At 74.6% G+C, this 230,686-nt stretch carries 186 protein-coding genes and 4 pseudogenes (2 of these 190 running past the window's edge); 98 read left to right on the top strand and 92 right to left on the bottom strand.

From position 1 onward, the window contains the following. A protein-coding gene (locus IPL61_35100) for a helix-turn-helix transcriptional regulator (protein MBK9036419.1) crosses the window boundary here: on the top strand, positions 1-665 show its 3' portion. Its footprint begins 385 nt before the window's first position; 665 of the gene's 1,050 nt are visible here — the last part of the coding sequence; its start codon lies beyond the left edge, outside the window; its stop codon occupies positions 663-665. Positions 666-921: 256 nt separating this feature from the next. Then, complete coding sequence (locus IPL61_35095) at positions 922-3,741, top strand: serine/threonine protein kinase (GenBank protein ID MBK9036418.1); 2,820 nt, start codon at positions 922-924, stop codon at positions 3,739-3,741. Positions 3,742-3,759: 18 nt separating this feature from the next. On the opposite strand, the gene IPL61_35090 is transcribed toward IPL61_35095, so the two are convergent. The 4 genes from IPL61_35090 to IPL61_35075 form a co-directional block, all read right to left on the bottom strand. Beyond that, a complete protein-coding gene (locus IPL61_35090; GenBank protein MBK9036417.1) occupies positions 3,760-4,545 on the bottom strand; it encodes a phosphatase PAP2 family protein in 786 nt (261 codons plus the stop codon). Positions 4,546-4,666: 121 nt separating this feature from the next. Then, on the bottom strand, positions 4,667-5,077 hold the full coding sequence (locus IPL61_35085) for a PaaI family thioesterase (protein ID MBK9036416.1): 411 nt from the start codon (positions 5,075-5,077) through the stop codon (positions 4,667-4,669). Between the two features lie 114 nt (positions 5,078-5,191). Continuing rightward, positions 5,192-5,629, bottom strand: a complete 438-nt coding sequence (locus IPL61_35080; protein MBK9036415.1) for an Hsp20/alpha crystallin family protein — start codon at positions 5,627-5,629, stop codon at positions 5,192-5,194. Between the two features lie 333 nt (positions 5,630-5,962). Next, positions 5,963-6,856, bottom strand: coding sequence for a hypothetical protein (locus IPL61_35075; GenBank protein MBK9036414.1), 894 nt, complete (start codon positions 6,854-6,856; stop codon positions 5,963-5,965). Between the two features lie 1,001 nt (positions 6,857-7,857). On the opposite strand from IPL61_35075, the pseudogene IPL61_35070 reads away from it, so the two are divergent. From IPL61_35070 to IPL61_35050, 5 genes and pseudogenes are all read left to right on the top strand, one after another. Continuing rightward, positions 7,858-8,331 (top strand): annotated as a pseudogene (locus IPL61_35070) (DUF4157 domain-containing protein). 882 nt (positions 8,332-9,213) lie between these two features. Next, positions 9,214-9,630: pseudogene (locus IPL61_35065) on the top strand (DUF4157 domain-containing protein). Positions 9,631-11,514: 1,884 nt separating this feature from the next. After that, positions 11,515-13,497 (top strand): DUF4157 domain-containing protein, encoded by a 1,983-nt coding sequence (locus IPL61_35060; GenBank protein MBK9036413.1) that lies wholly within the window; start codon positions 11,515-11,517, stop codon positions 13,495-13,497. 149 nt (positions 13,498-13,646) lie between these two features. After that, positions 13,647-14,258, top strand: a pseudogene (locus IPL61_35055) (DUF4157 domain-containing protein). Positions 14,259-15,811: 1,553 nt separating this feature from the next. Next, positions 15,812-18,622 carry a serine/threonine protein kinase gene (locus IPL61_35050; GenBank protein ID MBK9036412.1) on the top strand — a complete coding sequence of 937 codons (2,811 nt, stop codon included), beginning with the start codon at positions 15,812-15,814 and terminating at the stop codon, positions 18,620-18,622. A gap of 13 nt (positions 18,623-18,635) precedes the next feature. On the opposite strand, the gene IPL61_35045 is transcribed toward IPL61_35050, so the two are convergent. The 6 genes from IPL61_35045 to IPL61_35020 all read right to left on the bottom strand — a co-directional run bounded on the left by IPL61_35045 (position 18,636) and on the right by IPL61_35020 (position 24,870). Beyond that, positions 18,636-19,931, bottom strand: a complete 1,296-nt coding sequence (locus tag IPL61_35045; GenBank protein MBK9036411.1) for a sigma 54-interacting transcriptional regulator — start codon at positions 19,929-19,931, stop codon at positions 18,636-18,638. A 105-nt stretch (positions 19,932-20,036) separates the two neighbouring features. Further along, the gene (locus IPL61_35040; GenBank protein ID MBK9036410.1) at positions 20,037-21,188 is read right to left on the bottom strand and encodes a VWA domain-containing protein; all 1,152 of its coding nucleotides are present in this window, start codon (positions 21,186-21,188) and stop codon (positions 20,037-20,039) included. A gap of 64 nt (positions 21,189-21,252) precedes the next feature. Beyond that, positions 21,253-21,693, bottom strand: a complete 441-nt coding sequence (locus IPL61_35035) for a hypothetical protein (protein ID MBK9036409.1) — start codon at positions 21,691-21,693, stop codon at positions 21,253-21,255. After that, complete coding sequence (locus IPL61_35030; GenBank protein MBK9036408.1) at positions 21,690-21,914, bottom strand: hypothetical protein; 225 nt, start codon at positions 21,912-21,914, stop codon at positions 21,690-21,692. Before IPL61_35030 ends, IPL61_35035 begins: the two co-directional genes overlap by 4 nt. 405 nt (positions 21,915-22,319) lie before the next feature. Then, positions 22,320-23,438: a MarR family transcriptional regulator gene (locus IPL61_35025; GenBank protein ID MBK9036407.1), complete on the bottom strand. Its 1,119-nt coding sequence runs from the start codon at positions 23,436-23,438 to the stop codon at positions 22,320-22,322. An 85-nt stretch (positions 23,439-23,523) separates the two neighbouring features. After that, entirely contained in the window at positions 23,524-24,870 is a 1,347-nt protein-coding gene (locus IPL61_35020; GenBank protein ID MBK9036406.1) for a hypothetical protein, read from the bottom strand. Positions 24,871-25,156: 286 nt separating this feature from the next. Between IPL61_35020 and IPL61_35015 the strand changes: the two genes are divergently transcribed. Further along, positions 25,157-25,603 carry a hypothetical protein gene (locus tag IPL61_35015; GenBank protein MBK9036405.1) on the top strand — a complete coding sequence of 149 codons (447 nt, stop codon included), beginning with the start codon at positions 25,157-25,159 and terminating at the stop codon, positions 25,601-25,603. On the opposite strand, the gene IPL61_35010 is transcribed toward IPL61_35015, so the two are convergent. Further along, positions 25,593-27,101: a PilT/PilU family type 4a pilus ATPase gene (locus tag IPL61_35010; protein ID MBK9036404.1), complete on the bottom strand. Its 1,509-nt coding sequence runs from the start codon at positions 27,099-27,101 to the stop codon at positions 25,593-25,595. The two genes, IPL61_35015 and IPL61_35010, sit on opposite strands and share 11 nt — an antisense overlap. A 291-nt stretch (positions 27,102-27,392) precedes the next feature. Continuing rightward, a complete protein-coding gene (locus IPL61_35005; GenBank protein ID MBK9036403.1) occupies positions 27,393-27,902 on the bottom strand; it encodes a hypothetical protein in 510 nt (169 codons plus the stop codon). A gap of 65 nt (positions 27,903-27,967) precedes the next feature. Here IPL61_35005 and IPL61_35000 point away from each other — a divergent pair, with 65 nt between their 5' ends. The 4 genes from IPL61_35000 to IPL61_34985 all read left to right on the top strand — a co-directional run bounded on the left by IPL61_35000 (position 27,968) and on the right by IPL61_34985 (position 32,311). Next, entirely contained in the window at positions 27,968-29,098 is a 1,131-nt protein-coding gene (locus IPL61_35000) for a WYL domain-containing protein (GenBank protein ID MBK9036402.1), read from the top strand. Next, a complete protein-coding gene (locus IPL61_34995) occupies positions 29,095-30,072 on the top strand; it encodes a WYL domain-containing protein (protein MBK9036401.1) in 978 nt (325 codons plus the stop codon). The genes IPL61_35000 and IPL61_34995 overlap by 4 nt, the downstream gene beginning before the upstream one ends. Further along, positions 30,069-30,680: a hypothetical protein gene (locus IPL61_34990; GenBank protein MBK9036400.1), complete on the top strand. Its 612-nt coding sequence runs from the start codon at positions 30,069-30,071 to the stop codon at positions 30,678-30,680. The genes IPL61_34995 and IPL61_34990 overlap by 4 nt, the downstream gene beginning before the upstream one ends. Before the next feature lie 191 nt (positions 30,681-30,871). Next, positions 30,872-32,311 carry a hypothetical protein gene (locus IPL61_34985; GenBank protein ID MBK9036399.1) on the top strand — a complete coding sequence of 480 codons (1,440 nt, stop codon included), beginning with the start codon at positions 30,872-30,874 and terminating at the stop codon, positions 32,309-32,311. Between the two features lie 14 nt (positions 32,312-32,325). Here IPL61_34985 and serC read toward each other — a convergent pair whose 3' ends face one another. The 10 genes and pseudogenes from serC to IPL61_34935 all read right to left on the bottom strand — a co-directional run bounded on the left by serC (position 32,326) and on the right by IPL61_34935 (position 44,251). Continuing rightward, a complete protein-coding gene (serC, locus tag IPL61_34980) occupies positions 32,326-33,411 on the bottom strand; it encodes a 3-phosphoserine/phosphohydroxythreonine transaminase (GenBank protein MBK9036398.1) in 1,086 nt (361 codons plus the stop codon). 40 nt (positions 33,412-33,451) lie between these two features. Further along, a complete protein-coding gene (locus IPL61_34975; protein ID MBK9036397.1) occupies positions 33,452-33,688 on the bottom strand; it encodes a hypothetical protein in 237 nt (78 codons plus the stop codon). A gap of 94 nt (positions 33,689-33,782) precedes the next feature. Continuing rightward, positions 33,783-35,051, bottom strand: a complete 1,269-nt coding sequence (locus IPL61_34970; protein MBK9036396.1) for a 2-isopropylmalate synthase — start codon at positions 35,049-35,051, stop codon at positions 33,783-33,785. Further along, positions 35,052-35,426 (bottom strand): hypothetical protein, encoded by a 375-nt coding sequence (locus IPL61_34965; GenBank protein ID MBK9036395.1) that lies wholly within the window; start codon positions 35,424-35,426, stop codon positions 35,052-35,054. It abuts the gene before it with no gap. A 7-nt stretch (positions 35,427-35,433) separates the two neighbouring features. Then, the gene (locus IPL61_34960; protein MBK9036394.1) at positions 35,434-38,067 is read right to left on the bottom strand and encodes a hypothetical protein; all 2,634 of its coding nucleotides are present in this window, start codon (positions 38,065-38,067) and stop codon (positions 35,434-35,436) included. Beyond that, complete coding sequence (locus tag IPL61_34955; GenBank protein ID MBK9036393.1) at positions 38,064-39,002, bottom strand: ATP-binding cassette domain-containing protein; 939 nt, start codon at positions 39,000-39,002, stop codon at positions 38,064-38,066. Before IPL61_34955 ends, IPL61_34960 begins: the two co-directional genes overlap by 4 nt. Before the next feature lie 86 nt (positions 39,003-39,088). Beyond that, positions 39,089-40,111: an ABC transporter ATP-binding protein gene (locus IPL61_34950; protein ID MBK9036392.1), complete on the bottom strand. Its 1,023-nt coding sequence runs from the start codon at positions 40,109-40,111 to the stop codon at positions 39,089-39,091. Positions 40,112-40,299: 188 nt separating this feature from the next. Continuing rightward, on the bottom strand, positions 40,300-40,779 hold the full coding sequence (locus tag IPL61_34945) for an RNA-binding protein (GenBank protein MBK9036391.1): 480 nt from the start codon (positions 40,777-40,779) through the stop codon (positions 40,300-40,302). 305 nt (positions 40,780-41,084) lie between these two features. Then, positions 41,085-41,924 carry a hypothetical protein gene (locus IPL61_34940; protein MBK9036390.1) on the bottom strand — a complete coding sequence of 280 codons (840 nt, stop codon included), beginning with the start codon at positions 41,922-41,924 and terminating at the stop codon, positions 41,085-41,087. A gap of 138 nt (positions 41,925-42,062) precedes the next feature. Next, positions 42,063-44,251: pseudogene (locus IPL61_34935) on the bottom strand (S9 family peptidase). Between the two features lie 275 nt (positions 44,252-44,526). Here IPL61_34935 and IPL61_34930 point away from each other — a divergent pair. Further along, the gene (locus IPL61_34930) at positions 44,527-46,572 is read left to right on the top strand and encodes an elongation factor G (GenBank protein ID MBK9036389.1); all 2,046 of its coding nucleotides are present in this window, start codon (positions 44,527-44,529) and stop codon (positions 46,570-46,572) included. Positions 46,573-46,592: 20 nt separating this feature from the next. On the opposite strand, the gene IPL61_34925 is transcribed toward IPL61_34930, so the two are convergent. Beyond that, positions 46,593-46,916: a hypothetical protein gene (locus IPL61_34925; GenBank protein ID MBK9036388.1), complete on the bottom strand. Its 324-nt coding sequence runs from the start codon at positions 46,914-46,916 to the stop codon at positions 46,593-46,595. A 173-nt stretch (positions 46,917-47,089) separates the two neighbouring features. Beyond that, on the bottom strand, positions 47,090-48,085 hold the full coding sequence (locus IPL61_34920; GenBank protein MBK9036387.1) for an AraC family transcriptional regulator ligand-binding domain-containing protein: 996 nt from the start codon (positions 48,083-48,085) through the stop codon (positions 47,090-47,092). A 74-nt stretch (positions 48,086-48,159) separates the two neighbouring features. On the opposite strand from IPL61_34920, the gene IPL61_34915 reads away from it, so the two are divergent. The 4 genes from IPL61_34915 (at position 48,160) to IPL61_34900 (ending at position 57,494) form a co-directional block, all read left to right on the top strand. After that, positions 48,160-48,993, top strand: a complete 834-nt coding sequence (locus IPL61_34915) for a metal-dependent hydrolase (protein ID MBK9036386.1) — start codon at positions 48,160-48,162, stop codon at positions 48,991-48,993. Positions 48,994-49,276: 283 nt separating this feature from the next. After that, positions 49,277-49,684, top strand: a complete 408-nt coding sequence (locus IPL61_34910) for a hypothetical protein (GenBank protein MBK9036385.1) — start codon at positions 49,277-49,279, stop codon at positions 49,682-49,684. Between the two features lie 270 nt (positions 49,685-49,954). Continuing rightward, positions 49,955-56,404, top strand: coding sequence for a DUF4157 domain-containing protein (locus tag IPL61_34905; protein ID MBK9036384.1), 6,450 nt, complete (start codon positions 49,955-49,957; stop codon positions 56,402-56,404). 16 nt (positions 56,405-56,420) lie between these two features. Then, complete coding sequence (locus IPL61_34900; GenBank protein ID MBK9036383.1) at positions 56,421-57,494, top strand: hypothetical protein; 1,074 nt, start codon at positions 56,421-56,423, stop codon at positions 57,492-57,494. Between the two features lie 408 nt (positions 57,495-57,902). On the opposite strand, the gene IPL61_34895 is transcribed toward IPL61_34900, so the two are convergent. The 4 genes from IPL61_34895 to IPL61_34880 form a co-directional block, all read right to left on the bottom strand. Continuing rightward, the gene (locus tag IPL61_34895; GenBank protein MBK9036382.1) at positions 57,903-58,295 is read right to left on the bottom strand and encodes a hypothetical protein; all 393 of its coding nucleotides are present in this window, start codon (positions 58,293-58,295) and stop codon (positions 57,903-57,905) included. Continuing rightward, a complete protein-coding gene (locus IPL61_34890) occupies positions 58,295-59,422 on the bottom strand; it encodes a beta-ketoacyl-ACP synthase III (GenBank protein ID MBK9036381.1) in 1,128 nt (375 codons plus the stop codon). Before IPL61_34890 ends, IPL61_34895 begins: the two co-directional genes overlap by 1 nt. A 103-nt stretch (positions 59,423-59,525) precedes the next feature. After that, the gene (locus IPL61_34885; GenBank protein ID MBK9036380.1) at positions 59,526-60,086 is read right to left on the bottom strand and encodes a hypothetical protein; all 561 of its coding nucleotides are present in this window, start codon (positions 60,084-60,086) and stop codon (positions 59,526-59,528) included. Position 60,087: 1 nt separating this feature from the next. Beyond that, a complete protein-coding gene (locus tag IPL61_34880) occupies positions 60,088-61,707 on the bottom strand; it encodes an Hsp70 family protein (protein MBK9036379.1) in 1,620 nt (539 codons plus the stop codon). Positions 61,708-61,789: 82 nt separating this feature from the next. Here IPL61_34880 and IPL61_34875 point away from each other — a divergent pair, with 82 nt between their 5' ends. The 3 genes from IPL61_34875 to IPL61_34865 all read left to right on the top strand — a co-directional run bounded on the left by IPL61_34875 (position 61,790) and on the right by IPL61_34865 (position 65,000). Next, entirely contained in the window at positions 61,790-62,881 is a 1,092-nt protein-coding gene (locus IPL61_34875; GenBank protein ID MBK9036378.1) for an NADH:flavin oxidoreductase, read from the top strand. Positions 62,882-62,956: 75 nt separating this feature from the next. Beyond that, on the top strand, positions 62,957-64,288 hold the full coding sequence (locus IPL61_34870; protein MBK9036377.1) for a VWA domain-containing protein: 1,332 nt from the start codon (positions 62,957-62,959) through the stop codon (positions 64,286-64,288). A 328-nt stretch (positions 64,289-64,616) separates the two neighbouring features. Next, a complete protein-coding gene (locus IPL61_34865; protein MBK9036376.1) occupies positions 64,617-65,000 on the top strand; it encodes a hypothetical protein in 384 nt (127 codons plus the stop codon). 34 nt (positions 65,001-65,034) lie between these two features. Here the strand turns inward: IPL61_34865 and IPL61_34860 are convergent, their stop codons facing one another. Further along, on the bottom strand, positions 65,035-65,811 hold the full coding sequence (locus tag IPL61_34860; GenBank protein MBK9036375.1) for an SGNH/GDSL hydrolase family protein: 777 nt from the start codon (positions 65,809-65,811) through the stop codon (positions 65,035-65,037). A gap of 84 nt (positions 65,812-65,895) precedes the next feature. On the opposite strand from IPL61_34860, the gene IPL61_34855 reads away from it, so the two are divergent. The 4 genes from IPL61_34855 to IPL61_34840 all read left to right on the top strand — a co-directional run bounded on the left by IPL61_34855 (position 65,896) and on the right by IPL61_34840 (position 70,386). After that, on the top strand, positions 65,896-66,909 hold the full coding sequence (locus IPL61_34855) for a molybdopterin-dependent oxidoreductase (GenBank protein MBK9036374.1): 1,014 nt from the start codon (positions 65,896-65,898) through the stop codon (positions 66,907-66,909). A 14-nt stretch (positions 66,910-66,923) separates the two neighbouring features. Beyond that, entirely contained in the window at positions 66,924-68,351 is a 1,428-nt protein-coding gene (locus IPL61_34850) for a HAMP domain-containing protein (protein ID MBK9036373.1), read from the top strand. Between the two features lie 146 nt (positions 68,352-68,497). Continuing rightward, positions 68,498-69,448 (top strand): nitronate monooxygenase, encoded by a 951-nt coding sequence (locus IPL61_34845; protein ID MBK9036372.1) that lies wholly within the window; start codon positions 68,498-68,500, stop codon positions 69,446-69,448. Between the two features lie 71 nt (positions 69,449-69,519). Next, the gene (locus IPL61_34840) at positions 69,520-70,386 is read left to right on the top strand and encodes a hypothetical protein (GenBank protein ID MBK9036371.1); all 867 of its coding nucleotides are present in this window, start codon (positions 69,520-69,522) and stop codon (positions 70,384-70,386) included. A 20-nt stretch (positions 70,387-70,406) separates the two neighbouring features. Here the strand turns inward: IPL61_34840 and IPL61_34835 are convergent, their stop codons facing one another. Continuing rightward, positions 70,407-71,102, bottom strand: a complete 696-nt coding sequence (locus IPL61_34835) for a hypothetical protein (protein ID MBK9036370.1) — start codon at positions 71,100-71,102, stop codon at positions 70,407-70,409. A gap of 11 nt (positions 71,103-71,113) precedes the next feature. Then, positions 71,114-71,266 carry a hypothetical protein gene (locus IPL61_34830; protein ID MBK9036369.1) on the bottom strand — a complete coding sequence of 51 codons (153 nt, stop codon included), beginning with the start codon at positions 71,264-71,266 and terminating at the stop codon, positions 71,114-71,116. 38 nt (positions 71,267-71,304) lie between these two features. Here IPL61_34830 and IPL61_34825 point away from each other — a divergent pair, with 38 nt between their 5' ends. Continuing rightward, the gene (locus tag IPL61_34825) at positions 71,305-73,002 is read left to right on the top strand and encodes a methionine--tRNA ligase (GenBank protein MBK9036368.1); all 1,698 of its coding nucleotides are present in this window, start codon (positions 71,305-71,307) and stop codon (positions 73,000-73,002) included. Positions 73,003-73,188: 186 nt separating this feature from the next. Here the strand turns inward: IPL61_34825 and IPL61_34820 are convergent, their stop codons facing one another. Together IPL61_34820 and IPL61_34815 are read right to left on the bottom strand one after the other, a co-directional pair. Further along, complete coding sequence (locus IPL61_34820; protein ID MBK9036367.1) at positions 73,189-74,001, bottom strand: hypothetical protein; 813 nt, start codon at positions 73,999-74,001, stop codon at positions 73,189-73,191. A gap of 53 nt (positions 74,002-74,054) precedes the next feature. Beyond that, entirely contained in the window at positions 74,055-74,594 is a 540-nt protein-coding gene (locus IPL61_34815; GenBank protein ID MBK9036366.1) for a hypothetical protein, read from the bottom strand. A 161-nt stretch (positions 74,595-74,755) separates the two neighbouring features. Between IPL61_34815 and IPL61_34810 the strand changes: the two genes are divergently transcribed. Next, the gene (locus tag IPL61_34810; protein MBK9036365.1) at positions 74,756-75,532 is read left to right on the top strand and encodes a hypothetical protein; all 777 of its coding nucleotides are present in this window, start codon (positions 74,756-74,758) and stop codon (positions 75,530-75,532) included. Between the two features lie 22 nt (positions 75,533-75,554). On the opposite strand, the gene IPL61_34805 is transcribed toward IPL61_34810, so the two are convergent. The 4 genes from IPL61_34805 to IPL61_34790 are packed head-to-tail and all read right to left on the bottom strand — an operon-like array spanning position 75,555 to position 81,326. Continuing rightward, positions 75,555-76,553 (bottom strand): hypothetical protein, encoded by a 999-nt coding sequence (locus IPL61_34805; protein ID MBK9036364.1) that lies wholly within the window; start codon positions 76,551-76,553, stop codon positions 75,555-75,557. 39 nt (positions 76,554-76,592) lie between these two features. Then, positions 76,593-77,306: a hypothetical protein gene (locus IPL61_34800; GenBank protein MBK9036363.1), complete on the bottom strand. Its 714-nt coding sequence runs from the start codon at positions 77,304-77,306 to the stop codon at positions 76,593-76,595. Positions 77,307-77,316: 10 nt separating this feature from the next. Then, positions 77,317-79,248: an IgGFc-binding protein gene (locus IPL61_34795; protein MBK9036362.1), complete on the bottom strand. Its 1,932-nt coding sequence runs from the start codon at positions 79,246-79,248 to the stop codon at positions 77,317-77,319. Next, positions 79,245-81,326, bottom strand: coding sequence for an IPT/TIG domain-containing protein (locus IPL61_34790; protein MBK9036361.1), 2,082 nt, complete (start codon positions 81,324-81,326; stop codon positions 79,245-79,247). Before IPL61_34790 ends, IPL61_34795 begins: the two co-directional genes overlap by 4 nt. A gap of 59 nt (positions 81,327-81,385) precedes the next feature. Between IPL61_34790 and IPL61_34785 the strand changes: the two genes are divergently transcribed. The 3 genes from IPL61_34785 (at position 81,386) to IPL61_34775 (ending at position 86,509) form a co-directional block, all read left to right on the top strand. Then, complete coding sequence (locus IPL61_34785) at positions 81,386-82,747, top strand: hypothetical protein (protein ID MBK9036360.1); 1,362 nt, start codon at positions 81,386-81,388, stop codon at positions 82,745-82,747. 220 nt (positions 82,748-82,967) lie between these two features. Then, positions 82,968-85,523, top strand: a complete 2,556-nt coding sequence (locus tag IPL61_34780; protein MBK9036359.1) for a TonB-dependent receptor — start codon at positions 82,968-82,970, stop codon at positions 85,521-85,523. After that, positions 85,520-86,509 carry a hypothetical protein gene (locus IPL61_34775; GenBank protein ID MBK9036358.1) on the top strand — a complete coding sequence of 330 codons (990 nt, stop codon included), beginning with the start codon at positions 85,520-85,522 and terminating at the stop codon, positions 86,507-86,509. The genes IPL61_34780 and IPL61_34775 overlap by 4 nt, the downstream gene beginning before the upstream one ends. A gap of 102 nt (positions 86,510-86,611) precedes the next feature. Here the strand turns inward: IPL61_34775 and IPL61_34770 are convergent, their stop codons facing one another. The 7 genes from IPL61_34770 to IPL61_34740 all read right to left on the bottom strand — a co-directional run bounded on the left by IPL61_34770 (position 86,612) and on the right by IPL61_34740 (position 93,096). Next, positions 86,612-89,179 carry a hypothetical protein gene (locus IPL61_34770; protein ID MBK9036357.1) on the bottom strand — a complete coding sequence of 856 codons (2,568 nt, stop codon included), beginning with the start codon at positions 89,177-89,179 and terminating at the stop codon, positions 86,612-86,614. Between the two features lie 14 nt (positions 89,180-89,193). Continuing rightward, positions 89,194-89,766, bottom strand: coding sequence for an RDD family protein (locus tag IPL61_34765; GenBank protein ID MBK9036356.1), 573 nt, complete (start codon positions 89,764-89,766; stop codon positions 89,194-89,196). 6 nt (positions 89,767-89,772) lie between these two features. Further along, positions 89,773-90,504: a 16S rRNA (uracil(1498)-N(3))-methyltransferase gene (locus IPL61_34760; GenBank protein ID MBK9036355.1), complete on the bottom strand. Its 732-nt coding sequence runs from the start codon at positions 90,502-90,504 to the stop codon at positions 89,773-89,775. Beyond that, positions 90,501-91,385, bottom strand: a complete 885-nt coding sequence (locus IPL61_34755) for a 50S ribosomal protein L11 methyltransferase (protein MBK9036354.1) — start codon at positions 91,383-91,385, stop codon at positions 90,501-90,503. The genes IPL61_34760 and IPL61_34755 overlap by 4 nt, the downstream gene beginning before the upstream one ends. A 10-nt stretch (positions 91,386-91,395) precedes the next feature. Further along, positions 91,396-91,635 carry a 30S ribosomal protein S21 gene (rpsU, locus tag IPL61_34750; GenBank protein MBK9036353.1) on the bottom strand — a complete coding sequence of 80 codons (240 nt, stop codon included), beginning with the start codon at positions 91,633-91,635 and terminating at the stop codon, positions 91,396-91,398. A gap of 632 nt (positions 91,636-92,267) precedes the next feature. Continuing rightward, the gene (locus IPL61_34745) at positions 92,268-92,462 is read right to left on the bottom strand and encodes a hypothetical protein (protein ID MBK9036352.1); all 195 of its coding nucleotides are present in this window, start codon (positions 92,460-92,462) and stop codon (positions 92,268-92,270) included. A gap of 274 nt (positions 92,463-92,736) precedes the next feature. After that, complete coding sequence (locus IPL61_34740) at positions 92,737-93,096, bottom strand: hypothetical protein (GenBank protein ID MBK9036351.1); 360 nt, start codon at positions 93,094-93,096, stop codon at positions 92,737-92,739. Positions 93,097-93,151: 55 nt separating this feature from the next. On the opposite strand from IPL61_34740, the gene IPL61_34735 reads away from it, so the two are divergent. The 4 genes from IPL61_34735 (at position 93,152) to IPL61_34720 (ending at position 99,346) form a co-directional block, all read left to right on the top strand. Then, positions 93,152-94,567: an insulinase family protein gene (locus IPL61_34735; protein ID MBK9036350.1), complete on the top strand. Its 1,416-nt coding sequence runs from the start codon at positions 93,152-93,154 to the stop codon at positions 94,565-94,567. After that, positions 94,564-96,774 (top strand): insulinase family protein, encoded by a 2,211-nt coding sequence (locus IPL61_34730; protein MBK9036349.1) that lies wholly within the window; start codon positions 94,564-94,566, stop codon positions 96,772-96,774. Before IPL61_34735 ends, IPL61_34730 begins: the two co-directional genes overlap by 4 nt. Then, complete coding sequence (locus IPL61_34725; protein ID MBK9036348.1) at positions 96,771-97,973, top strand: DUF4105 domain-containing protein; 1,203 nt, start codon at positions 96,771-96,773, stop codon at positions 97,971-97,973. The genes IPL61_34730 and IPL61_34725 overlap by 4 nt, the downstream gene beginning before the upstream one ends. Before the next feature lie 131 nt (positions 97,974-98,104). Further along, complete coding sequence (locus IPL61_34720) at positions 98,105-99,346, top strand: hypothetical protein (protein ID MBK9036347.1); 1,242 nt, start codon at positions 98,105-98,107, stop codon at positions 99,344-99,346. A gap of 91 nt (positions 99,347-99,437) precedes the next feature. Here the strand turns inward: IPL61_34720 and IPL61_34715 are convergent, their stop codons facing one another. After that, the gene (locus tag IPL61_34715) at positions 99,438-100,235 is read right to left on the bottom strand and encodes an RNA methyltransferase (GenBank protein ID MBK9036346.1); all 798 of its coding nucleotides are present in this window, start codon (positions 100,233-100,235) and stop codon (positions 99,438-99,440) included. A gap of 177 nt (positions 100,236-100,412) precedes the next feature. Here IPL61_34715 and IPL61_34710 point away from each other — a divergent pair, with 177 nt between their 5' ends. Then, positions 100,413-101,312, top strand: coding sequence for a hypothetical protein (locus IPL61_34710; GenBank protein ID MBK9036345.1), 900 nt, complete (start codon positions 100,413-100,415; stop codon positions 101,310-101,312). Between the two features lie 4 nt (positions 101,313-101,316). On the opposite strand, the gene IPL61_34705 is transcribed toward IPL61_34710, so the two are convergent. From IPL61_34705 to IPL61_34685, 5 genes are all read right to left on the bottom strand, one after another. Continuing rightward, a complete protein-coding gene (locus IPL61_34705) occupies positions 101,317-101,478 on the bottom strand; it encodes a hypothetical protein (GenBank protein ID MBK9036344.1) in 162 nt (53 codons plus the stop codon). Then, positions 101,475-102,080, bottom strand: coding sequence for a hypothetical protein (locus IPL61_34700; GenBank protein ID MBK9036343.1), 606 nt, complete (start codon positions 102,078-102,080; stop codon positions 101,475-101,477). The genes IPL61_34705 and IPL61_34700 overlap by 4 nt, the downstream gene beginning before the upstream one ends. A 76-nt stretch (positions 102,081-102,156) precedes the next feature. Beyond that, positions 102,157-102,744 (bottom strand): hypothetical protein, encoded by a 588-nt coding sequence (locus IPL61_34695; protein MBK9036342.1) that lies wholly within the window; start codon positions 102,742-102,744, stop codon positions 102,157-102,159. Then, on the bottom strand, positions 102,741-102,923 hold the full coding sequence (locus tag IPL61_34690) for a hypothetical protein (GenBank protein MBK9036341.1): 183 nt from the start codon (positions 102,921-102,923) through the stop codon (positions 102,741-102,743). Before IPL61_34690 ends, IPL61_34695 begins: the two co-directional genes overlap by 4 nt. A 137-nt stretch (positions 102,924-103,060) precedes the next feature. Next, the gene (locus tag IPL61_34685; protein ID MBK9036340.1) at positions 103,061-104,986 is read right to left on the bottom strand and encodes an ATP-dependent DNA helicase RecQ; all 1,926 of its coding nucleotides are present in this window, start codon (positions 104,984-104,986) and stop codon (positions 103,061-103,063) included. Between the two features lie 113 nt (positions 104,987-105,099). On the opposite strand from IPL61_34685, the gene IPL61_34680 reads away from it, so the two are divergent. Both IPL61_34680 and IPL61_34675 read left to right on the top strand, forming a co-directional pair. After that, a complete protein-coding gene (locus IPL61_34680) occupies positions 105,100-105,828 on the top strand; it encodes a Bax inhibitor-1 family protein (protein ID MBK9036339.1) in 729 nt (242 codons plus the stop codon). A 68-nt stretch (positions 105,829-105,896) separates the two neighbouring features. After that, on the top strand, positions 105,897-106,421 hold the full coding sequence (locus IPL61_34675) for a GNAT family N-acetyltransferase (GenBank protein MBK9036338.1): 525 nt from the start codon (positions 105,897-105,899) through the stop codon (positions 106,419-106,421). A gap of 568 nt (positions 106,422-106,989) precedes the next feature. Here IPL61_34675 and IPL61_34670 read toward each other — a convergent pair. After that, the gene (locus IPL61_34670; protein MBK9036337.1) at positions 106,990-109,683 is read right to left on the bottom strand and encodes a phosphoenolpyruvate carboxylase; all 2,694 of its coding nucleotides are present in this window, start codon (positions 109,681-109,683) and stop codon (positions 106,990-106,992) included. Positions 109,684-110,029: 346 nt separating this feature from the next. On the opposite strand from IPL61_34670, the gene IPL61_34665 reads away from it, so the two are divergent. After that, positions 110,030-111,544 (top strand): collagen-like protein, encoded by a 1,515-nt coding sequence (locus IPL61_34665; protein MBK9036336.1) that lies wholly within the window; start codon positions 110,030-110,032, stop codon positions 111,542-111,544. Positions 111,545-111,652: 108 nt separating this feature from the next. On the opposite strand, the gene IPL61_34660 is transcribed toward IPL61_34665, so the two are convergent. Continuing rightward, positions 111,653-112,882 carry a hypothetical protein gene (locus tag IPL61_34660; protein ID MBK9036335.1) on the bottom strand — a complete coding sequence of 410 codons (1,230 nt, stop codon included), beginning with the start codon at positions 112,880-112,882 and terminating at the stop codon, positions 111,653-111,655. 193 nt (positions 112,883-113,075) lie between these two features. Between IPL61_34660 and IPL61_34655 the strand changes: the two genes are divergently transcribed. The 5 genes from IPL61_34655 to IPL61_34635 all read left to right on the top strand — a co-directional run bounded on the left by IPL61_34655 (position 113,076) and on the right by IPL61_34635 (position 117,811). Continuing rightward, on the top strand, positions 113,076-113,678 hold the full coding sequence (locus tag IPL61_34655; GenBank protein ID MBK9036334.1) for a hypothetical protein: 603 nt from the start codon (positions 113,076-113,078) through the stop codon (positions 113,676-113,678). A gap of 71 nt (positions 113,679-113,749) precedes the next feature. Further along, entirely contained in the window at positions 113,750-114,487 is a 738-nt protein-coding gene (locus IPL61_34650; protein ID MBK9036333.1) for a hypothetical protein, read from the top strand. Positions 114,488-114,861: 374 nt separating this feature from the next. Beyond that, complete coding sequence (locus IPL61_34645; protein ID MBK9036332.1) at positions 114,862-116,259, top strand: serine/threonine protein kinase; 1,398 nt, start codon at positions 114,862-114,864, stop codon at positions 116,257-116,259. A 227-nt stretch (positions 116,260-116,486) separates the two neighbouring features. Then, positions 116,487-117,347 carry a tetratricopeptide repeat protein gene (locus tag IPL61_34640; protein MBK9036331.1) on the top strand — a complete coding sequence of 287 codons (861 nt, stop codon included), beginning with the start codon at positions 116,487-116,489 and terminating at the stop codon, positions 117,345-117,347. After that, positions 117,347-117,811: a hypothetical protein gene (locus tag IPL61_34635; GenBank protein ID MBK9036330.1), complete on the top strand. Its 465-nt coding sequence runs from the start codon at positions 117,347-117,349 to the stop codon at positions 117,809-117,811. The genes IPL61_34640 and IPL61_34635 overlap by 1 nt, the downstream gene beginning before the upstream one ends. A gap of 39 nt (positions 117,812-117,850) precedes the next feature. On the opposite strand, the gene IPL61_34630 is transcribed toward IPL61_34635, so the two are convergent. Next, positions 117,851-119,737 carry a mucoidy inhibitor MuiA family protein gene (locus IPL61_34630; protein ID MBK9036329.1) on the bottom strand — a complete coding sequence of 629 codons (1,887 nt, stop codon included), beginning with the start codon at positions 119,735-119,737 and terminating at the stop codon, positions 117,851-117,853. Between the two features lie 372 nt (positions 119,738-120,109). Here IPL61_34630 and IPL61_34625 point away from each other — a divergent pair, with 372 nt between their 5' ends. Beyond that, a complete protein-coding gene (locus IPL61_34625; GenBank protein MBK9036328.1) occupies positions 120,110-120,394 on the top strand; it encodes a hypothetical protein in 285 nt (94 codons plus the stop codon). Positions 120,395-120,398: 4 nt separating this feature from the next. On the opposite strand, the gene IPL61_34620 is transcribed toward IPL61_34625, so the two are convergent. Continuing rightward, positions 120,399-121,202, bottom strand: coding sequence for a hypothetical protein (locus tag IPL61_34620; GenBank protein MBK9036327.1), 804 nt, complete (start codon positions 121,200-121,202; stop codon positions 120,399-120,401). A gap of 134 nt (positions 121,203-121,336) precedes the next feature. Here IPL61_34620 and IPL61_34615 point away from each other — a divergent pair, with 134 nt between their 5' ends. Further along, the gene (locus IPL61_34615; protein MBK9036326.1) at positions 121,337-122,359 is read left to right on the top strand and encodes a GNAT family N-acetyltransferase; all 1,023 of its coding nucleotides are present in this window, start codon (positions 121,337-121,339) and stop codon (positions 122,357-122,359) included. A gap of 22 nt (positions 122,360-122,381) precedes the next feature. On the opposite strand, the gene IPL61_34610 is transcribed toward IPL61_34615, so the two are convergent. The 3 genes from IPL61_34610 to fusA all read right to left on the bottom strand — a co-directional run bounded on the left by IPL61_34610 (position 122,382) and on the right by fusA (position 126,644). Further along, a complete protein-coding gene (locus IPL61_34610; GenBank protein ID MBK9036325.1) occupies positions 122,382-123,170 on the bottom strand; it encodes an acyltransferase family protein in 789 nt (262 codons plus the stop codon). Positions 123,171-123,265: 95 nt separating this feature from the next. Beyond that, complete coding sequence (locus tag IPL61_34605; protein ID MBK9036324.1) at positions 123,266-124,267, bottom strand: hypothetical protein; 1,002 nt, start codon at positions 124,265-124,267, stop codon at positions 123,266-123,268. Between the two features lie 340 nt (positions 124,268-124,607). Continuing rightward, positions 124,608-126,644, bottom strand: coding sequence for an elongation factor G (gene fusA, locus IPL61_34600; GenBank protein ID MBK9036323.1), 2,037 nt, complete (start codon positions 126,642-126,644; stop codon positions 124,608-124,610). 438 nt (positions 126,645-127,082) lie between these two features. Here fusA and IPL61_34595 point away from each other — a divergent pair, with 438 nt between their 5' ends. Continuing rightward, positions 127,083-127,766 (top strand): hypothetical protein, encoded by a 684-nt coding sequence (locus tag IPL61_34595; GenBank protein ID MBK9036322.1) that lies wholly within the window; start codon positions 127,083-127,085, stop codon positions 127,764-127,766. On the opposite strand, the gene IPL61_34590 is transcribed toward IPL61_34595, so the two are convergent. After that, positions 127,758-128,159 (bottom strand): YbaN family protein, encoded by a 402-nt coding sequence (locus IPL61_34590; GenBank protein MBK9036321.1) that lies wholly within the window; start codon positions 128,157-128,159, stop codon positions 127,758-127,760. The genes IPL61_34595 and IPL61_34590 overlap by 9 nt on opposite strands. Positions 128,160-128,196: 37 nt before the next feature. Between IPL61_34590 and IPL61_34585 the strand changes: the two genes are divergently transcribed. Continuing rightward, entirely contained in the window at positions 128,197-129,135 is a 939-nt protein-coding gene (locus IPL61_34585) for a hypothetical protein (protein ID MBK9036320.1), read from the top strand. Positions 129,136-129,259: 124 nt separating this feature from the next. Here the strand turns inward: IPL61_34585 and IPL61_34580 are convergent, their stop codons facing one another. Further along, positions 129,260-132,871, bottom strand: coding sequence for a protein kinase (locus IPL61_34580; protein MBK9036319.1), 3,612 nt, complete (start codon positions 132,869-132,871; stop codon positions 129,260-129,262). Between the two features lie 276 nt (positions 132,872-133,147). Between IPL61_34580 and IPL61_34575 the strand changes: the two genes are divergently transcribed. Then, a complete protein-coding gene (locus IPL61_34575) occupies positions 133,148-133,858 on the top strand; it encodes a hypothetical protein (protein MBK9036318.1) in 711 nt (236 codons plus the stop codon). 18 nt (positions 133,859-133,876) lie between these two features. Here IPL61_34575 and IPL61_34570 read toward each other — a convergent pair whose 3' ends face one another. Next, on the bottom strand, positions 133,877-134,521 hold the full coding sequence (locus tag IPL61_34570) for a DUF882 domain-containing protein (protein MBK9036317.1): 645 nt from the start codon (positions 134,519-134,521) through the stop codon (positions 133,877-133,879). Between the two features lie 156 nt (positions 134,522-134,677). On the opposite strand from IPL61_34570, the gene IPL61_34565 reads away from it, so the two are divergent. The 5 genes from IPL61_34565 to IPL61_34545 all read left to right on the top strand — a co-directional run bounded on the left by IPL61_34565 (position 134,678) and on the right by IPL61_34545 (position 141,463). After that, positions 134,678-135,949, top strand: a complete 1,272-nt coding sequence (locus tag IPL61_34565; protein MBK9036316.1) for a sigma 54-dependent Fis family transcriptional regulator — start codon at positions 134,678-134,680, stop codon at positions 135,947-135,949. 65 nt (positions 135,950-136,014) lie between these two features. After that, a complete protein-coding gene (locus tag IPL61_34560) occupies positions 136,015-137,559 on the top strand; it encodes a hypothetical protein (protein MBK9036315.1) in 1,545 nt (514 codons plus the stop codon). A gap of 17 nt (positions 137,560-137,576) precedes the next feature. Continuing rightward, the gene (locus IPL61_34555) at positions 137,577-139,580 is read left to right on the top strand and encodes a hypothetical protein (GenBank protein ID MBK9036314.1); all 2,004 of its coding nucleotides are present in this window, start codon (positions 137,577-137,579) and stop codon (positions 139,578-139,580) included. A gap of 59 nt (positions 139,581-139,639) precedes the next feature. Next, positions 139,640-140,809 carry an acyl-CoA dehydrogenase family protein gene (locus IPL61_34550; GenBank protein ID MBK9036313.1) on the top strand — a complete coding sequence of 390 codons (1,170 nt, stop codon included), beginning with the start codon at positions 139,640-139,642 and terminating at the stop codon, positions 140,807-140,809. A 45-nt stretch (positions 140,810-140,854) separates the two neighbouring features. Further along, on the top strand, positions 140,855-141,463 hold the full coding sequence (locus IPL61_34545; GenBank protein ID MBK9036312.1) for a hypothetical protein: 609 nt from the start codon (positions 140,855-140,857) through the stop codon (positions 141,461-141,463). A 64-nt stretch (positions 141,464-141,527) separates the two neighbouring features. On the opposite strand, the gene IPL61_34540 is transcribed toward IPL61_34545, so the two are convergent. The 6 genes from IPL61_34540 to IPL61_34515 all read right to left on the bottom strand — a co-directional run bounded on the left by IPL61_34540 (position 141,528) and on the right by IPL61_34515 (position 148,407). Beyond that, positions 141,528-142,736: a hypothetical protein gene (locus IPL61_34540; GenBank protein MBK9036311.1), complete on the bottom strand. Its 1,209-nt coding sequence runs from the start codon at positions 142,734-142,736 to the stop codon at positions 141,528-141,530. 53 nt (positions 142,737-142,789) lie between these two features. Further along, a complete protein-coding gene (locus IPL61_34535; protein MBK9036310.1) occupies positions 142,790-143,695 on the bottom strand; it encodes a pseudouridine-5'-phosphate glycosidase in 906 nt (301 codons plus the stop codon). A 31-nt stretch (positions 143,696-143,726) separates the two neighbouring features. Next, positions 143,727-144,563 (bottom strand): hypothetical protein, encoded by an 837-nt coding sequence (locus IPL61_34530; GenBank protein ID MBK9036309.1) that lies wholly within the window; start codon positions 144,561-144,563, stop codon positions 143,727-143,729. A 374-nt stretch (positions 144,564-144,937) separates the two neighbouring features. After that, positions 144,938-145,579 carry an acetyltransferase gene (locus IPL61_34525; GenBank protein ID MBK9036308.1) on the bottom strand — a complete coding sequence of 214 codons (642 nt, stop codon included), beginning with the start codon at positions 145,577-145,579 and terminating at the stop codon, positions 144,938-144,940. A gap of 15 nt (positions 145,580-145,594) precedes the next feature. After that, on the bottom strand, positions 145,595-145,810 hold the full coding sequence (locus IPL61_34520; protein MBK9036307.1) for a hypothetical protein: 216 nt from the start codon (positions 145,808-145,810) through the stop codon (positions 145,595-145,597). Then, positions 145,810-148,407 carry an NAD(P)-binding domain-containing protein gene (locus IPL61_34515; GenBank protein ID MBK9036306.1) on the bottom strand — a complete coding sequence of 866 codons (2,598 nt, stop codon included), beginning with the start codon at positions 148,405-148,407 and terminating at the stop codon, positions 145,810-145,812. The genes IPL61_34520 and IPL61_34515 overlap by 1 nt, the downstream gene beginning before the upstream one ends. Positions 148,408-148,655: 248 nt before the next feature. On the opposite strand from IPL61_34515, the gene IPL61_34510 reads away from it, so the two are divergent. After that, complete coding sequence (locus IPL61_34510; GenBank protein ID MBK9036305.1) at positions 148,656-149,027, top strand: AhpC/TSA family protein; 372 nt, start codon at positions 148,656-148,658, stop codon at positions 149,025-149,027. Positions 149,028-149,123: 96 nt separating this feature from the next. On the opposite strand, the gene IPL61_34505 is transcribed toward IPL61_34510, so the two are convergent. Both IPL61_34505 and IPL61_34500 read right to left on the bottom strand, forming a co-directional pair. Further along, the gene (locus tag IPL61_34505) at positions 149,124-150,212 is read right to left on the bottom strand and encodes a mechanosensitive ion channel family protein (GenBank protein MBK9036304.1); all 1,089 of its coding nucleotides are present in this window, start codon (positions 150,210-150,212) and stop codon (positions 149,124-149,126) included. 61 nt (positions 150,213-150,273) lie between these two features. Next, positions 150,274-151,059, bottom strand: coding sequence for a hypothetical protein (locus IPL61_34500; protein MBK9036303.1), 786 nt, complete (start codon positions 151,057-151,059; stop codon positions 150,274-150,276). Positions 151,060-151,177: 118 nt separating this feature from the next. Between IPL61_34500 and IPL61_34495 the strand changes: the two genes are divergently transcribed. Further along, the gene (locus IPL61_34495; GenBank protein ID MBK9036302.1) at positions 151,178-151,717 is read left to right on the top strand and encodes a tellurite resistance TerB family protein; all 540 of its coding nucleotides are present in this window, start codon (positions 151,178-151,180) and stop codon (positions 151,715-151,717) included. Between the two features lie 9 nt (positions 151,718-151,726). Here IPL61_34495 and IPL61_34490 read toward each other — a convergent pair whose 3' ends face one another. The 4 genes from IPL61_34490 to IPL61_34475 all read right to left on the bottom strand — a co-directional run bounded on the left by IPL61_34490 (position 151,727) and on the right by IPL61_34475 (position 156,531). Then, positions 151,727-152,071 (bottom strand): hypothetical protein, encoded by a 345-nt coding sequence (locus IPL61_34490; GenBank protein MBK9036301.1) that lies wholly within the window; start codon positions 152,069-152,071, stop codon positions 151,727-151,729. Between the two features lie 127 nt (positions 152,072-152,198). Beyond that, entirely contained in the window at positions 152,199-153,434 is a 1,236-nt protein-coding gene (gene thrS / locus IPL61_34485; protein MBK9036300.1) for a threonine--tRNA ligase, read from the bottom strand. Between the two features lie 100 nt (positions 153,435-153,534). Then, positions 153,535-153,720: a hypothetical protein gene (locus tag IPL61_34480; GenBank protein ID MBK9036299.1), complete on the bottom strand. Its 186-nt coding sequence runs from the start codon at positions 153,718-153,720 to the stop codon at positions 153,535-153,537. A gap of 93 nt (positions 153,721-153,813) precedes the next feature. Then, positions 153,814-156,531, bottom strand: coding sequence for a carboxypeptidase regulatory-like domain-containing protein (locus IPL61_34475; protein ID MBK9036298.1), 2,718 nt, complete (start codon positions 156,529-156,531; stop codon positions 153,814-153,816). A 91-nt stretch (positions 156,532-156,622) separates the two neighbouring features. Between IPL61_34475 and IPL61_34470 the strand changes: the two genes are divergently transcribed. After that, on the top strand, positions 156,623-157,642 hold the full coding sequence (locus tag IPL61_34470; GenBank protein ID MBK9036297.1) for a hypothetical protein: 1,020 nt from the start codon (positions 156,623-156,625) through the stop codon (positions 157,640-157,642). A 217-nt stretch (positions 157,643-157,859) separates the two neighbouring features. Here the strand turns inward: IPL61_34470 and IPL61_34465 are convergent, their stop codons facing one another. Further along, entirely contained in the window at positions 157,860-158,420 is a 561-nt protein-coding gene (locus IPL61_34465; GenBank protein MBK9036296.1) for a hypothetical protein, read from the bottom strand. A 71-nt stretch (positions 158,421-158,491) separates the two neighbouring features. Between IPL61_34465 and IPL61_34460 the strand changes: the two genes are divergently transcribed. Further along, entirely contained in the window at positions 158,492-158,953 is a 462-nt protein-coding gene (locus IPL61_34460) for a GNAT family N-acetyltransferase (GenBank protein MBK9036295.1), read from the top strand. Between the two features lie 98 nt (positions 158,954-159,051). Beyond that, positions 159,052-160,398 (top strand): hypothetical protein, encoded by a 1,347-nt coding sequence (locus IPL61_34455; protein ID MBK9036294.1) that lies wholly within the window; start codon positions 159,052-159,054, stop codon positions 160,396-160,398. Here the strand turns inward: IPL61_34455 and IPL61_34450 are convergent. The 8 genes from IPL61_34450 to IPL61_34415 all read right to left on the bottom strand — a co-directional run bounded on the left by IPL61_34450 (position 160,382) and on the right by IPL61_34415 (position 167,636). Continuing rightward, the gene (locus tag IPL61_34450) at positions 160,382-161,875 is read right to left on the bottom strand and encodes an adenylate/guanylate cyclase domain-containing protein (protein MBK9036293.1); all 1,494 of its coding nucleotides are present in this window, start codon (positions 161,873-161,875) and stop codon (positions 160,382-160,384) included. The genes IPL61_34455 and IPL61_34450 overlap by 17 nt on opposite strands. Positions 161,876-161,930: 55 nt before the next feature. After that, complete coding sequence (locus tag IPL61_34445; protein ID MBK9036292.1) at positions 161,931-162,308, bottom strand: response regulator; 378 nt, start codon at positions 162,306-162,308, stop codon at positions 161,931-161,933. A gap of 125 nt (positions 162,309-162,433) precedes the next feature. Next, positions 162,434-162,691 (bottom strand): hypothetical protein, encoded by a 258-nt coding sequence (locus IPL61_34440; GenBank protein MBK9036291.1) that lies wholly within the window; start codon positions 162,689-162,691, stop codon positions 162,434-162,436. Between the two features lie 158 nt (positions 162,692-162,849). Further along, the gene (locus IPL61_34435) at positions 162,850-163,278 is read right to left on the bottom strand and encodes a response regulator (protein ID MBK9036290.1); all 429 of its coding nucleotides are present in this window, start codon (positions 163,276-163,278) and stop codon (positions 162,850-162,852) included. 34 nt (positions 163,279-163,312) lie between these two features. Next, positions 163,313-164,674, bottom strand: a complete 1,362-nt coding sequence (locus IPL61_34430) for a sigma-54-dependent Fis family transcriptional regulator (GenBank protein MBK9036289.1) — start codon at positions 164,672-164,674, stop codon at positions 163,313-163,315. After that, a complete protein-coding gene (locus IPL61_34425) occupies positions 164,671-166,086 on the bottom strand; it encodes a HAMP domain-containing histidine kinase (GenBank protein MBK9036288.1) in 1,416 nt (471 codons plus the stop codon). The genes IPL61_34430 and IPL61_34425 overlap by 4 nt, the downstream gene beginning before the upstream one ends. A 50-nt stretch (positions 166,087-166,136) precedes the next feature. Continuing rightward, positions 166,137-166,703, bottom strand: coding sequence for a hypothetical protein (locus IPL61_34420; GenBank protein ID MBK9036287.1), 567 nt, complete (start codon positions 166,701-166,703; stop codon positions 166,137-166,139). Between the two features lie 69 nt (positions 166,704-166,772). Then, positions 166,773-167,636 carry a hypothetical protein gene (locus IPL61_34415; protein MBK9036286.1) on the bottom strand — a complete coding sequence of 288 codons (864 nt, stop codon included), beginning with the start codon at positions 167,634-167,636 and terminating at the stop codon, positions 166,773-166,775. 80 nt (positions 167,637-167,716) lie between these two features. Between IPL61_34415 and IPL61_34410 the strand changes: the two genes are divergently transcribed. Together IPL61_34410 and IPL61_34405 are read left to right on the top strand one after the other, a co-directional pair. Then, on the top strand, positions 167,717-168,730 hold the full coding sequence (locus tag IPL61_34410) for a TIGR00266 family protein (GenBank protein ID MBK9036285.1): 1,014 nt from the start codon (positions 167,717-167,719) through the stop codon (positions 168,728-168,730). Between the two features lie 42 nt (positions 168,731-168,772). Further along, the gene (locus IPL61_34405; protein ID MBK9036284.1) at positions 168,773-169,753 is read left to right on the top strand and encodes a hypothetical protein; all 981 of its coding nucleotides are present in this window, start codon (positions 168,773-168,775) and stop codon (positions 169,751-169,753) included. Between the two features lie 12 nt (positions 169,754-169,765). Here the strand turns inward: IPL61_34405 and IPL61_34400 are convergent, their stop codons facing one another. Then, complete coding sequence (locus IPL61_34400) at positions 169,766-170,110, bottom strand: hypothetical protein (protein ID MBK9036283.1); 345 nt, start codon at positions 170,108-170,110, stop codon at positions 169,766-169,768. Between the two features lie 60 nt (positions 170,111-170,170). On the opposite strand from IPL61_34400, the gene IPL61_34395 reads away from it, so the two are divergent. Then, complete coding sequence (locus tag IPL61_34395) at positions 170,171-170,671, top strand: peptidylprolyl isomerase (GenBank protein MBK9036282.1); 501 nt, start codon at positions 170,171-170,173, stop codon at positions 170,669-170,671. 22 nt (positions 170,672-170,693) lie between these two features. Here the strand turns inward: IPL61_34395 and IPL61_34390 are convergent, their stop codons facing one another. Beyond that, the gene (locus IPL61_34390; protein ID MBK9036281.1) at positions 170,694-172,007 is read right to left on the bottom strand and encodes a CDP-alcohol phosphatidyltransferase family protein; all 1,314 of its coding nucleotides are present in this window, start codon (positions 172,005-172,007) and stop codon (positions 170,694-170,696) included. A gap of 290 nt (positions 172,008-172,297) precedes the next feature. Here IPL61_34390 and IPL61_34385 point away from each other — a divergent pair, with 290 nt between their 5' ends. From IPL61_34385 to IPL61_34365, 5 genes are all read left to right on the top strand, one after another. Beyond that, positions 172,298-173,014 carry a phosphocholine cytidylyltransferase family protein gene (locus IPL61_34385; GenBank protein MBK9036280.1) on the top strand — a complete coding sequence of 239 codons (717 nt, stop codon included), beginning with the start codon at positions 172,298-172,300 and terminating at the stop codon, positions 173,012-173,014. 63 nt (positions 173,015-173,077) lie between these two features. Next, positions 173,078-173,818, top strand: a complete 741-nt coding sequence (locus tag IPL61_34380; protein MBK9036279.1) for a hypothetical protein — start codon at positions 173,078-173,080, stop codon at positions 173,816-173,818. Between the two features lie 139 nt (positions 173,819-173,957). Further along, on the top strand, positions 173,958-174,740 hold the full coding sequence (locus IPL61_34375; GenBank protein MBK9036278.1) for an alpha/beta fold hydrolase: 783 nt from the start codon (positions 173,958-173,960) through the stop codon (positions 174,738-174,740). Between the two features lie 91 nt (positions 174,741-174,831). Further along, positions 174,832-176,400, top strand: coding sequence for a PilT/PilU family type 4a pilus ATPase (locus tag IPL61_34370; protein MBK9036277.1), 1,569 nt, complete (start codon positions 174,832-174,834; stop codon positions 176,398-176,400). Next, positions 176,400-177,491, top strand: coding sequence for a PilT/PilU family type 4a pilus ATPase (locus IPL61_34365; protein ID MBK9036276.1), 1,092 nt, complete (start codon positions 176,400-176,402; stop codon positions 177,489-177,491). The genes IPL61_34370 and IPL61_34365 overlap by 1 nt, the downstream gene beginning before the upstream one ends. Before the next feature lie 130 nt (positions 177,492-177,621). Here the strand turns inward: IPL61_34365 and IPL61_34360 are convergent, their stop codons facing one another. Next, positions 177,622-177,831 (bottom strand): hypothetical protein, encoded by a 210-nt coding sequence (locus IPL61_34360; protein ID MBK9036275.1) that lies wholly within the window; start codon positions 177,829-177,831, stop codon positions 177,622-177,624. A gap of 90 nt (positions 177,832-177,921) precedes the next feature. On the opposite strand from IPL61_34360, the gene IPL61_34355 reads away from it, so the two are divergent. From IPL61_34355 to IPL61_34340, 4 genes are all read left to right on the top strand, one after another. Then, the gene (locus IPL61_34355) at positions 177,922-178,977 is read left to right on the top strand and encodes a DUF4118 domain-containing protein (GenBank protein MBK9036274.1); all 1,056 of its coding nucleotides are present in this window, start codon (positions 177,922-177,924) and stop codon (positions 178,975-178,977) included. 35 nt (positions 178,978-179,012) lie between these two features. Continuing rightward, positions 179,013-179,672 carry a winged helix-turn-helix domain-containing protein gene (locus tag IPL61_34350; protein ID MBK9036273.1) on the top strand — a complete coding sequence of 220 codons (660 nt, stop codon included), beginning with the start codon at positions 179,013-179,015 and terminating at the stop codon, positions 179,670-179,672. Positions 179,673-179,780: 108 nt separating this feature from the next. After that, on the top strand, positions 179,781-181,706 hold the full coding sequence (locus IPL61_34345; protein MBK9036272.1) for a potassium transporter Kup: 1,926 nt from the start codon (positions 179,781-179,783) through the stop codon (positions 181,704-181,706). Between the two features lie 347 nt (positions 181,707-182,053). Next, positions 182,054-182,248, top strand: coding sequence for a hypothetical protein (locus IPL61_34340; GenBank protein ID MBK9036271.1), 195 nt, complete (start codon positions 182,054-182,056; stop codon positions 182,246-182,248). A gap of 15 nt (positions 182,249-182,263) precedes the next feature. Here the strand turns inward: IPL61_34340 and IPL61_34335 are convergent, their stop codons facing one another. After that, entirely contained in the window at positions 182,264-183,199 is a 936-nt protein-coding gene (locus tag IPL61_34335) for a hypothetical protein (protein ID MBK9036270.1), read from the bottom strand. 207 nt (positions 183,200-183,406) lie between these two features. On the opposite strand from IPL61_34335, the gene IPL61_34330 reads away from it, so the two are divergent. Further along, entirely contained in the window at positions 183,407-184,309 is a 903-nt protein-coding gene (locus IPL61_34330; protein ID MBK9036269.1) for a hypothetical protein, read from the top strand. 3 nt (positions 184,310-184,312) lie between these two features. Here the strand turns inward: IPL61_34330 and IPL61_34325 are convergent, their stop codons facing one another. After that, positions 184,313-185,533, bottom strand: coding sequence for an FAD-dependent monooxygenase (locus tag IPL61_34325; GenBank protein ID MBK9036268.1), 1,221 nt, complete (start codon positions 185,531-185,533; stop codon positions 184,313-184,315). A 49-nt stretch (positions 185,534-185,582) separates the two neighbouring features. Between IPL61_34325 and IPL61_34320 the strand changes: the two genes are divergently transcribed. From IPL61_34320 to IPL61_34310, 3 genes are all read left to right on the top strand, one after another. Continuing rightward, positions 185,583-186,059: an SRPBCC family protein gene (locus tag IPL61_34320; protein MBK9036267.1), complete on the top strand. Its 477-nt coding sequence runs from the start codon at positions 185,583-185,585 to the stop codon at positions 186,057-186,059. A 231-nt stretch (positions 186,060-186,290) separates the two neighbouring features. Then, on the top strand, positions 186,291-187,475 hold the full coding sequence (locus IPL61_34315; GenBank protein ID MBK9036266.1) for a clan AA aspartic protease: 1,185 nt from the start codon (positions 186,291-186,293) through the stop codon (positions 187,473-187,475). Between the two features lie 66 nt (positions 187,476-187,541). Next, complete coding sequence (locus tag IPL61_34310; GenBank protein MBK9036265.1) at positions 187,542-187,856, top strand: hypothetical protein; 315 nt, start codon at positions 187,542-187,544, stop codon at positions 187,854-187,856. Here the strand turns inward: IPL61_34310 and IPL61_34305 are convergent. Further along, complete coding sequence (locus IPL61_34305) at positions 187,822-188,742, bottom strand: HEAT repeat domain-containing protein (protein MBK9036264.1); 921 nt, start codon at positions 188,740-188,742, stop codon at positions 187,822-187,824. The genes IPL61_34310 and IPL61_34305 overlap by 35 nt on opposite strands. 172 nt (positions 188,743-188,914) lie before the next feature. Between IPL61_34305 and IPL61_34300 the strand changes: the two genes are divergently transcribed. Both IPL61_34300 and IPL61_34295 read left to right on the top strand, forming a co-directional pair. Then, entirely contained in the window at positions 188,915-189,757 is an 843-nt protein-coding gene (locus IPL61_34300) for a hypothetical protein (protein MBK9036263.1), read from the top strand. Positions 189,758-189,857: 100 nt separating this feature from the next. Further along, positions 189,858-190,241, top strand: a complete 384-nt coding sequence (locus IPL61_34295) for an integration host factor subunit beta (GenBank protein ID MBK9036262.1) — start codon at positions 189,858-189,860, stop codon at positions 190,239-190,241. Positions 190,242-190,331: 90 nt separating this feature from the next. Here the strand turns inward: IPL61_34295 and IPL61_34290 are convergent, their stop codons facing one another. Beyond that, positions 190,332-192,368, bottom strand: a complete 2,037-nt coding sequence (locus IPL61_34290) for a hypothetical protein (protein ID MBK9036261.1) — start codon at positions 192,366-192,368, stop codon at positions 190,332-190,334. A 32-nt stretch (positions 192,369-192,400) separates the two neighbouring features. On the opposite strand from IPL61_34290, the gene IPL61_34285 reads away from it, so the two are divergent. Next, on the top strand, positions 192,401-193,129 hold the full coding sequence (locus IPL61_34285) for a hypothetical protein (GenBank protein MBK9036260.1): 729 nt from the start codon (positions 192,401-192,403) through the stop codon (positions 193,127-193,129). Positions 193,130-193,161: 32 nt separating this feature from the next. After that, positions 193,162-193,578 (top strand): hypothetical protein, encoded by a 417-nt coding sequence (locus IPL61_34280; protein MBK9036259.1) that lies wholly within the window; start codon positions 193,162-193,164, stop codon positions 193,576-193,578. On the opposite strand, the gene IPL61_34275 is transcribed toward IPL61_34280, so the two are convergent. The 3 genes from IPL61_34275 to IPL61_34265 all read right to left on the bottom strand — a co-directional run bounded on the left by IPL61_34275 (position 193,567) and on the right by IPL61_34265 (position 199,046). Further along, the gene (locus IPL61_34275) at positions 193,567-194,712 is read right to left on the bottom strand and encodes a PEGA domain-containing protein (protein ID MBK9036258.1); all 1,146 of its coding nucleotides are present in this window, start codon (positions 194,710-194,712) and stop codon (positions 193,567-193,569) included. The genes IPL61_34280 and IPL61_34275 overlap by 12 nt on opposite strands. Positions 194,713-194,729: 17 nt before the next feature. Continuing rightward, the gene (locus IPL61_34270; GenBank protein ID MBK9036257.1) at positions 194,730-196,424 is read right to left on the bottom strand and encodes a serine/threonine protein kinase; all 1,695 of its coding nucleotides are present in this window, start codon (positions 196,422-196,424) and stop codon (positions 194,730-194,732) included. Positions 196,425-196,535: 111 nt separating this feature from the next. Continuing rightward, complete coding sequence (locus IPL61_34265) at positions 196,536-199,046, bottom strand: PBP1A family penicillin-binding protein (GenBank protein MBK9036256.1); 2,511 nt, start codon at positions 199,044-199,046, stop codon at positions 196,536-196,538. A 179-nt stretch (positions 199,047-199,225) separates the two neighbouring features. Here IPL61_34265 and IPL61_34260 point away from each other — a divergent pair, with 179 nt between their 5' ends. Together IPL61_34260 and IPL61_34255 are read left to right on the top strand one after the other, a co-directional pair. Then, positions 199,226-199,429, top strand: coding sequence for a hypothetical protein (locus tag IPL61_34260; GenBank protein ID MBK9036255.1), 204 nt, complete (start codon positions 199,226-199,228; stop codon positions 199,427-199,429). Positions 199,430-199,481: 52 nt separating this feature from the next. Continuing rightward, positions 199,482-200,051 carry a hypothetical protein gene (locus IPL61_34255; GenBank protein ID MBK9036254.1) on the top strand — a complete coding sequence of 190 codons (570 nt, stop codon included), beginning with the start codon at positions 199,482-199,484 and terminating at the stop codon, positions 200,049-200,051. A gap of 3 nt (positions 200,052-200,054) precedes the next feature. Here IPL61_34255 and IPL61_34250 read toward each other — a convergent pair whose 3' ends face one another. Then, complete coding sequence (locus IPL61_34250) at positions 200,055-200,573, bottom strand: hypothetical protein (GenBank protein ID MBK9036253.1); 519 nt, start codon at positions 200,571-200,573, stop codon at positions 200,055-200,057. Positions 200,574-200,607: 34 nt separating this feature from the next. On the opposite strand from IPL61_34250, the gene IPL61_34245 reads away from it, so the two are divergent. The 19 genes from IPL61_34245 to IPL61_34155 form a co-directional block, all read left to right on the top strand. Continuing rightward, on the top strand, positions 200,608-202,230 hold the full coding sequence (locus tag IPL61_34245; protein ID MBK9036252.1) for an RluA family pseudouridine synthase: 1,623 nt from the start codon (positions 200,608-200,610) through the stop codon (positions 202,228-202,230). 203 nt (positions 202,231-202,433) lie between these two features. Continuing rightward, the gene (locus IPL61_34240) at positions 202,434-209,330 is read left to right on the top strand and encodes a DUF4157 domain-containing protein (protein ID MBK9036251.1); all 6,897 of its coding nucleotides are present in this window, start codon (positions 202,434-202,436) and stop codon (positions 209,328-209,330) included. A gap of 1,197 nt (positions 209,331-210,527) precedes the next feature. Next, positions 210,528-212,378: a phage tail sheath family protein gene (locus IPL61_34235; GenBank protein ID MBK9036250.1), complete on the top strand. Its 1,851-nt coding sequence runs from the start codon at positions 210,528-210,530 to the stop codon at positions 212,376-212,378. Positions 212,379-212,391: 13 nt separating this feature from the next. Next, entirely contained in the window at positions 212,392-212,892 is a 501-nt protein-coding gene (locus tag IPL61_34230) for a phage tail protein (GenBank protein ID MBK9036249.1), read from the top strand. Between the two features lie 15 nt (positions 212,893-212,907). Next, positions 212,908-213,669 carry a hypothetical protein gene (locus IPL61_34225; GenBank protein MBK9036248.1) on the top strand — a complete coding sequence of 254 codons (762 nt, stop codon included), beginning with the start codon at positions 212,908-212,910 and terminating at the stop codon, positions 213,667-213,669. Continuing rightward, positions 213,669-214,544, top strand: a complete 876-nt coding sequence (locus IPL61_34220; protein ID MBK9036247.1) for a hypothetical protein — start codon at positions 213,669-213,671, stop codon at positions 214,542-214,544. Before IPL61_34225 ends, IPL61_34220 begins: the two co-directional genes overlap by 1 nt. Continuing rightward, positions 214,544-215,806 carry a DUF4255 domain-containing protein gene (locus IPL61_34215; protein ID MBK9036246.1) on the top strand — a complete coding sequence of 421 codons (1,263 nt, stop codon included), beginning with the start codon at positions 214,544-214,546 and terminating at the stop codon, positions 215,804-215,806. Before IPL61_34220 ends, IPL61_34215 begins: the two co-directional genes overlap by 1 nt. Next, entirely contained in the window at positions 215,803-217,824 is a 2,022-nt protein-coding gene (locus IPL61_34210; protein MBK9036245.1) for an ATP-binding protein, read from the top strand. Before IPL61_34215 ends, IPL61_34210 begins: the two co-directional genes overlap by 4 nt. Next, the gene (locus tag IPL61_34205; GenBank protein MBK9036244.1) at positions 217,814-218,050 is read left to right on the top strand and encodes a hypothetical protein; all 237 of its coding nucleotides are present in this window, start codon (positions 217,814-217,816) and stop codon (positions 218,048-218,050) included. Before IPL61_34210 ends, IPL61_34205 begins: the two co-directional genes overlap by 11 nt. Then, the gene (locus IPL61_34200) at positions 218,047-218,568 is read left to right on the top strand and encodes a DUF4157 domain-containing protein (protein MBK9036243.1); all 522 of its coding nucleotides are present in this window, start codon (positions 218,047-218,049) and stop codon (positions 218,566-218,568) included. Before IPL61_34205 ends, IPL61_34200 begins: the two co-directional genes overlap by 4 nt. Beyond that, positions 218,561-219,337: a hypothetical protein gene (locus tag IPL61_34195; GenBank protein ID MBK9036242.1), complete on the top strand. Its 777-nt coding sequence runs from the start codon at positions 218,561-218,563 to the stop codon at positions 219,335-219,337. Before IPL61_34200 ends, IPL61_34195 begins: the two co-directional genes overlap by 8 nt. Positions 219,338-219,366: 29 nt before the next feature. Further along, positions 219,367-219,645 (top strand): hypothetical protein, encoded by a 279-nt coding sequence (locus IPL61_34190; GenBank protein MBK9036241.1) that lies wholly within the window; start codon positions 219,367-219,369, stop codon positions 219,643-219,645. After that, positions 219,642-220,700, top strand: a complete 1,059-nt coding sequence (locus tag IPL61_34185; protein MBK9036240.1) for a hypothetical protein — start codon at positions 219,642-219,644, stop codon at positions 220,698-220,700. Before IPL61_34190 ends, IPL61_34185 begins: the two co-directional genes overlap by 4 nt. 2 nt (positions 220,701-220,702) lie before the next feature. Then, entirely contained in the window at positions 220,703-221,263 is a 561-nt protein-coding gene (locus IPL61_34180) for a baseplate assembly protein (protein ID MBK9036239.1), read from the top strand. Beyond that, entirely contained in the window at positions 221,263-221,640 is a 378-nt protein-coding gene (locus tag IPL61_34175; protein ID MBK9036238.1) for a GPW/gp25 family protein, read from the top strand. The genes IPL61_34180 and IPL61_34175 overlap by 1 nt, the downstream gene beginning before the upstream one ends. Then, positions 221,640-224,177, top strand: a complete 2,538-nt coding sequence (locus IPL61_34170; GenBank protein ID MBK9036237.1) for a hypothetical protein — start codon at positions 221,640-221,642, stop codon at positions 224,175-224,177. Before IPL61_34175 ends, IPL61_34170 begins: the two co-directional genes overlap by 1 nt. Then, positions 224,174-226,942: a hypothetical protein gene (locus IPL61_34165; GenBank protein ID MBK9036236.1), complete on the top strand. Its 2,769-nt coding sequence runs from the start codon at positions 224,174-224,176 to the stop codon at positions 226,940-226,942. Before IPL61_34170 ends, IPL61_34165 begins: the two co-directional genes overlap by 4 nt. Positions 226,943-226,944: 2 nt before the next feature. Beyond that, positions 226,945-229,170, top strand: a complete 2,226-nt coding sequence (locus tag IPL61_34160; protein ID MBK9036235.1) for a hypothetical protein — start codon at positions 226,945-226,947, stop codon at positions 229,168-229,170. Positions 229,171-229,182: 12 nt separating this feature from the next. Then, positions 229,183-230,686: the 5' end (the start) of a hypothetical protein gene (locus IPL61_34155; GenBank protein MBK9036234.1), read on the top strand. 2,096 nt of this gene lie beyond the right edge of the window; the window shows 1,504 of its 3,600 coding nt (coding positions 1-1,504); the start codon lies at positions 229,183-229,185; its stop codon lies beyond the right edge, outside the window.

Here is a 230,686-nt window from a genome sequence, read left to right as displayed (position 1 = left end):
CGGCGGGCGGGCAGAGCTTCGGTCACCTCACGCTCGCGCGACGGTCGGGTGCGTTCGCGGCGGGCGCGGTGCGCCTGGTCGAGCGCGCCGTGCCGATCGTCACGCAGGCCCTGCGCCGGCTCCTCGCCAAGGAGACCCTCGAGTCGGTCCCCGGCGACGGCGTCGGGCTGCTGTTCGTCGACGCCGGTGGCGGCGTCGCCGCGGCCAACGCGCTGGGCGACGAGCTCCTGGCCCGCAGCGTCGCCGCCGATCCGCACCGGACGCGCGACGCGCTGTCCGCCCTGGTCGAGATCGCGCGGCGTGAGCTGGTGCGCGCGACCGGCGCGCCCATGCCGCGCGTCGTCTACGTCGAGCGCGGCACGCACCAGCGCTACCGCCTGGTGGCCGAGCGGATGCGCAGCCGCCCGGACGATCCGCCGCAGATCCTCATCATGGCCGAGCCGATCCGCGCCCTCGACAGCGTCGAGCTGCTGCGCACCGCCGGCCTGTCCGAGCGCGAGGCCGAGGTCTCGCTGCTGCTGCTGCGCGGCTTCAAGAGCGTCGAGGGCGCGGCGTCGCTCGGCATGTCCGAGCACACGTTCCTCGCGCACGTCAAGGCCGTCTATCGGAAGCTCGGCGTCGGCTCGCGCGGCGAGCTCGCCGCGCTGCTGCTCGCCGGGGTCTAGCGTCCGGAGTCGTGGGGCTCCGGCGACCCGGTCGCCTCGCGCGGCGGCACCAACCGCCCGGTCGACGGCGCCCCGCCCGGCTCGACCGGCCTGGCCGAGGTTCACCTGGCGCACCCGGAACGCCGCACCAGCGTTCGGGCGGGCCGCGCGCGCGGCGACGGCAGCTGCGCGCGGCCGGCGGCGCTCTGCTACCGTAGACGGCGATGGCCGCCACGAGGACGACCGGCTGCCGGACCGCCGCCGGCGATCGGCGACGATGACCGTCGCCGACGCACCCTCCACCGCGTTGCGCGCCGGCAGCCGCGTCGATCGCTTCGAGATCGTGCGGCTCGTCGGCGCTGGCGGCATGGGCGCGGTGTACGAGGCCCGCGATCCCGATCTGGCGCGCGCGGTGGCGCTCAAGCTGATCCACGAGCCCGACGCCCACCGGTCGATGCGCTTCCTGCGCGAGGCCCAGGCCCTGGCCCAGCTCCAGCACCCCAACGTCGTCGCGGTCTACGACATCGGGGCCGACGGCGACCGCGTCTTCATCGCGATGGAGCTGGTCGACGGCGAGAGCCTCGACCAGCGCGCGGCGCGGCGTGGGTGGCGCGAGGTGGTCACGCTGTTCGTGCAGGTCGGGCGCGGCCTGGCCGCCGCCCACGCCAAGGACCTGGTGCACCGCGACGTGAAGCCGTCGAACATCTTCCTCGGCGCCGACGGCCGCGCCCGGATCGGCGACTTCGGGCTGGCCCGGCTCGGCGAGGCGCGCGACGGCGGCGGCGCGGCGCCCCCGGAGCTGCCGAGCGCGATGGCGACCACGGTCGACGATCGCGGGGATGACGGCGATCCGAGCGCGGCGGTGACGCCCGTCGGAGGCCTGCTCGGGTCCACGCTCACCGGCGTCGGGGCCTACATCGGTACACCGCGCTACATGGCTCCCGAGCAGCACGCGCGCCGATCGGCCACCGCCCGGAGCGATCAGTTCTCGTTCTGCGTCGCGATGTGGGAGTCGCTGTTCGGCGAGCACCCGTTCGAGCAGGACGCGGCGGGCTGGGCTGAGCCGGTGATCGCCGACCGCCGCCGACCGCGGCCCCGCGGCGCGCCGGCCTGGCTGGTGCGCGCGCTCGATCGCGGCCTCGCGCACGATCCCGACGCGCGCCACTCCTCGATGACCGCGCTGTGCGACCTGCTCGAGCGGACCCCGGTCCGGCGGCGACGCGCGCTCGTCGGCGTCGTCGGCGCGGTGGCGCTCGGCGGCGCCGCCCTGGTGCTGTGGCAGGTCGCGGACCGTCCGGCGGCGCGGGTCCCGTGCGAGCGCGCTGGCGACGCCGCGCTGGCGCTGTGGACGCCAGCGCAGCAGGAGCGGCTGCGCGCCGGCTTCGCGCCGGTGAGGCCGTTTGGCGGCGACACCGCGACGCGCACCGTGGCCGCCGTCGACGGGTGGACGGGGCGCTGGCGCGGCGCGCGCATCGACACCTGCCGCGCCACGCACGAGCGCGGCGAGCAGTCGGCGGAGGTGTTCGATCGGCGCATGGCCTGCCTCGATCGCGAGCTGTCGCTGGCCAGCGCCGTGCTCGAGCGGCTGAGCGGCGGCGGCCCGCGCGCGGCGGCCGGCGCGCTGGCCGCCATCGACGGCCTGCCCGCGCCCGAGGCTTGCAACGCCGCCCGCCTCCAGGCCGCCACGCCGATCCCCGACGATCCGCGGGTCGCGGGGATCCGGCGCGAGCTCGACGCGATGCACGCGGCCAGCGCCGCCGGCGATCTGCCCGAGGCGCGCCGTCGCGTCGCCGCCGCCCGCGCGCTCGCCGACGCGCTCGGCCACCCCGGCCTGCGCGCCGAGGTGCTGCTCGCGGTCGCGCGCTACACCAGCGGCCAGGATCCGAAGGCGGCCCAGGCGGCGCGCGAGGAGGCGCTGGCCCAGGCCTCGCTCGCCGGCGATCGCGATCTCGAGGCGACCGCGACCTTGCGCCTGCTCGACGCCGCGTCGCAGCGCGCCGACCCCAAGGCGATCGAGGTCCTGCTGCCGATCGCGCGCGCGGCGGTGGCGCGCGACGGCGTCCCGCCGTCGGTCCGCCTCGACTTCGACGAGGACGAGGCCCGCGCGCTGGCGCGCCTCGGGCGCTACGACGACGCGCTCGGCGCCTGTGCGCGGCTGGCCGTCGTCGAGCCGCCGCCGCAGCCCCGGGCGACCCAGTGCCGCTGCGTCGCCGCGGTCGACAGCGGGCGCAACGAGGGCGAGGCGCCGTGTCGCGCCGCGCTGGCCGCCGCCGAGGACGCCTACGGTCCCAGTCACCCGACGACGGTGTCCCGGATGATCACGCTGGCCACCGCGCTCAAGCGGCTGGGCAAGCTCGACGAGGCGATCGCGCTCGACGCGCGCGCGCTGCCGATCGAGGAGGCGGCCTCCGGCCCCGACTCCGAGGACGTGGCCAAGCTGCTCGGGCACGCGATCAACCGGTTGATCGCCGCCGGGCGCCTCGAGGAGGCCGCGGTCGCCGCCACGCGCGCGCTCGCCATCTACCGCCGCCTCGACGATCCCGATCGGCCGTCGCGCCTGCAGGGCCAGGCCGAGCAGAACCTGGCCGACGTGCTGGTGCGCAGCGACCAGCTCGACGAGGGCCTCGCCCACGCCGATCGCGCGATGCAGATCTTCGAGGTCACCGTCCCTGCCGATCACCCCGATCTCATCAAGATGTACGCCAACTACGGCAACATCAACATGGCCGCCGAGCGCTGGCCCGTCGTCGAGCGCGCGATGACCCGCTGCGCCGAGATCGCGCTCGCGGTCCACGGCGAGAATCACCCGCTGCGCGCGCTGTGCCTGCTCGGCGTGGCGCAGGTCCAGCTGGCGCAGGGCCACGCCGCCGACGCGGTCGCCAGCGCGCGCGGGGCGCTCGAGGTGATCACCGCGCTCAAGCTCAACCCGGCCAACCTCGCCGCGGCCCACGGCGTGCTCGGCCGCGCCCTCGGCGAGAGCGGCGACCGCGCCGGCGCGCGCCAGCACCTCGACCTGGCCATCGCGATCTACAAGCAGCTCGGCCCCGGCGGCGCGGACGGCCTCGACCAGGCCCGGCTGCAGCGCCAGCGCTTCTGACCTGGGCCGGTCGTCGCGTCAGCGCAGCGACGCCGACAGCGACAGGCCAGCGGCGCCGGGCGCGACCGTCGGCACGACCGCGAGGTCGCGCGCGCCCAGCGGCAGGCGCACGTCGCGCGGCAGCGGCACCAGCGCGCCGGCGAGCGCGCCGACGGCGACGCCGACGGCGAGCGCGCCCAGATCCGAGCCGCGCAGGTCGCGCTCGGGCGCGAGCGCGTAGGTCAGGCCGAGGCCGAAGCCGGTGCCGATCACCGCGCCGACGAGGACGTCGGTCGGGAAGTGCTGGCCGGCGCGGATGCGCAGCACCCCGGTGGTCGCGGCGATCGCGCCGGCGCCGCCCCAGATGCCGAGCCGCGCGGTGGCGTCGTGGCTGGTCGGGTTGTAGAGCAGCGCGCCCGAGGTCACCGCGGCGAACGCCAGGCTGGTGTGGCCCGAGAAGAATGAGTGATCGTTGCCGCGGGCCTGGGCGGTGTACTCGACCACGCCGGGGTGGCGGTTGTACGTGTACGGCCGATCGCGCCGGACCGCGTACTTCACCGCCAGCGCGGTCAGCGCGGTCGCGCCGACCGCGCTGGTGTACGCGGCGCCGCGACGGAGCACGTCGTCGTCGAGGCCGCGCCCGAGCTCGAGGCCGATCGGCAGCGCGAGCGCGGTCAGGAAGAACGCGTCGCTGGTGGCGTCGGCGGTGGCCGAGAACTGCGACACCGCCAGGCAGTCGAGGCCGTTGACTGGGCACTCGTCGGCGCGCGCGCGCCCGGGCACGGCGACCGCGACGCAGATGGCGAGGATGGCGAGGGTGCGCACCGTCATCGTAAATGCAATGGCTGGACCACGGGGATCGGAACGTAGTTCCGGATAGTTGCACCGAATCCGGTGACCGTTCCTGCACACGCTGACGAGCCGTCGACGCAGGCAGCGCGCCGACTTACGCAGGCAGCGCGTAGGTGACCGAGGCCTGGGCCACGACCACCGCGGGGTCGCCGCCGCGCAGGTGGACCTCGCCGACCGCGAGGCGCTTGCCGAGCTTGAGCATGCGCGCGGTCGCGTGCAGGTCCGCCGGCGGCGGCTTGCGCAAGAAGTTGATCGTCAGGCTCGAGGTCACGGCCAGCGGCTGCGGGCCGGACATCGCCAGCACCAGGAAGTACATCGCGGTGTCGGCCAGGGTCATCAGCGTCGGGCCCGACAGCGTGCCGCCCGGGCGCAAGAACGCCTCCCGGTAGCGCACGACGCAGTCGAGCTCGTCGTCGCGGATCGCCGTGATCTCGCAGAAGCCCTTGGCCTGCGGGAACGTCGCGGCCAGGAGCGCGTAGATCTCGTCGGCGGTCATGCGCGGCATGGCCGCATGGTAGCGGAGCGGCGGCCGGGCGGAGCGACCCGGCCGCCGGCGCGGCGCGCGCGGCGCACGACGTGCACGAGCTGCACGGTGGCGCGTCCGGCGCGGCGCGCGGCGCTACTTGCGCAGCGCGATCTTCTTGGGCTTGGCCTCGGGGCGCTTGCCGATCGTCACGGTCAGGACGCCGCCGTCGAGCTTGGCCTCGACCCGCTCGGCGTCGGCGGTGTCCGGCAGCGAGAAGCTGCGCGAGAACGCGCCGTACTGACGCTCGTACAGGAAGTAGGTCTCGCCCTCCTTGCGCTCCTCGGCCTCGCGGGTGCCGGAGATGGCCAGGATGCCGTTGTGCAGCGACACGTCGAGGTTGTCCTCCTTGACGCCGGGCATGTCGGCCTTGACCACGTAGGTCTCGGGCGTCTCCTTCACCTCGAAGCTCGGCGCGAAGTTGACGGCCGGGCGCTGATCGCCGAACAGATCCCATGCGAACATGTCGCGGGCCATGGCGAAGGGGTCACGGTAACGGACGGGGGGATTGGATTCACGACGGACGAGTGCCATGACAGTGCTCCTGTAGAGGGAGGACGTGCGCCGAAACCGACGCCGGGCGCGCGGCGGTCGTGGGTCGGCTGGTGACCACCACCAGCGCCCCATCGACTACTCCCCCACCAATAACCACCGCGCGCGCGCGCGCAACCGCTTGACCGCGACCGCGGCCGTTATTACGAGGCCGGCGATCTGCGCCGACGCGATCAGCCGAACAGGATGCGCGCGCAGCAGCGCGGCCGCCCCGCCGGATCGTCGACGTCGGCCATGGCCCCGGCGGCGCCGACTGGTCACCCTGCGCGAACAGGCGGGTGTGGATGGGCACGCGGGCGCGCGGTGCCGACGCGATCAGCCGAACAGGATGCGCGCGCAGCAGCGCGGCCGCGCCGCCGGATCGTCGACGTCGGCCACGAACCCGGCGGCGCCGACCTGGTCGCCCTGCGCGAACAGGCGGGTGTGGATGCGCACGCGCTCGCCCGCGAAGCTGGGCTTGCGGTAGGCGATGTCGAGCGCGCGCACGAGCACGCGGCGCGGGCGCTCGCGCTCGGCCAGGCGACGCAGGGCCGCCTCGGCGAACAGCCGCGGGTACACCAGCGAGTTGACGTGCTGGTTGGAGTCGGTGTGATCGAGGCCGAACGCGGTCACCACCGGATCGGGGTGGAACTCGCCGTCGATCGGCGTGGCGCCGGCTGGGAGCTCCATCGCGGTCGTCGGCGCCGGCGCGTCGTAGGTCGCGGACGGCACGCTCGGCATGCCCGGCGCGTCGAGGCGCGTGACCCGGCGATCTCCGGCGGAGGCGAACAGCCGCGTGAACGTGTGCTCGGCGAACAGCGTGCCCGCGACGACCGGCGCGCCGGGGCCCGACGGCGGCACCATGCGGCCGGCCGTGCCCCGGACCTCGACCCACATGTTGAGGAAGAGCTTGGCGACCGCGCCGTCGCGATCCTGGCGCGCGAGCTCGTAGCCGCCGGTCGCGGTCGCGGGCGCGTCGACCCGGATCGCAGCGTCGGTGCCGACGATCGTCAGCCGCGACAGGATCGGCACGATGCCCTGGGCCGCCATCGCGCGCTCGGCCGGGTGGCCGTCGAGGAGCTTGGCCCAGACCGTCCAGCCCAGCGCCGGCGGGAACGCGATCGCGGTCATGCGGCCGTCCTGGGCCACGTCCTCGTAGCGCAGCGCGAACTCGGCGGTGGCGACGCGCTCGGGCGGCAGATCGGGGCGCGGCGGAGCGGGGAACGGCATGGCTCAGCCTACCGCTGTGATCCGGCGCTGGCGACGGCGTGGCCGCGGCGCGACGCGGCCCGGCGATCGTCGCTTGAGCCCGATCTGCTCGAACTCCCGGAGGTCGTTGCGCACGACGTGCACAACCGCGCGAGGCGAGGGCGCAGGACCGACACGCGAGCCGTCACCCGGTGGGCATGACCGCTGCACATGGGTGGGGGATGCCCACGTTCACCTGGCTCGACCGGCAGCGAGCTCACGATGCGCCCGAGGTCGAGGTCGAGGAGCCGGACTGGGAGCGCCCGGCGCCGGGCAAGGTGTCGCGCACCCAGCACCTGCCGGCCCGGGCCGTGGCCGTCGATGCCCGGGGCTCGCAGGTGGTGCAGCGGCAGGTCGGCGCGCCCGGCGCCCCGGCCGCGACGCTGCGCCTGCCGATCCACGCGGTCGTGCTGCAGCCGGCCTCGCCGGGGGTCGCGGCCGACCTCGCGGCGGCGCGGGCGTTCTTCCAGCGCTTCGGCATCGAGCTCCAGGTGCACGGGCCGGCTACGATCCCCGGCCCCGCGGCCGCTCGCCTGGTCAGTCGGGAGGAGCGCGCGACCGAGGAGCGCGGCGGCTACAACGTCCGACCGCCGGCGCTGGACCTCGTCGAGCCGCGCGCCGAGAACCAGGGAGCCCCCTGGGGACGGACCGATACCAGACGGCAAGCCGCGCCCGAGGCCCTCGACCTGCTGGCTCTTCGTCCGGTCCCCGGACAGATCGCGGTGTTCTGGTTGCCGGTCCCGATCCGGAACCATGACACCAGCGGGGACACATTCGGCTTCGCGCTCAGCCACTCCGAGCTGCCCAACGTGCGCCAAGACCAGGAGTCGGTGGTGCTCGCGCCCGGCGGCCCGCCCGACGTGCTCCCGCACGAGCTGATGCATATGCTGCTCGACGTCGGTCACACCGAGGACCCCGCCAACATCCTCGCGAGTGGCGACACCCGCACCGGCGATCAGGTGACACCGGCGCAGGTCGAGGCGATGCGCGGCAGCCGGTACGTGCTGGGGCGCCCGCCCGCCGGGCTCGGCCGCAGCCTGGCCCAGCCGGCGCCCGCCGAGGAGACCACGCCGGGCCGCACCGCCGACGAGGTCCACGCGATCGCCGGCCACGGGGTCGGCGCGGCCCTCGGCCCGCTGCCGTTCCTGGACCAGATCGCCGGCGCGTTCGGGCGCCACGACGTCTCCGGCGTGCAGGCCGCGGTCGGCGGCGCGGCGGCCGAGGCCTCGGCGGCGCTCGGCGCGCGAGCCTACGCGACCGGCGATCGCATCGCGTTCGCCAGCCAGCCCGACCTGCACCTGGCCGCGCACGAGGCGGCGCACGTGGTGCAGCAGCGGGTCGGCGTGGCGCTGCGCGACGGCCTCGGCCGCGCCGGCGACGCGTACGAGCAGCACGCCGACGCGGTGGCCGACGCGGTCGTCACCGGGGGCGACGCCGAGGCGCTGCTCGACCGTTTCGGCGGTGGCGGCGCCGCTGGCGTGCAGCGCGCGGTCCAGCTCGACGGTGAGCACCCGGCCGCGGGCGCCGCCGCCGCGACCGCGAACCGCCACGTCGAGCGCGATCGCCGACCCGAGGGCGGCGTCGTCCAGGCGCTCGCGACGGTGCGCGCCGTGACCGATCGCGCCGCGCTCGAGGCGCTGCTCGGGCAGCTGCGCGAGCGTGCGGCGACCGCGCGGTCGGACATGGAGCAGGTGCGGCTGACCGGCATCGCGGGCATGCCGCCGGTGCTGGCCCGGGCCGACCTGATGCAAGTCGTCGCGGCGGCCGAGGCGCGGCAGGTGTCGATGCACGTCGATCGTCATGGCGCCGAGCTCGAGGGCCTCGACGAGACCCTGCCGGAGGCCGACGCGGCGCAGGTGCGCTCGATCGTCGGCAACTACTTCATGGGCGCGGTCCCCAGCGCGAGCCAGGGCGCCGCGGCCGCCGACCAGCTGCGCGCGGCGCTCGGGCACCTGCGCGGAGGCCTGCCGCCGGCCACCGCCGAGGCCCTGCGGCGGACCGTCGACAACCTGCGCCGCGGCATCGAGGAGGCGATCGCCCGCGATCAGCCCGGGATCGGACCGTCGACGCAGGACCCCGGGATGACGCCGCGCCGCGCGGATCCGATGGCGGGTCTCGGCGATCTGCGCTCGAGCCCGCTCGGCGCGCTGTTCTACCTGACGGGGCACTTCCGCGGCCGCTCGGAGCAAGACTGCCGCGACCTGGCGCACCTCGGCGCCGGCATCGAGTCGATCATCAGCAGCGGCGTCGCGGTCCAGCAGGGCCGCCAGGCCGGGCGCGAGGCCAGCGCCGAGCGCGGCCCGACGGTGGTCGGCGTCGAGGGCACCGATGCGCCCGGGATGGCCGCGCCGGTCCAGCGCGCGGCGACGGCGACGCCCGCGGTCGACGATCCGTTCGCGCTGCACACGCTCGCGGCGCGGGGCGTGGCCGGTGGCGGCGGGGCGCTGCCGCACCTCACGGCGATCCAGCAGAGCTTCGGGCACCACGACGTGTCGGGTGTGCGCGCGCACGTCGGCGGGGCCGCGGCCGAGGCCGCGGGTGCGATCGGCGCGCACGCGTACGCGACCGGCGACGACGTCGCGTTCGGGGCGGCGCCCGACCTGCACCTGGCGGCGCACGAGGCGGCGCACGTGGTCCAGCAGCGCGGCGGCGTGCAGCTCGCCGGTGGGGTCGGCCAGGTCGGCGATCCGTACGAGCAGCACGCCGACGCGGTCGCCGACGCGGTCGTGCGCGGCGAGAGCGCCGCGGCGTTGCTCGACACGATGGCGCCCGCCGGCGCGTCCAGCGGCGCGGCCGTCCAAGGCCGGGCCGTGCAGCGCTTCCACGACGGCCAGACGCCAGCCGAGCGCGGCGCCGAGGCCCGCGGCGTGCTGCGTCAGCTCGCCAGCCTCGCGCCGGCCGCGCAGACGCAGCGCATCCAGAGCTGGTCAGCGAGCTGGACCGAGGAGCTCCTCGCGGCCATCACCGCCGCCGATCGGCGCGAGTTCGCCGCCGTCGTCGAGCGGATCCGCACGACCCGGGCGACGCCGGCGACCGGCGGGTCCGAGCGCGGTGGCGCGACGACGGGCGGCGGCCCTGCGGCAGGCGGCGCGCGCGAACAGCGCGGGCCGTCCGGGTCGGCGACGCCGGACGGCGCTGGCCCCGCGGCGGGAGGCCCAACCGCCGCGCCCGACCCCGCGTGGGACGCGTTCGCGACCTCGTTCTGCGCCGGGTTCCCCGCGGACGTGGTCGCGACCTTCGGTGCCGAGGTGACCGGCGCGCTGCTCAGGGACACGTTCACGCCCACCCAGCGCACGCTGATCAGCCTGTTCCTCTCCGGAAACAAGATCCCGCCGCGGCTGTTCAATGGCACCGACGTCGCGCGTCCGCCGGCGCAGCCGCACGCGGCCACGTCGCGGCAGCGGGTGATGGTCTCGGCGCACATGCTCACCACCGGCACCTACGAGAACCGCCAGCACGAGCAGCAGCGGGTCGAGGCGCGCAACTGCGGCGCCTGGCAGACGCTGGTCGACAACTACGCTGGCGTCGGCTCGGCCAACGCCTCGGACGTGCGCGGCAACTTCGACCACGCCGGCGATCTGGTGCTCCACGGTGGCTCGACCGGGCGGCCGACCCTCGACGGCAGCACGCTGCCGTTCGACCAGTTCGACACGGTCCAGGCCGGTGACTGGCTCTTCCTCGCGGCGGGTGGCGCGCAGAACCACTCGGTCGTGTTCTCGCGGTGGGAATCGGGACCGCGGACGGTGCGCCTCGGTGACCAGACGTACAACTACCGCTACGCGATCACCTACGACCAAGGGCACAACAACCGCGGCGAAGGCGGCCGGCGGCACGGTGACGCGGACAGCCGCGTCGCGATCGGCGATCAGATCCTGCGGACCAGCGACGGTGCACGCTTCACGATCCACACGATCATTCGCGTCGAGCCGCCGCAGGAGGGCAACGTCGCGACGAGCCCCGAGGACCTGGTGCAGGACGACACGCCCCAGGCGGTGGTCGCGTCCAACCGGCGGGCGATGGAGCGCGCCGGCTTGACCGTCGAAGCCGCCGTGGACTGGGTCATCGCCCAGAACACCGTGCTGATCGATCGCGTCCGCGCGGGGCGCGGCGGCACCGGTCCGAGCCGCGCCACCGACGAGCAGGTCGAGCTGCTGCGCGGCGCCAACGCCGGCAGCGACCTCGAGGCGCTGATCCACCTCAACGAACGGCTCCAGCACCTCGCCGACGGGGTCGAGTTCCTCGATCGCGCCGAGGCCGCCGACACGCCCCGACCGTATCGCCCCGGTCCTGGCGCGCCACCCGAAGGGGAGGCGCCAGCCGCCCCCGGCGGCTACAACACCTCGACCGGGCGCGCGAGCGGCAGCGACACGATCGAGCATCCGACCACCGGACGCATCGATCACGTCCGCGAGCGGCCGCCGCGGATCCCCGCGCCGAGGCAGCCGCCGCCTCGACGCCGACGGCAGCAGGCTCGATCGCAAGAGTCTTGACGCGCGGCGGCCGCGCGCGCGATTGAGCCCGGGCGGCACCGTCGGGGCGCGCGGGTTGTGCACGGGGTGCGCGACCTCGCGCCGCATCGGCCGCTGAGCGCGCCTGGGCGCCCGACGCGCGCGGCACGGCAGGTGCAGAAGCGGATGCCCATGACGACATCCACGGGGCTCGGCGGCTCACTCGCGCACGACACGCCCGCGTCTGAACGTGGGGCCGCGCCACGGCGGTCGGCGCCGGGCAAGGTGACGCGGACCGAGCGCATCGCGCCGTCGTCGGCGGCGCTGCAGGCGCGCGCTGACCGGGGCCGGCCTGCGGTCGACGGCGATAGCCCCGAGGCGCCGATCTCGTGGACGCTGGTGCAGCGGGCGGTGGCGGTGTCGGGGCCCGCGGACGATCCGTTCGCGCTGCACACGCTCGCGGCGCGGGGCGTGGCCGGCGGCGGCGGGGCGCTGCCGCACCTGGCGGCGATCCAGGAGAGTTTCGGGCACCACGACGTCTCGGGCGTGCGCGCGCACGTCGGCGGCGCCGCGGCCGACGCGGCGGGTGCGATCGGCGCGCACGCGTACGCGACCGGCGACGACGTCGCGTTCGGCGCGGCGCCCGACCTGCACCTGGCGGCGCACGAGGCGGCGCACGTGGTCCAGCAGCGCGGCGGCGTGCAGCTGGCGGGCGGGGTCGGGCAGGTCGGCGATCCGTACGAACAGCACGCCGACGCGGTCGCCGACGCGGTCGTGCGCGGCGAGAGCGCGGCGGCGCTGCTCGACACGATGGCCGGGCGCGGCGCCGCGGGCGGACCGGCGGTGCAGCGCTTGACCGGCGCGGAGCGGACGCGGGCGCGGACCGGCGCGGTCAACGATCTCACCCTCGAGCAGCTCGCGCACCGGATCGCGTACTACGACAGCACCGACCAGCTGAGCGCGGAGGATCGGACCGCGCTCGGCGAGATGGGCTTCGACGTCGAGCGCGTTCGGGCCCATCACGGCGAGGGCGACCTGCAGTTCTGGGTGTTCCCACGGCGCGCCGACGCCGGACCGTCGGGCCACACGCCGGTGATCGCGTTCCGCGGATCGCGCGGAGACGAAGACTTCCTCGAGGACACCACCGGCGTGGGGGTCGGCATGGGCCAGTTCTCGATGAACCAGGCCTTGATCGAGCGCGAGCTCACCGGGATCGGCGCTGGACGCGGCGTGGTGGCGACCGGACACAGCCTCGGCGGGGCGCTGGCCGAGATCACGGCCGCGTACTACCCGAACCTGGTGGTCTCGGTCGTCACGTTCCAGGCGCCCGGCATCTCACGAGCGGTCATCGAGCGACTGCGATCGCAACCCGCCGGGGAGCGGCCGACCGCCCATCACTACCGGGTCCACGGCTGCGTCGTCGACAACGCGGGTGAAGGGTCCCTGCCGGGTGCGGTCACGGTGTTCGACGGCGGGGGGGCCGACAACCCGCTGCACGCGCACACGATGTATCCGTTGCTGTCGCAGCAACAGGACAATCCGCCCTGGATGAGGGCGGGGGACGCGCTCCTCGGTCCAGCGATCTCCCCGTCGAACGTCTCCCAGCGGCGTGACACGACGACCTCGGCCGGCGCAGCCGCCCAGGGGCGCGACGACGGCCCCGGCGGAGAAGAGACGGCGCGCGTCATCGCTGGTGAGCTCACCGCGGAAGGCCAGCGCCGGGACGCCTACGCCCGCGTCTGGACGTTGCACATCCTGCCGCACGCCCAGGCCAGCGACATCACGCTGATCGACGACATGATCCGGCGCCAGTGCGCCGACGAAGGGATCGGACCGGACACCGACAACATGCTGCGCAACTACCGGGAGATGTTCCCCGAGCTGGCGGCCGCTGACGAGATCATGCGGTCGTACGGCACGTCCCAGGCGGCGCCCGCGGAGGACGAGTTCATCGCGGCCGTCGAGGAGCGGGCCGGGCTCGGCGGGGCCGAGGCGAGCGCGCGGATCCATCGCTACTGGCGCGCGTGGCAAGGCGGCGAGGCCGCGCGTCCCAACCGCGGCGCGGCCCCGGCGCGCACCGATCGGCCTGACGACGGGCAGCGCGATGGTACCCGCGCACGACTCGACGGCCTGCGGGACCGCCAGTTCGGGCACGACCCGGCCGAGCGCCGCTAGCTTGGCCTCGGCGTGGAGCGGTTGAGCCCGGTCGGCACCGTCGGGGCGCGCGGGTTGTGCACGGGGTGCGCGACCCCGCGCCGCGTCGGCCGCTGGGCGCTGCTGGGCGCCCGACGCGCGCGGCACGGCAGGTGCAGAAGCGGATGCGCATGACGACATCCACGGGGCTCGGCGGCTCACTCGCGCACGAAACGCCCGCAGCCGAGAGCGGGACCGCGCGGCGGCGACCTGCGCCGGGCAAGGTGACGCGGACCGAGCGCATCGCGCCGTCGGCGGCGGCGCTGCAGGCGCGCGCTGACCGGGGCCGGCCTGCGGTCGACGGCGATAGCCCCGAGGCGCCGATCTCGTCGACGCTGGTGCAGCGCGCGGTGGCGGTGTCGGGACCCGGCGACGATCCGTTCGCGCTGCACACGCTCGCGGCGCGGGGCGTGGCCGGCGGCGGCGGGGCGCTGCCGCACCTGGCGGCGATCCAGGAGAGTTTCGGGCACCACGACGTCTCGGGCGTGCGCGCGCACATCGGCGGCGCCGCGGCCGAGGCCGCCGGGGCGATCGGCGCGCACGCGTACGCGACCGGCGACGACGTCGCGTTCGGGGCGGCGCCCGACCTGCACCTGGCGGCGCACGAGGCGGCGCACGTGGTCCAGCAGCGCGGCGGCGTGCAGCTGGCGGGCGGGGTCGGGCAGGTCGGCGATCCGTACGAGCAGCACGCCGACGCGGTCGCCGACGCGGTCGTGCGCGGTGAGAGCGCCGCGGCGCTGCTCGACACGATGGCGCCGCGCGGCTCATCCGGCGGCTCCGCCGTCCAGGGCCGGGCCGTGCAGCTGCTCGTGCGCCAGCAAGACGCGGCCGCGGTCGCCACGTACGAGCGCCTGCTGGCCCAGGCCAACCCGGAGGAGGCTTCGGCGCTCCGCGCCGAGCTGCACCGCGCGCTCGCGCACGTCTCGACCATGCAGATCCGCGTCGACCTGGCGCTGGAGCAGGGTGGCGAGCAGTACCAGCTCCAGCTCCCGATCGCCGACGCGCGGCGCCTCGAGCGCGCGGCGCCGGCGCCGTCGGCCCGGTCGGGCGGCGACGGTGGTGGCGCAGCGGCGGCGCCGGCGGCTCGAGCCGAGCGGGGCACGTCACGCGGGCCTCGACCCGCGGCGGCCCGAGCGCGTGGGGAGCGCCCTGAAGAGAGCGCCGGCGTCGCGGTCGCGGTCGGCCGTTCGATCACCCTGTTCGAGCGCGAGTTCGAGACGCGCTGGGGCGACCTCGAGGTCGAGGCCACGCTCTCGCCGCGGGGCGAGGGCGTCGTCGGGGCCGGCGGCGGCGGCCGCGGCGCCGGTGGTCGCGGCGAGAGTCCCGAAGCCGCGGCGCCGGACGGCGAGGAGCCGGAGCCCGCGACCGAGGTCGAGGCCATGCACGGCGACCACGGCTGGGAGGTCGCGGTCAGCCACGAGGGCGCGATCCGCGACTGGCTCGCGCACGACTTCGACGCGCTCAGCGACAGCTTCGAGATCTCGCACGACCACGAAGGCCTGCACTTCACGGCGGGCGTCCAGACCGACACCGTCCACTTCGGACCGATCGACCTCGAGTTCGCGTTCGAGGCCATTCGCCTCGAGCGCGACGAGGGCCAGGGGCCGTACCGGTTCCGCGAGCCGCGGCTGGTCTTCGGGGCCGAGCTGCCGATCAACGGCATCCCCGGCATCAGCGCGAAGATCAACCTCGCGGTCGGCTGGACGCCGCCGTGGGAGCGCATCGGCCGCTGGATCGCCGAGCGCTTCGCGGGGGAGGCCGCCACGGCTGGCGGCGCCGGTGCGGCCGGGGGAGAGATCACCGCGGCGGAGCTGGCCGAGGCTGGCGTGGCCACCGGTGGCGCGGTCCCGGTCGCGGTCGCGGTCGGCGCGGTCCTGGTGGGCGTGGCCTGGATCGGCGGCGTGCTCTGGACCATGGCGGCGGCTGCCGAGGAAGGCCGTCAACAGGGCCTCAAGACCTGGTACGTGCACGAGTTCGCCGTCCAGTTCGGCGACACGCTGTTCGGGAATTTCGGGCAGCACGCGCACGGCGCGCGCGCGATCGAGGGTGCCGAGGAGATGGCAGGACAAGGACGGTCCGACGCGCGCGCGCGGATCATGGCGATGAGCGAGGAGGAGCGGGCGCAGCTGCGGCGCCACGGTCGGACCCCGGTGGTCCGCGCCGTCGCGCAGACCACCGCCGAGCGCCTCGGGATCCCCTACGACGTGTCGCATCTGCACTGAGCGCCCGGCGTCTCGCCGGGCTGGTCCCCGACGCGGTTTGCGTCGCTGCGGGGTGATGTGTCACCGTCGGAGGGATGGCGTCCGACGATGCGGCCACGTTGCCGAGCACGGACCGCGGGTCCGCGTCGGCCGACCTGCGCGCGGCGGAGCCGGAGCGGTACATCCTGATCGAGCAGCTCGGCGCCGGCGGCATGGGCGTGGTGTGGGCGGCCTACGATCGCGTGCTCGATCGCAAGGTCGCGCTCAAGCTGCTCCACGACCGGTTCCTGGGCGCGGCCGATCAGGCCCGGCTCGCGCGCGAGGCCCGGGCGATGGCGCAGCTGTCGCATCCCAACGTCGTGCCGGTCTTCGACGTCGGCGAGCGCGACGGCCGCACGTTCCTGACGATGGAGTTCGTGCGTGGGCGCGCGCTGACGGACTGGCTCGAGGACCGCCCGGCGTGGCCGGCGATCGTCGAGGTGTTCCGGGCCGCGGCCGGCGGGCTGGCGGCGGCCCACGCCGCCGGGATCGTCCACAAGGACGTCAAGCCGGGGAACATCCTCGTCGGCGACGACGGCCGGGTCCGGGTCGCGGACTTCGGCGTCGCCGGGGCGGTCACGGGCGCGGTCGGGGCGCCGACGGCGATCGCCGCCGACGCGGCGCCGGTCACGGTCACGGTCACCGTCGAGGGCACGCCCGCGTACATGGCGCCCGAGCAGCTCCGCGGCGAGGCCGCGGACGCGCGCAGCGACGTGTTCTCGCTGTGCGTCGCGCTGCACGAGGCCTGCGGCGGGAGCCGGCCGTTCGCCGCCGGGACCATCGCCGAGCTGCGCGCGGCGATCGATCGCGGGCCGCCGCCGCTCGCGGGCGTGCCGGACTGGCTGGCGCGCCTCGTCGCCCGTGGCCTCGCCGTCGATCCGGCGGCGCGGTTCTCGTCGATGGACGCGCTGGCCGCGGCGCTGGCCGGGCCCGGGCCGTCGTGGCGCCGGCGCGCCGCGCCCTACGCGCTGGCCGTGGTCGCCGTCGGCGCGCTGGGCGGGGCGGTCATCGCGACCCGCGGTCACGGCGCCGCCGCGCCGCCGCCACCGCCGAGCTGCGCGCAGGAGGCGGCGACCGCGTTCGGCGAGACCTGGTCGGCGCCGCGGCGCGCCGCGCTGATCGCCGGGTTCCGCGCCACCGCGCGCGCGGGCGCGGGCCCGGCCGGCGAGCGCACGGCGGCCGCGATCGACGCGCTCGCCGACGGGTGGCGCGCGCGCAGCGTGGCGGCGTGCCAGGCGGTGCGCGACCACAGCTGGTCGGCCGATCTCGGCGGGCTCGCGGCGACGTGCCTGGCGGAGCACCGCGGTCGGCTCGGCGCGTTGATCGACGGCCTCACCGAGGCCGACGCGGTCGCGGTCGCGAGCGGCCACGACCTGGTCGCGCGCCTGGCGCCGCCGTCGGTGTGCGGCGATCCCGACTACCTGCGCGGTCGGGTCGTGACGCCGCGGGATCCCGCGCGCGCGGCCGAGCTCGACGCGCTGACCGCGCGCGGCGAGGCGGTCGCCGCGGCCATCACCCTGCAGCGTTGGCCGGTGGTCGAGCGCGAGGTCCCGCCGTTCCGGGCCGAGGCCGATCGGCTCGACGACGCCCGGTCGATCGCCCGGGCGCTGCAGTTCGAGGCCGCGCTGGCCCGGCAGCGCGCCGACTGGCCGGCGGCGGTCGCCGCGACCAAGCAGGCCTACCTGCTCTCCCGTCGCCACCGCGACGTCGAGGGCGCCGCCGACGCGGCCGCGTCGCTGGTGTGGTTGCTCGGCTACTTCCAGAGCGAGTTCGAGGCCGGGGAGGACTGGGCCGCGCTGGCGCTGGTCGAGATCGACAGCGTCGCGACGTCGCACACGGCCCTGCTGGTGCATCAGGCCGTCGGCATCCTGGCCGAGCACCGCGGTCAGGGCGCGCGCGCGGTCGAGCACCAGCGGCGCGCGTACGAGCTCGCGCTGCAGCTCTACGGCGCCGACCACGTCATGACCGCGCGCGCGGCGCAGAACCTGGCGGGCGCCCAGTTCGAGGCCGGCGACGCGGCCGCGGCCGCGGCGCTGTACCGCCAGGCGATGCCGAAGCTGGCCGAGGCCTTCGGCCCGACCTCGCTGGCCCACGCCCACGCGCTGAGTCACTTCGGCGTCGTGCTGAGCGCCGCGGGCGATCACGCCGCCGCGCTCGACACCGCCGCGCGCGCGGTCGCCGTCGGCGCGGAGGCCGGCGCGGCCGGCGAAGATCTGGCGACGCTGCAGCTCAACCAGGGCGCGGTGCTGCTCGAGGCCGGCCGGCTCGACGACGCGATCGCGCCGCTGGTCGCGGCCCGCGCGGGCTTCCTCGCCGCGGACCAGCCCGAGGTCGCGGCCCAGGCGCTGTCGAACCTCGGCCAGCTCCGCGGCGACCTGGCGGCCCGGCGCCACGATCCGGCGCTGGCGCGCCAGGCGATCGCCGACCTGACCGAGGCCGCGCGCGCGCTCGAGGCGGGGTGGGGCGCCGATCACCCGGAGGTGGCGTACGCCCTCGCCAACCTCGCCGTCGTCTACGTCCAGCAAGGGCAGTGCGCGCGCGCGCTGCCGGTGGCCGAGCGCGCCGCGGCGATCACCGGCGACGCGCCCGACACCGCGACGCCGCTGGTCACGATCGCGCGCTGTCGCCTGGCCGCGGGTCAGGCCGCCGCGGCGGTGACGCTGCTGCAGCGGGCGCGCGCGCTCCAGGCCGAGGGGCAGGATCCCGTGCAGGTCGCCGAGGCCGAGGCCTGGCTGGGCTTGGCGCAGCTCGCCGCCCACGACGACGCCGGCGCGGCGCGGCTGCGCGCCGCCCGGCCCGCCCTCGTCGACGATGCGCGCCAGGCCGAGCTGGTGGTCCGGATCGATCGCGCGCTGACGACGCGCTGACGACGCGCGTCGGTCAGCGCTTGCGCGGCCGCGCCAGGCCGTACTGGTCGAGGCGCTTGACGAACGTGCGGCGCGGCATCCCGAGCAGCGTCGCCGCCTGGGTCTGGTTACCCTGACACTGCGCCAGCGCCGCGACGATGCGATCGCGCTCGACCGTCGCCAGCGCGTCGGCCAGCGGCACGTCCGCGGGCGCTCGCGCGGCCGCGGGCGCGGCGGTCGACCCGGCGCCGGTGAGCCCGAGCTCCGCGACCGTGATCCGATCGCCGTCGGCCACCAGCGCGGCCCGCTCGATCACGTTCTTGAGCTCGCGGACGTTGCCGGGCCACAGGTGCCGGCGCAGCGCGGGCAGCGCGGCGTCGTCGAGGCCGAGCCCGGGGCGCGCGAGGCGGCGCCCGGCGTCGGCGAGGAACGCGTGCGCGAGCGCGACGATCTCGTCGGGGCGCTCGCGCAGCGGCGGCACCGCGAGCACCGCGCCGGCCAGGCGGAAGTACAGATCGCGGCGGAAGCCGCCGTCGGCGACCGCGGCCTCGAGATCGCGGTTGGTCGCGGCCACGAACCGGACGTCGACGGCGATCGGCGTGGTCGCGCCGACCCGCACGACGCGCCGATCCTCGAGCACGCGCAAGAGCTTGGCCTGGAACGCCGGCGGCAGCTCGCCGACCTCGTCGAGCACGACCGTGCCGCCGGCGGCGGCCTCGAGCAGCCCCTGGTGGTCGCGCACCGCGCCGGTGAACGCGCCGCGCTCGTGCCCGAACAGCTCGCTCTCGAACAGGCCCTCGGCGAAGGCCGCGCAGTTGACGCGGATCAGCGGCCCGTCGGCCCGGGGCGAGGCCCGGTGGACGTACTCGGCGAGCACCTCCTTGCCGGTGCCGGTCTCGCCGATGATCAGCGTGCTGATCGTGCCGCGCGCGAGCCGGGCGGCGAGCTCGTACAGGCGCCGCATCGCCGGATCGAGCACGATCGGCGCGTGGCCGCTGGGCGCGACCGCGCCGGACGGGCGCACCGGCGCCGCCGGCCCGGCCAGCAGGCCCCGCAGCTCCTGGACCACGAGCACCAGATCGCCGGCGCCGAGCGCCTCGTTGGGCGCGATCTCGACCGGCACGCCCGCCGGCAGGCGTACGCCGCGCAGGGTCGTGCCGTTGGCGCCGCCCTGGTCGATCGCGGTGATGCCGTCCTCGCGCAGCTCGAGGACGACGTGGTTGCGCGACACCGACGCGTGCTCGACGTGGACGTCGGCGTCGGCGGCCCGCCCGATCATCACCCGCCCGGTCAGGGGCAGCGCGCGCGCGTCGACCTCCTGCCCGGTCATGATCAGCAGGCTCCGACGGCGCGGCGCGGCCGTCGCGCCGCGGGCGGGCACGGTGGCGGCGTCGCTCATCGCGCCCACGCTGACGGCCGATCGGTCAAGGCGCGCTCAGCCGACCGAGCAGCCGCTGCCGACGACCAGATCGGTGACGTCGCCGCCGCGCAGCGCCGCGCAGGCGGCGCCGTAGAACGTGAGCTGGTTGGTGGCCGAGTCGTAGTCCCAGCCGTTGACGTGGGTCTGGTCGCGGAGGATGTCGACGCCGTCGAACCGGATGAACATCGTGTCGAGGTCGGGCGCGCCCGACAGCGTGTACGTGCACGACAGCACCGCCGAGCCGATCGCGTCGAAGGCGTCGTTGAGCGACATCGCGTCGTCGGCCTGGTAGTAGTACGGCGGGCCGCCGACGCGGGCGGTGCCGCCGGCGGTCGCGACCGCGTCGAGGAACGTGGCGTCGACGCCGCTGCCGAACCCGACCACGAACGTCTTGATCTCGGGCGTGCCGTTGCGCAGCGCGGTGGCCGCGCCGATGCCGTCGCCGCTGCAGGTCTCCTCGCCGTCGGTCAGCAGCAGCACGTAGTTCTCGCGCGCGGGGTCGTGGAGCCCGGGGTAGGTGGCCAGCGCCGCGAGCGTGCTGCCGATCGGCGTGAGGCCGCCCGGGCCGGTCCCGGCCAGCGCGTTCGAGATCGCGGTGGCGTCGGTCGGGCCGACGCCGACGACGATCGCGCCCGCCGCGCACGAGCCGCCCGCCGGGGGCTCGTACAGGTCGAGGCCGAACCGGACCTGGTTGCCGTGGCTGGCCAGCAGGTTCTGGATGGCCGTGACGGCGATCTGCCACTTGCTGACGCCACCGATCGCCGTGCCCATGCTGCCCGAGCGATCGAGGACGATCAGCACGTTCGGCGGCACGCCCTCGGCGGCGAACTGCTGCCCGGCACAGGCGCAGAACCCGCCGATGCAGGTCTCGCCGTTGGTGCAGCTGTCGTCGTTGGCGCACGGGCCGCCGGTGTTGCTGGGCGTGCACACCCCGGCCGGGCCGCAGTACGTGCCCATCGGGCAGTCGGTGTGCATGCTGCACGCGATCGGCTCGCAGGCGCCGTTGCTCGGGTTGCACACCAGCTCGGGCGCGCAGCCATCGGACACGCAGTTTGCGGCGTCGAGCGTGCTCGCGTCCTGGTCGTCGTCGTCACCGCCCGAACCACCACCACACGCGATCATCATGACAGCGGCGAACGATCCCAGGAACATCGAGCGAACAGTCATCGAGCACTCCTTCGGCGTAGGCAAGCGGTAGTTGTACCGCCGAAACCCGGCGCCGCGGCAAGTTTCAGTTCAGCTCGGCCGCGGGCAAGAGCGGGAGCTCACCCCGGGCGCACGCGGGGCACTCCTCGGGGGACCGCAGGACCCAGGCCGGGCCGGCCTCGAGCAGGTGATCGCCGGGGACCCGACGGCGGTTCAGGATCGCGCGGAAGCCGGGACCGTCGAGGGCGCCGAACACCAGCACCCCCGACACGGTGGCGCCGCGATCCCCGACGAGGTCGAGCAGCGGCTCGAGCGACGCCCCGGTGGTGACCACGTCGTTGACGACCAGCACCCGATCGGTCTGATGGATCGTGCCGTCGTAGAGCGAGCGCGCGGGCCGGCGCTGCAGGTCGGTGCGCGCCACCGCGATGCCGGCGCCCAGCCGCTGGGCCAGCGCGTCGCCGAGGAAGAAGCCGGCCGACTCGGGCACGATCACGGTGGTGACGTCGGGCTCGACTTGGGTCACGAGGTGGTCGGCGACGAGGCCCAGCAGCTCGGCGAGCGCGACAGCGCCCGGAAGCGGATGAAGTACTCGGTGTGCTTGCCGCCGTGCAGGCCGAAGTGGCCGTGCAGCAGCGCGCCGGTGTCGGCCAGCGCGCGGTGCATCAGCTCGGGCAGACCGCGCCGCGGGGTCACCACCACGACGGCGCGGACCTCGTCGAGGGCGGCCGTGCGGAGCCGCCTCACGCGACCTCGCTCGCGGCGATGTCCGCGGGCAGACCGCGCCGCGGGGTCACCACCACGACGGCGCGGACCTCGTCGAGGGCGGCCGTGCGGAGCCGCCTCACGCGACCTCGCTCGCGGCGATGTCCGCGGGCCGGCCGCGCCGCGGCGTCACCACCACCACGACGGCGCGGACCTCGTCGAGGGCGGCCGTGCGGAGCCGCCTCACGCGCGACCTCGCTCGCGGCGATGTCCGCGGGCCGGCCGCGCCGCGGGGTCACCACCACCACGGCGCGGACCTCGTCGAGGGCGGCCGTGCGGAGCCGCCTCACGCGACCTCGCTCGCGGCGATGTCCGCGGGCCGGCCGCGCCGCGGGGTCACCACCACGACGGCGCGGACCTCGTCGAGGGCGGCCGTGCGGAGCCGCCTCACGCGACCTCGATCGCGGCGATGCCCTCGGGCAGCACGGTGCCGGCGACCGCGTAGCAGTGGACGCTGTCGGCCCGGTGGAGCAGCGCCCGGGCGTGCTCGCTCGTGCGCTCGGACCGCGCCAGCGACGGGCTGTCGTAGACCATCGCGAACGGGCGATCGCGCGGCGCGATCTGATCGACCTCGCCGGTCAGCCAGTCGGCCGAGGCGATCAGCCGCAGGTCGTCGAGGCCGCGCTTGGCGATCGCGATGTCCCAGCGCGACCGCATCAGCTCGGAACGCACCACCACCAGGCCGCCGATCGGCGCTCGCGCCCGCGCCAGATCGATCACCGGGATGGCCGGGCGGTCGTCGCCGAGCGCGTCGGCGAGGGCATCGGCCACGACGTCCTGCAGGTGCAGCTCCGCCAGCGTGACCGCCTGGTCGGGGCCGACCACCGCCAGCCCGGCGTTGCGGGCGGCGCGCAGGGCGGTGTCGACCACCCGCGGGATCGCCGCGCGGTCGAGGTGCTCGACCAGCGCGTCCTCGAGCGCGGCCCGGGACGAGCGGCCGCGGCCGAGCAGCTTGGCCAGCAGGTACGTGGTCGCGACGACGCCGGCGTCGAGGTCGGCGCCCGACACCGCGGTCGGGCGCTCGCCGGCGGTGAGCGCGCGGTAGCCCAGCGGTGACAATCGACACGGGCGCTCGCGGCCGTCGCCGGGCGGCTCGGCCCGCGGGCGCTCGATCAGCTCGGCGCGCTCGAGGCCGCCGAGGACGTGGCTGATCCGGCTGCGCGACAGCTGGGTCCGCAGCGCCAGCTCGCTGGGCCGGGCCGCGCCGTCGGCCAGCGCCTCGAGCACCTTGCGCCAGCCCGCGCGCAGCGAGATGGCGCGGACGATCGGCGTCAGCTCGTCGACCTCGCCGCCGGCGATCGTGAAGCTCGACGCGATCTCCTCGATCGCGCGGGTGAAGCCGCGCGCGTAGTCGTCGACGCCCGGGTGGGCCTCGATGTGGCGACGGACCGCGTCGACCGCGTCGCCGCGGCGGTTGGCGAGATCGCGACCGATGGCGCGGGCGCCCTCGGCGAGGTCATCGTGGTCGTGGGAGGAGAGCAGGTCGAGGACATCGTCGCGCAGCATTGCGACCTCCCAGGGGTAAGCGAGGACAGCGACCGGTTTCAGTGTGGCGGTTAGTTTACGCCGTCGTCAACAAAGTAATTCACATCTAGTTGCTACTCAAGGGGTGATCTTCGGCCCAGGTGGCGCCGACCTCGTAGACGATGCACCGCCCAACCTGCCGATCTGCAACGATCACAGGATCTTCACGGGTCGGGCGGCCCACGATCGCCTGGACCGGCCCGGCGTTGGCCACCACCGTGTGGGCCTGCGGATCCCGCGCCAGGCGCTCGGCGAACGACAGGAAGTCCGCGTACTCGACCGACATCGCGGGCACCAGGAGCAGGCGCGGCGCGAGCTGCGCCAGCAGGTTCTGCCAGTCCGCGCGCAGCAGGTCCTTGCACACCACCATGGCCAGCGACAGGCGCTCGGACAGCAACACCTCCAGCGTGTCACCGGGCTCGATGTGCTCGTAGCGGTGGACCCCGCCGTCGCGCAGGAAGTAGTCCGACATCTTGGCGTGCTCGGCGATCACCCGGCCGTACGCGACCAGGGTCGCCAGGTTGCGGCCCGGGGCGACGCTGCCGTCGGGGCGCGCGACGTGGCGGCTGCCGAGCACCACCAGCGGCAGCTCCGCCAGCGCCGGGTCGAGCAGGAGCGCCGCGTGATCGTCGTCGGTCAGCGCCAGCTCGGGCAAGATCGTGATGTCGGCGCGGGCCGCGCGCGCGTGGGCCAGGGCCGCGTCGACGCGGGCGCGGAAGTCGCCGACCTGCGGGCGGACGCGGTAGAAGCGGGGCGCGCCGTCGGGCGCGAGCCGATCGAAGGTGAAGTCGGCCAGCGGATCGCGCGACAGCGCGGCGATCGCGATGCGGGTGCCGGCGCGCACGACCGGCAGGTGCGGCCCGAGCCAGCGCAGGCGCACGCGCAGGCCCGCCGTCGACGCCGGCGTCAGCGTCAGCCACTCGCCGCGATCGGCCGCGCGCCCGCGCGACGCCGGGTTGCCGGTCGGGCGCGGGTAGTGGATCGCCGGCGAGTCGACGATCGGCCAGGGCTCGCCGGGGCCGACCTCGCGATCGACCCCGCGGAAGTACGGCAGCAGGTGGGCGCGGAACTGACGCTCGAGCCAGCGCGCCGCGAAGTACGCGCACAGCGCGCCCGGCAGCGCCGCCGCGCTCGCGGTCAGCTCGTCGGCCAGCGCGGTCAGCAGCGGGCCGCGCCAGCGCTCGCGCCCGCGATCAGGGCAGGCGCGGTGCAGGCGCGCCTCGAGATCCGCGACGGGGTAGAAGTGCGCCGCCAGCGCCTTCTCGCGTGTGATCAGCGCCTCCTCGGCCCGGCACACCCGCAAGAGCGCCGCGATCACCTCGGTCACGTGCATGACCGGCCGCGCGCGCAGCGCCGCCAGCACCGGCGCGAGCGCGTCGGCGATGGCGGCCGGGGAAGAGGGCTGATCGCTCAATACCGGGAAGCTAGCATCGCCGTCGCTCCTCTTCCTGTCAGGGTGCGTGGTCGGCGACGGCGCGGCCCGCGGGTCCTGCGGGATCGGCCTGCAGGTCCCGCAGGCCGGTCACCCATGGCCGGTCGACTCGCCTGATCGACGTGCCGAACTGGCGCGCCCGAGCCGCGCGCTGGTGCCACGGAGCGCGTCCGGAATGTCTGGCCGCGCGGAACCGGCTGTGGTACCCGCTGGCCCGAGAGCTGCAGTGTTCCTGCCCATGACCAGCCAGCCGGTCCACCGTCGAGCGTTGCGCATCGAGATCCCTCCGGTCGAGCCGGCGCAGGTCCGGGTCGGCGCGGGCCGGCGGTCGTGGCGGGTCGGGCGTCAGCGGATCGTGGTCGCGCTCACGCCGCAGCACCTGCGCCAGGTGATGGGGACCGGGCTGCGGGCCCTCAGCCTCGATCCGCAGCGCGCCGTCACCCGCGCCGGCCTGTTCGATCTGCTCGCGACCCGCCCCGACGTGGTGATCCTCAGCGATCCGTTCGATCAGGTGCCGGCGCTGTCGCTGATCGCGACGATCCGCACCAGCGGCTATCAGGGCGCGATCGTGGTCCTGGGCCACGCCAGCCGCGCGCTGCGGGCCGGCTGCGCCGAGCTCGGCGGCGTGACGCTCGTGGCCGATCCGGTGTGCGGTGCGACGGTCGCAGGGCCGTGGCTGCGACGGTGCCTGACCGCCGCGGCCGTCAGCTCTTGATCGCGCGCTCGAGGTAGTCGAGGTCGATCGCGGTCGCCCGGGCCAGCGCTGGCTCGACCACCCCCGCGCGCACCAGCCGGGCGAGGCTGCGCTCGAGCGGCACCATGCCGGCGTCGCGGCCGGTCTGGACGTGGGTGCCCAGCATCTGCAGGTCGTCGTTGCGGATCAGCGCGGCGACCGCGGTGGTGATCGGGACGCGCTCGATCGCGACCGCGCGGCCGCCCGAGCGCGCGGGCAGGAGGTACTGGGTCACGACGCACCGCAGGGTCGCCGCGAGCTGGCTGCGGGCCTGGGCCTGCTGGTGCGGCGGGTAGGCGTCGATCAGGCGATCGATCGCGCCGCCGGCGCCGGCCGCGTGGACCGTGCCGAGCACGAGGTGGCCGGTCTCGGCCGCGGTCGCGGCGATCGCGATGGTCTCGGGATCGCGCAGCTCCCCGACGACGATCACGTCGGGCGCCTCGCGCAGGGCCGCGCGCAGCCCGGTCGCGAAGCTGGCGGCGTGGCGCCCGATCTCGCGCTGGTGGATCAGGCAGCGATCGGGCGCGTGCAGGAACTCGATCGGATCCTCGAGCGTGATCACGTGGCGGGCGCGGGTGTGGTTGAGGTGCGCGACCAGCGCGACCAGCGTCGTCGACTTGCCCGAGCCGGTGGGGCCGGCGATGAGCACCAGGCCCGAGCGATGGCCGATCAGGCTGGTCAGATCCTCGGGCAGGCCGAGGCTGGTCATGCTCGGGACGTCGGTGCGCAGCACGCGGATGGCGACGGCCAGGCCGCGCTCGTGCTGGAACCCGTGGCCGCGCACGCGGGTGTCGCCGACGGTGGCGCCGAAATCGACCGCGCCGTCGCGGGTGAGCTCGGCGGCCGCGCCGTCGCCGCCGAGGTGCGCGACCAGCGCCAGCAGCGCGGCGTCGTCGGGCGCGGCGTCGTCGAGCTCGATCAGATCGCCGTCGATGCGGGCCCGCGGCGGCAGGCCGCTCGACAGCAGCAGGTCGGACGCGCGCCGGGCGGCGGCGTGCTCGATCGCGGCGAGCAGCGGCGTCGCGTCGGCCGACCTCGCCGACGTCCGCGCGGCCGGCGCGGCCGGGGGCGGGGGCGCGATGATCGGCGTGACCGTGGGCCCCACGGCGTGCGGCGCCGGGGTCGGCGGGCGGCTGCGGGGCGGCGACGTCGGGGGCGCGACCGCGACCGCGAGCAGCGGACGGGTCGGGCGCACCAGCAGCCGGAAGCCGACGGTCGTGCGCTCGATCGCGATCGCGTAGGCGTCGGCGCCGACCGCGTGCGTGATCTCGGCGCTGCCCTTGTCGTCGAGGGCGGCCCGGCCTGGGCCCGGCACCAGCTCGTCGACGAACGCCAGCACCATCACCGGATCGATCGGCGGCATCGCCATCGGCTCGGCCTGGCCGCCGCGCCGCAGCGTCGGCACCTGGCCGGTCGACACGATCATCGCCTCGGCGCCCCGCAGCGACATCACGCGCAGGAGCGAGTCGATCGCGGCCATGCCCCCAAGCCTAGCACCGCGCGTGCCGACGCCCGCCGCGCCGCGGCGGGGGCTTGGCCGCGCGGTCGCGTCGGTGCGCGTGCCAGGGTGGCACCCGCGCCGCGGTCACGGCGCCAGCGCGGCGCTCCCCGCGGTCACGGGATGGCACGTCACGTCGCGGCCACGTCGCGCCAGTCAGGTCGCGGCCACGTCAGGTCGCGGCCACGTCGCGCCACGTCAGGTCGCGGCCACGTCACGTCACGTCACGTCGCGTCGCGTCACGTCAGGCACGTCAGGCACGTCGCGGCCACGTCAGAAGTAGTAGCGCGCCCCGAGCCCGCCGTTGAGCGCCAGGCCGAAGCCGTTGATGGCCTCGTCGTTGCTGCCGAACCGGAACTCGACGATGCCGGCGACCTCGACGAACACGTCGAGCGGGATCTCCTTGAAGTCGAACAGCAGGCCCGCGACCGCGCGCAGGCCGACGCGGAAGTCGTCGTCGGCGCCGCGCCCGGCCCGGTGCTGGAGCAGGCGCACGCCCGGGCCGATGTACGCGGGCAGCGTGAACGCCTCACGCTCCTCGAGGATCCACGGGTGGAAGACGTAGTCGGCGTGGGCGTGGAAGCCGCCGGTGACGAACGTGAAGCCGAGCGCGGCCTGCACAGCCTGATCGTCCTGCAGGTACAGCTTGCCGCAGATGCCGGTCGGCTCGCCGATGATGACGCCGAGGCCGAGCGAGCCCTTCTCGGCGCCGTCGTCGGCGGCGGCCGTGCCCGCGGTGAGGCCGAGGGCGACCAGGAGGACTCCACACTGCCGTGCGCGCATGCCGCGACGGTAGCCGTGTCGGCGGCGCCCGGCAAATCCTCGTCGAATGTTGTACAAGATCCGTCGTGGCCAAGCCTCGCAAGACCCGCCCGAAGGCCGGGCGCCCGTCCGGGCGCCGGGTGGCCGGCGGCGGTGACGACGACGGCGGCGGCCGGGGCGATCGCAGCAAGCGCCTGCTCGACCTGGTCATGCTGCTCTTGCGCGCGCGCACGCCGGTCACGTACCGCGAGGTCCGCGAGCAGTTCCCCGGCTACCAGACCGCGAACGTCGAGGCCGGGCTGCGCGCGTTCGAGCGCGACAAGGCCGACCTGCTCGAGCTGGGCGTGCCGATCCGCTACATCACGCCCGAGGAGGACGACTCGCTCGAGGACGGCGGCTACGTCATCGACCTCAAGCGCTTCCGGCTGCCCGAGGTCCGGCTCACCGCCGACGAGGTCTCGGCGCTGGTGCTCGCGGCCAGCGTGGCCCGCGCGATCCCGGGCGGCGCCTACCCCAAGGTCGTCGATCTGGCGCTGCGCAAGCTCGCCTTCGACATGCCCGACCGCCCCGACACGCCGATCGAGCTGTTCGAGACCGGCCGGGCGCCGTCGCCGGTGCTGGTCCACTTCCCGCCGGTGCGCGCGGCCGCGGCCGAGGCCATCGGCGAGGCGTTCGCGACGCTCGAGGCGTCGACCCGGTTCCGCAAGCGCGTGACGATGACCTACCAGGCCGCGGGCTCGGGCTCGACGTCGCGGCGCGAGGTCGATCCCTACGGCCTCGTCTACCGCGAGGGCGCCTGGTACCTGGTCGGCTGGTGCCATTTGCGGCGCGAGATCCGCAGCTTCCGGGTCGATCGCATCCATGACGCGGCGATGGCGCCCAAGCCCAAGAGCCCCGACTTCGAGCGGCCCGCGGGCTTCGACGTGCGCACCTTCGTCAACCGGTCGCCGTGGACCTTCACGACCGAGCCGGTCGAGGAGGTCGTCCTCGAGCTGTCGGCGCTCGCCGCCGACACCGCCAACGAGGACTTCGGCCCGACCGCGACCAAGGCCGCCGTCGACGGGGTCGTGACCGTGACGTTCCCGTGCGGCAACCCCGAGTTCGCGGTGTCGCGCGTGCTGGCCGCCAAGGGCGCGATCGCGGTGCGCCAGGGCCCGCGCCTGCGCCAGCGCCTGGCCGACGAGCTGGCCGCGGTCGCCGCGAGGTACGAGGCGTGAGCGCGCGCGACGTCGCCGGCAAGCTGCGGCGCTTGCTGTTCGTGGTCCCGTACGTGGCCAAGCACCCGAACGGGGTCGCGGTCGAGGACCTCGCCAAGAAGCTCGGCGTCGATCGCGACGAGATGCTGGCCGACCTCGAGCTCCTGACCCAGGTCGGCCCGCCCGACGGCGATCCCGGCGAGTACCTGCTGGTGTCGGTCGAGGACGGGCGCGTCTTCATCGACCTGGCCCACCGCCTGACCCGGCCGCTGCGCCTGACCCCGGCCGAGGGCTGCTCGCTCTTGCTCGGCATCCGCGCGCTGCGCGGCAGCGGCATCGCGCCGTTCGACGCGTCGATGGAGTCGGCCGAGAAGAAGCTGCTCGGCGCGCTCGGGCGCGACGCCGGCGAGGCCGAGACCCTGGCCACCGGCACGGTCGTGGCCGAGCCCGACCAGCTCATCGCCGGGCACCTGCGGCGCCTGGTCACCGCCGCGCGCCGCCATGTCACCGTCGAGATCGACTACATCAGCGCGTCGCGGCACCAGGCCGCGCGCCGCCGGGTCGATCCCTACGGCATCGTCCACCACGCCGGCGAGTGGTACGTCGTCGGGCACTGCCACGCCCGTGGCGACGTGCGCACGTTCCGCATCGATCGCATCGCCGCGCTGGCCGACACGATCGAGCGGTTCGCGCCGCCGGTCGACTTCGATCTCGAGACCTACCGGCGCGAGCGCCTGTACGTGCCGTCGGCGGACGCCGTGACCGTGCGCGTGCACCTCGATCCGCTGGCGGTGACCCGGGTCGGCGCGAACTGGCCGGTCGGCGAGGTGACGACCCAGGACGACGGCGCCGCCGAGATCCTGATCGACTGCGAGGGCTTCGAGTGGGTGACCGGCTGGGTGCTCGGCCTGGGCCGGCACGCCTGGATCGTCGGCCCCGACGACGCCCGCGCCGCGATGCGCGAGCGGATCGCCCGGGTCCGCGCGGCGCTATGACCGCCGCGGACGCCGCCGCCGCGGCGCACGGCCCGGCGGCCTGGTGCTACGACGCGCTGACCGAGCGCACCTGGCCGAGCGGGCGCGACGGCCAGCTCACCGTGCTCCGGGCCCTCGAGGTGGTGTGGATCCGCTTCGACTCGAACCCGGCGTACTTCGCCAACCTGATCGACGGCGCGCAGGCGCTCGAGGACTTCCTGGCCGGGCCGCCGGCGGTCGCGACCGAGCCCGAGGTCCTGGCCGAGGTCCACGCGCACATCCTGGCCGCGCGCGCGCCGGGCCGCTCGACCTGGCTCGAGCTCGAGCTCGGCGCGGGCGAGCTGTTCAGCCCGTACTGGCGGGTCGACGGCGCCAACCCCGAGGAATGCCCGCTGCCGGGGCCGGCGGCGGCCGGGATCTACGGCGGCGAGCCGGCGTCGACGCGCCGCGGGCTGCGGGCGCTGGTGACCCCCGGCGCGCACGAGGTGCTCGCGGTGGCGAGCATCCGCGGTCCCGGCCCGCACCAGCCGTTCGTGACGGTCGAGGCGCGCGCCCAGGTCGGGCTCGCCCAGGGCGAGGCGCGGACGCTCCGGCTCGAGCGCGACGGCACCTCGGTGCGGCTGATCTGACGACGGCACCTCGGCGCGGCTGATCTGACGACGGCACCTCGGCGCGGCTGATCTGACGACGGCACCTCGGCGCGGCTGATCTGACGGCGGCACCTCGGCGCGGCTGGTCTGACGACGGCGACCCAAGGACGGTTGAATGCCGGGGGTCCGCCGGTCGTTCTAGATCTGCCGTTCCGAGTAAGGGTCATGCCGTGCGCTCCCACCTGGTCATCTGTCTGGTCGCGACCGCCATCCCGGCCGCCGCCTCGGCCCGCCCCGCGCGCCCGGGCGGCGAGGACATGGTGCGGACGTCCACCGCCAGGATGATGCGCAGCCCCGCGGCGCGGGTCCGCGCCAGCGGCCCGGTGCGGGTGTTCCTCAACCGCGACGGCGGGCGGCTGACCAGCGGCACGGACGATCCCGCCGCCGGCACGTCGTGGATCGCGCGCAGCGGCCGCGGCCAGGCGGTCGACGTGCCCGCGTACGGCGGCGGCGACCGCGCGTGGCGGTCGGTGGTCGCGTGCGTGCAGACCCACTTCGCGCCGTTCGCGGTCGACGTCGTCGACACCCGCCCGCACAGCGGCGACTACTCGATGATCATGGTCGGCGGTCAGCCCGACATGCTCGGCATGGGCGACGGCGTGTCGGGCGTGGCGCCGTCCGACACCATGGTGCTCCGCAACGCCGTCGGCTACGCGTTCTCGGCGATGCTCGACGAGGAGCCCGGGGCGACCTGCGGCACGATCGCCCACGAGGTCGGCCACACGCTCGGGCTCGATCACGCGATGGCCTGTGATGACCTCATGGGCTACGACTACTGCCGCACCAAGAAGACCTTCGTCGATCGCGCCGCCCCGTGCGGCGAGTACGACGCGCGCACCTGCGACAGCGGCGCGGCCACGCAGAACTCGTACCGGGTCCTCGCGGCGATGGTCGGGCTGCGGGGCGAGGCCGCCGAGCCGGCGCCGCCGGTCGCCCAGCCGCCGCAGCCGCGGCCGCAGCCGCCGGTCATCGACGACGCCGATGCGGGCGACGATGACGGCGACGTGTTCGACGATGACGGCGACGTGTTCGACGATGACGACGACGGCGGCGTGTTCGACGGCGTGTTCGCCGCCGCCGACGACGACGGCGACGTGTTCGACGACGGCGGCGCCGACGACGGCGACGTGTTCGCCGCCGCCGCCGACGACGACAGCGACGACAGCGACGACGGCGACGACAGCGACGACGGCGATGACGGCGACGACAGCGATGACGGCGTCGAGCAGACCGACGCCGAGGACGGCGACGATGGGGACGGGCGCGGCGACGACACCCCGGCCGCGCCGCCGGTCGCGGCCCGACCCCAGATCACCGTCGACACCGGCGGCGACGTCATCGCCGGCGATCGCTGGATCGACGTGCGCGTCGCCGTCAGCTCGCCGGCCGGCGTCGCCGACGTCGAGCTGTGGTGGGCGACGCCCGAGGGCTCGTACGCGTGGTCGTGCTCGGCCATCCCGGACGACGTGCCGGTGCGCTGTCGGCGCGGCGGCGACCACGTGCACTTCCAGCTCTCGGTCGGCACCGGCCTGCGCACCCTCGCCGCCGTGGTGATCGACCAGCGCGGCCGGCGCACCGTCAGCGCCGCCCGCACGATCGAGCTGCAGTAGATCGCGCCACCGCGCTAGCGCGGGTGGTCGGCCGCGAACTCGCGCATGAACGCGACCAGCGCGCGCACGCCGTCGGCCTCCATCGCGTTGTACAGGCTGGCGCGCATGCCGCCGACCGAGCGGTGGCCGGCCAGGCCCGACAGGCCGCGGGCCGTGGCCGCGGCGATGAACGCGGCGTCGAGCGCCGGCGTCGGCGACCGGAACGTCACGTTCATGTGCGAGCGCGCGTCGGCGTGGACCACGCCGCGGAACAGCGGCGAGCGATCGAGCTCGTCGTAGAGGATCGCCGCCTTGGCGCGGTTGCGCTCGGCCATCGCCGCGAGCCCGCCCAGGGTCTTGATCCAGGTCAGCACCTCGGCCAGGACGTAGATGCCGAACGTCGGCGGCGTGTTGAACATCGAGCCGTGGTCGGCGAAGGTCCGGTACTGGAGCATCGTCGGCAGATCGCGCCGGCCGCGCGCGACCAGCGCCTTGGCGACGATCACCAGGGTCACGCCCGACGGGCCCAGGTTCTTCTGCGCGCCGGCGTAGATCAGCCCGTGGCGGGCGACGTCGATCGGCCGGCTGAAGATGTCCGACGACGCGTCGCACACCAGCGGGACGTCGGCCGGCGGCGCCGGCGGCGCGGCCCACTGGGTGCCGTAGATCGTGTTGTTGCTGGTGTAGTGGGCGTAGCGCGGGCTCGCCGACCACGCGGTCGCGTCGGCGCCCGGGATCGTCGTGTGCTGCGACGCCTCGCTCGAGCACGCGACGTGGACCTCGCCGAACCGCCGGGCCTCGGCGATGGCCTTGGCCGACCACACCCCGGTGTCGCAGTAGTCGGCGGTGCCGCCGTCGAGCAGGTTCATGGGCACCATGAAGAACTGCGTCGACGCGCCGCCCTGCATGAACAGCACGTCGTGGTCGTCGGGCACCGCCGCCAGCTCGCGCACGAGCCGCTCGGCGCGCGCCTGGACCGCCATGAACTCGGGGCCGCGGTGGCTGTGCTCGAGCACGCCGATGCCGCTGTCGTCGAGATCCCACAGCGCGGCCTGGGCGCGCCGCAGCACCGCCTCGGGCAACACCGCCGGGCCCGCCGAGAAGTTCCACGTCCGCGTCATCATCACCCTCCGGCGCGAGGCCCGCGGGGTCGACCCGCGGCTACTTGCGCGCGTCGTCGAAGTAGAACAGCGTGATCGCGACGCAGTGGAACGCCTCGTCGCTCGACTGGGTGACGACGAACTCGACCGGCTTGCAGCTCGGGTGCTCGGCCATCCACCTCGTGCACTTCTCGCCGAGCTGCTCGCGATCGGCGACCATCGTCGCCGAGAAGATCTTCAGCCCGTTGAACTGGACGTCCTTGCGGACCGTCAGAATACCCGTCGAGTTCGCTGCCATAGTCGACGCCACCTTAACAGTGTGAGCGGAGGTCGGCCAGCCCTCGGCTGCAAGGTTTTGGATCGTCGCCCGACCGCTTGGTCGGGCCGCGTGGTCACGCGCCGCGCTGCTCCTTCACGATCTGATGGATCTCGTCGTCCGTGAGCACGCGATTCCCCCGCTTCGCCGCGCCGAACACCGCGGCGACGAGATCGGGCGTCGGGTCGATGCCGCGCTTGCGCAGCCAGTAGACGACGTTCGACTCGCCCGAGTAGTGCCCGACCTCGATCTCCTGCTCGCGGCCGAACCGGCCAGCCGGCACGCCCGAGTAGATGCGGTCGGCGAGCCAGGCGTGGCCCTTCTTCTCGGCCTTGATGATCGCGGCGGCGTGGACCCCGGTCGCGGTCCGGAACGCGTCGCCGCCGGCGAGCGGGTACTGGACGTGGATCGGCACGTGGGTCGCCTTGGCCGCGGTCCGGCACCACAAGAGCAGCTTCGACAGGTCCTGGTCGGGCAGCTCGCCGAGGAGCGCCAGGTTGAGCAGGATCTGATCGAGCGCGGCGTTGCCGACCCGCTCGCCGATGCCGAGCGCGGTGCCGTGGATGCGGTCGGCGCCGTACTCGATCGCGAAGATCGAGTTGACGACGCCGAGCCCGCGATCGTTGTGGCCGTGCCAGTCGATGCCGACGTCGGGCCGGCCCATGCCGTCGAGCAGGTTGCGCGTGAACCGCAGCAGGTGCCGGATGCCGTCGGGCGTGGCGTGGCCGACGGTGTCGCACACGATCAGCCGGTGGGCGCCGTGGTCGACCGCGTTCGCGAACAGCTTCGAGAGCACCTCGGGCCGCGACCGGGTCGTGTCCTCGGTGACGTACGCCACCGGCAGGTCGTAGCGGCGGCCGAGATCGATCGCGTCGGCCGACAGCTGGAGCATGCGCGCCAGGTCCCAGTTCTCGGCGTACTGCCGGATCGGCGAGCTGCCGATGAACGTCAGCACCTCGATCTCGACGCCGACCTTCTGCGAGATGTCGATCACGGCCTGGACGTCGTTGACGTGGGTCCGGGCCGCGCACGCGAGCTTGATCGGCAGGCCGGCGTCGCGGGCGTGCTCGGCGATCGTCGTGCAGTCCTCGATCGCGCGCCGCCCGGCGCCGGGCAGGCCGATGTCGATGTAGTGGATGCCGAGGCCGCTGGCGAGATCGATCAGCCGCAGCTTGTCGTCGATCGTCGGGTCGACCACCGACGGCGACTGGATCCCGTCGCGGAGCGTCTCGTCGAGGAACGTCACCTTGCGCTTGGGCGACAGCGATCCGACCTTGTCCTGGGCGTTCCAGTCGTAGATGAGGTCGCGCTCGGCGAGTTCGTCGGAGGACTGCTGCGTGGACATCTACATCACCATCGACATGATCAGGATGACGATCGCGGCGACGCCGACGATGACGGCCATCACCAGGAACCAGCCGAGCACGGTCGCCAGGGCCGCCAGCGCCAGCCCGGTGATCGGGAGGATGAGGTTGCCCTCGCGCCGCGCCACCGACACCACCGCCAGCACCAGCGCCACGCCGAAGAACGGGACCGTCAGGCGGTGATCCGGCATCGACCACAGCGGGTCCTGGAACATGAACGTGATCACGAACCCGACCGCGCCGACGACCAGCGCCGCCAGGCCGAGCGCGTGGCGCGTGAGCCACTGCCCCGCGGCCTCGGGCGCCGCCGGGGGCGCGGCCGTGCTCGGGCGCAGCGGAGGATCGAGGTCGGCCATGCGGTGACTATAGCCCCCGCTGGGTGTCGGCGGCGAGGCCGAGCGCGCGGCGCACCTTGCGGAACTCCGGCGAGCGCGCGAACGCCAGCAGGTCACCGTCGGCCGACGCCGCGAGCTGGAGCGCCACCGGCACGTCGCCGCACACCAGCAGCCCGAACCGATCGGCCGTGCGGCCCAGCGACTGCGCCCACCGCGACAGGTTGTGCTCGGGCGAGCGCGCGAACAGCCGCGACACCAGGCCGCCGGCCTGGCGACGGACGTCGTCGGGCAGCGCCGCCAGCGCGGCGGTGGCCTCGTCGGGCGTCGGGTCGGGGCCGCTCGACTCGCGGAACAGCGCCATCACCAGGCTGCGCAGGGTCCGCGCCGGCCGCGACGCGCCCACCGCGCGCCCCGGCCACAGGAACGTCGACGCCCGGGCCAGGCGGAAGGCCAGGGTGGCGCGGTCGGGCGCGGTCAGGGCGTCGTCGCCGGCCAGCAGCACCAGCTCGTCGCTGGCGCCGACGTGGACGTCGGGGCCGAAGTCGGGGTGGGCGTAGACCGGCGCGATCGGCAGGCCGAGCAGCTCGGCGATGTAGCCGCGCAGGTTCGCGAACGCCGGCGGTAGCTCGGCGTCGGCCAGGCGCGCCGCGGGATCGACCGCGAGATCGTCGAGGGAGATCGGGTGCAGCGCGTGGACCGCGGGCGCGAGCAGCTCGGCCAGCGCGCCGAGGTCGGGCTCGTCGGACGGGTGCCGCAGGAGCGCCCACAGCTCGCGCGACAAGGTCGTGCGGGCCCGCGGCACCGCGCGCGGGCGCAGCTCGTCGTACAGGATCCGGTCGGCGTCGCTGGCGTCGCCGGTCGCGACCCGCACCGAGGCGTCCAGGTAGTCGTCGTCGCTGGTCTGGCCGGGCAGCGGCGTCGGGATGCGCCGGATCGGCCGCGCGGTGCCGCCCAGGCGCGCCGCCTGGCCGTAGGCGGCCCGGGCCGCGGCCGGATCGTCGAGGTGATCGCTGTAGAGCGCGCCCAGGCGCTGCCAGATCGCGGCGTGGTCGTGGGGCGTGCCAGCGCCGGCGCGCAGCAGGCGGCGCAGCGCGCGCTCGAGCTCGCGGCCGGCGCCGCGGCGCAGGTACAGCGCGCCGATGCCGTCGAGCACCTGGGCGTCGCCGGGGATCGCGCGGGCGGCGCGCTCGAGGTGCTCGAGCGCGGCCTGGTCGTCGACGCCCATCGCCAGCTCGATCAGGCCGAGGTGCTGGTGGGCGATGCCCAGGTTGGGCGCGACCCGCAGCGCGCGGCCCAGGTACGCGCGCGCGACGTCGGCGGCCTCGGGCGTGCGCTCCTCGCGGTGCCAGACCGCCCACGCCAGCCCGGCCAGGGCCTCGGCGTCGTCGGGCCGCACCCCCAGCGCGGCCTCGAACTTGGCGACCGCCGCCGTCGCCTCGCCGCGCTGGAGCAGATCGAGCCCGGCGGTGCGCAGGCGATCGCTCTCGACGCCGCGGTCGGTGAGCTCGCCGCCGGCGAGCTCGCGGTCGTACGCGGCGCGGCGCTCGTCGGTCAGCAGCACCTCGCGCGCCAGCTCGTAGGCGGCGTGGAGCTCGTCGAGCCGACCGGCGTCGTTGCCGAGCGCGAACCGGGCGTAGAAGTCGCGCGCGAACATGCTCTGGCGCTCGGCCACCGCCGCGGCGATCTCGAGATCGCCGGCGTGGGGATCGACCAGCAGCACCGCGTAGTGATCGAGATCGCGGACGCGGAGGGCCTCGGTCGTCAGCGCGGTGCGCGCGGCCCGGGTCGCGTCGTCGTCGAGCAGGTCGTCGTCGATGCCCTCGTCGGCGAGGTCGAGCGGATCGCCGCCGGTCGGCATCGGCGCCACGGTCGACAGGCCGCCGAACAGCTCGGCGTAGAGCGGCGAGCGCTCGCCGGTGTCGCCGCTGCGCAGCGCCAGCGCCGGGCCGACCCGCGGGATCGCGGGGATCACCGCGTCGGTCAGCACCAGCGCGTCGATCACCGCGGCCGGCAGCCCCTGCTCGAGCAGGCCGCGCGCGGTCACGCCCTCGGGCAGGCGCTCGGGCACGCGCGCGCCGTAGATCGCCCGGAACAACGGCACCAGCCGCTCGCCGCGGGCGGTGAGCTCGAGGAACAGATCGGCGATGAGCTGGCTCGGCGGCGGGCCCTCGCTCGACGTGTCGCGCAGGCCGGCGAGCACCGTCTCGGGGATCGGCAAGAGCGGCCCCTCGGGCGCCAGCGGCCGCGCCTCGAACCGCCACGCGCCCACGGTCCAGCGCAGCGGCGACAGCAGGCGGTAGCGGGTCTGCGCCGACAGCTGCTCGAGCAGCGACTCGGGCGTCAGCAGGCCGGCCTTGATCAGCGCCTCGCCGACCCCGCGGCCGGCGGCGTGGGCGTCGGCGACCGCGGCCTGGTGCTGCGCGGTCGTGATCGCGCCGCTCGCGACCAGGAAGTGGCCGAGGGTCTCGTCGCGGCCGGTGGTCGCGACCAGCTGGCCTTCGCACAGATCGACGGTCTTGACCACGCGATCGCGCCGGACCAGGAACCGGCCGGTGGCGCCGGCGTCGTGCAGATCGAGCAGCACCGCCGGCAGCGGGCGCAGCTCGAGATCGCCGGCGTGGCGGACGCCGGGCAGGTCGCCGGAGCGCGTGTCCTCGCTCATGCCTCGGCGACGTGGCACGCCACCAGCGCGCCGCCGAGCAGGCGGGCCGGTGGGATGAGGGTGAAACACTCGGGCGGCTTGTTCGGGATCGGGCAGCGCGGGTGGAACGCGCAGCCGGGCGGCGGCGCCAGCGGGCTGGGCACGTCGCCGGTCAGGACGATGCGCTGGCGGCGCGCGGCCGCGCTGGGATCGGCGACCGGCACCGCCGACAGGAGCGCGCGGGTGTACGGGTGCCGCGGCGAGCGGTACAGCTCGGCCGCGGCGGCCAGCTCGACCACGCGGCCCAGGTACATGACCGCGACCCGATCGCACAGGTGCTGCACGATCTTGAGGTCGTGGCTGATGAACAGGTAGGTGAGGTGATCGGCGGCCTGGAGGTCCTGGAGCAGGTTGACGATCTGCGCCTGGATCGACACGTCGAGCGCGCTGATCGGCTCGTCGCACACGACGAAGGTCGGCTCGACCGCGAGGGCCCGGGCGATGCCGATGCGCTGGCGCTGGCCGCCCGAGAACTCGTGCGGGAAGCGGGCCGCGGCGTCGGCCGGCAGGCCCACGCGCGCGAGCAGCGCCGCGACCTTGTCGGCGCGCGCGCTGCGCCCGAGCTGCGGCTGGTGGATCACGAGCGGCTCGGCGACGGCGGTGCCCACGCTCATGCGCGGGTTGAGCGACGCGTACGGGTCCTGGAAGATCATCTGCATCTTGCGGCGCAGCGGCCGCATCGCCGACTCGGACAGGCGGGCCACGTCGACGCCGTCGAACCGGATCGCGCCCGCGGTCGGCGCGAGCAGCCGCAGCACGGTGCGCCCGAGCGTCGACTTGCCGCAGCCGGACTCGCCGACCAGGCCCAGGGTCTCGCCGGCGGCGATCGTCAGCGACACGTCCTCGACCGCGCGCACCAGCGCCGGCTTGCGCGTGAACGCCCGCCAGACCCGCACGTGCGGCGCGACCGGCTCGCGCGGCCACGCGATCTTGGTGGCGAAGTGCTTCGACACCCCCGCGAGCTCGAGGCGCGGCGGCGCGGTCACGACGGGCCCTCGACCGGCACGTGGCAGCGCACCAGGTGGCGCGGCGCCAGCTCGACCAGCGCCGGCTCGACCTCGTGGCAGCGCGCGATCGCCGCGCCGCAGCGGTCGACGAACTTGCAGCCGACCGGCAGCGCGTACAGCGGCGGCACCATGCCGGCGATCTCGGTGAGGCGCTTGCGCTGACCGGGCGCCGCGGTCGCCGGGGCGCCGGCATCGGCGCCGGCCGGCGCGTAGCTGGGGATCGAGCGCAACAGGCCCGCGGTGTAGTGGTGGCGCGGCTGCGCGAACAGGCTCGTCGTCGGCGCCTGCTCGACCACGCGCCCGGCGTACATGACGATCACCTCGTCGCAGGTCTCGGCGACGACGCCCAGATCGTGGGTGATCAGCAGGATGCTCATGCCGAGGTCGGCCTGGAGCGCGCGCAGGAGCTCGAGGATCTGCGCCTGGATCGTCACGTCGAGCGCGGTGGTCGGCTCGTCGGCGATCAGCAGGTCGGGCTTGCACGCCAGCGCCATCGCGATCATCACGCGCTGGCGCATGCCGCCGGAGAGCTGGTGCGGGTAGTCGTCGACGCGGTGCTCGGGCGCGGGGATGCCGACCTTGGCCAGCATCTCGATCGCGACCGCGCGCGCCTCCTTGCGCGACTTGCCCTGGTGCAGGCGCACCGCCTCGGCCACCTGGTCACCGACGGTGAACACCGGGTTGAGCGAGGTCATCGGCTCCTGGAAGATCATGCCGATGCGATCGCCTCGGATGGCGCGCATGTCGCGCTCGGACAGCGCCAGCAGATCCTTGCCGGCGTAGCGGATGCTGCCGCTGGCGATCCGGCCCGGCGGCGTCGCCACCAGCCGCATCACCGACAGCGCCGTCACCGACTTGCCGCAGCCCGACTCGCCGACCACGCCCAGGGTCTGGCCGCGCGGGATGGCGAACGACACCCCGTCGACCGCCCGGACCGTGCCCCGGTCGGTCCGGAACTCCGTGACCAGGTCACGGATCTCCAGCAAGGGCTCGCCCATCGCCCACGACGATATCGCAGGCGCCGGCCCGGTTGGCCCACCGCCGCGCCGAAACGAAAAGAGCGGCGAAACGAGCCCCCGCCGAGACGCGCGCCGCGCCGAGACGCGCGCGCCGAGACCGACGCCGCGCCGAAACGAAAAACGCGACGGCGGTCGCCGTCGCGTCTCACGAGCCGAGTCAGGCTAGTTCAGCGGTAGCCACCGCCACCGCCGCCGCGACCACCGCGACCACCACGGCCACCGCCGCGATCGCCACCGCCGCCACCGCCGCCGTCGCCGCCGCCGCCGTAGCCGCCGCCACCGCCGCCGTAGCCACCGCCGCCACCGCCGTAGCCGCCGCCACCGCCGCCACCGCCGCGGTAGCCACCGCCGCCACCGCCGCCGCGGAAGCCGCCGCCGCCGCCGCCGCCGCCGCGGGCCGGGCGCTCCTCAGCCTCGTTGACGCGGAGCGGGCGACCGTCGAGGTTCTGCCCGTCCATGCCCTCGATGGCCTTCTTGGCCTCCTCGGGGGTGCCCATGGTGACGAAGCCGAACCCGCGGGGCCGACCGGTCTCCCGGTCGCTCACCAGGTGGACGTCGGAGACCGTGCCGAACTCCTCGAAGGCGGCGCGGACACTGTCGGTCGAAGTGTTGAAAGAAAGGTTGCCAACGTACAGACGGGTGCTCATCTCGATCTCGCTATCCTCTGGCCTTCGTCACAAGACACCGCGCCGAGGGGCCGACCTCGCTGGCGGTTCGCTTCGTAGCTCAACCACTGCTTACCGAACCGTCGCTCTGCGTGTCCAAAAGGCTCGATGACCCAAGGAGACCCGAGAAAGAAAGACCGATCAAACCGTGGCAACGCGACTATTACCCTGGCGCCGAAACGCCCGCAAGTAGGATCGTCTACACACCGCGACGATCGCGGAACGGCGCCCTCGGCGCGGCCCCGAAAACGCTTATGTATGCAATAGTTTCGGCATATTGCTGGAGACTACGGGGCGGGCTGACCCGCGCTCACCTGGGCCTGCGGCTGGCAGCTCGCGAGCCCTGGCGGCAGCTCCATCTGGAACTTCTCGTCGCCCAGCTCGATGCCGAGCTGGCGCGCGTTCCACTCGACGATCAGATCGGACTTCTCACCGGGTGACCGGAACCGCGACTTGACCGGCACCCGTCGCGGGGCACCACTGGCGTCCTTGACGGTCGAGAAGCCGGTGTTGTCGATGCGCCACTCCTGGACGCCGTCGCTGGTCTTGACCTCGCTCGAGACCACGTCGGCGTGGCCGTCGCGCGCGTCGAGGACGATCACCTGCGTGCGGCCGCCGTCGCCGGTGAGCTCGAGCACCTCCTTGCCGGCGGACCCGTCCCAGCGGACCGTGCCCGTGGCGCCGGCGATGATCGGCGTGGCGCCGATCGCCAGCGTCAGCAGATCGTCGGGCGTCAGCGCCACCCGCAGCATCGCGGCGATCGAGTCGCGGCTGCACGGCCCGGTGAGCTGGCAGTTCTTGTTGAAGTCGATGAACGCGTAGTCGCGGCCGTCGCACGCCAGATCCGACAGCGTCGTGCCGCCGGCCGGCGACAGCGCGTTGATCCGGACCCGGGCGCCGGTCGTGCCCATGATCGCGACCGTGCCCTTCACCCGCTCGTCGCCCATCCAGTAGTCCATCGTGGTGTCGTCGGCGTAGAACGACGACACCTGATCGGTGGTGGCGGTGATGCGGGCCAGCAGGTCGACCGTGGTCGGCGCCGGGTACGGCCGCTTGCCGGGGCCGTGGCTGCAGGCGGCGGCGAGGGCGAGGGTGAGCGCGGTGGCGGGCAGGGCGAGGCGGGGCATGGGCAGGTGATAGCAGAACGTCGCGGGCGATCCCGCGCTTACGGCCCGCCGACCGCCACCGGCGCGGCCGCGATCACGACCGCGGCCGCCGCGCCCGCGCGCGCGTGAATCCCGCCGCCGCCGGGCCGTCTACCGCGGCTACTTCAGCTCGCGCTCGAGGAACGCGAACGTGTCGGCGTTCTGCTCGACCGCCTGCTTGACCGCGTCGGCGCCGCCGTGGCCGGCGTTCTTCTCGATCCGCAGGAGCGCCGCGCGATCGCCGGGGATCGCGTGCTGGACCGCGGCGGTGAACTTGCGGGCGTGCATCGGGTCGACGCGATCGTCGTGGTCGGCCGACAGCATCAACAGCGCCGGGTAGCGGGTGCCGTCGACGACGTGGTGGTACGGCGAGTACGCCAGCAGGGTCTTGAACTGGTCGGGGTCCTCGGCCGAGCCGTACTCCGGCACCCAGGTCGCGCCCGAGCCGAACTGGTGGTAGCGGATCATGTCGAGCAGCGGCACCGCGCACACGACCGCGCGGAACAGCTCGGGCGCCTGGGTCATCGCGGCGCCGACCAGCAGGCCGCCGTTCGAGCCGCCGTGGATCGCGAGGTGCGCGGGCGAGGTCCAGCCGCTGTCGATCAGGTACCGGGCGGCGCCGACGTAGTCGTCGAAGACGTTCTGCTTGTGCGCGCCCATGCCGGCCTTGTGCCAGTCCTCGCCGAACTCGCCGCCGCCGCGCAGGTTGGGGATCGCGAGCATGCCGCCGCGCTCGAGCCAGACCGCGCGCGACGACGAGAACCCCGGGGTCAGGCTGACGTTGAAGCCGCCGTAGCCGTAGAGGATGACCGGGTTCGTGCCGTCGGGCTTGGCGTCCTTCCGGTGGAACAGGAACATCGGGATCGACGTGCCGTCCTTGCTGGTGTAGCGGACCTGCTCGACGGTCATCGTCGACGTGTCGATCGGCAGCGTGACCCGCGACCACTCGGTGACCGCGCCGGTCTTGATCGACGTGCGGTAGATGACCGAGGCCTCGGTGAACGACGAGAACCCGAAGTAGCCGGTGTCCTCGTCGGGGTTGCCGCCGATGCCGCCGCTGGTGCCGAGCGGCGGCAGGTCGACCTTGCGGACCAGCTTGCCGTCGAGGTCGTGGATCTCGATGACCGTCGCGACCTCGCGCAGGTAGGTCAGCACGAGCTTGCCGCCGACGACGCCGACGCTCTCGAGCGTGTCGGCGGTCTGGGGCACGATCTCCTTCCAGGCGGCCCGGGCCGGCCGCGCGGGTCGACCGCGAACACCCGGTAGCGCGGCGCGCCGTCGTTGGTGTTGACGTAGAAGCGATCCTTCCAGACCGTCACGTCGAAGTTGGCGTCGACGCCGGCGACCAGCGTGGTCCACGGCGCCGACGGCTGCGCCGCGCTCTTGAAGTACAGGTCGGCCGAGTTCCAGCCGTGCTGGACCGAGGCGATCAGCCACTTGCCGTCCCACGACACGAACCCGCTGAGGAACGTCTGCGGGTTGCCGGTGGCCGGGTGGACGATCGCGTCCTTGGCGGGATCGGCGCCGAGCTTGTGGAAGCGCAGCTCGGCGAAGCCGGGGCGGTTGGCCACGGTCACGGCGCCGCCGACCTCGGGCACCCAGGTGTAGTAGAAGCCAGAGCCGTCGGGGACCCACGACGCGCCCGAGTACTTGGTGCCGGGGATGACGTCGGCGAGGTCCTTGCCGGTCGCGAGGTCGCGCACGTACGTGACGGTCTCGTCGGCGTTGTTCTCCTTCTTCGCGTACGCGATCCGCGTGCCGTCGCGGCTCGGCCACCAGCCGCCGAGGCCGCTCGAGCCGTCGGTCGACCAGGTGTTGGGATCGAACAGCACCTGCTCGGCGCCGGCCTCGCCCTTCTTCCAGTAGACGACCATCTTCTCCTTGTCGGCGTGCTTGCGCGTGTAGAAGAAGTGGCCCTTGCGGTGGGTCGGCGCGCCGACCGCGTCGTAGTAGAAGACCTCGCGCAGGCGCGCGGCGATGGCGTCGCGGCCGGGCAGCCGGGCGAGCTCGGCGCGGGCGAAGTCGTCCTGCGCGTCCATCCACGCGGCGACCTCGGGCTGGCCCGCGTCCTCGAGCCAGCGGTACGGGTCCGCGACCTGCTGGCCATGGATCACGTCGACGATGTCGTCGCGACGGGTCGGCGGGAACGGCTTGGTCACGGCGGGGGGATCCTCCACGGTCGGGGGCAGCAAGACGTCGGGATCGGGGTCGGTCGGTACGGCGACCGTGGTCGCCTTCGGCCCGGGCTGCGCGCAGCACGAGCCGAGCGCGAGGGCCGCGAGCGCCGCGGCGAGTCTGAACGTTCGCATGGCGCGAACGGTAGCACCCACGGAAGCCCGCGAAACCTGCGACCCGGTGCGACAGGGCCGGACCCGACGGCCAGGCCGCGGCGCCGGGGAAGTGATGGGGGGCGCGCTCGCTCCGACCGCGCTCGGCGACTGGCCGGGCGGCGAGGCGCGCGCGCGCTTGCGCGGACCGGCGGCCGGCTCGCGCCTGCGTCAGCGCGCGGCGGAGGGAGGCTGCGGCAACCGGTCGCGGCGGCCGGGTTGCGACCGTGCACGTCGCTTGCAAGGGTCGGTACGCCATGAAGGTCGCCACGAGCTTTCGTCCCCAGGACATCCGCAACATCGCCCTCATCGGCCGCGCCGGCGCCGGCAAGACCACGCTGGCCGAGGCGCTGCTCCACCGCTGCGGCGCGATCACCCGCATGGGCTCGGTCGACGACGCGACCACCATCAGCGACTACGAGCCGGAGGCCAAGAAGCACCACCAGTCGATCAGCGCGACGATGCTGTTCGCGACCCACGCGGGCCGCGAGATCAACATCATCGACACCCCCGGGCACCCCGACTTCGTGGGCCACGCGCTCGCGGCGCTGCCCGCCGTCGAGATCGCGGTGCTGGTGATCGACGCCGGCGCCGGCCTCGACCTGCCGACCCGGCGCCTGTACGCGGCGGCCGGCGAGCTGGGCCTGGCCCGGATGATCGTCGTCAACAAGATCGACACCAACCTCGGCGGGCTGCCGGCGGTGGTCGAGGGCCTGCGCGCCACGCTCGGGCCCAACCTGCACTGCATCAACCTGCCCAGCGCCAAGGGCACCGACGTGATCGACTGCTTCGACCACGCCGCGGGCGCGTCGGACTTCGGCTCGGTCGCCGAGGTCCACCAGGAGATGCTGGAGTCGTCGATCGAGGTCGACGACGCCGCGCTCGAGCGCTACCTCGGCGGCGAGCCGATCGATCTCCCGGCGCTGCGCCAGTGCTTCGTCACCGCGATGGCGCGCGGCCACGTCGTGCCGGTGCTGTTCACGGCCGCCAGCGCCGAGGTCGGCGTCGATGATCTGCTCCACATCCTGGTCGAGGAGGGCCCCAGCCCGATCACCGGCCGACCCCGGCGCCTGCGCCAGGGCGAGCAGACCGTCGAGCTCGGCTGCGACGCCGACGCGCCGCTGATCGCCCACGTCTGGAAGATCGCCAACGATCCCTACGCCGGCAAGCTGGCGATGGTGCGGATCCTCCAGGGCACGCTCGACGGCCAGACCCCGTTCGTCGCCGCCAGCGATCGCAAGGCGCGCAAGGCCGGCGCCGTGCTCAAGGTCGAGGGCCGTGAGCACCCCGAGGTCGACGGCGGCGTCGCCTGCGCCGGCGATCTGGTCGCGCTGGCCCGGATCGACGAGCTCCACGTCGATCAGATCCTCCACGCCCCGGGCGTGGCCGAGGACCTCGCGCCGGTGAAGCCGACCTACCCGGCGCCGGTGCTGACGCTCGCGCTCGAGGCCGCGACCAAGGTCGACGACGTCAAGCTGGGCACGGCGCTGCAGCGGCTGTGCGAGGAGGATCCCACGCTCCACGCCGGCCAGGATCGTCAGACCCGCGAGTACGTGATCAGCGGCCAGGGCGAGCTGCACCTGAAGGTCGTCCTCGAGAAGCTCAAGAACCGGTTCGGCGTCACGGTCACGACCCGGGCGCCGCGCATCTCGTACCGCGAGACGATCGCGGCCCGGGCCGAGGGCCACCACCGCCTCAAGAAGCAGACCGGCGGCGCCGGGCAGTTCGCCGAGGTGTTCCTGCGGGTCGAGCCGCGCGGCCGCGGCGAGGGCTTCGAGTTCGTCAACGACGTGTTCGGGGGGGCCATCCCGCACCAGTTCATCAGCTCGGTCGAGAAGGGCGTCATCGACGCGCTCGAGGCCGGCGGCCTGTCGGGCTCGCCGGTGCAAGATGTGCGCGTGGTCATCACCGACGGCAAGGCCCACTCGGTCGACAGCAAGGACATCGCGTTCCGCACCGCCGCCAAGCTGGCGTTCCGCGACGCGTTCGCGCGGGCCCGGCCGGTGCTGCTCGAGCCGATCGTCAACCTCGAGATCATGGTGCCCGAGGCCCACACCGGCACGGTCACGACCGATCTGAAGAACATGCGCGGCAAGGTCCTCGGGTTCGAGACCCTGCCCGACGGCGTCACCCAGATCCACGCCCAGGCCCCGCTGGCCGAGGTCGGCAACTACGTCGGCCAGCTCCGCGGCTCGACCAGCGGCCAGGGCAGCTTCTCGATGGAGCTGGCCCAGTACGACGTCGCGCCGCCGGCGATCGCGCAGAAGGTCGCGGCCGCGTACCGGCCGCACGCCGAGGAGTAGGTTCGTCCTCGGCGGTGGCGCTACTCGGTGTCCTTGCTGACGATCTCGATCGCCAGGGTCGGGTGGCTGTCGATGATGACGAGCTGCTTGCCGACGTGCAGCGTGACGCGGCCGGGGAAGCTGACGTCGTCCTTCACGTGCGACACCGGCGCGAGATCGAACGACGCGCGCGTGACGCCGGCCGCATCGATCAGCACGCCCATGACCCGCTGGAGGCGGCCCTCGATCGAGATCTTCAGGCAGCCGCCGTCGGCGCCCTCGACAGCGAAGCGCGCGTCGGCGCCCGCGGCCTCCACTGCGGACGCACCGAGGGTCTTGGCGATGAGCTTGAGCGTGGTGTCCATGGCTGGGTTTTAGTGCGCGCGGGCGCCCCTGTAAATGCGACGATCCGCCGTCGTCACCGGGTGATCTGCGCTCGGCGGCGATTCGCGCACGATCTGCGCCAGGCGCTGCGCGACGCGCGGCGTTGGCGGATCTGGCGCCGCGCGGGGGCGTGTGAGGATCACAACGGGCGGGATCAGCGGGTCCGGTACGCCGCCGGCGTCATCCCGGTCCAGCGCTTGAACGCGCGCGTGAAGTTGGGCAGCTCGGTGTAGCCGACCCGGGCCGCGACCTCGCCGATCGACAGGGCCCGGTCGTCGAGCAGCAGCAGCGCCCGCTGCCGGCGCAGATCGTCGACGATGGCGGTGAAGGTGGTGTCGCGCTCGGCCAGCTTGCGCTTGAGCGTGCGGGTCGACAGCCGGAGCGCGCGCGCGACCGCGGGCAGCGCGGCGTCGCCGTCGACGCGGGCGACGACCTCGGCCCGGACCCGGGCCGGCAGGCCGGCGTCGACGATGGCCGCCAGCTCGCGCTCGCACTGGCCGCGCGCGAGCTCGAGCGCGACCGGGTCGGCCGAGGTGATCGGCAGGTCGAGGACGCTGGCGGCGAACCGCATGCGGTGGGCCGGGCGCTCGAACCGGATCATCCCGGCCGCGAACGGCACCTGCGCGATGAAGGCCGGCGCCGGGAACCCGCACTCGGCGGTGCCGACCAGCGGCCGCCCCGTCAACGCGCGGCCGAGCTGCCACAGCCCGACCACCAGCGACAGCACCGCGAACTCGCGCAGCGGGCCGAGGTCGGCGCGCTCCTCGACGACCAGCGCCGCGGCGGCGCCCTCGACCTCGAGCGCCAGGCCGATCGCGGTCGTCCGGGTCGCGGCGAACCGCACCGCCAGCTCGATGGCCTCGCGCACCGTGGCCGCGGTCATGGCCGCGAACCCGAGGTAGCCGTGGGTCGACAGCCGCATCTGCCAGCCGACGTAGAGCGCCAGCGCCGGCTCGCGCGTGAGGCGGTGGGCCCGGGCCACGATCTCGGCGCACACCGCCAGCGGCACGCGGGTCTCGGGGGCGGCCAGCGCCGCGACGGTCACCGGCAGGCCGCGGGTCAGCTCGCCCGCGGGTACGTGCCAGCGGCCGCACAGCGCGATCACGTCGCGCACGTACGCGCCCGGGATGTCGGCGGTCGAGGTGGTCACGTCTGGCCCCAGATGATAACCGGTCGGCACGCCCGGACCTACGGCGATCGCGCGGCCGGGGCCACGCTGAGCCCATGACCATCCCGCGCCGCGACGTCGATTTCGGCCTCGATCCCGCCGCGGTGCCGCGCGACTGGGTCGACGGCTGTGCCTACGCCACCACGCTGCTGGGCGCGCTGTCCCTGCTGTTCCCCGAGGGCGAGCGGTTCTTCGTCGACTCGGTCAAGCAGGTGCGCGACCAGGTGACCGACCCGGCGCTGCGGGCCGAGATCGCCGGGTTCATCGCCCAGGAGGCCATGCACGGGCGCGAGCACCGCGTGCTCAACGACCTGCTCGCGGCCCACGGCCACGCCGAGGGCGCCGCGGTCGAGCGTCGGCTGCGCGCGCTGCTCGACCTGGGCCGGCGGGCGCTGCCGCGGCGCTCGCAGCTCGCGATCACGTGCGCGCTCGAGCACTTCACCGCGATCCTCGGGGAGACCCTGCTCAGCGATCGCCGGCAGCAGGCCGACTTCGATCCGTCGGTGCGCGCGCTGTGGCAGTGGCACGCGCTCGAGGAGTGCGAGCACAAGGCGGTCGCGTTCGACGTCTACCGCGCGGTCGGCGGCGGCTACTGGCGGCGGGTCACGACCATGCTCTACACCACCGCGCTGTTCGTCACCGTGCTGGCGCTGGTGCACGCGCGCCTGATGGTCACGCGCCGGGTGCTGTGGAAGCCGTGGACCTGGGCCCGCAGCGTCGGCAAGCTGTGGCTGTCGCCGGGCTACTTCACGCGGCTGATCCCGGCGTACTTCGCGTACTTCCGCCCGGGCTTCCACCCGCGCGATCGCGACACCGACGCGCTGCTCGCGGCCTGGCGCGCCGAGCTGTTCGGCGTCGACGGGCCGCTCGTCGATCGCGCCGCGGCGTGACACGCGATCACCCCGTGAGTGTGAAATGACCTCGATCGTTGGCGACATTGGCCACCTGAGGCCGCTGGCGAATGGTCAGGTGCGCAGCGCGGTGGCCGGACGGGTGGCGAACCGCCCACGCCGGGGCGTGCCGGACCGCGCTGGCCGCGGAGCGCGTCGCGTCCGCGCGCCGGGGCGATCCCCTCGGCGCGGCGCCGTCCGGCGCGTCGGTCCGGCGCGTCGGTCGACCTGCGTCCAGACGCCAGCCCTTGCCGACCCGGCGGGAGCCGTCTAGGTTCCAGCGGTGCGTGGTTTCGTCATGGGGATCGTGGTGCTGGTCGCCGGCTCGTGCAGCCGGCCGGCCAGGCCGGTGACGACGGCGAGCGACGCGGCCGTCGTGGCACCGGCGAGCGACGCGGCCGTCGTGGCACCGGCGAGCGACGCGACGCTCGCGGACGGGCCGGCGAGCGACGGGCCGGCGAGCGACGGGCCGGCGAGCGACGGCGCGACGGCGGCGAGCGGGAAGCGCGCGGACGGACCGGGTCGAACGCAGCGGCCGGCCCCGCCGGGAGCGCTGCCGGGCTCCGACGACGCACGCCGGCGAGGAGACGACTACGCGCGCGCGTTCGAGGCGGCGGCGGCGGACCGGATCGATGCCGGGTCGGTGGGCTCGCGGGTCGATGCGGCGGTGGGCTTGCGCACGGCGCCGTGAGCCGTCGATCGCGCGGTGTTGTAGTACGCTCGCCGCGTGAAGCTGGCTCCGCCTTCACGGGGGAAATTGGGCGGGCGTGGGGCCGGCGCCCGCCCGGCGTCTCCGCGTCCAGCGCCGCGCAGCGCCGCGACGGTGCGGTGGGAGCAAGAGGCCGCGCGCAGCGCCGCCGCGGTCGCGACGGGCGCGGTCGGTCAAGCGCGGACGCTGTCGGCGGCGCCGGCCGCCGCGGCGCCGATCGCGGGCAGTCCCGGCGCGCCGCTACCGGGCGGCGTGCGCGCGCGACTCGAGCGCGGCTTCGGCGCGCGCCTCGACGCGGTGCGGATCCACACCGACGCCAACGCCGCCGCCGCGGCGCGCGGGCTGGCCGCGCGCGGCTTCGCGGCCGGCCGCGACGTCTACCTCGATCTGGCGCAACCGGAGCTGACCGGCGAGGCCGGGTTCGTGCTGCTCGCGCACGAGGTCGCGCACGTCCTGCAGCAGACCGGACGCGCGACCACCGATCAGACGATGGTCGCGACGGCGCAGCACGGCCCCGCGCCGGTCCAGTGCGCCGAGCAGGCGGTCGACGCGATCGGGCTGTGGGAGGACGACAAGATCGAGTACGCGACGATCCGCGCGCGCTACGAGCACGAGCACGGCACCGGCGATGCGGCGCTCAACGCGGCCTTCGCGAACGTCGAGGCGCTGGTCGGCACCGCGTTCCGGCCGGTTCCCGCCACCACGCCGGCGCTCGCCGCCGAGCTGCTCGGCACCGGCGGCACCGCGCCCGCCGCCGCGGCCAAGCTCACCGCCTTCGACGCGCTGCCCGAGCGCGTCCGCGGCTTCTACCTCGACTGCTGGAAGGCGCTCGGCCAGTTCGCCGCGGCGCGCACCGCGCTCGATCGCGCCGGCCGCGATCTGCGCACCGCGTTCCTGTCGAAGGCCTTCTACCTCGCGTACCGCAAGGCCAACCCGTCCTCGGCGTTCGTCATCGAGGCGCTGGCGCGGCCCGAGCGCACCGGCTCGCCCAAGCGCATGGTGCTGAAGACGCTCTTCTTCACCAACTGGGCCAACACCTATCTGCCGTTCTTGCTGAGCCCGACGTCGCGCTGGATGTACGACCTGTCGATCCAGGGCGGCTCGTTCCAGAAGGCCGCGGCCGCGGCGATGAAGGCCGCGCAGGAATCCAAGGGTCTCGAGGAGAACGAGCTGTTCTTCGTCACCCTGACGGCCCTGGTCAAGCTCGACGAGCTGCGAACTTCCTGGTTGCCCGATCTCGCGGCGCGGTTGCTGAAGCAGGGGCACCTGGCGACCGTGACGCGGCAGAACCTGGCGGCGCGCCTGGCCGAGCCCGACGACGGGGGGCCCGACTGGCAGTCGGCGCCGACCAAGACCGACGACGCGGACTTCTCGCCCGAGCAACTGAAGATGCTGGGCCACCTGCGGCCGCTGGTGAAGGCGAAGGCGGCGCTGGCGCTGGCGTACTGGCGCGGCGTCGACGATCGGGTCCTGGCGAGCGGCGAGGCGCGGACCGCGTTCCAGGCGGGCCTCCGCGCCGACGCTCGCCTCAAGCCCTTCGTGAAGCACCTGATCGCGATGGGCAAGGCGCTCTTCACCGAGAAGAACGCCGGGCGCTTCGACTCGCTGCCCAAGCCCGACGTCTACGGCGGCAAGGTCAAGAACGCGCGCGAGCACCTCCGCGCCCACGTCTACAAGCACTACGAGGTGCCGTTGATCCAGTCGATCCGGAAGGGCGCCGACCCGAGCGACGCCGACCTCCGGATCGGATGGGTGCTCGTGGCCGCCGATCTGCTCGATCAGCAACTGCGCGACTACGACGTCGCCGCCGACAAGGGCTTCGCCAAGGTCGACCTCGGCACCGCGGCGAAGAAGAACGAGAAGCTCCTCGCCGATCACCGGATCGGTCATCGCATCCGGGTCGCGCGGCTGGTCAACAACATCGCGGCCATCCTCGCGTCGGACGCGCTGTCCGCCACCGTCAAGGGCGTGCTCGCGCCCAAGGAGAATCAGGTCGCGCTCGATCGAGCGTGGACGCAGTCCAAGGACATCCGCCTCGGCGACATGTCGCGCGATCTCGGCGCCGGCGCGGTGCCCGTCAACTTCCCGTCGATCAAGCTCACCTTCGGCCTGATGGAGCGGTTCCTCTACGCCGACTACTATCGCCAGCTCACCGGCCAGCTCGAGACGCTGCTCGGCCAGCGCAAGGACGACTTCTCCGACACCCACCAGCCGATCCTCACCGACGCGGTGAAGGCGGTCGAGACCTGGCCGCGCCCCGAGCGCTGGATCATGCCGGGCTCGATCGTGCTGAAGGGGACCAGCCCGACCGAGTCGATCTCGAACCTCCTGCTCGACCACCCGCGCGTCGCGGAGGTCCGCGGCGGGCGCGCCGGCTTCTTCACCGCGACCGCCGACGGCGAGCGCGTCCACGCCGACGGCGCCGTGGTGTGGGCCATCCCGCGCATGGATCAGATGGTGGAGCTCCTGCGCAAGATCCCCGGCCTCGACGACGCGGTCCGCACGGTGTGGAACGCCACGTACGTCGACCCCATGCCCGCGCAGCCCGCCTACTGGACCTGGCTCGACATGCTGGAGAAGCTCGCGAAGGCGGGCACGTTGGTCGGCGGCACGTCGGTCGACGAGCTCTTGCGCAAGCAGCTCACCGGCGACTACGACCTCGCGCTCAAGGGCGACGTGACCCACGTCGGTCTCGAGGACGCCGCGCGCCGCGCCACGAGCCATCAGCGCCGGGTTCACGAGGAGACGCGCATCTTCCCGCACTGGCGCGCCTACGATCGCTACCAGCTCGACAAGATGTTCGAGCCGCGCGAGGCGGCGTCGTGGATGCTCGACTTCGGCGGGTTCATCATGCCCGACGAGGATCGGCCGGCGCAGATGGCGGCGATGGTGCTCGAGACCGCGGCGGTCATGAACGGGGCGATCGGCGGTGATCTGCGCGACATCCCCATCAGCCAGGTCCTGCCGCTGATCTCGGGGACGCTGCGGGTGTGGAAGGAAGAGCACGATCCGCGCTACCGACCACGGGTGCTGGCGATCCGGCGCGGCGACTACACTGAAGCCATGATGGCCATGGCGGCCGCGCTCCTGGCCAACCAGGAGAAGACGCTCAAGGAGGCGGTGCTCGAGCATCAGCTCGAGTTCGGCATGCTCGGCGAGGTCGGCTCGCAGAGCCTGCGCGCGGTCGGCGAGACCTATCACTTCCACGCCGGCTACGACAACGGCTTCCACCACGAGGGCGTGCGCTACCAGCTCGTGAAGGTCTACAAGTCGTTTCGCTGGCACACCCGGTTCCCCATGGGGCTGGCCGGCGGCGTGCCGTGGCCCGGTACCGACGACACCGCGGGCGATGCGTTCCTGGTCGACGAGAAGCGCCGGCGGATCGCGCCGACTGGCGACCTCCTCTTCAAGATCAAGATCGGCGATTCCTTCTGGGACGTCGCCGATACCAACTTCCGCATGCTGGGTCAGGTCTCGCATGCGACCGCGATGTACTCGATCCTCAAGGGCCTGAAGAAGCTGGCCGGCGCGCTCGACACGTTCGCCGACGCGATCATGGTGGCCGCGAGTTGGTTCCCGCCGACCGCCGCCGCGGCCCGGGTGGCGCGCATCGCGGCCGCGGTCTTCGAGACCATGGGCAGCGACGAGCTCAAGGAGATCCTCGACGCCTTCAGCAAGGACGGCGTCGGCGCGATCCGCAAGTACGTCGAGCACATCCTCGGCTTCTTCAAGATCTCGCCCGAGCAGGCGGTGCTGTGGCTCCTGTTCGACACCGTCGATCGCAAGTTCGACGTGCCCGATCACGGCACCGACCGACAGCGGAGCGTCGGCCGCAAGCAGGGCAAGTGGGCGCGCGTCGCCGCGATCGCCCGCAACATCCTGCGGCTGGGCACGCGCATGCTCGCGCGTGTCCAGCGCGTGCGCGCCGTCGCGCAGACGCCGGTGCGGCGCGCCCACCTGTGGTTGATCAGCCATCCCGGCGCGTCGACGGTCGCGCGCTTCGTGCTGCAGAACTACGAGCGGCTGCCGTCGATCGACCTCGCCGAGCTGATCGGCGGCGGCGCCGCGACCGACAAGGACCGCAAGGCGACGTACGAGGAGCAGTTGAAGGAAGGCGCCAATGGCCTGCTCGAGCGTGGCGCCGAGATGCTCAACACGCTGTCGCACGTCGAGCTGCCCGAGGAGCTGGTCAAGCTCGAGACGGTGATCGAGTTCATCATCGACACGATCATCGATCGACTCGGGTTTGAGTACCGCATCGGCTACGCCGGCATGAAGGCGATCTTGAGCGAGCTCGACATCTGGCAGGACGGGCTCAAGGCCATCGCCGATGGCTTGAAGTCGGGTGGCATCGATCCCAACGAGCTGTGGCGCCAGCAGATCCGCGATCGCTTCAACCCCACGCTGGTCGAGTTCCGCGACGAGTTCGTCGGCGCGCTGAAGGGCAAGCTCAGCGAAGTGCCGTTCCTGGCGAAGATGGTCAAGACGCCGGACGCCGCCAGCGTGCCCATCGCCGCACAGACCGACGGCTCGGGCTTTCCCGAGCAGGAAGATCAGCCGGAGACCGAGCCGTTCTTGCAACCCGGTGGCGCGGGCGGGTCAGGCGCGCCGCCGTCGCCGCCGTCGTTCGAGGCCGGTGCGCCGCTGTCGGTCGACACCCGCGCGGCGGTGGAACCGCGGCTCGGCCACGACCTCGGCCACGTCCGCCTCCACACCGGTGGCGACGCTGGCGCCATGACGTCGGCGTACGGCGCCGAGGGCCTCACCACCGGCAGCCACGTCTTCTTGCGGCCCGGCCTCGACCCCGGCTCGACGTTCGGGACGCGCGTGCTCCACCACGAGCTGACCCACGTTGTCCAGCAGACCGGCCCGCGCCCGCTCGGCGCGGCCCACTCGTCATCGCCGCAGGTCGGGACCGCCGGGCTCGGGCTCAACGTCGACACCGCGCGCGAGGCGTCGGCCGATCGCGTCGCCGGCGGTGGACACCTCGACGACGCCGACCTCGGCGCGACGCGGGGCCTGCAGCCGTTCGGCTCGGACTTCTTCCGCAGGTTCCTGCGCGAGATGACCGCCGACACCGCGATCCGCAAGAACATGGAGGAGATCGACGCCGGCAAGGGCGGCGCGAAGTACCTCGAGGAGGAACTGGCCGAGGACGCCGACGCGCGCGCGGTCGCGGCGGCCCTGAAGAGCGGCGGGGTCGCGGCGCTGTTCTCCGCGCTCACCTCGATGAAGCCGGCCGACTTCAAGATGGCGCCGTTCAACCTTCCGGACGTCGCGGCGGCGGTGGTGAAGTACATCGCCGACAACGCCGACAAGAAGAAGAAGATCGAGAGCGCGATCCCGGTCTTGGTCTACAAGGCCCGGCTCGATCACAGGACCAAGGCCGGCAAGGACGCGCCGGTGAAGACGTACTACTACGTGCCGCCGCGCAAGCTCGAGCTGGAGCTCGCCGACTACCTGTTCGCGCAGACCGGCGTCGCGATCACGATCGACCTCGCCGAGACCAAGGGCAAGGGGCCGGTGGCGCGCAAGGACGTCGTCGACGCCACCAAGCCGATCAAGGGGGTCCGCGCGGGCTACCTGCACCTGCCGTTCCTCGGCGGCACCGCCGGGCTGTGGGACACGGTCATCGAGAACACGTTCGCGACCAAGCCGTCGATCAAGACCAAGTACGCGTCGACGACCGACGCCAAGGCCGAGTACAAGGCCGCGGCCCGGCTGGTGCTCAGCCGGCTCGGTCCTCGCCCGGGGACCTACGACAACAAGTCGAAGGTGCTGAAGCTCAGCGACACGGTGGCCGCGCTGGTCGAGGCTGAGGCCCATCCGCCCACCGGCGATCTGCCGGCGAACCAGTTGCCGGTGGCGAAGGACTACCTGCGCACCAACCACGCCGACGAGGGCGGCACGCCGATCGCGCCCGACCCGAGCTACGGCCACGTCGGGTTGCGGCTCGGCACCTACGCCGAGTTCGGCCCGGCTGGCAGCCAGAAGGGCTACGAGCGCGACGCCCACCACACCACGCAGTACCTGCTGCTCGAGTACCTGCACAACATGCACAAGACCAACTCGCCCTTCCCGGTGAAGGCGGGTATCGCGAGCGACTACTATCCCGGCGTGTCGGGCGACGCGAGCGGCGTCACGACGATCAAGGGCATCCAGGTCGCCAGGTTCGAGGCGGGCCGCGGCGCCGAGATGCCGATCATCTTGCTCAGCAAGCACACCCACCGCAGCGACGTCCACATCCACGCCGAGCCCGACGAGAGCGTCGAGAACAAGAGCAAGTCGGCGCCGGGGCAGGCGGTCGACAACCACTTCTACGACGGGCTCGGCGGCGCCAGCGAGCGGTCGGCCTGGCGCGCGCTGTTCAAGAACAAGGAAGCGCTGCGCGCCGCGCAGAAGGCCAACGCGCCGCTCGAGGTCGCCGGCAAGTCGCTAGCCCGCGACGCGGTGGCCGAGCGGATCTTCTCGGCGGCGTGCACGACCTACAAGTGGATGCGCGACGAGATGCAGACGAAGCTCAAGGACGCGCTTGCGACCCGGGAGGTCGACTACTACAACTTCACCGCGGAGACCGGGAGGCTGGACAAGGCGACGCACTGGCTCGAGCCCAGCGCCACCGCGGCTCCGTGGAAGCTCGCCGTGAAGTGGAACAACGCCAGGATGGAGTCGGGTGGTGCCGGGTTCGATCCCACGAAGTGACGACACCGCCGCGAAGGTGATCGCGGAGGTGGAGCAGGCGCTGGCGCGCGACGGCAGCTTCAACGAGCGCTGGGCGGCGGCGCGGCACTACCTGGCGAGCGGGCTCGACGCCGAGGCGCGGCCGTCGGTGGACGCGCTCGAGGCCGCGGCGGTGGAGCCGCACGAGCGGGCGATCGCCGCGCACCTGGCCGCTGCGGTCGGGGACCGCGAACGCAGTCGCCGGCTGCTCGCGGGACTCGACGTCGCGGGCGCCGACGCCGCCAACGACGATGACGCGTTCGCGCTCGGCTACGTGCTGCGCGCGCTGGTGCTACTCGGTGACGACGCGCCGGCCGCGGCGCTGGCGGCGCGGCTTGGCGATGACGACGCGGCCGCGGCGGCGACCGGCGCCGGCGAGGATCTGGCGCGGGCCGGCCAGCTCGAGCGCGCCGAGGCGTGGGCCACCGCGGCGTCACGTGGCGGCGACGCGTCCGCGTGGTTGGCGGTCGGGGAGGCGTGGGCGGCGCGATCGGACACGGTGCGCGCGCGCGAACCGCTCGCGCGCGCGGTGCAACTGGCGCGCCAGCACGAGCCTCGGCGCGGCGCTCACCTCGCGCGCGCGGCGGCGATCCACGTCCGGCTCGGCGAAGGCGCGAAGGCCGCGGCGCTGGCGCGCGAGGTCGTCGGGGCCGAGCCCGACGGGAGCACCGCCGATCCGCGGCACCTCCTCGCCGCGGCGGTGGCGGGCAACGATCGGGCGAGCGTCCAGCGGCTGGTCGGCGAGGCGTGGAGCGGCGCTCGCACGGTCGAGCAGCTCCGGGCGATGGTCGTCGTCGCCCGCTACCACCTGGCCTTCGCGCTGCCGCTGCCGCGCGCCGCCCGCGGCGACCGGCGCGCCTACGCCGACGAACTCTTGCGCTTCGCCGAGGCCCACGCGGGCGAGTTGACCGACGCGTACGCCGTCGATGCGCTGCGCGCGGATCTGGCGCGGGCGCGGCTGGCGCTGGGCGACGTGGCCGGCGCGCTCGCCCACGCGCGGCGCATCCCGCAGCTCGGCACGCGGGTGTGGATCTCGATCGAGATCGTGGCGCGTCTGGCGGGAGCGCCGTGACGCTGGGTCGGCTGTGGGGCCGGATGATGCGCAGGTCGGGCGCCGGCCACGGCCACGGCCCGGACCGCGACGGCGGCGACGGCGACGGCGACGGCGACGGCGATGACCAGCGCGAGCGCGCGGTAGTGCGGGCGGAAGTGTTCGAGCAGCGCCAGCGACCACGTCAGGTCGGCGCCGGCCGCCAGGACCGGCGCCACGCCAGGCCGACGGCCCCGAGCGCCGCGACGGCCGAGCCGACGACGCGCGCGCGGGCGAGTCATCGCCCCGGGACACACCGCGGGCCGGCCGTAGGTGGTTGATCGTGCTCGGTGCCCGGTGCGCCCGTGCCAAGGGGGCCACGCGGTCGCTCGGTCGCGCCAGCGTGGCGCGCCGTCGTGGCGCGTCAGCGGCTCCGGTGCAGGCGGCGCGTCAGCGGAGCCGGCGCAGGCGCTCGGCGCCGTCGACCAGGCGCAGCTCGTCGCCGCGCAGCTCGAGCTCGTGCTGCTCGTGGCCGCAGGTGCACGGGCCCGCGGGATCGAAGCTCGAGCCGGTGCGGCGGGGCTGGTGTCCGACCGCGGCGACGGTGAGCTGGTAGCGATCGCCGCGCCGGGCCCAGCGCTGGGTCCGGGCGCAGGCCGCGATCACGTCGGCGGCGTCGGCGCACGACGCCTCGACCACGTTGACCGGCAGCTCGGCCCGGGCGTCGGCGAAGGACTCGACCGCGGCGGCCCGGGCGTCGGCGCTCTGCCAGCGGCCGACGATCGGATCGCGGCCGCCGCACGCAGCCAGGGCCAGCGCGACCGCCGCCGCCGCGCCCCGCATCAGGTCCGCCGCAGCAGGACGCCGCCGAGCGAGTAGCCGGCGCCGAACGACGCCATCAGGCCGTAGCTGCCGGTCGGCAGATCGTCGTGGTACTTCGAGAACGCGATCACCGAGCCGGCCGAGGCGGTGTTGGCCAGCTCGCCCAGGATCAGCGGCGCCTCGAGCGCGGTCGGCGCGCGGCCGAGCAGGCGCTGGGCGATCAGGTTGTTCATGTTCTCGTTGGCCTGGTGTAGCCAGAACCGGGCGATCTGGTCGGCGGCGATGCCCTCGGCCGCGAGGTGCTCGCCGATGAACTTGGCGGCCAGCGGCACGACGTCTTTGAACACCCGCCGGCCCTGCTGGTAGAACAGCTTGTCGTCGGCGAACTGCCGCGCCGGGTCGCAGCGGTTCAGGTAGCCGCCGTTGTTGCGGATGTTCGACGAGAACTTGGCCATCGACCGGGTCGACAGGATCTCGTAGCTGCCCGGGCGCGCGGCGGCCGTCGGCTCGATCACCGCGGCCACGGACGCGTCGCCGAAGATGAAGTGGCTGTCGCGATCGCGCCAGTTGATGAAGCCGCTGGTCAGCTCGGGCGTGACCGCCAGCGCGCACGTGGCCTTGCCGAGCTGCACGGCCTCGCTGCACATCGTGATCGCCATCGTCGCCGACGAGCAGCCCAGCGCGATGTCGACCGCGTAGCCGGCGCCGCCGAGCGCGTCGAGCACCTCGATCGCGATCGACGGGTACAGGCGCTGCAGGTTGGCGGCGCCGAGCACGACCATGTCGACGTCCTTCCCCTCGCGGCCGGCCTCGGCCAGGGCCCGGCGCGCGGCGTTGACCGCGAACTCGGCCTGGTACGACAGCTCGTCGTCCTTGCGGTCGGGGATGTTCGGCACCAGCCGATCGGGGTCGACGATGCCGGTCTTGTCGACCACGTAGCGCTGGGTGATGCCCGACGCCTTCTCGATGAACTCGGGGGTCGACTCGCGCAGCTCGGTGAAGGTCCCGGCCGCGATCTCGGCGGCGTGGGCCTCGTTCTCGCGCCGGACGAAGACGTTGAACGCGTCGCACAGCTCGGCGTTGCCGAGCAGGGTCGGGGGGTGCCACACCCCCGAGCCGGTGATCGCGGTCCCGGTCGTCTTGTGCATGGCGCGGACGATACACAGCGATCCGGGACGGTCAAACCGCGGGCGATGACATCGACGGTCATCTCCTGGTCCGACCGCACCGCGGAGCGCGGTTCACGACGGGTCACTTCGGCTTGGTGAGCTCGGCCAGGGCGCCGCGGAGCAGCTGCGAGGACGGATCCGCAGCGATCGCCATCTTGATGTTGAGGACGGCGGTGGTGCGGTCCCCGGTGCGCAGCGCGCCCTCGGCCCGGCGGTACAGCACCAGCGCGCGCGCGTTCATCGACCGGGTCGGATCGACGGGCGCCGCCGGCGCGGGCGGCGGTGGTGGTGGCGGCGCCGGGGGCGGTGGCGTGGCGCCCCCGGGGATCGCCGCGGCCTCGCCGGGCTGGCTCGACGCGCGCCGCACCCGCAGGTAGGTGGCGGCGGCCTCGGGCTTGCGCAGCTCGGCGTAGGCGCCGGTGACCCGGGCGTACATCCGCGTGAGGCGATCGAAGTCGCGCGCGCTCAGGCTCTTGCGGAACAGGTCGGGGTGGCGGGTGCGCGCGACCGCGTGGTACGCGCCCTGGATCGCCGACGAACCAGCCGTCGGCGCCAGCTCGAGCCACTCGAAGTGCGACAGGCCGTCGGCGCGGGGCTCGACCTGATCGAGCCACGCCAGCACCTGGTGCGGGGTCCACGCCATGTCAGGCCGCCCGCTGGGTCGGCGCGCCGAGGATGGTGAGCTGGGCCTCGCACGTCGTGCCGGTGTCGGCGTCGCGGGCCCGCACGTGCAAGATGCCGTCGGTGTCGACCCGGAACGTGACCTCGATCCGGACCTCGCCCCGACGGCGCGGCGGCAGATCGGCCAGCACCAGCTGGCCCAGCGGCTCGTTGTCGGCGAAGCGCCGGGCCTCGCCGCGGCCGCACTCGATCACGACCCGGGTCTGCTGGTCGTGCGCGGTCGTGAACACGCGCGTCCGCTCGATCGGCGTCGGCAGGTTCTTCTCGAGGATCGGCTCGCTGTAGCCGCCGGCGGTCGAGATGCGCAGCGTCGCCGGGGTGACGTCGAGCAGGATCGGGCGCGCCGGCGGGGCGGCCTCGGCCCAGGGCACGTCGCCGTGGGCGAGCGGCGACAGCGCCGCGGTCGGCACCGCGTCGCGCGTCGACATGCCGCCGCCGCGGAACAGGTTGCCCGACAGGCTGCCGGCCTGGATCGCGGCGCCCTGGGCGACGACCTCGTCGGGGTTGATGCGCAAGGCCGGCTCGCGCCCGAACAGCTCGGCCAGGCGCTGGCGCACCAGCGGCACCCGGGTCGAGCCGCCGACGCAGACGACCTCGGTGATCGAGCTGGGCGGCAGGTTGGCGGCGGTCAGCACGTTGCGGGTCAGCTCGATCGTGCGATCGACGTAGCCGCGGATCAGCTCGTCGAGCTGCGACCGGGTCAGGCGGAACGGCAGCGGCACCGGCCGGCCCTGGTGGACGAGGCCGTCGATCGTGCCCTCGGCCACGCCGGCCTGGGACAGGTGGATCTTGATCTCTTCGGCCGCGATCGTGAGCCGGGTGCTCAGCGCCGGGTCGCCCCGCGGATCGATGCGGAGCTGCCGGTTCATCTCGGCCGACAAGAACTCGGCCACCGCGCGGTCGATGTCGTCGCCGCCGAGGAAGAAGTCGCCGTCGGTGGCGAGCACCTCGAACACCTCGTCCTTGATGGCCAAGAGGCTGATGTCGAACGTGCCGCCGCCGAAGTCGAAGACCGCGACGATCTCGTCCTTGTGCTGACCGAACCCGTAGGCCAGCGCCGCCGCCGTCGGCTCGTTGAGCAGGCGCATGACCTCGAGGCCGGCCAGGCGCCCGGCCTCCTTGGTGGCCTGGCGCTGGGCGTCGGTGAAGTTGGCCGGTACGGTGATCACCGCCTCGGTGACCGCCTGGCCGAGCTGGCGCTGGGCGCAGCTCTTGAGGTGCCCGAGCACGTACGCCGACACCTCCGGCACGGTCAGGCGGCGGGCGCCCGCGACGATGATCGCCTGCTGGTTGGGGCCCTCCTCGACCGGGTACGGCAGGCCGGTCAGCGCCAGCTGGACCAGCGGCGCGCGCACGTTCTGGCCGATCAGGCGCTTGGCCGAGTACACGGTCGTCGCCGGGAAGTCGGCGCGCAGGTTCTTGGCGTCGAGGCCGACCACGACCTCACCCGTGGGCAGGAAGCTGACCACCGACGGGTGGACGCGCTCGCCGGCGGCGCCGAGCGCGAACTCGACGCCGGTGGGGGTGGCCACCGCGACCACCGAGTTGGTCGTTCCGAGATCGATGCCGACGGCGAGACCCATGCGCTGGACAGTATCGACCGGTCCGGCCGGGTTCGCCACTTCGTGCATTGCCGACCGGCTGGCGTCGCCGCACAGTGCGCGGGTGCCGGCCCCCCTCACCCCCTTCACCTTCCGCAACGGCGTCACGATCCCCAACCGGGTCGCGCTCGCGCCGCTGACCAACCTGCAGAGCCACGCCGACGGCACCCTCTCCGACGTCGAGCTGCGGTGGCTCGCGCGGCGCGCCGCTGGTGGTTTCGGCCTGATCAGCACCTGCGCGGCCTACGTGGCCGTCGACGGCAAGGGCTGGCCGGGCGAGCTCGGGGTCGAGCGCGACGATCAGGTGCTGCGCCTGGCCGAGCTGGCCACCGCGCTCGCGGTCGGCGGCGGCCTGTCGATCGTGCAGCTGTTCCACGGCGGCACCCGCGCGCCGTCGGCGCAGACCGGGGCGCAGCCGTGGAGCGCCAGCGCCTACCACGAGGACGGCGCCGACTTCGAGCCGCCGGCGGCCGCGACGACCGAGGATCTCGAGCGGACCATCGCCGCGTTCGCCGACGCCGCGGCCCGGTGCGCGCGGGCCGGGTTCGGCGGCGTCGAGCTGCACGGCGCCCACGGGTACCTGCTGTCGCAGTTCCTGTCGACCGCGATGAACCTGCGCACCGACGGGTGGGGCGGCGACCTGGTCGGCCGCGCGCGGCTGATCCGCACGGTCCTGCGGGCGGTGCGGGCCCGGGTCGCGCCGGGCTTCGTGGTCGGCGTGCGGCTGTCGCCCGAGGATTTCGGCCAGGCCCGCGGCCTCGACCTCGACGAGACCGTGCAGGTGGCGCGGTGGCTGTGCGAGGACGGCGCCGACTTCATCCACCTGTCGCTGTGGCGGAGCGAGCGCATGACCACCAAGCGCCCGGACCAGCACCCGATCGACCTGTTCCGCGCCGCGTGCCCGCCCGAGGTGGCGATCATCGCCGCCGGCGCGATCTGGACCGTGGCCGAGGCCCAGGCCGCGCTGGACCGCGGCGCCGATCTGGTCGCGCTGGGCCGGGCCGCGATCGTCAACCCCGACTGGCCGCGCGAGGCCGCGACGCCCGGCTGGGCGCCGCGTCGGCCGCCGCTGACGATCGCCGAGCTCGAGGAGCGCGCGGTCTCGCCGCATTTCGGCGGCTACCTGCGGCGCTGGAAGGGCTTCGTCGCGGACTGACGCGGGCCGGCGGTGGCCGGGCCAGCGACACGCCGACCAGATCGATCCTTGGGTTGGTGCGTCTGGGACCGGAGCATGTCCAAAATCAAGCTGCTGTCGCTGGGGTGCTTGCTCGCGCTGGGCGTGGGCGCCGGGGTCGCTGCCGCGGACGAGCCGTCACCGGATCTGGTGGTCGACATCGACGTGGGCGAGCCGATCATGATCGCCGATCAGGCCGGCCACGCCTACATCGAGATCGCGATCACCGGGTTCGACAGCGTCGGGACCCGCGCGCCGATCAACCTGGCGCTCGTGATCGATCGCTCGGGCTCGATGCGCGGCGACCGGCTCGAGCGGGCCAAGAACGCCGCGCTCATGGTGGTCGACCGGCTCGGGCCCGAGGACATCCTGAGCGTGATCGGCTTCGACAGCACGGTCGAGGTGCTGGTGCCGGCCGGCAAGGTCAGCGACCCCGAGGCCGTCCGCCGCCAGATCGCGTCGATCAGCGATCGCGGGCAGACCGCGCTGCACGCGGGGGTCAACGCCGGCCTGGGCCAGGTCCGCGAGTTCTTCAGCGGCGCGCGCGTGAACCGCCTCATCCTGCTGTCCGACGGGCAGGCCAACGTCGGGCCCAGCTCGCCGACGGCGCTGGCGGCGCTCGGCGTCGAGGCCGGCCGCCTCGGCATCCCGGTGACGACGATCGGCCTCGGGCTCGGCTACAACGAGGACCTGATGACGCAGCTGGCGCTGTCGAGCGACGGCAACCACGGCTTCGCCGAGACCCCGGACCAGCTCGAGGCGATCTTCGGCAGCGAGCTCGGCGACGTCATGTCGGTGGTCGCGAACGACGTCATCATCGACATCGAGCTGGCGCCTGGCATCACCCCGATCCGCGGCCTCAACCGGCCCATCAGCATCACCGGCAACAAGGCCCAGCTCAAGCTCAACCAGATCTACGGCAAGCAGCGCAAGAACGTGATCATCGAGGTCGCCGTGCCCAAGGGCGCCGCCGGCAAGAGCCGCAAGCTCGCCGACGTCGCCGTCGCCTATCGCAACCTCGCGAGCAAGAAGACCACCAAGGTCGCCGACGCGGTCGCGGTGCGGTTCGATCGCGCCAAGGGGGCGGTCGAGCAGGCCGCCAATCAGCGCGTGATGGTGAGCGTGGTCGAGGCGCTGGCCAACGAGCAGCAGCAGCAGGCCGTGGCGCTGCGCGACCAGGGCAAGGCCGCCGCCGCCAAGCAGGTGCTCGAGGAGAACTCGGCCTACCTGGCCGAGAAGAGCAAGCGCTACCAGTCGGACAAGCTGAAGGACTTCGCCGCCGAGGCCGCCGCCGACGCCGCGGACGTCGAGGACGAGGCCCACTGGACCAAGCAGCGCAAGGGCATGGCCAAGGGCGCCCACGCCCGCGCCGCGTCGCAGGCCTGGTAGCGACCGGTCGCGTCGACGCGATGGCGATCGTGTGACCGCGGCTGGGCGCGGTCGCCGACTGGGCCGCGCTCGAGGCGGCGGCGGCGGACGCCGGGGCCCATGGCGCCAGCGCCTGGGCGTGAGCCAAGGGCCGCGCCCGGCGTTCACCCGGCGCCGGTGACCCCGGGCGCCACGCGGCCGCTCGGTCCGAGATCGTGCGCGCGCGCTCGATCTGCACGTTCTTGCTTCGCATGACCTAGGCGATCGGCGCTTGCGGCGGTAAGTTGACGCAGTGGCAGATCACAGATTCGCCGCACTCGATCGGCGCAGGCGGCGCTCGTTCGCGTGGTTGCTCGACCACCGCGGGCGGCGCTATCGATCACCGAACGTCGCCGGCGCGGTCGAGTTCGAGGTCATGCACCAGGTGGCCGAGGGGCGCCTGTGGCGGCGCGTGATGGACAGCGCCGGGGCGCCGGTCCGGTTGCCGCTGCAGGTCACGCGCGACGAGTTCCTCGCCGCGGTGCGCGAGGTGCCGGGCGCGTACCAGCTCGTGCCGATCAACGGCGCGGGGCTGCAGCGCGGCGATCCGCCCCAGCTGATCATGGTCCAGCCCGCCGGCGCCGCGGCCACGGCCACGGCCACGCCGGCGGCGGGGCCGACACCTGAGATCGTCGCGAAGACCAGCGGGACCGCGACCAGCGTCGACGCCGACGCTGACGCTGACACGCGGTAGCCGTCACCGCGCGGCGCGGCGCGCGCGCGGAGGCTCAGGGCGGCGCGGGCGGGCGCACCGGCGTCAGCGTCGGGCGCTTGGGGCCGCGGCCGTCGCCGGTGGTGCGGCCGCGCAGCCGGCGCCAGGCCCAGGGCGCGACGTAGCGGGCGAGCCAGGTGACGTCCTCGACGACCAGCTCGCGGCGGCGGCGGCGCAGCGGCGGCAGCGCGCCGGCGAGGCCGTCGGTCGCGCCGGGCAGCTCGAGCAGGTGGGCGAGCGCGGCCGCGATGCGGGCGTGGCCCTCCGGGTTGCCGTGGATGCGATCGCGGGCCCACATGCGCGGCTCGCCGGCCAGCTCGTACGACGCGAGATCGAGCAGCCGCGCGCCGGTGCGGTCGGCCATCGCGCGCAGCTCGTGGTTGAGCGCGGTGGTCTTGGCGGTCAGGGCGCGCCCGAGGCGCATGCGGCGCGACACGTCGGGGATCGTGAACGTCACGACCGTCGCGCCGACCGCGCGCAGCGCGCCGACCATGACGCCGACCTCGCCCGCGACGCGCGCGGCGTCCCAGCGGGGTCGGAACAGATCGTTCATGCCGGCGACGACGGTGGCGAGATCGGGGCGCATCGCGACCGCCGGCACCAGCTGGGTCGCGGCGATCTCGCCGGCGCTGCGGCCGCGCACCGCCAGGTTGGCGTAGCGGAGGTCCGGGTGCGGGCCGGCGATCAGCTCGGCGAGGCGATCGGCCCAGCCGCGGTAGCCGCCGGCGCCGTCGGGATCGTCGAGCCCCTCGGTGCTGCTGTCGCCGATCGCGACGTAGCGCGCAAAGCCCATCGCGCGACCCTACGCGATGTCCGGGCCGCGCGTCATCTGGTCCGGGCGGGCGAGCGGCGGGGCGGCGTGCGATACTGCGGGCCGATGCGAGGCCCCGTCTGGGCGGTGATCGTCGGCGCCTGCGCCGCGTGCGGGGCCGGGCCGTCGACCGCCGAGCTCGAGCGCCTGCGCGCCGAGGCCGCCGCCGCCAACGCCGCCGAGGTCGCGGCCCACGCCGACGAGGTCGCGGCCGAGCCCGGGCGCACGCTGACGATCACCGGTCAGCTCGACGGGCCCGGGGCGACGCTCGACTGGGCCGCGCTCGAGGCCGCGGCCGACGCCCACGTCCGGACCGTCAACCCGCAGAACCCGACCGAGCGCACGCGCGTGGTCGACTTCCGGGGCCTGCTGGTGCGCGACCTGCTCGATCGCTACCGCGCCAGCGCCGCCGCCGGCGAGATCACGTTCGTCTCGATCGACGGCTTCCGGTCGTCGGTCGACGTCGCCGGCCTGCGCGGCTACCGCGTGCTGCTGGCGATCGCCGCCGACGCGCAGCCGATCACCCGCGCGTCGGGCGGCCCGATCTTCCTGGTGTTCCCGCACACCGAGACCCCGGCGACGGTGGCCCTGTACCCCGATCGCTACTGGAGCTTCTACGTCACCCACCTGATCGTCGGCACCGAGCCGGCGCGCCTGCGCGTGGGCGACCGCGTCTTCGACGGCGCGGCGCTGGCGGCGTTGCCGGCGGCGACGCTCGACGGGCCGGTCGGGTGGAAGGTGCACTGGCCGTCGACGCCGGTCCACCTGCGCGGCGTGCGCGTGCTCGACGTCGTCCGCGCGGCTGGGGTCACGCTGCCGGCCGGCGGCCGGGTGATCGTCCGCGGCAAGGCCTCGATCCACCGCGACCCGGCCGATCCGCTGGTGCTCGCGGTCGACGATCTCGAGCGGTGCGGCTTCGTGCTGGCGACCCACTGGGGCGCCGACGACGCCGCGATCTCGGCGCGGCTGGGCGGGCCGGTGGCGCTGGCGGTGCCGCCGGCGTGCGCCGCCACCTATGGTGATCGCTACTGGATCCCGTTCGTCGAGGAGCTCGCCGTGGTCGCGGGCGGTGGGCCGTGAGGCTGCGGTTCGGCCTGACCACGCGCCTGGCGACCGCCACCGCGCTCCTGGTGGTGACGATCGTCGCGGTGGTCGTCTGGCAGTGGACCGCGGCCGAGCGCCAGCTCGTGCGCGACCAGAAGCGGGCCGAGGCCCGGGCGCTGGCCATGGCGATGGCCGACCTGCTGATGAACGAGCTCGACGACGAGAACTGGAGCCAGGTGCGGGTCTCGACCGAGCTGTTGCTGGTCAACAACCCCGACGTGGTCTACGTGATCGTCCACGACCACCGCCGCGACGACCGCGTGGTCGCGGCGGCCCCGAACGATCTCGACGGGCAGTTCGTGCCCGACGTCGTGCCGCTGGCGATCACCCGCAGCGCGACCGCCGCGACCGCGGCGCGCACCGAGGAGACCTGGCTCCTGCGCGACGTCAAGGTCGGCGCCGGGGTCCGGGCTGGCCGCGGCGAGCGCATCGCCGAGGTCGCGACCCCGGTCGGCACCGCGTCCGGCAAGACCGTCGGCGCGCTCCGGGTCGGGGTGTCCCTGGCCGCGGTCGATCGCGCGGTCGCGGCGGCGGTGCGCAAGGCGCTGCTGATCGGCGCGCTGGCGCTGCTGCTGGGCGTGGCCGGCGCGATCGTGCTGGCGCGGCGGCTGGCGCGGCCGGTGCGGCTCCTGGCCGCCGACGCCGCCAAGATCGCCGCCGGCGATCTCGCGCACCGCGCCCGGGTCACGCGCGCCGACGAGATCGGCCAGCTCGCCGACGGCTTCAACGACATGGCCCGGGCGCTCGAGGGCTCGTTCGGTCGGCTGCGCAAGACCTTGACCTCGTTCGAGCGGTTCGTGCCGCGCAAGTTCCTGGCGGTGATCGCGCCCGAGGGCATCGAGAACATCCAGGTCGGCACCAGCGCGACCCGCACCGTCGCGGTCCTGTTCTCGGACATCCGCGGCTTCACCAAGCTGTCCGAGGGCATGCCGGCGGTGAAGCTCTACGCGATGCTCAACGACTACCTCGAGCGCATGGGCAAGGCGATCGATGAGGCCGGCGGCTTCGTCGACAAGTACATCGGCGACGCGATCATGGCGCTGTTCGACGACGAGCACACCGACGGGCTGCTCGACGCGATCCTCGGCATGAGCCGCGAGCTGGCCGGGTTCAACGCCGATCGCGCCGCCGCCGGCCTGCCGCCGATCGCCAGCGGCATCGGCGCCCACGGCGGCGAGGTCGTGATGGGCACGATCGGCTTCGCGTCGAAGATCGAGTCGACCGTGATCGGCGACGCCGTCAACGTGGCGTCGCGGGTCGAGGGCCTGACCAAGGACCACGGCGTCGCGGTGCTGATCACCGACGCGGTCGTCGCGCGCCTGCGCGACCCCGGCAAGTACCGCCTGCGCAAGCTCGCCTCGGGCGTGGCCCTGCGCGGCCGGGTCGATCCGGTCGACCTGTACACCGTCGACGGCTGAACCGCCGCTGGCCGGCGTCGCACCGGTCGCCGCGCATCGACGCCCGGCCGCGATCGACCACCGATCCGATCGGCGCCGCGGCGCCGCGCCCCGGGCCCGGGCGCTGAACCGCCTCCAGCCGGCACGGGCGTGCGATGGTCGCGGCCATGACGTGGTCCTCGCTCGTCGCGCACCTGCGCCTGCCCGTGATCGGCTCGCCGCTGTTCATCATCTCCAACCCCGAGCTGGTGGTGGCCCAGTGCACCGCCGGCGTGATCGGCGCGTTCCCGTCGCTCAACGCCCGCCCGCCCGAGCTGCTGGGCACCTGGCTGGCCCAGATCACCGCGGCGCTGGCCGCCCACGACGCCGCGCACCCCGACGCGCCGGCGGCGCCGTTCGCGGTCAACCAGATCGTCCACAAGTCCAACGACCGGCTCGAGCACGACCTCGCGCTGTGCGAGCAGCACCGGGTGCCGCTGGTGATCACGTCCTTGGGCGCGCGCGAGGACGTCAACGCGCGGGTCCACGCCTGGGGCGGCCTGGTGCTGCACGACATCATCAACGTCACCCACGCCAAGAAGGCGCTCGACAAGGGCGCCGACGGGCTGATCGCGGTGTGCGCCGGCGCCGGCGGCCACGCCGGCACGCTGTCGCCGTTCGCGCTGGTCGAGGAGATCCGCCGGTTCTGGTCGGGGCCGCTGGTGCTGGCCGGCGCGATCGCCACCGGGCGCGCGGTGCTGGCGGCCCAGGCGCTGGGCGCCGATCTGGCGTACGTCGGCTCGGCGTTCATCGCCACGCGCGAGGCCAACGCCGCCGCGGCCTACAAGCAGGCGATCGTCGACGGCACCGCCGGCGACATCGTCTACACCAACCTGTTCACCGGCGTGCACGGCAACTACCTCAAGGCCTCGATCGTCGCGGCCGGGCTCGACCCCGACGCGCTGCCGGTCAGCGACCCGTCGAAGATGAACTTCGGCGGCGGCGCCGGCGCCAAGGCGTGGAAGGACATCTGGGGCTGCGGCCAGGGCATCGGCGTGATCGACGAGGTGCCCGGCGCCGGCGAGCTGGTCGCGCGGCTGCGGCGCGAGTACGACGCCGCGCGGGCCACGCTCGCCTGACGGGCGTGGCGGCGATCGGCGTGGCCTGCGCTGACGGGCGCGGCCGCGATCGGCGTGGGATGCTGACGGCGATGATCGATCGACGCCAGCTGCTGGGCTGGGCGCTGGCGGCGCCGGCGCTCCTGATCGCCACCGCGCCGGCCGCGGCCGCGCCGCGCCCGGGCCGGCTGTACGACGGCCGCCAGGTGCCGCCGCACGGCGGCGGACCGCTGCCGACACGGCTCGCGCTCGATCAGGTGCGGCTGGGGCGCGCGCGCCGCGTCCGCGCGGTGACGGTGTTCTCGCAGGCCAACGCCAACGATCGCTTCGTCGCGGTGGTCGAGGTCGACTTCGTGCCGCGGCGGTCGATGTTCCTGACCGTCGCCGGCGGGGCCGTGCCGGCGAGCTCCTGGGGCTCGGGCTTCGCCGGCCGCGGGCGCGGCTCGCTCACGTTCACCCTCGACGCGGCCATGGCCGACGAGCTGTGCCAGGTGCTGGGCGTGCCCCGCCACGATCGCGCGCCGCTCGGCGCCGGCCTGGCCGGGCGGTGGCGGCCCCGGGCCCAGCCGTTCGCCCTCGGCCACCCGATGGAGCTGGTGGTGGCCATCACCCACGGCGGCGGCGATCCGGTCGCGATGTCGGTCGGCGGCCGCCAGCGCGGCCCGCGCGACAACCGGTTCGGGTTCACGGTCACGCGCGCCGGCCAGCCGCTGCCGGTGCTCGACGCCCCCGACTTCGGCGGGGTCATGGGCTACCGCCGGCTGGCGCCCGGCGACGTGGTCGAGCTCGCCGCCGATCTCGCGGCGTGGGTGACGATCGATCAGCCCGGCACCTACGACGTGCGGTGCCAGCACCAGGTCGAGCTGACGCCGACCGAGGCCGGCGCGCCGTGGCCCGCGCACGGCCACGAGACCTGGGATCGCACGTTCTCGGCCACGGTCCCGATCGTCGTCGTGTGACCGCCGCGCGGCGCCGCGGATCAGCGACAGCGGTCGCCGGCGCGCGCGATCGCGGTCGCCAGCGCGCGCCACAGCCGGTCGGCTGGTCGGTCGGGGCGCAGCTCGAGCGCCGCGACGAAGCGCAGCCCGCCGTCGGCCGCCGGCGCGAACACCAGCTCGGTCGAGGTCGCGCCGGGATCGGCGCCGGGCGAGCGACAGGTGGCGTGGGGACCGAGCCCGGCGCGCGGGTTGCCCGGGGTCGGCGGCGTGGCGATGAAGGTGTTGTCGCAGGCGAGCTGCTGGGCGCCGGCGCCGCCGATCTGCCGATCGACCACCCGGCCGAGGTTGTCGGCGGCGAGGTCGCGGGCGGCGGGGCCGCAGCGGCGGGCCACCTGATCGCGGCGCGGATCGTCGGTGTGCGCCAGCGTCCACGCGCCGCGGACCTCGTCGACGTAGGCCGACAGCGACGCGCGCCCGGTCGCGAGCGCGACGATCAGCGACTCGGTCAGCACCTCGGCCCGGGCGTCGGGCGCGGCCAGGCCGGTGGCGCGATCGGCGCGGCGCGCGGCCTCTTCCGGAGCCAGCGCCACGGCCGCGTCGTCGAACAGCGCGTCGACCGGCGGCGGCCCGGCGTCGCGCGGCGCGGGCGCGTCGGCCGGCGGCGGCGGCGGGGCCGCGGCGCGGTCGCCGCCCTTGCAGGCGAAGATCGCGACCAGGCCCAGGGACAGCGCGCGCATCGGGGCGGACTTCACCACGGCGCCGGCGCCGGCGCCACCACGTCGGGCGCCGCCTCGTCGGGCACCGCGTCGGGCGCCACCGCGTCGGGCGCCGCGTCAGGCGCCGCTGCGTCGGGCGCCGCCGCGTCGGGCGCCGCGTCAGGCGCCGCTGCGTCGGGCGCCACCGCGTCGGGCCCGACCGCGCATGGTAGAACCGTCCGCGATGCGTCACCTGATCACGAGCGCGCTCCCGTACATCAACGGCGTCAAGCACCTGGGCAACCTGGTCGGGTCGATGCTGCCGGCCGACGTGTACGCGCGCTACCTCCGGGCCCGGGGCCACGAGGTGCTCGCGATCTGCGCGACCGACGAGCACGGCACCCCGGCCGAGCTGTCGGCGCTCGAGGCCGGCCTGCCGGTCGACGAGTACTGCCGGCAGATGCACGAGGTCCAGCGGGGGCTCGGCGAGCGGTTCGCGCTGGCGTTCGATCACTTCGGCCGCAGCTCGTCGCCGCAGAACCGCGAGCTGACCCAGCACTTCGCGGCCCAGCTCCTGGCCCACGGCTTCCTGATCGAGCGCACGACCAAGCAGGTCTACTCGCTCGACGACGAGCGCTGGCTGGCCGACCGCTACGTCACCGGCACCTGCCCGCACTGCGGCAGCACCAAGGCCCGCGGCGATCAGTGCGAGTCGTGCACGCGCGTGCTCGATCCCGCCGATCTGATCGAGCCGCGCTCGACCCTGTCGGGCTCGACCCGGCTCGAGCTGCGCGACTCGAAGCACCTGTTCATCGACCTGCCCAAGCTGGCCGACGAGGTCCGGGCCTGGGTCGACAGCCACGAGGCCGACTGGCCGACCTTGACCACGTCGATCGCGCGCAAGTGGCTCGACGAGGGCCTGCAGGCGCGCGGCATCACGCGCGATCTCAAGTGGGGCATCCCGGTCGGCCAGCCCGGGTACGAGGACAAGGTCTTCTACGTCTGGTTCGACGCGCCGATCGAGTACCTCGGCGCCACCAAGGAGTGGGCCGACCTCGCGCCGGCGACGCGCGACTGGCGGTCGTGGTGGTACCAGGCCGACGACGTCCGCTACACGCAGTTCATGGCCAAGGACAACATCCCGTTCCACACGATCATCTTCCCGGCGACGCTCCTGGGTAGCCGCGAGCCGTGGAAGCAGCCCGACTACATCAAGGGCGTCAACTGGCTGACGTTCGAGGGCGGCAAGTTCTCGACCTCGAGCCACCGCGGCGTGTTCATGGACAGCGCGCTCGAGATCCAGCCGGCTGACGTGTGGCGCTACTGGTTGATGGCCAACACGCCCGAGTCGAGCGACTCGGACTTCGGCTGGGCCCAGTTCGCGGGCCAGGTCAACAAGGACCTGGTCGGCGTCTACGGCAACTTCGTCAACCGGATCGTCAAGTTCACGCTGTCGAAGCTGGGCGCCGAGGTCCCGGCCGGCGGCGAGCCCGGCGAGCGCGAGCACAAGCTCTACGCCGACCTCGACGCCCGGATCGCCGAGCTCGGCCGTCACCTCGACGACGTCGCGTTCCGCAAGGCGCTGCAGGAGCTGCGCGCGATCTGGACCGAGGCGAACACCTACCTGGCCGACGCCGCGCCGTGGTCGGCGATCAAGACCGACCGCGATCGCGCGGCGTGCGTGGTCCGGACCGCGCTCAACCTGGCCCGCGTGCTCGCGATCCTGTCGGCGCCGGTGATGCCGACCAGCTCGCAGAAGATCCTCGACGATCTGCAGGTGCCGGCCGACGCGCGGGCCTGGCCGACCCGGCCGATGGCCGAGGAGCTGGCGACCCTGCCGGCCGGCCACGCCTTCGTCGACGGCGGCCTGCTGTTCGCCAAGATCGAGGACACCCAGGTCGCCGAGTGGTCGGCGCGCTTCGCCGGCCAGCCGACCGAGTAGCGCGGCGGACCTACGGCGTGCCCAGGGCCGCCGCCGCGGCCTCGCGCCCGCCGCACCCGTCGCTATCGTGCGCCCGCCGCGCGCCCCGCGCCGCTCTTGTCCGGATTCCGGACGATGCAGGCCGCGGCGATCGGGCGGCCGATGGCGACGTCGCCGCCGCGTCGACGCCGCCGCGGCGGTGGCGGATCACGGCACGCGGTCGATGACGACGACCGACCCGAAGGTCGCCGATCCCATGTAGGTGTAGAGTCCGACGGTCGCGGACGGGATCGGCGCGGTGGTCTGCACGACGGCCCCGCTGCCGTTCGCCGGGTCGAGCACCGAGCACGACGACGGACCCGAGCCCGGTCCCGGGTCCGGCGAGCTGGCCCGCAGCGTGACGCGCACGGGGTAGCCCGAGATGGTGTCGGCCGCCGCGACCGAGGTCGCCGCCCCCGGCGTCCGGTTGTCCCAGCTGACCAGCCGGCCGCCCGGCAGCGCGACGTAGCACGCCAGCCCGGCGGGCAGGCCAGGCTCGAGGCCCGCGCCGGTGATCAGGTACAGGCCGACGCCGTACTGGCTGGCTCCCGCCGCCGCCGCCGTGACGACGGCGATCAGCGTCGGATCGCTCACGGCGCCGAGATCGAGCGTGGCGAGCTGATTCCCCGCCGGGTCGCGCTGCGTCACCTCGTCGGTGCCGGGCTCCCAGGTCCCGGTGACCGGGGTCCACCCGGCGAAGTCGCGCAGGTCGAAGAACGCGCGCAGCCGATCGATCGGCACCTTCGGGTTCGGATCGCACGCATCGCCGACCCCGTCGCCATCGGCGTCGAGCTGGTCATCAGCCACGTTCGGGCACACGTCGAAGGCGTCGTCGATCGTGTCGAGGTCCTCGTCGTGACCGGCCGCGACGCGCCCGTCGATCGCCGCGGCGTCGCGCGGCGGGGGCTCGACGGGCTCGAGGCCCAGGACCTGGTTGCACCCGGCCAGCAGACAGAGGCAAGACAGGCGTAGTCGGCCCAAGCCGGCATCGTAGCAGAGCGCGGCGAGGCGGGCCCGCAGCGGCCGCCGACGCGTCAGTGCCAGTGCACGCCGGCGGCGGCGGACACCGCCCACACCTCGCGGTCGAACACCGGCGAGAACGCCAGGTAGCTCACCGACAGCTCGGGGTGGAACCGCACGGTGGGATCGCTGGTCATGACCCCAACAGTCAGCGCCATGACGTCGCCGTTGGGCCCCGAGACCGTGTCGCCGTCACCGTCGACGATCCACGTGAACGTCGGCCCGACGCCGAGCTCGACCCACGCGTGCTCGCTGGCCGCGCGCGCGGTCAGCGCGATCGGTAGGTAGGTGGTCTCGTAGCTGGGCACCAGCGCGCCCTCGTTGGTCTCGCCGCCGTGGAAGTAACCGACGCGGACGCCCAGGGCGAACCAGCGATTGAGCCGTGCGCCACCGTCGGCCGTCAGCCACAACGTCTCGAACTGACCCTGGTAGGTGCCTTCGAACGACACGATGCCGACGGCCGCGCCGGCCTGGGGCCTGGGTGGCTCGGCCCCCGCGTGCGCGGCCCCGGCCAGTACGACCAGCGCCGCGAGCGCGCGTCCTTGTCCGACCATGGCTCGACACTCGCACGCGCGAGGCGCGCCGGCGGTGACGCCGGTCACGGGGACGGCAGCGCCCGTCGATCCCCGCCGGGCAGGCTACCGTGGCGTCGCGCCAGGCGAATTTCGATTTCGCTTGCGCGGCGGTCCCGCGTGCATACGTTGATTCGCCTTCGATGCTCGACGACATCTTCGGCGTCTCACTCGTCGTCGCGATCTTTCTGGCCGTCATCGGGATCCCGGTGTGGCTGCGGCTGCGCGCGCTGCGCCGGTTGGCGCTGATGCTCGGCGGCACCGCGGGCTGGTCGTCGGTCCGCGCGACCGTCGACGGCGTCGCGGTCCGCCTGGCGTACGCCAGCCGCGGCAGCGGCAAGTCCCGGGAGCGCTGGACCTACGTCGATGTGCCGTTGCCCCCGGGCGAGCCGCTCACGCTCAACATCATCCGCCACGGGCTGTTCGAGCGCGGGAGGATCGCGCGGGGCGCGCTGCTCGACCTGCGCACCGGCGACGACGAGTTCGACCGGATCTACCGGGTCGAGGCCGCGCCCGCCGACGTCGTCCTGCGGGTCCTCGACCCCGAGGTGCGCGCGTACCTCCGGGAGCGCGCCGACGCCGAGCTGTACACGACCGACGGCGCGCTGTGCCTGGCGGTGCGCGGGACCTTGACCGACGCCCGGGCGCACCACGCGATCCGCCTGGCCGTGCAGGTGCTCGCCAGCGTGCGCGCGGCGCACGCGGCGCTCGACCGCGCGGCGCCGACGTCCCTCGTCGGCGCGCCGCACCGCGGCGTCCCCAGCGACGGGCCCGCCCGCGGCGCCCGGGCCGCCCGGGCCGAGGAGGCCGCGCGGCTCGACCGGGACCTGCACCGTCGCGACCGTCGGTGGCGCACGATCTCGGTCGCGATCACGATCGCGGCAGGCGTCGCCATCGCGGTGGCAAAGCTCCTGGGCTGATGGCGGGCGGCCTCGTCGGGCTTCAGTCGCCGGCGTAGATGACGGCGTAGTCGAACGCCGACGCGACGCCGTTCTGGGTCAGGCACGGCGCGCCGGGCGCGACCTCGGGCGGGCTGGCGGTGGCGTCGACGACGAACGGATCGACGCCGAGCAGGCCGGTGCAGCGGGTCGCGCCGGGGCCGGGGGCGACGCGGTTGTGGCTCAGCGTCAGGGTCACCGGGCCGGCGCTGATCGGCGCGTCCTGGCCGCCGAGCCCGAACCACGAGCCGTCGACGTAGTACGCCAGCTCGACGTAGTGGCCGCCCGTGTCGTTGTCGGCCTCGAGGTAGCAGCCGAAGCGCGTGAACGCGGCGCGGTCGCACTCGAGCCAGGGCCCGACGTTGGGGTACCGACGATCGGTGCCGAAGCTGGTGACCTCGACGCCGACCTCGAGCGCGATCCGCGGCCGCCCGGCGTAGGTGTCGGCGGCGTAGAGGTTGTCCTCGGGCGGCAGCACCAGGCGCCCGGCGGCGAAGGTCACCGGTGCGTCGCTGTCCCAGGCCGCGCTCAGCGTCGGGCCGTCGAAGCGATCGAACAGCTCGATGTGATCGGGCAAGAGCGGCCAGGGGTCGCAGGCGTCGCCGACGCCGTCGGGCGCGCCCTCGGTGGTGTCCAGCTGATCGGCGTTGGCGCGGCCCGGGCAGTTGTCGCAGGCGTCGCCGACCCGATCGCCGTCGTGGTCGAGCTGATCGGGGTTGCGGGTGTCGACGCAGTTGTCGTCGACGTCGTCGATCCCGTCGCCGTCGCGATCGACGCCGGGCGCCGCGTCGACCGCGTCGGGCCCGGCCGCGTCGGGGCTGGCCGCGTCGGGGCTGGCCGCGTCGCCGGCGCCGAGCTGGCACGTGCGCGTGGTCAGGTCGCAGCGCTGACCGCCGGGGCACTGATCGGTCGGCGAGCACGGCAGGCCGGGCTCGAACTGCGGCGCGTAGCAGCCGAGCGCGGCGAGGCCGAACGACGCGACGAGCGCGGGCAGGTGACGCACCGGTGTGGATGGTACCGCGGGCGCCGCGGGGCGTGCGCGCTATCGCAGCGCCGCTGCGGCGGCGGCGAGCGTCTGCTGGCGCGCGGGATCGGGCTCGGCGGCGGCGGCGGCGGTGAGGCTCGCGACGGCGTCGTCGAGCGTGCCCGGCGGCACCTGGGCCCGGACCTGCGCGATCGCGGCGCCGAGCCGCGCGGCGACCGTCGGCGGCACCGGGCCGGGGATGCTGGCGTCGGTCAGCATGTTGACGGTGGCGGTGACGCCGCCGCGCAGGCCGACGACCATCGTGTCGAGCCCGTGCTGGCGCTGGGCCCGCTCGGGGCTGTCGGCTGCGGCGGCGTCGCGCATCGCGGCGCCGACCACGAGCGCCTCGGCGTAGCCCTCGAGCAGGACCGCGTTGGCGGCCATCGTCTCGGTCGGGCGGCCGCACCGCAGGTAGGTGTCGTACAGGCGCAGCGCCGCGCCGGTGAAGCGGGTGAGCTCGGCCTGACGCTGCGCGAGCGGCGCCGCCGGCACCGCGCGCAGGTTGTCGATCGCGATCAGGTGGCTGAACGCGGCGGTGCCGTGGGTCGGCAGCGCCATCGGCGTCTCGGTGCACGCGCGGTCGATCGCGGCGGCGGCGGTGACCAGCTCGTCGACGGTCCAGGCGTGGTCGAGCCCGGGCAGGGCCAGGTCCGGCGGCGGCGCGGCGCGCTTGCGCTCGCCGCACGCGACGGTCAGCGCCGCGACGACGAGCACGATCGACAGCCGGGGCATGGGCGGCACTCTACTGGATGTTGATGCGGTCGACGTTGCTGCCGGCGGGATAGCCGTAGCTGACGAAGCTGTCCCAGCCCCAGACGATCAGCCCGAACCGATCGCCGCCCTCGGTCCGGAGCTCGTGGACGCCGTCGTCCTGGAGCCCGGGCCCGCCCGGCATCGGGTACGCGAGCTGGCACCGGATCGCCAGGTACTCGACCGCCGGCCCGCCGCCGGTCGGCACCTGCACGCCGATCGGCTCGCGCTCGCAGGTCAGGACGTCGTCGATCGCGATGCCGTCGTAGATCAGCCGCGCGCTGGCCGGCGCCGCCACCAGGAGGAAGTCGAACGCGTACTTGTTGGGCACCAGGAACAGGTAGCGGTTGCGCCACTGCTCGACCGGCGGCACCCAGATCATCGACGGGTCGCCGCCGGGCGGGCGCTGGCCGTCGGGCAGGGTCGACGGGATGCCGGTGGCCTGCTGGCTGGCCGGGACCTGGATCACCGCGACCGGGCCGGTGGCCTCGAACAGGAAGTCGCGCTCGGCCTCGATGATCACCGACGCGCCGCGCCCGAGCGTGAAGCGGTCGTTGGGCGGCGGCAGGTTGGTCGTGATCGCGGTCGGATCGGTGGTCGCGAGGATGCGCCAGTACTCGGGCTCGTCGGGGACGATCGCGACGTCCCAGCCGGCGTCGTCGACCAGCTTCGAGCGCAGCGGGGTCTTGACGGCGACGAAGTGGGTGCCGAGGCTGTCCTCGGGGAAGACCTGCTCCTCGAGGTGATCGGCGCAGCACTGGCGCGTGCCCAGCGTGTCGAACCGCGGCGCGTCCGAGGCCTCGCTGCCGGTGAACACCGCGACCCGCTTACCGTCGCGGGCCTCGACCGAGGTGCCGGTGAAGTCGGCGTTGAAGCCGTCGGTCTCGAGGTTGACGATCTCGAACCGGTCGAGCGTGAACGTGATCGTGTCGCCGGCCGCGGCCGCGGGCAGGTCGTCGCCGCCGAGGATCGCGGTCGACAGGTGCACGGCGACGGTGGTGCCGTCGTCGACGCCGACCACGGTCAGGAACGCGCGCAGGTGGATGCCGGCGTTGGTCAGCGAGTCCTCGGTCCGCGCCAGGGTCTGCGGCCACGACGGCACCAGGTACTTGCCGCTGAGCGCCTCGGTCGGCAGCAGCAGCGACGCGTCGTTCGAGAACACGCCGACGTTCTCGAGCGGGTTGAACTGGTAGGCGATGATCGGCGCCGACGAGCTGACCCGGTAGGCGTGGCGCGAGCGCGCGGTGCCGGTGCCGTCGTTGAACTCGGGCCGGCTGGCGCCGTCGACCTCGCGCGGATCGAGATCGATGATCTCGAGGTCGTTGGGGCCCATGTGGATCGGGCCGCGGACCGTGAACAGCTGGCCGGGCGTGCACGGCGTGCGCGGATCGAGCGCGTCGAGGTCGGTGCACATGATCTCGACCCGGACCTCGGCGTCGAGCGCGCTGGCGTTGGAGACGACCACCGAGAACTGCTGGGCCGCGGCCGCGCCCTGGGTCGCGACCACGGCGTTGTCGAGGTCGACCGCCCAGTACTCGCAGCCCTCGTAGTCACGGCTGTCCGCGGCGAGCGCGCACGCGTCCTTGCACTCGCCGCCGGCGCAGACCTGCTGCTGGGCGCCGTCGCAGGTGGCGAGCACGTCGAAGGCCGAGCCGTCGGGGCGGCACCGGACCACGTCCTGGCCGGCGCACCCGAGGCTGTCGGGGACGCACGGGCTGCAGCCGACGCCGAGCACGCACAGCGTGCCCTCGACCGAGCAGTCGTCCCGCACCTCCCAGGCGGTGCCGTCGTCGTTGCAGGCCTCGAGCCGGTTGGCCTCGCACCGCTCGATGCCCTCGACGCACAGCGGGCCGCGCTTGGCGGACGAGCACGCGGCGACCGCGGCGAGGACGAGGGCGAGAGCGAGCTTGGCGGCGGTGGTCATGGCGAGGGGAACTGCACGGTCCACGCGTCGGTGGCGTAGGCCTGCCAGTACGCGATGCCGAACCAGCGGTAGCTGAACGTGCTGTACGGCGCCGGCGTGGTGATCGCGTAGGTCACCCAGGTGATGATCTGGCCCGGCGGCGGGTAGGTCACGCCGATCGACGACAGGTCGGGCATGGGCACGTCGGTCATCGCGCCGCAGGTGATCGCGCGCCAGACCGGGTTGCCGATCTCGTCGGACAGCATGTGCAGCCGGAAGGTCGGCACCGCGGCGGCCGGCGGCTCGCCGCCGAGCTGGAGGTGGCGCGCCGTGGCGACGCCGGCGGGCGCGGGATCGATCGCGCGCGGCACCGGCAGGAAGTCGCCGATCACCACCGGCGCGGCGGTGCTGGTGACGCCGCGGACGACCCGCACCGAGTAGGGCGGGGCGCCGCCGTCGGAGTACGCGCCGACCGACATCGCGTACGAGCCGTCGGCGAGGGCCTGGGCCAGGGCCGGGACGCCGGCGACGGTCAGGCTGGTGGTGCCGGGCGGGAACGCGAGCTCGCCGGCGGCGAGCCCGCCGGGCACCAGCCGCAGGCCGTGCTTGCCGAAGTGGACCAGACCCTCGCCGCCGAGGTCGGCGCCGCCGCGGAACTGGTACCGGGTCGGGCCGCGCCAGCCCGGCGTGTTGAGCGCGGGCGGATCCTCGAGCTGCACCCGCAGCGCGCTGTCGAGCGGGATGTTGACGACGATGTCGACGCCGGTCTTGTCCTCGCCGGGGCCGACCAGCACGCCGCGCGCGAGCCCGACCGCGAACGGCTCGAAGCCGTCGTTGCCGTTGCCGTCGGGGTCGAGCGCCGGATCGTAGAGGCCGGCGACGGCGACCACGGCCAGCGCGCCGGGCCGGGCCGCGATCTCGTACGGCCAGGCCAGCCGGGTCGGATCGAACTCGTAGTCGATCGGCGCGAGCGGCGGCGACGGCCCGCCGGTCAGTGAGCTGGCGGCGCTGGTGACGTAGATGCGCTTCTTCTCGGTCGGCGTGCGCGGCTCGGGCACCAGGTTCCAGAACGGCGAGCCGAGGCCGACGCCGTCGCCGAACATGACGTGGCCGCGGATGCGCGAGCCCTCGACGCCGATCGGCGGCGGGCCGCCGTCGGGCGGCGGGATCGGCGTGCGCAGCCAGATGGTCAGGTTGGCGGCGTCGAAGCAGTGGAACGAGCCGACCTCGTGATCGGCCGCCCACGCGGTCACGGTCTGGGGCCCGGTCAGATCGGGGCCGCTGAAGGTGATCTGGCCGAGCGCGTCGGTGGTGCCGCGGTAGGCCGTGGTGCTGGGATCGCCGACGGCGACGAACGCGCCCGGGATGCCGTCCTTGGTGTACTGGTCGAGCACGACCACGTTGAGCGTGCCGGCCAGCGGGCCGCCCGACAGGCCGCCGGCGAACGGATCGCCGGTGGTGAAGTACGTGTACGCGCGGCGGGCCGCGTACGCGTCGGTCGGCGTGCGCACCAGGATGTCGGCGTCGCCGGCGATGCCCGGCGGCGCGTAGCCGGTCAGGCGCTGGCCGTTCTGCACCGTCACGCCGGTGGCGGGGAGGCCGTCGAACAGCACGGTCGCGCCGTCGACGAAGTCGGTGCCGAACCCGGTGATCGTGACGAACGTGCCGCCGGCGACCGAGCCCGACGGCGGATCGACCGCGATCGCGTCGTAGGTGAACGCCATCGCCCGGCTGGTCGGGGGCCCGATGAACCGGCGGATCTCGATGGTGGCGTCGCCGGGATCGCCGGGCGGGGTCAGCACCTCGAACCGGCGCGAGTCGATGTAGCGCTGGCCGAGCACCAGCCGGTCGCCGATCCACACCTCGTCGTTGGGCAGGAACCCCTGGCCGCGGATCGTCGTCAGCGTGTTGCCGCGGAACGGGCCGTGGTCGGGGTCGGCGTACTGGACGAGGAAGCCGGGACCGCCGGCGTCGACGTCGGCGTCGAGCGCGGGCCGACCGTCGCTGGGCACGGCCGCGTCGGGGCCGTCGCGCCCGGCCGGCGCGCTGCACGCGGACGCGGCGAGCGCCAGCACGAGCAAGGGGGCGACCCAGCGCATCGGCGCAGTATGGCACAAGGCCCACGGGCCGCGGCGCCGGCTCGTGTATCGTCGGGGCTGTGACGTGGCGGATCACCCTGTGCGCGCTGGTCAGCGTGGGCTGCCTGCGCCCGACCGAGCACCGCTGCGCCACCAGCGCCGACTGCGGTGGCGACGGCGTGTGCGTGGCCGAGACCAGCCACTGCGCGTTCCCGGCGGCCGACTGCTGCGGCACGCCGCTGCGCTACGGCGCCGGCGCCGGCGACCTGGCCAACGCCTGCGTGGTCGAGCTGGCGTGCGCGGACGCGGGCGCCGTCGACGCCGCGCTGGCCGAGGACGCGATCGGGAGCGACGGGCCGACGGTCGACGGGCCGCCGCCGGACGCCGCGGTCGACGGGCCGCCGCCGGTGGTGGTCGCGCACCTGGCCCCGGTCGACAGCGCGGTCGGCGCCGGCGACTGGACCATCACGAGCGACGGCACCCTCGACACCACCGGCCTGACCACGAGCGCGCCGCTGCCGGTCGGCGTCACGCTGGTCGCCGCCGCGCAGGTCCCCGGCGGTCCGGAGCTGGCGGTGCTGCACGTCCGCACGCTGCGGATCAACAACGGCAAGACCCTGCGGGTCACCGGCACCCGCCCGCTGGTGATCGTGTCGATGACGACCGAGGTCACGGGCGTGCTCGACGTCAGCGCCAACGGCGTCGAGCCGGGCGCGGGTGGCCAGGTCGCGACCGCGGGCCCGGGTGGCGGCGGCCCCGGCGTGTCGGTGAGCCCGTCCGACGGCGGTGGCGGCGGCGCTGGCTTCGGGACCGTCGGCGGCGCCGGCGGCGTCAGCGGCGGCAACGCGATGGCGACCGGCGGGCCCGGCGGATCGATGTCCGGCGATCCGGCGCTGACCGAGCTGACCGGCGGCTCGGGCGGCGGCGCCGGGTCGACCGGTGCCGGATGCGCGGGCGCGGCCACGACCGCGGGCGCGGGTGGCGGCGCGGTGCAGATCTACGCGGCGACCTCGATCACGATCAGCAGCGGCGGGATCAACGCGAGCGGGGGCGGCGGCCAGGCCGGGCGGCGCTGCACCTCCAACGCCGAGTCGGGGCGCGGCGGCGGCGCGGGTGGCGCGATCTACCTGCAGGCGCCGAACCTGACGATCGGCGGGACGCTGGCCGCCAACGGCGGCGGCGGCGGCGCCGCGTCGGTGCAGAGCCTGACGGGGACCAACGGCGCCGACGGCGCGCTCGGCACCACGGCCGCGGCCGGGGGCACGCTCGCGGCGGTGCGCTCGGGCGGCGGCGGCGGCACCGGCGCGGTCGATCCGCAGGCGGGCGTCCCGGTGGCGACGGCCGACGGTGGTGGCGGCGGCGGCGCGGTCGGGCGGATCGTGCTGCGCGGCGCGGCCGCCGTCGCCGGGGCCATCAGCCCGGCGCCGATCACGCTGCCGTGATCGACCGCGCACGCGGCGGCCCGATCGATCGAGAACCGCGGCCCGCGCGTGGCCCGATCGCCACTTCCCGGCTAGCCTGCTCAGCGATGCTCCGTCGCGTGGTCCCGGCGCTGTTGACCGCGATCGCGCTCGCGCAGATCGTCGGCCCGGCCCAGGCCCAGGAGGCGCGCCGCCCAGCGCCGCCCCCGGCGGCGCCGGCGCCGGTCATGCCAAGCCGCCGGTGCTGGTGCAGTCGGTCGCGCCCGACTACCCGCCGGCGGCGCTGGCGGCGGGCAAGACCGCCGACGTCGCGGTCCGGATCGCGATCGACGCCGACGGCCTCGTGACCGAGGTCGCGGTGCTGGCGCCGGTCGGCGACGGCTTCGACGAGGCCGCGGTCGCCGCCGCCCGGCAGTACGTGTTCGATCCGGCCGAGTTCGACGGCGTGCCCGGGCCGATCCAGGTCGAGACCGTCATCCACTTCGTGATCGAGGCGGTGCCCGACCAGCCGCCGCCGCCGCCGCCGCCCGACGGCGACGCGCCGCCCGATCCCGCCGCGGTCGGCCCGCCCAGCCACGGCGGCGACTACCGCCAGCCGATCGCGCTCGAGGGCCAGGTGGTCGAGCGCGGCACCCGCTCGGTCGTCAGCGGCGCGATCGTCGCGATCGCCGAGCTCGGCCTCGACGCGGTCACCGACGCCGACGGCCGGTTCGCGTTCCACGGCGTCGCGCCGGGGCCGTACACCGTGCTGGTCGTCGCCGACAAGTTCGATCGCCTCGAGCGCGCCGTGGCGATCGCCGTCGACGAGCGGGTCGAGGTGCGGCTGTGGCTGCGGCCGCGCGGCGGGTCGATCTACGCGACGGTGATCGAGGGCGAGCGCGACAACCTCGAGGTCACCCGGCGCACGATCCAGCGGCAGCAGCTCACCAGCGTGCCGGGCACGTTCGGCGATCCGGTGCGGGTCATCCAGACCTTGCCCGGCGTCGCGCGCACGCCGTTCGGCCTGGGCTTCCTGCTCATCCGCGGCTCGAACCCCGACGACAGCGCGGTCTACATCGACGGCCACAAGGTGCCGCTCCTGTTTCACTTCCTGGGCGGGCCCAGCGTGCTCAACCCCGAGATGCTCGAGGAGATCGAGCTGTACCCCGGCGGCTACCCGGCCCGGTTCGGGCGCTCGCACGGCGGCGTGGTCGCGCTCGAGACCCGGGCCGCGGCCAGCGACGGCGTCCACGGGTCGGCCGACGTCGATCTGCTCGACGCCGGCGGCTACGTCCGGGCGCCGCTGTCGAAGAAGTGGGCGGTGGCGATCGCCGGGCGCCGCTCGTACCTCGACTTCTTCCTCGGGCTGGTCCTGCCCGAGCCCGATCCCGGCGCGACCCAGGTCGTGGTGCCGGTCTACTGGGACACGACCGTGCGCGCCGACTGGGACGGCGGCGCCGACGGCAAGGTGGCGCTGTTCGGGATCGTCTCGAGCGACACGCTCAAGGTGGTCCAGGCCGAGGCCGGCGCCGAGCGCAGCCTGCAGCTCGACAGCTCGATCCGGTTCGGGCGGCTGATCGCGCGCTACCAGCGGCCGCTCGGCGAGGACTGGACCTTGACGCTGTCGCCGGCGGTCGGCCGCGACTCGGTCTACTTCGCCACCGGCCAGACCGACGCGCCCGGGCCGTTCACCGGCGCCGAGGTCGTGGCCTACACGTTCACCCACCGGATCCGCGCCAAGGGCCCGCTCGGGCGCGGGCTGCTGCTCGACGTCGGCGCCGACTTCGACGCGCGCGTCACCACCTACGAGGCGGTCCTGCCCGACGACCTCAACATCCGCGGCGGCGACGACATCGACATCGATCCGACGCCGATCTCGCGCGCGGTCGAGACGCTCGGCGTCGCGGTCCACGCCGACCTGGCCTGGGAGGTGACCGATCGGCTGCGGCTCCTGCCGGGCCTGCGCGTCGACAGCTACGTGATCCAGGCCCAGCCGATGGTGACGGTCGATCCGCGCCTGACCGCGCGCTACCAGCTCGACGACGCCTGGCTGCTCAAGGGCTACGCCGGGGTCTTCCACCAGCCGCCCCAGCCCGAGGCGGTCGACGCGCGGTTCGGCAACCCCGAGGTGCGCAGCGAGCGCGGCCTGCACTTCGGCGTCGGCGGCGAGTGGCGCCCGAACCGGCTGTGGCTCGTCGACGGCGAGGTCTACTACATCGATCGCAGCGAGCTGGTGCACTTCACCAACGACGCCACGCTCGACGGCGGCGGCGTGGTCACGCCCCAGCGCGTGATCAACAGCGGCGTCAGCAACACCTACGGGCTCGAGGCGCTGATCAAGCGCGAGCTGTCCGACACGGTCTTCGGCTGGCTGTCGTACACGTTCTCGCACAGCGTCCAGCGCCGGTTCCCGACCTCGGACACCGTCCCGACCGCGTTCGATCAGGCCCACAACCTCAACGCGGTCGTGAGCTGGAAGCCGGGCGGCGGCTGGGAGCTGGGCGGGCGCCTGCGCCTGTCGACCGGGCGGCCCGAGACGCCGTACGTCGGCGCGACCTACGACGCCGACAGCGGCGGCTACCGGCCGGTCAGCGGCGGCTTCCGCGCCACCCGGAGCCAGGTGTTCCAGCAGGTCGACGTGCGGGCCGAGAAGACGTGGCTGTTCAAGCTGTGGAGCCTGGGCGTCTACGTCGACGTCCAGAACCTGTTCAACGCCACCAACGTCGAGGCCACCCAGTGGGACTACCGCTACAACCAGTCGGCGCCGGTGTCGGGCGTGCCGATCTTGCCGACGCTGGGCGTCCGGGGGCAGTGGTGAGGGCGGCCGCGTGCGCGCTCGCGCTCGTCGTCGGCGCCGGCGCGTGCGGGTCGTTCGAGGACCCGACGATCATCATCGATCTGCGCCCGGTCGCGGTCGTGGTCGAGCCGCCCGAGCAGGTGGTCGACGTCGATCCGGCCAACCCGCTCGCGGTCACGCTCAGCGACGTGCGCGTGTGCGCGGTCGTGGCCGAGCCGCAGCGCCGGCCGCTGGCGTGGACGATGATGGTGTGTCCGCCCCAGCGCGATCTGCGCTGCACCGACCTCGCGTTGCCGTTCGAGGTGCTCGAGGTCGAGCCGCGGCCCGGCGCCGGCGACCAGGTCGGCCAGGAGGCGTGCGCGACCATCCCCGACGGTCCGCGGCTCGGCGCGATCGTGCGCGCGACCATCGAGCACGACTCGGTCGGCGGGTTCGGCGGCGTCGACATCAACCTGCTGGTGCGGGCGGTGCCGATCGGCGCCGGCGAGGACGAGGCGGTCTACGCCGGCAAGGGCGTCCGCTTCTCGGCGCGGGTGCCGGCCGAGCGGGTCGCCAACACCAACCCGGTCATGACCGAGGTCGCCGCTCAGCTCGATCGCGGCAGCGGGTTCATCGAGCCGATCGTGCTGCCGAGCGGCGGCTGCCGCTCGCCGGACATCGGCCTGGTCGTGCCCGAGCAGGCGGTCGTCAAGCTGGCGCCGCGCGCGCTCGAGGGCTCGGCCGAGACCTACGTCGTGCCGACCTTCGAGGGCGGCTCGCGCACGTTCACCGAGAACCTGCGCTACCAGTGGCTCGCCACCGCCGGCTCGTGGAGCCGGGCCGAGACCGGCGGCCCCCGCGACGCCGCCGGCAACCCGCCGGTGCTCTCGTCCGAGTGGAGCCCCCCGACCCTCCGCGCCGACGAGCAGTCGCGCCTCGTCGACGTCTGGGTGATCCAGCGCGACGAGCGCGGCGGCGTCTCCTGGCTCGACACCTGCTTCATCGTCGTGCCCCCGGGCCGCCGCTGAGAGGGGACGGTGTCAACGTTGACAACGTTTCGGCGCGCGGCGCGCTGGGCCTGAGCCGCGCGGCGCGCGCCCGAAAGACTGTCAACGTTGACACCGGCCCCCTCAGTCGCGCCGGGCGGGCAGGGTCGCGGTCGGGCGCAGGCGCTCGTCGTCGTCGCGGACGAACCGCTTGCGGCCGGCGTCCTGCCACCAGCGCTCCCAGCGCTCGCGGGTGTCGGAGCGATCGCGCCGGGCCAGCTCGTCGGCGGTGCCGAGCGACTCGCCGGTGATCCGGCGCAGATCGTCGAAGGCGGCGACCCGCAGGCTGGCGTCCTTGCCGCCGAGCGCGTCGATCAGCCACTCGACCCGGTGCCGCTCGCGGTGCTCGTCCCACCAGCGGCGCCACTTGCGCTCGGACGCGCCGAGATCGACGCGGGTCAAGGTCACCAGCGCGCGGCGGGCGTGCTCGCCGCGACGGCTGTCCTGGCCGATGATGTCGATCAGGTCCGGGATCGCGGTGCGATCGCCCAGCTCGGCGATCGCGCTCGCCGCGGCCTCGACCCGCTCGAGATCCTCGCTGTGCAGCGCGTGGCGGGCCCGCACCATCGCCAGCTCGAGGTCGCGGACCGGATAGGTCACGAGCGCCTCGATCGCGCACGCCCGCACGCCGTAGTCGCTGTCGAACAGGCGCTCGACCAGCGGGTAGACCGCGCTGCGCAGGCGCAGGTGCGCCAGGCACACCGCGGCGTAGAAGCGCACGTCGCGGCCGGGATCGCCTAGGCGCTCGAGCAAGAGTTCGCCGGCCGGGACGCCGAGGTGGACCACCAGCTCGAGCAGCCCGCCGTACTGCCCGGGCCGCAGCGCGCGGCCGCTGACCCGATAGCGATCGACCCGCAGCCGCCCCGGGAACCGCGCCGCCACCACCGGCATGGCCTCGTCGGCCCGGGCCACCGCCTCGGTCAGCGCGGCCGCGCTCGCGGCCTCGTCGTCGCCCTCGACGTCGTCGATCACCGCGGCGATCGGCCGGGCGGCGGCCTCGACCACCGGCGGCGGCGCCAGCTCGACCGGCGCGCTGTCGACCGGCGCGACCGGCACGGCCCAGGTCGCGGTCGGGTGCGCCGCCTTCTTGTTCGGCACGGTCGCGACATCGACCGCGTCCTGCGGCGCCGCCGGATCGGCGGTGGGCGCGCGGAAGCCGACCGCCTTGGTGCGCGCGATCAGCCGGCCGAGCGCGTCGGCGGTGACCGCCGCCAGCGGCAGCAGCTCGGTCACCTCGGCCAGCGACATCGCGCCGGGGCCGCGGTGGCCGATCGCGAGCGCGATCGTCCGGCCGCGCAGCACGATCGGCAGCAGCAGCCCGATCGGCGGCACGACCCCGCCCATGCGCGCGAGCATCACGTCGAGCTCCGCGTGGCCGACCGACAGCGGCCCGACGTACGGGTGGCTGGCCGAGATCGCGGCGCGGAACGGCGACGCGAGATCGAGCGGGATCAGGACCGAGGCCATCGTCGCGGTGTCGAGGCCGTCCTCGGCGATCGCGATCCGGCCGATGGCCGCGCCGCCCTGCACGGTCATCAGGCCGGCCCAGCGGGTCTTGCTGCGCAGCGCCCGCAGGAGCGTCATGAACACCTCGTCGCGCGCGGTGGCGGCGGCGATCAGGTCGCGGGCCCGCGCGACCGGCAGCGGGCCGTGATCGGGCGGATCGGGCGGATCGGTCGTGGCGGGCGCGGTCGGGGCGGGCGCGGCGGGCGTGGGCGGGGCCTCGAGCGGTCGGGTGGGCACGCCGTCGCTCGGCGTGCCCCGCGACGGCGCCGGCGTCGACGGGCGGTGCCGCGCGCTCGCCTCCTCGCGGTGGGCCTCGACCTCGGCCAGGTGCAGCTGCAGCGTCGGCGAGCCGAGGTCGGCGGTCCGTCGGCTCGCGACGATCGGCGGCGCGGCCAGCTCACCCTCGCGCGGCTCGTCGGCGGTGATCGTCAGCGGCGGCGGCGTCGGCATCGCGATCCCGACCTGCGTCACGCGGCCCTCGCGGCGCTCGCTGCGCTCCCGGGTCGGCGTCGCCGTCGGCACCGCCGCGGCCTGCTCGTCGGTGAGCGCGGTCAGGCGCATGGTCACGGCCTCGGGGCCGACCGGCGCCAGCGGCGGCGCCACGTCGACGACGCGGTCGTGGCCGGCCTCGACGATCACCGTGCGCGCGCGGCCCACCGGCGCCACCGCCGGCGCGGCCTCGGCCTGGCGGGCCAGCGTCGAGAACCGCGCGCTGGCCTGGCCGCCGAAGGTGCGGACGAAGACCATGTGCCAGCGGTACTCGGGCACGATCAGCGGCTGCACCGCGCAGTCGAGATCGTCGGCCAGCTCCTCGAGGGCGGCCATGTCGACCGGGTCGTGGACCAGCACGCGCAGCGTGCCGCCGTCGAAGGTCAGCGGCACCACCCGGAACTGCACCGCGTGGTCGTGGGTGCACTGCCGGACCGCCTCGGCGTCGAACACGTTGCACTCGGCGCGGTTGGCCGGGGGCAGGCCCGACGTCAGCGACAGGTACTGGGTCAGGCGATCCTCGGGCACCAGGCCCATCTCGAGCAGCGTCGTGTCGAGGCTGCCGCCGTAGATGACCTGGCGCTGGAACGCCTTCTCCATGCGCTTGACGCCGACGAGCCCGTCGCGGACCAGGAGAGAGCTCAGGCGGGAGGGCATGGTCACACCCGGGCTCACGTTCGGATCACGTACGTCCCGGCGATCCAATCGTGCAGGCCCCGCTTCTCCGCGTCAAAGCCGATCCACAGGAAGCCGAGGGACAGCGTGGCCAGGCCGAGCAGGTAGCCCGCGGTGCGTACGCCGATGCGAGCGAACGACGGCTGCTCGCCGTAGACGTCGATCACCCGCAGCTTGAGCACGCGCATGCCGAGGGTCTGGCCGAGCGTGGCCTGGAAGACGTAGAGGTAGAGCATCGCGACCGCGAGCAGGATGACGATCGCGGTGATCATCGCTGGATCGCTGATCAGCAGCAGATCGAGCCAGAAGTCGAGCCCGCGCACCCGGCTGGGCGGCAGGTGGATCCCGGCGATCGCGCTGGCGAGCGCGATCAGCAGCGCCGCCACCGGCACGACGATCGCCAGATCGATCAGCCCGGCGCCGAGGCGGCGCCAGAACCCGACCACGGTGACCGAGCGGACCGCGGGCCGTGGGCGCGGCCGGGGGCGTTCGGGCGCAGGCGCCACGTCCGCGGCGATCGAGGTCACCGCGCTGTCGCCGCCGAGCATGGCGGGCTCCCGTTCGGGCATGACTGCTTATACGGCGCCCACCGGGGGCGGGGCAAATAGCCGGATCGCGGCGGCCGCCAGGAGCCCGGCGGTCTCGGCCCGCAGGATGGTCGGCCCCAGGGCGATCGCGGCGAACCCGCGGTCCGCGGCCAGGGCCAGCTCGTCGTCGGTGAGGCCGCCCTCGGGCCCGATCAGGACCGCGACCGAGGCCCCGGTGGCATGGGTCGGGCCCAGCGTGGTCCCGCCGGGGTGGGCGACCAGCCGCCGCTCGGCGGTGACCGCCGCCAGCGCCTGGGCCAGCGGCTGCGCGGCGGCGACGTCGGGCAGGTCGGCCCGGCCGCACTGCCGGGCCGCGGCCGCGGCCAGCGCCCGGTGGCGTTCGTGGCGGCTGGCGCGGCGCTGCTCGTCGAGGCGGACCACCGTGCGCGCGGTCGTGCAGGGCACGATCGCGTCGACGCCGACCTCGACCAGCTTCTCCAGACACCAGTCCATCCGCTCGCCCTTGATCACCGCTTGCAAGACGGTGACGTGGGGCCCGGGCCGGGGCGCCGTGCGCACCGACCCGATGGTCAACGTGGCCGTGGCCGGGCCCACCGAGGCGACCTCGGCCGGGGCCTCGCGGCCGGCGCCGTCGAACACCACCAGCACGTCGCCCAGGGCCAGGCGCCGGACCCGGAACAGGTACGCGTAGTTGTCGCCGGTGACGACCAGCGGGCCGGCCGCCAGCCGCGCCGGCGCGACCAGCAGCCGCGCGGTCACGACCGCCGACGCAGGACCGCGCTCGACCAGGCCGGGTCGGCGGTGCTCGGCCGGATGGCCACGCGCTCGAACCCGGCGGCGACGTACTCGTCGGCCACGGCCTCGGCCTGGGGCGACAGCAGCCCCGACATGACCAGCGTGCCGCCCGGCGCGACCCGGGGCGCGATGCCCCCGAGCAGCTCGCGCAGCACGTGGGCCTGGATGTTGGCCAGCACCAGCTCGAACGCGCCGTCGACCTCGCCCACCGGCGTGACCGAGGCGGCGATCTGGCCGCCGACCTGGTTGACCCCGGCGTTCTCGGCCGAGGCCGCCACCGCGATCGGGTCGGTGTCGACCGCGACCACGGTCGCGCCCGGCCACAGCTTGACGGCGGCGATCGCGAGGATGCCCGAGCCGCAGCCGACGTCGAGCACCCGGGTCGGGGCCAGCCCGTCGGCGTGCAGGCGGTCGAGCTCCTCGAGCACCAGCCGCGTCGACGCGTGGGTGCCGGTGCCGAACGCCATGCCGGGATCGAGCGCGATGACCACGTCGTCGGGGGTCGGCGCGTAGGTCTCCCAGCTCGGGACCACGACGATCCGCGGGCTCACGCGGGTGACGTGGAAGTAGCGCTTCCAGGCGTCGCGCCACTCGGCCTCGGGCAGCGCCGGCTGAGCGCGCACGGTCGCGGGATCGACGCCGAGGCCGGCATCGGCGAACGCGGCGACGGCCACGCGCACCTCGGCGAGGGTCGACTCCTGGTTCGCCAGCGGCGCCCAGATGACGACCTCATCCCCGCGGACCTCGGTGCCCTCCTTGGCCGGCTCGCACGCATCGGCGAGCAGTGCCGCGACCTCGTCGACGTCGCTGGCCGCGGCCGGAACGATGATCTCGACCCAGTCCACGAGCGCGTGGCTACTGGCGGCCGGGGCCGGACGAACCGAAGCCGAGCTTGCGCTTCATCTCGCGGCGCAGCCGCTTGCGCGCCTCGCGGGTCTTCCGCTTCTTCTTGACCGAAGGCTTCTCGTAGAAGCGGCGACGCTTCAGCTCCTGCAGGATGCCCTCCTTGGACATCTTCTGCTTGAGGATCTTCATCGCTTTTTCGAGGCTGTCGCGAACCTCGACTTCGACCGGCTTCCCGAACGAGCTTTCCATGAGGAGCGATGGGGTATCCGATCGCCCACGAGAAAGCAAGCCGGATCCCCGACGCAGCGCGCGATCCGCGCTGGAAAGGCCAGGGCGGGGGCTCGGGTCGCGAAAGCCACGTCGCTCACGCCGGCGCGAAGGGCGCGCCGGAGCCCGAAAACAGCGCGGGGAGCCGGGGGGGCCGGCGCCGGAGCCGGACGCGGAGCCGGACGCGGACGCGGAGCCGGAGTCGGACCCGGAGCCGGAGCCGGAGCCGGAGTCGGAGTCGGAGTCGGCGCCGGAGCCGGAGTCGGCGCCGGAGTCGGAGTCGGAGTCGGAGTCGGAGTCGGAGCCGGAGTCGGACCCGGAGCCGGAGTCGGAGTCGGAGTCGGAGTCGGAGTCGGAGCCGGAGCCGGAGTCGGACCCGGAGCCCGACGCGGAACCGGAGCCGGAGTCGGAGTCGGAGTCGGACCCGGACCCGGAGCCGGACGCGGAGCCGGAGCCGGAGCCGGACCCGGAGCCGGACCCAGACAAGGACCCGGAGTCGGAACTCGCGAGAGCGCGGCCGAGCCCGAAAACAGCGACGCCCCCGCGGTTGCGAGGGCGCGCCAGCCGAGCGGCCACCGACCTCCGCACCAGGGGCGCGGCGGGCGGCGCGGAGCTCAGGCCTTGTGCTTGTAGAAGAGCGTGATCGTCAGACAGTGGAACTCGGAGTCCGACGACTGGGTCACGATCTTGTCGATGATGTCGACGCGATCCTGGTTCGTGCGCATCCAGTCCGTGATGACCTCGCCGAGGAGCTCGCGCTCCTTGGCCTTGGTCGCAGAGAACACCTTGACTCCAGTAACGTCCAGCACGCGGACTCCTTCTTCGGTTGCTTGGGCTGCTGCTTTGGCCACGTCGACCCCGTTCCTGCGGGTTGCACCCGCGCATGAAAGATACGTTGGCTTGGTGACGGAAGAATGCCCCCGAGCACAGTTTCAGTCAAGTCGAATTCGTGCCGCGACTTCTGATCGTGATATCGCGCTGATGCCTGTGATGATTAGAGAAAATCGGATGTCAGACGTTCCAGTGAGTGTGTAATTCTTGCGCAATCTGCTCGGAAAGGTGAGGTCGACGTGACGACCTGGCTCACCGCTCGGCGGTGCCGCGGGGCGACGAGGCGCGCCGGGCCCGGGCGTCGAGCCGGCCGAGCTGCATCTTCCAGTCGGAGATGTGCGCCGCGGTCACCCAGAATCCACAGACCGCGACGATGCCGACCCCGAGCAGGGCCAGGGTACCGATCGTCGAACTGACCACGAGCACGGCCGCCGCCACCAGGGCGGCCACGGTGACGCCGACGCCGAGCCGTCGCTGGACCTGGCGGCTGGCGGCGATGTAGCCCGTCAGACGGGCGCGTTCCGTGGCGTCGCGGTCGAGTGCCGGCATCGCCGCCGACCTTACGGCGCCCGGGCCGGGCTGGCGAGGCGCAATCCTTCCGAACAGATGCAACCCTGTCGCGATGGCAGCGGTCGATCATTCGGGCTAGCTTCCCCGCGAGGAATCCATGCGTCTACTGTCTGTCCGCCTCGTCGCCGCCGCGTGCACTCTCGCGCTGCCGGCGATCTCACTGGCCCAGCCCGCGGCCAAGCCGGCCCCGACCGCGGGTGCGCCGCGGCCGCCCGCCGCCGCCCCGCCCAAGCCCGGCGCGCTCAAGCTGCCCACGCTCGAGCAGTTCACGCTCGAGAACGGCCTGCGCGTGGCCTACATGCACCAGGACGCCGCGCCGGTGGTCGCCGTCGAGGTCTGGTACCACGTCGGCTCCAAGGACGAGCCCCGCGACCGCCGCGGCTCGGCCCACATGTTCGAGCACATGATGTTCAAGGGCACCGAGCGGGTGCGGCCCGAGGCCCACGGCCAGTTCATCAGCCGGGTCGGCGGCGAGGCCAACGCCCACACCACCGAGGACGCCACCGCCTACGTGCAGGTGGTGCCGGCCGACCAGCTCGACTTCGTGCTCGCGCTCGAGGCCGAGCGGATGCGCCACCTGCTGTTCCGCGACGACATGATCGCGACCGAGCGCGAGGTGGTGAAGGAGGAGATCCGCCAGCAGGAGAACGACCCGGTCACCCAGGGCCTGCTCCGGTTCCTGCAGATCGCCTTCACCGCGCACCCGTACGCGTGGACCGCGGGCGGCACGATCGCCGATCTCGATCGCACGACCAGCGCTGATCTGCGCCGGTTCTACGACGCGTACTACCAGCCGTCGAACGCGCTGGTCGTCGTCGTCGGCGCGGTGCCGCTGGCCGAGGTCAAGGCCCTGGTCGAGCAGCGCTTCGGCGCGATCCCAGCCGGGGCGGCCCCGCCGCGCCCCGCCGACGCCACGCCCGAGCCGGTCCAGACCGCGCGCCGGCACGAGGTCGTCGACCCCGGCCAGATCGGGATCGTCTTCGCCGGGTGGAAGATCCCGGCGGCCAAGCACCCGGACGTCTACGCGCTGCAGATCCTGTCGCTGATCATGGGCGCCGGCGACTCGTCGCGCCTGCGCGTGCGCATCAAGGGCCCCGATCCCAAGCGCAAGGAGCCGCTCGGCGTCGAGGCCGCGTCGCCGATCCTGGTGCGCGAGCACCCGGGCCTGTTCCTGGCCATCGGCGTCTACCGCGACCCGGCCGCGACCGACGCGGTCGAGGCCGCGATCCAGGACGAGCTGACCAAGGTCGGCGCCAAGCCGGTGCCGGCCGACGAGCTGCGCAAGGCCAAGAACCAGGTGCTGGCGGCGTTCGTGTTCGGGCTCGACAGCCCGCTGGGCCTGGCCGAGCAGATCGGCCAGTCGTGGATCCTCACCGGCGACGCCGGCCAGTTCCTCGTCGACGTCGACGCGATCGAGCGGGTCACCGCCGCCGACGTCGCTCGGGTCGCCAAGACCTACCTCACCCCGGAGCGCGCGACCGTCGTGGTCGTGCCGCCGCGGAGCGCGCCATGATCCGTCGTCTCGCCCTGGTCTCGATGCTCGCCGCCGCGTGCGGCCCCGCCGCGGTGCGGGAGGTCATCCCGCGCCTGCCCGGCGACGGCACCGGCAACGTCGCGGCGCCGCCGACCGACGAGGTGCCCCGGGCCGCGGGCAAGGATCCCTGGACCGGCCGCACCGATCTGATCGAGGCGCCGCCCAGCAAGCCGCCGGTCGCGATCAAGCTGCCGCCGGTCGAGCGCTGGACCATGCCCAACGGCCTGCAGGTCGTCGTCGTCAAGGACGACCGGCTGCCGACCGTCGCGATGCAGCTGGCGATCCGGGCCGGGCGCAGCGAGGAGCCGCTGGCGCGCCTGGGCGTGGCCGAGCTGACCGCCAACCTCTTGCCCAAGGGCACCAAGAAGCGGTCGGCCCTGCAGATCGCCAAGGCGATCGACAACGTCGGCGGCTCGATCACCGCCGACGCGACCCTCGAGACCACCTGGATCACCTGCGCCAGCCTGGCCAAGGACGCGCGCACCTGCCTCCAGCTCTTGCCCGAGATGGTCACGCAGCCGAGCTTCGCGCCCGACGAGATCGCCAAGGCCAAGCAGGGCCTGCTGGCCGAGGTCAGCCGCCGGCTCGACGACACCGGCCAGCTGGCCGCGGTCCAGGTCCAGAACCTCCTGTGGGGCGACGGCCACGTGCGCGGCTGGGTCACCTCGCCGGCGACGATCACCGCGCTGACCCGCGCGGATCTGGTCGCGTGGCACAAGGCCTGGTTCGCGCCCAACAACGCGATCCTGGCGATCGCCGGCGACGTCGACGTCGCCAAGCTCAAGGCCGACCTCAACCGCGCGTTCGCGGGCTGGAAGAAGGCGACGGTGCCGTCGCGCCCGCGCTATCCGGATCCGGAGCCGTCGGCCGCGGTGCGGCTGGTCGACAAGCCCGGCCTGACCCAGACCCAGATCCGCGTGGCCCAGCTGGGCCTGCGCCACGACGACCCGCGCTTCTTCGCCACGCTGGTCTGGAACGACGTGCTCGGCGCCGGCGGCTTCAGCTCGCGCCTGATGAAGGTCGTGCGCGTGGCCGGCGGCAAGACCTACGGCGCGTCGTCGACGTTCGATCGCAACCAGGAGCGCGGCGCGCTGGTGGCGGCGACGTTCACGCGGACCGAGGAGACCGTCGCGACCTTGCGGCTGGTCGAGGGCGAGCTGGCCACGATGGCCAAGGACGGCCCGACCGACGACGAGATCGCCGACGCGATCGCGCACGTGGCCGGCAGCTACGCGCTGCGGATGACCGGCGCCGACGACATCGCCGCGGCGCTGGTCATGGCCGAGATGCACGGCCTGTCCCAGGCCTACGTCACCAACTTCCCGGTGCTGGTCGGGCAGGTGAGCCGGAGCGAGGCGGCCGACGCCGCGCGCGAGATCCTGACGCCGCGGCGCCTGGCCGTGGTCCTGGTCGGCGACGGCGCCAAGCTGGCGCCCGCGCTCGACGCCGCCGGCATCGCCTACGAGCGCGTCGCGTTCAGCGATCCGATCGGGCCGCAGCCCGGCGGCGATCGCCCGACCTTCGACCCGGCCAAGATCGCGGCCGCGGCCAAGGTGCTCGACGCCGCGCTCGCCGCCAAGGGCGCGCGCCTGACGTCGCTCAAGACCCTGCGCATGGTCGCGTCGGGCACGCTCGCGGCCCAGGGCCAGAACCTGCCGGTGACGTTCAAGCGCACGCTGGTCGTGCCCGATCGCATGCGCATGGACATCGAGATCGCCAAGCAGTTCAACGTCGTGATCGCCGTGCGCGGCGACGCCGGCTGGCAGAGCGGGCCCGCGGGCGTCGCCGACCTGCCGGCGTCGCAGCTGCCGGCGCTCGAGCAGCAGCGCTTCGTCGACGCCGAGCTGGTGCTCCTGCACGCGCGCGCCCAGGGCGTGACCGCGGCGCTGATCGGCGTCGACAAGGTCGACGGCGCCGTCTGCGACGTCGTCCACGTCTTCGCGCCCGGCGGCCTCGAGGTGTTCCTGCTGCTCGATCAGCAGACCCACCTGCTGCGCCAGACCCGCTACCTCAACGGCCCGGCCGAGACCCGCGAGACCTTCGGCGACTACCGCACCGTCGACGGGTTGCAGATCGCGCACCACCGGCTGAGCGTCGGCGGCGACGAGAAGTCGGACCTGACCGTCGAGTCGGTCGAGGTCGACCCGGTCGTCGACGACGCGCTGTTCGACAAGCCGGCCAAGTGAGCGCGCGCGCCGTGCCGCGGCCGCGGGCCCTGATCCTCGCCGTCGCGCTGGTCGTCCTGGGCGCCAGCGGCGCCGCCGCGCAGCCCGGCCGCATGGGCCTGGTCGACGCGCGCCCCGGCGACACGCCGCCGACGGTGGAGCTCTACACCTTCGGCCGCGGCGAGCTGATCTTCGAGAAGTTCGGCCACACCGCGCTGTGCCTCGACTACGCCGAGCCCGAGCGCGAGACCACGTGCTTCAACTACGGCGTCACCGACTTCACGATCCCGGGCGCGACGCTGATCTGGCGGTTCATCCGCGGCAAGCAGGTGTTCTTCGTCGAGCCGATCCCGCTGTCGGGGATGATGGAGTTCTACCAGGCCGAGGACCGGACGATCTGGCGCCAGACGCTGCCGCTGGCGCCCGCGCAGGCGCGGGTGGTCGAGGCCCGGCTGCTGGGCGATCTCGATCCGGCCAAGGGCTCGTACATCTACGATCACTTCGTCGACAACTGCACGACCCGGCTGCGCGACATCATCGACGCCGGCTCGGGCGGCAAGCTCAAGGTCGACTCCGGCGGCGCGTTCCCGCTGACGTTCCGGCAGATGGGGCGGCGCGGCCTGGCCGAGCTGCCGCCGCTGATCGCGTTCGCCGACTTCGCGCTGGGCCGCTACCTCGATCAGCGGCCGACGGTGTGGCTGGCGATGTTCCACCCGTTCGTGCTGCGCGACGAGGTCGCCGCTCGGTTCGACGCGCCGGCCGAGCTGCTCTACGAGCGGCGCGGCCCGCCGATCCCCGAGGACGGGCCCACCGATCGTGGCTGGGCGCTGCTGATCGGCCTGGGGCTGATGGCGCCGCTGGCGCTGGCGCGCTGGCGCGGGCGGTTCGAGCGCGCGGCGATCGCGATCGGTGCGATCCCGGCCGGCCTGCTCGGCCTCTTGCTCTGGACCCTCGCGATCATCTCGACGATCCCGTCGGTGCGCTGGAACGAGGCGCTGCTCTTGTACCTGCCGTTCGACCTGGCGCTGCCGTTCCTGGGGGCCGCGCGGCGCCAGCGCTACGCGCGGGTGCGGCTGGGCATGGTCGTCGTGGTGTCGCTGGCGCGCGCGGTGGGCCTGTTCCACCAGCCGCTGTGGATCCCGATCGCGATCGCGTTCGCGTTGCACGGCCTGATCGCCGCCGACGTCCCCGCGCTGCTGGGCCGCAAGCCCGCGGCGTGATCGCGGCGATCGCGGGGGGGATCGCGGCGTGGTCGCGGTGTGATCGCGGCGTGATCGCGGCGTGATCGCGCCCGGGCGTCGGCGCGGCCGCGGCGCCCCGCGCGCGGTGATCCGTGCGTAGGATGCCGGTCATGAAGCGCTCGCTCGCCTTGATCATCCCGCTCGCGCTGGTCGCGTGCGGCAAGAAGTCCTCGTCGCCCGCCGCGGGCTCGGGTTCGGGTTCGGGTTCCGGATCGGCGCCGCCGACCGCCGCCGCGATCGACGCGGGCGCCGCCGCGGGCGCCGCCGCCGCCACGCCCGGCGCCGCGCCCAGGACCAAGCCGGCGCCGCTGACCAAGGCGGTCCGCGCCGAGTACCGCAAGCGCCTGCAGGCCGGGCGCACGCTGGCGAAGGCGGCCAAGTGGCCCGAGGCGATCGCCGAGCTCGAGGCCGCGCTCGTCGCGATCCCGGGAGATGACCGCGCGCTGTCGGAGCTGTCGTTCGCGGCGATGTCGTCCGGCGACGCCGACAAGGCCCGCGCCGCCGGGCGCCAGGCGGTGCTGGTGGCGACCGAGCCGAAGATCAAGGCCGCCGCGCTCTACAACCTGGGCCGGGTGGAGGAGGCCAAGGCGCCGGCCAAGGCCGCCGCGCTGTACAAGGAGTCGCTGGCGCTGCGGCCCAACAAGACCGTCGAGAAGCGCCTGGCCGATCTGGCCTCGCGCGGCGGGATGACCGACGCCGCGCCGGTGTGCGCGACGGCGATGCCCGAGGCGGCGCTGTGCGGCTGCTTGCACGCGACCGTGGCCGACATGTTCGAGGCCGGCGACGACGCCCGCTGTACGATCGAGGCCACCAGCGTCGACGGCTGGAAGACCGTGACCTACGGGACCGCGCCGATGGGCGAGGACAGCGTCGTCGTCGCGGCCAAGGTCGGCACCGGCTGGGCCGTGGTGGCGTCCCTGGCCTACGTCTACAACCCGGGCGCGTTCGGGATCAACGAGGAGTGGACGCTCGACAAGGTCGCCGAGGAGACCCTGGGCGGGCGCACGATCGTCCGGTTCGAGTCGACCAAGCAGCGCTCGGACTCCGACATGGGCATCGACGAGATCGAGAGCGAGACGACCAAGAACCTGGTCGTGTGCGTGCGCGATCCCAAGGGCGGCGCGCCGAGCTGCCCGCTCGACGTCGACACCGACTACACCTACGAGCGCGACCGCCTGGGCCTGGCCGAGGAGGGCGAGCTCGGCGACGTCGCCGACTACCAGACCAAGGGCCTGCCGATCCGCTCGGAGACCAAGCTGTCGGTGAAGCTCGGCGCCGACGGCGTCGCCCAGGTCCGGGTCGAGCGCGGCCGCGCCGACGGCGCCGCGGTCGGCGACGTCAAGCTCTGGTAGCGCGGGCGTCGGCGACGCGAAGCGCTGGTGGCGCGGGCGGTCGTCGGCCACGTCAAGCGCGACCTCGACGGAGCCATCGCACGACGCCAGGTCACGGCCGGGTGCGGAGCGCGTGCAGGCCGATGCCGGCGGCGACCGCGACGTTGAGCGAGTCGAAGTCGGGGACGATGTCGATGCGCGCGGCCCGGGCTCGGGCCAGCACCGCCGCCGGCAGCCCGGGGCCCTCGGCGCCGACCACCAGCGCCCGGCGCGGGCCGACCTCGAGCTGATCGATGGGCTCGGCCGCGCGCGGCGCCAGCGCGATCACCTCGAACGTGTGGGCCACGAGGGTCGCGATGACGTCGGTGGCCAGGCCCGCGCGCGCGAACGGGACCACGAGCGTCGCGCCGACCGACACCCGGATCGCCTTGCGATAGAGCGGATCGCAGGTGGCCGCGTCGAGCAGCACCGCGTCGACGCCGAATGCCGCGGCGTTGCGGAACAGCCCGCCGAGGTTGTCGTGGTTGGTGATGCCGATCGCCACCAGCACCGTCGCCCGCGCGCCCAGCCCGGCCAGGAGCGCGGCCGCGTCGTGGTCGGGGCCGCGCTCGCCCACGGCCAGCAGGCCGCGGTGGATCGGGAAGCCGACGACCGCGTCCATCACCGTCTGGGTCGCGACGTAGATCGGCACGTCGGCCGGCACCCGGGCCAGGAGCGGATCGGTCGCGGCGAGCCGGCGGTCGCTGACCAGCAGCGAGCGCAGGGCCCGGCCGCGGGTGAGCACCGTCGCGACGACGACGTCGCCCTCGGCCAGGAAGCAGCCGTCGTGGCCGCGCAGGTCGCGCTCGCGCACGTCGACGTAGGCCGCGATGCGCGGATCGTCGGGTCGGTCGATCGCGATCCGCGGCATGGCCCAGTGTAGGCCCAGTGTCGTCCGGGCGGCGCGGGCGGACGCCGGCGTCGGCGCGAGTGTCGGCGCGGGCGGACGCCGGCGTCGGCGCGGGTGTCGGCGCATCGCCGCTGGCGGGCGGGGCCCGCGGTTGGCGCTGGCGTCGGCGGGCGCGCGCTTGGTAGCCTCGAAGCCACGATGCACCTGCCGACCTGCGCGTTGTTGCTGGGATCCGCCGTCGCGCTGCTCGGATGCTCGGACGCGGGCGGCGGCGCGGGCGACGATGGCGGCGTGGGCGACGACGGCGGCGTGGCCGACGACGGCGGATCGGGCGACGGCGCCGCGGTCGTGCCCGGCACCCCCGGCTGCGGCCAGCCGTCGGCGATCGCCACCCGGGCCTGGGTCAGCACGCCGCTCGACGTCGGCGGCAGCCCGCGGACGTACTTCGTCCGGCTTCCGGACGGCTACGATCCGGCGCGGCGCTACCCGATCGTCTATCAGCTCCACGGCTGCTCGAGCGCGCCGGCCCGCGAGAACAACAACGTGCCGGTCGAGAACGCCTCGGGCACCGACGCGATCCACGTCCGCGGCCGGGCCGCCGCCGACTGCTGGGACACCGCGGTCGCCGGGGTCGACGTCGCGTACTTCGACGCCATGCGGACCGCGGTCGAGGCCCAGTGGTGCGTCGATCCGGCCCGGCGCTTCGTCACCGGCTACAGCAGCGGCTCGTTCATGGCCCACCGGCTCGCGTGCATCCGTGGCGATCTGCTGCGCGGCGTCGCCACGATCGCCGGAGGTCAGGGCGGCTCGAGCTGCGCCGGCCCGGTCGCCGCGCTGCTGATCCACGACGCCGACGACACCACGGTCAACATCAGCGCCAGCCAGCAGGCCCGCGACAACCACCTCATGCGCAACACGTGCGCCGCGTCACCGACGACGCCGACCGATCACCCGCCGTGCGTCGCCTACGGCGGGTGCGCGGCCGGCCTGCCGGTCGTCTGGTGCCAGACCGCCGGCCAGAACCACGCGCGCCAGGACGCCCTCGCCGCGCCGATCTTCTGGGACTTCCTGTCGACCCTGCCGGCACGCACGCCCTGACCGTTCACCCGTCGAGCAGCTGGTACGACCCGATGACGTCGAGCACGGTCACGGTCGGCGGCGCGACCGCGCGCTCGCCGAGGGTCGCGGTGACGCGCTGGAACGCGGCGACGGCTGGCCGCGGGTTGACGCCGTCGGCGGTCTCGATCGACGCCAGGCGGGTCACGCGGGTGGCGCGGGCTCGGCCCGGCGCGCGCGGATCAGCTCGTCGAGCGCGGCGGCCAGCGCGGCGCCCTCGCGCTGGACCCGCTCGAAGTTGGTGTCGGCGATGCGGTCGCCGATGTCGCGCACCGGCTCGATCGTCTGGCCGGCGAGGATCGCGGCCTGGGCGGCGGGGTCGAGCACGGTCGTGCCCTTGCGCAAGGACGCCAGGGTCTCGTGCCGCACCGCCTGCAGCATCGGATCGGGCGAGCGCCGCAGGTACGGGATCAGGCGCTGGGCGTTGCCGGTGTCGAGCGGCGCGTCGGGGTGGAACTCGGCCAGCGCCAGCGTGCGGCCGATCGGCGCCTCGTTGAGCCGGCCGCGCAGCCGCCGCAGCGCGGTCAGGTCGCCGGCGAACCCGGGCAGCGCGACCAGCCCGACCACCGCGGTCGGCGTGGCCGCGAACCGCGCGAGCACGTCCTCGAGGTCGCCCTCGTCGCACGCCGCGATCCACACCTCGCCGCGCGCGCCGGCCGGCGCCGCCCACGGGCACAGATCGAAGCGCTCGATGATCTCGACGTAGCGGCGGGCGTAGGCGCGGGCGCGCTCGGCGATCTCGGCGTCCATCGCGTGATCGTACGCCTCCGGGCCGATCCGCGGGGGGCGCCCGCGCCGGCCGCGGTCCGCGCGCGCCGGCGCCGCGTCAGAAGGCGAGGGCGCCGGTCAGATCGACCGTGAGCGCGGTGGCGTGGTAGCCGCGCCCGGCGTCGTCGCTGCTGGTGAAGTACTCGACGCCGAGCGCGAGCGCGAGATCGAACAGGCTCACGGTGAACACGTGCGTGAGCTGGCCGCCGACCCGGTAGAGCCCCGCGTCGATCCGGCCCGAGGCGGTGTCGGTGGCGCCCGAGACCACACCGAGCCGCAGCGACACCGAGTTCCGGGGGGCGATCGCGGCGGCGGCGAAGCCGGTCAGCGTGAAGCCGCTGTGGTCGAACGCGTCGGGCGCGAGCACGAACGTGTTCGGGTCGCGATCCATCTTGGACTGCGACAGGTAGCCGACCGCGGCGCCGAGCGCGTAGCGATCGTGGCCGTAGGTCTTGAGCAGATCGGCGTGGAGCTCGTACGTCGAGCCCCAGCCGCTGCCGCCGGGCAGGCCGTTCACGCCGTCGACGGAGCCCTTCACCGCGCCGACGCGGATGCCCGGCACGAAGCCGAGCCCGTCGCTGCCGGGGGGGGCACCGGACGCCGGCGTCGCCGCGAGCAGCGCCGCCACGACGATCACGCCCTTCAACGGCAGAGGCTCCCGCCGTACTTGCCCTTCTGTTGCGGGTTACACGACACCTTGCCGTCGCTGGGTTGCGAGCCCGAGGTCGTCCCGCCGCCGCCGCCCGTGCTCGGGAGGTACGTCGGCCGCGCGTTGGTCGACGTCCCCGGCGCGACCCGCCCGCACCCGAGGAGCGTCAACAGCATCACCACAACACACCCGCGCGCGATGACCATCCCCCAGTGTACCACGAGCGGAGCTGGGTCCGCCGCTGTGGCGTGCGATCAGGTGCTGCGCGGAGCGAACCGTGCGCGAGGTGTGCGCGCCACCGCCGCGCGCGCGGTCACGCGACCGCCGCCAGCACGTCGGCGAACGAGCGCTCGGCCAGGAGCCCGAACCACGGGTGGCGCCCGAGCTTGGCGGCGGTGAGCGCCGGGCTCGAGAGCCCGCACAGGAACCGCGCGGCCTGGCGCGGCTCGGCCAGCGCCCGCGGGTGCTTGGCGCGCAGCGCGGCGAGGCCGTCGGGCACGGGCACCGGCGTCGGCGGCGTCGGCGGCGGCAGCGCCCGGGCCGCCTGGGTCTCGCAGTGGCTGCAGTGCCCGCACGGCTCGGCGCGCACCTGGCCGAAGTGCGCCACCAGCGCGTTGGTCTGGCAGCCGGCGTGGACCACCACGCCGAGCACGTCCTCGAGCCGCGCCAGCTCGCTGCGCTCGCGCCGCTCGAACCGGCGCGCCAGCTCGTCGGCCAGCGCGGCGACGTCCTCGTGCGCGCGCAGGCGCCGGAAGGGCTGGCGCACGTCGGACGGCTCCAGCGCCAGCAGGCCCTGATCCTCGAGGTACGTGAGCGCGGCCAGCACCCGCTCGCGCGGCTCGCCGATCGCCGTCGCCGCCGCGGCCGGATCGAGCGCGGACAGCGTGCGGCCCTTCTTGGCCTGGCCCAGGAGCCGGGTCAAGAACGTCTGGCGCTCGCCGGTGAACCGCGCCGGGATGTCGGCGATCGGCACCACCGGCCGCAGCGTGTACGCGGCGTAGAACGGCGTGCCCTGGGCCAGCGCGCCGTCGAGCTCGAGGTAGGTCAGCGCGGTGCGCAGCACCAGCACGCGCAGGTCGTGGCGCGCCGCCAGCTCGGGGTAGCTGACGTCGAACGCCGGGCCCAGCGCGAACAGCTCGTCGAGCATGCCGCGCAGGCTGGCCCGGGTCGGCGTGTCGCCGTAGGCGAAGTTCTGCAGCGCCGGCACGTCGGCGGGGCAGGCCAGGAGCTCGACCGTCGACGGCGCGCCGTCGCGGCCGGCCCGGCCGATCTCCTGGCTGTAGCTCTCGAGGCTCTTGGGCAGGTTGTAGTGGATGACCGTGCGCACGTCGGCCTTGTCGATGCCCATGCCGAACGCGATCGTCGCCACGACGATGCCGCGATCCGACGCCATCCAGGTGTCCTGCACCTGCGCGCGCACGGCCGGGTCCATGCCGGCGTGGTACGCGGCGGCGGCGTGGCCAGCCCGCACCAGATCAGCCGCGACCCGCTCGGCGGTGCGCTGCAGCGTGACGTAGACGATCGTCGGCCCCGCCGGCGTCGCCAGCCGCGCGCGCAGGACCGCGTCGCGATCCTCGGCCCGGACCGGCGTGGTGATCAGCCGCAGGTTGGGTCGGTAGAACCCGGTCACGGTCGCGGCCGTCGGCGGGATCTCGAACGCGCGGCAGATGTCGTCGACCACCGCCGGCGTCGCGGTCGCGGTCAGCGCCAGCACCCGCGGCGCGCCGATGCGGGTCCGGATCCCGGCCAGCTTCAGGTAGTCGGGCCGGAAGTTGTGGCCCCACTCGGAGATGCAGTGGGCCTCGTCGACCGCGAACAGCGCGATCTGGGTCGCGCGCAGGGTCTCGAGGAAGCGCTCGTTGTTGAACCGCTCGGGCGCGACGTAGACCAGCTTGACCGCGCCGCGCTTCATGTCGTCGGTCACCGCGCGGACCTCGGCCGCCGACAACGACGAGTCGAGCCGCGCCGCGGCGATGCCGCGCCCGCGCAGGAAGTCGATCTGGTCCTTCATCAGCGCGATCAGCGGCGACACCACCAGCGTGACGCCGTCGAGCATGAGCGCGGGCAGCTGGTAGCACAGCGACTTGCCGGCACCGGTGGGGAACACCGCGAGCGCGGCGCCCGGCCCGAGCAGGGCGTCGATCACCGCGGCCTGGCCCGGGCGCAGGGACGCGAACCCGAATTGCGCTTGCAGGACCTCGAGCGGCGTCACGCTCCCGTCTACCACGCCGCGCGGCATCCTGGCGAGATCACGAGCATTCTGGGCGGGGCCCGGCGCCCGTGAGGCGGCGGTTGCACGGCGGCCGCGATCGGTCGGCAAGTGTGCGCTCGTGCCCTATACTCACCAGCAAGATGGCCCTTGCTCAAGCTCGTGTGATCCGCGGCGCGGTCGCCACCCTCGGGGTGAGCCAGCGCGTCGCGTTCCTCCGCCGGACCTACGCCCACCTCGGCGTCGCGCTCCTGGCGTTCGTCGCGCTCACCGCCGGTCTGCTCCAGACCGACGCCAGCGAGCGGATCTCGCTCCAGCTCCTGAGCGGCGGCGGGTCGTGGCTCCTGGTCATGGTGCTGTTCATGGCGGTCGGCTGGGGCGCGCAGCGTCTGGCCCAGTCGCCGTCGTCGGCCGCGCTCCAGTACGTGGGCCTCGGGCTCGGCGTGGTCGGCGAGGCGCTGATCCTGCAGCCGATGCTGTGGCTGGCCTACTACACCAGCCGCTCGACCGCCGACTTCCATCAGCTGGTGCTCACCGCCGCGCTCATCACCGGGGCGATCTTCATCGGCCTGACGCTCACGGTGTTCGTCACCAAGAAGGACTTCTCGTTCCTGCGCGGCGCGCTGATGATCGGCAGCTTCGCCGCCCTCGGGATCATCCTGGTGTCGATGCTGTTCGGCTTCCAGCTCGGCGCGCTGTTCTCCGGCGCGGTCATCCTGCTGATGGCCGGCTACATCCTGTTCCAGACCTCGATGATCATGGCGACCTTCCCGCCCCAGGCCCACGTGGCCGCGGCGCTGATGCTGTTCTCGACGATCGCGACCTTGTTCTGGTACGTGCTGCGGCTCTTGATGGAGCTCAACCGCCGCTGAGCGTGCCCGCGGGCCGGTCGCGAGCCCTCGGCGCGGCCGCGCGGTGCGGGACGCTGTCGAACCCTGCCATGGCGTTCACGATCCGCGGGCTCGACCGCGCGCGCGACCGCGCCGGTGTCGAGGCCATCGACACGGCGTTCGACACCGACGTCGTCTACGACCTGGTCGCGACGGCGCGGGCGCTGACGCTGGTCGAGCGGCGCCTGGCCGCGCCGATGACCAAGCGCTACTCGATCGCCGAGGTGTTCGCGCCGTGGGCGAGCTGGGACACCGGCTGGGTCGCCGAGGACGCGGCGATCTGCGGCTTCGCGGCCGTCGGCTACGAGCCGTGGCACGCGCGCCTGGTGCTGTGGTTCCTGTACGTCGCGCCGGCGGCGCGGCGGCGGGGCGTCGGGCGCGCGCTGCTGGCGGAGGTCGAGGCCCACGGCCGCGGCCTCGGCGCGAGCCACGTCTGGCTCGAGACCAGCAACGTCAACGTCCCGGGCATCGCCGCCTACGAGCGCCTCGGCTACGCGCTGTGCGGCGCCGACGCCCGGTACTACGGCGCCTACATGCCGGGCGAGACCGCGATCTACCTGGCGAAGTCGCTGTAAGCTGGTGCGATGCGCGCGTCGATGCTGTCGCTGGTGCCCCTGGTGGTCGTGGCTCTGGGCGTGGCGGCGTGCGGCGATGCCCCGAGCTGCGAGGCGCTGGCCAACCACGTCGAGGAGCTGGCCCGGCGCGAGGCCGGGGGCGCCGCGGTGAAGGTCGCCGACCACGGCGTCATGGTCCGCAACTGCGAGGCCGAGCGCGCCGGCAACGCCCGCTTCCGGCGCTGCGTCATGAAGGCCACGAGCCTGGTCGACGCCAAGGGCTGCGAGCTCGCCGCGATCCGGCGCCCCCCGGCCCCCCCCCGGCCCCCCGCCCCCCCCGGCCCGGGCCGCCGCCCCCCCCCCCCCCGGCCCCCCCGCCCCCCCCCCCAGGGCCCCGCCCGGGCGCCCCGGGGCCCCCCCCCCGCCCCCGCCGGCCCCCCCCCCCCCCGGCCCGCCCCGGGGCCGCCCCCCGCCCCCCCCCCCCCGCCCCCGCGCCCCCCCGGCCCCCCCCCCCCCCCCCCGCCGCCCCCCCCCCGAAACCCCCCCCCCCCCCCCCCCCCCCCCCCCCCCCCCTGACCGCGCGCGATCGTCAGCCCGCGGTCTGGAGCCCGGCGGCGATGCCGCCGATCGTCGTGAAGATCGCGACCGACAGGCGCTCGAGGTCGGCGGCGGGCGCGGCCGCGGCCTCGGCGGCGCGGATCCGCCGCAGCAGCTCGATCTGGCAGTGGCTGAGCACGTCGAGGTACGGGTTGCGGCGGCGCACCGACTCGGCGAGGTGCGGCCGATCGGTGAGGCGGAGATCGAGCCCGGCCAGATCGGCGAGCAGGCGGCGGGTCCGGCCGTGCTCGGCCTCGATCAGCGCGAACAGCGACGCGTCGGCCGGGTCGGCGAGCGCGGCGTACGCGCGCGCGACGTCGATGTCGGCGCGGATCAGCGCCAGCTCGGCGTTGTGGGTCAGCGCGCCGAGGAAGCGCGAGCCGGCGATGACCTCGATCGCGCGGGCCCGGCCGACCGCGGCCTCGAGCCCGGCCAGGCCGCTGCCGAGGCCGAACCAGCCGGGCACGCCGTGGCGGCTCTGGGTCCACGAGAACACCCACGGGATCGCGCGCAGATCGTCGAGGGAGAAGCCGGCCTTGCGCGACGCCGGGCGCGAGCCCAGCGGCAGCTTGCCGACCTGCCGGATCGGCGTCGCCGCCAGCGTGTAGCGCGCGAGCCGATCCTTGTCGGCGGTGAGCGTCCGGTAGGCGTCGACCGCGACCGCGGCCGCGGTCTGGAGCGCGTCGTCGAACCGGGGCGCGCCGCCGCGGCGCTCGTCGGCGGCCGCGCGCAGCACCGCCCCCAGCGTCAGCTCGAGATCGCGGTGCGCGATCTCGGTCCGGGCGTAGCGCGAGGTGATCGTCTCGCCCTGCTCGGTGACGCGCACGCGGCCGCGCAGCGCCATCACCGGCTGGGCGCGGATGGCCTCGCCGGCCGGCCCGCCGCCGCGGCCGATCGCGCCGCCGCGGCCGTGGAACACCGTCAGGACCACGCCGGCGCCGCTGGCGACCTCGGCCAGATCGAGCTGGGCCTTGCGCAGCGCCACCGCCGAGCCGAGGTAGCCGACCTCCTTGCCGGAGTCGGAGTAGCCGAGCATCACCTCGAGCTCGTCGCCGAGCTCGTGCCGGACCACCGGGTGCACGACCATCTCGCGGGCCAGCCCGCCGGCGCGGCGTAGATCGTCGAGCTGCTCGAGCAGCGGCACCGGGCGCAGCTCGCCGGGCGCCAGGCCCGCGGCGCGGGCCAGGTAGACCACCTCGAGCACGTCCGAGAGCTGGCTGGTGAAGCTGATGACGTAGCGCTCGCACGCGCGCTCACCCAGCTCGCGGCAGGCGCGTCCGACCATGTCGAGCGTCGCGAGGACGTCGCCGGTGGTGTCGCTGAGCCCCGTGCGATCCCAGACCGGTTGCACCGGCCTCCCCAGCACGTCGTCGAGCATGCGCCGGCGGCCGGCCTCGTCGAGGGCGGCGTAGCCGGGGCGACCGCTGGCCGCGAGCAGCTCGTCGACGACGACCTCGTGCACCGCCGAGTGCTGGCGGATGTCGACGGTGGCCAGGTGGAAGCCGAACACCTCGACCCGGCGCTGGCACGCGCGCAGGTGGCCGTGGGCCAGCCGGGCGAACCCGGCCGCGGTCAGGCTGCGCGCGAGCAGCTCGAGATCGCGCAGGTACCCGGCGGCGTCGACGTAGCCGTGGTCGCCGCGGGCCAAGGTCGAGCGCAGGCGCTCGGCCATGTACCAGAGCTTCTCGCGCCAGGGCTCGTGCTGCGTGCGCGGGCGGGCGCGCGCGGCCACCTCGGGCAGGCGCTCGCGATCGCGCGCGAGGCTGCGCTCGAGCTCGGCGGTGCCGGCCGGGTCCTTGCCCCGGTGGGCCGCGACCGACAGCGTGCGCCCGAGCGCCTGCACGTCCTCGAGGTAGCGGTTGAGCACCGCCGCGCGCTGGCGCTCGAACGCGGCGCGGGTGACGTGGGCGGTGACGTGGGGGTTGCCGTCGCGGTCGCCGCCGACCCAGGTGCCCCAGCGGAAGAAGGTCGGCACGCGCCAGGCGCGCTCGGGCCAGCACGCCGTCAGCGCGTCCTCGAGCTGCGCGTAGACGTCGGGCGTGACCTCGAGCAGCGTCCGGCGGAACACCTCGATCGTCGCCTCGATCTCGTCCTGCGGCGTCGGCCGCCGGGTGCGCGACTCCTCGGTGCCGAGCAGCGCCAGCACCTCGGTCGCGAGCGCGTCCTCGGCGTCGCGCCGGGCTGGGCCGCCGAGCGGGCGCTCGAGCAGGTCGAGCCCGTCGCCGATCGCGCTCAGGTGATCGAGGATCGAGCGCCGCCGCGACTCGGTCGGGTGGGCGGTGAGCACGGGCATCACCAGCGCGCGCGCGAGCAGCGCGGCGACGTCGTCGGCGGTCATGCCGGCGTCGCGCATCGCCGCGACCGCGGCGGCGAGGCCGTCGCTGCCGCGCTCGCGCCCGCGCAGCACCCGGATGCGCTGCTGCTCCTCGGCGGTGTTCATCAGGTGGCACCAGTGGGTGAAGACCTGGCCGACGTCCTCGAGCTGGTCGAGCGAGAGCGCCGCGATCCGCGCAGCGAGCGCGGCGCGGCCGCCGGCGAGCTTCCCGGCCCGCAGCGCGGTGGCGTCGTCGCGCAGCGCGTGGACCAGCTCGGCCAGCGCGTCGCCGGACAGCTCGCGGGTGGCCCGGGTCAGGGCCGCGCCGAGGCGATCGAGATCAGCTTGCAGCAACGTGGGGCTCGGGTGCACCGGACCGTTGTACACCCCGGCGCAGCGCGGCGTCCTCGCCGGCCAGGCGCTCGGGCCGTCGGCGCGACGCGCGCGCGCCCGTTCCCCGTCGCGGTCGTCCTCGTCGCGGAACGACGACGGCGTCGCGACCGAGGCGCGACCCAGCCGCGCTGCGGCCACACGGCGGACTGACGATCTCCAATGGGCGCCGGTCCAGCCGGTGCCACTCGCCGGCAATCATCGGTGAACTACCATGATGGCTTGACCCGCGTTGCCGACGGTGGTGGGCTCGCTGGGGGGGTATCCAATGAGCAAGTTCTCGATGCATCGGATGATCGTGTTGGTCGGGATCGTGAGCGCCGGCTGCATGGGCGCACCGGACCAGGACGCCGACACCGTGGCCGCGGCCCGTGACGGCCTCGGCGATCAAGGCGCCGGCGGCGCCGGTCCCGTCGCGGTCGCGAACGGCGAAGGTCATGGTCACGGCGGCAACGACCACAGCGACCATCACGGCGATCACGGCGATCACGGCGATCACGGCGACTGTGGCGACCACGGCCAAGGGTGCGCGTGCGAGGACGGCGCGAGTTGCTGGGATCTCAATCAAGATCATCTGTGCTCACCCGGCGAGGACATCGATGGTTCCGGCGCGTGCGACCCGGGCGACTGTCTCGGCGAGCAAGGCCCGGCGGGACCGGCAGGCCCTGCCGGCGCGACGGGCGCGACGGGCGCGACCGGGCCGCAAGGTCCCCAAGGAGACGTCGGCGCGACGGGTCCGCAGGGTCCGCAGGGCGACGTCGGCGCGACGGGCGCGACCGGCGCGGCGGGTCCGCAGGGTCCACAAGGTGACGTCGGCGCGACGGGCGCGACCGGGCCGCAGGGTCCGCAAGGCGATGTCGGCGCGCAGGGCCCTCAGGGTGACGTCGGTCCGCAGGGCGACCTCGGTCCGCAGGGTCCGCAAGGCGAGCCCGGGCTGCCGGGCGACGTCGGCGCGGCGGGTCCGGCGGGCGACACCGGTCCGGCGGGCGCGACCGGCGCGACCGGCCCGGCTGGCCCGCAAGGTCCGCAGGGTCCGCAAGGTCCGCAGGGCGCGACCGGGGCGATCGGCCCCATGGGTCCGCAGGGCTTCCCGGGCGTCGTCGGGCCGACCGGCGCGACCGGCGCGACCGGCGCGATCGGTCCCGTCGGTCCGGCGGGCGCGACCGGCGCGACGGGGCCCGCGGGGCCGACCGGCGCGACCGGCCCGGCCGGCCCGGTCGGTCCTCAGGGCCCGGCCGGGCTCTCGGACACGATCGTCGCCGCGTTCGACATGAACTTCAGCGTCGATGATCGTTCGGGCTGGACCCACATCGAGTCGATCGGCGACGACCTGTGCCATTTCAACATCCCGCTCGGGTTCACGTTCACCGGGTTCGGCGCGAACACGTCGACGATCAACGTGTCGTCGAACGGCGTGCTGTTCTTCGGATCGTCGTGCCCGACCACCTTCACCAACCTTGCGCTGCCGATCGGCATCTCCAGCGACGCCTTCCTCGCGTTCTTCTGGGACGACCTGCTCGACTACGGCAGCGGCGAGTACCTCGAGTACGCGACGTTTGGCAGCCCCGGCGGACGGGTGTTCAACCTGTACTTCCGCAACCGCTTGTTCTCGACCGTCTGCGGCTCCAACGCGATCCAGGTCATGATCCAGATCCACGAGCGCTCGAACCTGGTGAACGTGACCTACCTCGGCTTCTCGGGGTGCGCCGAGATCCGCGGCGCGTCCGCGACGCTCGGGCTGCAGTCGGCGGGCGGCGCCAAGTCGGTGATGGCGGGCTTCAACTCGCCGGTCCTCGACGACAACGCGCCACGCCAGTCGATGAGCTTCCAGCCCCCTCCGTGAGCGCGGGCTGAGCGCGGGCGTCAGGGGCGCGCCGGCGTGTCCGGGGCGGGCGCGGGAGGATCGGCGCGGCAGGGCGGCGCGGCGGGGTCGGCGACAAACCGCCGGCGGTCAATCGCCGATCGGCGGCTCGGCGCCGGGGTCGGGCGGCAGCGCTGGCGGCGCGTCGACGGTCGGGCCCAGCACGTCGCGCGCGGCGCGCGCCAGGTGCCACAGCGGCGTCTCGCCGCCAGGCAGCTGGCCCTCGGCCAGCGGCCCGGTGATCCAGTCGATCGTGCGCAGCTCGCGGCGAAGCTCGACCGGCGCGGATCGGGCGGCCGCGACGAGCTGGGCGACCGGCGCCTGCAGCACCGGCGGGGCGGCCGCGTCGTCGGGCGCGCGCCCGGCGTGGACGCCGGTCACCTCGGCGGCTCGATCGGCGATGTCCCACAGCGCCAGGCCGAGCTCGATCCGCCACCAGGTCTCGTCCTGGCCGTGGCGCTTGGCGTGGGCGGTCTGGAGCGCGCGCATCTCGGCGCGCAGCGCCGGCAGCACCGTGGCCCGGAGGTCGGCGAAGATCCGGCGGCGCCCCGCGAGGTGGGTGTGGATCGTCGCCCACTGCGCGCGCGCGCCGGCGAGGTCGTCCTCGACCCAGTCGCGGTTGCTGGAGTACGCGCGCAGCGTCTGACCGAGCGGCGCGAGCACGGCCTCGGCGGTGAGCCAGCGCGTGAGGCCGGCGCGGACCGCCGGCGCGGTGGTCGGGTCGGCCGCCAGCTCCTGCGCGCCCCCGGTGCAATTGCCGGCGAGCCGCTCGTAGCCGTAGCCGGGGTCGCGATCGGTGCGCGGGTCGTAGTGTTCGGGCGAGCGCTGCGCGATCATCGCGGCGTCGAACGCGACGATGTCGACGCAGGGCTCGACGGTGAGCAGCGCGCGCCAGCGGCGCTTGTGGTGCTGCTGCGCGGCGCCGGCGGCCTTCCAGCGATCGTGCGCGCGGACCCGCGCGCGGCCCTGCATCGCCGCGCGCCCGAACAGCAGCGCCATCGCCACGACCACGACGCCGACGAACGCGAACACGACCCAGGCCGGCACCGCGCGGTCCGGCCGCGGCGCGCCGTCGGCGGCACGGCCCTGCGCCCGGGCGGCGGCCTTGGCGGCCTTGGCCGCCTTGGCCTTGGCGGTCCTGGTCGCCTTGGTGGGCTTGGCCGGGCGCGCGGCCTCGCGGGCCCGGAGCTCGTCGCGCTCGGCGGCCAGGCGGTCGCGCTCAGCCGCGAGCTCGGCGCGTTCGCGCTCGAGCTGCTCGACCTCGACCTCGAGCCCATCGGCGCGGGCGAGCGCGGCCTCGTGATCGTCGCGGTAGGTCACGTGGTCGAGTCTACGCCGGCGGCGCCGTCTCAACGGGCGCGATGCCGGCGCCCGGCCGCGCCCGCGGGCGCCGAGCGCGATGCGATTGGTGGGCCCGAGCGGTGGAGGCGCGGCGCGGGCCGGGTCACAATGGTCGGCTCGTGACCCCGTCCGACGTGGATGGGGGATGGCCCCAGTCGACGAAGGAGTCCGCGTGCACCAGTCCTGTGTCCTCATCGCCCTCGCCACCGCCGCGCTCGCCGCCGCGCCGACCCTCGCCCGCGCCGACGACCCCAGCCCGATCCGCGACGCCTACGTGGCGCTGCGCGACGGCGGCTGCGACGCGTCGACGATCGGCACGCCGATCGTGGCGCGGGTGCTGCGCAACGTGCCCTACGCGATGCGCGGCAAGGCCTTCAAGTCGGCCGAGCTGACCTACCTCTACGAGCGCGACGGCGGCTGGTACACCGCGAGCGATCCCGGCGCCGACGTCGCCAGCGCGGATCGCCTGTGCGTGCGCGCGCTCGACGCGCAGGAGAAGGCGCTGCGCAAGCGGGTCAAGATCAAGCCGGCGATCGAGGCGGCGATCACCCGCGACTCGGAGTCGGTGGTCGGCCTGTTCCAGGTCGATCCGACCAGCTACAAGAAGTTCAGCCAGGCCGACAAGACCAAGGACGGCGTCCGGACCTGGACGATGTTCTTCGCGGTCGGCAAGGTCCTGGTCCACACGGTCGCGTGCGAGCTGCCCGCCGCCGAGGCCAAGGCCAAGGCGCCCGACTGGTCGAAGCTGACCTGTCACACGCTGGCCGCGGGCTGACCGCGCCGCCGACGTTCATCACGCACCGGACCGGCGCCGCTCGCGCCGCGCACACTCGCGAGGATCACACCATGCGTCCCCATCGATCGATGTCCCTGGCCGCGCTGACGGTCGCGCTCGCCGCCGGCGCCGCCTGCGGCAAGAAGGACTCAGCGGCGCCGCCGCCGCCGCCGACCGACAAGCCCGCGCCGACCCCCGACGCCGCCGCGGCGGTCGCCCCGACGCCGAAGGATCCGCCGCCGCCGGTGGCCGACGGCGAGGAGGTCGATCCCTCGGCCTCCAAGACCGCGGTCCCGCGCACGCTCACCGACGCTGACCTCGAGGGCCTCGAGGCGCCGGGGAAGCGCGAGCACACGATCGGGTGGACCGATCGCTACGGCACCAACGCGGTGGTGATCAGCCGCGAGGCCCAGCGCGGCGGCGCGCTGCTGACGGCGACCCACGCCCGCCGCGAGGGCGACGGCAGCTGGACCACCGTGCGCACGTTCAAGGAGCTGGTCTCCGACTGCGAGTTCGACGTGTCGCTGTACGCGCAGGTCGGCGACTGGTCGGTGACCGACCTCGACGACGACGGCCTGGGCGAGGCGACCTTCGCGTGGAGCTCGGGCTGCCGCTCGGACGTGAGCCCGCTGACCCACAAGGTGCTCGTGGTCGAGGACGGCGAGAAGTACGTGCTGCGCGGGATGACGATCGATCTGACCGACGCCGGCGGCACCTTCGAGGCCGACCCGGCGTTCAAGAAGGTGCCGGCGGCGTTCCGCGAGCACGCCGAGCGCGTGTGGAAGGCGACGGTCAAGGAGCCGCGCTGACTACCCCAGGCAACACCCGCCACGGCGCCCTCGCGCTCACCGCTCTGCGGTGACAGTTTTCGTCACGGCGACGCCCAACGCCGTCGCCGCTCGTCGCGGGCGCGCCGCAAGTCCGTGGAATCGACCGCGGCCAAGGCTGGCCCCGGCCGTGCAGTGGTGACGGTCATGACCAGCAGGGCCCGACCGAGGCCGCGCATCATGCTCAGCGGTTCGCTGCAGCGCTGATCGTCGACGGCGCAGCGCCCCCTTGACGGCCGCCGGGCGCCGCCCTCACAGCCCTGTGACAGCCGCGCGGGGGCCGTGATAGCGTCCAGACGATGATCGGCACGATGGTGGGGCAGTACCGGATCACCGGTTCCATCGGACACGGTGGGATGGGGGTGGTCTACGCGGCGCAGCATGCGCTGATCGGTCGCCACGCCGCGGTGAAGGTGCTGCTGCCCGAGCTGTCCCAGAACCAGGACATCGTCACCCGGTTCTTCAACGAGGCCCGGGCGGCGACGGCGATCCGGCACCCGGGCATCGTCGAGATCTTCGACTTCGGATACTGCGCCGACGGCTCGGCCTACATCGTCATGGAGTTGCTCGCCGGCGAGAGCCTCGCGGCGCGCATGCTGCGCGGGCGCATGTCGGTGGAGGGCGCGCTCCTGGTCGTGCGGCAGATCGCCGGCGCCCTCGCGGCGGCCCACGCTCAGCGCATCGTCCATCGCGATCTCAAGCCCGACAACGTGTTCCTGGTGCCCGACCCCGAGGTGCCGGGCGGCGAGCGGATCAAGCTGCTCGACTTCGGCATCGCCAAGCTCACCGGTGACGGCGAGCAGAGCAGCAAGACCCGCACCGGCACGGTCATGGGCACGCCGACGTACATGGCCCCCGAGCAGTGCCGCGGCGTCAGCCTCGACCACCGCGCTGACCTGTACTCGCTGGGCTGCATCCTGTTCGAGCTGCTCACCGGGCGACCGCCGTTCGTCGGCGAGGGCGTCGGCGACGTGCTCGCGGCCCACATCCACGTGCCGCCGCCGCCGCTCCTGTCGCTCGTGCCCGACGCCGGGCCCGAGCTCGACCAGCTGATGCAGCGCCTGCTGGCCAAGGATCCCGAGTACCGGATCCAGACCGCGGCCGAGATCATCCACGCGGTCGACGCGCTGTCGGGCGGGGCGGCCTACCGCACCGGGCCCGCGGTCGTCGGTGGCGGCCACCTGCCCACCAGCCCGATGATCTCGGGCCCGACGACGCTCAGCGGCTCGGCTCGCCTCATGACCAGCGCCGGGGGGCCGCCCCTGGCCCGGTCGCGGACGCCGCTGTTCATCGGCGCCGGCGTGCTCGCGGTCGCGGCGATCGCGGTGCTCGCGATCGTCGCGGGCGGCGGCAGCGGCGCGAAGTCGACCCCACCCGCCGCGGCCGAGGCGGCGCCGGTCGCCGCGCCGCCGCCGGTCGAGCCCACGCCGGTCGCCGCACCCGCGCCGACCCCGGTCGCGCCGACCCCGGTCGCGCCGCCCGCGCCCGCGCCGATCGAGCTGGTGGTTGACTCCAAGCCCGCCGGGGCGACCGTGTTGCTCGACGGGGTCGAACTCGGCACCACGCCGTACCACGGCACGCGCCCGCCCGCCGACGGCCAGCTCGCGCTCACCGTCCGGCTCAAGGGTCACGTCGACGCGACCGTGACCGCGCCCGCCGACGCGTCGAGCACGCAGCGGGTCGACCTGAAGAAGCGTCCGCGCGCCGGGACCCACACCGACCGCGACGACAGCGTGAACCCGTTCGGCCCCTGAGTTCCTGGGCGGCCTGTCGCCAGGCCTCCCCTCGTCGGGGGCAAGCCCCGACGAGCCTCCCCTCCGAGACGCGAAACGCCCGGCGCATGGACCGGTGCTCGACCGAAATACTGACAAGCTCTGAGTTCCTGGGCGGCCTGTCGCCGAGCCCCTCCACAACGCGAGATCCGGGACGCGGATCTGCGCTCGACTGAAATACGTCACAAGCCCTGACCTCTGGAGCACTCATGATCCGTCGCGCGCTGCTGTCGACCTTGACCTCGCTCTGCTGTGCCCTGCTCGTGCCGGTCGTGGTGCTCGTGCACATCGCGCCGGCCGCGGCGCAGCCGACCTCGGCGGCCGACAAGCAGAAGGCCGCCAAGAGCTACGTCGACGCGGGCCTCGCGGCCCAGAACGCCGGCGACTACGACACCGCGCTGACGATGTTCGGCAAGGCCTACGAGCTGGTGCCGCACCCGGTGCTCTTGTTCAACATCGGGCAGGTCCACCGCCTCGCCGGTCGCCCCGCGCCGGCGATCGACTTCTACAAGAAGTACCTCGCGGCCGAGCCCAAGGGCGCCCAGGCCAAGACCGCCAAGGAGTTCATCACCGCGCTCGAGGTCCAGCTCGCGACCAAGCCCGGCGATCCGACCGGCCCGACGGCCGAGCAGCTCCGGGCCGAGGAGGCCGCGCGGCGCAAGGCCGAGGCCGACGCCGCGGCGGCGCGGGCCGAGGCCGATCGGCTCCGGGCCGAGGCCGCGGCCAGCAACAAGACCGTCGAGGAGATCAAGGCCGCGCGCGCCGCCGAGGAGGCCCGCGCCGCCGAGGCGGCCCGCGTCGCCGAGGCGGCCCGCGTCGCCGAGGAGGCCCGCGCGGCCGAGGCAGCCCGCGCGGCCGAGGCGGCCCGCACCCCGGTGCCCCCGCCGCCGCCGGCCAAGAAGGGCAAGCCGCGCGCGCTGATGATCGGCCTCGCCAGCGCGGCCATCATCGGCGGCATGCTCATCGACCTGATGCCCGACTCGTCGAACAACGGCTCGCTCGACGCCCTCGACTTCGCGCCCGCGGTCCTCTACCCGGTGGGCGTCGGCCTGATCGTGGGGTCGTTCTGATGCGCGCGCTGATCGCGGTGGTCGCGCTCGGCGCCAGCGGTTGCGCGCTGATCGACGGCCTCGGCGGCGACGACGGCGGGGGCGGCGGGGGCGGCGAGGTCGAGTGCACGCCGTCGTTCGTCTGGCGCGACCTCGACTCGGCGTCCCCGATGACGATCGACAGCGTGCGTGTCTACGTCGACGTGACCCATGACGTGCCCGACGAGCTCGGCGGCCAGCTGTCGTTCCAGGGCGTCGGCGTGAACTTCTTGGTCCCGGTAGCCGGCGAGACCTTCACCGACTTCGAGAGCGAGTTCGACGGCCTCGCGGCCCAGGGCACCTGGACCGTCTCCCTCGAGGACGGCGTCGCCGGATCGGCCGAGGGCACCTGGAACAGCGCGACGATCGTCATCTGCGATCAGGTCCCGCAGTGTCAGAGCATCGGCGACGACCTGCCGCTGCTGATCCCGGACTGTACGTTCTGACGGCGGGGCGCCGGCCGATCGCAGGCCCCGCGCGCCCGGCTACAGGTCGTTCTCGAGCTCCATGATCTGATCCTCGATCCGGGACTTCGACGGCGACGACGGGTCGAGCATGCGCCGGCGGTTGGTCTCGATCACCAGCTCGGCCGGGTACTCGACCTGGTAGCCGATCCGGAACTCGCGCCGCTCGCCGGGCTTGAGGGTCAGCTCCCAGTGCAGGAGGCCCTGGGCGTCGGGCTTGACCGCGGGCGTGATCGCGACCTTGTCGACCTTGATGTCCTTGTTCTCGGACACCGGGATGCGGTCGGCCAGCGTGAACGTGGTCGCCTCGGCGCCGAGGTTCTCGACGGTGACGACGAACACGACCTGCATCTGGTTGCGGGCCTTGCGGATGAGCGTGCTCTGCTTGCGGTCGAGCTGGCGCGTCAGCTTGAGCTGATCGGCGACGCTCAGGAACAGCGCGAAGCGCTCGCCCTGGGCGATGAAGGCGATGTCGGTCAGGCCCAGGAACGTGCCGTCCTGGTAGAGCGCGACCTTGCCGGGCAGGAGCGCCTGGCCGGTGGCGTTGGTCATCGCCAGGGTGCGCGCGGCGCTGAGGCTCTGCTCGGGCGCGGCGACGATCTGCTGGGTCGAGCCCAGGACGCTGCGGCCGATCAGCAGCCGCACCGGGTGGCCGTCGCCGCGGACGCTCGCGACCGGCTGCGCCGTGAAGTGCGCGGTGGTGCCGCGCTTCTCGAGGCTCTCGAAGATCGACACGGTCCGGCCCTGGACCACCTCCAGGTACTCGACGTTGCTCTGGTAGACCTGCTCGAAGCTGGCGCGGGCGCGCATCGCCGACGCGTCCTGGTGGACCATGTTCCACATCTGGCTCTGGCCGGCGAACGCCTGCTGGGCGCGGGTGAACGACGACGCCTGGGTGGTGAGGATCCGGGTCGCGGTCTGGGTGTCGCCGAGCGTCAGCGCCTCGAGCTCGGGGATGCGCACCGACTGCGTGGTGGACTGGGTCGAGAACGACAGCTCGGCGCCGCCCCAGTCCTCGCCGCTGGTCTGGCTGAGCGACGCGAACGAGATGACCTCGACGTTCTTGGCGTCGGTCGTGCTCGCGCGCAGCTCGTGCATCGGCTCCCAGGTGACGCCCGGCAGCATGTACGTCAGCTCGACCGTGGCCGAGGTCGGCGCGCCGGCCTGGAGCGTGACCAGCACGGTCGTCTCCTCGAGCTTCATCAGGCCCTTGGCGTCCTCGAGCCGGCGCTGGCTGGCCTCGAGCTCGGGCGCGAGCTCGTCGAGCTGGGCGGCGACGTCGCGGCGCGCCGACGCCGTGGTCCGCAACGACGCGGTGATGAACCCGAGCACGTCGCCGTAGCTCTGGACGCTGACGTCGCCGATGACGGTGTCCTGCGTGATCTTGGCCAGCGAGAACGCCTTGATCGCCTCGATCTGCGCCTTCTGCGCGTCGAGCACCGCGACCTCGTCGGTCAGCGCCGCGCGCTTGGCCGTCAGCGCCTTGTGCTCGGCCTCGACCCGGCGCCAGCTGGCGTCGGTGGCCTGGGCCAGGAACCGTCGGTCGACCCGCACGTCGACGATGCGCCCGGCGCTGGCCGAGACCTGGACCGAGCCGTCGTCGACCCAGCCCGGCAGGCTCCGGAACGCGAACACCGTCGGCTCGCTGGTCAAGGCCGCCGTCGCCTGCCGACTGACGCGCGCGCGGTCCGAGTACACCGTCACCTTGCTCACGCGCGACGTCAGCGCCTGGGCGTCCGAGCCCGCGTCGGCCACGTCGTGCGCCGCCGGCGCCGTCGAGCCCGCCGCCACCACCCCGCCGCTCGGCGCCGCCGCCGTCGGCGCCACCACTCTCCGCGGCGTGCACCCGGCCACCACCATCGCCAGCCCCGCGTACGTGATCCAGCGCCGATCCTGCAGTCGCATCATCTCCGCCTCGCAAAGGGTGAACACCACGGCCCCAGCCGCCCGCCCTCCAACGCACCAGCCCGCCATCCGATCTACCTGGGGACCGGATCCTACCCTCTATCCATTCGAGATCACTGCCGAATTTGGCGCCAACGCATCGAGAATAGAGACAGGTTCATGGGTCGCAAGCCCACGACATCATGGGTTAGTTCAGGCCCACCGCGTCAGGATGCCGCGTCCTACTGTGGCGGCGAGGCCAGCGGGCTGCGCGGCCGCGCCCGACGGCGGCCGTCGTCGCGCGACGAGGTCCGTCGCGGCCGACCCCGCGATCCGCGGCGGGCGGGCCGGTGGCGCGTGGCCCCGGCCGTGCACTAGGTCGCGGCGGAGGTTCCGATGAAGCAATCGATGTTCGCCGGGTTCGTCATCGCCACGCTGTTCGCCGCCGCGTGCGGCAAGGGCAGCTCCGATCCCGTGTCCACGATGAAGGGCTACCGCGATCAGATGTGCGCGTGCGCCAAGAGCGGCGCGCCGGGCAACTGCGTCCCCAAGATCAACGTCGCCCAGAAGCGCTGGGAGGAGGGGCTCAAGGAGGGCAGCATGTCCAAGGCCCAGGAGGACCAGGCCGAGGCGCTCAAGCACGAGTTCACCGCCTGCCGCGACACCGCCAACGGCAAGTAGTCGGCTACCAGCGCCGGCGGCTGCGCGGGGGCGCCGCACGCTCGAGCTCGACGCGGACGCCCAGCGACGCGCTCACGAAGTTGGCCCAGTTGTCGATCTCCTGCGCCGGGACCTCGGCGCCCCCGCCGACGAGGCGCAGGCTGCCGTAGAGCGACACGTCCGGGTGGAACGCGTAGCCGCCGATGACCGCGACGTCGTAGAGCGCGCCGCTGGTGTCGCCGACGAGGCCGAACGTCGACGAGCCGTCGACCTCGAGCGTCGCCCACGCGCGCCCGGGCACGTAGCTCAGCCGGGCCTTGAGCGCGGGCACCAGGCCGATGTCCGACTGCACCCCGCGGCGCGCGCCGTCGGCGCTGGTGAACGCGACGTCGGCGCTGCGGATCTGCAGCGAGCCCCCGAGCCCGAGCGCGAGCCGATCGCCGCCGAGCTGGTACAGGTACGAGGCGCGGTATCCGTCGAACCGGTAGCGATGATCGACGACCGTGCCGGCGGTGAACCGCGTGTCGCGGAACTGGAGGTCGGCGGCGAGGGTGGCCCGGGTGTCGACCAGGAACGGCGCGTACAGCGCCACGACGCGGTGGCGGCCGAGCACCAGCTCGACAGTCGCGCGCTCGGCGCGGATCAGCGTGTCCTGCTGGCCGACGTCGCCGGCCTGGTACGGCGTGCCGGCGGCGCCGTAGCGCCCGTCGTTCTGGACGATGTACGCGGGGCCGGTCTCGTAGGTGAGCACGGCGCGCGGCTCGGCGGCCGCGGCGGCGGCGGCGAGGACGACGGTGAGCGTGACGACGGTGGTCGCGGTGGCGGACATCGGGTGCTCCAGCGGTGGGAGCCCCACCTTGGACCGAAACGGCGTCGGCGTCAGGGAAACGCTGATGGCGCGGCCGTGCGAACGCGGCCCGTGGATGCGGCGTGGTCGTGCGGACTGGCGCATGATGCCGCGCCTTGCCCGAGATCGAGTTCCGTGACTACCGCCCCGACGACCGCGACACGGTCATCGCGCTGCTGGCGGACGGGCGCCACCCCGACTACGCCCGCGCGAAGGCGGCGGTGTTCGCGTGGGAGTTCTTCGCCAACCCGGCGCGCGCGGACATGTCGCCGTTCCTGATCGGCACGGTCGACGGCGAGATCGTCGCGATCAACGGCTTCATCCCGGTCGAGGTCCAGTTCCGCGGCACGCCGACGCTGGGCTGCTGGAGCGTCGACATGTACGTGTCGGCGAAGCACCGCGGGCGCGGCTTCGGCAAGGCGCTGGTCAACCGCGTGGCCGAGCGCGCGCCGGTGATGCTGGCGCTCGGCATCAGCCCGATGAGCGATCCGATCTTCGAGCAGCTGCGGTGGCCGCGCGACGAGTCGCTGACGACGATGTTCTGCTACCTCGACGAGGCGGGCGCCAAGGGGCTGGCCAAGAACGCGCTCACCACCGGCGCGCGCCTGGTCGGCGGCCGGCGCCGTCGGGCCACCGCCGAGCTCGGCTGCGACGTCGCGGTCGAAGATGCCGTCGAGCCGGCCGAGCTCGACGCGCTGTGGTGCCGGGTCGCCGGGCAGTACGGCGACGCGGTCGCGCGCACCGGCGCGTACCTGACGTGGCGCTACCGCGACGCGCCGACGCTGCGGTACCGCTGGGTCGCGGCCCGGCGCGGCGGCGTGCTGCGCGGGCTGTTGATCACGCGCCAGGACGCGGCCGAGTCGGTGATCGTCGACTACCTCGGGCCCGCCGACGAGCCGACGCTGCTGATCGCACTGTGCGACCGCGCGACCGAGGATCTGGCGGCGACCGGGACCCGGCGGATCCGGTGCGAGACCACCCACGGGCCGATGAAGGCCGCGCTCGCGGCCTGCGGCTACGTCACGTACCGCCGCGCTGGTGGCTTCCGCACGTACTGTCACGACGGCCGGCCGACGACCGCGCAGAGCAACTGGTTCGTGATGACCGGCGACAGCGACAACGACCTGCTGGTGTTCTGACGCCTGGGCGCGGGGCCTCGGGCTACCCGCGCGCGAGCAGCTCGCGGATGACCGCGCGGACGCGCTCGTCGAGCCGGGCGACCTCGGCTGGATCGTCGGCGGCCTCGGGCGGCGCGTCGGGCCAGATCGGCGCGCCGACCCGCTGGGTCAGGCGGATCGGCAGCCCGAACGGCAGCCCGAGCGGCAGCGGCAGCGGGATCGTGCGCGACAGCCCGAGCCAGCGCCGCGCCAGCTCGCCGGCCTTCCAGCCGTCGTAGGGCACCACGAACACCCGGTCGGCGGCGGGGCAGGCGGTCGGGATGATCGCCACGCCGGTGCGGATCGCGAGCCGGGCGTAGCCGCGGTGGTCGCCCCAGCGGAGCTGGTAGCGCTGCCGCGACGAGCGCGCCCACTCGAGGCCGCCGCCGGGCATGCACACCGACAGCTCGCCGGCGCGCAGCAACCCGACCGCGTTGTCCTGCGTGCCGACCACGACGCCGAGGGTCGCGAACAGATCCCGGATCACCGGGAACGAGAACATCAGCTTGTCGGTGAGCGCGCGCGGCAGCCGGCGGTCGCGCAGGAAGATCCGCCGCCCGAGCAGGCACATGTCGATCACCGTCAGCGCGTGGTAGCTGGTGATCAGCGCCGGGCCCGTGCGCGGCACGTGCTCGAGCCCGTCGACCTGGTAGCGGTGGTAGCGATCGGCCAGGTCGAGCAGCTCGAGCAGCCAGCCGACCCGCTCGGGATCGGGCGGCTCGAGCCGGTGCTCGTCCCCGGGCTGGTAGGTGCGCAGCCCGCGGGCGCCCTCGGTGGAGGTGTCGGCCACCATGGGCTCGACGCTAGCACCGGTCGGCGGCGGTACGCCTGCGACCCGACGCCACGGGCGGTGGCCGCGCGCGTCATCGCGGCGACCGTCGGACCGCGTCAGAGGCAGCTGAGCGCGACGTCGGGCTCCTTGCGGTGCGGGTACGTGAACGTGGCCTGGTACGGGAACGCGCCGCCGCGGACCTCGAACGTGATCGAGCCGTCGAGCGTGCCGGTGCTGCCGGGCTGGTACTGCATCGCCCAGTTGGTGACCGCGATGGTCTGGTTGGTGTCGGTGCGCCGGGCGTCGATGCTGGTCAGCTCCTGCGCGGCCGGGGCGCCGCCGAGCAGGTTGGCGATCGGCGTCGGCGGCCCCGACAGGTGGTAGTCGATCGCCGACGCGCCCTTGTGATCGGACACGGTGATGTCCTGGGCCGCGTGGACGTTGTGGCCGAGCGCGTCGGCCATGGCCTGGAACTGGAGCTTGAGCGGGCCGGCGGTGTCGCGCGACAGGCCCAGCAGCTCGACGCCGGGGCCGACCTCGTCGAACGTCATCGCGTACGAGGTCTCGGCGCGGCCGCCGAGCGCGTACGACGCGCTGGCGCTGATGCTGGCGCGCTTGAAGTACGTGCCCAGGTCGAGCACGTCGAACGGGATGACGTCGCCGGCGTGGCCGAAGCTCATGTCGGCGCCCAGCCGCATCTGCAGCGTCATCACGTCGCCGACCCGGTAGCGGCCGTCGCCCTGGTAGGTGATGTGGTCGACGCCGGTCTTGTGGCCGAGCGCGGCGTTGACGAGCATGCGGAAGACCGCGCCGCTGAAGGTGTTGGTGAGGCCGCCGCAGATGATCATCTCGTGGCAGCTGTCGCGGAAGTCGGCGACGATCGCGAGGTTGGCGTCGACGTCGCCGGTGGCGCACGCCGCCAGGGACGCGTGCGATCGATCGGCGAGGTCGTCGATGGGGGCCGCGGTGCTGGCCGGCGGATCCGGGAACGTCACGGTCACGCTGACCGACGCGCTGGCCGAGGCCGAGCCGCCGCCGGCGAGGGGCTTGGGGCAGGCGGCGAGCAGGCCGCCCAGGCCGATCAACGGGACGACGCGCCACGACGAGCTGGTTCGCATCCGCCGATGATACGCCGGCGCGCCCCGGTCGCGGCCGGGCGCCGAAAATGCCACCGGGGCGCACGCGATGAGCGCGCCCCGGTCGCGGCCGGGCGCCGAAAATGCCACCGGGGCGCACGCGGTGAGCGCGCGCCCCGGCGAGGGACGTCGTGAGGGCCCGCGCGTGAACAAGTCGATCGAGGATCGCGGACGAGGCGCCCGGATGGCAAGGCGACGGCGAGGACCGGAGGGGAGCGTCCTCGTTGGACGTGACCCGAGGACCGGAGCCGGCAACGCAGCCAGCCGGGATGGATCGGCCGCGAGACCGACCGAGTTGTTCACGCGTGGGCCCTAAGGGCAGCTACGCGGCGTGGAGCCGCGCGCCCGGTGGCACCGGCGCGTAGTGGCCCGGCTCGAGGACGAACCGGCCGCGGCCGTGGGTCAGCGCCGACAGCGCGCCGGCGTAGCCGAACGACTCGGCCAGCGGCACCTCGGCCCGGACCACGCGGTCGGGGCCGCGGACGTCGAGGCCGAGCACGGTGGCGCGGCGGCGACCGAGATCGCCGACCACGGCCCCGACGTCGGCGTCGGCGCACGCGACCTCGAGCCGCATGACCGGCTCGAGCACGACCGGGTCGGCGTCGGGCGCGGCGGCGAGGAACGCCAGGCGACCGGCCACCTGGAACGCGAGCTCGCTCGAGTCCTTGGCGTGGGTCGCGCCGTCGTGCAACGTCACCGCGACGTCGACGACCGGGTGGCCGCCGCACAGGCCGTCGGCCAGGGCGTCGCGCACGCCGCGCTCGACCGCGGCCACGAACGGCCGCGGCACCACGCCGCCGCGGGTCTGGTCGGTGAAGACCAGGCCGGCGCCGCGCGCGGCCGGGCCGACCGCGATCGTCACGACCGCGAACTGCCCGGGCCCGCCGCGCTGGTTGACGTGGCGGTAGGTGCGCTCGGCCGTGCCGGCCAGGGTCGACCGGTACGCCACGCGCGGCCGACCGCTGGCGACCTTGACGCCGTGCTCGCCGGCGAGGCGCTCGACCGCGATGTCGAGGTGGAGCTGGCCCATGCCGGCCAGCAGGGCCTGGCCGGTGTCGCCGTCGGTGACGAACCGGAGCGACGGATCGGCCGCGACCATCCGCTGGAGCGCGAGCGGCAGGCGCTCGCGATCCTCACGGGTGATCGGCTCGATCGCCACGCGCACGACCGGCTCGGGCGCGGTGATCGCCTCGAGCGTGATCGGCCGCGCCGGGTCGCACAGCGTGTCGCCGCCGGCGAGCGGCGTCGCCAGGATCGCGCCGATCTCGCCGGCCTCGAGGCGATCGACCTCGAGCCGCCGGTCGGCCACGAGCTGCACCAGCCGGCCGACGCGCACGGTGCGCCCGGTGCGCGCGGTCCGCACCGACATGCCCTTGGTGAGCACGCCGGCGTAGACCCGCACGAACGTGGTCTGGCCGTGATCGTCGAACGCGACCTTGAACGCCAGCGCCGCCAGCGGCGCGGCGCGATCGGCGGCGCGGGTCGCGCCGTCCTCGCCCACCACCGGCGGCCGATCGCTCGGCGCCGGCAGGTAGGCCACGACCGCGTCGAGCATCGCCTCGACGCCGACGTAGTGGTACGCGGAGCCGCACGCGACCGGCACGACGTGACCGGCGAGGGTCGCGGCGCGCACGGCGGCGCGGATCGCCGCGGCGTCGACCGGGCGACCGTCGAGCACGGCGGCCAGGACGGCGTCGTCGTGATCGGCGGCGACCTCGAGCAGGCGCTCGCGGTAGCTGCGCAGGTTGTCAGAGAGCGTGGCCGGATCGACCGGCGTCGCGACCGGGGGCGCCGCGGTGCCGTCGCTGGCCAGGTGGGTGAGCGCGATCAGATCGATCACGCCGGTGAGGGCGTCGCCGGCGTAGGTCGGCCAGGTGATCGGCACCGGGCGCGCGCCCAGGCGGTCGCGCAGCTCGGCCAGGCAGCGCTCGGGATCGGCGCCGACGCGGTCGAGCTTGTTGACGAACACCAGGCGCGGCACGCGGTGGCGATCGGCCTGCCGCCACACCGTCTCGGTCTGCGGCTCGACCCCGGCGACGCCGTCGAGCACGACGACGGCGCCGTCGAGGACGCGCAGCGAGCGCTCGACCTCGATCGTGAAGTCGACGTGGCCGGGGGTGTCGATCAGGTGCAGGCGGTGATCGCGCCAGTCGCAGGTGACCGCGGCGGCGAGGATCGTGATGCCCTTGGCCTGCTCGAGCGGGTGCGAGTCGGTGTGGGCGGTGCCATCGTGGACCTCGCCGGCGGCGTGGATGCGGCCGGTGTAGAGGAGGACGCGCTCGGTGAGCGTGGTCTTGCCGGCATCGACGTGGGCGATGATGCCGAGGTTGCGGATGCGGTCGAGGGGAACTCGGGGCATGACAGGGTCCTGCCGGACCGCGGGCGCGGTCCGGACGTGCGGAGGTGTGCGGCGCGCGTGCGACGCACCAGCGGCGCGCACCGGCGGTGCGCGGTGAGCAGGGCCATCCCCGCGGTCGGGCGACGCGCGATCGTCGGGACGATCGTCGTCGCGGCCGCCGCGGGTCAGCCAGCGACGGGCGTGAACGCCCAGGCCGCGATCACGAGGCCCGGCTGCACGCACGCCCGCGCGGCCGCACCAGCGAGGAGCTGGCGGCGAGCGGGACGAGGGAGCTGGGTGCGCGGCATGGCGTTGCCTCTGAACGTCTCATCTACGGATCCGATCGGTGGTTGTCAACCGCGACGTTCGTCGACGGCGCCAACTGCGCGAAAGCGCATGCCCGCGGGCCGTGGCACACTGGTGCAACCCCGGCCCGTCCGCGCTGTCTCGATCTCCACGATGCGCACCCTCGCCGCCCTCGCCCTCGTCGCCCTCGTCGCCAGCCCGGCCGCCGCCGGGCGCAGCAAGGGCCGCGGCGCGCACGCCAAGGGCAAGGCGCGGGTCGCGGCGATCGACGTCGCCGGCGCGGTCGCGAGCGGCGACGCTGCCCGTCAGTGCGACGCGGCGATCGCGCTGGTCAAGGCCGGGCAGCACGCCCGCGCCAGCCTGCTCGTCGGCACCTGCGCCGATCTGGCGAGCCACGCGGTCGCGGCCCGCGCCGCCCGCATCGCGATCGCCAAGGTCGCGACCCGCGAGCTGTGGTCGCCGGTCGAGCTCGACGTCGGCGACGCCGTCGGCGTCACGATCGCGATCGACGCGTTCGCCGACGTGCCGGTCGCGCCCGGTCGCTGGAAGCTGCCGGCCGGCACCTACCACTTCGTCGCGCGCGGCCCCGGCGGCGCGGTCGCGGCCGACCTGACCCTCGAGGCCAACAGCCGGGCGCTGTTGCAGCTGGCGCCGCCGCCGGTCGCCGTGGCCACGCCGGTCGCCGGCGTCATCGATTTCGGCAAGGACGACGGCGCGCCGCTCGATCGGCCGATCGCCGGCCCGCCGCCGCCGGCCAAGCACGAGTCGCTCTTGCCCGAGCGCTACCGCAAGGGCCTCAAGCGGTGCGGCGCGATGGCGTGCCGCACGCTACCCTGACGCGGGCGTCGGCGGCGACGGTGCGCGCGACGGGCACCGCGCCATGAACCACACGCCGTAGGCCATCACCGCGACGGTGATCGCCAGGATCCACCACGCGGCCTGCCGGACGAAGAGCAGGTAGATCAGGCTGGCGGCCATCGACACCCAGGCCACGGCCTTGGCCTTCCACGAGATCACCCGGTGGGCCTGCCACGCCCGCAGGGTCGGGCCGAACACCCGGTGCGCCAAGAGCCACGCCTCGAGCCGCGGCGAGCTGCGCGACCACGCCCACAGCGCCAGCAGCATGAACGGCGTCGCCGGCACCGCGGGCAAGATCACGCCGGCGACGCCGAGGGCGAAGAACACCCACCCGAGCAACAGGTAGAGCCAGCGGACGGGCGCCCAGGCCATGGCGACGGAGATACCACGGCCGCGCTATCCTCCGACCATGGTGGCCGCGCCCGACGACGCGCCGGTGGTGTCGCGGTTCGCGCCGTCGACCACCGGGCTGGCGCACCCCGGCACGCTGCTGTCGGCGCTGCTGGTCTGGCTCGACGCGCGCGCGGCCGGCGGGCGGGTGCTGCTGCGCCTCGAGGACCTCGACCACACCCGCTGCCGCGCCGAGTGGCAGGCCGCGCTGCTCGACGACCTGGCGTGGCTCGGCCTCGACTGGGACGAGGTCACGGTGCAGTCGCAGCGCCGCGTCGACCACGCCGCGGCGCTCGACCGGCTGGCCGCGGCCGGGCGGCTGTACGCGTGCGCGTGCTCGCGCCGCGTGCGCACCGGCGGACGGCGCGCGCCCGACGGTGGCTGGGCCTACGACAACCGCTGCCGCGGGCGCGGCCTGCCCGACGGCACCTGGCGCGACGCGCGGGTGCCGGTCCGCCTGAGGCTCGACGACGGGCCGCTGGCGCTGGTCGACGACGGCGGCCTCGACCTGTCGCAGGACCCCGCCGCCGAGATGGGCGACCCGGTGGTGGTGCGGCGCGACGGCGTGGTCGCGTACCAGCTCGTCGTCGTGGTCGACGACGCCGCGAGCGGCGTGACCCGGGTCGTGCGCGGCCGCGACATCGCCGCGTCGACGGCGACGCAGGTGCGCATCCAGCAGGCGCTGGGCCTGCCGACGCCGCGCTACCGCCACCACCTGCTGCTGCTCGCCGAGGAGGGCGGCAAGCTGGCCAAGCTCCACGGCTCGATCCCGGCGACGGTGCTGCGCGGGCACTACGACGGCCCGGGCCTGTGCGGCGCGCTGGCGCACGCGTGCGGCCTGACCGCGACGCCCGCGGCGATCACCCCGCGCGCGCTGGTCGACAGCTTCGACTGGGCCCGGGTCGCGCGCGCCGATCGCCGCGCGACCTGGACCGCGGCCGGGCTGGTGGTCGGCTGACGCGCGCGGATCGCCGCCGCGACCGGCCAGGTCGTGAACACCTGCGCGATCGCGGTCATCGCACGCGTCCGCGCGCGGCCGCCCAGGTCGCGAACACCCGCGCGCACTGGGGCATCGCCCCGCGTCAGCGCGCGGCCGGCCAGGTCGCGAACACCTGCGCGAACGTGGCGGTCGCCACGACGCCGCGGCTGGCGAGGATCTGGTCGGCGGCGGCGAGCGCGGCGGCGTCGCCGTCGAGCTGGGCCTTGCGCCGGCGGGCCAGGGCGCCGATGGCGATCATGTCGGTGGCGTCGGCGTCGGCGATGGCGCCGTCGAGCAGCGCCCGGGCCCGGGCCGGCCGCGCGGCCAGCACCTCGATCGCCGCGACGATGATGCGCACGAACGCGCGGATGTACGGTGCGCGCACGCGGCCCAGCGGCCGGATCGCGGCCCGGGCGGCCGCGACGTCGCCGCGGACGATCGCGGCCCGGGCCAGCAGGTACAGGGTCTCGGTCCGGACCGCCTCGACGTGGGCGAAGGCCGGGCCCGCGAACGGTCGGATCTGCGCGGCGGCCTCGGCGGCGCCGGCGTCGTCGCCGAGGTACAGCGCCAGCTCGAACAGGCCGCGCACGCGGAACCAGTGCTGCAGGTGCAGGCCCGCCTCGGGCGGCGACCAGATCTCGGGCGTGAGCTCGGCCCGGGCCCGCGCCGGATCGTCGGCGGCCAGCCAGACGATGTTGCTCGACCACTGGAAGCTGGCGGCGGCGTAGCGATCGCCGCGGCGGTTGGCGTCGCGCAGGTACTCGCGCTGACGCACCGCCAGCTCGCGGTAGTCGCCGTGGCGGCGCAGCGCGAACGCGATGAACACGCGCACCTGGTTGATCTCGGCGGCGGTGCCGACCGAGCGCTCGCGCAGCGCGATCTCGGCCTCGCACAGGGTCGCGATCGCGTAGGCGTGACGGCCGGCGAAGAACTCGACGATGCCCTCGGCCGCGCGCGCCCACGCGACCAGGAACTGGCTCGCGCACGCACGGGCCAGCACGAACGCGCGCGCGACCGCGCGCCGGGCCAGCGGCACCCGGATGCCGCTCGAGCCCAGGTACATCGCGTGGTAGGCGAGCGCGTACGTGACGCGCCGGCGATCGCCGAGGCGGAGCGAGACCAGGAGGGCCCGGGCCTGGAACGCGCCGCCGGCGATGACCTCGACCATGCCGAGGCCGAGCGACGCGGTCCGGTAGACGTCGAGGCGGAGCTGGTCGAGCGAGCGCGCGTCGGGGCTGCGCCGGGGCGTGAAGTGGGTGCCGCGCACGAGCGTGCGGAACCACAGCCACGCCAGCCAGCGCTTGGCCGCGCCGATCGTGCGCGGGTTGTACTCGCCGATCGACGCCAGCACCTCGTCGAGCAGCCGCCGGCCCTCGGCGACGTGGCCGCTGACCAGGAGCTCGTGCGCGGCCAGCCGTCGGCAGCGCGCGGCCAGCTCGGGCTCGGCGCCGTCGGCGGCGGTCAGGTAGACCTGCGCCGCGGCGTGGCCGCGGCCGGCGTAGCCCAGGGCCTCGGCCCGGGCCGCGAGGATCGCGCGGCGCGAGTCGTCGTCGTGGGTGCCCATGCGCAGCGCCGCCGCCCACAGATCCGCGGCCAGCTCGAACGCGAGCGTGTCGCTGGCCCGCCGCGCCGACACCTCGGCCAGCTCGGCGGCGTGCTCGAGCGCGCCGCCGGCCTCGAGGTGGCGCACCACCAGCAGCGGCGCCTGCTCGACCGCGGGCGAGGCCAGGAGCGCGGCGGCCAGGCGCTGGTGGTAGCGGCGGCGTCGCGCCGCCGGGATCCGCGCGACCACGGCCTCGCGCACGCGGTCGTGGTACGGCTCGATCGGGTCGTGGCTGCGGGTGCCGCCGGTGCGGACCAGCCAGGTGGCGCGCAGCGAGTCGATGGCCTTGGCCAGGGCCGGGCGCTCGAACGCCAGGGCGGTGCCGATCACGCCCTGCGGCACCGGCGCGCCGGCGACCGCGACGATCTCGAGCACGCGCCGGGCCGCGAGCTCCATGCGCGTGACCCGGCCCCAGAGCGCCTCGTCGAGGCGCGCGACCGCGCCGGCGCTGTGGCGCACCAGCTCCTGCAAGAACAGCGGGTGGCCGTCGGCCTCGTCGACCAGCGCGTCGGCGTCCGCGGCGCGGGTCGGGGCCAGGAGCGAGATCAGCGCGCGGCCCTCGGCCGCCGACAGGCGCGCCAGCGCGAGCGTCGCGATCGGCGCCGGCAGGGCCAGGGCCGGGCCGCCGTCGCGCCGGTACGTCAGGATGAGCAGGATCGGCGGCGCCGACGCCGGCTCGAGGATCTCGCCCAGGAGCGCCAGGCTGTCGCTGTCGGCCCACTGGATGTCGTCGATCACGACCACCAGCGGGTGGCGGCTGGCCAGCGCCGCCAGCAGCTGGCGCAGGCCGCGGAAGGCGCGCGCGCGCAGCTCGATCGGGCTGTCCGGCTTTCGGACCGAGAGCCGGGCGATGGCCGGGACCCGGCGCAGCACCGGGAACGTGCGGGCCAGGGCGTCGACCTCGGGCGTGAGCAGGAGCGCGACGTCGATCGGATCGCGCCGCAGCAGATCGCGCACGAGCGCGTCGACGACGCCGTCGATGCCCTTGAACGGCAGCGACTCGCGCTCGTAGCAGCGCCCGGTCAGGACCGGGATCTCGCGCGCGCGCTGGTCGAGGCGCTCGACGAACGCGTGCACGAGCGCGCTCTTGCCGATGCCCGACGGCCCCTCGACGCAGACCGCCCGGGCGGCGCCGCCGCGGACGTCCTCGAGCGCGGCGTCGAGCGCCGCCAGCTCCGGCGCCCGGCCGACGAACGGCGCGACCCGATCGGGCGCGCGCGCGGTCCGGGTCGAGAGCCGCGCGACGATGTCGGCGGCGGTCGGGCGCCGCTCGGGATCGAGCGCGAGCAGCTCGTCGCACAGGCGCGCGAGATCGGCCGGGACCGGCCCGAACCGCGCGACCGGCGTCGCCGTCGCCTGCTGCTTGCGCATCAGGATCTCGATCGCGCGGCCCTCGAACGGCAGCCGCCCGGTCAGCGCCTCGAACAGCATCACGCCGACGCTGTAGCAGTCGGCCGCGGGCATCACCGCGGGGGTCATCGCCTGCTCCGGCGCCATGTACGCGGCGGTGCCGACCACCGCGGCGTCGGTGACCTGGGCGATCACCGCGTCGCGGACCAGCCCGAAGTCGAGGACGACGACGCGGCCCTTGCGCGTGACCAGCACGTTCGACGGCTTGAGATCGCGGTGGACCTTGCCGGCCCGGTGCAGGACGTCGAGGCCCTGCGCGAGCTGGCGCAGGCTCTCGCGCAGGCGCGCCTCGTCGAAGGTCCCGGGCAGCACGTCGTCGCCGGGCGGCCCGGTGACGCTAGGATCGGCCATCGGATCGCGGACGTGATCGAGGAACGTCACGCCGTCGACCAGCTCCATCGTGAAGAACCAGTGGCCGTCGGCGTGGCGCAGCTCGCCGAGGCGCACCAGGTTGCGGTGCTCGAGATCGGCGCGCGCGCGGAACTCGGTCTTGAGGCGATAGAGCGCCTCGGCGTCGACCGCGCGCAGGGTCTTGAGCGCGACGATCAGCTCGCGCTCGCGATCGAACGCCTCGTAGACCACGCCCATGCCGCCCTCGCCGACGAGGCGCCGCAGCTCGAACCGATCGTCGCCCTCGAAGCCGCCGGTGGGCGCACGGCCACCGCTGGACGGGTCGGAGCGCAGGCTGCGCGGCGTCGACACGCGCTGATCGTACCGTCGTCGAGGGTGCGCGCGGCGGAGTAAGATCGGTGGGCCCGCGCACACCTCGACCTGAGATCGGATCGATCGCGGTGACCGGTGGGGCTAGTACCTCGCCACAGGGGAGGTGATTGGTCGCGGGCGCCGAGGCGCGCCGAGCGCAACGCGCAACGACGACGGGCTCCTGGTTGGAACTCGAGGAGTTGCAACGCAGCGATCGGCGATGGATCGGCGTCCTCAACCGATCAGCTTCCTGTGGCGAGGTACTAGTATGGCGATGTGCGCACCCGCCCCGCGATGATCGTCATGGTCGGATCGTCGATCCTCGTCGGTGCGTGTGCGGACGACGTCGTCTGTCCGAGCGCTGGCGCGTTCGCGCTGACCGCGCCCGACGGCTTCGCCGAGCTGACCGCCGGCGGCTCGGTGACGATCCGGTGGCGGGCCGACGGCGATCCCGGCGCGAGCGTCCGGCTGCGCGCGATCGCGACCGACGGCGTGGCCGACGTGGCGCTGGCGCCGGCCAACCTCGAGGACGGCATGGTGACCTGGGACGGCCGCGACGGCGGCGTCCGCGTGCCCGCCGCGAACTACCGGCTCGGCGGCGACGTCGCGCGGGTCGGCGGCTGCGGCGGGGCCGCGATCGTCCCCGACGATCTGCACCTGATCGTGGTCCAGGGCGTGCGCCTGCCGACCGCGCCGCTGACGTTCACCGGCAGCCAGGCCTCGCGCCTGGTCGCGGTCACGACCGTGACGCGGTCGATGGTGCCGCTCGCGCTCGCGCTCGATCCGGATCCGCTGGTCGACGGCGACGAGCTGGAGTTCGCGGCCGCCGACATCCCCGGTGAGTTCACGCCGACCGCGCGCAGCTATCCGTTCAGCGGCCTGACCACGAGCGGCGCGGCGATCCCGGCCGGCGCCTACGAGCTCGTCGCCACGTTCGCGGGCGCGCGGACGATCGGCCCGCGCCTGAGCTGGGCCCCGGCGCAGTGAGCGGCTAGCGCCGGGCGCTCACACGCCGGCGCGGTGGCGCGGCCGGGGCGTCGGCGGCTCGGCGCGGCGCGCGCGGGCCGACCACGACGGGTTGCCGTGCTCGGTGGGGCCGATCTGGGTCCAGGCGTAGTCCTTGGCGCCGGGGCGGTGATCCATGTGGATGAAGTTGCTCTGCGGGTACCAGCCGACGCCGACCTCGGTGTGGTGGGTCCAGACGTAGTCGCGCAGCTCGGTGAGCGGCACGCCCGGGATGCGGAAGTCGAACGCGCGCCCCTGGCGGTGGCGCGACTCGCGCGGGTCGACCGCCCGGTAGGCCGACACGTACTCGATGGTCTTGCCGGGGTACTGCGCGGCCACGTCGGCGAGCATCACGAGGAGCTGGCGATCGATCGCGTGCTGCCGCTTGGTGCGCTTGCACTTGAAGATGCCCTCGAGCTGCTTGCGCGTGGCGTCGTCCACGGCGCCGTCCCGGCCGATATAGACGGTGTCGGTCGCCGGGTAGTTGACGTTGAAGATCGTCACCTCGACCCGGTCGGCCTGGGTCAGGCGCTGGGCCTCGGCCACCACGTCGCGGGCGGCGTCGAGCACGGTCGCTGGCGTCGGCGCCGACCCGGCGGACAGCCAGCCGGCGGCGACGAGCGGGAGCAGAGCGATCGCGGCCATGCCCCGGGGTACATCAAGGGACGTGCCAGGCTGACGGCCCGGCGGCGCCCGGGCGGCCGTCACGATCTCGGTGGCTTCCGGCCTGGCGAGGGCGGCTCAGGGTGCCACAATGGCGCTGCCCTCCGATTTTCGGAGTGCAACCACCGGAAACCGGTCATGGCTCGCCGTCGTCAACCGACCCAGCAGCTGGAGCCCGCGGCCGCGCTGCCGGCCCGCTGGGTCAGCCTGGTCGCGGTCGACGGCACGGTCGCGCGGCAGCCGCTGGGCCGGCGGCGGCTCCGGGTCGGCAGCGGCGCCGACGCCGATCTGATCGTGGCCGACCCGCACGTGTCGCGCCTGCACTGCGAGCTCGAGCCGACCCCGGCGGGCGTGCTGCTGCGCGATCTGGGCTCGACCAACGGCACGCTGGTCGGCGGCGCCGCGATCCGCGAGGCGGTGCTCGCGCCCGGGGTGGTGGCGGTGATCGGCTCGAGCCGGCTGTTCGTCGAGAGCGACGCGCCGACCGCGGCCCTGGCGCGCTTCGGCGGCGTGGTGTCGGCGGCGCCGGTGATGGGGCTGGTGTTCGCGATGCTCGACAAGCTGGCGGCGGCCGAGGTGACGATCATGCTCACCGGCGAGACCGGCACCGGCAAGGACCTGCTGGCGCGCGCGGTCCACGAGGTCAGCCCGCGCGGGGCCGGGCCGCTGGTGGTGTTCGACTGCGGCGCGGTGACGGCGTCGCTGATCGAGAGCGAGCTGTTCGGGCACGAGAAGGGCTCGTTCACCGGCGCGGTGGCCGAGCGCGCCGGCGCGTTCGAGCGCGCCCACGGCGGGACGCTGTTCCTCGACGAGCTCGGCGAGCTGCCGCTCGAGCTGCAGCCACGCTTGCTGCGCGCGCTCGAGCAGCGCGAGGTGCGCCGGGTCGGCGGCTCGGTCGAGCTGCCGGTCGACGTGCGCGTGATCGCCGCGACCAACCGCGATCTCGCGGCCGAGGTGGCGGCCGGGCGCTTCCGGGCCGACCTGTACTTCCGGGTCACGGCCGCGGTGGTCGAGGTGCCGCCGCTGCGGGCCCGGTCCGAGGACCTCGCGCTCCTGGTCGACCAGCTGCTCGAGGGGCGCGCCCACGCGACGCCCGCGGCGATGGCGGCGCTGGCGGCGTACGACTGGCCGGGCAACGTGCGCGAGCTGCGCAACGTCGTCGCGACGGCGCTGGCGATGATCGACGGGCCGGTGCTCGACGTCCGCCACCTGATGTTCCCGGCGGCCGCGCCCCGGCGCGAGCGCGACCTCGAGGAGCTGCCGCTGGCCGGCCAGTCGCTCGAGGCGATCGAGCGCGCGGCGATCAAGCAGACGCTCGAGCGCGAGGGCGGCAACCGGACCCGGACCGCGAAGACGCTCGGCATCGCGCAGTCGACGCTGTACGAGAAGCTCAAGCGCTACGGGCTATGAGCGCCGGCGGCGAAATCCCGGTGGCCCTGGTCGACCGCGTCGGCGATCCGCGCGAAGGTCGGCGGGTGCGGATGACGAGCCGGTCGTGGCGCGCGCAGGCCGTGGTCGCGGTGCTGGTCGCGGCGCTGGTCGCGGCGTGCAAGGACCCGCGGCGCGCGCCGGTCGAGGCGCCGGCCGAGCTCGCCGAGCTGCGCGGCCCGGGCTGGCGGCTGCGCGGCGACGTGCTCGAGGACGTCAGCGCGGCGACCCGGCTGGTGGTGCCGGCCGGCTGGCGGGTGCTCCGCGCCCACGAGGCGCTCGATCTGGCCGGCGAGGTCGCGTACGCGCTGGCGCCGATCGGCTACACCGCCGCGACCGCGGCCGACGAGCTGTACCTGGCGATCGACGGCAGCCCGATCGGCGCCGGCGAGCCCGAGGCCCACCGCGCGGCGCTGGCGGCCAAGACCGAGGACGGCTGGACGCCGATCGGCGGGCCGCAGCCGGTCGCGATCGGCGGCCGCCAGTTCGACGTGCAGCGGGCGACGTTCGGCGAGCCGGCGTCGGCCGAGCGCCTCTACACCAGCGCGATCGTCGCGCAGCGCTTCGTCGAGGTCGTGCTGGTCTATCCGATCGATCGCGGCGACGAGCTGCGCCCGCGGTTCGCGCCGATCGTGGCCGGGCTGTCGTTCCTCGAGGGCGCGCGCCACCGGGCGCTGGTCGCCGAGCTGACCGCGGCCGGCGAGGCCCAGGATCTGATCGGCGCTGACTACGGGTACCACGGCGGCGTGTTCCGCGACTTCGCCGGGCGCTTCACCTGGCGCCACCCGCGCGGCCTGTGGCGCGCGCACGTGGTCTCCGCGCCGAGCGACGCCGACCCGAGCCAGCGGCTGATCGCGTCGGATCTGGACACGGGCACGACCGTCTACGTCGGCGCCGAGCCGTGGACCGACAGCGCGGCCGCGTACCTCGAGGCGATGCGCGCGCGGATCGGCGCCACCACGATCGCGGCGTCGGGCGCGACCCGCCTGGGCGACGTCCCGGCGCAGTACGCCGAGCTCGACGTCGACTCGACGGTGCCCTACCGGATGCGGGTCGCGTACGGCCTGCGCGACGGCGCCGCGCTGTCGGTCGTCACCGACAACGTCGCGGCGGCGTGGGTCGGCGCCGGGTACGCCGAGGCGATCGAGGCCGGGTTCGCGTCCACGCCCGCGCTGGTGGCGGCCGACGACGGCCGGCCGTACCAGAACTGGCGCTTCGGGTTCGCGGTCGACCTGCCCCAGGCGTGGACGCGCGATCCCGGACCCGCCGACGGGCGCGGGTGCCTCGACCTGGTCTGGCGTGGGCCCGCGCGGCTCGAGCTGCACGTGTGCGGCGCAGATCGAGCCGACGAGACCCAGCCCGCGGCGATCGCCCGACTGACCGACCGGCTCGCGCACTGGGGCCGGCCGACGCGGTCGCAGGTGACGGTGGCCGGGGTGCCGGCCCAGCGGCTGAACTGGCGCGACCGCGGACGGGTGGCCGAGGCGCACGTGTTCGAGCGCGGCGGCACCCTCTACGTCCTGAACGTCAACGGCCTGGACGGCGACCGCGGCCTCGACGTCGGTCGCACCGCGCTGACGTTCCTCGACTGATCGACTACCCTCGGCCGATGCAGCTCGCACGCGCGCTGGCGCTCGCGGTGGTCGTGGCGGGGACGCTCGCGTGCAAGAAGGGGCCCGACCCGGCCGAGGAGGCCAAGAAGCTCACGCCGACCTCGACCGACGACGCCACCAAGACGCTGGTCGACGACGACTACCGCTTCACGCTGGCCTGGCCGGGCGCGGGCTGGAAGGTGCTGCGCGAGCCCGACGCCCGGCGCCTCAACGGCGACGCGGTCGCGGCGCTCTTGCACGAGCGCGTGATGCTGCTGGTGATCGTCGAGTCGCTGCCCGGCGCCGAGCTGCCGGCCTACACCCAGCTGATCCTCGACACGATCGGCGCGGCCGACAAGCACAGCGAGGTCACGACCGTGACCGTCGATGGCCACGACGAGTCGCGCGTGGTCGTGACCGGCGCTCAGGACGGTCGGCCGGTGACGATCCGCGGGCGGGTGTTCGTCTACCAGGGCCACGGCTACCAGGTGCTGACGGTGCAGATGGGCGACGCGCCGCCCGCGGCGGTCGCCGAGCAGGCGCTGGCCGCGTTCGCGCTCACCGACGGCCCGGTGCGCGAGCGCAGCGACGCGACCCCGGTCGGCGATCTCGACGGGCTGGGCTGGCGCCTCCGCGGCGATCGCCTCGAGCACGGGCCGGCCCGGCTGGCGGTGACCGTGCCGTCGAGCTGGCGGGTGGTGCCGGCCTCCGAGCTGGCGCGGATGAACGGCGAGGCCGCGTTCGGCCTCAAGACCAAGACCGGCGGCGGGTACCTGACGGTGATCACCGAGCCGGTGGTCGGCGTCGACGCCGACGCCTACGTCGCGTCGCGCCAGGCGGTCGCGCTCGCCCAGTGGACCGCGGTCGGCGACCCGGTCGAGCTGCGCATCGGCGGCCGGCCGGTGCGGATGGTGCGGTCGCACGGCCTGGTCGGCTTCGCCGCCGAGATGCTGTGGGGCGCGGCCGTCGTCGACGGGCGCGGCTACCAGTTCTCGATCTGGTACCCCGAGGCCGGAGGCGCGACCCTGCGGCCGATGGCCACCGCGGCCCTGGCCGCGATCGAGTTCCTCGGGCGCGCGCGCAGCGACGCGCTGGTGGCGGAGCTCGCGGCCGCGCCCGATCACCAGAACGTGGTCGGCGTCGACTTCGCGCTGCGCGACGGCGTCTACCAGGACTTCACCCAGCGGCTCCGGTGGCGGCGACCGCCCGGCCTGTGGCGGATCACCGTCGGCGACGACGCGCGGGCGATCAACGCCGCGGTCCAGCTCCAGGCCGAGGACCTGACGACCGGCCTGTACGTCCAGCTCATCGCCGAGCCCTGGTCAGGCGATCTGGCCGCGCTCGAGCGCGCGCTGCGCTCGCGGGTCGATCACCCGACCGCGGCCGGCGACGTCACCGTGGCCGGGTGGCCGGCGCGCTACCTCGAGTCGACGATGGAGACCGCGTCGATGCGCCTGCGCCGGCGCACCACGCTGGTCGTGGCCGACGGGCGCGCGGTCCAGGTGATCGCGTGGTCGCTGATCGACGGCTGGCCCGGCGACGCGGCGGTCGCGGCGGTCGCGGCGCAGCTCGAGCTGCCCGACGCCGTGCCGGCGACCGAGCTCGGGCCGCCGTTCCGCGAGCACCGGTACGGCTTCGCCGTGGCCGTGCCGGCGGGCTGGACCGAGGCCAGCACCGGCTTCGAGGTCGGCCCCGCGGGCGTGCTCCGGCGCTGGACCCGGGGCGGCAGCGAGCTGGTGGTGATCGCGATCTACGCGCCCGGCCCCGACGACGGCCTCATGCTGGGCGTGGTCGAGCAGCTGGTGCGTCAGCGCATGGCCCAGATGGTCGACGTCCACCCGAGCCGCGCCGAGGTCACGCTGGCCGGCGTGCCGGCGTCGCGCCTGACCTGGGCGACCGAGCGCGGCCGGGCCGAGGTCCACCTGGTGCGGCGCGACGCCACGGTCTACGGCGTGCTCGCGTTCTCGCCCGAGGGCGACGCCGCGATCTCGGTCGGTCGGGCGGCCCTGACGCTGCTGTAAGGCGCAAGAAAGGCGGCGGCCGTGGCGACGGCCGCGACCGGCGTGTACCGTCGCCGACGATGAAGTTCACCGAAGAGCACAAGCAGCTGCGCAAGACCGTCCGCGACTTCGTCGAGAAGGAGATCAACCCGCACTGCGACGCGTGGGAGGCGGCGGGCGCGTTCCCGGCCCACGAGGTGTTCAAGAAGGCCGGCGCGCTGGGCCTCCTGGGCGTGAACAAGCCCGAGGCGTTCGGCGGCATGGGCCTCGACTACTCGTACTCGGCGGTCGTGGCCGAGGAGCTCGGCACCTGCGCCGGCGGCTCGATCCCGATGGCGCTCGGCGTGCAGACCGACATGGCGACGCCGGCGCTGGCGCGGTGGGGCTCCGACGAGCTGCGCCGCGAGTTCCTGGCGCCGGCGATCACCGGCGAGGCGGTCGCGGCGATCGCGGTCAGCGAGGTCGGCGGCGGCTCGGACGTCGCCGCGCTCAAGACCGCGGCGCGCAAGGACGGCGACGACTACGTCATCAACGGCTCGAAGATGTGGATCACGAACGCGGCCCAGGCCGACTGGCTGTGCCTGCTGGCCAACACCGGCGACGGCCCGGTCCACCTGAACAAGACGCTGATCGTCGTGCCGACCAGCGCCAAGGGCGTGACGATCGGCGCCAAGCTCGACAAGCTCGGCATGCGCGCGTCGGACACGTGCCCGATCTACTTCGAGGACGTGCGCGTGCCCCAGCGCCACCGGATCGGCGGCGAGGGCATGGGCTTCATGATGCAGATGGTCCAGTTCCAGGAGGAGCGGCTGTTCGGCGCGGCCAGCTCGCTCAAGGGCATGGACAAGCTGATCGACGCGACGATCGCGTACTGCCGCGACCGCCACACCTTCGGCAGCCCGCTGATCGACAACCAGGTCATCCACTTCCGCATGGCCGAGCTGCGGACCGAGGTCGAGCTGGTGCGGTCGCTGGTCTACCGCGCGGTCGAGGACTACGTCGGCGGCGCCGACGTGACGATGCTGGCGTCGATGGCCAAGCTCAAGGCCGGCCGCCTGGCGCGCGAGGTGTCCGACGCCTGCCTGCAGTACTGGGGCGGCATGGGCTTCATGTGGGACAACGTCGCGTCGCGCGCGTACCGCGACACCCGGCTGATGTCGATCGGCGGCGGCGCCGACGAGATCATGCTGGGCATCATCGCCAAGCTGATGAACATCCTGCCGGGCAAGAAGAAGAAGAAGGCCGAGTAGCGGGCCGCGTGCACGGGCGCCGCGAGTGCGGTAGCGTCGTCGACGATGAAGCACGCCCTGGCCCTGGCCGCGACCGTGGTCGCCTGCGGGGGCGCCTGCGGCGGCGGTGGCGGCGGTGACACCAGGCCGCCGCCGGCGCCGCGCACCGCGCTGACGCTCGACGCCGGGGGCGCGCTCGACGGCGGCATCACCGAGCTGCCGACCTACGACCCGGCCGCGGGCTTCGCGCTCGATCCCGATCCGCAGCCACGCAGCGGTGGGCGCGGCGGCGCCCGCGATCGCGACCGCAAGCAGGTGCAGCTGCTGCTGCGCTCGACGCCGATCGGCGCGATCGCGGCGGTCGACGGCGTCCGGCTCGGCGTGACCCCGGTGGTGTGGGACGGCGACGGTGGGATCGCGCACGAGTTCACGTTCGTGCTGGCCGGCCACACCCTGGCCCGGTACCGGTTCGTGCCGGTGACCAACGGCATCGTCCACGGCCGGCTCGTGAAGATCACCAGCGACGGCGTGACGCCCGAGATCCCGGCGCCGGTCGACCCGCCAAGGCCGACCCGCCGCACGCCGCCGCCGATCGACGCCGCGCCGCCGCCGCCGCCGATCGACGCGGCGCCGGTGCTCGACCCCGCGGCGATGCTCGACGCGGCCGGGCCCTGACCGACGCGCCCGGGCGCAGCCGGCCGCGCCCCACGCCCTGCGCAGGTGTGCTCGAGGCCGCGGCTCAGAGCCGGTACATCGTCATGATCGGCCCGCCGCGGCTGATGCCGACGCGCTTCTCGAGCGCCCACCACACGTCGCCGGCCCAGCCCCAGCGCACGCCGGGCTTGTCGACGAGGAGCCGGGCCCGGCGGACCGCGCGGTCGCCCTGGACCTCGAACAGATCGAGGTAGCGGGCGTCGACCTTCTGGCGCTTCACCGCCGGCGGGTTGGTGGGGTCGACCGTGAGCGACAGCCACAGCGTGTCGCCGCGGCGCGCGTACTGCACCGACGTCGGGTCGTACAGCACCAGCGCCTGGTCGAGCGCGAGCTCGGTCGACGCGCCGTCGCGCCACAGCTCGAGCGCCGACAGGTCGTCGGCCATGCGCACGAACTCGCGCTCGCCCGTGTGCGCGGCGAGGATCGGCTGGCTGCGCGCCAGGCCCATGGGATCGGTGATCGGCTGGTCGGCGACCCACGTGCCGGTGACCAGATCGTAGCTGGCCCAGGTGTCGGGCGAGCGCTGGTTCTGGGCCTTGCGGAACACGCCGCCGCGCACGCCGACCGCGAGCGTGAGGTCGTCGAGGAAGTAGGTCGGGGTGAAGTCGAGCTTGGCGTCGCGGCCGTCGGGGCCGAGCGTGAGCGGCGCGCCCTTCTTCGGCAGCCTCTTGCCGGTGGCCAGATCGTAGAGGGCGACCTGGTGGACCGTGGCCTTGCCGCGGGCGGTCGCGGTGTGGGCGACGAGCGTCGGCTTGCCCTTGATCATCCGCAGGCTGATCGCCTCGGCCGGCTTCCACGCGCGTACCCGCTTGCCGGCGCCGTCGACCAGGGTCGCGGCCCGCGGCGTCTCGACGCCGTGGACCACCAGCAGGCGATCGCCGACCGGGATGACGTGGTGCGGCTCGGGCGCCACCGCGCCGATCGCGACCTCGCCCGCGACGGTGCCATCAGCGATCGTGATCCGGGTGGCGCGCACGTCGACGCCGTCGCGCACCAGGGCGATCAGCGCGCCGCCGTCGACGACGACCTCGTCGTCGACGTAGCCCCGGGTCGGGCGCAGCTCGCCGATCCGCGTGAGCCCGACCACCGGCGGCGGCGGCGGATCCTTGATCACCTTGGGCGGCGGGGGCGGCCGGGGCGCCTGCTGCCCGTGCTGCGGCGGGACCGGCTTGGCCGCGGCCGGTCCAGCGACGAGGGCGACGACGACCGCGACGAGCCAGGGCGATGCGCGCATGGATCCCGTTTGCCACGGCCACCGGCGTCGGGCAACTGTTGCGCGGGTCGGGGTCAGGTCGCCGTGGCGAGGGCCACGGCCAGCGCGGCGCCGACCTCGGCGTTGGCGCGGGCCAGGGCCCGGTTGGCGCGCACGGCCGCGCCGCCGGTGACGGTCGCGATGCGCCCGAGCAGGTACGGCGTCAGGCGCTTGCCGATGGCGCCGGCCCGGGCGGCGTCGGCGATCGCGTCGGTGATGACGGCGTCGATCGCGGCCGCGTCGAGCGCGGCCTCGGCCGGGATCGGGTTGGCGACCAGCACGCCGCCCTGACCCAGGCCGGCCCAGCGGGCCCGACAGATCGCGGCCAGCGTGGCGGCGTCGTCGACGCGGTGGTCGAGGCGCAGGCCGGTGCCGCGCACGTAGAAGCCGGGCAGCTCGTCGGTGCCGTAGCCGATCACCAGGACCCCGAGGGTCTCGAGCAGCTCGAGGGTGCGCGGCAGGTCGAGGATGGCCTTGGCGCCGGCCGAGATCACCGCGATCGGCGTGCGCGCGAGCGCGGTGAGATCGTGTGAGACGTCGCCGGCGTCGCCGCGGTGGACCCCGCCGATGCCGCCGGTGGCGAACACCGCGATGCCGGCGCGCGCGGCCAGGAGCGCGGTGGCGCTGACGGTCGTGGCGGCGGAGGTGCCGCGGGCCAGGTGGACCGCGAGATCGGTGGCGCCGGCCTTGGCGAAGCGGGCGCCGTCGGCGGCCAGCCGCGCCAGGTCGTCGGCGGGCAGGCCGATCCGGGCCACGCCGTCGACGATCGCGATCGTCGCGGCGGTCGCGCCGCCGGCGGCGACGGCGGCCTCGAGCTCGTGCGCGACCTCGAGGTTGGCCGGGTAGGGCAGGCCGTGGGCGATGATCGTCGACTCGAGCGCGACCACCGGGGCGCCGGCGGCCAGCGCGTCGGCGACCGCGGGCGCGAGGACGAGCTCCACGCGGCGCTTGTCGCCCGGCGCGTGGGGCTTGTCAAGGCGGGGCTTCGCCGAGGGCGGCGGCGGCGACGGCGACCTCACGCTCGGCGGCCTCGGCGCGGGCCCGGGCGTCGGCCCAGGCCAGCTCGGCGCGATCGGCCTCGGCGCGGATCAGCGCCAGCGCGGCGGCGGCCTCGGTGACGCGCGCGCGGGCGACCGCGGCGGCGGCGCGGCGCTCGGCCAGGTGCGCGACCTTGCGGGCGCGCTCGGCGCGGGCGGCCTCGGCGGCGGCGGCGGCGCGGGCGGCCTCGGCGGCGCGCGCCGCGATCGCGACCTCGTCGTCGGCGACGACGGTCAGGACCGGCGGTCGCGCTGGGGCCGACGACGGTGCCGGCGGCGCGGGTGGTGCTGGCGGCGCGGGCGCGGGCGCGGCGGGCGCGAGCGTGAACTCGGTCATGGCCTCGAACCCGGGCGGCGGCAGGTCCTCGACGAGCCGGCCCGGCTCGGTCGCGCCCCAGCCGTGGGCGGCCAGCGCGCGCAGGTTGGTATCGAGCTTCGCCAGCATGGCCTCGGACGCTGGCTGGGCGACCGCCTGGGCCAGCTCGACCGCGCGCGCCCGCAGGGCCGCGAGCGCGGCGCGCTGCTCGCCGGTCGCGGTCAGATCGCCCCGGCCGACCGCGCGGGTCGCCTCGACCAGGCGATCCCACAGCGGGCGGGCGTGCCGCCACAGCTGGTTGGCGGCCCAGGCCGACGGGGTCGGGCGCGCCAGCTTGGCGAGCGCGGCGGCGCCGGCGCGATCGCCGCTGGCCTTGGCGTTGGTCGCGAGCTGCTTACGCACCGCCACGAACTCGCCGAGCGGCGCGGCGTAGAGCTCGTCGAGCGGCGCGGTCATCCGCGCTCCGGCCGCGGCGCGTCGGCGAGCTGCGCACCGCCCCGGCTGGCGTCGGCGCCGCGCCGGTCGGGACCGCGCGGGACGTGCACCTCGCTCGCCAGGATCACCTGCATCGATCGGCCCGATGGTAGCAGCGGCGGCGCGCGCGGCGGCGCGACCGCCGTCACGATCGCGGCGCGAACTCGCGACGGCCGCGCCGAGCACGTACGATCGAGCGTGCCCGTCCACCCCGTCCACCAGCTCGCGAGCGTCCGATGAGCGCCGTCCCCTGGCTGCTGGGCGTCGAGGCCAACCTGTGGCGCGTGAAGGCGGTGGTGCAGGGGACGTTCGTGCCGATCGACGGCGCGTCGGTCGGGCTCGGCCTGCGCCTCCGGCTATGACCAGGGCGGCAGGGCCCGCATGAACCGCGCCGGGTTGCCGACGTGGAGCTCGTCGCGCGGCAGCTCGCGGGTCAGGACGCCGCCCATGCCCAGCATCGCGCCGACGCCGACGGCGAGGCCCTGCCGGACGCACGCGCCGGTGCCGACCTCGACGCCGTCGGCCAGGCGCACGTTGCCCGAGATCGCCACCATCGGCGCCAGCGTCACGAACGCGCCGAGCCGCGCGTTGTGGGCGATCGTGGTGTTGAGGTTGACGATGGTGTGTTCACCGATCGTGACGTCGATCGTGATCTGCGCGCCCGCGGTGATCATGCACCCGGGCGCGACGGACACGAACCGGCCGATCGTGACCGACGGGTGGATCAACGTGGCGAACCGCGGCGAGCCGACGGTGGTCAGGCGCGACACGACCGCGCGCCGGATCCGCGGGCTGCCGATCGCGACCACCAGCTCGGCGTCCTGGACCTGGATCCAGTCGTCCGACCGACCCAGCCACGGGCGATCGAGGATGCGGTCGCCGATCTCGTGGGCGCTGTCGTCGAGGAAGCCGACGACGTCGTAGCCGCAGGCCTCGGCCAGCCAGTAGGTGTCGAGGCCGTGGCCGCTACCACCGACGATGACGAGCGGGCGGGACATGACGGGCGAGCGCGCCTAGCGCAGCTCGAACTCCTTGCAGAAGGCGGCCGTGGTCGGCGTCGGCTCGTCGGTGGCGTGGGCGTCGAGCGGCCAGCGGCGCTGGCCCTCGTCGGGCCAGCCGTGCACGCACGCGCCGCGCGCGGCCAGCCAGAAGGAGCAGTCGCGGCAGGCCGAGCGCAGCTCGAACCGTCGGGCCTCGTCGATCAGCTGCTGGGTCAGCGGGAACTGCATCAGTCGAGATCCCAGTCGACGTCGCTCATGCTGGTCGGGCGGCCGATGTCGATCGCGCGGGTGGCCTCGTCGTGGACCGAGGCCCGTGACGGCGGCGCCGGCCGGGCGCCGCGGGCGCGCTCGCGCTCGGTCGCGACCAGCGCGTCGAGGTCGCTCATGCGGGTGGCGTCCTCCTCGGGCAGGCGCGGGAAGCGCCGCGACTGATCGCGCGGCCCGAGATCGATCGAGCCGGTGGCGCTGTCGCCGGAGTAGGTGCCGTCGCCGTCGTGGCGGGTCGACTCCTCCTCGAACAGCGCCAAGGGATCGAGCCGTGACATCCGGGTCGCGTCACCCGACGCCATCAGGGCCCGGGGGTCGAGCTGGGACAGGCGCGTCGCGTCCTCCTGCTGCATCAGCGCGCGCGGATCGATGTGCGACATCCGGGTCGCGTCCTCGCTCGCCTGCGCCAGCAGGCGCGGGTCGACGCTGGCGGCGCGGGTCGGATCCTCGCGATCGAACTCCGCGCGGCGATCGGCGGCGCGCCGCAGGGCCCGACCGGGCGCGTCGACCTGCCGGGTCGGCTCCTCGGTGAACTGCGCCACCGGCGGCGCCCGCGTCACCGGCCCGCGGCGCGGCGGCGGCTCGGCCGGCAGCGCCGCGGCGGCGCGCTGGGCCTTGCCCGGCTTCATCCGCACGCCCGGCCCGAGCTCGATCTCGTCGGCCCGACCCGAGCGCGTGCGCGGCCCGGCCGCGGTGGCCTTGGCCAGCCCGACGATCACCGCCGGCTTGGCGACGATGTCGCCGTTCGGCGGCGGCACGCTGCCCGGGGCCGGTCGGCCGGTCGCGCGCGCCGGGCGCGGGATCGGCGTGGGCTCGCGGGCCGGCGGGGCCGATCGCAGCGCCGCGAGATCGACGAACGACACCCGCGACTCCTCGTCGGCGAGGCGGCCGCCCTCGTCGCGCAGCATGCGCAGCACGCGCGTGCGCTCGCCGGCCGACAGCGCGTCGCGGCGCCCGCTGGCGCCGGTGCGCTGGCGCTTGGCGAACTCGGACAGCGGGATCGGCTGCTCGACCTTCTTGCCGGGGCTGGTGCCGAACAGGCCGGTGGCGGCGCGCAGCCACTTCTTCGGCCCGCTCGCGGCGTCGGGCAGCGACACCGCGGCCAGCGCGCGCTCGACCTCGGACGGCAGGCGATCACCGCCGTGCGTCGACGGCGCCTGGGGCCGGCCGGTGATCACCTCGGCCGCGCGGGCGGCGTCCTCGGGGCAATCCTGGAGGTCGCCCGCCAGCCGGCGCAGGAAGTCGTCGGTCTTGCCGAGCGAGTACTGGTGCGGGCGCAAGACGAACCGGACGCCCAGCTTCTCGAGCCAGGTCACCGGCGGGTCGGCGCCGATCAGCACGAACGCGCCGTGGTTCGGGTAGCGCTTCTGCGAGCCGTCGTCGAGCTGGAGGATCACGGCGTCGGGCTCGAACGCGACGACCTGCGAGCCGTACTTGGTCTTGAGGCGCTGCTGGCCGGCGTAGCCCTCGATGGTCTGCTTGTTCTTGGGCGCGGCGCGGTTGAACGACTTGCCGCGGTAGCTGATGATCACGCGGGCGCCGGCGTCGGCCAGCGCCACCGCCGCCTCGACCGCCGAGTCGCCGCCGCCGACCACCAGCACGTCCTTGCCGCGCCAGTCGTCGGGATCCTCGAGCAGGTTGGCGACCTTGGGCAGGTTCTCGCCGGGCACCTGCAGCGTGCGCGGCTTGCCGCGGGTGCCCGTGGCCAGGATGACGCGCTGGGCCCGGTAGCCGGCCACGGTCGTGCGCACGTCGAACGTGCCGTCGCCGAGGCGCTGCACCGCCTCGACCGCCTCGCCCTGGTTGATGCGCACGCCGGTGCGCTCGATCAGCTCGCGCCAGATCGCGACCAGCTGCTCCTTGCTCGAGTCGAACACCGGCAGGAGCGACAGGTTGCGGGTGTCGTAGGGCTCGGCCATCACCAGCTTGCCCTTCGGGTAGCGGGTGATCGTCGACGCGATCTCCTGCTCCTTCTCGAGCAGCACGTACGAGAGGCCGCGCTGCAGGCAGGTGAGCGCCGCCGACAGCCCGCCCGGCCCCGAGCCGACGATCACCACGTCGACGCCGATCGTGCCGAGCGCGCCGCCGCGCAGCCCGGTGCGGAGCATGTGCTCGATCACGCCGCGGCCCAGGTTGGCGGCGTTCTTGACGAGCGGCTTGCCGGCGACCTCGCCGATCAGGTACTGGCCGGGCACGCCGGTCTGGTAGCTGTCGTCGAGCTCGGGCACCTTGAGCGCCTGCGGCTCGGAGCCCTCGGGGAACATCACCAGCGCCTCGGTCGGGCACGCCCACATGCACGCCTCGCACTGGATGCAGTCGTGGAACCGCAGCACGCGGCTCTTGTTGGCGACCAGATCGAGCACGTTGGTCGGGCACACCGCCACGCACGCGTCGCAGCCGGTGCAGCGGTCGTCGTTGATGTCGTGGATCAGGATGCGCGGCGCGGCGGCGTTGGGCACGGCCTGGGCCAGCCGGGCCTTGCGCGCCCCCAGCATGGTGAACAGGGCCATGACCGCGATGGCCAGCCCGCCCAGGCCGAGGGGAACTACCCAGGTCACCACCCCAGCATAGGGGGTTTGACGGCGCCAGGACAATGGACTTTCGCCGGCTTGCGTCATGCTGTTACGCGTCGGTAACCTGTCGTGCGCTCCGGCGTCGAAAGGCCATGCGGCTCGATCCATCGCTGACGGTGCAGGACGAGGACGGCGCCGCCGTGCGCCTCGACGCGCTGTGGCGTGACCGCCCGGCGCTGCTCGCGCTGGTCCGCCACTTCGGTTGACTGTTCTGCCGCGAGCAGGTGGTGCAGTTGCACCACGCCCGTGAGCGCATCGCGGCGGCCGGCGCCGGCCTGCACGTGATCGGCAACGGCGCGCCGATGTTCATCGCCGGGTTCCGGGAGACGACCGGGTTCGACGGCGCGATCTACACCGATCCATCGCTGGCGCTGTACCGCGCGCTGGCGCTGCGGCGCGGCGTCACCACGGTCGTGCGTCCGGGCGTGGCGATGGCGGCGGTGCGGGCGCTGCGGGGCGGCTTCCGCCAGGGCGCGACCCAGGGCGACCCGTGGCAGCAGGGCGGCGTGGTCGTCGTCGGCGTCGACGGCCGCGTGGGCTACCGCTACGCGTCGACGGCCGCGGGCGATCACCCGCCGGTCGACGCGGTCCTCGCGGCGCTGTAGCCGGCGACGGGGGCCGCCCGCGTCGGGGAACGAGGTCCCGGCGGCGCGCTCACGCCTCGCGCTGGCCCAGGCGTCGAAGCTCTTCGTCGACCGCGCTCAGGCGTCGCCGATCGAGGCGGTGCGCGCGACGCTGGCGCCGGCGACGTGGATGGTCTGGGTCGGGAACGCGAACGAGGTCCCGGCCGCCTCGACCAGGCCCATGATCGCGAACAGGGCGTCCTGGCGCAGCACCAGGAACTCGTCCCAGTCGGCGGCGAGGAACCAGGCCTGGATCCGGAGGTCGATCGACGACGCGCCGAACCCGACCAGCACGACGCGCACCTTGGTGGGCCAGATCTTGGGCTGGGCCCGCAGGTGGGCCTCGATCTGATCGCGCAGGCCGCGCAGGGTCGCCTCGGAGGTGCCGTAGACCACGCCGAGCGTCGTCGCCATCATGTAGCGGTCGCACGCGGCGAGCGACTCCGACTTGGTGTCGGCGAGGTCGGCGTTGGGGATCGTGATCAGCGTCCGGCCCGGGCTGCGGATCCGCGTCGAGCGCAGGCCGATCGCCTCGACCGTGCCCTCGGCGTCACCGACCCGGATGTAGTCGCCCTCGCGGAAGGGGCGATCGGCGCCGATCGACAGCGCGCCGAACAGGTTGGCGATGGTCTTCTGCGCCGCCAGCGCGACCGCCAGGCCGCCGATGCCGAGCCCCGCCACGAGGCTGGCGACCGGGACGCCGAGCGCGGCGAGGCCGGTGATGACGGCGAGCACGACCACGAGCAGCTTGGTGATGCGCGCGGCCATCGCCAGCAGCGACAGCGTCGCCGGTTGATCGATCGCCCACGATCGCGCCGACAGGGTCGCGCGGGCGAGATCGACGAACCGGAACGCCAGCCAGATGACGACCAGCGTCGTGAGCACGTTCAGGCCGGTGGTCGCGACCCGCGCGGCCGCGGGCATCAGCGGCAGCGCCGGCAGCGCCACCCACCCAGCGAGCACGGCCGGCATGACCGCGAGCGGACGGCGCAGGCGCGGCACCAGCGCGTCGTCCCAGGTCGCGGCGCTGCGCCGCGCGCCCGCGGCCAGCGCGCGGTGCACCAGCGCCCCGATGAGCCAGCCGATCAAGATCGCGAGCACGAGCACGCCGCCGCCCTCGACCCAGGCCGCGCCGCGCTCGCCGAGTCGTTCGCTCAGGTAGGTCATCGGGCCGGGTTCTACCGCACGGCGGGCGCGCGCGCCGCGGCCGGCCACGCCGGGCGGTGCGCTACAGGCCCTGCAGCGCGCGGTGCGCGGCGTCGCGCAGCGCGGCCCGGGTCGCGGCGTCGAGCCCGAGCCGCTCGGCGTCGGTGGCCGGCTGACCGGTGATCGCCTCGACCAGCGTGGCGGCGGCCAGGTAGGTCCCGGCCGGGCTCGGGTGGCTGCCGTCGGGATCGTACAGGTTCAGCGTCGGCGCCTCGGCGAGCACCAGCCGGAAGCCCTCGCCGACCGGCGCGAGCCGCGCCTGCGTCCGCGCGGCGGCGGCGACGTAGCCCGCGGTCAAGAGGTCCTGCATCGCCGGCGGCGTGCCGCCCGAGCGTGGGTCGTCGAAGAACGGATCGCCGGCGCGGCGCGCCCAGGTGCCGTAGAAGACCACCTCGGCGCCGGCGGCGGTCGCGGCCCCGGCCAGCGCGTCGGCGCTGGTCGCGAAGGTCTCGGCGCCGATGATCGGCTCGAGGCTGTGGCCCTGCAGCACGACCACGTCGTGGCCGCCGGCCTCGATCGCCGGGCGAGCCTCGCCGCCCCAGTGATCGGACAGCGACGCGCCGCCGATCGTGATCGAGGTGGTGATCAGCGGCGCGTCGGCGGGCGCGAGCGCGGCGACCTCACCGGGCAGATCGCCGTAGTAGGTGTAGCTGTTGCCGACCAGGAGCACGGCGCGCGGGGCGACCGCCGCGTCGGCGCCGTCGATCGCGACCGCCGCGTCGACGGGATCGACCGGATGGGGCGCGGGCGCGCACGCCGCCAGCGCCCACACCGAGGCGAGCACACCGGACCAGCGCCGCGCGGACATCGCGCGATCTTACCGCGCCGGCGGCGTGGCGTGCGCCAGCCTGGCGGTCCGCTGGCGCCGGCCGATTTGCGGCGCCGCGCACGTTGTGCGGCCCCGGCAAGCCCGTCAGGATCAGGCCATGACGATGAACGACACCACTCGCCAGGAGCTCGGCGCCAAGGTCGGCCTGCCGCAGGATCTCGGCACCGCCGCGCCGCTGCTCGGGCACGACGCCGACCTCGGGCCGGCCCAGGCGGCCGAGCTGGCGCGCCTGTACGCGATGCTCGAGGTCGCGTTCCTCGCGGCCGCGGCCGACGGCGAGATCAACGACGCCGAGGCCGACAACCTCGGCGGGACGCTCAGCGGCTGGCTCGGCACGCCGTTGTCCGAGGACGTGGTCGAGCACGTGATCGCGCGGTTCATCGAGGCGCTCGCGCAGGACGGCCGCGACGCGCGCCTGGCCGCGGTCGCGCACCAGCTCGGCAGCGCCGATCGCCAGGCCGCGTACGCGCTCGCGTGCCTGGTGGTGCTGTGCGACCTCGAGCTGCACGACCACGAGCTCGACGTGCTGGGCGTGATCGCCACCGGCCTCGAGCTGTCGCAGGACGAGGCCCAGGCGAAGTTCGAGCAGATCCAGGATCACGTCGAGTCGGTGATCGCCAACGCCCGCGGCGCGTGAGCGGTCACGTCACGGCGCGCGCACCGTGAACCCGACCAGGCACTTGTTCAGGCCCTGGCCGCTGACGTAGCGCGGGGTGATCGAGGTCGCGCTCTCGAGCGCGCGCTGCAGCATCGTGACCTGGCTCTCGGGCAGGGTCTTGTTGCTGCACGAGGTGCCGCCCCAGCGGTACTCGGTGTCGCGGCCGGCGGCCGTGAGCACGAGGCGGCCGTGGAACTGCAGGTACGCGTCGGCGGTCGAGTGGTTGACCTCGAGCTCGATCGCCGTGCCGGTGCCGCCGATCAGATCGGCGTGGGCGACGGCGGGCGCGAGGGCGAGCGTGAGGACGAGCAGCGTGCAAGCGTGGCGGGACATAGGTGACTCCGGGTGGTGGGCGAGCGTCCGTGCGCGCCCGTCAACCACCAGGTGACCCGGGGCGGCGATCGGTTCACGACGATCGACCGCCCCGCGTCGATCAGCGCGGGCGCCGGGCCCCAGAGGTTCACGCCGGCGGCGCGGCCGCGGCGGTCATGGCCGCGATCGCCTCGGGCAGCGCCAGCACCCGCGAGCCGCGCGCGTCGCGCACCGCGACCGCGCCGGCGGCGACCTCGCGCGCGCCGACCACCGCGACCAGCGGCACGCCGAGCTCGCGGGCGGCGGCGACGCGACGGCCGAGCGTGCCGTCGAGCTCGAGCCGCGCGCGCAGGCCCGCGGCCGCCGCCGCGGTCGCGACCGCCTCGGCCCACGGGGCGCACGCGCTGGTCACCGGCGCGATCACGACCTGCTCGGGCGCGAGCCAGGCCGGGAGCTGCGCGCCGTGGTGCTCGAGCAGCACGCCCAGGAACCGCTCGATCGAGCCGTAGAGCGCGCGGTGCAGCATGACGCACGGACGGCGCGCGCCGCCGGCGTCGACGTAGCGGACCTCGAACCGCTGCGGCATCACGCGATCGAGCTGGATCGTGCCGAGCTGCCACGGTCGGCCGCGGCGATCGCGCACGACGAACTCGAGCTTGGGCCCGTAGAACGCGCCGGCGCCGGGCTGGACCACGCACGGGATCGCGAGCGCGCGGACCACGTCGTCGAGATCGCGCTCGGCCCGATCCCACCAGGCGTCGTCGCCGGCGCGCTCGGCTGGGCGGGTCGACAGCGCGACCGAGACGTCGTCGAGGCCGAAGCCGCGGTAGAACGCCGGCAGGTCGCGGCAGAACCGCGCCAGCTCGGCCGCGACCTGATCGTCGGCGCAGAAGACGTGGCCGTCGTCCTGGGTGAACTGCCGCAGCCGGAACAGGCCGTGGAGCGTACCGCCGGGCTCGTCGCGATGGACCAGGCCCATCTCGGCCAGGCGGATCGGCAGGTCGCGCCACGACGGCGCCGCGCGCTTGACCAGCTGGACGTGGCCGGGGCAGCTCACCGGCTTGAGCGCGGCCGCGGTCGCGCCGTCGCCGACGGCGAACATGTCGGCGCGGAAGTGATCCCAGTGACCCGAGGTCTCCCAGATCCCGCGTCGCAGGAGCTGCGGGGTGCGGACCTCGCGGTAGCCGCCGGCGACGACGTGCCGGCGCGCGGCGTCCTCGAGCAGCCGGAACAAGGTCCAGCCGCGCGGGTGCCAGAAGACCATGCCCGGCGCGTCGTCCTGCAGGTGCAGCAGGTCGAGGCGCGCGGCCAGGGCGCGGTGATCGCCGGGATCGAGCGCGCGCTCGGGCTCGCGGTCGGGTTCGGGGACAGGGGCAGGCAACATGTTCGTCTCCATCGGTGTCGGTGTTCGGGCCGACGCGGACGGGACGACGCCACCACAGCGCCCCCGGCCGCGTGCGGCGGGGGGCGTGGTGCGTGGGTGCTTAGCGCGCGCGCACGACGAGCCCTCCGCCCGAGGCGGTCGTGGTCGTCGTGGTGGTGGCGCGCGCCATCATGGAGATTGCAAGATAGACGCGACGCCGGGCGCGGGCAAGCGCGACCTGCGCGGCGGCGTCCGGCGACCGGCCGCCCTGCAGGCTCAGTGCCTGTAACTTCTTTCGGTCGAGCACCGGTCGACGCGCCGGGAGTCTCGCGTCGTGGGTGGGGGCCCCGTCGGGGCTTGCCCCCGACGGGGGAGGGCCTGGCGACAGGCCCTCTGGAACTCAGCGCGGCGTGACCCAGGCCGCCGGCACGGTGATGTCGACGCGCTGGCGCCCGGCGCCGGCCACCTGCACCGGCACGCACTTCATCGGCAGGGCGCCGGCGTCGTCGATGAGCGCCATCGCGTCGGCCGGGGTCTTGACGGGCAGCGGCACCCCACACGCGGTGTACGCGCCGGCGGCGGCGCCGACGATCGTCGCCTCGCCCTTGAGCGCCACGCGCAGGTGCAGGGCGATCGTGGCGCCCGCGGTCAGCGCCGGCGGCATCCAGCTGCCGTCGCGGAGCTGGTCGATGTTCACGGCGTCGACCGCGGCTTGCACCATCACGACCTGGGCCATCACCACCGGCGCGCCGGTGTCGGTCGCCACGACCACGTCGACGCGGGCCGCGCCCGGCGACGCGTCGATCGTGACCTCGGCCCGGGCGCCGGCGGTGACGTCGACCATGCGCATGTACATGTCCTTGGGCCGCCCGCCGCCGCCGCCGACCATCGGGTAGATCAGGTACGGGCCGGGGCTGAGCGCGTCGAGCGCGAACGTGCCGTCGGCGCCGGTGACCACGAAGAAGTTGGCCCCGGTCGAGCCGGCGGGGTTGGCGATCACGACGGTCTCGCCCAGGGGCTGGCCGCTGCGGGTGATCGTCCCGGTCAGCGCGCCCACCGGCGCCAGCACCAGGTCGAGCGCGACGCTGTCGGGGCCGCGCGGGACCGCGACCGCCGCCGCGCGCCCGACGCCGTCCTTGCCGGCGAAGACCGTCAGCGGCCGTGGCCCGAAGCCCGTCAGCGTGAAGCGGCCGTCGGCGTCGGTCTCGGTCGAGCGCGCGCCCGGGCTCTCGTTCTCGATGTAGAGCTCCGCGCCGCCGCCGGTCAGCAGCGGGCCGGCCGCGACCGTGGCGCCCGCGACCGGCGCGCCCGCGCCGTCGAGCACGCGCCCGCTGATCGAGCGCCCGGCCTCGACCGTGATCGTGCCGAGGTCGGTGGCGGCGCCCTCCTCGACGGCGACGTCGCGCACGGCCTTGGGCACGAACCCGGGGCCGGTCACGACCACCTGGTGCGCGCCGGCGATCGCCGCCCGCGCGAACGTGCCGTCGGCGCGGCCGGTGGGACGACCGCTGGCGCCGTCGATCGCGATCGTGACCAGCGCCGGCGCGCGCCCGTCGGCGAACGCGACCTTGCCGGTGATGTGCCCGTCGGCCGCCAGCACCAGGCGCAGCGGCGGGCCGCCGGGCTGCGCGGTCGAGGCCGCGGCCGCGTAGACCGCCTCCTCGCCGGCGTCGCCGCGGGCCGCGCGCACCCGGTAGTCGCCGGCGGGCAGCCCGGCGAAGCGGAAGCTCCCGCCCGGGTCGGTCACGACCTGCTGGGTGCCGCGCACCGACCACGCGCTCTGCTCGGCCGGGCCGCCGCCGATCGCCTCGGCCAGCACCTGGGCGTCGCCGATCGGCTCGCCGGCGCGGTCGACCACGACGCCGGTGATCGCGCCGGTGACGTCGAGCGTCAGCGCCAGCTCGACGGTCGCGGTCGCGGTCAGATCGGCGGCGACGACCGCGGACGCGCCGGTCGGGTGCCACGCGACCACGTCGAGGCCGCGCCGCGGCAGGCCGCCGATCGCGAACCGGCCGTCGCTGTCGGTGAACGCCTGGCGCCGCGGCCGCCAGAACACGTGGCCGCGGGTGACCACGGACACGTCGGCGCCGGCGACCGGCGCCCCGGTCGCGTCGGTGACCGACCCGCGCACGACGCCGCCGGCGCCCATCACGATCGTCAGGCCGCGGCGCGGGCTGGCCCCGTCGCCGCCGAACGGCGTGGTCGCGGCCTCGGCGTGGCTGCCGTCGGTGACGGTCAGGCGGTAGCTGCCGGCCGCGAGCGCGGCGACGGTGAACGTCCCATCGGCGGCGCTGATCACGCCGTCCTTGCGCGGATCGGTCACCGGGAACGGCTCTGACGCCGAGGTCGCGACCACGCGCGCGCCGGCCACCGCGGCGCCGGCCTCGTCGACGACCCGGCCGCTGACCGCGGCGCCGCGGGCGAGGGTGATCGCGAACCGCGCCGGCGTCGCGGGATCGCCCGCGGTCGAGACCATCGTGCTGCTCGGCGCGAACCCGGCCGCGGCCACGTGCAGCGCGCCCCAGGTCGGGCCGACGCCGCGCATCGTCGCCACGCCGTCGGCGCCGGCGGTCGCCGCCGACAGGAGCGTGCCGCGCAGCTCGACGGTCGCGCCCGCGACCGGCGCGCCATCGGCCGCGGCCCGCACCGTCACCTCGACCACGCCGGCCGGCGCCAGGCGCAGCGTCACCGGATCCGAGGTCGCGGTCAGGCGCAGCTGCACCGGCCCGCCGTGGCGGTCGTCGGCCGACGCCTCGACCCGGTACGCGCGCGCGATCAGGCCGTCGAACGCGAACGAGCCGTCGGTGTCGGTCGCGACCGTGCGCGGCGGCGTGCTGTCGAGGGCCACGATCGCGCCGGCCACGCCGTGGTCGTCACCGTCGAGGACGACGCCCTCGAGCCGCAGCGGGCCGCGCGGATCGTCGTCGCGGGCGGTCACCGTGCGGTCGGGCGCGGTCGAGCGGGGCGCGGCGGTGGCGTCGGGGCCCGGCGCGGCCAGGCGCGCGGCGGGCGGCGGCGTGGGTCGGGCGCGCGCGCCCCACCAGCCGAGCCGATGGCTGACGAGCGCGACGACGACGATCACGGCCGCGGCCGCGGCGATCCGGAACGGGTGCTGCACGGGGACCTCCGCGGGTACAACGCGCCCGCGGGGCGACCGTGACAGCCGACGTGCTGGTCGCTGCCACGCGCCCGGGCGATACTCGGCGCCGATGCGCACGCACATCGACCTCCGCCTGATCGATGGGGACCTGCTGACCACCGCCGCGGCGCTCGTGTGCTTCAAGCACGCGCAGAGCTTCTACGGGGTCGACGCCGAGGCGGTGCGGCGGCTGACCGCCGGCGGGCGCCACGCCGAGCACGCGTTCGAGGTCGCCGCCGGCGACGCGCGCGTGGTCGACAGCGGCGGCGCGCTGGCGGCGCCGCGGGCCGCCTTCCTCGGCACCGCGCGGCTCGGCGAGCTGCGCTACCACGAGCTGCGGCTGCTCGCGACGCGGATGCTGACCCTCGCGCAGGGCGAGCGGGTCGCCACGCTCGCCACCACGGTCCACGGCGTCCGGGCCGGGCTCGACGAGGCCGAGGCGGTGCTGGCGCTGGTGGGCGGCTTCGTCGACGCGTTCCAGCGCGGCCTCGGCGGCGACGTCGCCGAGGTGATCATCGTCGAGAACAACCCGGCCCGCGCCCGGCGCATGCGCGAGGCCCTGGCCAGCGGCCTGGCCAGCACCGCCGGGGTCGTGGCCCAGCCCGGCGGCGGCTTCCGGGTCGAGCGCAGCCCCGGCTTCCAGCAGGCGCCGCGCCTCGCCACCGCCGGCGTGTCGTCGCAGAGCAAGCCCCACGCGTTCGTCGCGATGCCGTTCGCGGCCGAGCTCGACGACGTCTTCCACTACGGCATCGCGCGGCCGGTCGCCGACGCGGGCCTGCTGTGCGAGCGGGTCGATCAGGACACGTTCAGCGGCCTGATCATCGAGCGGATCCGCGAGCGCATCGACAGCGCGCGCGTGGTCATCGCCGACCTGTCGCTCGCCAACCCCAACGTCTACCTCGAGGTCGGCTACGCCTGGGGCCGCGGCCGCCCCACGATCCTGCTGGTGCGCGACGTCAAGGACCTGCGGTTCGACGTGCAGGGCTACCGCTGCCTCGTCTACCAGAACATCCGGCAGCTCGAGCAGCAGCTCACCGCCGAGCTGGGCCGGCTGCCGCCGCTGGCGCCGGGCGCGACCCACGGGCCGTGACTGGCGCCGACGTCACTGCTGCGCGATCTCAGCTCGACGTCGGCCTGGCTGTGGCGCGGGCCCTGCACGTCGCGCGGGTGCGCACGACGACCGCCGGCGTCGGCGTCACTGCTTCGCGATCGACCGGGAGGTCTTCCAGATCAGCTCGACGTCGGCCTGGCTGTGGCGCGGGCCCTGCACGTCGCGCGGGTGCGCACGACGACCGCCGGCGTCGGCGTCACTTCTTCGCGATCGACTGGCAGGTCTTCCACATCAGCTCGACGTCGGCCTTGCTGTGGAGCGGGCCCTTGACGTCCTCGCAGGTGAACTCGACGTCGCCGCTCTTGACGCCGGCGTAGAGGTGGAACTCGGTCCGGCTCATGACCTCGCTCTCGTACAGGATCGCGTCGGGCTGATCGAGCACGTAGCCCTTGAGCTTGTTGAGGTCGTTGGCCTCGGTCTCCTTCTTGTAGGAGGCGACGTCGGCCTTGTCGAGCCGGAGGTCGAGCTGGAAGCCGTCGCCGAGGATGATCTCGGCCGCGCCGAAGCTCTCCTTGACGGTCGCGCCCTCGGGCGCGTCGACCGACCAGCCCTTCCAGTCCTCGCCGACCGCCGACAGGTCGAGCGGCACCAGCTTGGCCGCGGCCGCCGGCGGCGGCGCCGGCTTGGGATCGGCCGGCTTGGCCGCGGGGTCGGTCGGCTTGGCGGCGCCGGCCTTGTCGGCCGCGTCGTCCTTCTTCTTGCACGCGACCAGGGTGAACGCGCACGTCACGACCAGCAGGGTGGGCAGGAGCTTCATGCCCGGAGGGTGCCACGCCTGGCCGCGGCGATGGTCCGGACCGGCCGGCGCGATCGTGGCAAGCTCGGCGCGTGCTCGAGCTGGTCCAGGTCGACGCGGACGACGTGCGGCTCGATCGCCTGTTGCAGCTCTACATGCACGAGTGGAGCGCGCTGGTGCCGACGACGATCGGCGCCGACGCGCGCTTCGACTACCGCCACCTGCCGGCCTACGTCGATCGCGCGCGCCACGGGGCGTACCTGATCGTCGACGGCGCCGCGCCGATCGGCTGCGCGCTGGTGGCCCAGGATGATGACGGCTGCTGGCACGTCGAGGAGTTCTTCGTCATCGCGGGCGCGCGTCGCCACGGCGCCGGCGCCGCCGCGGCCCGGCGGCTGTTCGCGATCCACCCGGGCCCGTGGTCGTTCACCGTCCGGCCCGAGAACGCCGGCGCGCTGGCGTTCTGGCGCCGGGTCGTGCCCGAGGCGGCGGCCGCCGTCGAGGTCGGCGCCGACGGCGTCGCGCGCACGCGCCTGCGGCTGAGCGCGGGCTGAGCGCCTGGACCGCGTGCCGCCGCGCGGACGCGCTGCGGCTGAGCGCGGGCTGAGCGCGCCGACCCAGCGCCCCGACGGCGCGTGGTAGCCTGGCGGCGATGGATCGGCCGCGCTCACCCGTGCACCAGATCGTCAACGCGCTGGGGCTGGCGCTGCGCGGGCTGGGGGCCCGGCCCGACGACCTCACGCTCGAGCGCTGCGGCTTCGCCGTGCATGCGGCGCTGTCGGCCGCGGGCCGCGCGTTCCACAACCACGAGCACGTCCTGGCGCTGGCCGACGGCAGCGACGGCGACCCGCTCGACGTGGTCGCGGCGCTGTACCACGACGCGGTCTACGTCCAGGTCGACGCCGGCCCGCCGCGCGCGATGGCCGCGGAGTTCGAGCAGGCGTTCGAGCGCGTCGACGGCGGCTGGCGCATCCGGCCGGCGCCGACGCCGGCGGTGGCCGACGTGCTCGCGGTGTTCGGGCGCGCGCCCGGCGACGTGATCGGCCCGTTCACGGGGCTCAACGAGCTGGCCTCGGCGGTGGTGATGGCGCTGCACCTGGCCGCGGTGCTGCCGCGCTGGGACCGGCTGACCGTGGCGATGGCGATCGAGCAGACCGTGCCGTTCCGCGACGACCCGGCGCCGGCGCTGCACGATCGGGCCGCGGCGCTGGGCGTCCCGGCCGAGCGGCTCGCGCCGATGATGCGGCAGGCGGTGCGGTTCGGGAACCACGACGTCGAGAACTTCGCGCTGGCGGACCCGGGCCGGTTCCTCGACAACACCTGGAAGCTCTTGCCCGAGAGCAACCCGGCGCTGCAGATGCCGACGGTCTACTCGGTGCGCGACTACCGGATCGCGCTGCAGAAGATGGAGGGCTTCCTGGCCCAGCTCCCGGCGGCGCGGGTGTTCCACCACTGGGGCGGCGAGCCCGCGCCCGAGGTCCACGCCGCCCGCGAGGCCCAGGCGGTCTTCAACATCACGCTCGCGGTCCGGTACCTGCGCGCCAAGCTCTACTCGATCGCGGTGGTCGAGGCGCTGTGCGAAGCCACCGGCGGCGACGTGCCGCTCGACTACTTCATGGGCGGGTTCCCGTCGCCGGGCGGGCCCGAGCCCGAGCGCGTCGAGCACTACCTGCCGCGGCTCGACAAGGTCGCGGGGCTCGAGCCGCTGCTCCTGGCGCTGCTCGCGATCGGGCGGGCGTCGGAGTCGAGCTTCGACACCGGGCCGTCGCCGCTGGCGGCGTTCCTGTTCACGACCTGCGGCGAGGCGGCGCTCGGCGCCGGCGTCGACGACGCCCGGGCGATGTTCGCCGGCCAGCGCACGGCCCGAGCGTTCCTCGAGGCCCAGCCGCACCGCGCCGTGGCCGGGATCGCCCGGGCCGCGGCCGAGGTGGCCGAGACCCGCGCGGCCGCGCTGCGGGCCCTGGCCGACGAGCTCGACCCGGTCACGCCGGCAGCGTGAACACCGTCACGGGCTGGCTGCGGCCCTTGAGCGCGTGCTCGCCGCGCGGCAGCGCCCGCGCCGCCGCCGCCGCCGGGAGCTGCGCGCGCGTGGCCTCGGTGAACAGGAGCGAGGTCGCGAGCTCCTTGTTGAGCGCCTCGACCCGGGCCGCGACGTTGACCGCGTCGCCGAGCACCGCGTACTTCATCCGGGTGGCGCCGCCGATGTTGCCGGCGACGACCCGGCCGGTGTGGACCCCGATGCGCATGCCCAAGGACGGCAGGCCGTGGGCGCGCCAGGCCTCGGCGGCGCCGCTCGCGTCCCACCCGGCGTTGAGCTCGGCCAGGCGGGCGGCCATCGCCTCGGCGCAGGCCAGCGCGCGCGCGGCGTGGTCGGTCGACGCCACCGGCGCGCCGAACACCGCGAGGATGCCGTCGCCGAGCAGCTCGAGCACGCAGCCGTCGTGGGCGTCGATCAGCGTGGCCATCTCGTCGAGGTAGCTGTTGACGATCGCGATCACGCCGGCCGGCGCCAGGTGCTCGACGATCGTCGAGTAGCCGCGCAGGTCGCTGAACAGGACCGTGACCTCGCGCAGGTCGCCGCCGAGGCCCGCCGCCTCGGGGCTGGCCAGCACCGCGCGGGCCACGTCCTCGCTGACGTAGCGGCCGAAGATCGCGCGGATGCGCTCGCGCTCCTCGAGGCCGGCCGCCATCCGATCGAAGTGCGCGCCGAGGATGCCGAGCTCGTCGGGTCGGGCCAGCGCGACCCGGGCGGTGAGCTGGCCGGCGGCGACCGCGGTGGTGGCGGTGACGATCCGCTCGATCGGCCGGCGCACCCACCGGCCGACCACCGCGCCGACCACCACCAGCAGCAGCGCGGCGACGCCGAACACGACCGCGGTCTGGACGATGACCTGGTGCTCGCGCAGGGCGATCGTGCTGGCGGCGATGTCGACGCCGAGGATCGCGACCGTGCGCCCGTCGGCGGCGCGGATCGGCGCGTAGCCCGACAGGGTCGGACCCCAGGCGTCGAGCACGGGGTCGGTCTCGACCCGCGGCCCCGCGACCGCGGCCATCAAGAGCGGCACCGCTCTGGCGTCGTAGGCGGTGCCGGGCGCGACGTCGAGGCCGCGCCGGTCCCAGTCGGCGACGAACCGCATGTGGCCGGCGGCGTCGTCGGGCACGAGCACGTAGATCGCGACCACCTCGGGCTGGTCACGGCCGACCGTGGCCAGCGCGTCGAGCATGCGCTGGCGGGTCGGCGTCGGGCCGGCCGGCCCGGGCACGGTCACCGCCGCGGGATCGATGGCGCTGGCCAGCGCCACGCTCAGCGCCCGCAGCCGGGCCCGCAGCAGCCCGTGCTCGCTGGCGACCGAGCGCTCGTACGCGAGCGCCGCGATCACCGCGAGGATCGCGAACAGCGGCAGCGCGTAGAGCGCCGTGGTCCGCACGTGGAAGCGGTGCCACGGCCGCAGCGGGCGTCCGGACAGGTCGAGCATGGCGCCAGCGTACTCGCTCGCGCGGCGATCGCGGGCGCGCGGCGCCCGGCCGGCGTCATGCGGCGAGGCCGAGGTGCTCGGCCGCCGCCGCGATCAGCTCGTCGAGGTCGACCGGCTTGTCGTAGAGCGTCGCGCCGAGCCGGCGGGCCTCGGCGTGGGCGGCGTCGTCGCCGAAGCCGGTCAGCAGGATCACCGGCATCGCCCAGTCGACGCTGCGCAGCAGCGACACCACCTCGAGCCCCGTCAGCCCGGGCATGCGGATGTCCGAGATCACCAGCTCGGCGTGGGCGCGCGCGGCGGCGGGGCCGTCGGCGGGCGGCGCCAGGAGCTCGACCAGCTCGAGCCCGGTGCGCGCCTCGATCACCTCGCAGCCGATCCGGCGCAGGCGCCGCGCCAGCAGGTGCCGGAGCTCGTCGTCGTCCTCGGCCACGATCGCGATCGGGACCAGCGACGCGGTGACGTTCGGCCGGAGCGCGTGCGGACGCGCGGGGGCGTCGGGCGTCGGCGAGTGCAGACCGGTGGTGCGGGACATGGCGGACCTCCTGGGGTGGGCGTGCGCTACTTGGTCGCCGGCGGCGCCGTGGGCTTGGGCGCGCCCTTGTGGACGTGGGCGTGGTGCCCGGCCGGCGCGGCCTTGTGGTGACCCTTCATCGTCGCGAGGATCGGCGCGAACGGGCTGCGCGGCTGGGCCGGCGCGGGCTGGGCCGGCGCGGGCTGGGCCGGCGCGGGCTGGGCCGGCTTCTGCTCCGGCGTGGCCGAGACGGTGAAGGGGGCCGCGACCAGCGCGGCGACGAGCAGGGTACGGATGGTACGCATGGCGAGCTCCTGTGGGTCCTCTCCTGCGACGGCCGACATGGTCGTCGCTGGCGCCGGGCTAGTGCATCGGCGGTGCCAGCGGCGGCGGCCCCGCGCAGCGCGTGGGCGCGCCGCGATGGGGCAGATCGCCCCGCGCGGGCACGATGCCCCGCCCCACGTCACAGCGGGGCCAGCGCGCGCGCGGTGTCGACCAGCGCGTCGAGGTCGAGCGGCTTGTCGAGCACCGCCGACGCGCCGAGGTCGCGGGCCTCGGCGTGCAGCGCCGGGTCGCCGAACGCCGTGATGATCACGATCGGGATGCCGACGTCGACGCGCCGGAGCAGGCACAGCACCTCGAGCCCGGTGCGCCCGGGCATGCGCACGTCGGTGATCACCAGCCGGGCGCCGGGCTGACCGGCGTCGAGCGGCGGCAGCACGTGCTCGACCAGCAGCTCGAGCAGCTGGCGGCCGGTGCCGGCCTCGATCACGTCGTAGCCGGCGCGGCGGAGGTGGCGCGCGATCAGCGCGCGGAGCTCGTCGTCGTCTTCGGCCAGCAGGGCGATGGGCGGGTCGGAGCGGTGGTTTCGCAGGTCTGGTGCACGGCGCATGCCGCGGACTCACTGCACGCGCGATGCCGGACCCTCATCCGTCGTCGACGCCGTAGCCCTTGAGCTTGCGGTACAGGGTCTTGCGGTCGAGCCCGAGGATGCGGCTCGCGACCGTGCGGCTGCCGCCCGCGGCCTGGAGCACGTGCAGGACGTAGCGGCGCTCGACCTCCTCGAGCGAGACCAGCTCCGACGGATCGGCGCCGGCGACGACCAGCGCCGACGGCGTCGCCGCGCGGATGCGCTCGGGCAGGTCGTCGACCGTGAGCTGATCGAACCGGGCCAGCGCGACCGCGCGCTCGATCGCGTTGGCCAGCTCGCGCACGTTGCCGGGCCACCCGTACGCGGCCAGGCGCTCGGCCGCGGCCGGCGCCAGCGCGGTCACCGGCTTGCCGAACCGGCGCGCGGTGTCGGCCAGGAACCGCTGGGCCAGCACGAGCACGTCGCCGCCGCGGGCCCGCAGCGGCGGCAGGGGCAGGTGCACCACGTCGATGCGGTAGTACAGGTCGTCGCGGAAGGCGCGGGCCTCGACCGCGGCCTCGAGGTCGCGGTTGGTCGCGGCGACGACGCGGACGTCGAACGCGACCTCGGCGTCGCCCCCGAGCGGGCGCACGGTCCGCTCCTGCAGCGCGCGCAGGAGCTTGGCCTGCAGCGCCAGCGGCAGCTCGCCGATCTCGTCGAGGAACAGCGTCCCGCCCGAGGCCTGGACGAACAGGCCGGCCCGGCTGGCCCGCGCGTCGGTGAACGCGCCCTTGACGTGGCCGAACAGCTCGCTCTCGAGCAGCTGCTCCGGCATCGCCGCGCAGTTGATCGCGATCAGCGGCCCGGCCGCGCGCGCGCTCTGGCGGTGCAGCGCCCGCGCCACCAGCTCCTTGCCGGTGCCGCTCTCGCCCGTGATCAGCACGCTGGCGTCGGTCGGGGCCACGCGATCGATCAGGTCGAAGACCTCGCGCATCGCGGCGCTCTCGCCGACCAGCTCGCCGCCGCGGCCGGTCGCGACCTGCCGGCGCAGGCGGACCAGCTCGTCGGTGAGCTGGCGGTGCCGGACCGCGCGGCCGACGGTCAGCGCCAGCGCCTCGACCTCGACCGGCTTGGCCAGGAAGTCGTAGGCGCCGACCCGGATCGCGCCGACCGCGGCCTCGAGGCTGCCGAACGCGGTCAGCACGATCACCGGCAGGCCGGGGCGGCTCGCGAGGATCCGCTCGGTCAGCGCCAGGCCGGACATGCCGCCGAGGTTGAGGTCGGTGACGACGACGTCGACGTCGTCGGTGGCCAGGCGCGCGAGCGCGGCCTCGCCCGAGGTCGCCGTGGTCACCGCGAACCCGCGCCGCTCGAGGCCGCGCGCGAGCAGCGCGGTCAGCTCGGCCTCGTCGTCGACGATCAGCGCCCGGCCGCTCATGACACCGGCAGGTGGACGGCGAACCGGCTGCCGTGGCCCGGGGTCGAGCTGACGTCGACCCAGCCGCCGTGGTCGGCGACGATGCCGTGGACCACGGCCAGCCCCAGGCCGGTGCCGGCGCCGACCGGCTTGGTGGTGAAGAACGGCTCGAAGATCCGCTCGCGCACCGCCGGGTCCATGCCGACGCCGGTGTCGGCGACCTCGATCACCGCGGTCGGCTGGGGCGCGGCGTCGCCGTGCGACGGGCGCGCGCGCGCGTCGGCGCGGACCGTGACCGTGATGGCGCCGCCGGCTGGGGTCGCGTGGACGGCGTTGCCGATCAGGTTGGTCAACACCTGCTGCAGCTGCGCGGCGTCGACCCGCGCGCGCACGTCGCACGGGGCCGGCGCGACCAGCGTCACGCCGGCGGTGCGCGCCGACGCGGCCATCAGCTCGACCGCCTGGCGCGCCAGCGGCGCCAGCTCGGTCGCGACCTTGTCGCTGCCGCCGCGGCGGGCGAAGTCGAGGAGCTGCCGGATGATCCGGGTGATCCGCCGGGCCTGCTCGACGACGATCCGGGCGCTGTCGCCGATCTCGTCGCCGACCGCGTCGCCGGTCTCGATCATCCGCGCGCGGCCCTCGATCACGTTGAGCGGCGTGCCCAGCTCGTGCGCGATGCCGGCCGCGAGCTTGCCGACCGTGACCAGGCGGTCGGCGTGGCGCAGCTGCTCGACCGCGGCCACGCGGGCCGTCGACTCGGCCTCGATCCGGACGCGCGCGGCGGCGAGGTGCTCGGTCATCAGGTTGATCTCGATCGCGAGCTCGCCGAGCTCGTCGCGGTGGCGCAGCCGCAGCGGCGCGGCGAAGTCGCCGGCGCCGACGCGCCGGGCCTTGGCCACCAGCTCGCGGGTCGGGCGCGCGATCAGCACGACCCCGAGCGCGGACGTGGCGACCGCGGCCAGGGTCAGGGCGGCCAGCGCCAGCCAGATCATCCGGGTCTTGGTCTGCGCCAGGTAGCGGCGCTCGGCCGCCAGCGAGCTGGAGACCCGCAGGACCGCGCCGGGCTCGAGCGGCACGAACATGTCGAGCCGGCCGTCGGGGCGCGCGCGCTCGTTCCGGACCGCGGCGGTGCGCCCGGCGGCCAGCTCGGTGGCGATCGCGGGCGGGACCGCGGTGGTCGCGACGCGGGTCACGGTGAAGTCGGCGTGCGCGACCTGGGCCGCGGCCAGCGCGGCGGCGGCGGCGGCGGGCCCGCCCCGGGCGGCGGCGTGCTCGTACACCTGCGCCACCAGCTGGCCGACCCGGCGCGCGTCGTGGCGGAGGTCGGCGTCGAACAGCGCGCGCTCGCGCTCGAGGTTGCGCCACGTCGTGACGCCGAGCGCCAGCGCCAGCGCGACCACGAAGGCGATCAGGAACCTCGCGGTCAGGCGCACGATCGATCAACCGGCGCCGCGCCGCGGCGATTCCGGCGGCGCCGACCCGATCACTGGATGGTCCAGATGAACCCCTGCGTGGCCTTGAGCGACGCGTAGGTGCGGCGCAGCTTGAACTCGAGCTTCGGCGCCGAGGTGGTCGGGCAGAACCACGCGATCCGGTGGATGACCGCGTACTGATCGGTGGTGGGCTCGGTGATCGTCAGCGCGCCGGCCAAGCCGCGCGCGATGTACGAGGCGTCGAAGACCGTGCGCTCGCCGTCGACCGAGTAGACCGACTGGGCCGAGGTCTCCTGCTCGGGGAACACCGGCTCGCCGTTGATCGTCGGGCTCCACTCGCCGAACGGCGCGTCGTGCTTGGCGCCGGTGCGCATCTCGAACCGCACGCACAGCCGATCGTCGAGCCGGCCCAGCGTCGCGACGTCGGTGACGACCTCGGGCGAGGTCCCGGGCGGCGCGTACTCGGGCGTGCCGTCGTCCCACAGGAACCGCGCGGTCAGGCGCGTGCGATCATCGGTGCCGACGTCCTGCGCGCGGACGTTGCGGGTCACCGGCTTGTAGGCCGGGGCGCACGCCGCGATCAGGAGGGACGACGCGGCGAGCCAGCGGTGGAGCATGGCCGGGTGGTAGCGCGGCGCCCGCGCCCGATCAACCGCCGATCGCGAGCGCCCGGCGTCGGCGCGGGCTCACGGCGGGAAGGTGTCGACGATCTCGACCGGCGCGGTGGTGCGCACGCTCTCGAACTCGGTCGCGATGATCGCGGTGCCGGGGCTGTGGCCGTGCACGCCCCCGACGCCGTCGACCGACGCGACGTCGGGCGCGCTCGAGCTCCACGCGGCCAGGCGGGTGACCTCGTAGCTGGAGCCGTCGGTGAGGACCGCGAGCACGAACCCGCTGGCGCCGGTGCCGGTCAGCAGCAGGTGCGGCACGAACATCTGCAGCTCGACGACCGGCGCGCGCGCGACCGTCAGCGCGGCGCTGGCGACGAACTGCTGGTGCGTGGCCCAGACGGTGTGGGTCCCGACCACGCCGACCGGGCAGACGACCCCGTCGGGCGGCGTCGGCCCGCGGGGCCCGGACACCGCCCAGTCGACCTCGAACGGATCGAGCGGCGCGGTCGTGCCGTCGGAGTAGCGCGCGTTCGCGGTGAACGCGACGCACTCGTCGGAGCGGATCGCCGCGGTCGCCGGCGTCACGGTCAGGCCGACCTGCGCCGCGGTCGTCACGGTCACCGCCGCCGCGGCGTCGGCGCCGTCGATGGTGGCGGTCACCACCGTCGAGCCCGGCGCGGCGCCGTGGAGCAGCAGCTGGCCACCGCCGAGCGGGGTGATCGTCAGCACCGCCGGGTCCCGCACCGTCCAGGTCGGCGCTGCGGACAGCGCCAGCGCCCCGCTGTCGTCGCGCGGGATCGCCGTCACGATCGCCTCGCGCCCGGCCGGGAGCGCCAGCGCCGGCGGATCGAGCGCCAGCGCGCCGGAGGTCGCGGGCGCGTTCTCGCCGCACGCCGCGAGCACGCCCACCAGCACTGCGGTCAGCCGCCCGCTCGTCATGACCGTGTTATCGCCGACCCAGGTCCGGACGCCAAGCGATCGACGCCACACGCCGCCGGGCCCAGTGTAGGGTCGCCCGCGTGCACGAGAACACGCTCTGGTACATCGGCATCAACGGCAACCAGCAGGGGCCGTTGACCGCGCAGCAGGTGATCGGCCAGATCCGCGCGGGCCAGCTGGCGCAGACCGCCTACGTCTACGGGCCGAGCCTGGCCAGGTGGACGCCGATCTTGCAGGTGCCGTGGTTCGCCGCGGCGTTCGGCAACGCGGCGCCGCCACCGCCGCCGCCGCCGCCGGGCCCGGCGCCGGTGCCGCTGGCCGCCGACGTGATCGACTACGAGGTGATCGGCGAGGAGATGCAGTTCGTCGAGATCACGCTCGATCCTGGCGAGGCGGCGGTGGCCGAGGCCGGCGCGTTCTTCTACATGGATCCCGGCATCGAGATGCAGACGGTGCTCGGCGACGGCACCCGCCAGGCCGAGCAGGCCGGGTTCTTCGCCAAGCTGGTCGCCGCCGGCAAGCGCGCGGTCACCGGCGAGTCGCTGTTCATGACGATCTACGAGAACCGCAGCGGCGAGCGGCGCAAGGTCGCGTTCGCGGCGCCGTACGCCGGCAAGATCGTCGCGATGGATCTGGCGTCGCTCGGCGGCACGCTCCTGTGCGAGAAGGACGCGTTCCTGTGCGCGGCCCGCGGGATCAAGGTCGGCGTCGCGCTGCAGAAGAAGATCGGCGCCGGGCTGTTCGGCGGCGAGGGCTTCATCCTGCAGAAGCTCGAGGGGCAGGGGCTGGCGTTCGTCCACGCGGGCGGCACGATCGTCGCCCGGGAGCTCGCGGCCGGCGAGGTGCTGCGGGTCGACACCGGGTGCCTGGTCGCGTTCGAGCCGCGGGTCAACTACGACATCCAGTGGATCGGCGGGCTCAAGAGCGCGCTGTTCGGCGGCGAGGGCCTGTTCTTCGCCACGCTGACCGGACCTGGCAAGATCTGGCTGCAGTCGCTGCCGTTCGCGCGCCTGGCCCGGCGCATCGTCGCCGCCGGTGTGCTCGGCGGCCCGGGCGAGGGCTCGATCCTGGGCGGCCTCGGCACCGGCGATTGAGCCCTGGCTCACCCCGCAGCGCGAAGCGCCGCCGGACGCCGCGTGCGCGCGCGGCTGGATCCGGTGTGGGCCAACGTCGCACGCGGGCGTGATCGCGCGCCGTTCGTCGACGGGAGATCCGTCGATCGACGTGTTACGATCGGAGACGTGCGCGCCGCGCTGGTAGTGGTGATCGCGACGCTCGCGCTGGCGGGCTTCGCGTCAGCCGTGCGCGCCGACGCGATCGACGACGAGGCCCGGCAGCTCGCGAGCGCGCCCGGCTACAAGCGCCGGCTGGCGGCGGTGCTGGCGCTGTCGAAGAGCCACGACGCGCGGGCCGTGCGCGCGCTCGTCGACGGGCTGCGCCGCGACCAGGAGGTGCAGATCCGACGGGTGGCCGCGCTGGCGCTGGGCAAGTCGGTCGACGCCAGCACGCCCGGGGCGGCGCGCGATCTCGCGCTCGCGGCGCTCACCGAGGCCGGCAAGGAGTCCGATCGCAAGGTCCGCGAGCTGGCCGCGCGGTCGCGCGAGATCATCGCGGCGCTGGCCCGGTCGGCGCCGGTCGGCGATGCGCCGGCGGTCTACGTCCACCTCGGCGTCGGCGTCGACCTGTCGAGCAAGGCCCCGCGCGACGCGGTCGAGCGGCTGGTCAAGACCGTGCGCGTCACGGTCGCGCGGCGCGCGCCTGGCGTCGCGACCGAGTGGCCGGGCCGGCCGCCGACCGAGCAGCAGCTCACCGCGGCGGGGTCACGCGGGTTCCTGGTGGCCCCCACGATCTCGGCCCTGGCCGTGCAGAAGCGCGGCAACCAGGCCGAGATCACCTGTACGGTGTCCGTGCGGGTGGCGCCGTGGGCCGGGGTCGACGGCGCCGAGAAGTGGGCGGCGCAGCGGGCCGCGTCGGCCTCGGGCTCGGCCAAGGCGATCACCAGCACCGATCCGGCGTCGATCGCCTCCGGCATGCGCGACTGCGTGATGGCGGTGGCCGAGGAGGTCACGGCCAAGCAGGTCGTGCCGTTCCTGCGCAAGCTGATCGGCTCGTCGTGACGCCCGGGCGCGTCAGTTGATCAGCGCCTCGAGCCGCAAGATCCGTCCGTGCACGTCGCCCGACGCGGGATCGATCTCGGGGTCGAGGAAGATCCGGGTGACGTCGAGCTCGCGCAGCCCGGCCAGGAACTCGCTGGTGACGACCGCGCTGGCGTCGAGGCCGATCGGCCACAGCTCGCCGCCGACGCCGAGCGCGGCCGCGAACGCGGTCGCGGCCTGATCGCTCGAGAAGAAGAACGAGTACGGCCGCCGGCACCACAGGTCGCCCCCGTTCGACGTCAGGTGCCACACGCGCGCCGGCAGCAGCGTCAGGAGCTCGCTGGCGGCGACCGGGCGATCCGTCTCGTGGCTCGACATCGGCGCACCCTGCCGCCGTTCGCGCACGGGCGCAAGGGGTCTGCTAGCTTCTACGCCGCCATGCGCGCCTCGCCCATCCTCCTCGCCCTCGCCCTCGCCGTCCCCGTCGTCGCCTGCGGCCCCACCGGCATGTCCGGACCGACGATGAACAACAAGATCGGCGGCAACCAGCTCGCGACCGCGACGGTCGTCTCGACCGAGATCCTCCGGCGCGAGCCGCGCACCAACCACGCCAAGGTCAAGCACATCCTGATCTCGTGGAAGGACAAGGTCGAGGGCAAGGGCGGCGCCGACGCCCGCGCGCTGGCCCGGACCAAGCGCGACGCCGAGCGCGAGATCCGCGCGCTCCAGAAGCAGGTCGCGGCCGGCGCCGACTTCGAGCAGCTGATGCACGCGCACTCCGAAGACCCCGGCAGCGCCGACACCGGCGAGTCGTACGACGTCAGCCCCGACGCCCAGCTCGTGATCGAGTTCCGTCAGCTCGGCCTGCGGCTCGACGTCGACGAGGTCGGCGTGGTCGAGTCCGACTACGGCTTCCACCTGATCAAGCGCGTCGAGTAGCGCGCTCGCGGCGCGCCGCTCGTCAGCGCACCAGCACCAGCTCGCGCCGCCGGAGCTCCGACAGCTGCGCGCGGGCGCGGGCGTGATCGATCACGACCACCGTCGACGACAGCACGCCGCCGACGACCAGCAGCCCGAACGACACCTGGGTCAGGTGGGCGATCGCCAGCACCAGCACGCCCCAGGTGATGAAGTCCTTGCGCACGACGTACGGCGCGTAGGTCGCCAGCCACCGGATCACCGGGTTGGTGTCGGGCGGGAGCATGATCGCCTGGGTCGTGACCGGGCGCAGGCGCGCGGTGCCGGGCCGCTCGCCGGGCGTGATCTCGAACCGGCTGATGTAGTCCTGGCTGTTGGCCGAGCCGACCAGCACGACGATGTTCCAGTAGACGCAGTAGATCGTGACGCCGTAGGTGACGACGCCGACGATGATCGCCAGCCGCCACGGATCGAGGCCGTGGTGGCCGAGGTAGTCGACGCCGAAGTACTGGCGGCAGTGCAGCCCCAGCGCGATCATGTAGGCGACCTGCGACAGCTCGTCGACGACGGTGTCGAGCCAGGCGCCGAACTTCGACGACAGGAGCTTGAGCCGCGCGATCTCGCCGTCGCAGCAGTCGACGTAGGCCGCGGCCAGCATCACCGCCGAGCCGGCGATCGCGCCGCCCATCGAGCCGCGCGCGGTCAGCCAGCACCCCAGCACGACCAGGACCGCGGTGATGCTCGACACCTGGTTGGGCGTGAGCGGCGTGCGCACCAGCACCGCGGTCATCCGGGTCGACACCGGCCGGAACAGGTAGCGGGTGATCTCGTAGTCCTGGTGCTTGTGGATCACCTCGAACAGGAGCCGCGCGGCGGCGCGCCGCTCGGTGCGCGTGGTGGCGGGGTGACGGGCGATGCGGTCGTGCGCGCAGGCGTCGGCGCCGGCGGCGAGCAGCTCGGCCCCGAGCGCGCGATCGTCGCCGCCCGCGGCCAGGGCCGCGATCATCTCCTCGGCGGCCGCGCCGTGGACGATCAGCGCGCCGGCGTAGGCGCCCGCGGCCACGTCGGCGGCGGCCGCGTCGGGCGGCGCCACCGCCACCGCGCGCGGACACTCCGACGCGATCAGCGGGGCGACCAGCGGCGTGTGCACCATCTGATCGGTCGCCCGGATGACCAGCAGGCGATCGCAGCCGGCGGCCCGCCACCAGTCGGCGACCGCCGCGCGATCGCGGGCGACCAGCACGGTCTGGGCGCCGGCGCGGGTCGCGACCCGGCGCGCCCGCTCGGCCAGAGACAGCCCCACGACCCGGACGTCGGCGCCAGGGGCGTCGGCGAGGACCAGGGCGGCGATGCTCATGCGCAAAGAGGTACTCCTGACGCCGCGGGGGGTGCAAGGGCCGGACGAGGAGCCAGCCCCGGTCCCGGGACGGCGCGCCGCGCAGATCCGACGGTGTTGTGTAGGCCCGACCACCGAACGTGGTGACAGGATTTCGGCACTGACGCGGGCCCAGGGGTGGGTGTTGACAGGTTTTCGACACCCGAGGGCCGTCCACGGCCTGGATCGCGGCGCGGTGTGGGCGCACGGCGCTTGCAGGCACCAGGGCTGCGATGAAGGCCGTGATCCTCGCAGCTGGCTACGACGGGCGCTTGCGCCCACACGTGGACCACGCGCCCAAGACGCTGGTGCCGGTGGCCGGCGTGCCGATCTTGCGCCGGACGCTGACGACGCTGGTGCGCGCCGGCGTCGACCAGATCGTCATCGTGATCGGTCACCTGCAGCTGCACGTGCGCGCGGCCGTCGCGCGCTGGTTCCCCCACCTCGACGTCACCTTCGTCGAGAACCCCGCCTACGAGACCACCAGCACCGCCGCGTCGCTGGCGCTGGCCCGGCCCCACGTCGACGGGCGCGCGTTCTTCCTGGTCGACGGCGACGTGGTCTTCGACGCCTCGGTCATCGACCGGCTGTTCGAGGGCGGCCCCGACGCGGTCGCGGTCCGCTCGGTCGGGAGCCTCGGCGCCGAGGAGGTCAAGGTCACCGCCGACGAGCGCGATCGCGTGGTCGCGATCGGCAAGGACGTGCTGGTGCGCGGCGCCATGGGCGAGGCGATCGGCGTCCAGCTCCTGTCCGCGGCCACGTCGCGGCGGCTGTTCGCGGCGCTGGCGCAGCGGGCCACCAGCGCCGACCTCTACTACGAGGCGATCTTCCAGGAGCTGGTCGACGCGGGCGTCGGCCTGCACGCGGTCGAGCTCGGCTCGCTGTACGCGTGCGAGATCGACACCGTCGAGGATCTGCGGGCCGCCGACGCGCAGCTCGCGCGCGGGCCCGCCTTCGACGCGCGCCCCGGCTTCCGCGTCGCGGTGTGACGCGGCGCCCGCCGGGCGCCAAGACCGTTGCCCCCCGGTGCCGTTTGCGGGCACCATCGGGGGATGTCGTGTCGCGTCCTCGTCGTGTTCGCCCTGGCCGCCGCCGCAGGCTGCGCCTCCGCCACGGTCACCGGCGACAGCGAGGACGTCGACGCCGCCCGCATCGACGGCTCGCCAGGCCCGATCGACGCGCCGCCCGGGACGGTCGACGCGGCCGTCGACGCGCCGCCGCTGCCGATCGACGCGCCGCCGCTGCAGATGATCACGCTGTCGCAGTCGTCCTCGTCCGTGATCACCGCCCTCAACTCCGTGTCGTGCAACGCCGCCGGGGTCACGGCCGAGAACAGCTACTACCGGGCGTTCCGGCTCAGCGACTTCGGCGTCAACACGGCCTTCACCGCCAGCCGCGTCGACGTCGGCATCGAGACCGCCACCGCTGGCGTCGGCACCTCGCAGACGATCCAGGTCAAGCTCTACACCGTCGCGGGCGCGTTCCCGGCCGGGGTCCTCACCCAGATCGCCGGCCAGCTCGTGACCGTGAACAACACCGCCACCGGCGTCGTGCTGCCGGTGACGCTGTCGCCGCCCGGCGTCGCTGCCGCCGGCTCGACCCTCGTCGCCGAGGTCTTCATCCCCGACGGCAACGCCATCGGCCACTCGATCTTCGTCGGCTCCAACACCGCCGCCGAGTCCGGCCCCAGCTACCTGCGCGCGCCAGACTGCGGCTCGACCCAGCCCGCCACGATGGCCTCGATCGGCTTCCCTGACGTCCACGTCGTCCTGACCGTCACCGGCACCTACTGACCGAGACGGGGACCGGCTCCTGGGTGCTAGGTATCGAGAATCAAAAGTGAATTTGGTTGCATCGCGGCAACTTGAGTTGCCGCGGTGCGCCCGAAAAGGCGAGCGGTTACGGGTATCTGCGACCCAGGAGCCTGTCCCCATGCGAAGCTGGCTGGTCGTTGCGATGTGCGTGGCCGCGTGCGGGGGCGGGGGCTCGAAGGTGCAGGCGATCGAGGTCCCGGACGAGGTGGTGGCGGCGGACGCGCCGACGGTGCCGGGCGGCGAGGAGCTGCGGTTCACGGCGGCGGACGGCGTGACGATCGTGGGGACCTACTGGCCGCCGCGCGACGCGAGCACGACGGCGTGCGCGGTGTTCGCGCACCAGCTCAGCTCGACCCGCGCCGAGTACGTGCCGGTGATCGAGCGCCTCAAGGGGCGCGCCCACCTGTTCGCGATCGACCTGCGCGGCCACGGCGCCAGCACCCAGGGCCCCGACGGCGCGGTCGCCTGGCGGGCGTTCGAGACCGCCGACTGGGAGCGGGTCGAGGGCGACCTCCGCGACGCCGTCGCCGCCGTGCGCGCGCGCGGCGCTAGCGGCCGGTGCGTGATGGTCGGCGCCTCGATCGGCAGCTCGGCCACGCTGCGCTTCGTCGGCGCGGCGCCCGACCAGGTCGCCGCGGTCGTGCTGCTGTCGCCGGGGCTCAACTACCGCGGCCTGGCCACGCCCGACGCCGCCCGGGCCACGCGCGCGCCGGTGCTGATCGTCCACAGCCAGGAGCAGGGCGCCGTCGACGCCGCCACGGCGCTCGCCAACATCCTGGGCGACAACCCGACGCCGGTCGAGGTGATCGCCGACCCCGGCACCGCCCACGGCATGACGATCGTCGCCGGCGCGCCGGCGGTGCTGGAGCGCGTCAGCACGTTCATCGGCGACCACCTCTGACCCGGATCACCCTCGGCCCTGGGGCCAGTAACCCAGGCATAGCCGCGGCGGCCCGCGGCGGCCAGGGCGGCGCGTGTACAATCGTGCGCACGTGTCGCAGCTCGCCAAGCTCCTCGAGTTCCTGAACCGGGAGGACGTGACCGAGGTCGTGCTGGCGACCGGGCGCCCGGTCGCGGTCAAGAGCGGCGGCGAGTACCGACCCGTCAGCCGCGCCGCGATCAGCCTGGGGCAGCTCGAGGCGCTGGTCGCGGACTCGCCGCTGGCGGCGCTGATCGGCCAGCGCGGCACCGCCACGGTCACGATCGACGGCCGCGCCGTCGGCGTCGACGTCGCGGTCCAGGGCGACGATCGGATCGTCCGGCTGTCGCGCGCGGCCCGGCCCAAGACCAAGACCGCGGCCAAGACCGGCAGCCAGACCGCGGCCCGCGTCCGGCGGCCGACCAAGGCCTCGGTCGCGGTGCCGCGGCCGGCGCCGGCGCCGGCCGACCGGCCGCGCATGCGCGTCAGCCAGGGCGATCCGGGCTTCGTCGCGCTGGTGAAGTCTGCGCGCGATCAGAAGGCGACCGATCTACACGTGGCGGCCGAGCGCCCGGCCATGGCGCGCATCCTCGGCACGCTGATCCCGCAGGGCCAGGCGCTGTCGGCGGCCGCGGTCGAGCGCATGCTGACGCCGCTGCTCGACGACGGCCAGCGCGCCGAGCTGATCAACCGCGGCTACATCGACGCCGCCCTCGAGGTCACCGGCGCCGGGCGGCTGCGCGCCAACATCGCCCGGGTCCGCGGCGGCTGGAAGGGCAGCTTCCGGCTGATCGCCCTGGCGCCGCCGACGCTCGAGCAGCTCGGGCTGCCCAAGGAGCTGGCCCGGATCACCACGTACCACCAGGGCCTGGTCGTGATCGCCGGGCCCAACGGCCACGGCAAGACCACGACGCTGGCCGCGCTGGTCGATCTGATCAACACGTCGAAGGCCCACCACATCCTGACGATCGAGGATCCGGTCGAGATCCTCCACGCCCGCAAGAAGTCGGTGGTGTCGCAGCGCGAGGTCGGCGCCCACACCCGCAGCTTCGCGGCCGCGCTCAAGGCGTCGCTGCGCGAGGACCCCGACGTGATCGTGATCGGCGAGCTGCGCGATCGCGAGACCGTCGAGATCGCGCTGACCGCGGCCGAGACCGGCCACCTGGTGATGGCGACGATGTCGACCCCGTCGGCGGCCAAGACCCTCGACCGGCTGATCGACATGTTCCCGCCCGACGATCAGCAGCAGGTCCGCTCGAGCCTCGCGGCCGCGCTCAAGTTCGTGCTGTCGCAGCGGCTGTTGCCGACCGCCGACGGCAACGGCGTCGTGGCCGCGGTCGAGCTCCTGACCGGCGTGCTGCCGCTGGCCGCGCTGATCCGCGACAACAAGCTGTTCCAGGTGGCCAGCCTGCAGCAGCGCGGGCGCGCGTTCGGCATGATCCGCATGGACGACTCGCTGGCCGAGCTGGTGCGCTCGGGCCGCGTGCTCGAAGAGGTGGCGCTGCGCGCGTCCGAGAACAAGCGCGAGCTCGCCAACATCCTGCACCCGGCGGCGGCCGCGGCGCCGCCGGCGGCCTCGACCACCAACCCCGGCAACCTCAAGAACCGCCTCGGCGGGTTCTTCAAGAAGGGGGACGGCTGATGCCCGCCATCGATCAGCTGTTCGACCTCCTGCTCGCGCGCGGCGGCTCCGATCTGCACCTGTCGCCGGGCTACCCGCCGATGCTGCGCGTCAAGGGCGAGCTGATCGCCGGCGCCGAGCGCGCGCTCACCGGCGCCGAGATCACCGCGCTCACCGACGAGATCATCAGCCCGGCCCAGCGCGCCCACTTCGCCAGCGAGCACGATCTCGACTTCGCCTACGCCTACGCCGACAAGGCCCGCTTCCGCGGCAACTTCCTCGAGAAGACCACCGGGCGCGGCGCGGTCTTCCGGACCATCCCGTCGAAGATCCTCGGCCTCGACGCGCTCGGCGTCCCGGCCGGCGTCTGGCGCCTGGCCGACCTGACCGCCGGGCTGGTGCTGGTCACCGGGCCGACCGGCAGCGGCAAGTCGACGACGCTGGCGGCGATGATCGACCACATGAACCGCACCCGGCGGGGCCACATCCTGACGATCGAGGACCCGGTCGAGTTCGTGCACCAGCCGCGGCAGTGCCTGATCACCCACAAGGAGGTCGGCGTCGACGTGCCGTCATTCCTCGAGGCGATCCGCTCGGCCGGGCGCGAGAACGCCGACGTCATCCTCGTGGGCGAGCTCCGCGGCGCCGAGACCATGAAGCTGGCGTTGCAGCTCGCCAGCTTCGGCATCCTGATCCTCGCGACGGTGCACACCAACTCGGCCGCGGCCACGATCGATCGGTTCGTCAACGCGTTCCCGGCCGATCAGCAGCCGCAGATCCGCGGCCTCCTGGCCGACTCGCTGGCCGGCATCGTCGCGCAGCAGCTGCTGCGCCGGGCCGACGGCTCGGGCCGCGTCGCCGCGCACGAGGTGCTGATCGGCAACATGGCGCTGGCGTCGCTGGTCCGCGAGGGCAAGACCAACCAGATCAGCAGCTTCATCCAGGGCGGTCAGAGCGAGGGGATGCAGGGCATGGACACGACCCTGGCCAAGCTGGTGGCCGCGGGCGACGTGACGCCGGGCGACGCGCTCGACAAGGCCATCGACAAGGACGCGTTCGCCAAGCTGCCGTTCGTGACCGGCTCGCTCGACGGCTCCACCGCCGGCGGCTGAGCGCACCGACGGCGGCGCCGCCAGGTGGTCCGCGGCGCCGCCAGGTGGTCTGCGGCGCGCGCGGTCCCGTCGGGCGGTCCGCGTCGCCGCCAGGAGGTCCGCGGCGCCCGCGGTCCGCGGCGCCGTCAGGTCAGCGGCGGCGCCAGGCGGTCACCGCCGCCAGCGCGAGCAGCCCGAGGCCGATCGTCGGCTCGGCGCCGAAGCGCTCGTTGGCCGCGATCGTCAAGATCACCGGCACCAGCCCGATCGCCGCCAGCACGATCGCGAGGTCGCGCTCGTCGTCGAGCGGCTCGGCCGCGTGGGGCGTCGGCGCGTCGCAGTGGCGATATGGATGGCCCATGCCCATGCTGTACCGCCGCCGGCCTCAAGATGGCGTCAAGAGCCGCCCGCGGCGGATCAAGGCTTCGTAAAGGAGCGTATCGTCACGCGCGTGGACCCGACGCCACTTACCGCGCGCGGGTTGCGCTACGGCAGCGCGGTCGCGGCCGTCGGCGTCGCGACCGCGATCGGGCTGGTCGCGCACCCCGAGCTCGCCGTCGGCGACATCGGGATGCTCTACCTGCCGGCGGTGATGCTGGCGGCGCTGGGCGGGCGCGGGCCGGCGGTGCTGGCGGCGTCGCTCGCGGTGCTGGCGTTCGACGTGTGCTTCGTGCCGCCGCGGTTCGAGCTCGTGATCGAGAACCCGCGCCACGGCGTCACGTTCGCGGTCATGTTCGCCGCCGGGCTCACGATCGCGACCCTGGCCGAGCGCCTGCGCGGCCAGGCGGCGATCGCGCGGCAGGCCGACCTGCGGGCCCACACCGAGGAGCTGCGCAGCTCGCTCCTGTCGAGCGTGTCCCACGATCTGCGCACGCCGCTGGCGATCATCACCGCGGCCGCGACCTCGGCCGGCGACCCCGCGGTGCCGCCGGCCGCACGCGCCGAGCTGCTCGAGTCGGTCGTCGTCGAGGCCCGCCGGCTCGAGCGGATGCTCGCGAACCTGCTGCAGCTGACCCGGGTCGAGACCGGCATCGTGCCGGCGCGCGAGTGGGTGCCGCTCGACGAGCTGTGCGGGGCCGCGCTGACCCGGCTCGAGCCGGTGCTCGGCGATCGCGCGGTCACGGTCGCGGTCGGCGAGCTCGAGGTGCCGGTCGATCCGGTGCTGTTCGAGCTGGCGCTGGTCAACCTGATCGAGAACGCGGTCAAGCACGGCGCGCCGCCGATCGCGATCAGCGCGCGCCGCGTCGGCGATCGGGTCGCGATCGAGGTCGCCGATCACGGCCGCGGGGTCGCCGCGGCCGAGCGGGAGCGGGTGTTCGAGAAGTTCTTCCGCGCGTCGAGCGCGCCCGGGGCCGGGCTGGGGCTGGCGGTCGTGCGCGCGATCGCCGTGGCCCACGGCGGCACGGTCACGGCTGACGCGACCGCCGCCGGGGGCGCGCGGTTCGTGCTCGAGCTGCCGGCCACGATCGCGCCGGGCGCGCCGGCCCTGGCCGGAGGCGGGCCGTGACCGCCCTGGTGCTGGTCGTCGACGACGAGATCGCGATGCGGCGGCTGCTGCGCGCCACGCTCACCGCCCACGGCTTCGCCGTGATCGAGGCGGCGACCTTGGCCGAGGCCCGGCGGGCCCTGGCCGAGCGCCCGGCGGTGATCATCCTCGATCTCGGCCTGCCCGACGGCGACGGCGTCGAGCTGGTGCGCGTGGTGCGCGCGGACGCGGCGACGCCGGTGATCGTCGTGTCGGCGCGCGACCGCGAGGCCGACAAGATCCGCGCGCTCGACGCCGGCGCCGACGACTACCTGACCAAGCCGTTCGGCACCGGCGAGCTCCTCGCGCGCATCCGCGTCGCGCTCCGCCACGCCGCCTCGGCCGCGGGCGCGCCGGCGGCGGACGCGGTGTTCGAGGTCGGGCCGTTCCACCTCGATCTCGGCCGCCACGAGGTCACCGTCGGCGGCGCCGCGGTCCACCTGACGCCGATCGAGTTCAAGCTGCTGGCCCAGCTGCTCCAGCACGCCGGCAAGGTGCTGACCCACCGCCACCTGCTGCGCGAGGTGTGGGGCCCCGGCGCGGTCGAGGAGACCCACTACCTGCGGGTCCACATGGCGGCGCTGCGCCGGAAGGTCGAGGCCGACCCCGGGCGCGCGCGCTGGCTCTTGACCGAGCCCGGCGTCGGCTACCGGATGCGCGATGGCGACAGCGGCTGAACCAGCGTCGGCGCCGGCGATAACCTCGCGGGATCTCAAGCCGCTTCGACCTTGATGGAATCTTGATGCGCGGGGGTGGTAGGCCGTCGACTCGTCAAGGGCGACCCCATGAGCACCCCGACACCGTCGCGCGCGACCACGACTCACCCGCACCCCACCTCGCGGCGCGCGCTCGCCGCCGCCTCGCTCGGCGCGCTGGGCGTGGTCTACGGCGACATCGGCACGTCGCCGCTGTACGCGGTCAAGGAGTGCCTGGCGTGGCCGCACTCGCCGCACGCGCTGCCGCCGACCCCCGACACCGTGCTCGGCGTGATGTCGCTGGTGTTCTGGGCGCTGATGCTGGTGGTGGTGATGAAGTACCTGGTGTTCGTGCTGCGCGCCGACAACAAGGGCGAGGGCGGCATCCTGGCGCTCGCGGCGCTGCTCGAGGGTGACGACCACAAGCGCACGCGGCTGGCGGTGTCGCTCCTGGCGGCGCTGTTCGGCGCCGGGCTCCTGTTCGGCGATGGCGTCATCACGCCGGCGATCTCGGTGCTGGGCGCGATGGAGGGCCTGTCGGAGCAGAACGGCGACCTCGCGCACCTGGTCGTGCCGATCACGATCGCGATCCTGGTCGCGCTGTTCCTCGTGCAGCGCTACGGCACCGGGCGGATCGGCAAGGTGTTCGGCTGGGTCATGCTGGCGTGGTTCGTGTCGATCGGCGTGGCCGGCGCCCGCTCGGTCGCGACCGCGCCCGAGGTGCTGCGCGCGATCGATCCGCGCTACGGGCTGGCGCTCTTGACCACCCACGGCTGGCACGGCTTCTTGCTGCTCGGCTCGGTGTTCCTGGTCGTCACCGGCGGCGAGGCGCTGTACGCCGACATGGGTCACTTCGGGCGCACGCCGATCCGCCGGGCCTGGTACGGGGTCGTGCTGCCGGGGCTCTTGCTCAACTACTTCGGCCAGGGCGCGCTGTTCCTGACGCGCCCCATCGGATCGATCACCAACCCGTTCTACGAGCTGGTCGAGGGGCCGCTGGCGGTGCCGATGCTGGTGCTCGCGACGATGGCCGCGGTGATCGCGTCGCAGGCGCTGATCTCGGGCGTGTTCTCGCTGACCCGTCAGGCGATGCAGCTCGGGTTCTGGCCGCGCTTGACCGTGGTCCACACCTCGGCCACGGCCGAGGGCCAGATCTATGTGCCCGAGATGAACTACCTGCTCATGATCGGGTGCGTCGTGCTGGTGCTGCAGTTCCGCACCAGCTCGGCGCTCGCGGCCGCCTACGGCATCGCGGTCACCGGGACGATGGCGATCACCTCGCTCCTGTTCTACCAGGTGGCGCGGCGGCGCTGGGCCTGGCCGGTCGGCAAGGCCGGGGCGCTGCTGGTGGTGTTCCTGGTGTTCGACCTGGCGTTCCTGGTGGCGTGCAGCTCGAAGGTGCTCGACGGCGGCTGGTTCCCGCTGGCGGTCGGGGTGGCGGTGTTCGCGGTCATGACGACCTGGTGGCGCGGGCGGGTCGAGCTGGCCAAGGTGATGGCGTCGGGCTCGGTGCCGACCGAGCTGTTCCTGGCGGACCTCGAGGCCAACCCGCTGCCGCGGGTCGAGGGGACCGCGGTGTTCATGACCTCGGGCACGGACGCGGTGCCCAACGTCGTGCTCCACCACGTCAAGCACAACCGCGTGCTGCACGACGAGGTCGTGCTGTGCTCGGTCGTGACCGAGCCGGTGCCGTGGGTGTCGACCCGCAAGCCGCCCGAGGTGATCGCGCTGGGCCAGGGGCTCTACCGGGTGGTCGCGCGGGTCGGGTTCATGCAGTCGCCGGACGTGCCCGAGGTGATCGCCCGCTGCGTCAAGACCGGCGCCATCGCGGGCCGCCCGATGACCACGACCTACTTCCTGGGCCGGCAGACGCTGCTGGTGACCGGTCGGTCGCCGATGGCGCGCTGGCGCAAGCTGCTGTTCGCGTTCCTGGCGCGCAACTCGCGCTCGCCGACGGCGTTCTTCAACCTGCCGCCCAACCGCGTCGTCGAGCTGGGCCTGCAGGTCGAGATCTGACGCCGCGCCGCCCGGCGCAGCTCGCGCTCGCCGACGGCGTTCTTCAACCTGCCGCCCGACCGCGTCGTCGAGCTCGGGCTGCAGATCGAGATCTGACGCCGCGGCGCGCGGCGTAGCTCCTCGAGGTCGTCGGTGTCGCCGGCTGGCGCGGGCAGGTCGCCGGCCGTGCGACACGGGTGCGACCGTCGCAGGTCCACCGCCGGGGGAAGGATCGTCGACGGAAGCGCACGGAATGTCAGGGCCGGTCGCGGCGCCGGAGCTGGCCCGCTTCGTGAAGTAGTCATGGTCGTCCGCACGAGTCATCCGGCTCACCCGCCGACATTCACCCCGCGATTCAGGAGACCGCCATGACCACCGCCAGCCGCTTCGACGAGATGATCGCGCGCAACCGCTCGCAGCGCGTCCGTGACCTCGGCTTCGGGCTGCTGCTGGCGTTCGTGGTCGCCTTCGCGCTCGGCTCGATCCGCAGCGCCGGCGGCGACGCGCCGCGGCCGACGCCGGTCGCCGACCACGCGTGCGCGATCGCGCCGTCGGTCTGTTGATCGCGCCGGTGGTGGTCAGGCGGGGGCGAGCGCGCCGGCGCCGCGCGGGGGACGCGGCGCACGGATCGTGCGGGCCATCGGCGGGGCGCCGATGCGCAGGTAGTAGGCCCAGGTGCCGATGGTGCGGCCGTAGCGCCGCTCGATGGCGGACGGATCCCAGGCCGCGCCGTAGATCGCGCGACCGATCGACGCGAACGGCTCGCCGCGCGGATCCATGTGGTCGGTCCGGCCGAGCCCGCGCAGCAGGATCATCGCCACCGAGAACGGGCCGAGGCCGCGGACCGCGCGCAGCGCGTCGGCGGCCTGCGCGTAGGGCGCGGCGCGGAGGAAGTCCTCGCCGAGCTCGTCGACCGCCGCGACCGCCTCGTGGAGCCGGCGCGCCTTCTCGGGGTGGCGCAACAGCGCCGCCAGCTCGAGCTCGCTGACGCCGCGCAACGTGGCCAGCGTCGGAAACGCCGGCAGCGCGTGGGTGGCGAACCGGGCCACCTGGCCGTAGGCGGTCACGATGCGGCGCCGCAGCGCCGACGCGACGGTCATCGGCGTACGCTGGGCCAGCACCGCGTAGCAGGTGACCTCGGCCAGCGACGGGAAGCGCACGTGGTGCAGGCCGTGGTGGCGCGCGACGATCGCGCGGAGGGCCGGATGATCGTCGGCGGCCCGGGCGTAGAACTCGCCGAGGTCGTCGTCGGCGCTGACCAGCGCCGCCACCAGCCGCGCCACCTCGGCGGCCACGGCCACGGGCGGGGTCCCGGGCAGCTCGAGGCGCAGCGCCGACGGCGTCGGGCCAGGGCCCAGGCGCCAGGCGATCGCGTGGTCGCCGACGGCGTAGGCGCCGAGGACCGCGTCGTCGTCGAGGACGAACGCCCCCTGACACGGCGGGAAGCCCGCGATCCGGGCCCGGGTCTGGGCGAAGTCGAACGGGGCGCGGACGGGGATGACGAGCTCGGTCATGGGCTGGCTCCTGGTTGGAGCCCGACGATGCCCAGCCCTCGTGTCAGCCTTATGTCAGGTTTCGCGCGACGGGGCCTGGGCCTGCACGGCTTGCGCGAGCCGCCGCCGACGCGATCGCCCATGTCCGCTGGATCGCTCGCGCGGCCCGCCTGGTACCGCGCGTGCATCGATCCGACGTGCGAGGCCTGATCTCGCGAGGAGGCTGTGATGTCGACCCTCCGGAACGTCACGATCATGGCGCTGGCGCTGGCCGTCGGGTGTGGCGGCGACGACGGCGCGAGCCCCGACGCGGCGATCGACGCGCCGCCGGTCACCGCGGCTGAGTATGAGGGGCTGTGGCTGATGACCGAGCTGGTCGTCGGCGACCCGAGCGCGCCGCAGACGCTGCGCCGCGACGGTGTCACGCAGGCGCTGCGCGCCGACGTGCAGTTCACCGCCACCGGGCCGCGCGCGGGCCAGCTCCAGGTCCGGCAGCTGGTGCTGGCGCAAGGCGTGCCGGCCAGCCCGGTGATGTCGAGCGATCACGCGGTCGCGGTCGAGGACGACCGCTGGCTGCTCACCGACGCCGACGCCAGCGTGCTGGTCTTGCGCACCGCGCGCACCGGCGATCACCTGGCGCTGACCCACGATCCGTCGGATCCGCGCGACACCGCGACCGATCCCCCGATCTCGGTGAGCGTCGATCGGGTCGCGCCGTGGTCGACCGTGATGCGCGGCGGCTGGGACCTCGTGTCGATCACCGTCGGCGGCTCGGTCATGGTCGCGGGCGCGTGCGTCCCGGTGGCGACCGACGTGTGGGGCACGATCGGGATGCAGATCGACATCGACGCACGGCTGCTCTTCAGTCGGGTCATGACCACGCGGCTGTTCTCGGACGCCGCCTGCACGGTCGAGACCAGCACGACGAGCTCGACCCAGCTCGGGCTGGCCGAGGAGGAGGGCGGGCTGCACGCGCGGATCTGGGGCAGCGAGGGCGATCGCCACGAGTACCAGGCGTTCGATCTGACGCTGGCGGGCGCTGACCTGACGCTCACGCGCACCGCGTGCCTGCCGCAGCCGGCGTGCGCCGACTCGGCCCCGACCGAGGTGGTGGTGCGCCGCCGGCCGTGATCGCTACGACGGCGGCGGCAGCGCCAGCGGCGCGCGCCCGACGAGCCCGCGCTCGTGGCCGGCCATGGTCTTGACCATCAGGCGATGGCTCGGGCCGATGCGGTCGGCCAGCGGCATGAACGCGTCGCGCAGCCAGCCGAGCGCGCGCGAGTTCGACTGGAACAGCGGCGTCAGCAGGCGCGACATGCGCTGGTAGTGCCCGACGTGCCGTCGGCGCGCGCGCGAGTAGGCCGGCAGCGCCGCGGCGAGCGCTGGCGTCTCCGCCAGGGTGTCGGCCAGGACCATGGCGTCGACCAGCGCCAGGTTGGCGCCGTTGCCGAGCTGCGGGCTGGTGGCGTGGGCGGCGTCGCCGAGGAAGACGATCCGGTCGCCGTGCCAGCGCGCCATGCGCACGTCGCGGTAGCGGGCCAGGAGCACCTGCTCGGGCGCGGTGATCTGATCGAGCACCGGGCCGACGCGCGGGTCGAACGACAGGACCTCGCGCTTCCACGCGTCGAGCCCGTCGGCCTGCCAGCGGGCGTGATCGCCCAGGGCGAGGCTCCAGTACAAGCTGACCACCGGCCGCGCGTCGGTCGGGCCGCGGCCGGTCGGCAGGACCCCGTACATCCGGCGGGCGCCGCGCACCACCTGGTAGAGCACGTCGCGGAACGCCTGGTCGGGATCCTCGGCGACGAACCACAGCGCGCCGAACCCGAAGGTGCCGGTCCGCACCGGCACGCCGGCTGACGCGTGCAGCTCGGACACCGCGCCGTCGGCGACGACCACCAGCTCGTGCTCGCCGCGCGGGCCGTCGGGGCCGTGGACGGTGATCGCGTCGGGCGTGCGCGTGACGCTGTTGATCTCGGCGCCGAGGTGCAGCGTCACGCCGGGCTCGCGCCGGACCGCCTCGAACAGCGTCACGAACAGCGTGCCGCGGTGCAGGCCCAGCCCGAACCAGCGGCGATCGACGTCGGCGTAGCGCAGGTCGACCAGGGTCTTGCCGGCGTGGCGCATGACGTGGAGCCGATCGATGCGCGCGGCCCGCTCGAGGATCGGCGCGAGCAGGCCCAGCCGCGCCAGCACCGCCTGGCCGGTCGGCTGCAAGCTGATGCCGGCGCCGACGGGGCCGGGCTCGGCGACGCGCTCGTAGACGGTCACGCGGTGGCCGGCGCGGGCCAGGAACATGGCGGCCGCGCTGCCGGCGGTGCCAGCCCCGATCACGGCGACGTCGAGCGCGGCCCCCATCTCGTCACGATGATCGCACGGGACCGCGCGGCGGCGTAGACTGCGCGCCATGAAGCAGCTGACGCCGACGGATCTGGCGTTCTTCGACGCGGCGCCGATGCAGGTGCGGGTGACCGGCACCGTCGCCGCCAGCCCCGACGCGGTCTTCGCCGCGTTCGCCGACGCCGGCGGCTGGCCGCGCTGGTTCCCGCTGATGCACACGGCGGCGTGGACCCGCGGCGCCGGCGGCGTCGACGCCGAGCGCGCGGTGGCGCTGCGGCTGCTCGGTCGGTTCGAGGAGCGCATGATCGCGTGGGAGCCGGGGGCGCGGTTCGCGTTCACGATGATCGGCACGTCGTCGCCGCTGGTGGCCCAGATGGCCGAGGACTACCGGCTGACCGCGGTCGACGGCGGCACGCGCATCGACTGGGTCATGGCGGCGCGCCCGTCGACCCTGGGCAAGGTCGGCCGCCCGGCGCTCGCGGTGATCAGCCGGCGGCTGTTCCGGGGCGCGGTGCCGCGGCTCGATCGCCACCTGCGCCGCTGAGCTTCCAGGGAGGCCTGTCGCCAGGCCTCCCCTCGTCGGGGGCAAGCCCCGACGAGCCTCCCCTCCGAGACGCGCGCGGGCGCCTCGCAGGCGGGCGGCGGGTGGCGGGCGGCCCCCGCCCGGCGGGCCCCCGCCGGCGGACTCCCCGGCGCCTGGACCGGTGCGCGACGTGCGCGGCCGAAAAGGCTGACAAGCGCTAAGCCGCCTGGTTCGCGCTACACTCGCGCCGTCATGGGGGCTTGCTTCGCTCATCCGGGGGTCGCGGCGACGGGTACGTGCGACGACTGCAAGACGCCGATCTGCATGCGCTGCACCAAGGGCACGCTCGACGGGTTCATGTGCCCGCCGTGCGCGCACAAGCGCTACGGGCGCCGCAAGCTCATCACCGGCCTCAAGGTCGCCGGCGTCGCCGCGCTGGTGGTGGCGCTGGCGGTCGGCGGCCTGGTGATCGTCGGCAAGGGCAGCCAGCGGACCAAGCCGCCGGTGCCGAAGCTACGCGACCCCGATCCGGCGATCGCGGCGTTGCTCGATGACCGTGATCTGGCGCCGTGCGATCGCAAGCTGATCCGCACGCTGGTCGACGCGCTCGGCAAGCTCGATCGCTACGCCGATGTGGTCGAGCACGCCGGCGCGTTCTTCGCCAAGTGCGGCCCGTTCCCGCGCCTCGAGTGGTCGGTGGTGTACGCGCTGCAGCAGCTCGGGCGCTACGCCGAGGCGGTCAAGCACGAGACCGTGATCATCGAGGACAACCCGTTCGACAGCGACTTCTGGTGGTGGCGCGGCGAGGACCGCGCGCGCTCGAACCAGCCCGACCTGGCGCTGGCCGACTACCGCCAGTCGTTCGCCAACAGCAACGGCGCCCGGGCCGGTCGGTTCCCCGCGTCCCGGGTGCTGGACGTGGCCGGCCCGGCCGGGCGTCCGTGCGAGGGCGCGTGGGCGATGCGGTTCTTCACCGAGACCCTCGGCGGCGACATCTCCGACGACCTGCGGCGCCAGGCCGACGGGCTGGCCCAGGCGGCGCAGTGCGAGACGGTCGACGGCGCGGGCCAGGTGACGCTGCGGCCGGCCGCGACCGACGCCACCGTCCGAGCCGAGGTGACGATCGGCGGCGTCGCCGGCACGTTCGTCGTCGACCCGCGCTGCGGCACCACGGTGCTGACGCGCGACTACGCCACCCGGGCCCAGGTGGTCGCGGGTGGCCCGACGATCCAGACCGTCGCCAACAACGTGCTCCGCAGCGGCGCGCTGGGCGCGGCCGCGCTGCAGGTCGGCGACGCGCGGGCCAGCGCGGTCGAGGTGGTCGTGGTCGACGGCCTGCCGCCCGGGGTCGACGGCTACCTGGGCCTGTCATTCCTGTGGAAGTTTGCGGAGATCGACCTGACGGACGGGGTGCGCGTGACGGCCGCGGCTCCGTGACGCGCGCCGGCCGTTGCGGCGCCAGGTAGCAGAAATCGATCCGCGCGGCCGTGCGTTAGACGCGGGATGAGCGGTGCGAGCGTGGTGGCCTACTCGATCTGTCGCCGGTGCGCGGCGGTGTTCCCGGCGACGCGACGGTGCCCGACCTGCGACGGGGACCGCGAGGCCGCCGCCGCGATCGCGGCGGCGACCGCCTACGCCATCGAGCCCACCCTCATGGGGCGGATCGCGCCGCCGCGCCGGCGCCGGCTGCTGGCGCCGCTGCTCGCCGTGAGCGCGGCGATGCTGTGCGTCGGGGTCGGGCTGGGCTGGCTGTTCGCCGCGGACGCCCGCAGCGACGTGCCGCTCACGACGTCAGCGACCGACGGAGCTGATCGATGACCTTGCTGAACAGGCCGCGGACCGCGTTCTCGACCGCGTCGCGCCGGAGCTGCGGCAGGTACGTCGCGTCGTAGCCGCGGCGCGGCACCTGGACCTTGGCGCCGCCGGACACGAACGACAGCATCTTGCCGTTGTCGTTCGAGATCGCGAGCCGCACCTGGGCCTCGACCTCGACGAACGCGCCGTCCTGGCGGAACTCGAGGCCGACGATGCTGAGGTCGAGCTGGCGCGGATCGAGGCCGAACTTCTTGGCGTCGCTCGCGGTCAAGGTGACGAGGTTGGCGCTGGCCAGCTCGGTGGTCATGGCCTCGCGCAGCGCGTCGGCGTGGACCTTGCGCGCCTTCTTGTCGTGCTTGCCGGGCGAGTCGTCGGACGACGACTTGATGACGACGTAGAGATCCGGGCGCGGCGCGACCGCGCGCGGCTGGTTGCCGAAGCCGGGGCGGGTCTTGGCCACCGCGGGCGCGCCCGGGGCGGCCTCGACCGGCAGGTTGTTCGCGACGCAGATCTGGCCGATCGCCTCGGCGGCGCGCTTCTTGACGACCGCGTCGCCGTCGCCCTGCGCCTGGCGCAGCGCCGGCAGCGCCGCGCGATGGCCCAGCTTGCCGAGCCCGGCCGCCGCGATGCCGCGCACCGAGGGGCTGCTGTCGCGGAGCGCGGTGACGAGCGGCCGCAGCGCGGTCTTGCTGCCGAGGCGCGCCAGCGCGGTGATCGCGGCGATGCGCTCGCGCTCGCTGTGGCCGTTGCCGAGCGTCGCCGTCAGCTGCGCGATCCGCTCGGCCTCGTCGGCGTGGACCGTCGGCGTCGCGGCGAGCGCCATCACCAGCGCGAGCGCGGCGACGATCCAGCGCGCGCCGTATGGACGACGAAAGTGATGGCCCCCCATGGGATGTTTCCGATTAGGCATGCGACAGATCGCCCCGTCAATTTGTTTCGGGCCGCTCCCGTCCTGACCTCTGCTGACTCTTTCGCTCCCGGAGATCGGCAGTGTAGTGTTGAGCCGTGATCCCGTCGAAGCTGGATGTGTGCGAGGGCGTACACCGACTGCAGAGGGCGACGTGGAGCTGAACGGACCGGTGCGCATCGGCGTCACCGCGGGCGCCGTCGGCCTCGCGCTGGCGGTGACCATGGTCCGGTTCTGCGGCGCGGTCTCGCTGCCGCCCAAGCCGAACCCGCCGTCGGAGTCGCTGGCGACCTCGCAGGAGGTGCTGCGCCAGGCCAGCCAGACCGAGGGGACGTGGTCGGGCTATCTCGAGAAGGACGCGCTGATCGCCGGCGTGAACGCGCCGACGGTCGCCGAGATGTCCCGCAAGCTGGTGATGCGCGCGGACGAGGGTGTGCGCACGCTGGCGCCGGGCGAGCCGGCGATCGAGGCCGCCGGGTTGCGGCTGTCTGCGGTCGCGACCGGCGGCACGCTCGCGCTGGTGATCGAGAACCGCACCAGCGCCGAGCTCGCGTACCTCGTCGTCACGCGACCGCGGCCCGAGGGTGGCTGCGCGCGCCGCGACGTCGAGCCGTACAACGCCAACGTGGTCGGCCGTGGCGGGCGCGAGGTCCGGACCGAGTGCTCCTATCATGACGGCATGTCGCTCGAGATCTCGCACGTCGAGTCGATCGAGCTGACGCCGCTGCAGGCGTTCTACGTCTCCAAGGTGCCGCCGCGCGCCCTCGGCGCCGATGCCCGGCTGACCGTCGGTCACGAGCCAGATCTGCCCGGCGCTCAGCGGGTTTGTAGCGTCGCGGTGTCGCAAGCGCTCCGCTCGGGGCTCGATGACGGCTCTATCCGGTGGCGGGATCTCGTCGACTTCTACGCCCGGCACCGCTGCGACACATACCAATTTCCAATGCAATACCGGGCATTTGTGCGAGACAGCGAGCGACCATTGCCCGCCGCCGACTGAGCGCTTGGGACACTCGGTCAAACGTTCCGCCACGTTAGGCTTGCGCCCGGATCCCTGAGTCGAGTAGCCTCTAGCGAGATTCCGCGGAGTTACGGCCGCTGTGACCAAGTCAGAACTCATCGAGAAGATCTCCGAAGGCCTCAAGCTTCCCGCTGGCAAAGCGGAGGCGATCGTCAACTGCGTCTTCGACTCCATGGTCAAGGCCCTGGAACGCGGCGAAGGTATTGAGATCCGTGGCTTTGGCAGCTTCACCGTGCGCGAGTACAAGGCCTACGAGGGCCGCAACCCGCGCACCGGCGAGACCGTCCACGTCGCCCCGAAGCGGCTGCCGTTCTTCAAGGTCGGCAAGGACCTGCGGGAGAAGGTGAACGCGGGCGTGGGCACGCCGCTGCCGGTCGACACCAGCCCCGATCACGACGACGATCTCGCCGACGATCCCGAGCTCGACGGGGACGGCGACGACGACAACGACGACGCGGCGTAGCCGGCGCGACGGCGCGACGGCGGCTCGGGAGCCGTCAAGCGTTTCCGGGAGCCGTCAGGCGATTCGGGCGCGTGAGGCGTTTCATGCGCGTCAGGCCCGGCGCACCACGCCCGCGTCGCCGTCGACGGTGACCCAGGCGCCGTCGTCGAGGCCGTCGTAGACGCCGGGGCAGCCGACCACGCACGGGATCCCGAGCTCGCGCGCCATCGCGGCGCCGTGATCGAGCGGCGAGCCGTGCTCGCTGACCAACGCGGCGGCGCCGTCGACGAGCAGCGCCAAGGCCGGCGTGATCGCGCGCGCGACGACGACCGCGCCGCGGGGCACCGGCTGGGCGCCGTCGGTGCGATGGACCGGGCCGGCGATGGTGCCGCCGACGCCCGCGCCGACGAAGCGATCCGTGGGCGGCGCGACCGCGGCGGGCGGCGCGTCGTCGACGGCGAGCGGCAGGTCCCAGGCGGCGGCGCGGGCGGCGGCGGCGCGGGCGGCGGCGGCGTGGCCGCGCGCGGTGGCGGCGGTCAGCGGCGCGTCGTCGAGCAGGCGCGCGAACGGCAACCAGAACACGTCGGCGCGATCGAGGCCGCGGCGATCGGCGCAGGCGAGCAGCGCGCGGCGCACCACCGCCTGCGCGCGCCAGTACCACAGGTCGTCGCGCTCGGCGGCGTCGACGGCGAGTCGCGCGATCGTGACGGCGTCGGCGAGGCCTGGCGGCGTGGCCGGCGGGTCCGGTGGCGCCGGGCGCGAGGCCGCCGCGGCCAGCGCGCGCTCGAGCAGCGCCGGGGTCTCCGCGAAGGTCGGCGCCATCACGTCCCACGCCGCGGCCGCGTCGCCGATCGCGGCGAGCAGCGCGGCGCGATCGAGCTGACCGCGCGCGCACGCGGCCAGCCGCGCGGCGATCGACGACGGGCGGTGCGGCGCCAGCGCGGCCGCCAGATGGCGGGGCTGGCCGCGGGCGGCGAGGGCGTCGGGCAGGATCGCGAGCGCCGCGGCGATGCGCGGGCCGAGCTCGGCGGCGAGCACGCGGTACGCCGCCAGGTAGATCCGGAGCGCGTCGTCGAGGGCGGCGGCCGGCGCGGCCAGCGCGCCCGCGACCTCGGCCTCGAGCGCGGCCAGCTCGCCGGGCAGCGTCGCGACGGTCACCGGCGGCGGCGCGGGCGCGTCGAGCCGCGGGGCCCAGTACAGGTGGTGCGCGACGACCTTGAGGTGGAACGGCGCGATCGCGGCCGCGTCGACGCGCGCGCACAGCTCGGCCTGCGCCACCGACAGCGGCGCCGGGTTGTGGGTGACGTCGCGGCGCCACGCGCGCGCCGGCGTGCGCAGCGGCGCCAGCACGATCGCCGGCGCCGGCACGCGCGGCGGGCGCGGCGGCGGGTGCACCAGCGGCCGCGCCTGGACGATCGTCCACGCGCGGGTCGCGAACGCCCACACCAGCTCGACGTCGGCGCCGGTCGGCGCGGCGATCGCGCGCTCGGCCGCCAGCGCCAGCGTCAGCGCCTCGCGCCACGCCGCGCCTGATCGCGCGACCCGCGCCGGCGCGCCCGGGCCGCACGCGATCCAGGCCTGCGCGCCGTCGGGCTGGCCCGGCGGGCGGGTGTAGATCGTCGCGCGGAAGCCGGCGACCTGCGCCTGGATGATCACCGCCGGCGGCGCGACGGTCGTCTGGCCGCGGGCGCGCGCGTACGCGACCACCAGCGGCGTCACCGCCGCGACCCAGACCTGGCGGATCGCGTCCCAGACCTGCGCGGGCGCGACGCCGAGCACGGTGGCGCCGACCCCGGGCGCGGCGCCGGCGACGGTGTCCTCGACCGCCATCGACGAGCGCACCGCCAGCCGCGGCCCGAGCCGCGCGATCGCCGCGCCCACGGCCTCGACCAGCGCGGGCGTCGGCGTTGCGTGGGCCGCGGCCTCGGCCAGCGCCGCGAGCGCGTGGCCGTGCTGCGCGAGGGGCAGGCCCGGCGTCAGCGCGCCGACCACGTCGGCGAACACCGCGCCCGGCAGCACCGCGCCCGGCGGCGTCGGCAGCCCCGCCGCGATCAGCCGCGCCAGGCCCCGGGCCTTGCCGCCCAGGTCGGCGAGGGCCGCGCCGTCGGCGAGGGCCGCCGCGTCCGCGAGGTCGACGACGGTCGCCACGCCGCCACGCTACCACGCGCTATAGTGGTCCCGTGCGCACCGTGGCGATCGCGCTGGTGATGGTCGGCCTGGTCAGCGGGCCCGCCGTCGCCGACGACTCCAAGCTCGCCCTCGAGGGCGTGGCGATCGCGCCGCGCGCGCCCGTGGCCGGCAAGAACAAGCTGTGCTGCGGCTACCCGATCGTCCCCGAGCTGCAGTGGGCGCTGCGGTTCTACTGGCTGGCGCGCGAGGACGACTTCGACGAGCCCGACGAGATCGAGTACCAGGACGTCGACGCCGTCGACATCTACGATCGCCGCGGCTTCTACGTGGGCACCTACTCCGAGAAGTTCATCTGGCACCTGCGCATGGAGGGCTCGGGCCTGCTCGCCGACGGCCGGGTCATCAACTACGCCGGCGCGTGCAAGTACGGCACCGGCACCTGCTTCCAGCTCCTCGACTCGAAGCTGTTCCCGTTCGGGCGCGGCGCGCGGCGGCGCACGCTGGTGCCGTTCAAGTCGGTCGCGGTCGACCCGCGGATCGTGCCGCTGGGCGAGCCGCTGTACGTGCCCGAGTTCGACGGGCTGCGGCTGCCCGACGGCACGATCCACGACGGCTGCGTCCGCGCCGACGACACCGGCGGCGGCATCAAGGTCCACAAGCTCGACTTCTTCGTGGTCAGCTACGGCAACTTCCGCACGCTCCTGCAAGAGGTCTGGGGCGTGAACTGGGTGACGCCGCACCTCGAGGCGCCGCGGTGCCAGTACCTGCGCAACGGTTGATCGCGCCACCGTCTGGGCGGTAGGGTGCGCGCGTGCTCGACGGCCTGTGGATCGCGACCGCCGCGCCGGCGGTCGAAGCGGCGCTGGCCTCGATGGCCGCGACCGGCCCGGTCGCGGTGCTGGCGACGCCGCGGCTGGCGCGGGCGCTGACCGCGCGCGGGCGGTCGATCACGGCGGTCGGCGCCGACGCCGCGGACGCGCTGGTCGAGCTGGGGCGCGCGCCGCCGTTCGCGGCGGTGATCGGCGTCGGCGTCGGGGCGCGCGCCGACTGGGCCGCGACGCTGGCGGCCTGGGCGACGGCGACCGCCGACGGTGGCGGCCTCGTGCTGGTCGACCGCGGGGCCGCGGTCGAGCTGTCGCGCCGGGCGCTGTGCGCCGGGTTGACCGCGCTCGAGCAGCGCGTCGCCGGCCGCTGGATCGTCACCAGCGGGCTGGTGTCACGGCTGTGAGCGCCCGAAGCTGACGCCGGCGATGATCGGCACGAACCGAAAGCCGCCGTCGGCGTCGCTGCCGGCGCCGTAGCCGCTCTCGGCGAACAGCTCCATGCTCACGGCGCCGGCGCGCCCCGTCGCGATCAGCACGCCGCCGCCGGCGAGCGCGCTCGACCCGCCGGCGAAGCCGTAGTTGACGCCGGCGACGACGTACGGCCGCACCGGTCCGGTCAGCAGGAACGCCCGGCCGCGGAACGCCCAGCCGAACCCGGGGCTGCCGAACACCATCCCGGTCGTGGCCTCGAGGCGCTGTGTCGCGGTCCGGTAGCCCGCCGCGATGCCGACCACGAACCCGTGCTCGAGGTACGTGCCCGAGTCGAACACCGCGCGCACGCTGGTGCGGGTCGGCGGCGTCGGCTCGACCCAGCCGACCGGCCGTCCCAGCGCGCCCTGGATCTGCGCGCTGCCGTCGGCCGGCACCTCGATCGCGCGCTCGGTGGTGGTGTAGCCGGGCGCGGCGATCACCACGACGTGGTGGCCGGCCTCGACCGCGCCCGACCACGGCGTCGTGCCGACCGGCCGCCCGTCGATCGTCACCGTCGCGCCCGGCGCGTTCGACGCGACCACGAGCGTGCCGCGGCCGGCCGCCACCGTCAGGTCGACGGCCTGAGGCTCGCCGAACTCGATCGTGATCGCGCGCGACGCCCTGGCGCCGGCGGCCTCGGCCACGAGCTGGTGGGCGCCGCCGTCGACGCGCACCGCCAGCGGCGCCGCGCCCGCGGGCTTGCCGTCGAGCAGCACCGCCGCGCCGGCCGGCCGCGTGGTGATCGTGAGCGTGGCCGGGCGCGCGCGCAGCTCGGCCAGCTTGCCCACCACCTTCGCGCGATCGGCCGCGCTGGGGCTGCCGTCGAGGTAGCGCTGGTAGTACGTCGCCGCCGCGCGCAGCGCGCCGGTGCGCTCGTGGACCGACGCGATGTTGTAGAGGACGTCGGGGTGAGGCGAGAGCTGGTACGCGGTCTCGTACTCGGCGAGCGCGGTCGGCCAGTCACGTCGCCCCTCGGCGGCGACCGCGCGCTTGAACGCGGCGCCCGCCTGGGCCCGCGCGTCGGCGTCGGGCTGGGCGTGGACCGGGCCCGCGGCGCTCGCGATCAACGCGAGCGCGGTGGCGGCTACGAGCCGAATGGGTTGCCCTTTCGGTCCGGCGGCGGCGGGTCGCCCTCGGGGTTCTTGGGCGGACGCGGGCGCGGCGTGGCCGAGCCGCCGTCGCTGCCGCTGCCGGCGCCCGCCGGGCTGGTCGCGCTGCCGCTGCCGGCGCCCGCCGGGCTGGTCGCGCTGCCGCTGCCGCTGCCTGCCGGGCTGGCCGCGCTGCCGGCGCTCGCGGGGGGCCGCGCGCTGCCGGCGCCCGCGGCGGGCGCGCCGCGCCGTCCGCCGGGGCGAGGGGGATCCGCTGGCGCCGGCGCCTCGGCCTTGGCCATCACCGCCGACAACGTCTCGTCGCGGCCCTCGCGCACGGCCTTGCGCATCACGACCGGCGCGAACCCGTCGCGGACCAGGCGGACCTCGTGGACCCCGGCCGCGAGCCCGGCGACGACCAGCGGGGTGACGCCGCGCGCGGCGCCGTCGACCTCGACCGTCGCGCCCGCAGGATCCGAGACGATCTCGAGCGAGCCGGTCAGCACCGGGGACGGCGCCGCGGCCGGGCCGGCGGCGGCGGGCGGGCGCTTGCTCGGGCGCAGCGCGATCACGACGGTGGTCGCGCCGATCGTCGCGGCCACCGCGACCACCGCCGCCATCCATGGCCACCGGCGCAGGCGCGTGGTCGTGCGCGGCGGCGCCGTCGGGCCCGGGCGCCGCGACGTGGTCGGCACCGCGGCGCCGCCCGGCGTCACCGCGGCCTTGGCGATCCGCCCCCGGGCCGACCCCGGCGCGGTGTAGTCGGCGTCGGGGATCGTGCGGCCGCCGGTCAGGGTCGCGATCGCGTCGAGGCTGGCCAGCTCGACGTCGGTCGGCATCGCCGCCGCCATCTCGGCCGCGCTCGCGAACCGCGCCGCTGGATCCTTCTCGAGCGCGCGGTGGACCGCCACGACCAGCGGCGTCGGCAGATCGGGCCGCGCCAGCTGCAGCGGTGGCGGCGGCGTGTGCAGGTGCTGGGTGACCAGCGCGATGTACGTCGGCGCCTGGAACGGCGGCCGGCCGGCCAGGAGCTCGTACAGCATCACGCCGACCGCGTACAGATCGACGCGGCCATCGATCTCGCCGGCGCCGAGCGCCTGCTCGGGCGCCATGTACACCGGCGTGCCGATCACCGCGCCGGTCGCGGTCAGCCGCACCTTGCTCTCGCTGTCCTGCAGGAACTTCGAGATGCCGAAGTCCATGATCTTGGCGAAGTCGGGCCGGTCCGCCTTCTGGATCAGGAACACGTTCTCGGGCTTCATGTCGCGGTGGACGATGCCCTTGGCGTGCGCGGCGGCGAGGCCGCGCAGCACCTGCCGGACGATCGGGACCGCGCGCGCCGCCGGCATGGGCCCGGTGGCCTCGGCGATGTCGGCCAGGCTCGAGCCGATCAGGAGCTCCATGACCAGGTAGCTGCGGCCGTCGTCGGTGGTGCCGGCGTCGAAGACCTCGACGATGTGGTCGTCGCCGATCGAGCTGGCGGTGCGGGCCTCGCGCTCGAACCGGGCCACGACCTCGGGGTCGTCGGTGTACTTGTCGAGCAGGACCTTGACCGCCACCCGCTTGCCGATGCCGAGGTGGTCGGCCTCGTAGACGAGGCCCATCCCGCCCTTGCCGATCCGGCGCAAGAGCTGGTAGCGGCCACCGATGACGGTGCCGACCAGCGTGTCGTTGGCGGGATCCGGGCGCACGCGGAAGGAGCTTAGCATCGAGGCCGACGGGGACGCCGCGTCTCATGGACGGGCAGGTACCTGCGGCCATTCAACGCACCGCGCCGGCGTCGGGTCCCCAGCTTCGCCCGGTCAGGCCGGCGGCTGGCCTGGGGGCGGCGGGGGCGCGCCGTCGCCGTCGACCCCGTCGGTCGGCGGCTTCTCGGCGTGGCGGTAGATCAGGCTCATGGCGCCGCCGCGCCGGCCCTTGGTGTGGTCGCCGCGGTCCTTCGGGTCGACGCCGGGGGGCACCTCCCACGGGATCGTCGGGTTGGGGAAGTCGCGGGTCACCTCGAACATGTAGCGGGCCCACATCGGCACCACCGTCATGTACGCGGCGTCCTGCTTGCCCAGCTCGCGGACGCGCTTGTCGTCGCCCAGCCAGATCGTGGTCACGAACCGCGGGGTGTACGCGACGAACGAGGTGTCCATCGTCGCGCTCGACGTGCCGGTCTTGCCGGCGGCGTGCAGGTCGGTCGCGCGCAGGGTCTTGGTGAAGCCGTAGCTGACCATCTGCGCGAGCAGCTTGGAGGTCAGGAACGCGGTCCGCGCCGGGATGGCCTGGGGCGCGCGGTCGCCGGCGGTGGCGGCCAGGCGATCGAGGCGATCGGCCGGCGCCAGCATCGGGTCGTAGTGGACGGTGTGGTCCTCGATCACGTTGCCGTCGCGGTCGAGGATCCGGCGCACGAACGACCAGTCGATCCAGCGGCCGTTGCGGGCGAAGATCGCGAACGCGCGCGACAGCTGGTCGAGGTACGTGCACGACGCGCCCAGCGCCAGCGCCTTGTCGGCGATGATCTCGGACGTGAAGCCGAGGCGCCGGGCCCACCGCTCGACCCGGTCGGCGCCGACCTCGGAGAAGATCGCGACCGACGGGATGTTCTTCGAGAACACCAGCGCGTACTCGAGCGTGACGTCGTTGTCGACGGTGCCGCCCAGGTTGGTCGGGGTCCAGACCTCGCCGGTCACCGGGTCGGTGATCGCGACCGGGCGGTCGTAGAACATCGAGTCGAAGCCGAAGCCGTCGTCGAGCGCGGCCGAGTAGTAGATCGGCTTGTAGGTCGAGCCCGGCTGCCGGCACGACTGGACCGCGCGGTTGAGCTCGCTGCGGGCGTAGTCGTAGCCGCCGACCATGGCGGTGACGTAGCCGGTGTGGTGATCGGCGGTGAACAGCGCGCCCTGCGGGTGCGGGACCTGCTCGAGCTGGACGACCTCGGCGTTGCGCGCGTCCCAGTCGGCCTGGTCCTGGCTGTGCTTCCACGCCGGGTTGACGTTGTCGGGCATGAAGAACTCGCGGTAGCGCCCGAACGTCCGGATCTCGCGCCGCACCCAGACCACGTCGCCGCGCTTGAGGGCCCGCGCCGCGCAGGTGATCTCCTTGTCGTTGTGGGAGTCGGTCGCGCTCCACGGCGACGCCCACTTGAGGTTGCGCAGCGGCAGGCTCAGCCGGCGCTCGCCGACGAGCACGTGGCCGCCCTCGCAGCCCATGTCGTCGACGACCGCCAGGTACCGGCGCGCGGGATCGAGCGGGCCGTCGCCGTAGAGCGTCCGCTGGCGCTCGATCAGCGTGTCGCGGGCCGGGCCGTCGACGTACCACTCGGGGCCGCGCCAGCCCTGGCGCTTGTCCTGCTTGTGGGTGCCGTAGTCGATGTTCTCGTAGGCGCCGGCCTCGAACGACGGCTCGGCGGCGGTCTCGACCCGGAGGCCGCCGCGCATCATGCCGTCGAGCCCGATGCCGGGGTGGTTGACCAGGTACCGGCGCACGTGCTCGGCGTAGTACGGCATGCGCTCGGGGAAGACGTCCTTGTAGATGTTGAGCGCGAGCGGCTCGGCCTTGGCGGCCTCGGCGGTGGCGGCGTCGAGCTTGCCCCACTTGACCATCTGGTCGAGCACGACGTTGCGGCGCTCGATCGCGCGGGCCGGGTGGGCCAGCGGCGAGAACATCGACGGCGCCTTGGGCAGCCCGGCGATCAGCGCGGTCTCGGCGAGGGTGAGCTGGTCGAGCGACTTCTGGAAGTAGCGCTGCGCGGCCGCGGCCACGCCGTAGGCGCCGGCGCCCAGGTAGATGTGGTTGAGGTAGAGCGACAGGATCGCGCGCTTCGAGTAGCGGGACTCGATCCGGCGCGCGAGGATCGCCTCGCGGGCCTTGCGCGCCAGCGACTTGTCGGCCGTCAGGAACTGCTTGGCGACCTGCTGGGTGATCGTGCTGCCGCCCTGCGCGAAGTCGCCGGCGGTGACGTTGCGCCAGGCGGCCCGGGCGATGCCCTTCCAGTAGATGCCGCCGTGCTCGAAGAACTCGTGGTCCTCGATCGCGACCACCGCGTCGACGAGCTGGGTCGGGATCTCCTCGTACGGGACGATCTCGCGCCACTCCTTGGCGAACTCGCCCAGCTTGGTGCCGTCGGCGGCGTAGACCCGGGTGACCGCGGGCGCGACCCGGGTGTAGCTCGACAGGTCGGGCGCGGGCGGGGTGCTGGTGGCGAAGTAGCGGTAGCTGCCGAGCGTGATCAACACGACCAGCGCGATGATGGTCAGCGCCAGGAACACGTACAGGCGTCCGACCCAGAGCAGCACGCCGCCGCTCGACGGGTTGGCGACGGTCACGCGCGCGCGGCGGGCGGTGGGCGGCTTGGCGGGCGTGGACGGCTTGGCGGGCGCGGACGGCTTGGCGGGCGCGGCGGTGGCGGACGGCTTTGGCGGGCGCGGACGCCTTGCCGGTCGCGGCGGGTGGGACGGGAGTGGGGCGCGCGGGCGGACCGATCGGCGCGGGCGCAGCGGGCGTCGTGCTGGCGGCGGGCCGATCGCTCGGCGCGGGCGCGGTGCTCCCGGCGGGCGCGGGACTCGCAGCGGCCGGATCGGTCGGCGCGGGCGCGGTGCTGGCCGCCGCGCTGGCGGTGGGCGGATCGGTCGGCGCGGGCGCGGACGGCGCCACCGGGTCGGCGGGGTCTTCTTCGGTCGGCGGCTCCACGATCGGCGGCGGAATCTAGCAGAACGGGCCCGGCGGCGACGGTCGAAATCGCCTGCGCTACAATGACACCCGTGAAGTACGCGTGGATCCTCGCGACCTTGGCCGTCCTCGCGGCCGGAGCCTGGTGGTGGCGAGGCCGCGATCGGCCCGCGGCCCGCGCGCCCGCGCCCGCGGCGGCGGCCGGGATCGACGCCGGGGACCGGGCCGCGACGCCGCCAGCGCCGGCGCCATCCCTCACGCCGGCGGTCACGCCGGCCGTCGCCGGGACGCCGCCCGCGGTCCCCGAGCCTACGCCGCCGGTGGCCGACGGCGTCCCGTTCGAGCGCGAGGTCCGCGATCCCGGCTGGGCCGTCGATCAGGAGCGCGAGCTGACGATCCGCCTCGCGCACGTCACCGAGCTGGTCGCCGCGCGCGGCGCCAAGGTGACGATCGCCGCCGCCGAGTGCCGCGCCACGCTGTGCCGCATCGACGTCGCCGCGCCCGGCGACAAGGATCTGTCGGCGCTGTACGGCGCGCTCGAGACCCCCGAGGGGCTGTACGGGTGGGCCGACGGCGTCGTGCTCGGGCAGGTCGACACCGATCCGGCGACCGGCGGGCGGACCACGCAGATCCTCGTCGCGTTCGAGCGCGAGCTGCCCTGACGATCAGGGCCGCGGGCGCAGCGGCCCGGGCCCGGCGCACAGCGGACACCCGGGCGCGGTGGCGGCCCAGTCGCAGTCGTCGCAGGCCATCGCGATGACGTGGAAGCCGGGCTCGCCGAACAGCGCGCGCGGCGTCGGCGTCGGTGGCTTGCCGGCGCCGGTGCGGACCGTCGCCGGCGCGAAGCCGACCAGCGACAGCTCGGTGGCGTCGCACTTCGGGCAGCGCTTCGGCACCGCGAGGTGCGACTCGGCGGCCAGCGTCGCCGGCAGCGTGCCGGCGGCGTGGCAGCGCGGGCACGCGTCGCTGGCGAAGACCACCCGCGCGCAGCCGGCGCAGGTGATCCGGTGGACGCCGTCGACGAACTTCTCGCCGTCGTGGACCCACTTGCCGTCGTCGTTGGCGTCGCCGAGCATGACCGCGACGTGGCGGTCGAGGTAGCTGGCGACGTCGAAGACCGTGCCGCCGCAGCCGGCGCACGCGGTCAGGTGCCGCGCGAACGCGGCCTCGTCGAGTTGACCCATGCGCGCACGCTAGCGTGGTAACGCTCGCGGCGCGATGGACGCCGTGCGCTGGTTCGAGCCGCCGCCGTCGCCGGCCGAGGTGCCGGCGGTGATGCCGAGCCCGTTCGCGCTCGGCCCGCCGCACCCGCTGGCGGCGCGGGCCGCGGCCGAGCTCGTGGCCGAGCTGCGCGCCGATCCGCGCCCGCTCGACGGCGACGCCGGCGGCAAGATGTTCGGCGTGCTGGTCGTGCACGACGCCGCCGGGCGCGTCGGCTACCTGCGCGGGTTCTCCGGCATGCTGCGCGGCGCCTGGTTCGTCGACGGCTTCGCGCCGCCGCTGTTCGACCCCGACGACCGCGCGCGGTTCTGGCCGGCGGGCGAGGCCGAGCTCGCCGGACGCACCGCCGCGGTGGCGGCGGCCGCGGCGCACCTCGCGGAGGTGACGACGGCGCGCGCGGCCCAGCTCGCCGAGCACGCGGCCGCGCGGGCGATCCTCGACGACGAGCTCGGGGCGCGTCGGGCCGCGCGCCACCTGGGCCGGAGCGCGACCGGCGACGCCGCGGCGCTGGCGGCGTTCGACGCGCACAGCCGCGAGGACGGTCGCCGCCGGCGCGAGCAGGTCGCGGCCCAGCGCGCGGCGCGGGCCGCGCTCGACGTCGCGGTCGCCGAGGCGACGACGGCGCACGCGCAGCTCGACGCCGACCGCGCCGCGTGCTCGCGCGCGCTCTACGCCCGGGTCGGCGCGGGCTACGTCGTCACCAGCGCCCGCGGCGCGCGCCACGCGCTGGCGGCCCTGTACGCGCCCGGCCCGCCGCCCGGCGGCGCCGGCGACTGCGCCGCGCCCAAGCTGATCGCCCACGCGCACCGCCTCGGGCTCACGCCGGTGGCGCTGGCCGAGCTGTGGTGGGGCCCCCCTCGCGACGGCCGCTTCGCCGGCGGCTTCTACCCCGCGTGCCGCGGCAAGTGCGGGCCGCTGGTGCCGGTCCTGCTCGACGGCGTCCTGGTCGAGCCCGCGCCCGAGCCTGGCGCCGACGCGGTCGGCCCCGACGAGCCGGCCGTGCTGTTCGCCGACGCCTGGATCGTCGTCGTCGCCAAGCCGGTCGGCCTCTTGTCGGTGCCCGGTCGCAGCGGCCGGCTCCGCGACTGCGTGGCGACGCGCCTGCGCGCGCGCGCGCCCGGCCTCGACGGCCCCGTCGTCGTGCATCGGCTCGACCTCGACACGTCGGGGCTGCTGGTGTGCGCGCGCGATCCGGCCACCCACGCCGCGCTGCAGGCGCGGTTCGCGCGCCGCGAGGTCGCCAAGCGCTACGTCGCGATCGTCGACGGCGACGTCGCCGACGACGCCGGGACGATCGAGCTGCCGCTGCGCCTCGATCCCGACGATCGGCCGCGCCAGGTCGTCGACGCGGTCCACGGCAAGGCCGCCCGCACCGACTACCGCGTGCTGGCGCGCGCCGACGGGCGCACGCGCCTGGCGCTCTACCCGGTCACCGGCCGCACCCACCAGCTGCGCGTCCACTGCGCCACCGGCCTCGGCGCGCCCATCGTCGGCGACCGGCTCTACGGCCGCGCGCCGCCGCCCGCCGACCAGCGCCTGCTCCTGCACGCCGAGGCCCTGGCGTTCACGCACCCGCACACCGGCGGGCGGATCGAGCTGACGCTGCCCGCGCCGTTCTGAGCGACGCGGGGCGGCGTGATGGCGAGCGTCGTCGGGCTGGTCCTTCGCCTGCTGTCCTGGTACCTCCAGTCGCCCGCCAGCGCGTCGACGAGACACCCTGGCGGCTCCGCGCACGCTGAGGCCAACGCACGTCGCGCGCGCGGGAGTGGCGAAGTGCGGCAACGGGCATCGTGGTAGCGCAGCGATGGTACGCTCGCTCGGCCATGCACTCGCACGCCGGCAAGCGCGCGACGTCGCGCGGTGGACGCGCCGCTGGCCGAGGTGTGCGCGGGGCACCGTCGCCGTCGCCGTCGCCGCGCGTCGCGCGCACGGTGCCTACGCGCGACGCCTGGCTCGAGGCCGAGGCTGATCGGGCGGTCCGCGCGGCGCGCGGGGGCCCGCGCGGCGACGGCGTGGTGCCGACCTTCCACGGGACCACCCCGGCGGCGGCGCCCGTCGGTGGTGGCGACGCCCTGCCCAGCGCGCTGAGCGCGCGCCTCGAGTCGGCGTATCACGCCGACCTCGGCGCCGTGCGGCTCCACACCGATGCGGGTGCCGCGCGCTTGGCCCACCACGCCGGGGCGCGCGCGTTCGCGGCGGGGCGCCACGTCGTGGTGGGTGCCGGCGAGCCGACCGCCCCGGACTACGATGACCTGCTCGCGCACGAGATCGCGCACGTGCTCCAGCAGGTCGGGCGCCGAGCCGGCGACGGCCGCCTGCGCGTCGCCGATGTCAGCGGCGCTGGGGCGATCCAGTGCGCGCCGTTGACGCTGCCCGAGACGACGACGATTCCGACGATCGCCGAGATCGGCGCGCGCCACGTCGCCGCCGATACGCCGGTCGAGCCAGGCGTGCAGGCGTTCGTCGGCGACATCGAACAAGCGATCGCCGCGCGCGGGGAGGCCACGGTGCTCGGGGAGCTCGAGCGCGAAGCCACGGGCGCCGCGACTCCGCTGGCGCGGCCGGCGGTGACGACGCTGAACTGGCGCCACAAGTCGTACGTGATCGACCTGCTGAAGCGCGCCGGCAGCCACGCCGCGGCGTTCGCGCTGTTCGCGGGCCAGCCGCGTCGGACGACCTTCCTCTCGAACGCGTTCTACCAGCACATCGCGACCACCAGCCCAGCCACGCTCGCGCCCGTGACGCGGTGGACCTCGGCCGGCGCGGCGCCGGGCGCCCCGCCTGCGACGCCGCTGCACCTGTTCAGCACGATGGGCTTGGCCGCGTTCGCGTTCACGGCGGCGGAGTACTTGCTGGGGGTCACTCGCCCGATCCAGGCGGTCGGCGGTGGCACGGCTCCGCTCGTCGCCGCGCTGGCCGCGATCGCGGCGCCATCCGCCGTGCTGACCATCCCCGGAGAGGCTGGCCCGGAGGTCGCCGACGAGCGCCAGTACGCGGTGATCGAGGCGGTCAAGCGCCTGCACGAGTTCCAGAGCGGCAAGCTGGCCGAGCTCGCTCATGCCGTCACCACGCCGGGGACCGATCCTCGCACCCTGACCCCGACGCAGCGCCGCGACGTGGCGAAGCGCCTCGGCGAATGGGCCACCGCGGCGGCCGCGGACGCCTCGCAGCTGCCGACGTCGATGCCCGACGAAGTCCGCGCGCTGGTGACGGTGTTGCTCCCGGCGTACGGGACCATCGCCCGCCACGCCCAGGTGACGCTCGACAGCGTCCTCGGGCCCGCCGACCGGCCGGCGGCCGAGCAGCTCGCCGTGCGGCGTCGAGCGCTGCACGCGGGCGCCAGCGAGACCGAGTTCACCACGTTCCGCACCACCTACACCCCTCGGTTCGTCGCGCTGCTCGCGCTCGACAGCGATGGCAACATCCCCTCGCAGCGCGTGTTCTCGGCCGCGCATCGCACGCTGCGCGATGGCCTCATGCGCGAGCTCCAGCTCCACTTCGAGGTGCGCGGCTTCACGCTGTGGCGCGGCGCCGTCGAGCGAGCGGCCCGGGGCGCGCGGGCCCGGGGATCCAACGGCGCGGCCCACCTGGCCATGGCCGCCCGCCTCACCGAGCTGCACGAGCTGCTCGGACGGTACGATGCGGCCGCCGATCAGACGCGCGAGGATGAGCTCACGCCGTACCTGGGCCCCGTCGACCCTGCCGGTCCGATGCCCCAGGCCGGCGTCCCCGACCACCGGGTGCGTCACCGCCTGGCGGTCGCCCGCTGGCTCGCCGCGACGGCGGACGCGCTGGGGTGGCGCGACCTGGCGCGCCTCGGACGGGTGGTGAGCGAGTCGCGCCAGGTCCTGCCCGACGGCACCTCCCAGGCGCACAGCTACGTCGCGCTGTTCGGCAGCTGGCGCGCGTCCGATGACCAGCGCATCAATCGCTTGACCGACGACTTCGCACCCGACGCCATGTTCACCTCGAACCGGCCGCTCACCGCGCGCCACCTGCGCGACTTCTTCCAGCTGCTCTACTACCAGGACCTGGCCGCCCGCGTGCGTCGGATCCTCGGCTCCGATCGCGCCGCCGGCGCGGTCGGCGAGACCGCGATCCTGTCGCGCGCGCTGGTCGAGAGCCGGAGTCAGTTCGTCGGGCCGCGCCGCTACGAGCACGAGGGCGACGTCGCGACGGCGCTCCGACCCGGCGATGAGGGGCGCTACGGCGCGCTCGTGATCGCCCACCCGCTCACCCGGCAGTTCATCGCTGACGGCGCCAAGCGGACCGTGCGGCCCTTCGATCTCACGCCGAACCGACCGGCCGCCACGCCCTACTTCTGGCTGGTCCCGAGCATCGAGCTGCTGGTGGGGCGGCTCCGCGTGCCGGTGCTCGACGACGTGGTGCTGGCCCTGCTCACCGCCGAGCGCGCGGCCCAGCCTGGCGCCGCCGAGCCCGAGGCTCCGCCGGCGGCCGAGCTCACGTCGGCCACGGTCCGGGACCTCGACTGGTCGGCCTGGTTGCTCGCGCTGTCGCGCGCGATCACCTCGGGGCGAGCGCTCACGCCGGCGGCGCAGGCCGCCATCGACGGCCTCGGGCCCGGCTTGGCGTCCGACCGCGACGTGCAGTTCCAGGCGTTCGAGCGCGCCGCCCGTGCGGCCACGAGCTACGACCGCGTCGGACGCGTCGGCCACGTGATCCTGCCGCTGATCGCGCAGTACGATCGCTACGACGAGCTCTCGCAGGTCTCGCTCGACGTGAGCGGAGCGCCGCCGCGCACCGGGCTCATCTGGGAGATCCCTGAGCTGGTCGTCGACGAGATCGATCGCTTCATGGGCGTGGTCAGCCCGGCCGCCGAGCAGACCGCCCAGGTGTCGGCCATGCTGCTCGAGCTGGCCGAGCAGCTGTCGCGTCTGCTCGGCGTCGCGCCCGGCGACCCGCTGACGTCGGTCCCCAGCATCCGATTCCGGATCGTGGCCGCGCTGTTTCCAGTGGTCGATCAGGTGGTGCGGTTCGTGCGCGGCCGCGACAGCTCGGACGCCGGGCGCTTGCGTCGCACCCAGCTCGCCGCGGTGCTGCCGCGCGGCGAGCCCTGGATCGAGCCGCGGGTCGCGCGCCTCGAGGCGATCCAGGCGGCGCTGACCCAGATGCTCGTCACCGGGCAGGATCGGTTCGGGTTCCGTGGGGTCAAGGTCAACGCCACCGCCGCCAGCCGGGAGAACTTCTTCGAGAGCGTCGGGCCCGGCGCCCGGGTGATGCTAGGCACCGCGTTCACGATCGACGGCGTCCGCTACCGCGTCCGCGAGCTCGAGCACAACCTCGAGTACCACGAGGCCTACGGGGTCGGGGCGGCCCGCCTGAACTCGCGGCTGATCGTCGACGGCCGCGCGTTGTCATGGGCGGACCGGGCCAGCGACCGGACGCCCTTGTTCGCGATCGAGCTGGGCACCGCGAGCAACGTCCGGACCATCACCGCGAACCAAGCCGACGACGCGCTGCTCGACACGATCTCGCGCGCGACCCAGATGTTCGGCCTGGTCGAGTCGATGCGCGAGCTGGGTGAGGCGCTCGAGACCTTCTCGATGCTCATGATCGACGCCGCGGAGTTCATCCCCGGCGCCGGGCAGGCCGTGATGGTGGCGCGCCTCGCGATGTTCGTGACCCAGTTCATCGCCAGCGGCGAGATGGACCAGCTGATCGCCCTGGTGCGCAACGACCCGCGGACGATCCTCGAGGGCGTGCAGACGGCGTTGGCCGGTCTGGTGCGGCCCGAGGTGTTGCTCGAGTTCTTCTTGTTCGGGGTCAACCACTTCGACGCCCTGGGGCGATCCACCGGCGCCGATCCGTCGAGTCGCCCGCTGATGCGCCAGACCGGCGGCCGCGGCCGGCTCGGCCGCGTGGTACGTCGACTGTGGAACTTCGGGCGCAACGTCCTGGCGATGTTCGGGCGCGTCCAGGCGCGCGTGCGTCAGCGGGCCGAGCGCACCCAGATGTACCTGCTGGGCAAGCCGTACGTGCCGCGGGTCTTGCGCTTCGCCGCCGACCACCTGCCGCACATGGCACTCATGGGAGCCCGGCTGGCCGACTTCGTCGACAACGCCAGCAACGCCGAGGCCACCATCCGGACCGCGATGGCCGACGTGCCGGGCACGCTGTCCCACTTCCTGGACGAGCTCGAGACCGTCCGGCTCCCGTACAACCTGATCGATCCCGCCGACATCCTGCACATCGTCGTCGATCTGGTCGTGCGCCGGCTCGGCGGCAAGTACCGCATCGCGATCGGCCTGATGCTGACGCTCCTCGACCGCGTCGGGCTGCGCCACGAGATCGAGGTCGCGATCGCCAACAAGCTGGTCGGCGCGTGGGACCCCAACGAGTTCTACCGCGGGATCTTCGGCGCGCCCGACGGCGAGGGGCGCGTCAACGATGGGCCGCTGGTCACGCCGCTCAAGTCGGTGCGCGACGACATCGTCGGCGGCGTCCTCGGCGCCATCGGGAGCATCCCGTTCTTGCCCGCCGACCTGCAGGCCGCGTTCAGCGCCGAGGCTACCGGCATGGCGGCGCGGCCGTTCTCGATCCAGTTCGATCGCGAGGGCTTCGAGGGTGAGTCCGACGAGGTCGAGGGCTACGACGCCCACCCGCCCGACCTGACGGTGCCGATCGCGGCCGCACCTGGCTTCGGCACCGGGGCGCCGCTGCCGCCCGCGTCGCGCCGCGCCGCGGAGGCTCGCTTCGGGCACGACTTCGCCCACGTGCGGGTCCACGACGACGCCGACGGCGCGCGCCTGACGCGCCGGTTCGGCGCCCAGGCGCTCACCAGCGGGAGCCACGTGTTCGTGCGACCAGGGCTGGCCCTCGGCGGGGGGCACGGCCGCGACGTGCTGAACCACGAGCTGACCCACGTGCTCCAGCAGACCGGCCCGCGCGTGCTCGGGGGGGGCCACGATCCCCGCGCTATCGCCGGGACGCCGGGTCGCGGGCTGCGCATCGACCCGGCGCGCGAGGTGGCCGCGGACCGCATCTCGACCTCGCTGCGCGATCATGTCGCGACCCGTCCGGTCGACGTCGGTGCGCCAGGAGCGCACGGCCTCCAGCCGACGTTCGGTGAGGCGTGGATCCAGCGGGTCACCGACCTGATGACGTCATCGGCGGTGGCGGCCCACGCCGCGAGCCCCGCGGCCGGCTCGACGGCGTCGCACCTACCATCGGAGCTCCGGGGCCAGGTCAGCAACGTCGCCACCGACCTGCGCGCGCGCTTCAACGCCGCGCCCAACGCGAGCGATGGCGTCACGTACGCGTCGCCGTGGCACCACGCCACGCCGGCGGCGCAGCTCAAGGCCTACGTCCTGGACAGCACGCGCTGGGCCCTCATCAGCGACGCGGTCGAGGCGCTCGCGCGCAACGCCAGCCGCCCGCGATCCGCGCCCGCCAGCGGCGCCCCAGCCACCGCGACGACGACCGCGCCGCTCGAGCTCGACGTGGCCGACTTCGAGGCCCAGCTGAGCCGGCACATCCTGGACGTCACCGGCATCCTGGTCCACATCGACTTTCCGCGGCCGCACCAGGCCCCACCGGCGCCGCTGCGGATGGGCGTCGTCCGCGTCATCACGATCCACCTGCCGATCATCTCCTCGAACTCGACGTTGTTTCGGCAGGCGTTCGATCCGGTGTTCACGGCCCTCAGCGGTCGCATCGCGGGGGTGTCACGGGAGCGCGTGATGCGCTGGACGCAGTCGTACCTCGAGGGGGTCCGCGGCCTCGAGGCCTCGAACTGGACGACCGCGTCGACGGCGCCGCACTACCGCCTGACCGACTCGGTCCTCTCGGCGATCGAGGCGCTCATCCGGGCCAACGCCGGCGGCGCATCGCCGCTCACCGCCGCCAGCCTTCCGCCCGCGGCCGAGTACGCCGACACCAGCGCCCGCGGCACCATCCAGGGCGGCCAGGTCGGCCTGCGCGTCGGCGTGTTCGGCGACAGCACCCAGCGTGGCCCAGAGCGCGAATCGCACCACGTCACGCAGTTCGTCTTGCTCGAGTTCTTCGCCAACCTCCACAGCTCGGTGCGCGCCTTCCCCCACGCGTCGCAGCCGGCGCTCTACGGCGGCACTGGCACCGCCGACGCGCTGGCCACCACCGGCTCCGGGACACCCCCGCACGTCACCGCGTTCGGCGACGTCGGGATGCCGACCACGGTCGCCGGCACCAGCGCCTCGCAGCGCGGCCCCGGCATGCCCGCGGTGCTGCTGGCCGCTGAGACGCATCGCAACGCGCGCCTGCACATCCACAACGCGCCCGACGAGTTCTTCGGCGCGCCGGTCGCGGCCACTGGCTCGGCGGACATCCTGCGCGCCTGGTACCACCAGGAGCTGCGCGCGCGCCTCCCGGGCCACGCGGGCTCCGGGGGCGACTTCGTGGCGGCGGAGGCGTCCGGGCCAGCCGCGATGCAGGCCTACGTCACGTCGACGCCGCCCACCGTGCCCGATCCGCGCGCGCGCGTCGCGACCGCGATCGGCGCGTCGATGAAGGCCACGTACGCGCGGCTCCGCGACTTCATGCAGCCGCGGCTGCGCATCGGCCTCTACACCGTCGAGCGCCAGTACTATCAGACCGTCGCGGCCCAGGCTGGGCACGCCAGTTCGTCGGCGCATCACCTGACACCGTTGCAGGTCTCGCGCGTGTTCAGCGCCGCGGTGGCGCGCAATCGCACCGTGTTCGAGGCCGACAACCACTGGCAATGACGAGCGGTCGCGCCGGGTCGTCGAGGCCACGGCGTCGATCGCGTCGACAGTCCACCGATCGCGGAGCCGCGCCCGACGTCACGGCGGTCGATGTCGCGACATCGTCAGCGGTGGATGGCGCGGAGGATCCACTGCTGCTGAGCGGCGCGGGCGCGCGCGCGCGACCTCCGCGCGACCTCCGCGCGACCTCGGCGCGACCTCGGCGCGACCTCGGCGCGACCTCCGCGCGACCTCCGCGCGACCTCGGCGCGACCTCGGCGCGACCTCCGCGCGACCGCCGCGCGACCGCCGCGCGACCTCCATCGCAGCACGCGTGACCCTGCCAGCACCGCCAGTGCTGCGCGTCAGTCCAGGGCGTCGCCGACGTGTCGCGGCTGTGTCAGGAGCGAGCTCCTCGGCGGATTGCCAGGATCGGTCAACGTCGAAAATGTAAGGCAGATCAAGCAATCGAGGGGCAGCGACGGTTTCGTGCAAAAGGATCACACTCCCGCTTGCAGCTCAGAAAACGCCTGTGCTACCGGAAATGCGCTGGTGGTAGTTCGCGGCTTCTCCGGGGGGGGACGTCGCGCAGGCACTCGCTCGCGGAGGAGCACGATCATGGCTGTGAGTCCGACGTACCCTGGAGTCTACGTTCAGGAAGTGCCCAGCGGCGTTCGCACGATCGTCGGTGTCGGCACGTCCACTGCGCTCTTCATCGGTCGGACGCTCAGCGGGCCGATGTTGAAGCCAATCCGGATCAACACGTACACTGACTTCGTCCGCACCTTTGGTGACGACGGCGGGGCGGTCTCGAGCGTGGCCCGCTACCTGCGGCTGTTCTTCATGAACGGCGGCACCGACTGCTACGTCGTGCGCATCGCGAGCGGGTGGGCGCAGTCATCCGTCGAGCTCGAGAGCGAGGCCGGCGCGGCGGTGCTCAAGCTGACCGCGAAGAACCCCGGCCAGCTCGGCGACCTGATCCGCGCCGCGGTCACGTACAACACGACCGCGCCCGAGGCGACCTTCAACCTCGAGGTGTTCCGCTGGGAGATCAGCGTCTCCGGCGCGCGCGCCAAGGTCGAGCGCGAGGAGTTCCTGAACCTGTCGATGGACCCGGCGTCGCCGAACTACGCGCCGACGGCGCTGACGCAGCGCTCGAAGCTGGTCGACGGCGCCGCGGTCGGCGCCACGTCCGGGCTCCCGGGGGTATCGACGTCGATGGCTCCGCTCGAGGCCGCGACCCACACCGCGCTGGCGACCGGCTGGAACGCCCGCTCGGTCACCGCCCGGCAGTTCCGCATCGCGATCGGCAGCAAGAAGCCGGTCACGGTCACGGTGCGCGACACGCTGCCGGTCGCGCCCGCGAGCTGGGCGGCGGCGCGCACCAACCTGGCCGACGCGATCCGCGACGACATCCAGGCGGCGCTCACGGCCGAGGGCATCACCGGCCTGCCGAACCCGGCGGTCGCGGTGGTCGCGCTCGCCGGCCCCACCGCGGTCGGGGCCCCGCCGGCCGAGACCACGCTGATCCAGATCACGGCGGCGGTGAACGGGTCGAACCCGGCCAACGACGTGCGGGTCACCTCGAGCGCCACGGGCGATCTGGCCAGCACGCTCGGGCTCGGGCCATCGAGCGGCGGCCTCGAGGTCGGCGCGTTCGCGGCGCGGCGACCGCGGCCGACCGGCGTCGCGTTCACGCCGAGCACCGCGAACCTGGTCGCGGTCGGGTCGCTGCTCAAGAGCGACCTCGGCAACATCCAGCTCGACGAGATCACCGGCGCCGGCACCGTGGCGCGGACCGTCACGTTCAACCCGCCGCTGGGCGGCGCGACCCGGCTGTGGCAGGAGTCGGCGACCAGCAACCTCGGCGTCGCCGCGGCCTGGAAGACGATCGCCGACCAGGTCAACGCGTTCGCCGCGGCCAACCCGACGACGTTCTTCTGGTCGGCGGCGGCGTGGGGCAACCGCCTGGTGTTCACCAGCACCGGCGCCGACGACAACGCCGGCGTCGGGCCGACCGGCACCGGCCTGGGCTGGAACATCGGCCTGGCCGGCCCGCTGGTGGCGATCGGCACGGCGATGACCGGTCGGTTCGCGACCAACGTCCGCTACCTGAGCCTGGGCACCAGCGGCAACACCGCGCTGGGCTCCCAGGCCAACGGCGTCAACGGCAACGACGGCGGCGCGCCCGTGGCCACCGACTACACCGCCGCCTACAACGTCGTGCGGTCCGACGTCGACCTGTGGAACCTGCTGGTGCTGCCGCCCGACACCGACACCGCCGCGGCGGTGCCGCTCGAGCAGCTCTGGCCCGAGGCCAGCGCGTTCTGCACCGAGGAGCGCGCGTTCCTGATCATGGATCCGCCGACGTCGTGGACCGACCCGCAGACCGCGTCGAGCGGGGTCAACGCGCTGCGCACCGGCCTGACCAAGGACCACAGCGCCGTCTACTTCCCGCGGCTCAAGATCGTCGAGAGCGGCCGCGAACACGTGATCGGGCCCGCCGGCGCGGTCGCCGGCCTGTACGCGCGCATCGACGCGAACCGCGGCGTCTGGAAGGCGCCGGCCGGGAGCGAGGCGGATCTGCGCGGCATCACCGGCGTCGACCTGCTGATGTCGGACCTGCAGAACGGCGCGGTCAATCCGGTCGGCGTCAACGCGATCCGGTCGTTCCCCGAGGGCGTGATCTCGTGGGGCGCGCGCACGATGGACGGCGCCGACGCCTTCGCGAGCGAGTACAAGTACGTCCCGATCCGGCGCCTGGCGCTGTTCATCGAGGAGAGCCTGTACCGCGGCCTCAAGTGGGTCGTGTTCGAGCCCAACGACGAGCCCCTGTGGGCCCAGGTCCGCCTGAACGTCGGCGCCTTCATGCACGACCTCTTCCGCAAGGGCGCGTTCGCGGGGGTCAAGCCCAACGACGCGTACTTCGTGAAGTGCGATCGCGAGACGACGACGTTCAACGACCAGAACCTCGGGATCGTCAACATCTGGGTCGGGTTCGCCCCGCTCAAGCCGGCCGAGTTCGTCGTGCTGTACCTGCAGCAGATCGCCCAGCAGCTGGCCACCTGAGGAGGAGCGCGCCATGGCCAAGTTCAGCGTCAACACCCACCGCTTCGATCCCTACAAGAACTTCAAGTTCCGCGTGAAGTGGGACGGCCGCTACGTCGCGGGCGTCACCAAGTGCAGCGCGCTCAAGCGGACCGTCGAGGTGGTCAAGCACCGCGAGGGCAACGACCCGTCGACCGCGCGCCACATGCCGGCGGCGATCTCGTTCGAGTCGATCACGCTCGAGCGTGGCCTCACCCACGACGAGGAGTTCGAGAAGTGGGCCAACCTGGTCTACGACGTCGGCGGGGCCGGCGCGATCTCGCTGTCGAAGTTCCGCAAGGACATCATCATCGAGCTGCTCAACGAGGACAGCCAGGTGGTGAAGTCGTACAAGGTCTACCGCTGCTGGGTGTCGGAGTACCAGGCGATGCCCGAGCTCGACGCCAACGCCAACGCGGTGGCGATCGAGATGATGAAGCTCGAGAACGAGGGCTGGGAGCGCGACACCAGCGTCGGGGAGCCGACGGAGCGGTAGCCGTCGAGAGCCCCGATGCGTCGGATCGAGGTCACATACGGCGACCGGCCCGGTTGCGTGTTCGTGCGGCCGCTGCGCGGGGACGACGAGGAGTCGGTGGTCGACGCCGACACCTGGTCGGCGATCGCGCTCGTCGATCGCCTGCTGGTCGACGTCGCCGGGGCCGCCTGCGCGCCGGGCCAGGCCTCGGCGCTGGCCGCGGCCGATCGCGACCGCGTGCTGGCCACCGTGTACCGCGCCGAGCTGGGCGACCGGATCGCCAGCACCGTGACGTGCCCGGCGTGCCAGGCGCAGTTCGATCTCGACTTCCAGCTGTCAGCGCTGTGCGCGGCGATCCAGGCGACCGACGGCGCCGCGGTCGCGGTCGCGGGCGGACGCTACCGGCTCAGCGACGGCACCGAGGTGCGGATCCCGACCGGCCTCGACGAGCTGACCGCGGCGCTGGCGCCAGACCCGGAGCGCACGCTGCTCGCGCGGTGCCGGCTCGTCGGAGACGCCGACGACGCGACGGTCGCGGCCGCGCTCGAGGAGATCGCGCCGCTGGTCTCGACCGACCTCGACGCCGTCTGCCCCGAGTGCGGCCAGGGCCACACCGTGCGGTTCGACGTGCAGTCGTTCCTGCTGGCGCGGCTGCTGGCTGAGCGCGATCAGCGCGCGGCCGAGGTCCACCGCCTGGCCCGCGGCTACGGCTGGTCGCTGTCCGAGATCCTGTCGCTGCCGCGCGGCCGACGCCGCGCGTACGTCGAGCTGATCGAGCGCGAGCAGGGGGCCCGGTAGTGGCGACCTACGCGCGTCGGCTGATCGAGCGTGCGCTGGGGGGGGCCGCGCCGATCCGGGCGCTGGCGCCAGTCGCGCTGGCGCCAGCCGCGCTCGACGATCCGTTCGACGCGCCGCCGCTGGTCGAGCAGGTCGCGCCGATGGCGCCGCCCACGGCCCGCGCCGCGGCGCCGGCGCCGGCGCCACATCGGGCCGCCGGTGCATCGATCACCGGCGCATCGATCGCGCCGCCGCCAATGCTCGCACCGACCCGTGCGCGCGAGGTGGCGTCGGTGCCCGCGCGCCCGGCCGCGGTGACGCCGGGCGCGGTGGGGGGCCTGCCCTTGACGCCGGTGCCGCCGCCCGCGCCGGCCGCGGCGCGCGTTGGTCCGCCCGCACGTCCGGCGCCGAGGCCGAGGTCGAGCGTGCCCGCGCGCGTACGACCGGCGGTCACCTCCGTCGAGGTCGAGCGGCCGCGCTCGACCGCCCGCGCTGACGACGCCCTGGTGCTGGCCACGCCCGCGGTCGCGCCGCTCGACGTGCGCGCGGCGCGACCGACGCCGATCGCCGACCCGGTGGCGACACCGCAGGTCCCCGCGCAGGTCCCGTCGGTCCCGATCGCGCCCGCGCCGATCCCGCCGGCCGCGGTGGCGCCGCCACCCGCCGCGGTCCGCGCGCCGGTCGTGACCACGCCCGCGCTGCAGCCGGCGCCGCCCGCGGTCGTAGCGCCGGCGCCGGTGCTCGCGCCGACGCTGACGATCGGCCGGCTGGTCGTCGAGGTCATGCCGGCGGCGCCGCCCGCGCCCGCGCCCGTGGTCGTGCGCGCCGCAGCGCCGAGCGCGCCCGCCCGCAGCGCCAGCCTCCTCCACCGCGGCTTCGGCCTGGGGCAGCGCTGATGGCGCTGCTCGACCTGTCGCGCGTGACGCGCACGCTCGTGACCCTGGTGCGCGAGGTGATCGCCGCGTCGCCGGCGTCGCCGACGCCGCTCAACGTCACCAGCCTGCCGCCCGACAAGTTCACCGAGGACAACTCGGTCGGAATCTACCTGTACCACCTGTCGGAGGAGGCCGCGGTCAAGAACCAGCCGTGGCGCGGTCGCCCCGACACGCCGATCCGCTACTCGCCGCTGGCGCTCAACCTGCACTACGTCGTCACCGCCTCCTCGACCGCCACCGACGAGCACGGGCCGTACCGCGAGCAGCAGCTCATGGGCCTGGCGGTGAAGGCGCTGCACGACTACCCGGTGATCGACGACGCGACCGAGGTCCTCGGCGTCAAGATCCTCGACTCGCTGCTGGTGGGCGACGAGAACAAGCTCCGGATCGCGCTGCGCCACGTGCCGGTGAGCGAGGCGGTGAGCTACTGGACCGCCGGCTCGCACGCGCTGCGGCTGTCGGCCTACTACGAGGTCTCGGTGGTGCTGCTCGAGCCCGAGGAGCCGGTCGCCGCGGCCGGTCGGGTCCTGACCTGGGGCGTCGAGACGTTCATCGGCGGGCTGCCGCGGCTGACGGCGTCCCGGAGCACGGTCCGGTTCACGATCCCCGGCGAGCCCAGCGCCCGCGCGATCGAGGTGCAGCCGGCCCAGGCCGCGATCGGCGACGAGGTCGTCGTGTTCGGCACGGGCCTCGGCGGCGGCAGCCTCGAGCTGGTGGTGCGCGGACCGGGGTGGCCCGCCGGCGCGGTCGTCGGGCCCGGCTGGGGCGTCAGCGGCGCGGGCGACCAGGTGTACTTCACCGTGCAGGACCTGATCGACGCGCTGCCGACCCTGCCGGGCGCCTACACCGCGGCGGTACGGATCACGCGCACCGCGACCTTGCCCGACGGGCGCGCGCACACCACGACGGTGTCGTCGAACGAGACGCCGTTCCAGATCGCGCCGGCGGTGCGCACGATCACCGGCCCGGTCGCGGGGGTGTTCACGATCGACGGCGGCCTGTTCGCGGACGCGACCGCGACGGTCGTGACCCGGGTGTCGGTGGCGGCGATGGTGCTGGCGCCCGGGACGCTCGGCGCGCTGGCGGCCGGCGAGTTCGCGATCGCCTCGGCCTCGACCATCGAGTTCACCCTGCCGACCGGCGCGCCCTCGGGCGAGCACCTGCCGGTGCGGGTCATCGTCAACGGCAGCGAGTCGCCGCCACGCTGGGTCCAGGTGCCGTGACGACCGTGACGACCGCGTCGACGCCCCCCGATCCTGGCCAGGAGCTGCGCGCGATCATCGCGTCGGTCCAGCTCGGGCTGTTCCACGACCTGGCGTGGCGCGAGCACCGCGCGGTCGCCCCGGAGACGGTCGACGCCCTCGACGAGGACGCCGCGGTGCGCGCCTGGGCGGCCACCGATCCGCGCGGCCGGGAGCTCAGCGCGCTGCGGGCGCAGGCCGACGCCGCCGTCGCCGACGGTGGCACGCGGCTCCAGCACCTCGCCGGCCTGTTCGGGCTCGACGCCCGCGAGCGTGACGTCGTGCGCGTGCTGCTGGCCGCCGCCCTGGCGCCGGACCTCGCGGGCGCGTTCGCGTGGCTGGACGGGCGCGGGGTGCCGACCGAGGCCGCGGTGACGCGGCTGTGTCGCCACGGCCTGCGCCGGGTGGTCACGCCCGACTCGCCGCTGGCCCGCTGGGAGCTGGTCCGGCGGGTCGACCTGGCGCCGGGCGAGCCCGATGGCCTGATCCTCGATCCGGCGATCGTCGACTGGTTCACCGGCGCGTTCGCGATCGAGGCGCCGCTGGTCGCGCTGGCGCGGCCGGTCGCGGTGGTGCCGCCGCTGCCGAGCTGGCCGATCGACGAGGTCGCGGCCGAGCTGGCGGCGCGCTGGCGTTCGTCGACCGAGGCGCGCGCGGTGCGGGTGATCGTGCGGGCGCCGTCCGGCACCGGCCGCGCCAGCTTCGCCGCGGCGCTGGCGCAGGCGCTCGGCCTCCGGCTCCTGTCGATCGACGGCGACGGCGTCGACGACCTCGCCTGGCCCGAGGTGGTGCGGCGCGCCCACCGGCAGGCGTTCTTGACCCAGACGGCGATGGCGTTCACCGGCGAGGCCGCCGGGCGTCGACCGTGGCCGCAGCTGCCGGCGGCGTTCCCGCTGACCGCGGTGTGCGTCGAGCCGGGCGCGGTGGTCGCGCCGCTGGCCGGCGCGCTCGACGTCACCGTCGCGCTGCCGCCGTCGACGCCGGCCGAGCGGCTGGTGCTGTGGCGGCGGATCGTGCCGGCCGCCTCGGGCTGGACCGGCGACGAGCGCGACGAGCTCGCCCGGCGCTACCGCGCGACGCCGGCCGACCTGGTCGAGGTGGCGAACCGCAACGTCGCGAGCCCCGACCGGGCCGCGGCGGTGATCCGCGACCGCGACGGCGACCGCCTCGGTGAGCTGGCCCGCCGCATCGAGTGTCCGTTCGACTGGGACGATCTGGTGCTGCCCTCGACGGTGATCGACGGGATGCGCGACTTCGCGTACGAGGGCGGGATCCGTGACGAGCTCTGGCGCCAGCCCGGCCTGCGCCGGATGTTCCCGAGCGGGCGCGGCCTGTTCATGCTGCTGACCGGCGCGCCCGGCACCGGCAAGACCATGGCCGCGCAGGTGATCGCGCGCGGGCTGGGCCTGAACCTCTACCGGATCTCGCTGGCCACGGTCATCAGCAAGTACATCGGCGAGACCGCCAAGAACCTGACGCGGATCCTGGCCCGGGCCGAGCACATGGACGCGGTGCTCCTGTTCGACGAGGCCGACGCGCTGTTCGGCAAGCGGACCGAGATCAAGGACGCGCACGACCGCTACGCCAACACCGACACCAACCACCTGCTCCAGGCGATCGAGGCCTACGCCGGCGTCGCGATCCTCACGTCGAACAAGCGCGGCAACATCGATCCGGCCTTCATCCGCCGGCTGCGCTACGTGCTCGAGCTGCCGCGGCCCGACGCGACCCAGCGCCGGCAGCTGTGGCGCCAGCTCGTGCGCGATCTCGGCGGTGAGGCGTGCGTCGATCGGATCGCGCCGGCGCTCGGGGCCCTGGCCGCGATCGATCTGACCGGCGCCCAGATCAAGTACGCGGTGCTGGCGGCGGTGGTCGCGGCCCGGCGCGACGGCGACGAGGTGTCCGCGGCGCACCTGGTCCGCGGCGTCGCGCGCGAGCTGCAGAAGGACGGGCGCTCGTTGTCCGAGCGCGAGCGCGAGGTGGTGGCCCATGCGGTGTGAGGCGGTCGAGATCGAGGAGCTGGTGCTGCGCATCCCGGGCGTCAGCCGCGCCGACGCGCCGGCCCTGGCCGAGGACATCGTGCGCGCGACCCAGGAGCGCCTGCGCGGCACCGGGCGGGTCGGCCGCCTGGCCCACGTCGACCTGCGCGTGCGGGTGCCGGCGGGGCTCGCGCGCGCGGCGCTGGTCGAGCGCATCGTCGAGCAGCTGCTGGAGGTGGTGCGATGAGGCAACGGCACGCGCCCAAGGTCCCGGGGCCGGTCGCGCGCAAGGCGGCCGCCGGCAAGCGCCCCCGGGTCATGGACCGCTCGCTCGAGCGGCAGGCCGAGGAGGCGACCCAGGCGGCGCTCCACGGCCAGGTCAACGTCGCGCGGATGCTGACGCCCGCGCCGGCCGCCAAGGCCGAGCTGCCGGCGTCGGTCGGGCGGCCGCTGCCGACCGAGCTGCGCGCGGACGCCGAGCGAGCGTTCGGCGCGGAGCTCGGGGCGGTCCGCCTGCACACCGACGCGGCGGCGGCGCACGCCGCGGTCGGGCACGAGGCGCGGGCGTTCACCGCCGGGCGCAGCATCTTCTTCGCCGAGGGCCAGTACCAGCCCGGCACCGACGCCGGCCGCGAGCTCGTCTATCACGAGGTCGCGCACGTGCTCCAGCAGACCGGCCGGCGGCTGTCGACCACCGAGGTCGTGGCCACCGATCGCGAGGGCAGCGGGCCGCCGCAGCGCGAGCAGGAGAAGCGTCATGGGTGACGGCTATAGCCGCAGCCCCAAGCTGCTCAAGGGCGCGATCGTGCAGTTCGTGAAGATGCCGATCATCCCGATCCCGAACATCATCATCTTCCAGTACAACCCCGACACGCTGCAGCGCACGCTGACGCCGTACGCGCCGCCCGAGCCGACCGCGCGACCCGCGGGCGAGACGCCGCCGTCGACGACGCCGGCCGAGCCGACCGCGCAGCCGTTCGACCCGAGCGAGTCGTTCAACGTGTCGCTGGTGCTCGACGCCTCGGACGCGCTCGAGACGCCGGAGCGCCACCCGATCGCGTTCGTCACCGGCGTCGCCGATCGCATCGCCGCGCTCGAGATGCTGCTGTATCCGGTCGGCGACAGCCTGCTCGGCGGCCTGGTCGGCTCGCTCAACGTGTCGATCAGCGGCGGCGCGATCTCGGCCAGCCTGCAGAAGTCGGCGGCGCGGCCCGAGGTGCCGGTGACGCTGTTCATCTGGGGGCCCGGGCGCATCGTGCCGGTCCGGCTCACGACGTTCAACGTCGAGGAGCAGCAGTGGAACCAGCTGCTCTATCCGACCCGCGCCAAGGTCACGGTCGGGATGAAGGTGATCACCAAGGACGCGCTCGCCGCGAGCAGCCCCGAGACCGACGACGCGGCCAAGAAGATCGCGCGGTTCTGCTACGACTTCACGCGCGCGCAGAAGGAGCTGCTGGCGCTGGCCAACATCGCCAACACCGTCGAGGCCGTCGCCGGCGTCGCCAGCGTCCTGGGGGGCGCCGTCGGTCTCTGACCACCTCGTCGCCGTCCACGGGAGCATCCATGTTCGATCCCAAGAGCCGCTACGCATCTCTCGAGCCGTACCCGGTCGCCGACCGGCGCGGCCGCACGGTCATGGTCGTGCCGACGCCGGACGCGCCCGACGAGGCGCTGCTCGGGTACCACCGACGGGGCCAGGCCGAGCGGCTCGATCACCTGGCCAGCGCCTACCTCGGCGACGGCGCCGGCTTCTGGCGCATCTGCGAGCTGGCCGACGTGATGTTGCCGGACGCGCTGGCCGAGGCCCACGAGATCCCGATCGCGCCCAAGCACCGTCGATGACCGCCAACCTCGCCATCCTCGCCTCCGGCGCCGACGCCGGCGATCTCGCCTCGAGCGCGGTGCGGGTCGAGGTGTGCGAGCGGATCGGCGAGCCGACCACGTACCGCATCCAGTTCCAGCTGGTGGAGGCCGACGGCGACTTCCCGCTGCTCGCCGATGGTCGCCTGGGCCCGGGCGCCGAGTTGACGATCGGCACCCACGTCGGCGACGTCGATCACGTGCTGGTCCAGGGCCAGGTCCACGGCCAGCGGTTGCGCTTCCGCCACGGCGCGCACGACTCGTGGGTCGACGTCAGCGGCGGCGACAAGGCGTTCGAGCTCGATCGCGAGGTCAAGGCCAAGGTCTGGAGCGACGTGACCGTGTCCGACGCGATCACGACGATCCTCTCGGGCTACGGCGTGACCGCCGACGTCGACGCGATCGCCACGTCCCACCCTGAGACCGGGCACACGCTGGTGCAGCGCGACACCGACCTGCGGTTCGTGCGGCGGCTGGCGCGCCGCTACGGCAACTGGTTCTGGTTCACGACCGACGCCACCGGCGTGACGACGGCCCACGTCAAGCGCCCGCAGCTCGAGGGCGCCCAGGAGGCGACGATGACGATCAACGTCGCCAACCCGGTGCTGGCCGAGGTCGAGCTCGAGTGGGACGTCGAGCGGCCGGGCGCCGCGATCGGCAAGCAGGTCGGGCTCGCGGACCTGGCGACGATCGACGGCCAGGTCTCGCGCTCGCCGCTGAGGCTCCTGGGCACCCAGGCCCTGACCGACGTCGCGCCGGCGCGCCAGACCGCGGTCGTGGCGCCGGTCGACGCCGTCGGCGACCTCCAGGCGCGGGCCGAGGCCACGCTGATCGAGGGCGGCTGGTTCATCCGGGCGCGCGGCAGCACCAGCACCCGCGCGCTGGGCGCGGTGCTCCGGACCCACACCCTGGTGGCGCTCGACGGGCTCGGCCGGCGGCACAGCGGCGGCTACGTGGTCGCGTCCGTGCGCCACGTGATCGACGGCGACGGGCACGTCATGGACTTCGAGCTCGTCCGCAACGCGTGGGAGGCCTGACCATGGATCCGGACCTGGCCGCACAGCTCCTCGACTGGGTGAAGAGCCGGTACTTCGGCAAGTACCGGGGCACCGTCGTCGACAACGACGACCAGGCGTGCAAGCGCGGGCGGCTCAAGGTCACCGTGCCCGCGGTGCTCGACACGCTCGAGGTGTGGGCGGCGCCGTGCGTGCCCTACGCCGGCGCCCAGGTCGGGCTGTTCGCGATGCCGCCGGTGGGCGCGGGCGTGTGGGTCGAGTTCGAGGGCGGCGACCCGTCGTACCCGATCTGGGTCGGGTGCTTCTGGGGCGACAACCAGGCGCCGCAGGGCGGCGACCCGAAGATCAAGATGTGGAAGACCGACGCGATCACGCTGACGCTCGACGACAACGGCGACGAGGCCCGCCTCGAGAACTCGTCGAGCGCGAGCGTCACGCTGACCGCCGACGTCGTGACCGAGGCCGGGCAGGGCAAGCACACCGTGGCCTCGAGCGCGGTCACGAGCGAGTGCGGCGGCAAGGGCAAGCTCGAGGTGCAGGTGGCCTCGGTCCGCGTCAACAGCGGCACGTTCGAGGTGACCTGATGCGCGAGATCTTCCACAGCATCCGCTTCCCGGTCGCGGTCGACCGCGGCCTGGGCAAGCTGTCCGACGAGGATCGCTACGCCGGCCACGTCGATCAGCTCATCCGCCAGGTGCTGCTCACCAACCCCGGCGAGCGCATCAACATGCCCGAGTTCGGGTGCGGCCTGCGGCGCATGGTGTTCGCGCCCAACAACCCGGCGGCGGCGAACCTGCTCAAGGTCACGATCCTGCAGGCGCTCGATCAGTGGCTGGGCACGGTGGTGAAGGTCGAGGACGCCGAGGTCGGGGCGATCGAGGAGACGCTGACGGTCAAGCTGCGCTACGTGCTGCTGGCCCGCCAGGAGCGCCGCTACCTCAACCTGGAGGTCGCGCTGTAATGGCCCCGCTCGATCGCAAGAACGCGCTCTACGCGCAGGCCGCGGTCACCGGCATCGACTTCGTCGCGGTGCACGCGTCGCAGGTCACGCTCGACGTGTTCCTGTTCCACGATCCGTCGGCGCTGACGCCGCCGCTGGTGGTGACCGCCGCCGACGTGGTGATCACCGGCGAGGACGAGCCGTCGATCCCGGTGCTCGGCGTGGTCGCGGTGCCGGGCGTCGACGGGCGCGAGGTGCTGCGGGTGACGGTCGCGCGGCCGGGCGGGTTCGGGCGCTCCTGGCTCGAGCTGCGGGGCGCGCAGATCGACCTCTACTACCGTCGGATCGAGATCGACTGGAAGGCGACGTGCCCGCGCGACGTCGACTGCGCGCCGCCACCGCACGCGTGCCCGCCGCCGGCCGCCGACGACGTGACGATCGATCCTGCGGCGCGCGACTACCGCAGCCTGCGCCAGGCGCTGCTCGAGTTCGCGAGCCTGCGCCACCCGACCTGGAAGGACCGGCTCGAGGCCGACGTCGGCGTGATGATGGTCGAGGTCATCGCGGCGATGGGCGACGAGCTGGCCTACTACCAGGATCGCGTCGCGCGCGAGACCCAGTTCGGCAGCGCCAGCCAGCGTCGGTCGGTGCGGCGCCATGTCCGCCTGGTCGACTACGACCTGCACGACGGCCTGGGCGCCGCCGGCTGGCTGGCGGTGACCGTCGCCGACACGCTCGACGATCCGCCGCTGGGCTGGCGGCAGGTGCCGGCCGGCATGCCGGTGTGGGCGTGCGGCGACGGCGTCGCGATCGGCTTCGAGGTCGGCACGCTCGACCTCGCGCTGGCGGGCGCGACCTACCGGGTCCACGACAAGCGCAACAAGCTCGCGGCCCACGTCTGGGACGGCGACGAGCCGGATCCGCACGCGCCGCATCGGCCGATCCCCGGCGGGTGCCTGCCGGTCGGGGCCACGGAGGTGTTCGTGCCCGGCGACCGCGCGAGCCTGTTCGCGCCGGGCGAGCGGGTCTTCCTGGTGACCGAGCCGCCGGCGACCGAGCGCGACGTCCCCGAGCGACGGCTGCTGGTCACGTTGCGCGCGGTCGAGGCCCTGGCCGATCCGCTCGGCGCCGCGCTCGGCGCCGAGGCGGTGGTCACGCGCCTGACCTGGGACGAGCCGACGCCGTTCGAGCTCGATCTCGCGTGGCTGTCGGTGCTGGGCAACGCGGTGCCGGTCACGGCCGGCGTCACCCGCCGCACGACGTACTCGCTCGGCGGCAACCTGACCGGGTTCCCGCAGGCGGTCGAGCGCGTCGGCGCCGATCGATCGGTGACGTTCCTGCACACGTTGCCGGCCCGGGGCCCGGCGCCAGCCTCGGTGGTCCCGACTGACGCGATCTGGCCGCACGTCGAGGACCAGGAGCTGGTGCGGCTCGGGCCCGCGCCGCGGTCGGCGGCGCCCGAGGTCGCGGTCCACGAGGTGGCCGCGCCGGCGGCGCTCGCGCTGGGCCAGCGCTGGGACTACCGGCCGACGTTGATCGGGACCAACAGCTCGACGCCCCAGGACCGGCACTTCACGCTCGACGACGGCACCTGGGACCGGGCGATCGGCTTCCAGCGCGCGGGCGGCGAGTTCGTCCACCACGACTACCTGACGGGCGCCGGCGCCACCGTGCGCTTCGGCGACGGCGAGTTCGGCCAGGTGCCGGCCAAGGGCAACCCGGCGGTCGGGCAGGAGCGATACGTCCGTGCGACCTACCGGCTCGGCAACGGCGCCCGCGGCAACCTGCCCGGCGGCGCGCTGCGCTTCGCCGACCCCGACGCCGGGGCCGCGTGGACCGCGTTCGACCCGTCGCTCGGCTTCGTGGTCGAGGTGACCAACCCGCTGCCGACCAGCGGCGGCGTTGACGCCGAGACGATCGCGCAGGCCAAGCGCGACGCGCCCGACGAGTTCCGAGCGGTGACCTACCGCGCGGTGCGGCCCGCGGACTTCGACGAGGCGGCCGCGCGGCTCCCGTGGGTGCAGCAGGCCGGCACCCAGTTCCGGTGGACCGGGAGCTGGTCGACCGCGTTCACGACCGCGGATCCGCGCGGCGACAGCGAGCTGCCGGACGACCGACGGCGCGCGCTGGGGCAGCACCTGGATCGCTTCCGCATGACCGGGCGCGAGCTGCACGTGCGCGCGCCGCGCTACGCCGATCTCGATCTGGTGATCACGCTGTGCGTCGAGCCCTACGCGTACCCCGGCCAGGTGGTCGTCGCGGTGATGCGGGCGCTGCTGGGCACCCGCGGGGTCCGTCCGGTGCGCGGGTTCTTCGATCCCGACCGCTTCACGTTCGGGACGCCGCTCGACCGCAGCGAGCTCGAGGCGTGGATCCAGGGCGTGCCGGGCGTGCGCGCCGTGAAGCAGCTCGAGCTGGCCCGGCGCGGCTGGTTCGAGGCGCGGCCGTTCGCCGAGCCGTACTACCAGCCCGGCGCCGACGAGGTGATCCGCGTGCTCGGCGATCCCCGTCACCCCGACCGCGGCACCGTCCGCATCGAACCGGAGGGAGGCGCATGACCTGTCCGTGCGATCAGCCGACCGCGCCGGCGGCGCTCGACATCGCGCCCGGCCTGACCGACCTGCCGCGCCAGCTGGCGTCGTTCGTCGAGCTGCGCGCCGCGATGCTCGACCGCGCGCGCTGGCAGGCGGCGCTGGCCGAGTGGCGGGCGCGGGCCCCCGACGACTACGGCGTGATGTGGCTCGAGATGGCGGCGTACGTCGGGGAGCTGCTGTCGCTCTACGACAAGGCCATCGCTGACGAGTCGTACGTGCGCACCGCCAAGCTGCGGCCGTCGCTGCGGCGGCTGCTGGGCGTGCTCGGCTACGTGCCGCGGCCCGCGGTCGCGGCCGAGGTCGAGCTGGCGCTGGTCGCCGACGGCGCGCGGCCGGTGACGCTGCCGGCCGGCACCGGGTTCCGCTCGGGCGCCTTCGACGGTCAGCCGCCGCAGGTGTTCGAGCTGCTCGCGCCGGTGACGATCCATCCGGCGCTCAACCGGTGGGCCGTGACCACGCCGGCCGCGACCGTGCTCACCGGGTCGGTGACCGAGCTGCTGCTCGCCCCGGCGACCGCGCGGGTCGCGGTCGGCGACGTCGTGCTGGTCGAGCTGTCGACCGCCGCCAGCGACGCCCACGTGCGGACGGTGGCCGCGGTCAAGCGGGTCGTCGATCGGGTCGGTCGGCGCGTCGTCGAGGTCACCCTCGATCGCGCCGTCGACGCGGGCGCGGGCAAGCCGATCAGCGGTGTGCGGCTGCGCAAGGCGACCCGCAGCGCGTCGCTCAAGTCGCCGTCCGCGGTCGGGGCCGACCTGCCGTCGTTCGGCGCGGCGCCGCAGACCTACTTCTACCTCGACGGCGTCTACCGCGAGGCCCGCGTCGCCGAGCGGTGCCTCGCCACCTACCAGGGCGAGACTCGCTGGCTCACGATCACCGCGCGCAGCGATCAGCAACTCACGTTGGTGCCGGCGTCGTCGACCAGCGACCTGGCGATCGCGATGGACGGCGGCAGCGTCACCGTGCCGGGCGAGACCCTCGCGGTGCCGACGCAGACCATCACGGTGGCGCCGCCGCCGGTGGCGTTCACGCCGCCGCCGATCACGGTCGGCGGCCAGACCGTCCCCGTTCCCAAGGTGAGCCTGGGCATCGATCCGTTCCCGGCGATCGACCTCCCCCCGAGCTCGACCTACACGTTCCCGATCGTGCCGCCGGTCTTCGGACACGTGACGACGCCGCCATCCGTCTTCACCGGACCGCCGCAGACGTTCCCGGTCCCGCTGCAGAGCGTGCCGGTGCCGCCGCTGTCCGTTCCGGTTCCGGTGCCCCCCGTCCAGGCTCCCGATCGCGTCTACCCGGTGCCGCTGCAGACCTCGGTGGTCCCGGGGCAGGACCTCCCGGCGATCACGTCCCTGCACACGGTGATCACGACCGCCGACGATCTCGACGGCGCCGACCGCAAGGCGTCGCCGAGCAGCGCGACGTGGGGCGGCAGCGCCGCGCCGGACGGCTTCACGATCGGGCTCGGCCTGGCCTCGGCTGGCACCGTGCTCGGGGCGTCGCTGCGCTGGCTCGAGCCGCAAGATCCGCTCGATCTCATCGGCGCGCGCGCGCCGGTCAACTCGACGCCGACCACCGGCCGCGTGGCGTTCAAGGACGCCGAGCAGCGCACGGCGGCCGTGTCGGCCGGCGTCGACCTCGAGGCCGGGGCGATCGCGCTCGTCGCCGACGAGTCGTGGTCGCCGGGCCTGGCCACGCCGGTCGCGGCGTACGGCAACGTCGTCACCGCGGTCCGCGGCGAGACCGTCGCCGGCGAGGTGCTCGGCTCCGGCGACGCGGCGGCGGCGATGCAGCGCTGGAAGCTGGCCAAGGCGCCGCTGACCTACCAGGCGGTGGCGGGCGCCGGCGACGCGGCCGGCGTCGCGTCGAGCCTGCGGGTGTGGGTCGACGGCCTCGCCTGGACCGAGGTGCCCAGCTTCTACGGCCAGGGCCCCGAGGCGCAGGTCTACGTCGTGCGCCAGGACGATCGCGGCGACAGCTGGGTGACGTTCGGCGACGGCGTGCGCGGCGCGCGGCTGCCGTCGGGCGGCGGCAACGTGGTCGCGTCGTACCGGTTCGGGGCCGGCGCCAAGAGCCCGCCCGCCGGCTCGGTGAGCCAGCTCGCGCGCCCGACGCCGGGGCTGGCCTCGGTCGGGGCCGCGCTGGCGCCCGGCGGTGGCGCCGACGCCGAGCCCGCCGAGTCGCTGCGCGAGCTGGCGCCGCGATCGGCGCTGTTGCTCGGGCGCGCCATCTCGATCGACGACATGGAGGTGGCCGCGCGGCTGGCGCCGGGCGTGACGACCGCCCGGGCCGACTGGGCGTGGGACGGCGTGCGCCAGCGGCCGGTCGTGAAGGTGTGGATCCTCGGCGGCGAGGGCGTGCGCGCGGCGGTCGAGGACCGCCTGCACGCGCTGTCGGACCCCGACACGCCGATCGCGGTCGCCGACGCGACGCCGGTGGTCGCGACCCTCGCGATCGATCTCGAGCTCGACCCGCGCCAGGTCGCGACCGCCGTGCTCGCGACCGCGACCGCGGCGCTGTTCGGCGACGGCGGCTGGCTGACGCCGGCGGTGCTGGGCATCGACCGGCCGCTGCTGCGCAGCCCGCTGCTCGCCGCGCTGCTGTCGCTGCCGGGCGTGACCGGCGTGCGGGGTCTGACCTGGAACGGCGCCGCGTTCCTCGACTACGGCGTGGCGCCCGGCCCCGGCGCGTACTTCGACCTCGCCGCGTCCGCGGCGGTGACGGGGAGCTGACCATGGCCGACACGCCGATCGCGGACGATCAGTTCGAGCGCTACTACATCGAGAAGCTGTGGGCGTGGATCCCGTCGCTGTACCGGCACGAGGACGGCATCGCCGAACGCCCCGGCACGCTGCGGGCCCTGGTCGAGCTGATCGGCGAGCAGGTGGCCGTGCTCCGCCGCAGCCACGACCGGCTCTGGGACGACGCCTTCATCGATCTGTGCGACGACTGGGCGGTCCCGTACCTGGGCGACCTCGTCGGCACCCGGCTGGTGTCCGCGCTCAACCGGCGGGCGCGGCGGGTCGACGTCGCCAAGACGATCTACTACCGCCGCCGCAAGGGCACGCCACGGGTGCTCGAGGAGCTGATCGCCGACATCACCGGCTGGGACGGGAAGGTCGTCGAGAGCTTCCGCGGCCTGGCCCGCGCGGTCCACCACCTCGATCCGCCGCTGGCCGAGCGGCTCGAGCCGGCGCGCGGCTGGGCCGACCTGCGCCACCCGCGGCTGGCCGAGCGCGCCGGCGGGCCCTGGGACGGGTTCGCCCACACCCCCGACCTGCGCCGCCCGCGCGGGCACGACGGGCGCTGGAACATCCCGCGGGTCAGCTTCCACCTGTTCCGCCTGGCGGCGTACCGGATCACCGACGTCATCCCGCACGTCCGGGCCGATGGCGTGACGTTCACGTTCGATCCCTCGGGCCGCGACACGCAGCTGTTCATGCCCCGCCACCGCGACGCCACCTACGCCTGGGACGACTGGCGCAGCGCGCAGCCGTGGGAGGTGCCAGCGCCGATGGCGTGCCGGGTGCTCGGCCACGCCGAGTACGTGATCGACGCGGCGGTGGTCGCGGCGATGGCGGCGCACGGCACCGCCGCGGCGGCGGTCGCCGAGCTGGCCGCGGCGATCGGCGCGCGCTTCGTCACCGAGGACGCGCTCCACGACTTCCTCGCCGTCGCGGTCAACGCGGCGACGTTGCTGGCGCCGGGCAACTACGACGAGCTGCGCGCGGTCGCGCTGATCGACGACTGCGGCAAGCGCGCGCTGTGGGGGGACGCCGTCGACGTGCGGACCCCGGCGGCGATCGCCCGGGCGCGGGTCAGCGCGGCCAACCTGGCGGGCTTCACCGCCACCGCGGCGTTCGTCGACCTGCTGGTCGATCCGGTGCGCGGCCGCGGCAAGCTGCTCGCGGCGCCAGCCGATCCTGACGACGTCCGCGTGGCGTACGCCTACGGCCTCGGCGGGGCCATCGGCGCTGGCACCTACGATCGTCGCGCCACGGTGATCGACGCGCCCGAGCGGGTGGTCGTCGCGGCGACCGGCGCCGCCGGCACGATCGTCGCCGCCGACTTCCCGACGGACCTCGCGACCGGGAACCTGGTCGGCGCGACCGAGCTCCCCGACAGCGGCACCTACGACGTCACCGCGGACGCGGTCGACGTCGAGCGCCTGATCGTCCAGGCCGCCAACTTCACCCGCCCCTACCTGCGCCTGGCCGGCGACTGGACGCTGACCGCAGCGGCGGGGCTCGAGGCCACGCTGGCCCTCGACGGCCTGTGGCTGGGCGCGCGGGCGCCGGCGGCGATCGTGCTGGCCGGGGCCTGGAGCCGGGTCGAGCTGCGCGGGGTGACGCTCGATCCCGGCGGCGTCGACGTCGACGGCGCGACCCTGCACCCGGTGACGATCCGGGTCGAGGGACAGATCGACCTGCTGGTCATCGACCACAGCATCGTCGCCGCGGTCGCCACCGTCGGCGCCGGCGTGATCGACACGATCGTCGTCACCGACGCCATCGTCGACGCCCAGCGGGTCGCCGGCGGCACCGCGATCGCCTTGACGCCGGGCACGGTGACCCTGGCGCGCGTGACCGTGCTCGGCGCGGTCGACGTCGAGCGCCTCGAGGCGACCGAGGCGCTGATCACCGGGCTGGTCGACGTGACCGACACCCAGGCCGGCTGCTTCCGCTTCTCGGCCGCGCCCGCCGGCAGCCGGTTGCCCCATCCGTTCCGAGCGACCACGTGGGACGGCGGCCCGGTGTTCTCGTCGCTGCGCTTCGGCGATCCCGGCTACGCCTGGCTGGCCGAGTCCGCGCCCGACGCGGTGCGCCGCGGCGCCGAGAACGGCAGCGAGCTGGGGGCGTGGAGCGCCTCGCTCAACCCGATCAAGGAGGACAGCCTGGCGCGCAAGGTCGAAGAGTACCTGCCGTTCGGGCTGGCCCCGATGTTCATCCGCGAGACCTGAAGGAACCGAACCATGGCGACCGAAGAGAAGAGCCGCGACGCATTCGACCCGACCAAGCGCTACGCCAGCGTCGGCATGCAGCTCGGCCGGGTGCTGGTCGACGACGACTGGAACGAGGCCGAGCGGATCCACCTCGAGGACGACCGCCGGGTCCAGCTCGACGTGATCGGCCCGGTCGGCAGCCCCGACGATGGCTTCGCGATCGACCACGGCCACCTGACCGGCGGCCGCTGCGACTTCGACATCGGCGCGGGCACGCTCTACCTCGGCGGGCTGCGCCTGTGGAACCCGACGCCCACGACCTTCGCGCTGCAGGGCGACTGGCTGGGCCAGGCCGTCGCCGACCGGCCGACGCTGGCGGTCGATCGCACCGATCTGGTGTACGTCGAGGCCTGGCAGCAGCCGGTGACCGCGGTCGAGGACAGCGAGCTGTTCGAGGTCGCGCTGGGCGGCCCCGACACCTCGACCCGGCTGCGCACGATGTGGCGCGTGCGGGTCGCGCCTGGCGCGGCCGGCGCCGACTGCCCGGCCGCGTGGAAGGCGCTCGTCGACGGCTGGGCCGCCGCCGGCGCCGGCGTGGTCGACGCCACCGGCGAGCGCACGGTCGACGCCGCGCTCACGGTCACCTACACGGCCGGCGCCGTCGGCGATCTGTGCGCGCCGGCGATCGCGGCCGGCTTCCTGGGCGCCGAGAACCAGACCATCCGGGTGCAGCTCGTCGACGCGACCCACCTGACCTGGGGCTACGACAACGGTGCGCCGCTGTACCGCGCGACGATCGGCGCCGATCGCCGCACGATCACGCTGGCCACCGATCCGCGCGACCAGGCGCACTGGCCGTCCGCCGGGCAGGTGGTCGAGGTCCTGCCGTGGAGCGCGGTCCTGTCCAACGGCGAGAAGCTCGCCGACGAGACCGGCCACCTCGCGCGGGTGACGACCGGGTACGACCCTGGCGCGCACGCGTTCGTGCTCGACGCGCTGACGCCGCTGCCGGCCGGGTTCGAGACGGCGTGGAGCGGGCGCGCCGACGCGGCCGCGCTCGCGCCCGGCTTCGTGTTCGTGCGGGTGTGGAACCGCGGCGATGACCACGCGTCGGCGCCCGCGATCCCGTTCGTGGTCGGCACGCCGCTGGCGCTGGGCACGACCGGCCTGCAGGTCGAGATCACCGGGGTCCACCGCGCGCGCGGCGATCACTGGATCATCGCGGCGCGGCCCAAGACGCCCGACCAGGTCGTGCCGTGGGCCCTCGAGGACGGGCGCCTCGCCCACGGCACCCGTCGGTTCTTCGCGCCGCTGGCGCTGGTGCGCTGGCGCGCCGACGGCAGCTTCGACCGGCTCCACGACTGCCGGCCGCACTTCCTGCCGCTGACGCGCCTGCGCGGGTGCTGCACGCACACCGTCGGCGACGAGGTGTCGAGCTTCGGTCGGTTCACGTCGATCCAGGCCGCGATCGACGCGCTGCCCGAGGCCGGCGGCAAGGTCTGCGTCCTGCCCGGCACCTACGTCGAGACCGTCA

Source organism: Myxococcales bacterium, assembly GCA_016717005.1.
Classification (GTDB): Bacteria; Myxococcota_A; Polyangia; order Haliangiales; family Haliangiaceae; genus UBA2376.
This window is presented reverse-complemented; position numbering and strand designations above follow the sequence as displayed.

Coding starts and splice junctions, on each gene's coding strand:
- IPL61_35095 (MBK9036418.1), top strand. CDS start 922: ATGACCGTCGCCGACGCACCCTCCACCGCGTTGCGCGCCGGCAGCCGC.
- IPL61_35085 (MBK9036416.1), bottom strand. CDS start 5,077: ATGCCGCGCATGACCGCCGACGAGATCTACGCGCTCCTGGCCGCGACG.
- IPL61_35080 (MBK9036415.1), bottom strand. CDS start 5,629: ATGGCACTCGTCCGTCGTGAATCCAATCCCCCCGTCCGTTACCGTGAC.
- IPL61_35075 (MBK9036414.1), bottom strand. CDS start 6,856: ATGCCGTTCCCCGCTCCGCCGCGCCCCGATCTGCCGCCCGAGCGCGTC.
- IPL61_35060 (MBK9036413.1), top strand. CDS start 11,515: ATGACGACATCCACGGGGCTCGGCGGCTCACTCGCGCACGACACGCCC.
- IPL61_35050 (MBK9036412.1), top strand. CDS start 15,812: ATGGCGTCCGACGATGCGGCCACGTTGCCGAGCACGGACCGCGGGTCC.
- IPL61_35045 (MBK9036411.1), bottom strand. CDS start 19,931: ATGACCGGGCAGGAGGTCGACGCGCGCGCGCTGCCCCTGACCGGGCGG.
- IPL61_35040 (MBK9036410.1), bottom strand. CDS start 21,188: ATGACTGTTCGCTCGATGTTCCTGGGATCGTTCGCCGCTGTCATGATG.
- IPL61_35025 (MBK9036407.1), bottom strand. CDS start 23,438: ATGCTGCGCGACGATGTCCTCGACCTGCTCTCCTCCCACGACCACGAT.
- IPL61_35010 (MBK9036404.1), bottom strand. CDS start 27,101: ATGGCCGCGATCGACTCGCTCCTGCGCGTGATGTCGCTGCGGGGCGCC.
- IPL61_35005 (MBK9036403.1), bottom strand. CDS start 27,902: ATGCGCGCACGGCAGTGTGGAGTCCTCCTGGTCGCCCTCGGCCTCACC.
- IPL61_34990 (MBK9036400.1), top strand. CDS start 30,069: ATGACCGCCGCGGACGCCGCCGCCGCGGCGCACGGCCCGGCGGCCTGG.
- serC (MBK9036398.1), bottom strand. CDS start 33,411: ATGACGCGGACGTGGAACTTCTCGGCGGGCCCGGCGGTGTTGCCCGAG.
- IPL61_34975 (MBK9036397.1), bottom strand. CDS start 33,688: ATGGCAGCGAACTCGACGGGTATTCTGACGGTCCGCAAGGACGTCCAG.
- IPL61_34970 (MBK9036396.1), bottom strand. CDS start 35,051: ATGTCCACGCAGCAGTCCTCCGACGAACTCGCCGAGCGCGACCTCATC.
- IPL61_34965 (MBK9036395.1), bottom strand. CDS start 35,426: ATGGCCGACCTCGATCCTCCGCTGCGCCCGAGCACGGCCGCGCCCCCG.
- IPL61_34960 (MBK9036394.1), bottom strand. CDS start 38,067: ATGAGCGAGGACACGCGCTCCGGCGACCTGCCCGGCGTCCGCCACGCC.
- IPL61_34950 (MBK9036392.1), bottom strand. CDS start 40,111: ATGGGCGAGCCCTTGCTGGAGATCCGTGACCTGGTCACGGAGTTCCGG.
- IPL61_34945 (MBK9036391.1), bottom strand. CDS start 40,779: ATGAGCACCCGTCTGTACGTTGGCAACCTTTCTTTCAACACTTCGACC.
- IPL61_34940 (MBK9036390.1), bottom strand. CDS start 41,924: ATGCCCCGCCTCGCCCTGCCCGCCACCGCGCTCACCCTCGCCCTCGCC.
- IPL61_34930 (MBK9036389.1), top strand. CDS start 44,527: ATGAAGGTCGCCACGAGCTTTCGTCCCCAGGACATCCGCAACATCGCC.
- IPL61_34925 (MBK9036388.1), bottom strand. CDS start 46,916: ATGGACACCACGCTCAAGCTCATCGCCAAGACCCTCGGTGCGTCCGCA.
- IPL61_34915 (MBK9036386.1), top strand. CDS start 48,160: ATGACCATCCCGCGCCGCGACGTCGATTTCGGCCTCGATCCCGCCGCG.
- IPL61_34895 (MBK9036382.1), bottom strand. CDS start 58,295: ATGCGGGGCGCGGCGGCGGCGGTCGCGCTGGCCCTGGCTGCGTGCGGC.
- IPL61_34890 (MBK9036381.1), bottom strand. CDS start 59,422: ATGCACAAGACGACCGGGACCGCGATCACCGGCTCGGGGGTGTGGCAC.
- IPL61_34885 (MBK9036380.1), bottom strand. CDS start 60,086: ATGGCGTGGACCCCGCACCAGGTGCTGGCGTGGCTCGATCAGGTCGAG.
- IPL61_34880 (MBK9036379.1), bottom strand. CDS start 61,707: ATGGGTCTCGCCGTCGGCATCGATCTCGGAACGACCAACTCGGTGGTC.
- IPL61_34870 (MBK9036377.1), top strand. CDS start 62,957: ATGTCCAAAATCAAGCTGCTGTCGCTGGGGTGCTTGCTCGCGCTGGGC.
- IPL61_34860 (MBK9036375.1), bottom strand. CDS start 65,811: ATGGGCTTTGCGCGCTACGTCGCGATCGGCGACAGCAGCACCGAGGGG.
- IPL61_34855 (MBK9036374.1), top strand. CDS start 65,896: ATGCGAGGCCCCGTCTGGGCGGTGATCGTCGGCGCCTGCGCCGCGTGC.
- IPL61_34845 (MBK9036372.1), top strand. CDS start 68,498: ATGACGTGGTCCTCGCTCGTCGCGCACCTGCGCCTGCCCGTGATCGGC.
- IPL61_34840 (MBK9036371.1), top strand. CDS start 69,520: ATGATCGATCGACGCCAGCTGCTGGGCTGGGCGCTGGCGGCGCCGGCG.
- IPL61_34835 (MBK9036370.1), bottom strand. CDS start 71,102: ATGCGCGCGCTGTCCCTGGGCCTGGTCGCGATCTTCGCCTGCAAGGGC.
- IPL61_34825 (MBK9036368.1), top strand. CDS start 71,305: ATGCGTCACCTGATCACGAGCGCGCTCCCGTACATCAACGGCGTCAAG.
- IPL61_34815 (MBK9036366.1), bottom strand. CDS start 74,594: ATGGTCGGACAAGGACGCGCGCTCGCGGCGCTGGTCGTACTGGCCGGG.
- IPL61_34810 (MBK9036365.1), top strand. CDS start 74,756: ATGCTCGACGACATCTTCGGCGTCTCACTCGTCGTCGCGATCTTTCTG.
- IPL61_34800 (MBK9036363.1), bottom strand. CDS start 77,306: ATGCCCCGGCTGTCGATCGTGCTCGTCGTCGCGGCGCTGACCGTCGCG.
- IPL61_34795 (MBK9036362.1), bottom strand. CDS start 79,248: ATGACCACCGCCGCCAAGCTCGCTCTCGCCCTCGTCCTCGCCGCGGTC.
- IPL61_34790 (MBK9036361.1), bottom strand. CDS start 81,326: ATGCGCTGGGTCGCCCCCTTGCTCGTGCTGGCGCTCGCCGCGTCCGCG.
- IPL61_34770 (MBK9036357.1), bottom strand. CDS start 89,179: ATGCCCTCCCGCCTGAGCTCTCTCCTGGTCCGCGACGGGCTCGTCGGC.
- IPL61_34765 (MBK9036356.1), bottom strand. CDS start 89,766: ATGCCCGAACGGGAGCCCGCCATGCTCGGCGGCGACAGCGCGGTGACC.
- rpsU (MBK9036353.1), bottom strand. CDS start 91,635: ATGGAAAGCTCGTTCGGGAAGCCGGTCGAAGTCGAGGTTCGCGACAGC.
- IPL61_34735 (MBK9036350.1), top strand. CDS start 93,152: ATGCGTCTACTGTCTGTCCGCCTCGTCGCCGCCGCGTGCACTCTCGCG.
- IPL61_34730 (MBK9036349.1), top strand. CDS start 94,564: ATGATCCGTCGTCTCGCCCTGGTCTCGATGCTCGCCGCCGCGTGCGGC.
- IPL61_34720 (MBK9036347.1), top strand. CDS start 98,105: ATGAAGCGCTCGCTCGCCTTGATCATCCCGCTCGCGCTGGTCGCGTGC.
- IPL61_34715 (MBK9036346.1), bottom strand. CDS start 100,235: ATGCCGCGGATCGCGATCGACCGACCCGACGATCCGCGCATCGCGGCC.
- IPL61_34710 (MBK9036345.1), top strand. CDS start 100,413: ATGCACCTGCCGACCTGCGCGTTGTTGCTGGGATCCGCCGTCGCGCTG.
- IPL61_34700 (MBK9036343.1), bottom strand. CDS start 102,080: ATGGACGCCGAGATCGCCGAGCGCGCCCGCGCCTACGCCCGCCGCTAC.
- IPL61_34690 (MBK9036341.1), bottom strand. CDS start 102,923: ATGCTGTTGACGCTCCTCGGGTGCGGGCGGGTCGCGCCGGGGACGTCG.
- IPL61_34685 (MBK9036340.1), bottom strand. CDS start 104,986: ATGCCGCGCGGCGTGGTAGACGGGAGCGTGACGCCGCTCGAGGTCCTG.
- IPL61_34680 (MBK9036339.1), top strand. CDS start 105,100: ATGGCCCTTGCTCAAGCTCGTGTGATCCGCGGCGCGGTCGCCACCCTC.
- IPL61_34675 (MBK9036338.1), top strand. CDS start 105,897: ATGGCGTTCACGATCCGCGGGCTCGACCGCGCGCGCGACCGCGCCGGT.
- IPL61_34665 (MBK9036336.1), top strand. CDS start 110,030: ATGGGCGCACCGGACCAGGACGCCGACACCGTGGCCGCGGCCCGTGAC.
- IPL61_34650 (MBK9036333.1), top strand. CDS start 113,750: ATGCGTCCCCATCGATCGATGTCCCTGGCCGCGCTGACGGTCGCGCTC.
- IPL61_34645 (MBK9036332.1), top strand. CDS start 114,862: ATGGGGGTGGTCTACGCGGCGCAGCATGCGCTGATCGGTCGCCACGCC.
- IPL61_34640 (MBK9036331.1), top strand. CDS start 116,487: ATGATCCGTCGCGCGCTGCTGTCGACCTTGACCTCGCTCTGCTGTGCC.
- IPL61_34635 (MBK9036330.1), top strand. CDS start 117,347: ATGCGCGCGCTGATCGCGGTGGTCGCGCTCGGCGCCAGCGGTTGCGCG.
- IPL61_34630 (MBK9036329.1), bottom strand. CDS start 119,737: ATGATGCGACTGCAGGATCGGCGCTGGATCACGTACGCGGGGCTGGCG.
- IPL61_34625 (MBK9036328.1), top strand. CDS start 120,110: ATGAAGCAATCGATGTTCGCCGGGTTCGTCATCGCCACGCTGTTCGCC.
- IPL61_34620 (MBK9036327.1), bottom strand. CDS start 121,202: ATGTCCGCCACCGCGACCACCGTCGTCACGCTCACCGTCGTCCTCGCC.
- IPL61_34610 (MBK9036325.1), bottom strand. CDS start 123,170: ATGGTGGCCGACACCTCCACCGAGGGCGCCCGCGGGCTGCGCACCTAC.
- IPL61_34605 (MBK9036324.1), bottom strand. CDS start 124,267: ATGCGAACCAGCTCGTCGTGGCGCGTCGTCCCGTTGATCGGCCTGGGC.
- fusA (MBK9036323.1), bottom strand. CDS start 126,644: ATGCCCCGAGTTCCCCTCGACCGCATCCGCAACCTCGGCATCATCGCC.
- IPL61_34595 (MBK9036322.1), top strand. CDS start 127,083: ATGCGCACCCTCGCCGCCCTCGCCCTCGTCGCCCTCGTCGCCAGCCCG.
- IPL61_34590 (MBK9036321.1), bottom strand. CDS start 128,159: ATGGCCTGGGCGCCCGTCCGCTGGCTCTACCTGTTGCTCGGGTGGGTG.
- IPL61_34585 (MBK9036320.1), top strand. CDS start 128,197: ATGGTGGCCGCGCCCGACGACGCGCCGGTGGTGTCGCGGTTCGCGCCG.
- IPL61_34570 (MBK9036317.1), bottom strand. CDS start 134,521: ATGGCCGCGATCGCTCTGCTCCCGCTCGTCGCCGCCGGCTGGCTGTCC.
- IPL61_34565 (MBK9036316.1), top strand. CDS start 134,678: ATGGCTCGCCGTCGTCAACCGACCCAGCAGCTGGAGCCCGCGGCCGCG.
- IPL61_34555 (MBK9036314.1), top strand. CDS start 137,577: ATGCAGCTCGCACGCGCGCTGGCGCTCGCGGTGGTCGTGGCGGGGACG.
- IPL61_34550 (MBK9036313.1), top strand. CDS start 139,640: ATGAAGTTCACCGAAGAGCACAAGCAGCTGCGCAAGACCGTCCGCGAC.
- IPL61_34545 (MBK9036312.1), top strand. CDS start 140,855: ATGAAGCACGCCCTGGCCCTGGCCGCGACCGTGGTCGCCTGCGGGGGC.
- IPL61_34540 (MBK9036311.1), bottom strand. CDS start 142,736: ATGCGCGCATCGCCCTGGCTCGTCGCGGTCGTCGTCGCCCTCGTCGCT.
- IPL61_34530 (MBK9036309.1), bottom strand. CDS start 144,563: ATGACCGCGCCGCTCGACGAGCTCTACGCCGCGCCGCTCGGCGAGTTC.
- IPL61_34525 (MBK9036308.1), bottom strand. CDS start 145,579: ATGTCCCGCCCGCTCGTCATCGTCGGTGGTAGCGGCCACGGCCTCGAC.
- IPL61_34520 (MBK9036307.1), bottom strand. CDS start 145,810: ATGCAGTTCCCGCTGACCCAGCAGCTGATCGACGAGGCCCGACGGTTC.
- IPL61_34505 (MBK9036304.1), bottom strand. CDS start 150,212: ATGACCTACCTGAGCGAACGACTCGGCGAGCGCGGCGCGGCCTGGGTC.
- IPL61_34500 (MBK9036303.1), bottom strand. CDS start 151,059: ATGTCCGCGCGGCGCTGGTCCGGTGTGCTCGCCTCGGTGTGGGCGCTG.
- IPL61_34495 (MBK9036302.1), top strand. CDS start 151,178: ATGACGATGAACGACACCACTCGCCAGGAGCTCGGCGCCAAGGTCGGC.
- IPL61_34490 (MBK9036301.1), bottom strand. CDS start 152,071: ATGTCCCGCCACGCTTGCACGCTGCTCGTCCTCACGCTCGCCCTCGCG.
- thrS (MBK9036300.1), bottom strand. CDS start 153,434: ATGTTGCCTGCCCCTGTCCCCGAACCCGACCGCGAGCCCGAGCGCGCG.
- IPL61_34470 (MBK9036297.1), top strand. CDS start 156,623: ATGCGCACGCACATCGACCTCCGCCTGATCGATGGGGACCTGCTGACC.
- IPL61_34465 (MBK9036296.1), bottom strand. CDS start 158,420: ATGAAGCTCCTGCCCACCCTGCTGGTCGTGACGTGCGCGTTCACCCTG.
- IPL61_34455 (MBK9036294.1), top strand. CDS start 159,052: ATGGATCGGCCGCGCTCACCCGTGCACCAGATCGTCAACGCGCTGGGG.
- IPL61_34450 (MBK9036293.1), bottom strand. CDS start 161,875: ATGCTCGACCTGTCCGGACGCCCGCTGCGGCCGTGGCACCGCTTCCAC.
- IPL61_34440 (MBK9036291.1), bottom strand. CDS start 162,691: ATGCGTACCATCCGTACCCTGCTCGTCGCCGCGCTGGTCGCGGCCCCC.
- IPL61_34435 (MBK9036290.1), bottom strand. CDS start 163,278: ATGCGCCGTGCACCAGACCTGCGAAACCACCGCTCCGACCCGCCCATC.
- IPL61_34430 (MBK9036289.1), bottom strand. CDS start 164,674: ATGAGCGGCCGGGCGCTGATCGTCGACGACGAGGCCGAGCTGACCGCG.
- IPL61_34420 (MBK9036287.1), bottom strand. CDS start 166,703: ATGCTCCACCGCTGGCTCGCCGCGTCGTCCCTCCTGATCGCGGCGTGC.
- IPL61_34415 (MBK9036286.1), bottom strand. CDS start 167,636: ATGACGAGCGGGCGGCTGACCGCAGTGCTGGTGGGCGTGCTCGCGGCG.
- IPL61_34400 (MBK9036283.1), bottom strand. CDS start 170,110: ATGTCGAGCCACGAGACGGATCGCCCGGTCGCCGCCAGCGAGCTCCTG.
- IPL61_34395 (MBK9036282.1), top strand. CDS start 170,171: ATGCGCGCCTCGCCCATCCTCCTCGCCCTCGCCCTCGCCGTCCCCGTC.
- IPL61_34390 (MBK9036281.1), bottom strand. CDS start 172,007: ATGAGCATCGCCGCCCTGGTCCTCGCCGACGCCCCTGGCGCCGACGTC.
- IPL61_34380 (MBK9036279.1), top strand. CDS start 173,078: ATGTCGTGTCGCGTCCTCGTCGTGTTCGCCCTGGCCGCCGCCGCAGGC.
- IPL61_34375 (MBK9036278.1), top strand. CDS start 173,958: ATGCGAAGCTGGCTGGTCGTTGCGATGTGCGTGGCCGCGTGCGGGGGC.
- IPL61_34365 (MBK9036276.1), top strand. CDS start 176,400: ATGCCCGCCATCGATCAGCTGTTCGACCTCCTGCTCGCGCGCGGCGGC.
- IPL61_34360 (MBK9036275.1), bottom strand. CDS start 177,831: ATGGGCCATCCATATCGCCACTGCGACGCGCCGACGCCCCACGCGGCC.
- IPL61_34350 (MBK9036273.1), top strand. CDS start 179,013: ATGCGGCGGCTGCTGCGCGCCACGCTCACCGCCCACGGCTTCGCCGTG.
- IPL61_34345 (MBK9036272.1), top strand. CDS start 179,781: ATGAGCACCCCGACACCGTCGCGCGCGACCACGACTCACCCGCACCCC.
- IPL61_34340 (MBK9036271.1), top strand. CDS start 182,054: ATGACCACCGCCAGCCGCTTCGACGAGATGATCGCGCGCAACCGCTCG.
- IPL61_34335 (MBK9036270.1), bottom strand. CDS start 183,199: ATGACCGAGCTCGTCATCCCCGTCCGCGCCCCGTTCGACTTCGCCCAG.
- IPL61_34330 (MBK9036269.1), top strand. CDS start 183,407: ATGTCGACCCTCCGGAACGTCACGATCATGGCGCTGGCGCTGGCCGTC.
- IPL61_34325 (MBK9036268.1), bottom strand. CDS start 185,533: ATGGGGGCCGCGCTCGACGTCGCCGTGATCGGGGCTGGCACCGCCGGC.
- IPL61_34320 (MBK9036267.1), top strand. CDS start 185,583: ATGAAGCAGCTGACGCCGACGGATCTGGCGTTCTTCGACGCGGCGCCG.
- IPL61_34315 (MBK9036266.1), top strand. CDS start 186,291: ATGGGGGCTTGCTTCGCTCATCCGGGGGTCGCGGCGACGGGTACGTGC.
- IPL61_34310 (MBK9036265.1), top strand. CDS start 187,542: ATGAGCGGTGCGAGCGTGGTGGCCTACTCGATCTGTCGCCGGTGCGCG.
- IPL61_34305 (MBK9036264.1), bottom strand. CDS start 188,742: ATGGGGGGCCATCACTTTCGTCGTCCATACGGCGCGCGCTGGATCGTC.
- IPL61_34250 (MBK9036253.1), bottom strand. CDS start 200,573: ATGGGTCAACTCGACGAGGCCGCGTTCGCGCGGCACCTGACCGCGTGC.
- IPL61_34245 (MBK9036252.1), top strand. CDS start 200,608: ATGGACGCCGTGCGCTGGTTCGAGCCGCCGCCGTCGCCGGCCGAGGTG.
- IPL61_34240 (MBK9036251.1), top strand. CDS start 202,434: ATGCACTCGCACGCCGGCAAGCGCGCGACGTCGCGCGGTGGACGCGCC.
- IPL61_34235 (MBK9036250.1), top strand. CDS start 210,528: ATGGCTCCGCTCGAGGCCGCGACCCACACCGCGCTGGCGACCGGCTGG.
- IPL61_34230 (MBK9036249.1), top strand. CDS start 212,392: ATGGCCAAGTTCAGCGTCAACACCCACCGCTTCGATCCCTACAAGAAC.
- IPL61_34225 (MBK9036248.1), top strand. CDS start 212,908: ATGCGTCGGATCGAGGTCACATACGGCGACCGGCCCGGTTGCGTGTTC.
- IPL61_34215 (MBK9036246.1), top strand. CDS start 214,544: ATGGCGCTGCTCGACCTGTCGCGCGTGACGCGCACGCTCGTGACCCTG.
- IPL61_34205 (MBK9036244.1), top strand. CDS start 217,814: ATGCGGTGTGAGGCGGTCGAGATCGAGGAGCTGGTGCTGCGCATCCCG.
- IPL61_34200 (MBK9036243.1), top strand. CDS start 218,047: ATGAGGCAACGGCACGCGCCCAAGGTCCCGGGGCCGGTCGCGCGCAAG.
- IPL61_34195 (MBK9036242.1), top strand. CDS start 218,561: ATGGGTGACGGCTATAGCCGCAGCCCCAAGCTGCTCAAGGGCGCGATC.
- IPL61_34190 (MBK9036241.1), top strand. CDS start 219,367: ATGTTCGATCCCAAGAGCCGCTACGCATCTCTCGAGCCGTACCCGGTC.
- IPL61_34185 (MBK9036240.1), top strand. CDS start 219,642: ATGACCGCCAACCTCGCCATCCTCGCCTCCGGCGCCGACGCCGGCGAT.
- IPL61_34180 (MBK9036239.1), top strand. CDS start 220,703: ATGGATCCGGACCTGGCCGCACAGCTCCTCGACTGGGTGAAGAGCCGG.
- IPL61_34175 (MBK9036238.1), top strand. CDS start 221,263: ATGCGCGAGATCTTCCACAGCATCCGCTTCCCGGTCGCGGTCGACCGC.
- IPL61_34170 (MBK9036237.1), top strand. CDS start 221,640: ATGGCCCCGCTCGATCGCAAGAACGCGCTCTACGCGCAGGCCGCGGTC.
- IPL61_34165 (MBK9036236.1), top strand. CDS start 224,174: ATGACCTGTCCGTGCGATCAGCCGACCGCGCCGGCGGCGCTCGACATC.
- IPL61_34160 (MBK9036235.1), top strand. CDS start 226,945: ATGGCCGACACGCCGATCGCGGACGATCAGTTCGAGCGCTACTACATC.